This window comes from Lysinibacillus sp. FSL K6-0075, from assembly GCF_038592945.1.
GTDB lineage: Bacteria > Bacillota > Bacilli > Bacillales_A > Planococcaceae > Lysinibacillus > Lysinibacillus fusiformis_F.
In genome coordinates this window covers 1,669,786-1,900,471 of the sequence record NZ_CP151947.1, presented here as the reverse complement: position 1 = coordinate 1,900,471, position 230,686 = coordinate 1,669,786, and the positions used below count along the sequence as shown (strand labels likewise).

The following is a 230,686-nucleotide window of genomic DNA, read 5'->3' as shown; positions in this document are numbered from 1 at the left end:
GCCGATAGCAGTCACTAAAAATCCGATTAATCCAAACCAAAAATTAGTCCCAGCAAATTGACCCATTTGAATAGGAAAAATGAGGTTCCCCGCTCCAAAATACAGTCCAAATAACATTGTTCCAATGACTGCGTAAGTTGAAAAAGGTATTTTTTGTTGCATAATTGATGTGCTCCTTAGAAGTTTTAAACTATAGCAAATTATTTTAATCGAATGATTTTTCACTACAATTTCATCATGTTATCAAGCATTTATTATAATTACAATAGTTTTTTCGTTTATCCAGAGAGATTCAACAAAAAAAGAGCTGCCTGCTGACAGCCCCCTCCTTAGTTTGCAACTGACCATTCAATATGATCTAAAAATTTGTAAACATCTTCATACACTTTATCGCGTTCTTTATCTAATGTAATAATGTGACCAGAATTTTCATACCAAATGATTTCTTTGTCATCTGTTTCTACCGTATTTAAAATAAAAGGTGCGCTTTCTTGGTAGAGGTCATCATCTAATGAACCTTGTAACACAAGTGTTGGTGCTTTGATTGTTGATAATTCTTCGCGTGTTTCCGTTGTTAAACGTGTTACGCCATCCAATGAATCTTTTGGTGAAATACGTAATTCATGTAATTCTGAAATAATTTGATCTTTTGATTTATTTTCAAAGTGTTTATATAAACGAGCATAGTGGTACAGACGTGTGAATAAGCCTTTTGAATTATCACGTGTAATCGGTGCACACATCGCTACACATGCTTTTACTGGGAATGTCTCTGCCACTTTTAATGAAAAGACGCCTCCAAGTGAAATCCCAACTACAGCGATTTCTTCATAGCCTTTCTCTTGTAGGAAGTTATATCCTTCTACTACATCGTTCCACCAGTCTTCTGGTTTTGTTTCTAATAATGCTTCTGGTTCTACACCATGCCCACTATAGATAGGTGCATGCACAGTATAACCGCGTTGAGATAAAAATTCTCCTAGCTTTTTCACATCTTTTGTGCTACCTGTGAATCCATGCAGTAATAGTACGGCTTTATTGCCTCCCTCGATTGTTAGAGGTTGTGGCTTTGTTAACTTCATTTTATGATATCCCCTTCACGGAAATTGATAATTGTGTATTTTATGTGTCTATCTTATCACCCTTTATTCATAATGTACAATTTATAGTTTTTATCAAATCAATGTGTATTGTGCATGAATGATGTCAACTTAACGGCTGTACTATCACACTTTCAGCTACTTAACTTTTCCATTCTGCTAAATAATTGCAACGTCCTTTTAAAATTTTTTTGCTCCCTATACTTCCCGTCTGTTTCCCGTTATAATGCAGATAACTTAAAAATAACGAGAAAAGAGGTGAAAAAATGGAGTGGCAACAATTAGAATATTTTGTAACCGTTGCAAAGTTAGAGCATATGACACGGGCTGCCGAAGCATTAGCGATTTCACAGCCAGCACTTAGTCGTTCAATTTCAAAGCTGGAGGAAGAATTAGGTGTACCGCTTTTCGACAGACAAGGGCGCTCGATTATGCTAAACCGATATGGAGAACTGTTTTTATATCGTGTACAGCGAATGCGTAAAGAATATGAAAAGGCTGTTTTAGAATTACAGGAGCTGAATAATCCAGAGCTTGGAGAAGTATCACTCGGTTTTTTACATACACTTGGAACGAGTATTGTACCGGACTTGATTCGCGCTTTCCGTCAGAAACACCCCCATATCCGTTTTCATTTCACACAAAACTACTCCCATTCACAGCTAAAACAATTGCTGGCGGGTGAGTTAGACCTGTGCCTACTAGCTGCGATTGATACAGAGCCGCCAGTTTGCTGGAAGGAATTATGGCGAGATGAGCTCTTTATAATGGTCCCGATTGACCATCCGCTTGCCGATCGTAAAAGCATCAAAATGAAAGAATTGGAGCATGAAAGTTTTGTCTTAATGAAAAAGGGCTATGCACTACGCCGCTCTGCTGATCGCTTATTAAATGCTGCGGGCATAAAGCCTAAAATTTCTTATGAAGGTGACGAAGTATCGACCATCGCTGGATTTGTTGGTGCGGGGCTTGGCGTTTCCTTGCTACCAGATGATGAGGATTTAAACCCGAAAAAAATCGTTAAAATCCATGTTGAGGATATGGTATGTGAACGCATTATCGGCATGGCCTGGATAGAAAATCGTTATTTACCACCATCTGCACGTCAGTTTAAACAATTTGTTTTCGATTTTTATGACAATAAATAGAAAGAGCGAGTAACAACATCATCTAGATGTCCATGTTACTCGCTTTATTTTCTAAAAGGCACTGTTTCACCATACTAGGGAGGTAATAATTTGAATTTATTACTTAATACATTAGGTTTCTTTGTATTTTTATTTACCTTGATCGTATTGTTCATTTTTGTTATCAAATTAATGATTTTCTTTTTTAAACAGAAAAACTTCCCTAAAAAAACACTAACAGTACTATTGACAGGTTTAGTCCTGTTTTTGGGAATATTTATGTATATCCAATATTTTTTTACGTTTAGTACTTTAGATAAAAAAAATACGCAAAAGGTGCCCGAATCAGTGTCATCTCCTACAGGAAAATATACAGCGCACGCTTATTATGAACCATATGGTGGTGCAGGTCCAAGTGGTGGTGTTCATGTATGGGTAGAAATTTCAAATAATAAAGCTCACACAAACAAAATCGTCTATTATGCAGAGGCAAAAAGTCAATTCTCGATGAAATGGCTAGACGAAGAAAAATTATCCATTGTTAATAAAGAGCCTAATTATACCAATTCAAATAGAAGTATAGTATTAAGTATTGATAAAGAGATTTATCATGAAAATGGCTTGGCTTGTCAAAGTTTGTTGATGAAAGCTGAATATGAAAAGTGCTATCAACATGAAAACGATTAAATTAATAGCCGTACACCCCAACTTGAACCAACAGCTTCATGCATTTGGAACAATAAAAAATCAGGCTTTGTGCGCCTGATTTTTTATTGTTCATTCATTTAAATGTATTAAAGTAATTTAACCTGATAGGAAAAAATATCCGATGTATCGCCTTTCATTGCAAATACGCCTTGTTCAACGAGCGTTAGCAAGCGATACTCTACAAAGTCATTTCCTACATAATGGACAAATGTTTCAAATGTCTGTGCCAAAATATGCGTGGGCATTAGCCACTCTTCATTGTGCTGTATATGCAAATTTTTTGCACTGGCGATAATGTAGGCATCCATTGCATCTTCCTCTACATGATGCAATCGTTCATTTTTCCACAGGCGTAGTGTACCTGGCTGTTCTATGATGTGTGCCCATTCCTTAGCGAGTTGCTGACATTCTTGCACAGAGAATCGTTTGGCACTAGGGCGGAGCTTCATTAGCATTTCTGAGGAAAGTTCTCCTGTATGGCGAATGTCCATATTGGGTTGAATACTCTTCATTGCCTCTGTTGCATCAATGCCATACACCATACTGCATTTATGAATTAACTCACTCATTACATAGCGCAGTCCAATTTGTTCATGGGTGTTGTGACTATACCAAATCCATACATCCACATCGCAGGGTAAATTGGCGATTTTCTTCTTCCAGTTTTCATACATATCATCGTACAATTGCTGGTCATCTTCATCCAAAATATGCGTGGCTAACCAAGTTTTACGTTCGTCAAAGTTTTGAAGAGGTCCAATCGAGAGATCGTCATGGACACTTAGAACTGATTCATTTCGCTGCAAACGATGTTGACGAATTGCAAGTTTCATAGAACCCTGTGTTGCTAAGCTAAAGGTAATATGTAAAATAGCCATGTCCATTCCTCCCTACTGTTTGCTGATAGCAATTTGTATTCCAATAAATGTAAATAAGATACCTTGAACCGTATTCAATCGCTTAGCAATCGCAGGTTTCCCGATAATGACTTGTCTAACTTTCCCTGCAAATATACTAAACAATGAAAATAATACAAGTGCTTGTATTAAAAATACAATACCCAAAATAAGCATTTGAAACGCCACATGTCCTTGCGATGGATTGACAAACTGTGGTAACAGCGCTAGGAAAAATAACGATACTTTAGGATTTAAAATATTCATTAATATTCCTTTTTTATATAATTTAATATAAGCTTGCGTATTTTGCTGTTGCAACGTAAACGGGTCTCCCTTAGCACGAAAAGATTGCCAAGCTAAATATAATAAATACGCTGCTCCTGCAAATTTAACGATTGAAAAAATAATAGTCGATTGATAAATAATCGCAGAAATACCGAGTACTGCTGCACTAATATGAACAAGTAGGCCCGTGCATAATCCAAGTGATGTCGCAATACCCGCTTTTTTATCCTGTGTAATACTTTGGGCAAGCACAAATAAATTATCGGGCCCTGGCATAATGGTTAAAATAATCGCAGCCCCTAAAAACGCAAATAACGTTGAGATTTCCAAAACTTTCCCTTCCTTCAACTTCTTTTAAAAAACTATTTACATTATACTACATGACGTTGTTCACACTAGATGTAAGTTTATGACTTTATCCAAAACTTTTTTTGAATTTTCGTTTCACAAATTATGCTCGTTCAAGCGATACTTTTCTCCCCTAATCCATTATAATAGTAGAAACTCATGATAAAATAGATAACTTCCATAAGAGGTGATTGATAATGGCAGTAAGTGATATTGTTTCGCAATATGAGGATGAGCATGGACAGGTGTACTATAAAATGAAATCCCATGACATTGAGGTGAAGGCCACCCAGAACGCTGGTTTAGCTCCTGTCATCACGTATTGGATGGCAGACAAAGAGATTACGGATTCCATTCGAAATTTACGCTTCAGTCCACGTGCCCCATCTAGCTATATTCAAGATTATGAAGAATTTCAAGCAATGCTTTATGCGAAAGAGCAACGAGCCATTAACCAGCTTTATGAACAAATGAGCATCAAACCAAAAAATATGTCCTCTGGGAAACAAGTCATTTGGAGCTTCTTTGTCATTGTGTTGGCTATGCTTCCCCTTTTCATCGCGATTTGGTGGTTTAAATAATCGATTAGGTTGCCTCTTCATCATTTTAGTGCATCCCTTTCTTAATTTATCAAAACTTTCAAGTAATTTATCCATTCAGCTTGACAGACTAATAGAAGTAGTGCATCCTTTAGTCAATAGATGAGAAAACGAACGAAGATCAGTAGTTAGCCACTGCTTGAAAAGAGAGCGATGCCCATCGGCTGCAAGGCATTGTACAAGAAAGACTGATGAAACCTACTTCGTGAATCGTCCTAGCCAAACTAGGCGCAGTCTCTAGCGTTATGAGAAAAGTGGAATGTCGCATGATATTCAATGTAGGTGGTACCACGGAAGGCAAGTCTTTTCGTCCTAATTTTTAGGATGAGAAGGCTTTTTTTGATTCAGTAATGATGGAGGTAGTGAAATGGAGAGAAAAAGGATCGTTGTTAAAATTGGCAGTAGCTCTTTAACGAACGCAAAAGGTGAAATCGATAAAGTTCGCTTAATGGACCATGTACAGGCAATTGCCGAATTAAAAAAACTGGGACATGAAGTTTTACTTGTCTCGTCAGGTGCCGTAGCGGCGGGCTTTAAACAACTTGGCTACCCTGCTCGTCCTGTGACGGTGAAAGGAAAGCAGGCAGCTGCTGCTGTAGGACAGAGCCTACTCATTCAAACGTACAGTGCTTTATTTAGTATTTACGATATCATGCCTGCCCAGATTTTACTGACACGCACGGATTTTTCTAAAAAAGAATGCTATAAAAATGCCTATGCCACTTTCGAGGAATTATTAGAACGATCAATGCTACCGATTATTAATGAAAATGATACTGTGTCTATTAGTGAGTTAACCTTTGGTGATAATGATATGCTGTCCGCACTCGTAAGTGGGCTTGTCCATGCCGATCAGCTCATCATTTTAACTGATATCAATGGCCTTTATAATGCCAATCCCAATAAAAATCCAGAGGCAGAGCGCATTGATCGGTTAACAGCCATTACGGATGAGCTGTTAAGCTTTGCAGATGGTACAGGGTCAAAGGTTGGCACGGGTGGCATGGCCTCTAAGCTACTGGCAGCACGAACAGCGCTACGTGCAGGAGTGAAGGTATTTATTGGAACAGGTCATGGTGCACAGAAGCTCGTCGATATTTTAACAGGACATGGTGATGGCACGTATGTGGAGCATGATGAGCTTGCCGTGTTAACAAATCATAAACAGTGGATTGCACTTACGGAAGTTTCTGGTAAAATTTTTATAGATAGTGGCGCTGAACAAGCTTTAATGGACAATGGCAAAAGCCTATTACCTGCTGGCGTCTATCGTGTTGAGGGTGATTTTGTCAATGGTGATGTTGTAGAAGTCTATAGTGAGAAGGACTTATTAGGACGTGGCGAAGTGCTGTACTCCTCCCAAGAGCTTATCTCTGCCATGGGAAAACGGACAGATACATTGTCGAAATGCCCTATTGAGGTGATTCACCGAGATAAGTGGCTGAAAATTCAAACAAATTAAGGAGGAATGACAAATGACAAATGAAATTCAAGAAAAAGGACAACGCGCTAAGGCCGCAAGCTACGTGTTAAATATTAAAACGACCTGCGAAAAAAATGAAGCACTGAAAAAAATTGCTGAACAGCTATTAATCGATCAGCATGACATCATGGCTGAAAATGCCAAGGATTTGGCACAGGGTGAGCAACAAGGCATGCCTGCTTCTACGTTGGATCGCATTATGCTCAATGAAGAGCGTATAGCGGCAATGACAGATGCCATTCATTTACTCATCTCCTTAAACGATCCAGTAGGCACAATTGTTGAACGTATTGATAAAGACAACGGTCTACGCATTGAAAAAAGAATCGTGCCACTTGGTGTCATCGGTATGATCTATGAGGCTCGACCAAATGTCACAGTCGATGCAGCGACACTTTCTCTGAAAACGGGCAATGCAGTCATTTTGCGCGGAAGCTCCTCCGCTAAGTATTCAAATATCGCTCTTGTCGCAAGTATTCATCGCGCACTTGCTAAAACATCCATCCCTACCGATGCTGTGCAATTAATTGAGGATACCAGCCGCGAAACAGCTAAAGAACTATTTCATTTAAAAGAGTACTTAGATGTACTCATTCCTCGTGGTGGCAAAGCCCTGATTGATTTAGTTGTCAATGAAGCGACTGTCCCTGTACTCGAAACAGGTGCGGGCAACTGTCACATTTACGTGGATCAAATGGCGGATTACATAAAAGCAGAAAAAATCTGTCTGAATGCTAAAACACAGCGTCCTTCTGTTTGTAATGCAGCAGAAAGCTTACTCATTCACCCTGCTTGGTTTAAAGAACACGGTGGCCAGCTTTTAACGTCCCTTCACAACGCAGGCGTAACGATCATCGGTGATGACCAAGTATGTCAGCGTTTTGAAGCTGCCCTTCCAGCTACGGAGGATGATTATGCGACAGAATACCTTGACTTAAAAATAAGTGTTAAATTGGTAGAGAATGTCTATGAAGCTATTGAGCATATTCATTACTTTGGGACGAATCATTCAGAGGCCATCATTACAGAAGATCAATTAACTGCCGAGACGTTTTTAAACAATGTCGATGCAGCAGCAGTGTATCATAATGCCTCTACCCGCTTCACGGACGGCTTTGAATTTGGCTATGGAGCAGAAATCGGCATTAGTACGCAAAAGCTACATGCCCGTGGGCCAATGGGCTTGCCTGCATTAACATCAACAAAATATGTTATTCATGGCAACGGCCAAACTCGTGAATAGATGGATTACTTACTTAATAGTTTAATAAAAAATAGAAGGAAGGTTTCGTATGAACATCTCAGCAATCATTAAACTAACAGTCTCCATGGCGCTGTTTGGTTCCATCGGCTTTTTTACCGTTCATACTGGTATTCCCGCTACAGAGCTTGTCTTTGTTAGATGCATTTGCGCAACCCTCTTTCTAGGTGGCATGTGGCTCATCACGGGTGGACATAAAACAGAGGTTTGGGATAAGAAAGAAATTCTCCAAACACTTATTTGCGGTGTCTTTATTGTGTTAAACTGGGTATTTTTATTTAAAGCTTTTGAAGAAATGTCCATTTCAATTGCCATTTCCATCTATAATTTAGCCCCTATATTTGTGTTAATTTTAGGCGCTGTTTTTTTGAAGGAAAAAATGACCATTCAGGCACTTGTAGCAACAATCACTTGCTTTATCGGTAGTATTTTTATCATTGGTCTCAATAATTTTGTGTCGTTATCAGAGTTTATGCAATCGGGCTTTGTCTGGGCATTACTGTCAGCAGTATTTTATGCCCTCACCATGCTAACAAGCAAAACCATTACGAAGCTTAGCTCCTATGCGTTAACCTATATTCAAACAACGGTTGGAATCGTGATACTACTTCCTTTTATCGACTTCTCGCTGTTTGATGGATTAACGACAAGCAATTGGTTTTATATACTTGGCACAGGCTTTATTCATACAGGATTTGTTTACTATTTATTTTTTGATAGTATACGCAGTCTTTCTACCATTCTTGTATCCGTATTAGTTTTCGTCGACCCTGTTGTCGCCATTTTACTAGATATGCTACTGCTTGATTTTATGCCAAGCTTTATGCAAACGATGGGGATCCTTCTCATATTTGCTGGTATTTTTTATACGATTTATGTTCCGAAGAAAAAGCGGCTACCACAGGAGGTCTCATAATGGGCAAGCTCTTCACAATTGGGGAATTATTAATTGACTTTACACCGACACAGCAACGCGGCTCCCTTGCCAATATCGAGCATTTTACTAAACATGCAGGAGGAGCCCCTGCCAATGTAGCCGCTGTCTGTGCAAAGCTAGGTCAACAGGCAACTCTTCTCACACAAGTAGGTCAGGATGCCTTTGGTGATTTCCTGATTAAAACGTTGCAGCAAGCAGGTGTAGATACGCAGTTTATTCGTCAAACAACGGATGCCGAGACAAGTCTTGCCTTTGTTTCATTAAACGAACATGGCGATCGAGATTTTCAATTTTATCGCCGACATGCTGCAGATCTCTTGTACAAACAGGAATACCTCCCCTCACAGCTATTAACAGCGCAAGATATCGTTCACTTTTGCTCTGTTAATCTTGTGGAGAGTCCTATGAAGCAAGCACATCTTGCCTTTATTGAGCAGGCACATCGAGCAGGGAGCCTCGTATCCTTTGATCCGAATGTGCGCCTTCCTTTATGGCAGGATGAAGCTGCGTGTCGTGAAACCATTTTAGCCTTCTTACCTAAAGCCCATATTGTCAAGCTTTCAGAGGAAGAGCTATTGTTTTTAACTGCACTAGAAGATGAACAAGAAGCTGTCCAAATATTATTCCGGGAGCATGTAGCCATCATCATCATTACACATGGCGCTGCTGGGGCTACTTTATATACGAAGAAGCATCATGTGAAGGCTCCTGCTGATAAGGTACAAACCGTTGATACAACTGGGGCTGGTGATGCATTTATAGGCGCTATTTTAAGCCAATATCTTCATCATGGACTATCGGTGGATCATGTGGTGGCCTATTGCGAGCAGCATGCGATGTCACTGCTATCTTTTGCAAACCGTTATGCAGGCATTTCGACAACCAAGCATGGGGCGATTCCCTCCTATCCTGTACTATCGTTAGATCTGAATCTAGAGTAAATCGAAACTTTTTGTCCTTATTGTTCGTATGTACTAGTGACAGGTCAATTAAAGGAGGACTTATATGGAATCGATAACAAAAAAACGCACAGCAGCATTTTTAATCGATACAGCTATTTCAACGGCTGTCACGTTTGGTGTTGAACACTTCCTACGAAAAAAAGTGAAAAATGAGGCTGTTCATGCACTTGTTACGCCAACTGTCGTATTGTGGGCACTAGAATATGCACAACTTCGTAAAAATGGACAAACCATTGGCTACAAAGCAATGGGATTAACACTTGAAAATGAAGATGGTCGTCCATTATCAGAAGGGCAAATTATGAAACGCATGGCTTATCGAGACACCATCAGTACGTTTGATTATCTAAAAGATCGCCAAGCCTTTGAGCAACAGCATGGACAACGTCTTCCTCATGACAGCTTTGCTGGTACAGTTGTAAAGGAAAAATAAATGAAAGCTGCCTAATTAGATTGGGCAGCTTTCTTTAATTGGAGCATTTTGCTATAGTGTTAATCTTCCTTATCGCCTGAATCATTATAAAAAGTAGTAAGGAGTTATACTGCCTCTTTAGAGAAGTACGCTAATCTTTCGCAATAAACTGCTGTATATCATTCGATAAAATCGCTTTTTCTGAAGGAAACCAAAAATAAGTAGTGCCATCAAATTGGATGCCATATTGAAAAGCAATGGCTTCGTCTGTATAAAGGAGTACATCATAACGACTTGTATCACCATTTGGTTCAAAGGATGGGGCTAGTTTACTGTTGGCTAAAATCGACTGTATAGCTTCCATGTCAGACGGGTCTGTATAGCTAGCCGTTTTTCGATTGCCTTCTTCCAGAGAGAATGTGTAAAATTCTATTTTCTTCACTTGTGCTAATGGAACCTGATCAAAATGCCGTCGTGGCGGAGCCTCATCTCTTACCATATAAATTCGATAGCCATTAATCACCGACTGATCCTCTACCGCAATGGCATCGTCAAGACCCTTTATCGCATAAAGCTTCGTTCCTTTCTCATGAAAGGCTGCATCGCCATCCTTAAAACGATAGGAGGTCCTTTTGATCTGATCAGCCACTTTAAAATTAACTTCCCCTATTTCCTTATCAATGAATGAACGATCGGCTAACGCTACTTCATAAACAGCTTCATATTGTTTACCATCCCATTTGATTAAATCGACCCATTCGATTATGACTTGACTACCGCAAGCAGTCAGCAACAAACACATGGCACAAAGGAATATCCATTTCTTCAACAACATCCCCCCTTTTTAGCAGTAGACCCAAGCAACAATTGAAAAGTTACAAAGTATTCCGCCAATCTGGAACGTTAGTGAAAAACGGTGATTTCATCCATTACCAGTATTTTTTCATTAGAATATGGGGAATGCCACAATCCATAAATTCTTCGCCTTCACGCTGATAGCCTAATTTTTCATAAAAACCCTCCGCATAGGACTGGGCATTTAATTTTGCTTTTGTTAGTCCTTTATCTCGTGCAATTTGCTCTAGGCCCACAATAATCTCCTTGCCAAGGCCAAATTTGCGGTATTCTTCCAATATACAAATACGCTCTAATTTGCCATAGCCCTCCACAACTCGAAGTCTACCTGTTCCAACAGGTTGCTCATTGTAATACACCAAAATATGGTCGCATGGAGCATCTAGCGCATCAAATTCATCATACTCTTCTTCCTCAGGCACTTGCTGCTCTTCAATAAAAACGTTTCGTCGAAAATCGAACGCTGTTTGTAATTCCGCTTCAGTTGTTACTTTTTTTATACGCATAAACTAATCCTCCTAGTTTCTCCTGCCTTATCATCTTCCCTAGGTGCAATTTCACTTCGAAGATGATAGTATTAGTATAGAACGATTTTTATTGCAATTACAATAAAAATCTCAGGAGGATCGAACATGAAAGAAATCTTACGTGAAATAGGTGCCATTGCACGGGCATTGGACTCAATTAGCAATATTGAATTTAAGGAATTGGATTTGACGAAGGGGCAATATTTATATGTCATCCGTATTTGTGAAAATCCTGGTATTATTCAAGAAAAGGTCGCAGAGCTATTGAAGGTGGATCGTACAACGGCTTCACGGGCTATTCAAAAATTGGAGACCAAAGGCTTTATTGAAAAACGGATTGAACAAGGCAATAAGAAAAATAAATTACTCTTTCCAACAGCCAAAAGCATGGACATCTATCCTTTTTTAAAACGGGAGGGCGAATATTCCAATGCTCGTGCGCTTGAGGGATTTTCCAATGAGGAGATGGACAGCATTCACAGTCTACTAACACGTGTGTTGCATAACATTGAAATTGACTGGGAAGAGGTAAAGAAAGGGCATAAACGACAGTATTAAAGGCGATCCCATGTGGTTTATCGCACACTTGGAATCGCCTTAAGCTAGACATTGGCTGCGAATACTCTTTTTAATACAGCAACCATAAAGTCAAAGTCCTCGTCTGTACAGCAAAGCGGTGGACTTAACGTAATGATATTATTGAAACCTTCGACTGTATCACCATTTCTTCCAACAATTAAGCCATTTGCTTGACAATCAGCCATAATTTTCGCTACAAGCTCCGGCTTGGCAGGTGTTTGAGATTGTTTATCTTCGACCAGCTCGATGCCAATGAGTAACCCAAGCCCACGTATATCGCCAACGAAGGGCAGCTCTAATAAGTCTTGCAAATCATGTAGGAATTGAATTCCTAAATCTCTTGCTCGTTGCACAAGTCCTTCTTCTTCCAGGATTTTTATATTTTCTAAGGCCACTGCACAAGCTGCCGGATTGCCGCCAAATGTATTAATATGGCGGAAATGACTATAGCCGTCTGTCTCTTTAAATTTTTCATAAATGTCTTTGCGTATCGCTGTTATGGATAAAGGTAGGTAGGCACTCGTTAATCCTTTCGCCATCGTAATGACATCTGGTCGAATGTCGAAATGCTGATGGCCAAATAACTTCCCTGTCCTTCCAAAACCACATATGACTTCATCCATGATGAGTAATACCCCATGCTTTCTACAAATACGCTCCACCTCTTTGACATAAGTAGGATGTGGAATAAGCACTCCTCCACCAGTGATGAGTGGCTCCATAATCACAGCCGCAATCGTTTCTTTTTGCTCCCAAATAATCTTTTCTTCCATTTCTCGGGCAAGTGCTAAGCTGTATGCCTCAATGGACTGCCCTTTTGGACGACGATAGTGATCAGGTGGAGCAACATGTAAGAAGCCTGGTGTCAACGGCTCGTACTTAAATTTACGTAATGCCTGACCTGTAGCAGCTAAGGCCCCAAGTGAACTGCCATGATAGCCCCGATAGCGAGCAATGATTTTGTAGCGGTTCCCTTCCCCATTTTGTTGATGGTATTGACGTATTAACTTAAACGCCACCTCATTCGCATCTGAGCCACTATTGGAATAAAACATCATATAGTCATCATCTAGTAAGCTGTTAATTTTTTCAGCGAGTCTGATGGCAGGTTCATGGCTTTGTGTTAGGGGAGCATAGCAGAGCTTTTTCAGCTGCTCATACGCAACCTTAGCAAGACGCTCACGCCCATACCCTACATTCACTGCCCATAAGCCTGACATGCCATCTAAAAAGCGATTGCCTAAACTATCTGTAATCCATGCCCCTTCTCCCTGTTCAATAATGGGCGGTGCTTTGTCGTTGTGCATGGACATGTGATGCCAAACATTTTCATGATCTTTTTGTTGTAAAGTATGTGTAAACTGATCATTTCGCTCCATATCATGACCTCCAATCGTCTATCATCGGTGTCTTTTTGTCTATCACCATTTTCCCTATTAAGCTAGTTAATATTGAAATTTTCTGATTTCTCCAACATAATGAAATAGACATTGTACATTCGAAGGGCAGGTGCTAATTGATGTCGAAACATCCTCTACTCGTACGTGATGTCCTCAAGCGCAAGCATTTTGAATCGGCGAAGCTTATCGCAGGGCAGCATGGCCTTGATCGACAAGTATTGTGGACACATATATTAGAAATTAAAGATTTTGACACATTAATCAATGGTGGTGAATTAATTTTAACCACCGGTGTCGGTTTACAGCTAGAACGAGAAACACAAATCGCCTACTTACAAAACCTTATTCGTAATGAGGCAGCTGGTCTTTGTATAGAAATTGGAGACTATTTTGACCATGTTCCCGTAGAATTGATTGCCATGGCAAATGCCCATCATTTCCCTATCATTATCTTTGAAGAAATTGTACGATTTATTGATATTACGCAAGATTTGCACACGTACATAATTAATCAACACCAACAGGCACTTACACAGCTAGATACACTATCCAAAACTTTTATGGAATTATCATTAATGCCCAATGGTATTTTAAAAATATTACAAGTGCTCCACCAAGATACAGATGCGCCATTTTTATTTGTCTCAGAAGATACAAAAAGCTTTTATTATCCGATGGAAGCTAAAAAATACTTACGTGTCATGGAAGAGCATTGTCAGCAGTTAGAACTACAAGAGCCCTTGCACCTTTTGTCCTTGGATAAAGACCATTTTGTCATTATTCCTGTTAATGGGCTTGGACAAGTTTGGGGCTATTTATGTATGCATTCTGGACTGCCAAAGCCGAGTGATTACACCTTGTTAAATCTTGAACGGGCGACCATGTCGATAGCCCATATTTTAATGCGTAACCGTATGCTTCAGGAGCGACAGCAAAGCCGTGAGGATGAATTTATCCTAGCCTTAATTCAAGGTCAGCCAGTAGATATTCAATACTATCAAAGCTATTTACCAATCGAAAGTCGTAATTTATTTTACCGAGTCGTCGTGTTCAATCTACATGATGAGGCCAATACTGTGCCTGAAGAAGAATGGCAGGAAATACAGCTCCAAAATGCCATGTATGTTCGTTCGATTCTGAAAAAGCTAGGGTTTTTCCCTACTGTTTCTGTAAGACAGCATGAGATTATTATTTTAGCCTTTTACATTGCGGCAGATTATATGAAAGACAATCGCGACGCCTTTGATCAAGCGATTTCACAGATTGTTGCACGAAAAGCAGCACAATTTTTTGAGCAACTTACCCTTAGCTGTGGTATTAGCAATGTCTATCAAACGATTGAAAGTGTTCATCTGGGCTATAAGGAAGCCAAATCAGCCATCCAAATGCAGCATCATCAATTGACGAGCTCCATCTATTATAAGGATTTAGGTGTTTATCGATTGTTATTACAGCAGGATCAAACAGCTCTCCTACAATTTGTAAAAGATTACTTGCAAGAAATTTTAGTATTAGATCAAAAAAGTAGCCATGATTTATTTCAAACATTAGCTGTGTATCTGACCTGTAACGGGGCTAAAAATGATACGGCAGAACAACTGTTTATTGTCCGTCAAACACTCTATAAACGAATTGAACGGCTAGAAAGTATATTAGGTGCTGATTTTTTACAAGCTCCCCATCGCCTCAATATTGAAATGGCTGTTAAGGCATATGAACTGTTGCAAAAAACAGCACCTGATCTATTACGATTTTGAACGTGGGTCCATAAAATCTCGTAAAGCATTACTGAGCATATATAAGCCTAGAACAAGAATCGTAATGGCTCCACCAGGGGCGTACGTATACCATGGGGCACCGATTAAATAGGCTTGTGAATCTTTTAACATTCTGCCCCAGCTAGGGTTTGGTGGCTGTACCCCAAGCCCTAAATAGCTCAATGCTGCCTCGGCCAGCATAGCCGTCGCAAATGTTACGGTTGCCGCAACAATAATTTGCGATGAAATGTTCGGCAAAATATGGCGGAACATGATGCTATAAGGCTTAACCCCAATTAATTTCGCTGCCAGCACATATTCCGAGTCACGTTGTTGCACAAAGCCACTGCGGGCAATCCTGGCAATAGCAGGTATCGCGATAATGCCAAGCGCTATCGCTGTATTCGTTATTCCTGGGCCGAATACCGCTACAAGCATTAATGCTAAAATGATCCCTGGAAAGGCCATTAAAGCGTCCATCGTGCGCATAAATATTTCATCGACCCAGCCACCAACATAGCCTGCAATCCCGCCTATGAGAATGCCAAACACCGTTCCGATTGCAACCGTTAATAGACCAACGGCAAAGGCTGTTTGTGTCCCCTTCATAATGCGGCTAAAAATATCTCGCCCGAATTCATCTGTTCCAAACATATAAGCACCACCTGGACCACGCAATTTTTCCGGTATATTCATCGCGTTGACATCATGGGGTGTATAAAAAAAGCTAACAAGCATGACGAGCAGAAAGCCAACAATGACGAGGAGACCAATGACTAAATTGATTTTTTTAGTATAGCGCTGTAGTTGTTTCATGGTAGTCACCTCTTAACGTAATCGAATTCTAGGGTCCAACACAGAATATAAAACATCGACGATAAAATTAATCATGACGACAGCTACTGTAATATACATAACGATCCCTTGTACGAGTGGAAAATCGCGATTACTGATAGCCGTAATCAATAATTGACCGATCCCTGGCAATGAAAACACTTGCTCCACAATAATCGTCCCTGCTACAACCTCCGCCATAATCAAACCAAAAACCGTCAATATCGGGATCATTGAATTTTTCAAAACATGCTTATACATCACATTTTGTTCAGACATCCCTTTACTGCGTATTGTGCGGACATAATCGAGCTGGACCTGCTCCAATATAGCTGTACGGACATAACGAAAATTCACCGCAATTTGGGGAATCGCAATCGTTAAAGCTGGAAGTATGAGCGTACTGAGCGCCCCTGCTACACTTTGTGTCCAAGGAATATAGCCACTAATTTTAAAGAAGCTGAACTGTAAGCCAATGTAAAGAATAAGCATCATCCCAAGCCAAAAGGAAGGCACGGCCATACCGATTTGGGTTACAGTCGATAAGGACACATCACTTAATTTATTTTGTCTTCTTGCTGCAAACATCCCTAAAGGTAAGGAGATGATTAAGACAATGATAAGGGTGAGCCCTGCTAATGACATGGTGACAGGAAGTCGATCAAATAGTAATTCTTTTACTGGCATGGAAAATCGAATGGAATTCCCTAATTGCCCTGTCAATAAGCCCTTCATCCAATCCACATATTGTTCATAAAGAGGACGATCCAAGCCAAGCTCAGATCGTAAATTTTCAATTTGAGTGGGATCCGCTTCTGTCCCTAGCATCGTACGAACCGGATCACCAGGTAATATTTGAAAAACACCAAATGTAATAATGGATACTAGAAGGATGGTTGTTATTAACAGGATGATTCGACGTAGGATATACATCATAAGCACTCATCCCTTTCTAGTTTGAAAACTTGACCTCTGACATATCGTGGAACCAGAATGGATAGCTCTTCAGCCCCGTCACTTGTTTATCAGAGCCCCAAACGATTTGATAATCCGCAATATATACCGCTGTCGCCTGCTCTGCTAAAATTTCCTGTGCACGATGATAGTAATCTATTTGTTTGGCTTGATCTGTTTCCTTTAAAACATCGGCCATAATTTTGTCGTATTCTTCATTTTTAAATAAGAAAAAGTTTTCACTATCATTTGTGGAAATGTAATCATTCAACACTTCAAAAGCAGATGCACGACCCGTTAAATCAATCGTTGTCATTGCATAATCACGACCAAAGTAAACGCGATCTAGCCAAATTCCCCATTCCACGACTTCAATTTCTACATCAATTCCGATTTCTTGCAAATTAGCCACGACAATTTGTGCAATGTTTGAGTAAATATCATTGTGTGAAGACACTGTAATTTTTGTTTTAAAGCCATCAGGATATCCCGCTTCCGCTAATAAGGCCTTCGCTTTTTCCACATCTCGCTCATACATGCTTTCTAAGCCCTTCTTTTGGAAATCGCCCATTGCTGGACTCATATTAGAGCCAAGTGGCACGGCATAGCCTGCAAACACAGAGTCAATAATATCAGCTTTACTAATAGCGTAATTGATTGCTTGACGAACCTTCACATTATCAAATGGTGCCTTTGTTTCGTTGAATGTCACAATAAGAGATGAGTTATTATTTTGATGTGATAAATTAAAGCTTCCCTCTACCTCGCTCACACGGTGCCAAGGAACACTCGTTAAATCAACTTCATTGGCCATCAAGCTCATAATGGCTGCCTGATCATCTGATTGGAAGGCAAACGTTACTTTATTCAAATAAGGTAATCCTTCCTGCCAGTACTGCTCATTTTTCTTAAGCTCTAAATTTGTACCTGGTGCATATTTCACAAAGGCAAATGGGCCTGTACCAATTGGATTTTCATTATGCTTCCCATCATTGCTCTTCGGAATAATAGCTGATTGTCTTCCTGTTAATGAATAGAGGAAATTTGAATTTGGCTCTTTTAGCTTGATCACAAATGTACTCGCATCAGGTGCCTCTGTAGATGCCACGTTATCAAAGCTATTGGACATTTTTTCCCCACCATTTTTTCCCATTAAACGGTCAAAGGAATATTGAATATCCTCCATCGTTAAGTCATCACCATTATGAAACTTCACACCTTGGCGAATTTTAAACGTATACGTTAAGCCATCCTCAGAGATTTCATAGCTTTCAGCAAGTCCCTCTTTTAACGAGCCATCTGTTTCAGGAGCCATTAGCCCCTCAAAGATATTAAGAATCATTTGATACGAAATGGACGCTGTCGCTTTATGTGGATCTAAAAAATCTGGATCATCATTGACACGTACAACAATTTCCTGTGGAACATCTGCTGCCGTTTGACCATCCGTAGTACCTGAAGTTGTCGTATTTTTCTCTCCATCACTTGAACACGCCGCCATAACGATTGCCATTAACACTGTTATTAGTATCAATCCGCTTTTTTTCCATTGCATGGCCGTTCCCCCTTTTCCTAAGTGCTTATCTTTTGAATGCTTGTATAACTTTCAACATCCGCCAATCGATCAGCGGCTTTAATACCAGCAAGAATCGCTTCCTCCATCACCTTTGTTGCTAGTTGACCTAAATAATCAAGTGCATAGGATTGATCGCCCGTCCCGAGCACAAAAATCGTATCGCCATCCAGCATCGTATGAACAGGATAAATCGTTCGTGCTAAGGCATTTTGCGTAAGCTGCGCAATCTTTTTAGCCTCTGCCTTCGTTAGCTTGGCATTCACTGCCACAACACCAATGGTTGTATTGGTACCAGTTAATGCCTCTGATTGCGCATGCTCCTCCAGATAGGCACAGCAATCTACCCATTGACCAGAATGCGCATCTCTTGCTCCAGCTAAAATTTGCCTTGTCGTAGGGTCCTTGACATCTCCTACTGCATTAACAGCCACGATAGCACCTGCTACGAGACCACCTTTCCCCGCATAGGAAGCACTACCAAGCCCACCTTTCATCGCAAACGCTGGACCTGCTAATTTGCCTATAGTTGCTCCGTAGCCAGCGCCTACATTGCCATTTGGAAATAACCCAACTTGTGCTGCTTGTGCCGCTTCATAGCCCATTTGTGCAGTAGGTCGAGCATGCGGATCACCGATAAATAAGTCAAAGAGGACCGCACTTGGCACAATCGGTATTTTTGCCACACCTGCATCGACCCCAATCCCTTGCTCCTCTAAAAATTGCATCACACCTGTAGCAGCGTCTAATCCAAACGCACTGCCACCAGCTAAACAAATGGCATGGACTCGATCAATTTCATTGATGGGATCTAACGCGTCTGTTTCACGAGTACCTGGTGCAGAGCCTCGAACATCCACACCACACACCGCCCCGTTTTCCACTAATAGCGCCGTACAGCCAGTGATACCCTCCTTGTTTTCACGATGTCCTACCTTAACACCTGGCACATCTGTTATATTGCCAAACATCATCAACACCTCGATTCTTAAATAAATTTAATATTCTGATTATTTATCATACAAAAAGCAAGCTACGCGTTGATGATCATTTTCATTCTGAAGCACCGGTCTTTCCTGATGACATCTTTCCATCACAAATGGGCAACGTGTATGAAAGACACAGCCGACAGGTGGATTCATCGGGCTTGGTAACTCGCCCTGTAAAAGTATTTCTTGTTTTGGCTCATCAAAATTAACCACTGGTATCGCAGATAGTAATGCTTGTGTATAGGGATGCAATGGATTGGCATATAGCTCCTTCTTTGTCCCAACTTCTACCACTCTACCTAAATACAACACTGCCACACGGTCACTAATATGCTTCACAACGCTTAAGTCATGTGAGATAAATAAATAGGTTAATTGAAATTCATCCTGTAAATCCATCATGAGATTGAGCACTTGCGATTGCACCGACACATCCAGTGCAGATACGGGCTCATCGGCAATAATGAATTCTGGATGAATCGCTAATGCCCGTGCAATCCCAATTCGCTGTCGTTGTCCACCAGAAAATTCATGCGGAAACTTTTGCATGGCATCCTCAGGTAGCCCTACCTTTTGTAACAGCTCCCTCACACGCTCTTTTCGTTGCTCCTTCGTCAAGGTTAATTGCAGCTTCATCGGTTCTTCGATAATAGAACCGATTCGCATCCTAGGATTGAGTGAGGCGAAGGGATCCTGAAAAATCATTTGCATTTGATTGCGGTAACTTTGCAGCTTATTCCCCTTTAAATGCTGGATGGGCTTCCCTTTATACAATACTTCCCCTGCCGTTGGTTCAACGAGCTTTAAAATTGTTCGTCCAAAGGTGGATTTTCCTGAACCTGATTCGCCAACTATACCAAGTGTTTCTCCTCTATAAATCTCTATTGAAATATCGTCAACTGCCTTGATGACTTTTTTCTCTTCCTTCATCGACTTGCGCTTCACAGGAAAGTAGGCTTTTAAATGATTAATTTCCAGCAAAACTTCTTTCTTCGTCATGAGCCAGCTCTCCTTTCTCTGTGAATAAATGACAGCGCACCTTATGTGCCTCTTGAATGTAATGAACTGCGGGTTGCTCCTGATGACAATGCTGCATCGCATGTGGACAACGAGGGGCAAAGCGACAGCCGTCAGGTAATGCATACGCTGGTGGCACAGTCCCAGGAATCGACGGCAGCCTTTTGACATCTGTTTCAAGGCTTGGCATCGTCTTTAAAAGAGCCGTTGTATAAGGATGCTGTGGATTTAAAAATAGCTCTCTTACTGGCGCTTCTTCGACTATCTGCCCTGCATACATCACCATGACACGGTCAGCTGTTTCTGCGACAACACTCATATCATGGGTGATGAATAAAATGGCAGACCGATGCTCTTCCTTCATTTTCAGCATCAGCTTTAATATCTGTGCCTGTACCGTGACATCCAGCGCTGTAGTTGGCTCATCCGCAATCAATAGCTGCGGATTATTGGACATTGCGATGGCAATCATGACACGTTGCCGCATCCCGCCTGATAATTGGTGAGGATATTCAGCGATGACCTTTTCTGCATTCGCAATCCCGACTTCCTTTAAGAGCTGAAGCGCTTTATGCCACGCCTCTTTTTTTGATACCTTTTGATGTCTGCGTATGCCTTCTATCATTTGATTGCCAATCGTAAAAACGGGATCTAAAGAGGTCATGGGCTCTTGAAAAATCATACTAATTTCATTACCACGAATACGGCTCATCTCTTTATTTTTATAGCTAAGTAGATTTTTGCCGTTGAAGGTTATAGAACCTGCTGTAATTTCTCCTGGTGGTATGGGCAGCAACCGCATGATGGCTAAGGATGTAATGCTTTTGCCACTACCCGATTCACCTACTAGTGCAACGGTTTCTCCTTTGTGAATGGTAAAATTTACATCTTCAACAACTTTAGCCTCTTTACCATTTTTCAAATGGAATTTGATTGATAATTGATTGACCTCTAAAAGCACTTCTTTTTCTTTTGGCTGTTCCATATGCGTCCCTCCATCTCAGTGTTGATTAGGTGGTGCATAGCGTATAGCGATGTTTTTCATTTGCGTATAGTTTCGCAGTGCAACAAAGCCCTTCTCTCGACCAATTCCGCTTTTTTTATAGCCTCCAAACGGCATTTGAATGCCTCCAGCAGCCCCATAATTATTGACAAATACTTGGCCAGCCTGCACACGACTTGCCACATAATGAGCTGTATCAATATTTTGCGACCAAATGCCCGCCACTAAGCCATAGTCTGTGCTATTGGCTAATGCGATAGCTTCTTCTACACTGGAAAATGTCAAGACGGTTAACACAGGGCCAAAGATTTCTTCCTGCGCTAATGGATCTTTTGGATCAACGCCATCTAGTATAGTTGGCTGTACATAAAAGCCATTTTCATAGCCTGCCAATGTCAATGGTTCTCCACCCGTAACTACATAGCCATCTACCTTTGCTTGCTGTAATAATGCAGTGATTTTCGTATATTGTTGTTCATTTAGTAGCGGCCCCATATCCATATCCGCTTCACCTGGCCCTACTTGTATGGCTTGGAATTTTTGCGCTAATTGTGCAATGAAGGACTCTTTTATACGTTCCTCAATGAGTAAACGTGCCCCCGCTGAACAAGTTTGACCAGCATTTTGGATAATCGCACGTACAACCCCCTCTAATGCCTGCTCGATGTTAGCATCCGCAAAAACAAGATTAGGTGATTTTCCTCCAAGCTCTAATGTCACAGGCACAACATTTTCCGCTGCCGCCTTCATCACCGCAATCCCTGTTGGAACAGAACCTGTAAACGTAATATGATTAATATCGGGATGTGATGTTAAATAAGGGCCAACTTCTCGCCCCAAGCCTGTAATATGCTGGAAAATCCCTTTTGGTAGCTTATCCGCGAACCATTGTGCAATGGCATGGGTTGTCAGCGGTGTATCCTCCGCACTTTTCACAATGACTGCATTACCAGTCGCTATAGCCGCTGCGACACTTCTTGCCGTAATTTGAATCGGATAATTCCATGGCACAATATGTACCGTAATGCCAACTGGCTCTAGCACTACTGCATTTAATAGCCCATCCTCAATCGGAATGGTATCCCCCATCACCTTATCCGCTGCACCGCCGTAAAATTCAAAATAGCGAGCCGCTGCTTCAATATCTGCTCTTGCCTGTGATAAGGGCTTTCCTACATCCCGACATTCGAGTAAACTCCATTCCTCAGCATGCTTACGAATATAATGAGCAAATTCGATCAATAACTGCCCACGTTCATAGGCTTTCCATTGACGCCAGTCCTCTCGTTCAAAGGCTACACGGGCTGCACGTACTGCCTCTTCTACATGTTCTTTACTCGCATTGCTAATTTGTGCAATCACTTCACCCGTTGAGGGATTCTTAACATTGAGGTATGCCTCTGCATCACCATGAACCCACTCGCCATCTATCAACATAGGAATTTTTTTCATCGTACCCCTCCTATAATCCACGACCACCATCTACATGTAATGTCGTCCCTGTAACCATGCTTGCTGCGTCCGACAGTAAATAACTAACTGCCCCTGCTATATCTGATGGCTTCACCAATCGCCCAAGTGGGACAGACTGCACAAACACACTTTGCTTCGTTTGCTCTACATCAGCACCCTGTGCGGCAAATTGACCAAGCATCTGCGTGTCGGCTGGGCCTGGATGAATCGTATTAACACGAATTTGACTGGAAGCAAGCTCAATCGCAAGCCCTCTCGTAAAGCTCTCTGCTGCACCCTTCGACGCAATATAAGCCTGTAAGCCCGGTCTAGGTCGCACCGCTGAAATCGAGGCAATTGTAATAATAGAACCCCTTTGCTGTTTTTTCATAAAAGGGACCACTGCCTTTGTCGTGATAAATAAACTTTTCACATTCACATCCATCAAACGATTCCATTCATCCATCGTGACCTCTTCAATCGGTGTAGCTGACTGGGCAATTCCCAGTGCATTCACAAGGCCATCAATTCTGCCATACTTGTCAAAAACCTGCTGGCAGATGGCTTGCACACGCTCCTCCTGTAACACATTGACTTCAAAGCATTGGAGGGCATCCTGTGCAATATCGGATAAGGCATCGATCGATAAATCAAGCCCTACGACTCGGTTGCCCTGCTTTAATTGCTCTTGAATAATGGCCTTGCCCATACCGCCTCCTGCACCAGTAACCACAATCACCTTTTGCTCAACTGTCATGCTAAACACCTCCTGCTGTTAACGTTCTATTAATGATTTCCTGACAAATCGCATCGCCCATTTGTGCTGTTGTCGCTTGTCCACCAATATCTGCTGTTTTTACAACGCCTTCTTGCAGCACTGCTGTAATGGCTTTGACAATGAGCTGTTCTAAATCTGGTCTACCCTGATGTCCAAGAAGCAAGGCAAGCGACCAAATTTGTGCGATTGGATTGGCAATGCCCTTGCCTGCAATATCTGGTGCTGAGCCATGAACAGGCTCAAACATCGATGGAAAATCCTTTTCTGGATTCAGATTGGCCGATGGAGACAGACCAAGTCCTCCGACAATGGCAGAGCCTAAATCAGATAAAATATCGCCAAACAAATTGGACGCCACCACCACCTCGAAATCCTGTGGTCGTTCTACAAAATAGGCAACTAATGCATCGATATAAATGGATTCGAGCTGCAGTGCTGATGAGCTTTGGGCCACCGTTTTTCTTGTATGCTCGTCCCAAAATTTCATCGAATGAATAATGGCATTCGATTTTGTCGCACTTGTTATTTTGGTTTTACCGTGTTGCTTCGCATAATCACAGGCAGCTTGAACAATCTTTTCAATCCCTATTCGCGTCATGATGGTATTTTGAATCGTCATTTCCTGTGGCTGCTGCTGGTACAATCGACCACCACTGTCCGAATATTCGCCCTCTGCATTTTCACGGAAGATCACAAAATCAATCTCTTTGCCGCTAGCCAACGGAGACACGATCCCTGGCAGTGATTTAATAGGACGGAAATTCACATATTGCTGGAAATGTTTCCGAATAGGCATAATCAATTCCCAAACGGTCACATCATCCGGCACACGTGCATCACCAATAGCACCGAATAAAATCGCATCAAATGTTTGAAGTGTTGTCAGTGCATCCTCAGGCATCATATAGCCATGCTGCACGTAGTAATCGGAGCTCCAAGGAAAAATGGTTGTTTCAATTTGTAAGGAGCTATGTTGTTCTTGCAAACAATTTAAAACTTTTAACGCTTCCTGCATCACTTCTTTTCCTATACCATCTCCTGGTATTACCGCTATTTTGATCGCCGTCATTGTGCATCACCCGCCAAAAATTTTAATGCTGCCGAACGGTAAATTGCCGTTGTTTCTGCCAACTCTTCAATATCCACATACTCATTGATTTGATGAGGGATTTCTCGATCTCCTGCGCCAACCGTTACAATCGGAATACCATGCACATGAAGAAACGTACCATCTGTCGCACCTGGAACGCCGTTATATTTTGGTTCCTTTTCTGTTACCTCTGCCACAGCTTCATAAATAGCCTGTACAACCGGGTCTTCCTTCGCTGTTGCTGTTGCAGGTCGGTTATCAAGGACCGTTAATTCAACTTTGAAATCAGGATCATCTGCTTGTAATCGTTTAATAATCGCTTCGATTTTGCCTAGCAGTTCATCATGATCCTGCGCAGGCACCGTACGAATATCGAGCGTCGTCATACAATGATCCGGAATGACATTGATTTGTGCATCGCCTTTTACCGGCGCACGTAAAATCGTTGGTGTAATAGAAGGCCAATTCAGCATTGGATCACGCCCTAACCGTGCTTGCTCCTCTTTTTCTAATTTTTCAAGCTCTACGATGAAACGTGCCATACGCCAATTAGGATTGATACCGCTCCACGAAATGGCACCATGCGCCATTTTACCGAAAATATCTACTTGTAAACGAATAGCCCCACGCTGGGCAATACACACATTATTTTCCTGTGGCTCACAGATAATCGCCCCATCCACACCATCAGCCCAGCCATTTTTAATAAAATGTTTAATGCCAAGCATAAGCCCTTCTTCATCACAAGGAATACATAAAATAATCTTGCCCGTAAACGCCTCTTGATCTAGTAGCAAAGACTGACAAGCCGTAATCATACAAGCCAGATTCCCCTTTGTATCATTCGTTCCCCTGCCATACATACGCCCATCGACAATTTCTGCTCCAAATGGATCATAGGCCCAAGCCTCTCGATTGCCCTCTGTCACCACATCCGTATGTCCTTCGAAAAGTAATGTTTTCCCAGGCTTGCCCGAATCAATAATACCAATGACATTTGGTCGCCCTGGCACAACCTCCTCGATATGCGTCTCGATCCCAATATCTCGTAAATACGCCGCTACAAAAGTGGCCACCTCTTGCTCATTGCCCTTCGGATCGTTCTCACGGTAAACGCTTTCAATGCGTACGAGCTTCTGTGTTAAGGCAATGACCGCCTCACGATCACGCACATACGATTTCGTTGTCTTTAAACTAGTTACTGTCATGCAAAGGACCTCCTATTTTAAAAGAATATTCTGAATTTATGTTATTTTAACATTGTCCTTTCTCTATGAAACTAGACAATATGTTAATGATTCAAAGTAGGCCCTTAACTTTTTGTTTAGCAATAAATCACTAGAAAACAACATTTTTTTCTGTTTTACGCGTTTTTTCGATCAATTCATTGAATGCAGGAGATGATTGGTTTCGATTTTGGGAGTGGTTTTGGATGGTTGATAGATTTTTAGTTTGGAAGAGGGTAATACTTTTTTTGGGAGCGGGGTTTCGCTTCTTTGGAGCGGGGTTCTTAACTTTTTGAGCAGGGATTCGCTTCTTAGGAGCGGGCTTTCCCCTTTTTAGAGCGGGTTCCCACTTCTTAGGAGCGGCTTTCTTAACTTTTTGAGCAGAGATTCGCTTCTTAGGAGCGGGCTTTCCCCTTTTTAGAGCGGGTTCCCACTTCTTAGGAGCGGCTTTCTTAACTTTTTGAGCAGGGATTCGCTTCTTAGGAGCGGGCTTTCCCCTTTTTAGAGCGGGTATTCACTTCTTAGGAGCGGCTTTCTCACCTTTTAGAGCGGGCTTTCGCTTCTTAGGAGCGGCTCTCTCACCTTTTAGAGCGGGCTTTCGCTTCTTAGGAACGGTCTTACCCCTTTTTTGATCAGGTTCTCACTCTTTAGAGCGGACCCTCACTTCTTACGAGCGACTTTCCAACTTCTTGGAGCGGACCCTCACTATTCAGGATCAACTTCACCCACTGATTAGAGCAACCCCCAACCATTACAAAACAGAAAAAAACCAGCGTCTGCTGGTTTTTCATGATTATTGTTGACGGGATTCGGTCATTTGCTTCCAGACCGAGCCTTTTGCTTCTTCACCCTGTTCGATACGGGCAATGGCCATTTTCACTTGTAGCTTCACTTCGAATTCTTTATCATCCTCAGCAGCTTTCAATGCTGGTAAGGATTGCTCCGTGCCGACTTCATATAAATACATCGCGGCGCGCCAGCGAACCAATTTGTTTTTATCCTGTAAGGCTTGCAGCATGGCTTCTTCAAATTCTACAAAGCCAAGGTCACTCATACAGTCACCTGCTGTTCGACGTACTGCTGCACTTTTATCCTGTAGGGCTCTTTCTAAATAAGGTACAACAGCCACATCCTCAATCATGCCTAAGTATACCGTCGCTAGTCGACGAATGGACATTTGTTCATCCTGTAAGGCTAAATCTAATAGCGGTAAATCGTCTAGCTCAGGGTCAGCCATTTGGTCGAGTAATTGGAAGCGTTTCTCCCATTCAGGTTGCTTGAACTGCGCCACCGTCACTTTTAGTTTATCCGTTTTCAAAACTGCTTTTTCACCATCATTATTGATAGCTGCGACAATTTCTGCTAAACGGTCAGCAGAATAAGTGACATCAATCTCCTGTTGGACGGTTTCTGCAATTTCTTCCAGCTCGCCGTAGCGAACACCATAATCAATCCACTTACGTTGGAAAATATAGTTTTCATCTACTGCTGATTCAATGATTTGATTAAACGCATCGACAAAACGGTCACCACAGCTAATACGGTACTCGCGTTGGTTATCAAAAACTTTTACTTGTAAAGGCACCTGCTTGTAAAACTGTACATGCACGTAAACCTCTCCGTAAAATTCATTGGCTACAACGGTTTCTTCTTGTGTTTGGACATCTTCCCCTAACACTTGACGAATACTTGCTAGAATGCCTTCCCATGCATATTTGGCATTACGCTCAACAGCAAAGAAATCGGCTACATGGTAAACGCCCTTTACTCCTTCAATCGCTAAAATAGCAGCAGCCTCGCCAGTTGCTTCATCTTTATTGTCCTTTGTAAAATTATAGCTTTTCCCGAACGGTAGCTCTGTATCAACAACAATCTTCATAGAATTGGGACTTGGCGTCGGTTCAATTGTAATAATCTTCATGTCTATCGCTCCTTATCCGTTAACTATTTCATCTAAATAAGACCATCTTTCAATCAGATGCTCATAGTGTGCATTTAGTTCATCCAACTTGGCTGTTAATTCCTGTAACTTTGTAAAATCTGAGCCTGCATTCGCGATTCCTTCTTCGGTCTCCATAATGGCCGTCTCCGTTTTTTCAATCTCGTCTGCAATCGTTTCCCATTCTTTTTGCTCTTTAAACGATAGCTTTTTCTTATCTGATTTTGGCTTTTCGGACTTGGCCTTTTCCACTTTTGGCGTTTCTACTTTGACAGTTGTTGCCTGCTCACGTTTCTCCAGATACTCACTGTAAAGATCCAATGTTTCTTCTACCTGTCCATGACCATCTAGTATCCATAGCTTTTTCGCAATACGGTCTAGGAAGAAACGATCATGGGAAATCGTGATAACCACGCCAGGGAAATGCTCGATGAAATCCTCTAGCACACCCAATGTTTCAATATCCAGGTCATTGGTAGGCTCGTCCAGCAACAGAACATTCGGTTGCTCCATCAATAAACGTAATAAATGAAGACGCTTGCGCTCACCGCCCGATAATTTTCCAATTGGTGTGCCATGAGCATGCAGCGGGAATAAAAAGCGCTCCAGCATTTGAGCGGCTGAGTAACGAACACCCTCTGCATCCGTAATATCATTTGAAGCCTCACGTATATATTCAATCATACGCTCATTTTCATTCATTTTCGGCAATGTTTGCTTGAAATGTGCCAGCTTCACTGTTGATCCAACAAGAATTTCGCCTTGATCTGGTGTCAGCTCTCCTGCTAGCATGTTCAATAAAGTTGATTTTCCTACTCCGTTCGCACCGATAATGCCAATTCGGTCACCCTGCTGTAGTAAAAATGAGAAGTTTTCAAGGATTTTTTGCTGTCCAAAGGCTTTTGAAATAGTCTCAGCCTCCAGCACTTTACGACCAAGGCGTGTTGTCGCAAGTCCCATATCCAATGAAACATCCTCTGATTTGCGTTCTAGGTTTTCTTCTAGCTTTTCAAAGCGTTGAATACGAGCCTTTTGCTTGGTTGAACGCGCCTTCGCACCGCGACGAATCCATTTTAATTCTGAACGGTAACGGTTGCGATCCTTCTGCGCAGAAGCAGCTTGCATTTCCTCACGAATAGCTCGTGCCTCTAAATAATCACCGTAATTCCCTGTATGACGATACAAGGTTTGATTCGCTAACTCGTAAATATGTGTCGATAATTCATCTAAGAAGTAACGATCGTGGGTGATGAAAATCACTGCACCCTTTAGTCGTAATACCATCTCTTGAAGCCATTCTGTAGACTGCACATCTAAATGGTTGGTAGGCTCATCCAATAAGTAAAGATCCGCTGGTTCAATTAACACCTTCGCTAATGCAACCCGTTTTTGCTGGCCGCCTGATAGCGTTAGTACCTCTCTTTCAAATGTTTCAATCCCTAGCTTTGTTAAAGCCGTTTTCGCAAGGGCATTGACATCCCATGCCTGCTCTTCATCCATGCGCTGTTGCAGGCTAAATAACGTCTTTTGTAAACTTTCGGATGTAGGGTTACTTGCTAGTGCAGCAACCGTTTCCTCATATTGACGATTAAGCTGTAAAATGGGCGAATCGCCTGCAAAGACAGCCTGTAAAACCGTTTCCCCAGCATTAAATGTCGGCTCCTGTGGTAAATAGGCGACACGGTATTTATTCGGGCGATCTACTGTCATCGTATCCGCTTCCATGTCCCCAGCTAAAATGGATAACAGGGTTGATTTTCCCGTTCCGTTTATACCGATTAAGCCTGCTCGCTCTCCCTCATAAATGGTAAATTCAATATTTTGAAAAAGCGTTTTATCGCCCACCGTTTTGGTTAAATTTTGTACGATTAAATGACTCATTCCACTATTCCATCTCTTTCATGTTAGGTATTGTCCATGCCCACACGATTTTTATGTAGACGATTATTGATATCCACTATTCATCATAACATCAAACGGCAGGTAAACAAAGAACAACAAACTATCAGCGAGCCGGTGAAATGTCCTGTAAATAGGATTCCATAAGCTGACAAAGCTTGATGATTCCTTGTGTTAAGTCATGCGGTTCAGGATAAGAATAACTAATTCTCATATGGTGATATTGAGGCTCTCCTGGATAACAAGCTGAGCTTGGTAAAAAGGTAATATGGTTTTGTTGAGCCTTCCATAACAGCTCATCCGTATTACCATTACGAGGTAAAGACACCCAAATATTAAGCCCACCCTTTGGTTCGATCCACGTAACGCCCTTTGGTGCATGCTTATTCAACAATGCAATCGTCTGATCCCTTCTTATCTCAAGTGCAATACGCAGTTTTTCTAAATGGGCATGCATTCGGTCTGAACGTAAGAATGGAATCAGTGCCTTTTGTGTTAATAAGGGGTTACCCGAATCGGCACTGGATTTGGCAGATAAAAGTCGTTGATGAACGGTACCTTTTGAAAGAATAGCGCCGATTCTACAACTTGGGGCTAACGCCTTACTAAAGCCTTTTAAATAAATAACATGACCACTTGTATCTAAAGCTTTGAGCGTTGGTGGTGGGGGGTTATCGTCAAAATAAATTTCATTCCATGAATCGTCCTCTACAATAAGAAAGCCATATTGTTGGGCAAGATCCAGCAACTCTCTCCTTCTTGCTTCACTTAGAACTGTGCCTGTAGGATTCTGAAATGTTGGATTTGTATAGATAAGCTTTGGTTGTTTGCTTAGGCATAGTGTCGCTAGAAGAGTTGTCTGCATTCCTTCCTCGTCTACTGGTATAGGAATAATGTGAGCCCCACGATTTCTAAAGACATCGATGGCTGCTGTATATGTAGGGGCTTCGGTAATAACAATATCTCCAGGGCCAATAAATGTTCTAGCCACTATATCTATCCCTTGTTGTACACCGTTTGTCACAATAATTTCTTGTGGTGTTGTGGCAATGTGATTATATTCTTGGACATAGTCTCGGATCGCCTTTCGTACTTCTTCATCACCCTGTACAGTTCCATAACGAGCCACAATCTGAGGATCTGCCTGTAATATCGCCACAATTTCATTCACCAAATAAACAGAGGGTAATAACCCTGGGTGGATGGTGGCACTTGAGAATTTCATCGCATAGTCTATTCTTTTATTTAACATAGATTGAGAACGTTGAATGTAATCAGGGATCGTTAATTGCCAGTTATAATCACTGCAGCTCTCATTTGTGCTTCTTTGTCCTTTTTTTCGAACAAATGCCCCCTTGCCATGTATCACTTCAATATAACCATTTCTTTCTAATAAGGCATACGCCTTACTGACCGTTACAGGGCTCACTTGATTTTCTTTTGAAAAGCTCCGAATTGAAGGTAATTGGCTCCCTTCCTGTAAATATTCTGACCTTATTTTTTCTGCAATGATAGTTGAAATCTGATTGATTAAAGATTGATCGGACTGACGATTCAGCTTTATTTCCATTGGACCTCCAACTGTTATAGTCTTCATTTGACTGTTATACATATCACTATATAGTGTAGAGGCAGAAATAGCTAAGTTAAAATGAAGGGAAATGATGACACATGACGAGCATGAAGCAAGATCAGGAAAAAATAAAAACGCTTTTAATGGATGTAGTTGATCATGCAGCCAATTTTTTTACTAATTTGGAGCATAGAGCTGTAACGAACCCTTCCTCTAGCCTTCCTACGTCAATACTTCCAGAAGTGGGTGAGGGTGCTCAGGCAGCACTTCAATATTTTACAAAGCAATTTGCTGAGGGCTTAAATAGTAGTGCAGGTTCAAGATACTTGGGTTTTGTCACAGGTGGATCTACCCCTGCTTCGATTGTCGGAGATTGGTTAGTAAGTATTTATGATCAAAATTTATCCCATTCTAAGGGCTCTATTGCTGGTTCAATGGAGCTTGCGACAATTGACATGCTAAAGGAGTTATTGCTACTGAGCGATGATTATCGAGGAACATTTGTCAGTGGGGCTACGATGGCTAATTTTGTAGGACTGGCTCAAGCAAGGGAATGGATTGCACAATACTATGGAAAAAACACTGCTTTGGATGGTCTATATGGTATCCCTCCAATAAAAATTGTTAGCGGAACGCCCCACTCAAGTATTGTCAAAGCAGCTTCTATGCTTGGCATGGGTAGAAATTCCATCCACACTATCCTATGTCAGGAACAGCGGGAAGCAATTGACATTATAAAATTCCAGCAGTTTCTTGAAGAAAATCAACATGAACCTTGTATAGTTGTAGCGAATGCGGGAACCGTCAATACGGTTGATTTTGATGATTTACAAGCGATTGGCGCGCTAAAAAAGCGATATCCTTTCTGGCTTCATGTAGATGCGGCTTTTGGTGGCTTTGCAGCGTGTTCACCAAAGTATCGTCACTTTGTCGAGGGCATGAATTATGCAGATTCTATTACAATTGACGCCCATAAATGGCTGAACGTCCCTTATGATGCCGCTATGCAATTTACCCGTCATCAATCATTGCAAGCAACCGTTTTTCAAAATAATGCTGCCTATCTTGGTAGTTCCCTTGAAAATCCAGATTTTTGTGATCTTACACCTGAAAATTCACGTCGATTTCGTGCGCTACCTGCTTGGTTTTCTTTACAGGCCTATGGTAAATTGGGCTACCAACAATTAATAGAAGAAAATGTATCACTCGCACAACAGCTTGGTCAAAAAATAGATGATAGTCCCTACTTTACATTGCTAGCACCTGTTCGGCTAAATATCGTGTGCTTTGCAGTCAATCATGAGGCACTGACAGCTGAAATGAACCAACAATTTTTAACGACTTTAAATCAACAAGGCAACGTATACATGACACCAACTGTCTACAAAGGTATGCCAGCTATTCGTGCGGCTTTCAGTAATTGGCGCACTTCTCCAGCAGACCTGACCATCATTTGGGAAGCATTAACAACAGCGATTGGTAAAGAAATAACACGATGAAGGTTTCCTCACTTGTTGCTCCTCCCATCTATTATGTTAGTAAAAAGTGATTTTTAATGGCGTTAGCAGTCGTCATCAATGGATGATGCTATGCCACTTGCGATAGGAGTCGTTTTTTTGTCATATTGAAAGCACTCTTCACAATTTTAGTGCTACGAAGACCCTACCCGAATGAAGCACAAAAACCGCCCTTCTCATTGAAAAGGCGGTTTTTGTCCTATATGCTACTGACCAATTTCGTGCTGGAGTTGCTTTAAAAAGCTTTCCATAAATTGATGGCGTTCAAGTGCCATTTGTTTGCCCTTTTCCGTCACCATTAAATCTTTTAGCAGTAATAATTTCTCATAAAAATGAGTGACAGACGCGGTATTTTTTTGACGATATTCTGACTCTGACATAGTTGTGCGTGCTTCTTCTTCCTTATCATAAAGCTTGCGACCTTTTGCTCCACCATAGGCAAATGTTCTGGCAATGCCAATGGCCCCAATCGCATCTAAACGATCTGCATCTCGGACGATTTTTGCTTCCAATGACGTTGCTTCTAGCTCATTTCCACCATTAAACGACACTTGCGCAATACAATCTCGAATATGCTGCTTTTTTTCCTCGCTAACAGGTAATTCCGCAATAAGCTGTTCTTCCTTGTCCTTGCTATCGGTATACTTTTTGTCACTGACATCATGTAAAAGCACCGCTATTTTCACAACTTCTTCATCTGCTGTTGGCTCGCTATGCAAGATAGCTAATGCATTTTGATAGACGCGTTCAATATGTTGAAAATCATGACTAGCATCAAATTGCTCATATATTTCACGTACTTTATTCATTAAATGATTCATAGTCTACACTCATTCCTTTCCTACAAAATTATACTGTATTTTATTACATAAGAGGTAATCCGGGAAAATAAAAAATCAAATCCATTTCAATTGACTAATTTTTCAGAATATTATATGATAAACGTACAGAACAGCTATTTGTTCTGTACCTCATATTTTTCAGCAATGTACAATAGCTGTGTGTTTAACAGATTTAACATTAACTTCAGCGGGCTTACAATTGAATAACCTGTTTAAAAGATGACGTGCGTATTGTAAACCAATCATCTAAACAAATAAAAGTGAACACTTTCCCTTAGAAATTCTTTGTTTAACCCGCATAGCCAAATGTACATGCCGAAAATGTGAACAACAAGTTAGTTTGTTGCATGACCAAAAGGATTTCGCCAGATGTAGCAGAAGTGCATTGTTTTTTCATTAACGGTTGTTACCTTCATCTAGTCAATTCCTTGAGTATGTATGAACGTAGCTCCTCCCTTTAATGAAAATTATACACGAACCTTGCTTACAGCTTGTGAACACCACGTTCGATGAGTCGTGCAAATCAGAATTAAAATTCATTTAAGCCATCAATGTATGAAGCGAAAAAGGAAGTAGGAACGATTGTGATAAAATGTATTACCCTCCCGCTGAAGGACAAATAAAAGCTGCCCATCTTACATTCAAGTAGATGATGGCAGCTTTTACTGTTTTGTGTTCTTTCTTTATAGAACGTCTTTGATCACTTCATCGATTTCCTGTAAAAGTGCTTCGTTTTGCATTGTTGAACTTAATGTTAAGTTCGATTGGTCTACATGAATAACTGCGACATGCATCCCCTCTTGAATACTTGCACTTGGAACAGGCATCATTTTATCCGTATCGAACGTCATGATGAGGTCTGGGAATTTAGATTGTACCTGTCCTTCCTTCGATAACGTCATATATTCATTCCAGAACGTTAGATGGTAATCACCCACTGATAATTTTCCTACATCAAAGCCATTATCCTTTATTAACGAATAATTCATGACTTCACCTGATACGATGTGTACGCCATTCAAATGCTGCAACACATTGGCTAATTTTTCTTCAAAGGTTTGTCCATTTAAGAAGCGATAGCCAAGCTCTATGGCCATTGTAATCGCATTTGGCGCTCCATGTTTTTGTAAATAGTCAATCGTCACAGGATTTCGAGTTACCCCTACTAGCCCACCTGCTAAAATAGACGCTTGGCGTGCTGTTTTTGCGGTGCTGTGTAAATTCCCTTGCACAAAGCCCTGGACGGCGAAGTCATCTTTCCCTCCTGCATAAAATTGTACGGATTGATAATCTTGTTGTTCATGGAGATTTAAAGAACCCATGATTCCCGTTGGATGTGCTCGCCCATTACAGGGAGCATCCACAACTGGTACATTTAATAAGACCGACTGCAACCAGCCATTGATCGTCGTGATGGCACCATTTTCATTGGTAATGATGCCCTTTAGACGTTGATTGGTATGATTGTTCATATTGCGATAGCTCCAACAAAGCTGTTCATTCGAAATATATTGATCGGCTGCTGATGGCGCACCTACCATTGCCACACAGGCAACTAAATCTTTTTGATCTAATTCGGTAATATCCACTATTTGAGGTTCCCCTGCCGCAAAGATTTCCTCCACTAGCTTGAGTCCTTCCTCTAGGAGACCACCGCCGCCACCACCAAGGATTGCTCCTCCATAAACGGCCGCAATCCCATCCTCATACGATAAACCTTTTGCCATTCATCATTACCCCTCTCTATTTCCCTATTTTTAGAATAGAAGAGAAGAAGCTATACAACGCGTCCCCAGCGATGACACCTGCTGCAAAGACCGTCATTTCAGATTCTCTCTTACCTTTCGTCACATACGTGAAAATAACACGAAGTAAGATACCAGCTAATACAGCCCAACCAGCAATTGGATTGACAAGTAATAAACCTGTTGCAAATAAGATACCCATTTGACGTTTTGCACCACCGATCAACTGAATTAAGGCACCTGGAATCGCCCAAATCATTAATTGTTTTGCTACATCGCCTGTAACGCCCGATTGAATTGTTGCTGCATATACATGGTTAACAGGTGCTACTAAACCTTGTGCAAAATAAGATTTATAAGAAAGTAGGACAACTATTGCTGAAATGGAGAAGGCTAACATACCAGCAATCATTTGCTGTTTGCGTCCTTCTTTTTCTAAAGCAGGATCACTACCATTACCACGTAAAATAAAACCTGTTTTCAAGTCGTAGCCCATATCAGCGAATGCTACCCCTGTAGCGGCACTATACCCTGCTAATAATGCAAGCGCTGGTGCTGGGAAACCAATTAAAATACCAACAATCAGCGTAATAAATGCTACTGCAAATGCCGGGAACCAACCTGCATGCATCGCTGCAATACCAACGATCAGCTCATGGACAAATGCAGCAATTGTTGCAAAGATGATGAATCCTATTAACATTCCGAAAGACATATGCGTGATAATACCACCTAAAATGGCGATTAATAACGCAATGGCTAAATAGGCAATAAATCCTACACCAAAGCCTTGACGAATTTCTTTTGCATCTTTTGAATAGCTTAACTCTTCTGACTTTTTCGCAGAGCGTTTATTCAATAATGTAAACGCTACTTGGAAAAGAGCCACGATGCCTGCACCAATCATAATACCGTGTGGAATATAGTAAGCATTTAAATCAATATTAAATAATTGAACAGAATAGCCTCTTAATAAAAGACCAATTCCAAACATCGACAGCGCCCAAATATTACCGATGAACGCTACCCCAAAAGCTGACATTGGAATTTTCAAAACAGCTCCCACGATACCGATTAATACACCACCAATTAATACCTTTGCATTCTTACCGCCTTTATCGCCCGCTTTAATGGCTTCAGCAGTTGCAATCCCTGGTGGCCAAGTACCTGCTGCTGGGAAAATCTTTGTATCGAAAAATTTATATAATAATAAAGCATCGACAAACATCGCTAAAATAACACCGATAAACAATGGTAATACTAAATTTTCATAGCCTAATACATATGGAATACCAATTGGCAACATTAAGCTACTTGCTGCACTAAATGTAGCTGAAGAAATCGCCGTTTGAATAATATTTTGTCTGTGCACGGATTTAAAGGCAATGAGTTTGCCAATCGGTATTCTTCCAAGAATCATCGCAAATATTGCCCCAACGATCGATGTATTGGCAGAAATCCCTAAAGTCGTAATCAGTTGTATCCCAATAATTGCCCCCACAACAGATGTTAAGACGATCATTAGTAGAGTTACAGGCTCTAAAGCCCTTGGATGTAATACTTTATTATTCATAGTGTCAGCTCCCCTATTGTTGTTATAATTTTGAAATGTGTGATTGTATTTGCTGAGCTACTTTCACTAACTGTTCAAGCATATTTTTCTCCCTTTGATCATCTAAATCATATACTAGCCCAGAAATCGTAAGAGATGCAGTGATTTCTTTTTTATAGTTAAATAACGGTACACTGATGCCAAATGCATGTTCATTATACTCCCCAACGGTAACACACCAGTTGTTTTGGCGAATTTGTTGCAGCTCTCCCTTTAATGACGCTAGGAAAGAAATATGCTCTTCTTTCGATTGTTCCTCCTGAAAGAAGGCCATTAATTCTAGCTGCCTGTCCTCGTCTAAATAAGCAAACATTACCTTACAGGAAGCACCGATGTAAAGGGGTGTCTTTGTTCCTAAAGACACCGCATACTTTACATTTTTATTGCTTTCGGCTATTTTCGTTGTGACACCGTATTCATTGTCCATATAAGTAAGAAATACTGATTCATTTATTTCACTGGCAAGATTTTGCATCAATTCATAAATGGTCGAGTGAGGGTCTTTGGAATTCGATAACACATCATAAAAAAGGTACATTTTATAACCCAGTTTATATTTTTTCGTGTGTTCATCCTGTATTAAATAACCCGCTTCTGTAAATGTATTAATGGTTCTTTGCACGACACTTGTCGGCAGTTTCATCATGCGTGAAATCTCACGAACACCCAATGCATTTTCTGTCGTGGCAAAACACTCTAGTATATCCAATGAGTTTTTTAATGTCTTGACAGTCATTTATTTCTCCCTTTAAGCGTTTTGATAACCGTATCGCTCTTTCGCTACATCTACTGAAATATATTCATTTAATAGATCACGTTCAATGGCCTCTGTGCTTCGTTCATGTGGATGACCATAACCACCGCCAGTTGCTGTAACAAGCTCAATACGGTCGCCTTTTTGCAATTCATAATTGGCAAGTACGCCCACTGGACCAATTTTCGTTCCATCCTTTTTATGAATGATTAAATAGTTGTGAGAGCCTTCTCCACCACCATTTAAACCAAATGGCGCGAATTGATGTCTACCTAAGTTCACAGAAACCTTTTGACCGTCATGATTGACTGTATAAACGCGACGAACACCTAAGCCACCTCTAAATTGACCAGCACCAGCACCGTCACAATTCAAGCTATATTCATCAATTTGAATACCGTATTTTGTTTCGGCAATTTCAACTGGAAGATTATATGTTTCACCATCTCCCATACAGTATTGCCCACTTTGACCATCCTCATCATTCGCTGCGCCCCAGCCACCAACAGATGGCTCAACAATTAGGAATGGTTCATCATTTTCAGGATTTTTCCCTGTGAGAATAAACGTACAAACAGACTGTAAATGCCCTGCTGATAATCGTTCTGGTAAATGCGGTGCAAGAGCTTTCCAAATTAGATCAGCTGCCCCAATACGTGCCTCAAAGTTCATCGATACAGGATGTGGACGTTTAGCGGAAACAATGGAATTGTCATCTGTGATAATCGTTAAGCGTTTAAAGACACCCTCGTTAATTACGTCAATATCGCCAAGTAATGCTAGGAACATAACGCGCACACTTGCCATTAAACCAAATTGCGAACAGTTCATTGGTACATTGACCGCCGGATGTGAGCCTCTGAAGTCACAAATAAATTCCTCATCACTGATTGTGACTTTCACTTTAATTGGATAGGGTCCACCTTTTAATGGGTCCCCTTCAATAAAGTCCTCCGCATAAAATTCCCCTTTAGGTAGGTGTTGAAGCTCATGCTCTACAATTTTCTCACCCTTGTCCAATAATTTTTGAATGGACAATTTCACCGATTCCGCACCAAACTTCTGACAAAGCTCTGCGATTCGTTTTTCACCTGTTTTTAAGGCGGCTACTTGTGCAAACATATCACCGATTGAAAGCTCTGGTAAACGAACATTCGTAGAAATGATTTCATAGACTGCATCGTTCAGCTCACCTTGATGATAAAGTTTGACACCTGGTAGCTGTAAACCTTCCTGATAGATTTCATTAGAATTACTTGTAAACGAACCAGGGTCCATGCCCCCTACCTCTGTCCAGTGTGCTTTATTGGCAGAGTACGCAATAATTTCACCGTTATAGAAAATAGGTAGAACTAAGCCCACATCCGATAAATGCGATCCACCTCCAACATAGGGGTCATTGATAATAATGACATCACCTTCATGTAGTTTTTTCCCATTATCAAATTTTTCAATAACACGCTGAACCATTGGACTTAACATCCCAATAAAGCTCGTTACACCGTTCCCTTGACTAATTAAATTCCCCTTGGCATCTGTTAAACCACAAGCGTAGTCTAATACTTCATAGATAACTGGGCTCATAGAAGAGCGTGCTAGGGCCACAAACATCTCATCTCCTATGGCTAGCAATGAATCTTGAATAATTTCTACTGCAAAAACATCTTTTTTCATGTTTTATTTCCCCTCCATCTCTACAATTAAGTTGCCGTATTTATCAATTTCAATCGATTGTTTGTCATTGATTACGACCGTAGATGTTGGATTTTCCACAATAGCAGGACCCGTAATGACATAACCAGGTACTAATTTTTGTTGGTCATAGACATTGACCTCTACCCAACCTGTTCCCTTCACATATAAATTGCGTTGTGCCTTGACACATGTGGAACCATCGATAGATGAGAAGTCTAGCTCTTTAAATTGAACCGCTTCATCTTTACCGTAGATTGTAAGATGTAAGTTGACTAGCTCAATTGGTGTAGCTGGTAAATCAAAAGAAAACTCTTGTTTATGTTTGATGTGGAAGGCTTCAGCTAATTCTAGTAGCCCCTCTTCATCAAGCGTAATAGTTGATGCATTTAATTTAACGGCATGCTCTTGACCTTTATAGCGTAAATCATAATTAATTTCAAAATAATAATGATCCTTTGATAATGGTGCATCTGCATAGGCATTGGCAATCACTTGATCAATATTTTCTTGAATCGCCGCTAGATGATGATGATCGAACCCCATTAAACTTGTTTGAATATAATCTTGTCGGTATTCAGTCATCATCATTCCTAATGCTGAGAAGACGGATGAACCATAAGGAATAATGACTTTTTTCATGCCTAGTTCTTCTGCTAGGTTAATCGCATGTAGTGGGCCACCACCACCAAATGCCACCATTGTAAAGTCTTCAGGGTCATAGCCTTTACGAATAGAGATCAGCTTCAGTGCGTTTAACATATTGGAGTTTGCAATATCTAAAATACCTTGTGCTGCTTCTTCTGCTGACACATGAAATGGTTTCGCAATTGCTTCAACAAGAGCCTCCTCCACTTTGTCAATAGATACTGGGTTATCAAAGTTTTCTAAGGATAATCTTCCTAAATAAACATTGGCATCTGTAATTGTTGGCTGTGTATTCCCTAAGCCATATGCTACAGGTCCTGGATTTGCCCCCGCAGAATCTGGTCCAACCTTTAATGAGCCAAACTGATCTACACGTGCGATGGAGCCACCACCATTGCCGATTTCAACAATATCCACTACAGGTGTTTTAATCGGATAACCTGCAAATTTTTCATTTTTTTCAATATAGTAATCTGTTGTGACATTGACTTTGCCATCTGTAATAAGCGAGCATTTTGCTGTCGTCCCACCCACATCAAAGGCGATAATATTGGATTCATTGAGAAGTTGGCCTAATTTTGCAGCCCCAAACATACCTGCTACTGGACCAGATTCTACTAGGTTAATTGGCAGCTCCATCGCTTTATCAAAGCTTGTTGTTCCGCCATTCGATTGCATAATTTTTAAATGGTCTGTAATGCCAATTGTGCTTAATTTCTCTTTTAAGCTTTTTAAGTAGGCATGTGCAATGGGCTTTACATAAGAATTAAGGACCGTTGTGTTTGTTCTTTCATACTCTCGGTATTCTTTAATCGTTTCACTTGAAAGTGTGATATACACTTCAGGCCAAATTTTTAAAATAGCTTCTTTTAACTGTTGTTCATGAATTGGATTTTTATAGCCATGTATTAAGGAAATGGCTATCGCCTCAACACCCAATTCCTTAAATTTATGAACGATATCGCCAACTTCCTCGGTATTAAGCGCTTTCATAATATTTCCTTTAAAATCGATTCGCTCATCAATTTCTTGTCGTAAATAACGCTCTACAAATGGTTCTGGCTTTTTATATTTAAAGTTATATAAGTCTGGTCGATTTCCACGAGCAATTTCTATGATGTCACGGAAGCCTTTTGTTGTAATTAACCCGACTACGCCCCCTTTTCTTTCCGTTAATGTATTGATGATAACCGTCGATCCATGAATAAATGATTCAATTAAAGAATCTTCTGTTACATGTCGTCCTAATACATTTAATATGCCATCCTCAAAATGACCAGGTGTCGTATGGCCCTTATCAAAATGAAGATTTCCTTTTTCATCTGTGAAAACTAGGTCGGTAAAAGTACCGCCAATATCTGTTGCGATTTTCAAGACTTCATCCCTCCGTGTTCCTATTATCGGTACAGTGTTCCGAATTAGAATTAAATAAATTATATTTAAAAGAAAAAGAAAATTCAATGTATTTTTTAAATAAAAATTCATTTGACAATTGTCCTTCGTTGTAAAAATCCGCTCTTTCTTTCCAAAATCAGAGAACTATTAATAAAAAATACCAAACACATTTATATAAGGAAAGTTCTCGTGTTTTTTCTACAACATAAAAAAGATCCTAGTTTTCACTAGAATCTTAAAATCTTTTAAAAAAAATTAATTTTTATGAATTTTTACTCATGTAGCGGGTGAAGGAATCAACTAAAATTTCACATTTATCCCATGTTTGCATTGTAGATAGACGATGAGTTAGGTCACTTCCAGACAATGCAGCGAACATCTAGGAACCAGGTTTCTCCATTATCGATAAAAAAAGCTGCCCATTTAAGTTGGGCAGCTTTCAACATGAATTTAGAACAATCCTACCGCATGTCCTTCATTATCGACATTCATACGTAGGGCAGCAGGTGCTTTTGGAAGTCCTGGCATTGTCATAATATCGCCAGTTAGGCACACTAAGAAGCCTGCACCAAGCTTTGGAATAACTTCACGAATTGTGATGGTAAAGCCTTCTGGACGACCAAGTAAACTTGGTTGATCTGATAAAGAGTACTGTGTTTTCGCCATACAAACCGGAAGAGAGTCCCAGCCGAATTTTTCGATTTGGGCAATTTGTTTTTTAGCTTGGTCTGTAAATTGTACATCTTTCCCGCCATATACCTTTTGCACAATCGTACGTACTTTTTCTTCAATCGATTCTGTTACGTCGTATAAAGGAGAGAAGTTGTTTTCTTCCTCTAGCACAGCTAGTACTTGCTCAGCTAGGGCTAGACCACCTTTACCGCCCTCTTCCCAGACATTTGTACGAGCAATACGAACATGATTTTCCTGACACCAGTTCAGAACAGCTTCTAGCTCAGCTTCTGTGTCCGTGATAAAACGATTTAAGGCAATAATTGGTTCAACGCCAAATGTACGAACTGTATCAACATGTTTAGCTAAGTTTTCAATTCCTTGTAGAAGTGCTTCCACATTTTCACCTACAAGCGCTGTTTTCGGTACACCACCATGCATTTTTAATGCACGAATTGTCGCTACGATAACTACCGCACTTGGTTTAAAGCCAGCTTTACGGGCTTTAATGTTCATGAATTTTTCAGCACCTAAATCAGAGCCGAAGCCCGCTTCTGTCACCACAATATCAGCTAGCTTACGAGCTGTTTGTGTCGCCATAATGGAATTACAGCCATGAGCAATATTCGCAAATGGACCACCATGGATAATGGCAGGTGTTCCCTCTAATGTTTGAACTAAGTTTGGCTTAAAGGCATCTTTTAATAATAGTGTTAAGGCACCCTCTACCTGTAAATCACGCACAAAGACAGGCTCACGCTCAAAAGTATAGCCAATCACGATACTTGCAATGCGCTCGCGTAAATCCTCAATGCTTGTTGCTAAACAGAATACCGCCATAATTTCAGAGGCAACTGTTATATCAAAGCCGTCCTCGCGCGGCATGCCTTGAACAGGACCACCTAATCCCACCACTACCTTACGAAGGGCACGATCATTTAAGTCCATTACACGCTTCCAAATAATACGGCGTGGATCAATGTTTAATGCATTCCCTTGATGGATATGATTATCAATGAATGCAGATAAAGCATTGTTAGCTGTTGTAATCGCATGAAGGTCACCAGTGAAATGTAAATTAATATCCTCCATCGGTACTACCTGTGCGTAGCCACCGCCAGTTGCTCCACCTTTTACGCCCATTACGGGACCCAATGATGGTTCACGTAAAGCAACCATCACTTTCTTATCTAATTGATGAAGGGCATCTGCCAGTCCTACCGTTACCGTCGACTTCCCTTCACCTGCTGGGGTTGGACTAATGGCTGAGACTAATACAACCTTTGCATCCTCGCCCTGAGCTGTAATTTTTAATGGATCGATCTTTGCTTTGTAGCGTCCATACTGCTCAAGGGCATCGTCTGGAATACCCGCAGCATTGGCAATTTCCGTAATAGGTTTGATCACTGCTTGACTAGCGATTTCTAAATCTGATAATGGTTGATTTTTCGTTGTCATTTGGCATCCTACTTTCTATGTTGTTCATTTCCATTATAGTATTAATTGTAAAAAAAAAGAAAGCCAGACATACGAGCATTTCGACAATCGATTGACAACTTTGTTCAATTCCTGTATGTTCTAAGAGAAAATGCAATTTTTTCACATTTTCTCAATATAGCACGACTTAGTTAACTTTATTTTACATTCAAGCGCATTGGAGGCGAATGCTTATGCAACAGGGGATCGTAAAGTGGTTCAATAATGAAAAGGGTTATGGCTTTATTGAATGTGATGATGGCGAAGATGTATTTGTTCATTTTACGGGCATCCAGGAGGAAGGCTTCCGTACACTTGAAGAAGGTCAAAAGGTTTCATTTGATGTTGTGGAAGGCAATCGTGGACCCCAAGCATCAAATGTTGTAAAACTATAAGCAGAATGGGGCTATCCGTGTAGTTCCAGATTAGCAGCGGATTAGGAAAAGGATCGTTTCCTCCATCCGCTTTTTGTGTTGTTAAAAAAACTTAGTGACCCTTCCATGTTATAATAGAAGTAACAATACGTAAGGAGGGATTTCGATGCAAAAACAAAATAAACCAATGACAGAAGTTATTTTGAAGCATAAAGAACGACAAAGTGTAGCAGAATTTGCGGCGACACTGGAAATGATTGCAAAGAAACTTAAAGAGAATGGTGAATTCACTTTTGTTCAAGGCACAGAGCCAACTGTTGTTAGCCCTAGTGAGCAGCTCAAAATCGAATACTCCTATACAAAAAAGGGCGACAAGCATTCATTTGAAATTGAATTTGATTGGTATACAGGTACAGAATCACCGAAAAAAATGACGATAGAATAATAATAGGCAACGAAAATCCACTTCTCTGTTGAAGTGGATTTTTCTATCGAATAGGAAGGTGAAAATAGAATTCCGTTGCAGGCTACTTGCTTGACGCTGACTCTCCGTGTAGGGTTTCGCCGGTTTTACTAATCAAATGGCCTTCCACTCTAATCCACAAAAGTGTTATCGTTTTAGTAAAGTTATTTACAAATACAAATGAAGGGTTTTCACTTATTAGTGGTTGTCGTGACTAATTACTTTACACTATGGAAATGATGAAAGATTAATAAAGTCAACTTTTGTAGCAAGTTGATTGGAGTGGAGCCAGCGTCACTCCTAGGGGAATTAGCGTCACAGAGGAGACCCTGGAGCGAACGTAAGTGAGTGAAGCGGCTCATCGGACGCCCCCTGGAAAGGACGCTGGCGGAACGGAAATCAACCTCTCGCCTTATGAAAAAGTCTTTTTCTTCTAGTTCAGCAACATGTAAAAATCCACTTCTCTGATGAAGTGGATTTTTCTCATTATCGATTTATCCAATAAAAAGCGCCTGGGCAAACTAACGTTTCCTTTGTACGTTTTGGATCTTTTAATGTCACGCCAAATGGTCCTTCTTTGACATGACCGAGTGTCATGGCTACTGCGCTCTCTTCCTTATAGAAATCTAAACGCATATTCGGTAGCTGTAGTGACATATACTGCTCATATTGCACAGGCTCTGGTAGCTGCAACGCCTGTTGCCACAGCTGAACGGTTGCCTGCATGTCCTTGACATAGAATTGGATGGATTCCATCGTTATAGCCTGTTTTACATCAATGGCACCACTTGCCTTTAGTTGAGCCAAACGCTCTTCATCTTCCTCCGCCCATTCAATCAAAAATGGAAAATCGATTGGAAGATCTGGCTTGCCAAAATGCAGTAGCTTCCATTCTACAACAGTGCCATCTGGTCTTGTTCGACTACATGCATCTGGCCCATATACTTCATAGCCTAATGCTCGCAAGCGCCGACCCTCTTCCTCAATATTTTTTGTGCGCAGGGCAATTCGAGAAAATCCCTGGCGCTCTTGATCACGTTTAAACGTATAATGTAGGGAATATGGGTATTGTGCCGCTTGCTCAAATAAATCACGATCATAGATAGCAATTTGTTCAATATAGCTTAAGCCAAAGTAGCTTAACGTATTATAAGTCCCCCACATCGTGTGCTGCCCACCATTCACTGTATGGACATTTCGTTTATTGAAGAAAACCTTTATATTTTCTGGTGATTCCACTTGATGAACCAGATGATCAAAATATAAAGTCATGGCCATTCCCCTTTCTTTCCCCATTACCTTTACCTGTATGTTTGATTGGTTTAAAATTTACTCAAGAAAAGGAGTTACTAGTAGGATATGAAAAAAAGTTTCGTTTACCTACAAACTCCGTTCACTAATTTCATAAAGAGGTGATTTGAATGACAGATTTAGTAGCTGCTTTTAAATTAGCATTAGGTAATTATCCTACAGGCGTAACAGTTGTCACGACATGTCATGACACAAAACCTATTGGCTTAACCGTCAATTCCTTTGCATCTGTTTCAATCGACCCGCTCCTTATTTTGTGGTCACTCGATAAAAAATCTCAGCTCCATCCTTATTTTACGGCTGCGCCAAATTTTGCGGTCAATATTTTAGCGAGTGATCAAGAACATTTATGTACACTATTTGCAAGTAAAATCCCTGATCGCTTTGCACAAGCACAGTGGTCAACTTCCTCTTTTGGACTACCGATTTTACATGATACAGCAGCTAATTTACAATGTAAAACGTTTCAGCAAATTGATGCTGGCGACCATACCATTTTTATTGGGCAGGTAATAGACATTACAAATGCTCAAAAAGAGCCTTTACTTTATCATCGCCGTCATATCGGTCCTATACCAAAAAGCTTTTATAGCTAGCCTTTACACAAAAAAAGGGCCACTTGTAAGCAAAGGAAATCCTTCATGCTTATAGGTGGCCGTTTGACATAAGTTCTACTGAAATCATTGTTATTTTTTCTGCGGAAATCTCTGCTTTTCAAGCCTATTAATTTGCACAATCACACCATCTTGAATCGTAATATGCACTTCACCAAATTCAAGATTTTGAATCGCCTTCGCAATTGCCTCTAATTTCTTATCATCTACTTTTACCGACTGAGCCATACGATACACCCCTTCTTTTTTATCCTTATTGATCATAAAGAGGCCAACGCATCAAACTGATTGATAGCCCCTCCTATCTCTCAGACACCATCTGTTGGATTTGGCACCTGTTTTTCGGTTGCCGAGGCTTCATTGGGCCAAGTCCCTCCACCTCTCTTGATAAGAGTACTGCGTTTCTTGAAAATAATTCTATAATTCTGCTATAGGAATGTCAATACAAAATATTAGAAAACCTAGTTGAATACTATGCAATGTGAGAATTTTATAGACTATTCACACATAATCCTACCGTATTGTATGCTATGTCAGTATATCTAACCACAGAAGCAAAGAAAAAAACTGCACAGAAATATAGCCTCTGCACAGTTCTTGATTTTATTGTTCTTGTAAACAGGCCATTAAAGCTTGTGCGGTCTGTTGCTTCCCCATCACCTTGATTGGTTGGCCTTCAGCAGGCACGATCCAATGAGGCTCGTCCCCTCCGTATAAAGACTGGGAGCTATTTGCTACCATAAATTGAGCATTGGCTGTTTCCATACGCAGTCTTGCGCGAGCTAGCAAGAACTCCTCATCATCCGTCGCTTCGAGCTTAAAGCCTACTAATGTTACCTTTGGTTGCCAGCCCTTGATTTGTCCTAACACTTTTGGCGCCTTTTTAAAATGAATAATAGGTGGTTCGTCGGAAGGCATTTTCCCCGCCTCCTCCATTAAATTACCTGATTGATCATACACCTTGTCAATGACCCAATCAGAGCCAGCAGCAGCCATAATGACGATATCGACTTGTTGTTGGACAGCATGACACACCTTTTGTCCTAAATCCTCTATGCCTTCAAATTTTATCAATGTCATTTTGTTGTGGTTTTCTGGGAGCTGTGCAAAGTAACCATGCATATATACTACGTTAGCGCCAGCAGCCAGCGCCGCCTCTGCTAAATAACAGCCCATTGTGCCTTTTGATAAATTCGTATGCCCTCGTACACGATCCCATTTTTCAAGTGTTCCCCCACTTGTAATGAGTACGGTTTTGCCTTGTAATGTCCCCATACACTCACCTATTTTCTGAAATATATACAAATACTATTTTAACGTAATGTAAGGATATGCTTCAATAGCGACTATCGTAGGGAGCTGTTTTGTTCATTTAACCAAGCGCTTAAAATCTCTGCAAATTTCTTTGTAACGGGTGAAGCATGGTGTTTCATAGCAATCCCAATGGTGCGGTAGCCACCTTGCTTTAATGGAATCGCTTTCAATGTTGGTGGTAAATTTTGAATAACCAATTGGGGTAAAATACTAATCCCTAAATGATGTGAAATCATAGAAAGAATCCCTACCTCCTCAGAAAGCTCAAAGCGAATATTCGGCTTTATATGATATTGCTCTAATAGCACCTTGACATCATTTGTCCCTTTATAGGAAGTCATAATAAATGGCATATCCTCTAGGTCTACGATATCAATTTCTGTCTTATCAAATAAGGGACTTTTATCCGAAACAATACATAATAATGGGTCTTGTTGTAACTCAGTAAATTGATATTGCTCTGACTTTTGACCATTCAAGAACCCGACTTCTACTTCACCACTTAAAAGCCATTGTTCAATTTCATAGTAATCTCCCTCTCGTAACTCCACCTGTATTCCTGGAAATTGATTATCCATAATCCGAACAATTTCTGGCATCCAATTCGAAGAAATACTTGAAATTACACCAATTCGAACCTTACCACGTGTCACGCCAAGAATATGAGCTGCTTCCTGCTGTAATAATTCCTGCGCATCCAAAACCTGACGCATTGCCCTTAGCATCGTTTGTCCCTCACTTGTTAATGTTACACCTACACGACTTCGATGAATGAGAGCAAAGCCAAATTCTTTTTCTAAACTTGACACGGCATGACTCACAGCAGACTGTGTTAACCCTAGTGCATCAGCTGCTTTTGTAAAGCTTGCCACCTCTGCCACCTTTGTTAAAATCTCGTATTTAACTAAGCTCATCCGCAATCCCTCTATATACATGAATTTTTTTAATCCTATTCATTATAAACATTCGTTTTACTAATCACAATACAAGATATATAGTAATTTTTAGTATAAAAACTGTTTTAGTACACAGATGGTAGGTGAACATAATGAGTATCCAAGGAAAAGCAAATGTATTGATGGTTATTGTCACAATGTTTTGGGGGCTCTCTTATACCTTTATGGTCATGGGGCTAGAAACATTGGCAGTTTATAATGTGGTGGCATTGCGTTGTATCATCGCATTTTTCGTAGCAGGACTTATTTTTTACAAACGGATGATCAAAGTAAATGGTAAAACATTAAAATATGCGGCTATTCAAGGATTTTTATTATTCATTGTGTTCGCGTTAAGTTTATTTGGTTTACAGTCTACTTCTGCTTCAAATGCTGGCTTCATCTTGAGCCTAACAGTCGTGTTAGTGCCGATTTTCAGCAGCTTTATTGAAAAAAAATTACCTTCTCGAGCAGTTAGCTTTGCGATCATTTGTACGATGATTGGTATTACCGTCTTAACAGCACATGGCTCATTCACTTTCCATACAGGTGATTTATTAGTAGCAATTGCTGCGGTATGTTATTCAATTTATTTACTTTTAAACAGCTCATTCACACGAAATGTAGAATCCATTTCATACGGAATTTATCAGCTTGGCTTTGCTGGTATTTATGCGCTTGGCTTAACATTTCTATTCGAAACACCGACATTGCCAAATTCCACAACATCTTGGATTGCTATTTTAGGGCTTGGCATCATCTGTAGTGCGTTTTGCTTTGTTGGTCAAACTGTTGCACAACAGTATACTTCTGCTACACATACAGGTCTAATATTCTCCTTAGAGCCTATTTTTGCCGCTATGTTTGCCATGATGTTTATCGGAGAAGGCTTAACTATGAAATTAGCGATTGGTGGTAGCTTCATTCTTATTGGGAATTTAGTGGCTCAATTAGAGCACTTCCATGCCCTACGCTTTATCAAGAAAGACGCACAAGAAAAAGTCATACAATAAAACAGAGTGATCACTGGGATCACTCTGTTTTTCTCTTTATAAAAATCTTCTATATTGCTCTGCCTCTGCCATACGCTGTTGATTTCTTAAACGCTCCTCTTGCTCTTCCGCTGTCTCTGGATAGGTTTGAAGCGTATCAACATCATCCTCATGTTCTGCATATAGGACAATACTTCCTTGTTCTACAAGATGTGCATAGTAAGCGATTTGTCCCTCTGACAGATTAAATCGTTTTAAGCCCTCTGTAACAGCTGAGTCGCCTGTAAACCAAGATTTGAATTGGTCTACCCAATTTCCAGCCTCATGTGTTTGCACATCGGCATCCCATTTTACATCCTCAAACTGTTGGGGATCTCTCGCAATAATATGGATATCGTCTTGGTGATAACCTTCCATTCGCATATGCTCTAAAATGTGAAGCATTTCATCCCTTGTATGGGCCACCTCAATTTTTGGATTTTGTTCATTCATCATGTTCAATTCCTCCTAAGTTGTATGGCTTACTAGAAAATTACCCTCACGGCACACAAGCAAACCCGTTTTATGAAACTGTAATAATTGTTATGATGCCTTAAACTATGTTGCTGATTTGACATAAAGCGTTCAGGGCAGAAAAAAACATGCTAGAGAGGCTTTCTTCTCCAGCATGCTGAACGTTTCATTTTTACTTGTCAAGAAAGGCTTTTAACATCCATGTATGCTTTTCAAGAGACTGATACATCGCATTGAGTAAATCCTCTGTACGGTCGTCCCCTTCTTCTGCGGCTAGCTCCATTGTAGAATTCAAAGCTTTCATCAGCTTTTGGAAATCTGAAATTGTCGTTGCAACCATGTCCTCTGTCGTTTCATCACCTGTTGCTTCCTCTACATAGGATAGCTCTAGATGCTCTTTTAATGTCGCCACTGGCTTGCCATCCTTTGATAAAATACGCTCTGCTATTTCATCTAAATTCAGCGTTGTTTCATTATACAGCTCTTCAAATTTTGCATGCAGTGTAAAGAAGGCTGGCCCTGTGACATACCAATGATAGTTGTGTAGCTTTGTGTAAAGCACAGACCATGTGGCCACTAGCTTATTTAATTGTTTGTTTAAGTTTTGTGTCATAATCCATTTCTCCTCCAATATGTCTTGTTCTAGCCATTAGTATGAGTAATAAAAGATGTTGGCTATACACACATTGTTCCCGACCGACAATATTTCAAACATACTTCATGCGAAACGACCTTCAGTAAGAATATTGCAACTATTCTATGAAATTATTTCACTTTCCGAAATAGTTTCGTTATAATGAAATCACTTACATGTAAAGGGGTGTCCATAAATGAAAGTTTTACCATTACGAAAAGATGTTGCAGTAGAAGAAACTTGGGATTTAACAGATTTATTGAGCAATGAGGCTGATTTTGAACCGACCTTAGCACAATTAGTAGAAGATGCACTTAGCTTCGAGCAACAATACAAAGGAACAATTACCGATGCGCAAAAAGTAATCGACGTGTTAACAGCCTTTGAGGAGCTACAAAAAAGATTTGTTCCGATTGGCACATATGCAAGCTTAAATCTCGAAACAGATCGCACAAATGATGTAGCACAAATGCGTGCCGCAAAATTTGGTACAGCTATCGGAAAAGTCAGCAGTGCTCTATCCTTCGTACGCAGTGAGTTACTGGCATTGGATGAAGCTGTTTTACAAGAAGCAGCAACATCAAGCCCTCTTTACAAACGATATCTAGAGGAATTATTAAAACGAAAACCACACCAGCTACACCCTGAAGTGGAAAAAGCGCTAGCAGCATTCAGCCCTACATTTGACGCGCCCTATAAAACGTATAATACGACGAAATTAGTGGACATGGATTTTGGCGAGTTTGAAGCCAATGGTGAAAAGCATCCCCTTAGCTTCGTCCTGTACGAAAATGACTGGGAGTTTGAAGCAAATACAGATGTACGTCGTGCTGCCTTTGAAGCATTTTCAAGCAAGCTACGTGATTACCAGCATACAACGGCTCAAGTATATAACACACATATTCAACAAGAAAAAACAATGGCTGACCTAAGAGGCTTTAACTCTGTTATTGATTATTTACTATTTGATCAAGATGTCGATCGTTCTCTCTATAATCGTCAAATTGATTTAATTACAAAAGAGCTTGCCCCGCATATGCGTCGCTATGCAACGTTAATTCAAAAAGCCAACGGTATCGACCAAATGACATTTGCAGATTTAAAAATTGCGCTGGACTCTGATTATGATCCTAGACTATCGATGGCTGAGGCAAAAGAATATGTTGAAAAGGCATTAGCCGTTATGGGTGAAGACTATAATCAGTTAATGGATAGAGCCTTCAATGAACGCTGGATTGACTATGCACCAAACAAAGGAAAATCTACAGGGGCATTTTGTTCAAGTCCGTATGGTAGCCATCCTTATATTTTAATGTCATGGAATGAACAAATGAATGAAGTCTTTACACTTATTCACGAGCTTGGTCATGCGGGGCATTTTGCAAATACGTATGAACATCAATCTTATCTGAATAGTCGACCATCTTTGTACTTTATTGAAGCGCCATCAACAATGAATGAAATGCTGTTAGCGAATTATTTACTAACACATAATGATGATCTACGCTTTAAACGTTGGGTAATTTCCAATATTGTAGCGAAAACATATTATCATAACTTTGTTACACATTTACTAGAAGCTGCCTATCAACGTAAAGTATATGAATTAATTGATGCTGGAGAGGCAGTTAACGCAACCATCCTCAACCAATTAAAACGCTCTGTGCTGGAAGATTTCTGGGGTGATACAGTGGCTATCTCTGAAGGTGCTGAACTTACATGGATGCGTCAGCCACACTATTATATGGGCCTTTACCCATACACATATAGTGCAGGGTTAACCATCTCAACACAAGTGTCTCAACGTATTTTAAAAGAGGGCGCTCCAGCTGTTGAAGATTGGCTAGCAGTGCTACAGGCTGGCGGCACAAAATCACCAGTGGAGTTAGCACAAATGGCAGGTGTTGATATCACGACTGACCAACCGCTTCGTGATACAATTGCCTACATTGGCCATTTAATTGATGAGCTTGAACGTCTGACAGTGGAAATCGAAGCCGTTCAGCAATAATTTAACTAGAAACGGTCCTGCCTATTTAAGGTGGAGACCGTTTTCTTTTTTTTAGTTCTAAGTAGAAAAATACGTACATATACTAGAATCAGGGCGTCCCTCTATATTTTTTAGATATTTCAAAATAGACAATTATTTTTCTTCATACAAAAGTACCGTTATTATTAAGAGTACGCAAATTATTTAGCAATATACGATTAACAATGATTAAAGGAAGTGTTCTAATTATGGTAAAACGTAATGATCCATGCCCATGCGGTAGCGGCAAAAAATATAAAAAATGTTGTGAAGGCAAACAGCAAGTAACAGTGGAAGCAGTACAAATCGAAGAATTAGAGCGTGTGCTACAAACATTTTACTTAGAATATCCTGAACGCAAAGATGTTCGTGCCTATATCGAGCATGTGGGCACATGGCAGCCTAAATTAGAGAGCGTTCTACAGCGTGAGCTAATCGAAGCCATCGCTTTAGACGACTTTTTCTTCCATCAAGAGCCATCTATCTGGAAAAATTATCTAAAGAAAACGAAGAAAAAGGCGGTAAGACCTTCTACAGTCAAAGTACTTGAAGATTGGTCTCAGCCGACTTTATTTATTGGTACGGTGTCTGTTGTTGAGGAAAAATATTTCAAGGCTAATCATTTACTTACAAATGAAGAGCTTTATATTCGTCGTGAAAATAACAAACCGATTCCTGAAGGTATGCATGTATTTGCCTTTATCTTACCAGACGGAACGAAGAAATCGGCTCATTATTTAGCTGTGTCCACACTGATTTTCTTCCCAGAGGATCATGCAAAAGTCTTTGAAGATTTCAAGAAGAACTTTGAGGCATCCGAGAAGAAGGTTGGCTCATTCTTAAAAGAAGAGCACCTAGCATTCTGGGAGTTATTAGTATCGAATGGCTATAAAGGTGAGGAATTCTCAAACTTTGAGAGCAATGTCCTGACACAAGTAAAGGACTTCCTAGAGCAAAATGAGCGTGAAACAGCACCGATGCTTGAGCTATTAGAGGACTATTTAATTGAAGGACAACCGACTGCGCGCAAAGAAGCAGCCATTGCAGCTGGTGCGATTCGTTATGGTCAGGAAAAGGAGCTGTTCGAGTCTCTATCTATGACGGTGAAAGAAATCGCTGCGACATTCGATATTTCAGCTTCCTCTCTTACAAAGTATTATCAAGACCTAAGCAGCTATGCTGATACGAAATAATTGTGACAATTAAAGAAGCTACATTTATTAGCATTGTTGCTAATAGATGTAGCTTTTCTTCATGTGTTCATTTACTATAAACTTTTAAAAGCTCTTCCCCTAAGAACTGTAGCTTTTCTCCAACTGAACAGGCTTCAATACAGAAACGATGAGCCCCTGGTTTACCACGGTCTTTACGTAATTGCTTAATCACCAAGCAATCCGCACAATACGTATCATGCAGTTCGTCAATATCCTTCATAACCGTCACTTTCTCCATGTTGAACTCTCGCTCCTTTCACGTCCAAAATTCACTTCCTACTATTATGAAGCGTTCAATTTCAACAAGCAACTATTTTGTTTACTTCCTACGTATTTTTTTCAAACACGAATTGCTCCACAAGGATGCTTTGCGCCATAGCCTTGTTGTACAATTATAGGGAAGTCAAAACGCAAAGTAGGGATGATATGTTAGAAGTTTATATAGATGCTGCCAGTGCAGGAAATCCTGGGCCAAGTGGGATTGGGTTATTTATTAAAGGTGAAGGCCACCATATCCAAATCAGTGAGTATATTGGCGAAACAAACAACCATATTGCTGAATTCACGGCATTAGTTCGTGGCCTTGAAGAAGCACAAAAGTTAGGCTCCCCTCTTGTCTCAGTACGTTCGGATTCCAAAATCGTTGTCGCTTCTATGGAAAAAGAATATGTCAAAAACGAGGAATTTAAACCTTATTTAGAAAAAGCTTTAGCACTTGCTACTAGCTTTGATTTATTTTTTATCAAATGGGTGCCTGACGCACAAAACAAAGCGGCTGATGCCTTGGCACGCAAAGCAATCCACAGCAAAAATAGCTAACATCATTTCACTGGACTGTTCTTTAAGTGCAGTCCCTTTTTCTTTTCCTATTCTTCAGTTACTTACTATCCCCCAATTTCATTATTTTATGCTATTCAAAAAAATGCTAGAAAACACCGCTCTTTTTCTGATTAATCCAAAACGATATTGACATTGTTAGAGTACGATGTTATCCTTTAACACATTAGTAGTTTAGCAAGCGAAAGTGATAGATTATAGGGGGAAACAAAAATGAAACGTGTATTGACTTTATTTATGATGCTGACAGCTGTCATCGTTTTAGCAGCGTGTGGTTCATCAAAAGAAAAGACAGCAGAAAAAAACGAAACAGCAGCAGATCAAGAAAAAGTGATTATTGGGATCGACGATAAATTTGCACCAATGGGCTTCCGCGATGATAAAAATGACATCGTTGGATTCGATATTGATTTAGCTCGTGCAGCAGCCGAGCATATGGGCGTTGAAGCAGAATTCCAACCAATCGATTGGAAAACAAAAGAGGCAGAATTACTGAGCGGACGTATTGATTTAATTTGGAACGGTTATACGATTACAGATGAACGTAAGGAAAAAGTTCTATTTACAAAGCCTTATCTTGAAAACTCTCAAGTTGTGCTAACAAAGGCAGATTCAAAGATTACAAAACTAAGTGATTTAGCTGGACAAGAAGTAGGTATTCAATCTCTTTCTTCTGCGGCAGATGCATTAAACGGGAACCCGATTCACAAAGAAGTGAAAAAAATTACAGAATTCACGGATAATGTATTAGCATTATCAGACTTAAAAACAGGCCGTGTTAATGCAGTGGTCATTGATGCGGTCGTTGCAGAATATTACATGACACAAGAGCCGGATACATTCAAATTATTAGAGGAATCACTTGCACCTGAACAGTATGGTATTGGTGTAAAACCAGGCAATGAAGCATTATTAGAAAAACTACAAGCCGCGTTAGACAAAATGAATGAAGATGGTACAGCGTCTGAAATTTCTACAAAATGGTTCGGTGAAGATAAAGTATTAAAGTAAGGACAGGATACATCAACTGTAAGAGTTTCCTTAGTGGAACTCTTACTCTTTTTGGAGGGACATCGTTATGGCGGATTACTGGCAAACTATGATATTACCGATGCTAGAAGGGGCAAAAATGACAGTTTTACTGTTTTTCATCGCCATTCTAGTATCGATTCCATTCGGCTTTTTACTAACACTCGCCGTAAAAAGTCGCATAAAACCACTCGCTTGGCTTGCACATACGTATATTTATATCATGCGTGGTACACCACTATTACTACAATTATTATTAATTTGCTTCGGTTTACCTATGCTGCCAGTAATCGGTGAATATTTAGTACTCGATCGTTTTGTGGCCGCTTGCCTTGGTTTTATTTTAAATTATGCTGCCTACTTTGCAGAAATATTCCGTGGTGGTCTTCTTGCCATCGATAAAGGACAATATGAGGCAGCCCAGGTGCTCGGCTTATCCAAGTGGCAAACGACGACACGTGTTATTTTGCCACAAATGTTTCGTGTCGCCTTACCAGCATTATCAAATGAATCCGTTACACTGATTAAGGATACAGCCCTACTTTATGCAGTTGCTGTTCCAGAATTACTCCATTTTGCGCAAACAGCTGTCAATCGTGACTTCACGATTACACCGTTCTTTATTGCTGGTGCAATTTACTTAGTCATGACCCTTGTCTTGACGGTGTTCTTTAAATGGCTAGAAAGACGCTTTAAATTTGAATAGAGGTGACACATATGGCATTGATGGAAGTAACAAACTTGAAGAAATCTTTCGATCAGGTGGAGGTTCTGAAACAAATTACATTTTCGGTAGAGAAGAACGATGTCATTGCAGTTATCGGTCCCTCTGGATCTGGGAAAAGTACAATGCTTCGAAGCTTAATACATTTAGAAGAAATTGATGGTGGCAGTATTGTCGTAGATGGCGATTATCTTGTGCAAGATGGTCAATATACAAAGCCACAGGCCATCAAAGCAATTACAGCAAAAATGGGAATGGTCTTTCAACACTTTAACCTGTTCCCCCACTTAACCGTTCAACAAAACCTCGAAATGGCACCAAGCTTATTAAAAACCGAATCAGCAGAGGCCATTACGAGACGCTGTCAAGATTTACTACAAAAAATTGGTCTTGCCGACAAGGCCAAGGCTTATCCTGCCAATCTTTCTGGTGGCCAAAAACAGCGTGTAGCAATCGCTCGTGCCCTGATGATGAATCCTCAAATTTTATTATTTGATGAACCTACCTCTGCCTTAGATCCTGAGCTAACAGGCGAAGTATTAAAGGTCATGAAAAGCCTAGCAGAGGATCAGATGACGATGATTGTTGTAACACACGAAATGGGCTTTGCACGAGAGGTAGCAAATAAGGTAGTCTTTATGGATGGTGGTCAAATTATCGAATCCGACCATCCAGACAACTTCTTTACAAACCCTCAAAACGACCGTACACGAGCGTTTTTACAAAAGAATCTTAACTAATTTGAAGGAGAGCTGGCTCATGTCGCTCTCTTTTTTATACAGGTCTTTTCTAGTGTTGAAAAACAAAACAATCAATAGAATTTTTGTGAAAAGTGAAAATGAATTTCCGTTGCAGGCTACTTGCTTTCCTGTGGGCGAGCGCCGAATCGCTTCCTCCGCTACCGCTCCGTTTAGTGGTTCGCCTGTCTCGCTATCCCACGGGAGTCAAGTAGCCTTCCACTCCAACCTACAAAATGTTAACTTTTTAGCAAAGGTTTTCAGATAAAGTGAAGGTGTTCACTACTCTTTAGGAAGAGATGTTGTCACGCATTACTTCTCCAATAAGAGTTTATCCCCTCTAAGAATACAAATAATGGACGATTTAATCGCTATGCTACTATGAAAAAAGTAAAGACACTTTGCAGAATGGTTGATTGAAGTGGAGCCAGCGTCACTCTTAGGGGATTTAGCGTCACAGAGGAGACCCTGGAGCGAACGTAAGTGAGTGAAGCGGCTCCTCGGACGCCCCCTGGAAAGGATGCTGGCGGAACGGAAATCAACCCCCTCACCTTGCTAAAAAGTCTTTTTCTAGTGACATGATCTTTTTTCAACAACAGAAAAGGAATAGGACACGCATGTATCCTATTCCTTTATTACATTATTCATTTGGGAATTTCGGTAGATAAATCATGACCTTAAATAAATCGCCATCTACTTGCACTAAGAACTTGCCGTGCTGGATGTGAATAAGGCTTTCAGCAATCGACAACCCTAATCCGCTACCTTGACTTGATCTTGATTCATCTCCGCGTTTAAAGCGTTCCATTAGCTCCTCAGCTGAAATATTCAATTCATATGCTGAAATATTTTTAAATGTTACAAGTAGTTCATTCCCTACATCTTCAACATCAATATACACCCTTGATGCCGGCTGTGCGTATTTAAAAATATTCGAGAATAAATTTTCGATGGAACGCCATAGGAGTTTACCATCAGCCTTCACATACACTTTTTCTGTTGGATGAGCTAGCTTAAAATCTAAGGACGAGGCTTCAATTTTTTCATCCATTTCTCCGATCCCTTGCGTTAGTAATGATACGATATCAATCCGTTCTAACTGGACAGGTATACTACCACTTGATGCTTTAGCCGCTTCAAATAAATCATCGGTTAAGTGCTGAAGTCTTTTCGATTTTTGATCTAACACGTCCACATATTCAGCAATCATTTCAGGATCGTTTTCTAATTTTAATAAATCGACATACGTAATAATTGATGTTAAAGGCGTTCTGATATCATGCGAAACATTCGTAATAAGCTCTGTTTTTAAACGCTCACTCTTGATTTCACTATCCACTGCCTTTTTCAACCCATCTGTAATCCGATTTATATTTTCTGCAAGTTGACTAAACTCCCCTTTTCCATCAACTTCAATTCGATGATGAAGATCCCCATTTTTAATTTGCTCTACACCCTCTTTAATGCGGTTAAACGACTTCACCTTTCTCAGCGCCAACCAGGCAGCTATCCCCATCGTAATGGGAAACATGAAAAATGTTGCCGCCACAACTAATGGATAGCCAATGACTAGCAGCACAATTTTCACGCCTGTACTACCACTGTCAAAAACATGTTTCACCAAAATAAATAGCTTTTTGAAAATTTGATAGAGGAGTGTATGCTGCAATAACGATCTATTTTTAATATGCTTTACGAGCGATAAAATCAATAGTAAGGCAATGATAAAAATAGGCACGCTGAAGAACATGTACATATCATGGAATACTTCAACAATCATGGCGATCCACATCGCTGTTAAACATCCGATTAGCACAATATTGAGATCATTATAAAGTTTGTCAATGAAATGGAAATGAATTTCTTTATCTTTAAATGACGTTCTTCCAATAACTATGATTAAATACACAAAAGATAAAATAAACCCTGCTAGAAATACCATAAATTCATTCAGAAAGCTTTGGGCAGTCGCTTTATCTTTTTCCCATTCCGACATTTTTTGTTGTAAGTAAGAATCTTTAAACGCTACATACATAACATCTGTCTGTGGGTTCAACATGTCAACTTCATGTGTAAAGTAATCCAAGTATTGACTTTCTTTCACTTCATTCGGATGAAGCTTTTGTTGATAATTTTCAAATAACATATAGGCATCAAAGGATTCAAATTGCTCTTTCTTATTGAGATCACTATTGGAGAACTCATGCTCACCGTCACTCGCATAAAACACAATTCCTTCATAGGCTTCTAACGTACTGCGTAATCGATAAAAATTTCTTACCTGTTCATTCATACTTTTATCTTTTATTCTAGCAATGTCATTTGCATATATTTCTTGATAGTTATCCTTATTTTCCTCTTCACTCAAATTCGAATTATATCTATAAGAATTACGGAAATCATAATATAACTCTTCTTCGATTCTTCTATTATCCTCTTCTACTAGTGTCTTATCACTTAAAATATATTCTTCACTTTTGTATTTTCCGATTAATTGCGCTAAAGGAGCAATAATGCTGTAACTTTCATCAGCGAATGCTCGGCTTTCAAAATAATGATCTTGATTTATACTACTAAGATGAATCTCATTAAATTCCATGTTGATCATTACCCTCGCGATACCAGTTAAACAAGCGATGGCAATTAGGAACACAACCACTTTCGTAATGAGTGCATGACTAATACTTCTCAACTTTCTCAACCTTATACCCAACTCCCCATACAACTTTTAAATACTTCGGCTCTTTTGGATTAATTTCAATTTTTTCTCGAATCTTTCGAATATGAACCGAAACCGTATTTTCAGGATTAATAGCCCTGACATTCCATACCTTTTCATAAATCTCTTCAATCGTGAACACCCTACCAGCATTGGCTGTCAGAAGCTTTAAGATTTTATATTGCACTGGTGTCAAATGAACCTCTTGTTTATCAACAGTAATGACTTTTTGTTCATCATCAATCACAAGCCCGCCCGTTTGAAATACAGCACTACTCATCTCGAGACTCCCAAACGTCGTATACCTTCTTAGCTGGGATTTCACTCTAGCCACAAGTTCTAATGGATTAAACGGCTTGGACATATAATCATCTGCTCCGATATTTAATCCGAGTATTTTGTCATAATCCTCCGACTTAGCAGAAAGCATAATTAACGGAATCATATTATCTTGCCGAATCTTCATCGTCGCCGTAATCCCATCCATTTTTGGCATCATAATATCCATAATAATGAGGTGAATAACGTGATCCCGAATAAGATCGATTGCCTCTATACCATTGTAAGCTTTGAATACTTGATAGCCCTCATTTTCTAAATAAATGCTAATCGCTCTAACAATTTCTTTATCATCATCACAAATCAAAATGTTCAACTACATTCACTCCTCCACCACTTTAGGTTCATGTCATCACCCCTATAGGATTCGTATAAGGATATAATACTAATTAAATCTTAACAAACTCAGACACTAATTCTTAAGATTTTCTTAGTGTTTTCCTTTATGTCAAATACAAATTCGAAAAATTCGAGGAATACAATAAAAAATAGAGAGCAGGCTTGAGCGGCTCTCCTTTAATCATCTAATATACAATTCGGAATTATGCAGCTTGAGGTATTAATCAAAATAGGCAGGTTCTTGTGGGTACCTTAAATGACGAAAAGCTAGTTTTATTTGTGACGCTGTATTTCTGGCTATTGATAGAGAGGGCAATTCATTTTCAGCAAAGAATGCAACGGCATTAGTTTCCATGCCCTCTTCTGCCTGTCCCCCAATGATTTCACATTGAATAAACATTTTATAGACATAGTAGAGAGATGGTGGATGAGGGTGGCATTTCTTATCAAGTACACTTATGAGTTTGATTGCTTTTACATCAAATCCCGATTCTTCTTTCGTTTCTTTGATGGCTGCTTCACTAGGCGTAAGTCCGATGTCACCCCAGCCACCTGGTAATGACCAATCCCCATCCATCTTTTCTCTCACCATTAATATTTTATTGTCCCTAAAAACAACCGCCCTAATATCTATTTTTGGTGTCGCATAACCCGTCTCATTAGCAAATAAATCACGTATAACCGTCTTATCCATCTCCGTATGGTGTGCTATGATGTCCACGCTTATTTCTCTTAATGATTCAAACCTTTCTAAGTCATAAATATCCTTCGAATAAGTTAGTCCTGCCTGTGCAATTGATTGTAGTTGCTTTGCCCACTCAAGCCATTTTGGTTCCATTTATTATCACATCCTTTTTTATGATTTCACCCTACCAACTGATTCCCCAAAAATCATTTGTAGTCCATAACAATTAATTTTACATTATTTGAAAAAAACCATTTATCCATGTTATAATTCTTAGTGAAGATGTATATAAGTAAATAAGACCATTGGTGCTGGAACACCAATGGTCCTAGTAACAAGACGAATCGCTTCAAAGGCGATTTGCAAAGTGATGAAAGTAAACCATCTCACATGCTGGCGAGGCAGGGACGGTTTACTTTTTTTGTGTAAAAGTAAATGACAATGCAAGTACCGAAACAATAAGTGTTGAAAGACTTATCGCAACCATCATTGCTTCAAAAATAGTCAATGGCATCAACTCCTTTCTCTTCGATAAGCTGAATGAGATAGGTTAAAATTGTGCCAACCGCCCATGAAACCTCTATCTAGTTACGCTCTTATTATACCATATTTTGGTCAATAACGACCGCGCTGCATGACTGAATTTTCATAGCCTATGATCGCTTCTAATAATAAAAACAGTTGGGACAGACCCAACTGTTTTACTATATATTCACTACTTTTTTCGGTTTCATCTTTGCAAGGCGTACTAGATAAATAATAAAGACAACCCCTAGTAAACCTGCACCTGACAAGTAGACTGAAGCATAACCTGCCTGTACAGCCACCATTCCTAAAATATAGGAACCTAGTGCGATCCCAAGGTCAAACATCGTAAAATAGGTTGCTGTTGCGTAGCCACTTCGCTGGATGGCTGTGGATTGAACGGCTAATGCTTGCAAGCTTGTCGTCACAGCTCCATAGCCGAAGCCTACAAAAATAGCAGCACTCAAAAATAACACGGGTCCTTCTACAAAAGCGAGCATAACGAGTCCGATGGCGAAGGAGATAATGCCAGGAATAATAACAAATTGCGGTCCCTTCGTATCATAAAGTTTACCTGTATACGGACGCGTAATTAACATGGATGCTGCAAACACTGCATAAAAAAGACTGGCCACAGCCATTAAATCCTTTTGCTGTGCATAGACCGATAAAAAGGATAAAACACTGGCATACGAAAAGGCAACTAAACTAGCAATCGCAGCAACAGGTAATGCTTTTCGCTCAAATAAATCATCAAATTTAAAGGTTATTTTTCCTTCATGGGCAGGTTTCGGTAAATCATCAGTATTGACCGTTAACGCTAAAATTCCTCCTGCTAAAACGCAAATACTCATAACAATGAACAATACGTTAAAGGTACTATATTGAATTAATAATAAGCCGATAAATGGCCCGATGACAACTGCTAGATTCGTAGACATCGTAAAATAGCCAAGCCCCGCCCCTTTTCGTTTAGCAGGAACAATATCTGCGGCTAAAGAACCCGCGGCTGTTGTGATAATGCTAAAGAAAATCCCTTGAATAAAACGAAGACCAAGTAAAAGTCCAAATGGATGAATAAATAAATATAAAACGGTACAAATAAAATAGCCCACTAAGGAGAGGACTAATAGTTTTTTCTTACCAAATACATCCAACAGTTTTCCTGAAAACGGGCGCACAATGATAGCTGACAATAAAAAGCCAGACAATAGAAGCCCTGCCTCCTTATCCGTCTGATGTAGCTCCCCTATTGCATAAAGAGGCAAAGTCGTTACAAGTCCATAAAATACAAAAAAGACTGAGATATTCGTTAAAAATAGACTAATGAAACGCTTCGTCCATATCTGTGTATTCTCTTCTTGCTGCATGTCCATCAACCTTTCATTTTTTCCAATAGCTTCAGAAATTGCTGCTGTTCTTCAGCAGTTAATGACCCTACCATTTCTTCTTCAAATGCTAGAATAGTTGCTGTAATGGCTGGTAGGCGCTCCTCTGCTTGTGCAGATAAAGTCACAATCTTTTCTCGTTTATCCTCACCATTTAATCGTTGTACCCAGCCCAATGACTCAAGCCTTGTAATCGCTCTTGTGATACTTGGCGCTTCCACATTTAAATACTTCCAAATTTGCGTTAATGTCATCGGCCCATTTTTATGTAAGCAATATAAAATGGTCCATTGAGAACTATATAAATGATGCTGCTTCAGCACTTCATTTAAGCAATTAGTTAAATAGCGATTTTTTTGGAATAAAGCATGGAAAATTGGATTCATCGCTGTCTACCTCCTGAAAAAAATATTTACCTAGCTAAATAAATACTATACGCTTCATTTTTTTCTTTGTAAAGGAAGTAATTTGGAAAGATGGCTCAATCATCAGCAGGAAATTTTTTGCATGTGTCGAATAAAACTTAGTAGATTCACAATGTAAAGGAGATGGAATCATGGGGAAAAAGGTTTTAATACTTGCAGGAGATGCAGTAGAAGCTTTAGAGATTTTTTATCCTTATTATCGTTGTCTTGAGGCAGGCTATGATGTCACTATTGCAGCACCATCAGCTAAGAAATTACAGACCGTATTACACGATTTTGTAGATGGCGTCGATACATACATCGAGCGACCTGCCTATGGTTTAGAGGCACATGCTTCTTTTGCTGATGTTGATCCAACCCATTTCGATGGATTGATTATTCCTGGTGGTCGTGCGCCAGAATACATTCGTTTAAATGAGCATGTTCCACCACTCGTGTCCCATTTTTTCGAAACCAATAAACCGATTGCAGCCGTTTGTCACGCAGCACAAATTTTCGCGACTATTCCTGAAGTGCTAAAAGGACGTGAGCTAACAGCCTATATTGCCTGCAAGCCAGAGGTGCAAGTGGCGGGCGCTACTTATATTGACGCCAATCTTCATACAGATGGCAATTTAGTAAGTGGGCATGCATGGCCTGATTTACCAGGCTTGATGCGTGCATTTATTGAAAAGCTAGAAGGTTAAAGTACAAGGATGCCTATTTTAGGCATCCTTGTCTTATGAAGTACTTTCTTGAAATTCAATTTTTTCTACTTCTTGCGTTGTGGTTTGATAGCTGATTCTGACATAAACACCAAATTCCTTATCAGGCTGCTTAAGCCAAAGCTTAAACTTCTCAATGGTTGATGTTCCATGTACTTCCTTGCCTTCATGCAAATAATCCACAATCTTGGCCGTAGGATATTTTGCCTTTACCTCTTTGATAGCCATCTGTCCCCATTTTGCATAAGCGGGTGTTTCTTGTTGTGCATTTGCAACAACTGGTAGATGTATAAACACAGCAAGACAAATAAAAAGAAGTCCAAGTAAATAAAATTTCCTCACTTGAATCACTCCCTTTTTGACTGTATAAAGAAGCACATACGGTAAAAAATAAGAGCTCCAAAAAGTTTTGGAGCAGCTTGTCTTTATTGCTTTGGCTGTTGAGGATTATTATGAATGACTTGGTTAAACTCCGCTGAGTACTCCTCACGATCATTCTTTTTATGTGTATCTTCCTTCTTTTTCTTTTTAAAGCTTGTTTTCCTCTTTTTCGCCATGATTTGTACCTCCACTATTTCGTTTTATTAGACTGCTGGTTTTTATCATGATTTGTTTTATTATTTTTATTTTTAGCTTTCGCATCAAATTCTGCTGCGAACTCTTCGTTCAAGTTGTCATTCGGATTGTTATTATTGCTATTACTTCGATCAAGATCTTTGCTTTTGTAAGTACCAAAAGGATTATGTGTTCGCATATTCATGGTTTTACTGTTGTTTCGATTATTACGTTTGCCCACGTAACTTCACCTCCTGCACATAATTTGTTCAAGTAGAGGCGTTACTATGTAGGTAATTTTCTTCGCTATTTGTAAAAAAAATGAACATGACTAATCTGCATTAGTCATGTTCATTCTTATCTGTCTCTAGACAATTGTATATTCTGTAATGTTGAGCAATGCTCCGACAGCGCCTGAAAAGCCATGATCGTTTATAAAGACAGGTGTATGCTTCTTCGTGCGTGTATAATTTGCAATCACACGGGCAAGATGAGCATTATTGCTGAGAGTTGATCCAATATAGACAATATGCTGAGCCTTTTTTTCTTCCGCATATTGAATGCTAAGTGTTGTGATGACTTCGCCTACTAGTCCCTGAACCGTCGCAATAATATCCTCGGCCGGATGTTTGATGGACTTTGTAATGCCTACTTTCCCAAAATTACTCGCAGTTAAATGACCATCAATCGGTGTATCCATGCCCTGATAAATGTCCTTAACCAATAAATCAATACTCTCACGATGGCCATTGTCAGCCATTTCTCGTATCTCATTGTAATCGGTAATACCTGTTGTAAGCGCTGACAATCCAATTAATGTCCCACCACCAACGCCTGTTCCGCCAACGCGAATATGGGTATTGCCTTCCATATAATGAATAGAAGTGCCTGTCCCAATATTGGTGATCATACTACGCTCAAAAAAGTAGCCTTCTTTATTTAATAAAAATCGGACACCCTTTAATGTTGCTTCAAATTCCACTATATAATGAATCGATTTCATTGTTTTAATGACATCAAGTAATTGCTCTGTACGTCCCCCCGTAACACCAATATCCTCAATATCTGGATGGTCAATAATCCATTTTTTTACAGATTGCAAATCATTAGACGGAAAGGTTGTTAAAATAAGTTCATTTTGTTGATCTAAATAAGCAACCTTTGTCAATGTGCCACCTGCATCAATACCTATAGCCTTTGGCATACAATTCTCCTTTGTTTTTATTACGTAACTTCCTCATACAATGATTGCAGTTTACGCGATGATTAAGGCAACTAATAAAGTACATGCCCTCTTTGGTACTAAGGATTTTGCAAGGAGTTTTGTGTGCCAAAATCCTGACCAATTAATTTGTTCGTACAAAAGCTAAACGCTCAGTACAATCCCCCAAATTGTGTAATGACATTTTCGCCCTTTCTAAACTTTAACGCTGTTGAAATGATTGTGCAATAACTTCGTAAACTTTCATGAAAAAATCACGAAAAATATCAAATTTTTTCTAATCGATAGCTGAATTTTAATGCATTTCGAAAGCTTTATCATCATTTTACTAAAAAAATAAAAAAAGTGAAAATGCACTGCTTGAACAGGCATTTTCACTTTCCTATAGCGATTAATTAGCGTGCTGAATAGCCGCCGTCAATGACAAGCTCAGCACCTGTAATATAAGAAGCTTCATCTGATGCTAAAAATAAAATAGCATTTGCTACTTCCTCTGGTTGGCCAAGGCGACCCATTGGTGTTGCTCTTACTAACATATCCATTGCTTCTTTTGCTTCAGATAATTTAGCTGTCATGGGTGTTTCAATGACACCAGGGAATACTGTATTAACACGAACATTGAAAGCACCAAGCTCTGATGCCGCTGCTCGAGCAATCGCACGTAGAGACCCTTTAGAGGCTGTATAAGCATTAAAGCCTGCGCCAATAATCGCTGTGTAAGAGGATGTATTAACAATAGAGCCTTTCCCAGCTTCTTTCATATAGTTAGACGCATGTTTAATGCCTAGGAATGGACCAAAAGCATTGATATTATGCATGATTGACCAGTCCGCTTGTGTAATTTGATCTGGTCCTTTTTCGGATGAAATACCAGCATTATTAATTAAAATATCAATGCGACCATATTTCTCGACAATGGCTTTCGTCACTTCTGCCCAGTTTTCGTCTGAGGAAACATCTAATTTCATGCCCTCTACATTGTCTAGCTCGGAGATTTTTGCTAGGTTCTCTTCATTAATATCAGCCGCAATTACCGTAGCTCCCTCTTGCGCAAACAATTTCGCCATTGCTGCACCCATACCAGATGCGCCACCAGTAATCATCGCAATTTTATTATCTAAACGTCCCATTTTCTAAACTTCCTCTCTTCTGAAATGTGGTTTAACCTATACTTTTGTCCACAATAAAAGTATAGGTTTAAATAGTTTACTATTAAACTATATCATTCTCAGGAAACGATTTCAAAGAATATCTCTCTAAATATGAACAATCTGTTTTATCTTTCCCTATTTTTACGATACGATATACTATAGATGTGGAACCATTTGAACGGAGGAATACAAGTGAACGAGCAAAAAAGACTTTACAAAGAAGCGATGCAGGTTTTGAAAGATACAAGCCGCACGTTTTATATACCGATTACTTTTTTAAAAAATGATTTAAAGGTGTCGGTGGCTGCTGCGTATTTAGCTATGCGTGCCATTGATGAAATTGAAGACCATGAAGAGCTTTCTAATGATGTGAAATTTGATTTGCTGTCAGCAACGAGCGAATTATTAAAGGACACTTTTAATGAAGAAGCCTATCAAGCATTACTCGCGCCTTATGCAGACCAATTACCTGAAGTATCTCTTCGTTTAGCAGATTGGCTGACATTTTGCCCTGAGGAATCCAGAAAAATTGTGCAGGCTTCCACAAGTGAAATGGCTTTTGGTATGGCAAAATGGTCAAAAGCCAATTGGCAGGTCCACACACGTGAGGATTTAGATGATTATACATACTACGTGGCTGGGCTTGTTGGGACGATGCTGTCTGAGCTTTGGGCATGGGGTGCAGGCATTCAAACCGATCGCGAGCTAGCAATTGGCTACGGTCGCGGATTACAGGCTGTCAACATCTTACGAAATCAGCATGAGGATTTAGATGAACGTGGTGTAAGTTTCGTACCTGACGGGTGGACACGCGAGGATTTATTTGCTTATGCAGAAGAAAATTTAGCTAAAGCAGATCTGTATATGAAGGATATCAATAAACGTACTATTCTGCTGTTCTGCCGCCTACCACTTGCCTTAGCCCACAAAACACTAAAGGCAATGCAGGAAGGACGAGAAAAAATGACTCGTGCCGAGGTTGAGCAGACTGTTGAAGAGGTACAGGCCGACTAACATCAAAAGCCCCAGTAAACGCATACTGGGGCTTGTCTTATTTATATTGCCTCAATAAATCTTACAATCAATTCATAGCTCAAATAGATGGATAGCATTGATAACAACATCAGTACAACCCCTTCCACCTTGCTACCTGTTTTCGTTGTAAGCGGAAAACGAATAGAGACAGATGCAGGGAAAAACAATTTAACCCCTTTTTTTGTACACATATCAAGTACGATATGGCTAGCCATTCCGATAATAATTCCAATAGATATCGCTCGATAAGGAATCAACATATGTAATAACACCATCATGCTTATTAAAAACAACAAACTATGTGTAAAGGAACGATGTCCAAATATCGTATTCACTAGCTTTGCGATGAGGGGAAATGTACGACCTATTTTACTACCTCTATGACAAATATCTGGAAGTAATGCACCGATAACCCCTGCACCTACTAAGACAAGTGGGTTATCATTTGAAAACTGTGCAAAGGCAAGACTTGCTGTAATGCCCCCAACGATATGGGTATTCCCTTGCATAAATTACTTCCACTCCTTCTCTCTCTTATATTTTCTTTCTTAATGTAACATAATTCGACACGAAAGGGAACACACATTCCGAACATACGATCGAAACTTTTTATTCTATATTTGTATAGCTAGAGAAAATATGGATAAACATAGAGGTGGAGGTTAGATATGAGAGCTTATAAAGGAATACTTTTTATTTTATTCATTATGTGCGGTAGTGCTTTGCTTTGGTATTTTGCCAAACCTATGGCACCCATCCATCCGTTGAACACACTAAGTCATGTCATTGGAGGCTTAGCCATGACTAGTTTATTCCTTGTATTCTTCTTAGCTACAAGAAGTAAAATTTTGGAGCGTTGGTTCTATGGTCTTGAGCGAGTCTATTTTTATCATAAATTACTAGCTATCCTTTCACTTGGATTGATTCTTATCCACGGGCAATTACAAAAAATGGTTCCTGATGAGGAGCTAACACATCGAACGTCACTCAATGAATTCGCTAAAGAACTTGGCGAGCTTGCCCAATACGGCTTTATCATCCTAATCGTTCTTGCCTTTATTGCAAAATTCCTGAAGTATGAGCATTGGCGTTGGCTCCATCGCTTATTACTTGTGCCCTATACATTCGGTATTTATCATGCTTATTTCTCTAGCCACTATGATTTATTACAGCCCTCAGCTTTAGGTATTTTTACAGCACTCACAACTACAATTGGATGTATGTCTGCCCTTTATATGCTGACAATGTATCAGGATATGTTCTTTCCCTATAAAGGTCATATTTCATCCATTCAAAAGTTGAGTCCCAATGTAATGGAAGTTGAGCTGACGCTGGCGAAAAGGCTTGATTATCGCCCAGGACAATTTCTCTTTCTGAAAATCTTTCAAGAAGGCATCGAAAAAGCACCGCATCCCTTCTCTATTTCTGGGGGGCATGGACAACAAATCAATATTAAGATGAAAGCTGTTGGAGATTATACAAAACAGGTTTACAACCTTATTCAAATTCATACAGAGGTGGCTGTAGATGGTCCATATGGTCATTTTGATTTCGATAAAGGGCATGAGCAGCAGCTTTGGATTGCTGGTGGTATGGGCATCACACCTTTTCTTGCCTATTTACACACGAAGCCTAATAAGAAAATTGACTTATATTATTCCTTTCACGGGCAAGACAATGCCATCTACAAAGATTTTTTACAGGATTATGCGCAAGTAAACGACCATTTTACAGTCACGTTGATCGATACAACGCAGCAGGACAGGCTCTCTGTTGATGCGTTATCCATCCCTGCACAAACAAGTATTTTTATTTGTGGACCCAAAAAAATGATCAAGCATTTCAAATCGACTGCACCTAAGAAAAATGTACAGTGGGAAGCCTTTTCTTTTAAAACCTAAAAAGGTGTACACCTCCATATAGATGTACACCTTAGCATTAAATAGTGAACTTAGTTGCTTCTTCTTGCAGATTTTGAGCAAGTTGTGCTAACTGCTCAGAGGCTATGGACATTTCATTCATGGTAGATGCCTGCTCCTCCGTGATGGCCGATACATTTAATGTATGATCATTCGTTGCAAGTGCTTGTTTGCTAATTGCTTGCACTTTTACGGTCACTTCATGCAGATTTTCAAAGGCATTCGATGTCGTTTTACTTGTTTTTTGCATCGTGTTTTGGAGTCCTTCAATTGCGCTGGCAATCGTATCGAAGGTCATGCCTGCTTGCTGGACAGAACCAATACCTTGATGGGCAATTTTTCGACTTTGCTCCATCATCACTACCGCTTCATTCATTTGTTCCTGAATCGTCTGCACGACCTTTGCAATATCTAATGAGGCACGGCTAGTTTGTTCAGCAAGTGCTTTGACCTCTCCTGCTACAACGGCAAAGCCTTTCCCTGCTTCGCCTGCTCGTGCCGCCTCAATGGCAGCATTAAGTGATAGTAAATTGGTTTGGTCGGTAATAGCTGAAATGAGCTGACTCATTTGCTCTATTTGAGTCGAATGCTCCTTCAAGCCATTCACTAGATTGGCACTGCTGTCTACCTGTGCATGAAGATGGACAATATCATCCACGAAAGCTTGTATTTTTTGTGAGCCTCCTGTAGCCAGTTCAGAAGTTGTTTGCGATTGTTGGACCGCTTCATGTAAATCGTCCATGGCGGTCTTCATATCCCCACCTAATTGTGTTGTTACACCTTCTAACTCCCCGCTCACCTGTTGTTGTGAACTCGTATTTTCTGCCACCTCTTGCATAGAAATAGCTACTTCTGTGACAGTTTTATTGACCTCTTGCACACTTGCTGTTAATTCCTCCGCAGTAGAAGCAACTGTCTCCGTTTCAGCGACAATGCGCTGCATCATCGAACCTAATGCTTCCACAGAGTCATTATAATACTGCGCCATTTCACCAAATTCATCCTTTGTATGAACGGCCATTTGTTGCGTTAAATCACCTGTAGCAAGATAGCCTAAATGCGTATTCATCGTTTTCACTTCTCCACGGATATAACGAGCAAGGAAATAAATACTAATCGCAATAAGTACAATCAGAACGACACTGATCACGATTTGCTGCTGGAGCATGGCCTCTATTTCGCCGTAAAGCTCATTGGTTGGAACAAGTAATATCAACTTCCATGGCATATCCTGTAGTTGCTTAAATTGCAAGGTAAAATCTTTACCTTCACTCCCTGTATGTATCAGCTTTTGTTGCTCAGATAACTGTTCAACAGGTATGTTCAAATACTGCTGAATCGTTTCATTATTTACTTTTTTGACATCAGGATGCGTTAAAATTTTTCCATTTTCATCAATTAAAAATGCATAACCGCTCTCTCGAATTTTCACATCAGAAACGATGGTTTGAATTGAATCTAATACATAGTCTCCTGTAACGACGCCAATGGGAGTAGAATCCTTCACAATTTGTGTACCAAATGAAATAAACATTTCTCCTAAAGCTTCATCAAAATAAGGTGCTGTATGAACTACCTTATTAGATTGGATACTGTTACGATACCAATCTTGCTCATGAAAATGATAGGTAGGATCTTCATAAGCATCCGTAGAGACAATTTTTTCTTCTTCCTTATAGGCATACGGTCCAAAAATTTCACCCTTTGCCGCATCTTCCTCTAGCCATAATCCCATACCATACGTTTCCTTATTGAACGGCAATAGCTGTTGTACGTAGCGAATAAATTGTTCTCTGGTCATCATACTGTCAGCCGATTCTATTGTTGTCTTTGCACTATTTATAAGCTGAATGTGCGCATGCAGTTTGCTCTCAACGGAGCCTGCAACGTCATCCGCTAGTATAGACATTTCATTTTCAATAGAGCTTTCAAGTTCGTTGGATACGTTCAAATAGTTAAGGAAGGACATACCACCTAAAAAAACAGTGATGACAGGAATAAGCATTCCGATTTTTGCCATAATATTTAAATTTCCTAATAGCTTTTTCATTCACCTTCACTCCATATCTATTATTATTGCTCTATTTATTCTCTAGTATAAATGGATTACACCTACAAAAATATGTTTTTTTTGTAACTTTTAAATCCTATATTCAAGACTCTTTAATTCGAGCAATTTACTTGGAAAATGAATTCATTTATCGTATAGTAAAAATCGCATCATACCATGAAGGAGACAAAATAATGACAGTGACAAAAAGTTCTTTAAATAAAATTATGCATGAGCGTAAATCCGTTCGTAAATACGATGAAAACTATAAAATTCCGCAACAACAATTAGAAGAATTACTTGTAGAAGCAACATCTGCTCCATCATCTAGTAACCTACAGCCTTGGCGCTTTTTAGTGATTCAAGATGAGGCGGTCAAAAAAGAGCTACGTGCTATTGCCAATAATCAAGAACAAGTAGAAACTTCCTCAGCGATTATTGCTGTTCTAGGCGATACAAAAATGTACGAAAATGCGGAAGCTGTCTTTACAAAGAACTTCGATCTTGGCTATATTAATGAGGCAACAAAAGATTTAATGATTAACAACTCGGTCAATCTATATTCTCAACTTCCACAAGAAGTATTAAAAAATATCGTTACATTTGACGCTGGGCTAATTTCCATGCAAATCATGCTGCTAGCAAAAGACATGGGCTACGATACAGTGCCAATGGGTGGATTTAATAAAGAAGCTTTCGCTCAACGCTTTGAATTAGCTGATCATATCGTCCCAGTTATTTTAATTGCGATTGGTAAAGCTGCAGCACCTGCTTACAATTCTTCCCGTATTGAACTAGAACATATTGCCAAATTCATTTAATACACGTGAAAATAGTCATCTTACGAAGTAGTTAAGATGGCTATTTTTATTTTTTGTGGCATGTCTTACGCATCTATCATCATAGGATAGTAATGGTTTGCAAGTAGCAACTATCGAAATGAATAAAACGCAAAATGATTCTCGAAAACTAGCATAATAATGGTCCCAAGGATATTTTTTGCATTTTTATCATAAGCTACGCAAAAAATCATCATTAAAGACTTACACAACCGACTTTATTCTAGTACATTTGTGTGATTTCTACTAAATATTACATATAAATCGTTGTAGCTTAAACACTTGAGGATTGGTATGATTAGGAGGTATTTTCATATGAAGGGAGGTTTTTCTGATGAATTATGACTATAATGATTCTTATTATTACTCAGATTTAGATGCAGCCATGGGTGGTTTATTTTTTATCTTTATACTAGCCGCTCTTGCTATTGGTTTAATTGCCTACATTATTAGTGCACTTATTTATTTTATGACATCTAAAACAAATGGTTTTGGAGATGTAGCTTATATCGCTTGGATTCCCATTATTAATGTATACAGTCTCTTCCTGCTGACAGCTGGTGGGGATACTCGAGAAACAGTACGTGCAACAGCTCTAAAAAATACGCTTATTTATGCGGGCTTGATCATCGTTTCGTTTATCCCATTTATCGGTATTCTCGCTTCTTTAGGAGCAGCAGGCTTTACACTCTATTTCACGTATCGCCTATTCTACCGCTGGTGTGGCGAAACAGGTAAGGCTGTACTATACACAATCTTAATGGTTATAACAGGTGGATTGTTCTTTGCTATCTACGGCTTAATGCGTATGAACAGACCTTTCGTAGCTTAATTCACTATTTTAAAACCTCTTTACGCCCTCAGGCTAAAGAGGTTTTTTGACGTATTCTCACAGAGTAATGGTGCATTGATTTAGGAATCCCTTTTAACTCAAAGACCCCGCTATATACTAAATAGCGAATTCTATATTCTAAAAAGAAGATATTTGGAGGAGCATCCATTCTTGTTAATAGCGCTGAAATGAATGTTCCAGTGTGAATAAAGTCGGTATCCCCTTGCTCCTCATGAAGTTGTCTGAGCGTTGACACAATCAATTTATCATAATAATCCTCTGGCACTGCTTGAATTTGCTGTTGTAGCCATAGACGGCAAACATCCTTTGTCTGTGCTAAACTTTCCCACTGCTGTTGAAAAATCAGACGCTCCTTCGCAGACAGCTTCTTTTTTGCATACAGTTCTATATCCCAATGACGATTTATAGCATCTTGTTCGCCCGTATCAATCAGAACAACTTCATTTGTTTTATCACGTAATAGATAGAGGAAAAACCGTAGTCCACACTGATCTTCTGCATTATGCCCATACCAAATGTAAATCGGCAGGTTGCTTGGAATATCCTGTATCTCTCTGATTGTGTTCATCAATTTGTTTAGATTTACAAAATCGTCCATTCCATCATTAATATTTTCCCTTAGCCACTCATCACGGAATGCCTGTCCCCTTTTTTCATCTAATTTCCATAATGGCCCGATCGATAAATCCTCAGGAAACCCGATAACATATTTCGGTGGAGCAAGTGCCACTCGTAAAGAGCCTGCTGCAGATTCCGAGCAAACGATATGTACCATTTGTGCTGAAGTCGTGGTCATGACCTGTTGTATATAATCATTAATAATCTCTACCAAATGATGGAGCTGTTCCTGTGCCACAAAAAAAGACCATCCCTGCTGAGGCGTGCTTTGCTCATGATGAAACGCCGTAAATGATTCAGATGGCTGAAGCTCAAACCCCTGCCATTCCCCCTTCCTCATCACATCTGTGATTGTGATATACTCTAGCGCTTGAATTTTATATACCAGCACTTGGTTTGTGTCGTATAAGAAATAGATAAATGGATAATGCATGGATGTTTCCATTCCCACAACCTCCTTTTTAAAAATTGTACCACAATGACAATCTCTTCCATCATTAAAAAAGTAGTTAGCTAGCACAATAAATATGCTATTATTATAGTTAGAAAATTTTGAATTTCTAACAAAGGGGATTGATGAATATGTATGAAAATATTTTAAGACATCCAGGGCCAACGCCGATTCCAAAAAAGGTTCAGCTTGCGATGAATCGGGATATTTTTAGTCATCGTAGTCAGGAATTTGTAGAATTATACCGAGAAACCATTGAATTAGTAAAGCCTGTTTTTGGTACCACACAAGATATCTTACTTTTACCATCTGGTGGGACAGCTGCGCTTGAGGCTGCGGCAGTTAATACCGTTTCTGCTGGTGAAGAGGTTGTCGTCATCACGGTTGGAGCCTTTGGTGACTATTTCGTCTCCATCTGTGAGCAATATGGCTTCCATGTACATAAGCTGGAAAAGGAATGGGGACAAGCTTGCACAGCCGAAGAACTACGAGCTTTTTTACAGCCATTACAAAATATTAAAGCCGTTTTTGTTACGTACAATGAAACATCTACAGGCATTTTAAACCCAGTCGCTGAACTAGCACAGGTCATCCAAGAGGAAACAGATGCCCTCGTTATTGTAGATGGCGTAAGCTGTATTGGTGGCGCTCCTGCTGAAATGGATGCTTGGGGTATTGATATTCTTGTGACGGGCTCTCAAAAAGCAATGATGCTTCCACCTGGACTCTCCCTCGTCAGCGTTAGCGAAAGAGCTTGGAAAGTTATTGAAGAAAATCAAACACCTGCTTATTATTTAAATCTAAAAAGCTATCGTAGCTGGGCGGAAAAGGGCATGACGCCTAATACCCCAGCAATCACACTGATTTATGGATTGCACGAAGTATGCAAGCTTATTGAACAAGAAGGTGGCTTTACTCAGACAGTTGCCCGCCATGAACTCATGAAAAACATGGTGCGCAATGCAATGAAAGCATTACACATTGAGCTATTAACTGAAGATCAATACGCTTCTCCAACTATCACAGCAATTAAAACACCTCAGGGAATAGATCTTGGCGAATTTTTGACACACCTCAAGCAACACTATCATTTAGATTTTGCAGGCGGACTTGGTCATCTACAGGGTAAAATTTTCAGATTCGGCCATATGGGCTATTGCTTCCCAAGTGACATTTTACAAGCCGTTTCCCTATTGGAGGCTGCTCTACAAGACTTCTCCTATGATTTTGAGCCAGGAGCAGGCATCCTTGCCGCACAAGAAGTATACTTAGCAGCACACCGCAAAGCACTACAACGTTAAAACAGCAAAAACAGGCGGAGAATTTTCTCTGCCTGTTTTTAAAATGGATTTTAGCTATCTTGAAGTTGCGGTGAGCGTTTGTAGACGCTATCTGAGCGGGGGGACTCACTTTTTGAGCGCTTTTGACTCCTGTCTGAGCGGAGTGACTCACTTTTTGAGCGCTTTTGTCCCCTACTTGAGCGGGCTGACCCACTTTTTGAGCGCTTCTGTCACCTATTTGAGCGGGTCACACCACTTTTTGAGCGCTTCTGTCACCTACTTGAGCGGGTCACACCACTTTTTGAGCGCTTCTGTCACCTACTTGAGCGGGTCATCTCACTTTGTGAGCGCTTGAGACTCCTACTTGAGCAGGTCACCCTACTTCGCGAGCACTTTCCACCCCTGCTAGAGCAGAATAAAAATAACTCAGGTCACGCCGCCATCCAAACAAAGCATCCTACCATTTTTAATTAATTCCCTTGGCCTTCGCTAAATAAGCAGCTCGCATTGTTGGAGGGACCATACTGCCACCGGTTGCCCATACGAAATGTGTGGCTTGTGGTAGATGGTTTACTAATGCATGCTTTTCTAGATAGGATTGACCTTGCTGCAGTAAGCGCATGGCTCCAAACATCCCTGCGTGTGCAGATGGTTCTAAAAATAATTCTTCACTTTCCATGGCTAACCCTAGGGATGTAAATAATTCTTCATCTGTCACCGTATAGCAACCACTTATATACGTCTCCATCACTTTTCCTACAAATTTGGAGGCGCGACCGACCGCTAGCCCATCCGCTTCTGTTTTATTATCAAGGCCAATATCCTCTACACTGATTGCATCATGTAAGCCTGTCATCAGCCCAATGGTCATACAAGGAGAGGCGACAGGTTCTGCAAAGAAAATATGCACATGTTCACCGTAAATTTCTTTTAATCCATAGGCAACACCACCTGGTCCGCCACCTACACCACATGGTAAATATACGAACAATGGATGTGCTTCATCCACTTTAATATTCGTCCTTTCTAGCTGTCCTTTTAAGCGCTTTGCGGCTACAGCATAGCCAGCAAATAAGTCCTTTGAATTTTCATCATCAATAAAATGACACTTTGAATCTTGCTCAGCTTCTTGTCGCCCCTGTTCAACGGCTACACTGTAATCGGCTTCGTATTCAATCACTGTGGCTCCTTTTTCTCGCAATAAGGCTTTTTTCCACTCCTTGGCATCACTCGACATATGTACGTCGACATTAAAGCCGAGCTTCTTGCCCATAATGCCGATACTTAAACCTAGATTTCCTGTAGAGCCTACAGCAATCGTATATTGCTGGAAGAACAGCTGCCACTCCTCTGTTGCTAAAAGCGCATAATCATCCTCTTCTTTGAACCTTCCACTTGCCAGAGCTAGCCTTTCTGCGTGTTTTAATACCTCGTAAATCCCCCCACGTGCCTTGATGGAACCAGAGATGGGTAGAGCATGATCGCATTTTAAAAGCAATTGGCCAGGTATCGCCACACCATATGCTTGTTCAATAGCACCTTTCATTGCAGGGATCTCCTTGATGGTGGACTCAATCAAACCATCACTTTCTAAAAGCTCAGGAAATGCTACTTTTAAATAAGAAGAAAAACGTTGCAATGTTGCTTCTGCATCCTCCACTTCAGGCATAGTAAAGAGCGTTGTTTCAGGATTTTTTACCCAATTTGTATTTTCCCACAATACAGTATCCTTATTTGCTAGATCTTTCAACTGCGGATATTGTTCAAATAGTTCGTGTTTCTGTTCATTTTTCACCTGTAGATTCCTCCATTTTATGGGCTAAAATTGCTCGTTCACAAATTTGTCGAAATTTCATTTCAAACGAAATATTGTTTTCTTGTGTTCTTTTTTTAGGTCCCTTTGTTCGACCTCCTGCCCTTCTAATTTTTTGACCAACATGACGCATATCGAGCAAACGTTCGATGTTCTCATCAGACATCTCTCGTCCATTTTGATCAATCGGATACCCTCCTCGTGCTAAAACCATGGCAGCTAATCCGTAATCCTGTGTAATGACAATATCGTGTTTTGAAAGCGCGTTCACTAGCGTAAAATCAACCGAATCTGGACCTTTGGGTACAATAATTGTTATTACATTATCACGTTCAACACGGTGGGATGTATCGCAAAACAAGATAGTTTCTATCTCAAACTCAGATGATATAGATAGCGCTAAATCCACGACTGGACAGGCATCAGCGTCTATTAGAACCTTCACAATAAGGCATCATTCCTTTCTCGTAATTAGATGAATAACTCAACCTCGAATTATTTCAATATAATATTTCCACAACCTCTCTTGCTCAATTTTTCACAAACTCTTAAAGTATTTTATTGAATAGTTTGAAAAATAGATATACGATACACCTATCAACTAAATGGGGGTTTTATTTATGACAATCACAACTGTTAGCAATGAACAATTAGCAAAAGAATACCTAGATGGCGTATTTGAGCAACTTAAACAACAGAACAGTCATCAAGCGGAATTTTTACAAGCAGCTGAAGAAATTTTTATCTCATTAGTACCTGTATTCGCTCAGCATCCTGAATATATTAAGGCCAATATTTTATCTCGTATTGTAGAGCCAGATCGCATTATTTCTTTCCGTGTAGCTTGGCAAGATGATAACAATCAAGTACAAGTGAATCGTGGCTATCGTGTGCAATACAGCAATGTCATGGGCCCTTACAAAGGCGGTCTTCGCTTCCACCCTTCCGTAAACGAATCCATCATTAAGTTCCTAGGCTTTGAGCAAATCTTTAAAAATGCTTTAACAGGGCAACCAATCGGTGGTGGTAAAGGTGGTTCAAACTTCGATCCGAAAGGTAAATCAGACTCAGAAATTATGCGTTTCTGCCAAGCATTCATGACTGAATTATACCGTCATATTGGTCCTGATGTCGATGTTCCTGCTGGTGATATTGGTGTAGGTGCTCGTGAAGTAGGTTATTTATGGGGTCAATATAAACGTTTAACAAAAGCAAATGAATCAGGCGTATTAACTGGTAAGACTCCTGGCTATGGCGGCTCTTTAGCACGTAAGGAAGCAACTGGTTACGGTACTGTTTACTTTGTTAATGAAATGCTAAAAGACGTAAACGATTCATTCGAAGGAAAAACAGTGGTCGTTTCTGGTTCTGGGAATGTATCGACGTATGCCATTGAAAAAGCGCAACAGTATGGTGCAAAAGTGGTTGCTTGCTCAGACTCTTCAGGCTATATCTATGACCCAGAGGGCTTAGATTTAGATGCCATCAAAGAAATTAAAGAAGTAAAAGGTGACCGTATCTCAACTTACGTTAATTACCGACCAAATGCTACTTTTACAGAAGGTTGTACAGGTATTTGGACAATTCCTTGTGACATTGCCCTACCATGTGCTACGCAAAATGAAATTAACGGTGAGTCAGCTCGTACATTAATTTCGAATGGTGTGAAAGCAATCGGTGAAGGTGCGAATATGCCATCAGACCTTGAAGCGATTAATGAATTCCTAGATGCAGGCGTATTATTTGGTCCAGCGAAAGCCGCGAATGCTGGTGGAGTTGCGGTATCTGCTCTTGAAATGGCACAAGATTCTAGCCGCGTATTTTGGTCATTTGAAGAAGTAGATGCGAAACTTCATCAAATTATGAAAAATATTTATACAGACAGCAAAGCAGCAGCAGAAAAATATGGCTTCCCAGGAAACCTAGTAGTTGGTGCAAACATCGCTGGCTTTATCAAAGTAGCAGATGGAATGCTTACTGAAGGTGTCTATTAATAACATTCTATTTTCATTGTTTCCCAGGATTTGAATTCGGAATATTCTTAATTTCAATCAAGGTGGTAACGAACATTCGTTATCACCTTGATTTTTATTTGCAATTTCGTTATAAAACATATAAATAAACGCTTAAAACGAACATTTTTATTATTAAATATTTAAAACATTCGTGTTATAATTTTAGAGTACTATGAAATATTGGAGGTTTTTTTGTGGAATTATTGTATACAGGTAAAACAAAAAATGTGTTCAAATTAGAAGACGGCCATTATTTATTAAAATTTAAAGACGATGTTACGGGAGAAAACGGCGTGTTTGACCCAGGTGCAAATACTGTTGGTTTAACGATTGATGGTGCTGGCTTAGCTGGTTTACGCTTGACTTCTTATTTTTATGCAAAATTAAACGAACAAGGTGTTCCTACACACTTTGTAGATGCTAACTTTGAAGATGCAACGATGACAGTAAAACCGGCAACAGTTTTCGGGAAAGGTTTAGAGGTTATTTGCCGCTTCAAGGCAGTTGGTTCATTCCTACGCCGCTATGGTGCCTATGTAAAGGAAGGACAAGACTTAGACTCCTTTGTAGAAGTAACAATTAAAGATGATGATCGTTTAGATCCTCCAATTTCTGAAGATGCTTTAGCGATGTTAAACCTGTTAACTCATGAAGAATATGCCATTTTAAAACAACGTACAATTGAAATTTCCAAATTCGTAGGGGCAGAGCTGGCTAAAAAGGGCTTAACGCTTTATGACATTAAATTAGAATTTGGCCGTGATGCGAAAACGAATGAAATTTTATTAATCGATGAAATTTCAGGCGGTAATATGCGTGCTTACAAAGGTGAGCAATATATCGAACCGTTAGAACTTGAAAAAATTATGTTAGCTGAATAATAGAATCATTCTTAAAAAGAGTCGACAATTACGACTCTTTTTTTATGTGCGAGCTTATTTTTATTTTCCACGAAACTTTTCCTTCCTTCACTCGTATATTAACTATATGTAACAAGCAATTATTCTATTATTTTGGAGGTAGTTTGATGGAAAACTTGAATGAGACATCGAAAGAAGAGAGGTCAAAACTAAATCCATTTTTATCGGTTTGGCTGCATCCAAAGCAAACGACTCGTTATATGATTGATGAAAAATCTATTGGCTTTGCTATTTTGGTTTTATCTATTGGTTATATTGGCTCCCTTATGTCTGGGTTAATTGATTCGGAATTATTTCCTGATTTTTCTCCATGGCTTTTAGTCTTATTATGTGTCGTTTTTGCTCCTATTGCGGGTATGATTGGAACAGCTATTTCTGCACTCATCTCATGGCTATTCGGGAAATTATTTAAAGGTACTGGAACATACTCGGACTTATTTAAAGGATTAACCTTAACAGCCGTTCCATATATTGTACTGGTTCCTCTTTATATTATTTGGTTAATGACTGCACCAGATTCATTATTGGATCCGAATTTCATGGGTACGTTGCCGTGGATTTTTTGGCTAACTATTTTAGTTAACATTGTTATTACAATCTGGTCTTTTGTTATTTCCGTTGGTGTAGTTGCTGAAGCACACCAGATTTCGAACTGGATGGCTTTCTTCACCATCTTTATTCCAGCCATTATTATATTCATCGTATTATTTGTTCTTTTCTTTGTCATACTCATCGGTATTATTGGCGTTGGCATGGTCTAAAAAATCTCCCCTCTGAAATGAACTACACCCTCAATTATCTATCTGATCATTGAGGGTGTAGTATATCAAAGAGCGGGAGATTTTTTCTACAGTTTAAATTGGGCTATTAACCCTTTCAATTGTAAAGCTAATTCGGATAATTGCGCAGATTGTCCTGCCATATCCTCCATAGAGCTACTTGTCTCTTCCGTAGTAGCCGTTGTCTGCTCAACACCAGCAGCAGATTCCTCCGCTACAGCAGCAATTTCTTGAATAGAATTATTCATTTTATTGCCATCCTCTGTTACCTTCGATAAATTTATTGAAATTAATTTAACACTTTCCACTACATCATTGACGGAATGACTAATCGTATTAAACGTTTCGCTAGTAGCCTTTATTTGATTTGTTCCTTCTTTGACCTCTTGATAACCATCCTCTAAAGAAGTTGTTACGACAGCAAAATCTTGCTGAATGTTCGTCACAATCGATGTAATGTCGTTAACTGAAAATGCCACTTGTTCTGCCAGCTTGCGTACTTCATCTGCTACCACTGCAAATCCTTTACCCTGCTCACCAGCTCTAGCCGCTTCAATTGCAGCATTCAAAGCTAGCAGGTTAGTTTGATCTGCTATATCTTTAATGACAACAACCAATTTTGAAATTCCTGTGCTTGGGCGTCTAAATTTTTCACTTTCTGTACTGCATTTTGCACCATGCTATCAATCTTCACCATTTGAGAATTGGAGGATGTCATTAATTGATCGCCTTCTTTTGTTAACGTTAATACTTCCAAAGAAGATTGATGAATATGCGCACCATGTTGATTCGTCTCTTGCAAATCAACAGTAAAGCGTTCCATTAGAGACGTTAATTCATTCGAATGATGGGCTTGTCCTTCTGCACCTGATGCTAATTCATGCATCGTAATCGCCACTTGCTCCGCTCCCTTGTTTACTTCATTGGCAGATTGTGTAAGTTCTTTACTAGAAGTATTAATCAGATCAGAAGCTTGTGCAATATTATGAATCATATCCTTTAATTTCAATTGCATTTGATTCATTGCAGTTGCTAACTTGCCTATTTCATCCTTTGATCGGATGGATATGCTTTCTTGAGATAAATCCCCTTGTGCAAAAAGCTCCATAGCATGAGCCACACGGTTAATCGGTTTCGCCATACTACTTGCATATTGCCAAATCACAAATATCCCCACAATAACGGCAATAGCAATCACAAGGATTGTTAATTTTAAAATACTTTCTGCTGGTTTATTGAAATCAATTAAATAGGTACTTGCGCCAATGACCCAGCCCCAATAAGGATCCGTTTCGGTATACACACCCTTTTCTTCTAGTTGGTTTGAATTGGGTAACGCCCATTTATAGCTTACAAAACCACCGCCGTCATTCCCAACAGCAATGATTTCCTGCATATACTTAAACCCGCTGTCATCTTGTTCATCCCAGACATTAGAGCCTTCGATGTTAGGGTGTGCAATAGAGTTTCCTTTTTGGTCAACGACAAATATATAGCCGTTATCACCAAGCTTAATATCCTTATTAATTGGTCGCTTCCCTTCGTTATCCTTCTCACCTAAAATCGCAATCTTTACTTTTTCTTGTGCTTCCTCTAAGGATAGATTACCTGCCTCTACCTGTTGATTGAATTGTTCAATCATGGCAATGGTCATTTCAACACTGTTTCGTAAATTTTCTTTTCCTACTGTCTCTAAATTTGCTTTACTTTGTTGATAGCTTGAAAACCCAAGTATTATAAGGGGAATCAACAAAAGTAGCAAAGAGAAAGCAATCAGTTTCGCCTTAATGGATCGAAATTGAAATAATGATTTCATGTGCTCAACACCTCTTTTTATATAAACTTTAGGCCTGAGCTTTGCAATAAAAAGACAAAAATCAGGATTAATTATTCCAAATTTAAAATATCAAACATTACATAATTCCTATTAATCTTATTACATAAAAATACAAACAACAACAACTTTCGAACAAATTCGCCATAAAAAAAAGACAAATCGAGAAAAGCCTATAACTTTTCTCGATCTGTTTTACTTTCAAGGAGGTATCATTTTTTAGACAGATAGTGCTGTACTTTGCTGGAATAGCTCGGATACGCCAGATTCTACAGCTGCCCCACTTACTGCGCGTGAGACGATTGCCACAACGCGCTCATCTAAAGATTTAGGCACAATATATTCTTCCTTTAGTTCCTTGTCACTCACCAGAGAGGCAATCGCTTCAACAGCGGCTAGCTTCATCGATTCATTGATATCCGTAGCACGCACATCTAACGCTCCACGGAAAATACCAGGGAATGCGAGAACATTATTAATCTGATTTGGATAATCTGAACGGCCCGTTCCCATAACACGTACACCCCATGCTTTGGCATTTTCATACGTAATTTCAGGATTTGGATTGGCTAAGGCAAAAACAACTGGATTTTCATTCATGGATGCAATATGTGCCTCTGTTAATAGGTTGGCAACAGAAACACCAATAAAGACATCCGCACCTGTTAGTGCATCCTCCAGCGTACCATGTAGCTTCTCTGGATTTGTCAAATGAGCAACCGCTTCTTTAATCGGATTCATCCCCTCTGTACGTCCCTCATAAATGATACCTTTTGTATCGCACATATAAATATTTTTATAGCCCATTTGCACAAGAATGCGTAAAATCGCAATACCTGCAGCACCAGCACCGTTAATCACAACCTTCATTGTTGCTACATCCTTTTGCACAATACGATTGGCATTAATCATCGCTGCGCCTACAACAATCGCTGTTCCATGTTGATCGTCATGAAAAACTGGAATATCACATTCTTGACGTAGGCGATCTTCAATTTCAAAGCATCTTGGTGCTGAAATATCCTCTAAGTTTACCGCACCAAATGTCGGGGCAAGCGCCTTCACAATGCTGACGATTTCATCCGTATTTTTCGTATCTAAGCATATTGGAAAAGCATCAACATTGGCAAAACGCTTTAGTAAAATCGCCTTCCCTTCCATTACAGGTAATGCCGCTTTCGGTCCGATATCTCCTAACCCTAAAACCGCTGTCCCATCCGACACAACAGCTACCATATTGCCCTTCATTGTATAGTCATACACAAGCGAAGGATTTTTCTCAATTTCCACACATGGTGCTGCTACCCCCGGTGAATACGCCAAACTAAGATCATAGGAATCTTGTACCGGTACCTTTGAGCTCACCTCAAGTTTTCCGCTATAGTGTGCATGCATTTCTAATGCCTTTTTCATTACGTCCATTCTATCCCATCCTTTTCCCTTTTTTTATTGTATTTCAGAATCATAATACTTTGTGAAAATATAGTCAACGAATTTTCTGTCAATTTATTTTTATCTTCAAAAATTCAATGTTTATTGACTTTCAATACATTATTCTGTCAAATTAAACATTTCACAATCAATTATTTTAAAATAATTAATACAATTCTTGACACATTGTAAAATGTACAAATAGAGCCATTTTGCCTGTTCAACTTTTCACATAGTATTTTTCTTATGTAAATGAGAATTTTTTCACAAACTTATGTAAGCGCATCCATTGTCCCAACTGACTTCGTCACAATTTATCCACATTTTTTCACAAAGTTTTTTGTTATGCAGATAAAAGTATTTGTGAAACTTTTAACAAGCCAAAAAAAGAGCCCTTATATAAAGGACTCTTGGGTAAAATGATTAATAAAAGCCGTGATAATATGCTTGGAAGACCATTGTTCTCCTGAAACTTTTGTAATCGGATAATCACGAGGAAAAATTGTTTTGGTGATTTCTTCAACAGAATAACCTTGCATAAACAATTGCTTCACTTTTCCCTCCATATCTTCCAAATAAGCAATTTTTTCTTGTATTTTCGTTCGACCATCCTCTATAAAGCCTGCATGACAGCAATAGACGACATCGAAATCATAGTGTACTATTTTCCTCAAAGACGCCAAGGTATGGACAATATTTTCTTCATCAAGCACAACCTTCGTCTTTGGCTGGATAAACAAATCTCCTGTAAACATAGCGCCTGTTTCTCGATTATAAAAAGAAAGATGATCTGCAGTATGTCCAGGTGTTTCAATGACATCCCATATGGCTGAATTCGTTTGTAACGTATCACCAAATGGTTGGGCAACAAACGCTGGTCGTTCCCCCCACAATGCCTGACGATAAAGTGGATAGTCCCCATCCTCAGCACAGAGATTGACTGAATCACGATGAATATAAATCGGTACATTCTTATGACGTTGAATCCACGCTGCATTTCCTGCATGATCCTCATGACAATGCGTTAATGCCAATTGCTCTATCCGTATATCGTTAAAAAAGGATTGAAATTCCTGCGACAGTGAGTAGGAGCCTGTATCAATCAGTAACCCATCCACAAAAAAGCTGTACACACTCATGCCAATCCCCTGAACCGCAACTTTCCCGTGCGCACATTGTACACCCCGATGCTGTAGAATCTCTATACTTTTCTCTCGTTTAAACATCCTTCTCCCCCTTTGCCCCTTGTACAAAAAGTGTAGCATAAAATGAATGGCGAGTCATTTTTGCAAGTAGGTAACAACAAAGGATTTGCTCTTTACATGTTTACGAAGTGCTAACACATGAAAAAACAAACGTATATTTACGGCCAATAAAAGCAATGCGCCTAGGAAAAATAATCCCATCTGCCAATCACCTGTAACATTCATTAACAGCGTCCAACTAATAATGACTGCAAAGGCAATCGCTATATATTTTTTCATCACTCTTGTAGTTGGGCCCTGTGCATGATGTTTTTGTTCAATGCTCAATAAAATTTTTCCAAATTCCATTATGATCAGCAAATCAAGTCCTTGAATTAAAACCGTACTCCAATAGAAGAAAAGATGTGAAAAAATGAAAGTACTCATTAAGGTAAGAATCATAGCGCAAGCCATATATGTTTTGATAGGTGTCTTTTCTTTATAAAATGAGAGACTTTTTAAATAGGCCCCATAAACAAGAATATCTTGTAGAAGATTAGCGTATTTAAAAATATTTAAATAGATAAATTGAAAGAAGAGCGCCACTGCAAGCCATTGCAGAAGTTTTATCTGCTGTTTAGATTCACTCATTGTTTTCACGCACCTTTTTCACCAAATTCGTCGTAAAATTCGTTTGCGAATATAATCTCATAGTTAAATAACCATCTGGGCCACTGAAACCGATGGACGTATTGATGTCTAAAGGTGCTTCCTTAAATTGAATTGTCATCTCCAAGCGTTGACCTTTCGTCACTGAAAAAGGAAAATCACTTGCCGTGTAGCGCTGATCATTTAATCTCCATTCTTTCAATAGTATTTTATCCTCTAATGTAGGTGGAACATAAAATGCATCAAAAACAGCATCCTGTTGAAGGGTAAATGAAATGATTTGCTCAGCATCATGTTGTGACTGACTAAAACTATTATTCATGACCTGATTTTCATAAATGGATGGTTCCCTTGTAAAACGAATTGGAGCAGGCAATTTCATCCCGTCACTTAATACAAGATAAACATTTTTGCTTGCCATCACTTTTTCCAGAGTGTTTAAATCAAGTTGAAAAAAAGCTAAACGAATATTTTGATAGCGTAAATCTTGAGACGTATCCAATGGATAATAAAAGCCATTCACTAGGTTTTCTTGCTCCGTTTGGTAATATACAATTGGTAATTGCACATCTTCTGCCTGCAAGTATTTCACATATCGACGGTCATCTTTGTTCGTAATATACCGTATCTCTAAAGCATTCTGTAAGTTATTCGTACCCTCGATTACAGTAGGTACCACTATTGGTTTTATTAATTGATGTTGTAAAAAAAGCGTACTATTACCGATCATTAGAATCAAAACGACAGCAACACCAATCGTCTTTTTCTGATCAGCGCCAACCTGAAGCTTTTTCCTAGAGATGTATAGTGTGATAAATATGCATAAAATAGCAAATATCCAGTACATAGGAGGGGATAAATTTTCTACTTGTGACATTAGCGCACTTGCCCGATCATTATCTAGGTGGTGTTCACCCACCATTAATGCCACAAATCCACCTGCTGCAAGTGTTACAGCAGCAGTCAAAATTTTGGGCACCCAGCTCTTAGACTTGCGCTGCTCTTTTTTTGCTTGTTCAATACCTTGTAGACTACGCTGATGCAACGATTTTGGAATGTCTATTTGATCCATCTGCTTTTTTAGATCGTTCACCCTTGCCCCTCCTGTTCCAGTGCCTGCTTTAATTTTTTTAATGCACGATACAAAATGGTTTTCGTCGTCCCTAATTTCAGCTGCAATACCTGAGCCACTTGAGGCAATGTATAATCCTGATAGAATCTCAGCAAAATAACATCCTTTTCCGCCTTTGTGAGCCGTGTCATCACATCTTCCAGCGCCCACCTCTCAGGAAGCTCCTCATGCGGCTCTTCCCCTAGTTCTGACTCCGGTTCATAATCGACAAGCGGTTCACGCTTTTTTAGCAAATTTGTTGCACAGTTTATGACAATCCTTACTAACCATGTTTTCAAATAGGATGAATTTTGAAGAGAATGTATGTATTTAAAGCTACGGTAAGCGACTTCCTGTACGACATCGAGTGCATCTGCCTCATTGCCCACATAGATAAAAGCCATTTTATATAGATCCATTTCATACTGTGAAAACAACTGTGCGAACGCCTCCGCATCACCCTTTTTAGCTCGTTCAACAAGCATTTCCTGCACCCGCTCACCTCCCTTTACCTATTAGACGCTAAAACTACGCCATTTAGCTTTACTAATCAAAAATTTCCTAATACTATGTATCACTACCCTCGATTTGAGTATGCTCTGTCTCCACTTTGATGGATTCTGTCCTATTCTTTGAGCGGGTTATCCGTTTCTATGAATCTATCATCCTCTTTGTGCGGGCTATCCTCCACTTTTTCATTTTTATCCGTCACTCTAAGCGTTTTATCCTCTACTTTTCACGCTCTATCCACTACAATGCATCCTATCCGCTACTTTAAACGGGCTATCCTTCACTTTTTCATTTCTATCCGCCACTCTAAACGTTCTATCCTACACTTTCCACACACTATCCACCACTCCACGCAGGCTTCCACTACTAAATTCTATCCTTTACTTTGAGCGGCGTACCCTTCACTTTTTCATTTCTATCCGTCACTCTAAGCATTCTATCCTCTACTTTTCACACTCTATCCACCACACTACATAAAAAAACGCCCACCGAAGTGAGCGTTTCTTTTTATTCGTTTGTGCCTTTTTCCACGTCATATGCTGTAATCCAATCGCTGAAGCTGCCTACATATAATTGAATGTTTTCATAGCCTTCATCTGCTAACACAGCATAAAGTGGAGAGGCGGTTACGCCGCTTCCACAGTAAACTACAACTGGTTCAGTAGGTGCCACTTTTTGACGTAATGCATCGTTTGCCTTTAGTTGACCATCTGTCTTTAGTTGCTCCCAGTCAAAGTTTTTCGCAGTTGGAATATGGCCTGCTACCTTATCCAATGGCTCTACTTCTCCTCGGTACCTTTCAGCAGCACGTGCATCGAGTAAAGTGGCTTTCACTTCTCCATCTACAATGGCTTTTACAGCTTGGCGTGGGGCATAAAGCTCATCCTTCCAAGCAAACTCAATGATGGTTGGTGGATATTTAATAATATCCTTGGTAAACGGCATTTTCGCCTCTAGTGCGGGTGCACCTCCGTTGACAATCACTACATTTGGGAAACCAGCATATGTCAGCATCCACCAGGCGCGTGGAGCAAATGGCGCTGCTCCTTGGTCGTAGACAACAATTTGATCTTCATAGCGTAATCCTAATTCTTGAAAAACAGAAGTCAATTTTTCTTTGCTTGGCATCGGGTGACGACCGTCTTTGCTGTCCATATCTGATAACTGTTGTTCTAAATCAATATAAGCAGCACCAGTTGCGTGGCCTTCCTCGAATGCTTTTTTACCTGCTTCTTTGTCCTGAAGATCGAAACGAGCATCGATGAAACGGACGCCTTCAAATTGAATTTCATCCACTGATTTGAATACTTTTCCCATAGGAATCACCTCATGCGTATTGTAATTGTGCGTAAATCGCTTTCCAAGAAGCTAAACGGCTCTCTTCTTGTAATGCTAATCTTTCTGTGTCAATTTGCTCAAGCGCTTGATGATAAATATACAAACGTAATTTTTCGGCTTCCTCTGCAATAAACGTAATCGCCCATGTCATAACGGAAACTTTTTGTGCATCTAAATAATCTTGTGCATCTGGCTTTGTGACAGCTTCTAATGCCTCACTCAGCTTCACTTTTTCATTCTTTTCAAAGAAAGCTTTTTGATTGCGGAAATGAGATTTTACGCTAGCATATTTGGAAATATCCACAAATGGTCCTTCAAAATCCAATAAATTTGGCTCAGAAGATTCAAAGGCTAGGAATGAGAAGCTTCGATTTAACTCTTTCAATTCGCGTACTTCATCTTTAAAACGTTGCTGCATCTTCTTGCTAATGAACTGCGATAAACGGAAGTTTGTTACACGCATTTCTTGTGTAAAATCAAAACGTAAGCTTTGCATCACTTCTTTTAATGCATGCTCCAATGCTTGTTGTGCTGGCATTGCAGCAAATGTAGAAGGATTGTAGCCTTCCTTAAAGAACTCAGGATAACGATAATAAACACGTTGGAGAACATAATACAATAGCTCATCAAGCTCTTGTTTTGTTTCACTCTCTAACATGCTCGTATTCAGTACACTGAACTTCGATTGAATATGTTGTTCAAGTGTTGTTAATTCCTCTAGTCGCTCATCTTTACGTTTTAAGTTTTCCTCTGTTTGTGCGATTAAATCTGCCAAACGTTGCTCTGTTTTATCGACTTCTTCTGCAAGAGCTTGAACTGCTAATGCACTCAATTCATCATTTAAGAATGTATGGAAGTCATTTTCAAACGGTGGCATACCTGATGTTAAATCGGCACCTTCTACCTTTTCTTGCAACGCTAACAGACTGGATACCCCATATAGTCGTGGGAAACGGATGCCAAAGCGTTGTAACTCTGAGCGTACATACCCTTTTACATCTTCTTGTTCTTCATCCGTTGTTGCCAAATCAATCGCATTGACAATAAAGAACATTTTATCTAGCTCAAATGCATCCTTTACACGACCAAGCTGAATTAAAAACTCGCGGTCCGCTTTGGCAAAAGCATGGTTATAGTACGTAATAAATAGGATGGCATCTGCATTACGAATATATTCAAATGCTACACCTGTATGACGAGCATTAATCGAATCTGCTCCTGGTGTGTCAACAAGTGTCACGCCCATACGTGTTAATGGACTATCATAATAGAAGTCGATATTGTCAACAAAGCAAGATTTATTTTCTTGTGCTACAAATTTTTCAAATTCTTCACGGTCTACGCGAAGGATAGAACCAAACTCCGATTTAAAGGTTGGATAGCCTTCCTTATAGGCACGAATAAATGATTTATGAATATTTAATCGTTCGTCCGTTAACTGAACTGCTAGCCCTTCATCAGCACGATTATAGGCTTCCTCTAATGAAGACACTGACAAACCAATTGCCGCATAGGATCCTTGAATGTCCTCTAGCATTTGCTCGGCAGTTTTAAGCTGTACATCCGCTGTTTCATGAGGATGCTCAGGTGTAACGGGACGAATTTTATTGATGGCTGCAGTTGTTGGGTTTGGTGATACAGGTAATACCTTCGCTCCCATTAAAGCGTTCGAGAAGGATGATTTCCCCGCACTAAATGCGCCAAACAATGCAATCGTAAAATCCTTTTTCTGTAAACGTTCTACTTTATTTTCAAGGTATTGGGCAACTTCGGCAAAGCCTTGAACCTCTTTGACTGCATTGGCAGTATGCAGTGCACGGTTAATCACACCATCGATTGGTAGAGTCGTTGCGCTAATAGCTTGCTGAGCTTCTTCTTGTTCAATGACTTGCTCTTTTGGCTTCAGCATGGACTCATCAAACAAGCGAATTTCGGCTAAATCTTGCTTAAATAATTGTTCCCAATTTGTAAGCTGTTGATTGGCAATTTTACGGATTTCATTGCTCGCTTGATGCATAGTGCTTGCACTATATTGCTGATAGCCTTCAATTTCAAGTACCGCATTAATGGCATCTACCTTGTCCTGCATACCCGCCATTTTTAATTTTGACGGTGCGGCAGTTTCTGTTGCTACAGCTTCCAGTGTAGTTGCTTGCGCATTTTTCCAGCTATCTGTTTCCTGAATAAAGTAGCGCTTTGTTGCTTCTGCGACACGGTTAGCGAAGTTTAACACAGCATCACCTGTTAAAATAGCGCCTGTTTGAACTTGCTGCTCAATCAATGAAAAAGGTAAGTCAAATACATAGGCATCAATGGCTGTAGCACGTTCTTCATTTAATGCACCAACGTCCTTTAATGCCTTCTTCATGAGTCCTTTTAAATGCCCTGTGATTTGTGCATGGACCACATTTTGATAGGCACTATACGCATCCTCTTTACGTCGGTTACGCTCTTCCTCTGTTTTTTTCTTCGCAGTAAAGAGCCCCCCTACTTTAAAGCCTTCCTGCATGCTTTCTAAATAAAGGCGTAAGCGGTCGCGTAAATCAGCTGGCATAATAGCTGCATTAGCAAGTAATTCCTTACGCTGTTCTTCAAATGTTTCGTTCCATGCCTCTACGGAGAATAATTCAACCTGACGATTTAATTTATTGTATTGCTCTAAAATATCTTGATGGTGTGCCCAGTCATCCGCACTTAAAATTTCTTCATCAATCGCTAAACGATCCTGTCTTTCTTCCATTAAATAATTGTCATGCTCGCTTTGTAATAAAGACAATGTATTTGTAGCAGTTTGTACAAGCTGCTCCTGCCAATCATTCATACTGTCCATCACGATTTTCTTTACAGCCTCAAAATCATTATGAGGATGTTCAGGCTCTCTTAATGATGTGAAGAACACACCCTTTGGCACAACACCCCATGCTGCAAAGGATTGATGAACCGTTGCTTTAAATTCTTCGAAGCTCAATTCATTATCTTTATGCTTATCAATCATATTGACAATTAAATAAACATTTGGATTATATTTCATTAATTGCTTTGTGAATTGGAAATTTAATTCCGACTGCACATGGTTGTAGTCCATTGTATAAAATACGATATCGGCAATATGTAGTGCTGATTCCGTTGACATGCGGTGTGCATCATCTGTGGAGTCTACTCCTGGCGTATCCATCACAGTAACGCCTAGTGGGAGTGTAGAGGCGCTGTGTCCAATCTCAATTTGTGACACTAAATCCCCATTTTTACTTAGCTCTTTTACCGTTTTGAAATCATAGCCAGCCTCAAATTTTACAGGCTTTTCATTGTGCATATAAACAATCGCAAAGTCTTCCTCTGATTTATGCACCTTCACGATATTCGCACTTGTTGGAATTGGACTAGATGCCAGTAAATTTTCACCAGACAGCGCATTAATCATACTTGATTTCCCAGCTGAGAAATGGCCTGCGAAGCCAATCACATACTCTTTTTGCTGAATTTTTCGAGCAAAAAGTGATGTTTTATCCATGCGCTCTGTATCACCATTATGCTGATAAATTATGTATTGCAAAGAGGCTTGCTTTAATAGCCCCTCCAATTGTTGTTCAAAATCTTTCATGAAACCAGTAACCCCTTTTTCGTTAATTATTCATAATTAGTATTCTACCTTATTCAACTAGCAAAGTATAACACTAATTTAAAGCATATATGCCAACGTTTCCATCCTAATAGCTTTCATCATAAAACTTGTTTATACAAAAAATCTATGCCAAATGATAGATGGTCAACTAGTTCTTTTTATATTTTCTTCATATTTTATAGTAAGCATATTCGGGGCAAAGTTATTTTTTATGAAGGGAGTGTGATGACATATGATGAATCCTAGGTCTCGTCAAATCATCGAAAAATATTGTTCATGTAACTGTGAGGACCGATTTATCTGGCCCCGTATAAAAGCAACAAACGGAATACCTATTAATCCTCCTTCTGAAATAGTCCCAGAAGGAACGATTATACCAACGATCCAGCGATATTTTTATATCGTTACAGCCGATCTCGATCTATCTAATGGGGCAACGCTTCCAGCGGATCTCTTTTGGAATGATGATGCAAATACCATTACTGAGTTTACAGTTTTTTCACCCAATGGTTACGTTAACCTTTATATTAATGCAGTGATGCAGGAAGGCGGCATTTATACGATAACCCCAGCCTCCCTAACAATCGTACCTTATAATGCCACATTGTATAGAGGAACACCCATCATTATTGAATCGCTAGGCTTTACAACAAAATGAAAGGAGGTGAATCGGGTGGCACTTTCCATTATTAATATTCACGTCAATGTAACTGGTACTTCTACGAGATTTTTTAACGTCTTAGCTGCACCCCTTGCCATTGCAGATGGCACGACAGTCGCTGCAACAACATTTTTAAATGATAGTGGTACAGCAGCAACAGTATTTCCAGAAGTCGCAAATGGTTACTATAACTTATATATCAATGGTGTTCTTCAAGAGGGTGGTGCCTATACAGTTTCTGCAGACGATATAACGTTCAATACTGTCACAGGTACACTTTCTGCTGGTACGCCAATTGTGCTTGAAGCTGTCGAACTTGTGACGACAATCTAAACAAAATGGATGCCTTGTTTAGGGCATCCATTCTTATTATTGTAATTGCTTTCTGAGACCTGCAATTTTTTTCGCATAGTCTAGCGCATGTGGGCCATCTCCATGTATACATAAGGTTTGCACCGCAACTCTAATTTTTTTGGACTGGACGGACATCACTTCGTTAGCAGTCAAAATACTATTTACATGCACGAGCATTTCCTCTTCCGATTGTATTAAGGCATTTGGCTCCTGTCTGTTCACTAACGTGCCGTCATCGTTATAGCGTCGATCCGAAAAAACCTCCTCATATACTTGGAGCCCCTTGCCTCTAGCAATCTCCACAATGAGGCTGCCCGATAAGCCATATAAAATAAGCTGTGGATTAAGATCATACACTGCATTGACTACAGCTAACGCTTTTTCACGATCATTCGCGCATTGATTATAGAGTGCGCCATGTGGTTTAACATGATGAAGCGTACTATTTTCAAGCTGCACAAAGGCTTGTAAGGCACCCATCTGATAAACCATCATATCGTAAATTTCAGCTGGGCTACATTCCATATTACGGCGACCAAATCCCTCTCGATCAGGATAGCCTGGATGTGCACCAATGTGAACATTTTTACGAATGGCACTGCGTACAATTTGATGCATGATCGAATGATGCCCTGCATGGTAGCCGCATGCAATATTGATGGATGTTACATAGTCTAATAGTGCTTCATCTTTTCCCGTGATAAAAGCTTCATAGCTTTCACCTAGATCACAATTAATATCAATTGGCATCATGCTTCCTCCAGTACAAAGTGTATTGTGTTATACATACGCATTTGCGCTACTTTATGTAAATCCTCTTCATGTACTGTCGCGATAATAGGATAGCCTCCTACTGTTTGAGCATCAGCCATTAGGATAATAGGATCACCACTTTGAGGCACTTGGATCGTTCCGAACTGAGTAGCTTCTGACAAAATATCTTTCATTTCCTGAAGTTGTAAGGCAGGTCCTTTTATGTAGTAGCCCATACGATTGCCGCCGATAAATTGAAAAGGATTTTGTAAAAATTGTTGTTGACTCTTTTCTGTAAATAAATGAAAATGCGGTCCTTTAAACAATCGAACCGTAATGGAACTGTCAAACCTTGGACGATAGGGTGCATATAGCCCTCTATTATATTTTAAAGATGCTGATACCTGCCCATACAAAATACTTCCTTTTGTAATACGTGTTCCCAAATTCCCAAGCGGAAGGCAGGATTGGCTACCAAGCTCATCGTTTGTATGAAATCCTCCTAATGGTGTTAAGTAAACAATAGAGCCTTGATGGACACTCTTGATAGATAGTATATCGCCTCTCGTTAAATGGAATGTTTTCCACATTTCGATTGGTTCATGATTAACCAAGCATGTACTATATCCACCCGTTAATACATAGACACCATCAGCCAGTGCCTCAAATTCAAAACCACCAACAAACATTTCAAAAGACGTCTGTTCATGGTAATGATGCAAGATTCTTTGAGCTGCTTGAAACGATAGGTGATCCATTGGTCCAGATAACGGAATACCAAATGCCCGATAGCCGTACCTTCCTTTGTCTTGTAAGCTACCATAAACCCCTTGTTTTGTTACGAGCAGAAGTGGCTTCAATCGCTACACTCCTTTGCTTTTCATTTCCCAAAATTGCTGTTTGGTTATTTCATAAAACTGAACTTCATCTCCAAGTGCAAATAAAAACGGCTCTTTGCCATGTACATCAAATAAATCCAAAGGTGTCTTCCCTATAATATTCCAGCCACCAGGTGAATCGACAGGATAGATTCCTGTTTGTCCACCCCCAACTCCAACGGAACTCGCTGATACAGATGCCCTTGGTTTCTGTAAGCGTGGCACAAACAACTTAGGATCAAGCTCACCTAAATAGGGGAAACCTGGTAAAAAGCCGATTAAATAAACATAATAGCTTTTGGACACATGCAATGTTTTAATGTCCTCAAAAGATAGCCCTGTGAAATCCATTACGCGCTTGCTATCTAAGGCAAATTCCTCATCATAGCAGACGGGTATTTTTAAAAGACGATTCGTTCCTTTATCAATTGTTGTGGAGGCTTGCATCTCAAGCCACTGCATGCCTAAACGTTCAACATCTATTTTTTGTTTAATATAAGCTGTCACAGTATGGTAGCTTGCAACACTTTCGACTAGGTTATGCCGTAGCTGCTGTTTCAGAAACCGATTAAACGTTTGGACCGCGTGAAAATTTGAGTGGGAGATTTCCTCCTTGAATGCAAAACGAATAGTATGTTGACTAATCCACATCGAATGAGGAAAATCAATGATTGGTTGCACGTACCGTCTCCTCAATACAAAGCGTTACCGCAGCTATTAAATCTCCGATATTCCAGCCGGGAATTTTGCCATGTTGGATTGCTAGCTCAAATGATGCTGGAATATGAATAAAGCCAGCACGAACCCCTTCATGTAGCTGTGCATAAGCAAGCCCCTCATACATAATGTTATTACATAAGTATGTACCCGCTGTATTGGAGATTTCGGCTGGATATCCTTCTGCCTGCAAACGATTCACCATACTACGAATCGGTAAGTTTGTTAGATAAGCATCTGCCCCCTCCTCATGGATACACTCATCAACTGGTGTGTAGCCATTATTATCAGGCTCTCCATCTTTCACATTAATGGCAATGCGCTCCGGTGTTACTTTAAAACGCCCCCCAGCTAATCCTAATGAGATAATGATTTGCGGTTTCACTTCTACTATCTGTTGTTTTAATTGCTCCGCTGACTGCTGAAAATCTACAGATAGAATTTGTCCGACAATATCATAGCCATCTATCTTCTTTCCCTTTAATGCTTCCACAATTTGCATCGTTGGATTTATTTTATAATCAAGAAATGGTTCAAACCCTGTTAATAATATTTTTGTCATATTTGTCACCTGATTTCTATCGGACGTTTTTTAATATAGCGTCCAGATTGATTAATTTTATTTACTTTAGTAGAAATTGTAGCTTCAATAATAGCTTGATTAAATAATTTATGTGCTTCAATACAAGAAATTAATTCTTCATCATAAACAATTTCATCGGACACTTCAGAAATGATATCTAGAGCCACCCACTGCGGGTAGCGTAATATACTAACAGATGAGTAAGTTGGCGTAACTTCCATACTCCGATAAAAATTAATATTCCCCATTTCCTCAATTGGGTACTTTTGCGGATCCCATTTTGTGCCATATTTATAGTAGCGTTCACGCCAATAAGCATTTTCTTGGGCAAATGTTGAGCCCTCAAAAAACATATTCACTTTTTCAGCTACCAGTTCTAGATTTTTAGCCTGGACTTCCCTCGTATCATAATCCGCGTAACGACCAATTCCATAAATCTTGGCACTCGGAAGCGTGTAAGAAACAGGGAAAATAGGTGGACATGCATATCCTGCGAATGGTTGAACCCATTCACGAGCAGGAATTCCATGATCATCAATTACTATATCAGGTGCCCATTTTTTTAAGATGAGTGGTAAAACATTTGCTTCGCCAAATACGCTTTCTTGAAATTTGACATGGGCAAACTCTAAACCTACTGCATTAAATCTTGCAGCATGATGTTTCCATTTTGGATGTTCTTTTGTCAAGCTCTCCATTATTTCATAACCATCTGGATTTGATAACGGAATAATGATTATATTAATCTTTTTCAAGATTTCAGGATGGTGACAAATAATATCTTCCATTAGCTCTAATATAGCAGGTGTACTAGATACTTCATTTGGATGATGGCCAGCTTCAAAGACAATCGTATGCTTTTCATCCGATTTTTTAATTCCTGAATAAAAGTCACTAGTAATAGGCTCAGTCACTTCAAAAAATGGAATGACATTCCCTTTGTAAGATATATCCCCATAATTCAGTTTGACCTCAGAATAATTTTGATACCGGGTTGATAATTGATAAACATTTTTAATTTTGTATTTTAAATAATCATTCACTTTCATTACTTTGAGATAATTACCTAAATACATTTCTACCGTTTCAAATTGCCCTTCTGGATTAAATAAAATTCTTTTTGTAACTGGAACTAGATTGGGTTTTTCATGCCATTGGTATGCCCGTATTACACTTTTAATAGGCTTATAAATATTTTCCTCTATATGAATAGAGGGAATAATGCCACCAGGAGCTTTATAAGGTTGATTAACTAATCGGCGACCGAGCTCATTAAAATAATCTAGCGTGTTAAAATATAGATCTTCGTATAACGCTTCGAAGGACGAGTTTGCTTCTTGCTTAACGTTTAATTCTTCTTCAATTCCAGATGAAGTAAAGTCAATTTCGATTCGATCGAATAAAGGAAACAATTGTCCTTGATCGCGATTCGTTACATCAATATTTAATTTTCCCACTATCTGAGGAAGAAACTCATTGATGTACGTTTTATAGAAACGCTCACGATCTGACAATATTGCATTTTCTTGAACTAGTTTCTCACTTTCAAATAATCTATACCCAGCTGTAGTTGGATAGACTTTTTTCTGACCGTCAACATAATCCAATTCACTAATTAACGGATTTAGTTCAGCAATTAATACATCATCAACATAGACACTGTAAATGTGCTGCTGTGTGCTTGAAAGCTCAAATTGTACATGTTCTTTCGGTACACCATATTGCCTTTCAATCAATTCATCCACTGGATAAAGCTCCATAATCCAGCGATTATGTTGTTCTAAACCGTTTTCACTAATCCCATCTTTACATACTATTTTTACTTGTTCAAAATGGCCTGAAACAGATGGAAGTACTTCCTCTAATATCCAGTATAACCCTGTTTTAAATGCAGAGCGAACTGTAATTGTCTTTAAATTTGAAAATTTCTTATACAATTCTAAACAATATTCATCTCGATTTTTTTTAGAAGCTGTAAGATAGATTTCAGCATCAAGCATTTTATTTGGTTCATCTTGCAAAGCATTTATAATATATGACGCTTCCGATTCATCTTCCCATGTTGTTTCATACAATAAATCCGCTACATTCACTTGTTTTTCATTTAGCTCCCAAACACCAAATAAGCCACCTTCAGACACATGCTTTTCTTTTGCTATTGAATGTAGAACAGTCGGTAAGCTATCTTTTGTACCACAAATTTGAATAACGTTTCTAGAACTTAGCTCCATTAAATTTGCAGTTCCTTGCTTGATGTCAATTGAAAAATGTCGATGATCTTTTGTGATAACTGGTAAAGAAACAGAGGTAGCATACAATCCTAAACGTAATGCAAGATAGCAAACTTCTTTTATAATGGCATTGGACTTTATTTCTTGTTGTAAATTAATTTTCACACTTAAATGCTGTTGTGGATGTGCCTCGTCCTTCTCACCAGTTCCATAGGCTGACCAAAGGTGACTTAAACTTTCATAATAAGATGATGGAATGTCTGTATACGTTTCGGCCATTCCTTCACTTGCTATCGTACTTAACAACGTTGATAGCGAAGACTCAGTCTCATAATAGACTGTAAAGTTGGACCCATTCTGTGAAATAAATGTACTACTATGTTGTAAAAATTCCATTGAGTACTGCTGATTTGACGCTTGAAATAAATCAAAATCTATTTCATTTGACTCTAAGCCTAACCTCGCACAAAAATCAATTAATCCTATGGGAGCAAGATTTGTAGGTAAGTTTATAAATAAAGAGGGCTTTTTTATCGTTTCATTCTTATGAAATAAAATTGAAAATATTTTAGAGTTCACAGTATCACCTAAACTTTCATATTTGGATCTAAGCGATCTCGTAACCAATCTCCTAGTAAATTAAAGCCTAGTACAGTTAACATAATTGCAATACCTGGAAATACAGAAATCCACCAAGCTGACGTCATATAATTCCGACTATCTGCCAACATGCCGCCCCACGACGGTATTGTCGGTTCAACACCTAACCCTAAAAATGTTAGGGAAGCCTCTAATAAGATAAACTCTGCGATACACATTGTTGCTAACACTAAAATCGAAGAAGCAACATTTGGTAATATGTGCTTAAGGATAATTTTAAAATGTGTTCCTCCGATTGCCTTTGCAGCCTGGATATATTCTTGTTCCTTTAGAGCTAAAATCTCCCCTCGAATTAGTCTTGCAAAACTAACCCAATATGTAAGCCCAAGAATAATGATGATTTTTTCAATCCCTGTTCCAAATACACTCATAATGACAATTGCTAGTAAAATAAATGGCAGACCCAATTGAACTTCAGCTAACCTCATAATTAAATCGTCCATCCATTTTCCAAAATACCCTGACACAATGCCTAGAAACGTTCCAAGGACTAACGAAATGAGCACACCACAAATACCAACCAATAGTGAAATACGAGCACCGTATATAATCCTACTGAGCAAATCTCGTCCAACTTGGTCTCCCCCAAGTAAATATTGAGACTTACCAGTATCGTCTAACCATTTGGGCAAATCTAAACGATGTCCTAAGCTAGCTGCTCCTGGATCATATGGCGCAATATATGGGGCAAATATCGCACAAAGAATAGTCGTGACAACTAATAATAGACCGATGATCCCAGTTGGATTATTTTTAATAAACTTTAAAACACTTATTATTCTGCTAACCTTTTTTATTTCGACTGTTTCTGCTTCCATTATCTGTGTCATTAATTGTCACCTCTTCCAGTGCGTATTTTTGGGTTAATTAATGAATAACATAAATCCACAATTAGATTTACGACAATCATGATAAGAGCTAAGAGAATTACTCCACCCTGTACAACCGGATAATCTCGTTGATTAATAGAATCAACAATTAATCTTCCGATTCCTGGCCAAGAAAATACTTGCTCTACAATAACAGCCCCTCCTAGGAGTCCACCAAACTGTAACCCAACAAACGTCACAGTTGGCAATAAGGCATTTCGAAAGGCGTGTCGAATAATGACAAGCCATTCTCGAATTCCTTTTGCTCGAGCAGTTGTCACATATTGCATCTTAAGTACCTCAAGCATAGAGGTGCGAATTAATCGAACTAAAATACCAGATAAAATCAGACCCAATGCAATGGATGGAAGAATCAATGAGCTAAACCCCTCAAAGCCCGATACGGGTAACCATTTTAACTGAACAGCAAAGATCAAGATTAGCATAAACGCTAACCAAAAATTAGGAAAAGAGATACCTAATAAAGAAAAAATACGCCCAAAAATATCAATAGACTTGCCTTTATAAACTGCCGAAAGGATACCGATAGGAATAGCGATTAACAATGCTACAGTCATCCCCCCTAAAGCAAGTGCGAGTGTTGGCCATGCTCGTTCTAACAACATTTCCAAAACTGGACTATTCGAACGATACGATGTGCCAAAATCAAGCGTTACTAAATCTTTCATGAATATGATATATTGCTCCCAAACAGGTCTATCTAAACCTAACTTTGCTGTCAGTTCCTCTACCGCTTGTTGTGATGGTTCCCCTGCACCGAACATGATGCTTACAGGATCACCCGTTAAACGAATGGCGAAAAATATAATTAATGAGACAGCAATTATCACCAACACGGTATGCGATAATCGTCGTAGTATATAGGAAAGCATAATTCCATCCTCCTAATTTGAAATGAAAGAGATAGTATGACAAGCATACTATCTCATAATTTTTTACTTACTCGACAGTGACACCTTCAAATCTAAAGCGGCCATCATGAGGTGGTTGGAAATCTTTTATTCGTTTATTCACTGCGTATATTTCAACCTCAGAATATAAATTAACTTCTGCAGCATCTTCGTATAACACTTCTGTCAGCTCTTTAAAGATTTTTTGACGCTCCTCATTATTAATCGTTGCTCGCTCTGCCGCTAATAATTGTTCTACTTTTTCATTTTTATAGGATGGATTCCAGAATTCCCCTTCGTGATACATTAAATAAGCTGTATTATCAAAATCTAAAGTCCAACCACCCCAGCCATTTTTATACATTTGGCCAGCTTTTCCTTGTGGTATTAACTCTGATTGGAATGTAGTATTTTCCACACTATTAATTGAAACTTTTAATCCCACTTCTTCTAAATAAAACGCTACTGCTTGGGCAATTTCTTTAAATGTCCCATCGGTACCTGGAATAAAGAATTCAAGTGTAGTACCTTCGGGAACCTTAGCTTCCGCAAGTAATTTTTTTGCTTTTTCTGGATCATATGGATATGGCTCTAAATCTTTGTTATAGCCAAAAGATAGATTACTTTGGAAGGAACTAATGAGGTTACCATAGCCACCTAAAATTTCCTTCACTATTGTTTCCTTATCAATGGCATAGTTAATAGCTTGACGAACACGTACATCATCAACTGGCTTTTGTGCTGTATCAAAGCGAATTGAATACGCTGTAGGAGTGGACACATCCTTTAATTCAATGAAATCAGTTCCTTCTGCTGTTGCCGCTTGCGAAACTTCTAAACGTGTCATAATATCAATATTTCCTGTTTGTAATTCTGCCAGTGCCGTCGCTGTTTCTGGAATCACTTTAAATGTTACTTTATCTAGTTTAATAGCGTCTTTATTCCAATAATCATCGTATCGCTCAATAACTACTTGTTTATCACGTTGATAATCAGTCATTTTAAATGGACCAGTACCAACAGGCTTCATGTCAAAATTCTCTGCACCCTGTTCTTGGATATATTTAGGTGGTACGATGACAGCACCATATCCCGAAAGCTTAGTCAGTAAAACTGGGTCAATGGCATTTAAGTGCATAGTAACTTCATAGTCACCTGTTACTTCAACATTATCAATTGACGTATAGTTTGAATATTGCGGACCTTTTTGACCTTCTTCTCCTAGTAAACGATCAAATGTAAATTTAACTGCTTCCGCATTAAACGGTTCGCCATTATGGAAGGTAACACCTTGTCGTAGTTTAAACACAATCGTTTTATCATCTATATATTCCCAAGATTCCGCTAACCCTGGTTGAATTTCTAAATCTAGAGAACGACTTACTAATCCTTCAAATACCGATGTTGCTACTGTACTCCAAGCAAGTAAAAACGTATCAATTGGGTCCCAGTTTTGTGGATCTCCAGCCACACGAATAACTAATTCATTTCCACGTGTTGCTGCTGGGTTTTCACCAGATGATTTGCTACCATTTTTACTTTCGTCTTTTGATGATGTGCCACCACTACATGCTGTTAAAACAATCATTATACAAACAAGTAATAGCGCAATCCATTTTTGTTTCTTCATACATTGTTCATCCCCTTTTATATTTGTGCTATCTATACGCCATATGGATATGGCATCGAATAACCTAGTTCAGCAGATATTGAAGCTGCCGTTTCCCACAGACCTTCTAAAAATGCATTTATTTTTTCTTTTGGTATTAGCGTCTCTATGCCCGCTATACTAATCGAGTATTCTACTTTGCGTTCGCTATTGAAAATCGGTACTGCTATTGATACAGTGCCTTCTTCCAATTCTGATACGCTGTAGGCATAGCCATTTTTTTTCCCAAATTCAATGAGTTCAAATATCTCTTCATCAGTAACAGGTGTTCCACTAGCATATTTTTTACGAGGTTTTTGAAGTACCTCATTAATTTTCTCCTCTGATTGAAAGGATAAAAGTACCCTTGAACAAGCGCCTGCATAAAGTGGTGCTCTTCTTCCCACCCGTGTATAAAGTAAAACCGGTTTTAAACTTTCAATTTTTTCAATATAAAGACCATCTGTTTCATCCAGTACGCTTAGTTGAACAGCCAAGTCAAACTTCTGTTGCAACATCTTCATATACGGTATAGCCAAAGAGCGAATTTCAATTGAATTTGCTGCAATTGCACCTAATTCAATGAGTTTATTCCCAAGTAGATAATGATCACTCAATACTAACTGTCCACCACTTTGAATATAAGGACGTTTTAATACGCCTAAATCTGTAAATGTTTTTAAAAACCTATGTAAAGTCGGTTTAGGAATATCTGTTTCGATTGCTAGCTCGTCTAACCGCCAAGAAGGTTTCTCTTCAGTAAATAACGTTAAAATATTAATACCTTTTTCCAATGTTTTGCTCATGTTAATCGCTCCATTTGCTCTTCATAAAGTAAACAGGAAACTTCATGCTTATCGCCAATTTTTTTTAATTTTGGAGGTGTCACCTTACATATTTCCATGCAGTTTGGGCATCGTGTATGGAATGTGCAGCCCGATGGTGGATTAGCAGGGTTGGGAACATCTCCACTTAGCACAATACGCTCCTTTACTTTTGAAGGATGAGATTTTGGTAATGCTGATAGTAAAGCTTTTGTATATGGATGTTTAGGATTATTAAATAATTCGTGTTTATCTGCCATTTCCACTAACTTACCTAAGTACATTACCCCTATGCGGTCACAAAAGTGATGCACTACACTTAAATCATGAGATATGAAAATGTAGGTCAGGTTCATTTCCTTTTTTAAATCTTTCATAATATTTAATACTTGAGATTGAATCGAAACATCAAGAGCAGATACTGGTTCATCTGCAACAATCAATTTTGGATTGGACACTAATGCTCTAGCAATTCCAATTCGTTGTCTTTGACCCCCTGAAAATTCATGTGGAAAACGTTCTAACTGCTTTTGTGTAAGTCCAACCTGTTTGGCTACTTCATAAACACGTTGCTTTCTCTCTTCCTTTGTACCTATTCCAAAATTCACCAAAGGTTCTTCGATTATTTTAAACACCTTCATACGAGGATTAAGGGAAGAAAAAGGATCTTGAAAGATGATTTGCATATCACGACGTTTTTGACGTACCTCTTTTGGGCTAAGAGTGGCAATATTTTCTCCATTCAGTAAAATTTCGCCTTCAGTAGGTGTAAGAAGTTGGATTAATGTTTTACCCATAGTCGACTTTCCGCACCCTGACTCTCCGACAATTCCTAAAACCTCACCCTCATTTACAAAAAATGAAACATCATCTACTGCTTTTAAATGCCCTGAACGAGATCCTTTAACTGAAAAATATTTCTTTAAGTGTTTAACTTCTAACAATGGACTGCCCATTGACAATTCCCCCTCCCACTTCGTTCTCTTCATACAGCCAACATCTTACCTTGGTACCATTAGACGTTGTAAATAGATCAGGCTTCTTTTTACATTGATCTGTTGCAAATTCGCATCGATCGAAAAATCTACAACCTGAAGGCATATCGGATGGTGATGGCACCACCCCTTCAATTGATGGAAGGTACTCTTGTTCTGATTCAATGTCAGGCAATGAATTTAATAACCCTTTGGTATATGGATGAAGCGGCTGATTAAACAAATCTAGCACTGTAGCCTCTTCAACAATTTCACCAGCATACATCACGATTACTCTCTCACATATTTCCGCTACTACACCAAGATCATGGGTAATTAAAATGATGGACATATCTAGTTTTTCTTGTATGTCTTTCATTAAATCTAAAATCTGAGCCTGAATTGTCACATCTAATGCTGTAGTAGGCTCGTCTGCAATTAATATTTCTGGTCCACAAGCCAATGCCATGGCAATCATAACCCTTTGTCGCATTCCTCCTGATAATTGATGAGGATATTCATTCACTACTTTATCGGGACGAGGAATACCTACGAGACGAAGCATGTCAACGGCACGTTCATGAGCTTCTTTCCTTGAAATTTTTTCATGACTATGAATCATTTCCATAATTTGCGAACCGACTTTATACACTGGATTGAGCGAACTCATTGGTTCCTGAAATATCATAGAAATTTTTTTCCCACGAATCTTTCGCCATTCCTTCTTCGACTTTTTATTAATTTGCTTTTGATCTATGTAAACTTCTCCACCTTGCCAGTTAACCCCAGCAGGTAATAATCCCATAAGTGAAAGTGATGTCATGCTTTTTCCACAACCTGATTCCCCTACAATCCCCAAAGTTTTGCCTTTTTCAAGTTGAAATGATACTCCATTCACAATAGCAATATCTTTTTTATTTTGTTGAATACCTATTTTCAAATCGCTTACTTCTAAAATATTCAAACTCATTTCCCCCTCCGTTCCAAAATATGAAACGCGATTCCATTTTTTAAAATCTTAACAGAAAAAACTGGGTTATTTCAATAGTTTTCAGAAAAAAATAAAAATTCATTTTAATTAAATTATTCCAAAAAAACGTTTAATTCATTTATTCACGATCTTCATTCCTAGAAATACAAAAAAACATGGCCCGAATATTCGGACCATGCCTAAAAATGTTTATCAAGTATTATCTCTTATTTCAAATGTGCAGTCGCCTGTTTCATGACGTATTTCCCAACTCCAATATAGATCACTACAGCTGCTCCAATCAATACGAATGTCATTGCTAACCGCTCCTTCTTAGTTATTTTTCGTTAAGTTTTTAGATGTTTGCATTGAATTTGAAAATCATTCTCATTAATATATTATAAATTTCACGTTAATTCGTCAAGACATACTTTCATCTTACCCTTTTTACATGGTAAGATGTAGAAAAGTCGGAAAAAGGATGCGGTAATGATGAGTAATTCGAAGTACTTTCAAACTATTTTAAACGGGACAATCCACGCTTTAAAAACCATTCTTCCTATGGATATAGAAGTAAAGTCGCCTAGTATTATTTCTGAACCCTTTCAACAGCAACAAATGGGCGTATTAATTGGCTTAATCGGAGATTTAAAGGGACGCGTCATCATTGATTCCTCTCCTGATGTGTTTAGTGGGATTGGCAGTACAATGTTCGGTATGCCGTTAGAGGGAGAAATGCTAGAATCCTTTACAGGAGAATTCGGTAATATGATTGCAGGAAATTTATGTACAGCTGTTGGGCAAGAAAGCTTAGAAATTGATATCACTCCGCCAACGGTGATGGTGGGCACTACAAAATTATACGGTTTTGAAAAAGCATTTGCTCTCCCAGTTTCGGTCCCAAGCATTGGTGCACTAACAGTTCTATTAACAATAGAGGAAGAAGAATAGAAAACAAGATTTGATAAAGGTCCCAAATAAGACATTGTATGCTCAAGCAGACAGCACACATGTAAAAAACTTGTCATTCGCATAAAAAGAATGACAAAAAAGGAATGCACTTTCCTACCAATCTTTTGTTTTTATTAAAATTAAGCAAAATATAGTACGTCAACAAGCTATCTCAATGACTTTTGAGATAGCTTGTTTTTTTCTCTTCACAATTTTTCACACTTTCTTCACACATTTCCCCTAGAAGTGTGATTTTTTTCACATCAAAATGTAGTGGATTTTTATATGATGACAATAAGAAACACAACAATAAAAAGCGTAGGAGGAGCAAAAATGGCAAACAAAAAGAAGTCAGATGAAAATTTAAAAGGTTCACTCTATGCAGTTTTTGGAGTAGGTATTATCATCATTTTACTTTGGGTGTACTGCTTCGATTTGTTCATTGGACGGTTTTAATCTACGAAGAAGGGACAGAAACATATGCACATACATAAGTACGAGAAATACTGGCTTGTGTTTGGAGTTGCCACTTTAGTCGCATTCCTGATCATTCTCGGTATCGGGGCATTTCATCAAGGCTCCCATCCAAACAATGGTAAAAAAACACTAGATTACGAGAAAGTGAAAGAGACAGCACCTTTTGATAATCCAGGTGTCCATAAGGTAGAAGGGAAGGATTGGGATTACGAAGTGGTGGTAGTTGCTTCTGCATTCAATTACAATCCTCCACAAATTGAGGTTCCACTTGGTGCAAAGGTGAAATTTATCGCGACAAGCGAAGATGTTATGCATGGTTTTGAGGTTGCAGGTACGAATATCAATATGATGCTTGAGCCTGGTTATATTTCGGAATATGTGACAGAAGTCAATAAGGTTGGCGAGTTTTTAATCGTATGTAATGAGTATTGTGGTACAGGACATACGATGATGCACTCTATGCTAAAGGTGGTGGATTCAAATGAGTCACACTAATTCAATGACAAAAGTGGATCGTCGAGATGCAAAGCTAGCAATGGCACATATTTACGTGGCATTTATCGCATTGCTATTAGGTGGTCTTGCAGGTTTATTACAAGTTTTTGTACGTTCTGGTCAATTTACATTACCAGCAGGCATTGGTTATTATCAAGTATTAACAGTTCATGGTGTACTACTCGGTCTTATATTAACTACATTCTTTATTTACGGCTTCCAAATTGCAAGTGTAAGTCGAACATCAGGTACATTCACTGATACTCAACGAAGACTTGGCTGGATTGGTTTCTGGTTAATGACTATCGGTACAGCTGCTGCCGCAACGATGGTTTTATTGAATAAAGCAACTGTTCTTTATACATTCTATGCACCATTAAAGGCACATTGGATTTTCTATTTAGGTCTTACATTAGTCGTAGTTGGTTCTTGGGTTGGTGGCGTAGGTCAAATTTTACGTTATGTCCAGTGGCGCAAAGAAAATAAAGCGAGCGGACAACGCAGCCCATTACTATCATTTATGGTAGTTGTTAATAATTTAATGTGGTTCGTGGCAACGCTTGGTGTTGCAGCTTCTGTTTTAATTCAATTGTTACCATGGTCATTAGGTTTAATTGAGCGTGTCGATGTGGCATTATCGCGTACCCTTTTCTGGTATTTTGGTCATGCACTCGTATACTTCTGGTTATTACCTGCCTATATGGTTTGGTATGTGATTATTCCAAAAGTAATTGGCGGAAAAATTTTCTCCGATTCTTTAGCAAGACTTTCGTTTATGCTGTTCTTACTCTTCTCTATTCCTGTTGGGATTCACCATCAGTTAACAGAGCCTGGTATTGATGGTACATGGAAGTTCATTCAAGTTGTATTAACATTCGCTGTAATCGTGCCATCTCTGATGACAGCCTTCTCGATGTTTGCGATGTTCGAGTTACGTGGACGTGAATTAGGTGGTAAAGGGTTATTCGGTTGGTTTAAAAAATTGCCATGGAAGGATGCTCGTTTCTTCGTACCATTTATCGGTATGGTGTCATTTATTCCTGGTGGTGCAGGCGGTATTGTCAATGCCTCTTATCAAATGAACCAATTAATTCATAATACCATTTGGGTTACAGGACATTTCCATCTAACGATTGCAACAGCTGTTGTTTTAACTTACTTCGGTGCGGCATTCTGGTTAATTCCACATTTAACAGGTCGTACACTTTCGAAGTCTTTAAATAATCTTAGTAATTTCGCTGGTATCTTATGGGCTACTGGTATGACGATTATGTCTTCTGCGATGCATATTGCTGGTCTGTTCGGTGCTCCTCGTCGCTCAGATTACTCAGAATATGGTGGCGCTCAGCAGGCTTATGATTGGATTCCTTATCAAATCGCGCAAGCTGTGGGTGGAACAATTCTCTTTATCGCCATCCTAGTGATCATTTATATCGTGGTGAAATTAGCTTGGTTCGCACCTAAAGGTGAAGAAGAATTCCCTGTAGGTGATGTACATGAGCTTAGCGGTCCAACACCAGCTATTTTAGAAAACTTTAAAATCTGGCTTGTTATTTTAGTAGCCTTAATTTTATTCGCTTACACAGTACCAATTATCGATATTATCTCGAACTCACCAGCCGGCTCCAAAGGCTATCAATTGTGGTAAGCATTAAAAAAAGAGATTTCTCATTTCCGAGAAATCTCTTTTTTCACATTATAATTGATACAGTTTTGTATATTTTTCTTGTAAATAGTTTGCAAGGTACTTGGCATTTAAGCCTTCCCCTGTCGCTTCTTTTAACAATTCGAATGGTTTTTTCAATGCTCCATATTGATGGACCTTGTCTGTTAACCATTCGCGAATTGGTAGCAGCTCCCCTTTTTCCAGTAACTCGTCAAAATGAGGGATATCCTTATCCATCGCATGCTTCCATTGCGCTGCATAAATCATTCCTAATGCATAGGATGGGAAGTAGCCAAACATACCACCTGACCAATGCATATCTTGTAGCACGCCTTGTGGATCTGTCTCAGGGCGAATACCTAAATATTCCTCATATTTATCATTCCACACTTGTGGCAGATCCTTCGCCTGTAAATCACCATTGAACAGGTCACGTTCAATTTCATAGCGAATCATGATATGTAATGGATACGTTAATTCATCTGCTTCAATGCGAATGAAAGATGGTTCGACCATATTAATGGCACGTAAAAAATCGGCTAATGCTACATCACCAAATTGTGCTGGTGAGAAGTGTTGAAGGCGCTCATAGTTATGCTCCCAGAACTTTTCATTTCTACCGACAAAATTTTCATAAAATAATGATTGAGATTCATGAATCCCCATCGATGTACCCGTAGCTAATGGCAGACCTGCAAGTTTTTCATCAATGTTTTGCTCATACATCGCGTGACCACACTCATGAATCGTGCCAAAAATAGCCGAACGGAAATCATTTTCATCATATTTTGTTGTAATACGAGCGTCACCATAGTTTAAACCAATCATGAATGGGTGGACACTCTCATCCAAACGCCCAGCATCGAAGTCATAGCCAAGCTGAGCAAGCAATTCTAACGATAATTCACGCTGTGCCTCACGCGGGAAATGCTTAAATAGCATGCTAGTGTCTGGTTTATTCGATGAATGAGCAATTTTTTGAACAAGCGTCACAATGGATTCACGTAAATCGCCAAATACTTGATCTAAGACATCTGTTGTCATATCTGGCTCATATAAATCTAGTAATGTATTGTATGGAGATCCATTTTTAATACCCCTGTATTGAATGAATTTTTTCTGCCATTGAATGATTTCCTCTAAATAAGGTAGGAATAAGGCAAAATTATTGCTGGCCTTCGCTTCTTCCCAAGCCGTTTCCGCCTTTGATTGAAGAATGACGAATTCTTTGTATTCATTCGCAGGGATTTTTTTATTTTGATCGTAATTCTTTCTTACTTCTTCTACTAAACGCAGTGTTACATAGTCAAGATCAGCTTTTTGTGCCTCTAATGCTGCTAAAAGCTCTCCTAGTTCTTCACTCGTCTGCATATCAAATAAGGAGGCTGATAATGTACCAATTACCTCAGAACGTTGCGCTAACCCCTTTTTTGGTGCACCCGTCCGCATATCCCAATAAATCACATTGAGTGCTTCCTCATAATGCTGCATCTTCTTCACATAGTCTGTAAATTGTTGAACAATCATGCATTCATCCTCCTTTTCACGTTATCAGTTTATCATATTTTCGAAAATTTTGTATATTGTGGACTTTCTAGGTAAATTATTCAGAATATTCTATTTTTAACTTCTCTATTATTTTGATATATTGAATATCTCCTAATCCATAGTGTGGAAATAGGGAAAACAATTGCTTTAACAGGTCATTTTGAGATAGATTGAGGTGTTTTTTTATATATGTAGTGATCTCATTCTCTTCCTTTAAATAGTTGAAATATAATTGAATGCCCTGATACATGACAGGTATAAGCGTTGTCTTGGGCAGACGATGGTGCATCAACACCTCTTGATAGACCTCCCCATAAGGTCCAAGTTCTATCTCTGTTTCCTCCACATCATAGGTCATTTCCTTGACCATATAATAATAGACTTTGCCTTGATACCTTTGTTGCTCCAGGAGAGCCAGCACTGTCAGTAAGTTCATCTGACAAAACATATCATCACCAAACCATAAAACGATACATTGATAGTCATTTGTCAATAATGGCTTCAACGAATTTAATGTCACCTGCTCATATTCTTGTAATGCCACCTGATGCCCTGTAGCACGAAGTTTATTAAATTCTTCACTGAAAATCGGACTAGTCGTTGGATTCGCACACATCGCTTCATTGAAAGGTACGTAATCACTATTGCCCATTAATTGCTGTTTGGCAAACTCCTCATACATCATTTGACCATTTAATACATTCAAGATCTCTTGATCGTATTGCGCATTGATCTTCTCTTGTAACGCTTCAATTTTTAATTTCTGAGAAATATCCATTGTAAACCATCCTCCATCATCTTGTAATTTCAACTTTACAAAGGTTTGTAAAGGTTGAGGAGACTTTCTGTAATCATTCGGACTTATACCGAAGTACCTTTTAAAGGCTCTAGAAAAGGATTCCTGTGATGAAAAGCCATAGCGGAAGGCGATGTCGATTATTTTCTCTTGGGGGTCCTTTAATGCAATAGATGCAAGATAGATTTTGCGTAGTGATCTATATTTTTTAATTGTCATCCCGGTCGTCTGATGGAATTTAAAAGAACAATAATAAGGAGAATAGCCCATATTCTTCCCTAAATGCTCTAATGAAAATCCCTCTAATAGGTGACTTTCAATCCAATCAATCATCTCCTGTACGATACTGTTCATCCACATCCCTCCTACTTTGATTATAGTAGAATCGGTAATTGTTTTTATGATATAAGTTGTGAAGGTGCAATAAAAAAACTGTAGCAAGCTTTTGCGCCTGCTACAGTTGAGAGCTTTCTCTAAAAATGGGGGATTTACGCTAGCTTTCAAGTCATGTTCGGTTTCCAATCAAACATTTTTTTGAGCTATCATGAAGTCTTATGGAAAGAAAGTTGGGGATCCTTTCGATCCATTGAAAAATAGAGTCTGTTTACCCTATTCAATGTTTTGGCAAATAGCAATTACCTGTTTCACAGCCTCTGCAGAATGCTGAAGGGCTGTTTGTTCTTCATTTGTTAGGTGCAATTCGATGACAGATTCGATGCCATTGCCACCTAAAATCGTTGGTACCCCTAAAAAGAGATCGTGGTACCCATATTCTCCTTCTAAAAGAGCAATAGAAGGGATAATTTTTCGTTGATCCTTGATAATGATTTCAACCATCTGGGCACACGCTGCGGCTGGTGCATAGTAGGCACTACCATTGCCTAGTAAGCCGACAATTTCTCCGCCACCTTTACGTGTACGCTCGACGATTTGCTGCAGTCGATCCTGAGGAATTAGCTTCTCTAATGGAATGCCGCCTGCATAGGAATAACGGATTAATGGCACCATCTCATCGCCATGTCCACCTAGCACGAAGCCTGATACATCCTCTGGTGCAATGTGAAGCTCCTGCGCAACAAACGTATTGAAGCGAGCAGTATCTAACACACCCGATTGACCAATGATACGATTTTTGGCAAAGCCTGTTTCCTTATGACACACATACGTCATGGCATCAACAGGATTACTCAACACAACAACAATACTATTTGGAGCATAGTGCTTGATTTGTCTTGAAACCTGTTGAATGATTTTGGCATTTGTTGTCACTAAGTCATCACGACTCATCCCTGGTTTACGTGGAATGCCTGCTGTAATGACAACAATATCTGCACCAGCGATATCTTCATATTGACTCGTGCCTTGAATGGACACATTGAATTTTTCGATTGGGCCTGTCTGTAACAAATCCAAAGCTTTCCCTTTTGTCGGGTTCTCGGCTTCTGGAATATCAACAAGGACCACATCGCCTAATTCCTTCTGCGCTAAAAATAAACTCAATGTAGAACCAGTGTGGCCTGCTCCAATTACAGCGATTTTATTTTTACGAAATGCCACTATGCCTCACCTCGGTTATCTGTTGCGGATGTTGCTTCTGTTGTTTTTTTCGCCCGCGTTGCTGCTGGTGCAGAGACAGGCTTTTTCTTTGGTGCCTCTGGTCCTTTAATCATTTTAAAGACATCTTCATCAGGTCTCGGAATGACGTGAGCGCCTAATAATTCACCAACACGCATAGCGGCTGCTTTTCCAGCTTCTACTGCTGCTTGTACAGAACCTACGTCACCCTTCACGACAATCGTCACGATGCCACCATCAACAAATTCTTGTTTGACGATTGTGACGTCTGACGCTTTAATCATCGCATCAGCAGCTTCATAAGAACCAACTAATCCTTTTGTTTCGATCATTCCAATTGCGCTACTCATTGTCCTCACCTCTCATTACTTCCGTAGAATCAATAATACCAATGACAACTGCATCAATCGGTAACGGATTTTCTTTCATAATATAGCGTGATGATCCACCACTTGTAATAAGTACATCATCACCAATACCCGCTCCTATGCGATCAGCTGCAACCATTTCTGTGCGAATCGGCTGTTGATTGGAATCAATTGGTTGAATGATTAGTAGCTTTAAACCATTCAACCCTTCCTCCTTGCGAGTTGCCCATACACTGCCTATCACTCTTCCCATTTGCATGAACTTCACCCTCTTTATGCGACACAGCTTGTCTTACTACTCCGAGCGGATTGTTAATGTTTTATTTAACTCTCGCAGCTTATCATAAGCCAATGCTGTCACAATGGTTTTCTTTGGAACAACAATTTCTTGTGCATCGATATCGAGCACTTCTATTTGTGAAAGTAGCTTTTTGTCATAATGATAGACGGATGGTTGTTCTACTTTCTGTACGACTGGCGACTGCTCTTTCAAAGCGATAGCTGGTTCGCTTACTTGATGATACAAAATTTCTGCAAGTGTTCCTTGTTGAATTAACCCTGCATTTGCTTCATCTGTATCAATATGCATTTCTAAGCGATAGCGCTCTGAAACACGGATAACCACATTTGATAAAATAATCGGGCGAATACCTTCCACCTTGATTTGAACTGATTGTCCATCTACTACTTGGAATCTCGCACTATCCGCTGGGGACATATGAATATGTGCCTGTGCAATAATGAGTCCTTCATTTAACACGACACTCCCCTTTGGACCAATCAATGTAACAGGGCTTGAACCTTGAATATCACCAGATATTCTTAGTGGTGGCTTCAGCCCTAATTTCATCGCATCTGTCCAGCTTACTTCCACTTGGGATAAGGAACGAGCGGGGCCAAGAATACGTACGCGCTCTATCGACCCTTTTGGACCTGCAATCACTACAGTTTCCTCCGCAGCAAATTGCCCTGGTTGTGAAAGCTCAGACTTCGGTGTAAGCTGATAATTTTCACCAAAAAGCTGTTCCACTTCTGCTTGTGCAAGATGGACATGGCGGGCAGATACACCAATCGGAATTTTACCGTCATGTGGAGGGGAAGATTGATTTTTTAAGACTTGTTGCAGAACTTCTTCCACAATTTTTTGCACTAAATTTTCTTGCATCTTGCCTCCTCCTTACGATAATACTTTCATTAATTTACCCTGTGCCTGCTGTTCGATAAAGCCAGCATTTGCTTCATCCGTGTCAATGTGCATTTCCAGACTAAAATCATTGGAAACACGTACAACGACACCTCGAAAAGTGACAGGACGATCACTTACAACTTCCACTGAAACTAATTCATTATTGTGTACTTCCAATGCTTTGGCATCTTCTTCTGTCATATGAATATGTGCCTGTGCAATGATGACCCCCTGCTGGATCTCTAATTCCTTGTCTTGAGAAAGAATTTTAATGCCTGCAGAATTGTCAATATCACCTGATTGCCGTAAAGGAGGTGTCACCCCTAGCTTCATGGCATCTGTACGGCTTACCTCTACTTGGGTTGCTGGTCTTACAGGTCCAAGGACACGGACATTATGAATAATGCCTTTTGGTCCCTCGATAGAGACACGCTCTTTTGCAGCAAATTGCCCTGGCTGTGATAAGTCGAAATCCTTAGTAAGGGTTGCATTTGGACCAAAAAGTGCTTGTAAATCCGCTTCACTTAGATGGATATGACGAGCCGAAATGGCCACTGGAAAAGTTTTTGTTGCTGTTGTCACGTTAGCCACCTCTTTATTTTGTTGATTGATTTTATAAGGACAAGTTGAGAGCTGTTCTAAAGTTAGATCCAGCTCTCATCAGAACATGAAATTATGCTTCTGCTTTTGGTAAAATCATTTCTAATTCGTGGTGTGGACGTGGAATTACATGAACTGATAATAGCTCTCCTACACGTTGTGCTGCTGCTGCCCCTGCATCTGTTGCTGCTTTTACTGCACCTACATCGCCGCGTACAAGAACTGTCACGATACCGCCACCAACATGTACTTTTCCTACTAAATTAACGCTTGCTGCCTTTACCATTGCGTCTGCTGCTTCAATTGCTCCTACTAAACCTTTTGTTTCTACCATTCCTAATGCTGTACTCATTTGTCATTCCTCCAAATTATTTATTTTGTAATGTGATTTGTTTTAATACTTGATCGACAATTTGTTGAACCATCGTTGTGTCTAGAGCAGGCTCTTGTGAGACTACCGACTCGACAACGGACTGTACTTCAAATTCTGGTTTTGGCACTTCGACATCTTTAATGCCATACGCCATACGTTTGATATTTAATAAATGTCTTGCTGTAATGTTATCTGACGTAATATTGCCGCCAAATGTACCACAGCCTAATGTAAAGGATGGCGCTAAGCCCGTTGTGCCACCTACTGCACCGATAGATGATAATGTATTGACCACAATGCGTGATACTGGTAATTCAACGGAAAATTGCTCTGCTAATGCTGCATTTTCAGTGTGAATGGAGCATGTATGTCCGCGTCCTCCAATATTTAGCAGGTCAATCATCACCTGCTTGGCTTCTGTACTGTTTTCAACAACATAAAGTGCAAAGATTGGTGATAGTTTTTCAAGAGAAAACGGAATATTTTTACCAATCATTGTTTCGAAGCCCACAAGAACTTTTGTATCGTCTGGAACCGTAATACCAACAGAATCAGCTAGGCAAGTAGCTGATTTACCGACAATCTGTGGATTTACTTTCCCTGGAACTGGCGAAATCAATTTTTCCATTTTAGCTTTTTCTTCAGCATTTAATAGATAGGCACCGTTTTTCTTTAATTCTGTTTGCACTTGCTCTGCAATCGCCTTATCGACAATAATGGCTTGCTCTGTTGCACAGATTGTGCCATTATCGAACGATTTACTTTGCACCAATTGACGTACAGACTTTTGAATAGTAGCCGATTTTTCAATGTAAGCTGGTACATTTCCTGGTCCTACCCCATAGGCAGGTTTGCCAGAGCTATAGGCCGCCTTGACCAATGCACCACCACCCGTAGCTAAAATTAAATGAATGTCTGGGTGCTTCATTAGCTGCTGTGTTGCTTCCATGGAGGACATTGTTAAACATTGTAGTAATCCTTCTGGCGCACCTGCTTTTTCAGCAGCTACTCGACAAATATCTAAAGCCTCTTTTGTACATTTCACTGCATATGGGTGTGGACTAAGCACTAAACCATTTCTCGTTTTTAAAGAAATAAGCGTTTTAAAGATGGCTGTAGAGGTTGGATTTGTTGTGGGTACAATACCAGCAATGACACCGAAAGGACTTGCAATTTCGGCTACTTTTTTCATCCGATCATAGCCCACAATACCAACTGTTTTTAAGTCTTTAATATCTTCATAGACATCTCGTGAAGCCACTTCATTTTTCATCTTTTTATGGTTGGGAATACCCATCCCTGTTTCTTGCACAGCCATTTTTGCTAAACGATCTGCTTCCTTAAAGGCAGCATCCGCAACAGCCTTTACAATGGTGTCTACTTGTTGCTGAGAAAATTGCATGTAGGCAGCCTGTGCTGTATTAGCATGTTTAACGGCATCTCTCATTTCCTGAATCGCTAATAAGTCTTTGTCTAATGTGGCCATAAAGCCGCCTCCTTTCTAGATCACTGGGTTTCTAGCTATATTTTCAATAGCTTCTCTGAATGCATGTGCTGCAGCCTCGCATGACGATTGACTGCCCGTTAATAAGCCACCACCAAAATTGGTTTCAGATGGAGGACCAAAGAAAACCTTTAACTCAACATCTGCCGCCTTTAATGCTGCATCTAATCCAACCACTGCCTCAAGTGGCGGTGCGATTAAATAAGCAAGTGGTGTGCCAGCCTTTACATCTGCAAGCTCAGCAAGATACGTCCCACAGCTTGCCACGGTATGGGCAAACAAGGCATGATTGTCATTATTATTAATGGCTTCAAAATACGTATCAAATTCGATTTTTTGTTGAATAGCATCAAGACCACTACGAATTTCATCAGGTGAGCTTCCAGCGATGATGCCAATCACTTCACCCGACAATGGACCAGACGCATGTGCCGCTCCCGCATAAAAGCTTTTTGCATAGACAACATCGACATCTGCCTTTTTTGTCGCCTCATCTAAGGCAACATACCCAACATCGTCAATTGTCAGTGTGACAAGCCCAATACTATGATGATGTGGCTTTAAATCTAACTGCTCTGCTAGTTCACTGTTGACTCTTGGAATGGTTTGCATCGCCAAGATTTGAGCCATAATTTTTTGAGGATACATATTTCAGCCCCCTAACCTTCTTTTGCGACAAGCTCTACGCCACTTGCCTGATAATGCAGGATTTTTTCTACGACTGTTCCAAGATAAGCTCCCGCTTCTAATGGTGGGATACCACCCTTATGGATGTTTGAAATCACCATACGTTCCGCTTCCACTGTCCCAATTCTTGGCTTGAAACATAAATATGCACTCATCGATTCTGCGGATACGAGCCCTGGACGCTCACCAATTAGGTAAACAATAACCTCTGCCTGTAGCAGTTCACCAATCTCATCCATTAAAGCAACACGGCCTTTATCAATATAGAATGTTGTACCGATGTCAATATTTAAATTGCCAAGACTTTGCTGTAGGGCTAAGTAGACATCTTGTACATTTTCCTCAATCGCACTCGCACTTAAGCCATTCGAGATAATTATCTGTACTTTGGGCTGTGGTTTACATTTTTGCTGAATCAATGTCTTTGATTCCTCTGATAAACGACGGCCTAAGTCAGGTCTTGTAATGTATTCCTCTTTATCCGTGACTTTCGTTGTTACCTGAAAGACATCAAGCTTTTGTAAAAGATCTTCAGACACTTCGCCATACACAGCATCTACCGCAGCAGCATGATCGAGTCGGAATTTTAACCATGTTTTCGTTTTCGGTCTTGTCCCAGCTCTCCCTACACCAATGCGAGCAGGTGTATGTTTTTTAGCAGCCTGCACACTTTCCGTTACTGCTTCTGCCTCAAACTGAAAGGGCTTGATTGGCACAGCTTCGTTTAATGGCTGGTCGAAAGTGACAGAAGCAAGCGTTGTTACTTGCTGTGGAGCTCCATGCTGATATAGCTGAATTAATGGCTCCTGTGATGTTGCTGTAGCTTCTGTTGTTCCTGAAGAACGATTTTCTACTGTATCATAAAACTTAATAAGTGGTTGTTCTGTTGGAGTAGCTGCCACTTCAGGTGCTTGGCTACCTGTATTTTTCTCCATCTTCTCCATGACAAGCTGTGTAATCATAGAAACTAATTGATCATTCACTTGACTCACCTACCTTTCAAAAATGGATAAATCGCCGGCTCTTGCTGACAGTCGACCATTTTCATAAATGCCCATTTTCTCTAACCATGCTAAATACTCTGGTGCTGGTTTTTTACCAAATGTTTGGAGTAATGTAGCTACATCATGGAAGCTCATCGATTGATAATTGAGCATCACATCATCGCCCATTGGCGCAGCAATAATAAAGTTAACGCCAGCTGCTGTTAGCAATACACTTAAATCTTCCACATCATTTTGGTCTGCCTTAATATGGTTGGTATAGCAAATATCTACCCCCATAGGAATGCCATGCATTTTGCCCATGAAATGATCTTCGAGACCTGCTCGAATGACTTGTTTATTGTTGTATAAATATTCTGGGCCGATAAAGCCCACTACTGTGTTCACAATATAAGGATTAAAATGTCTTGCAAATCCATAATTGCGAGATTCCAAAGTTACTTGGTCAATGCCCATATGTGCCTCTGCCGATAGCTCTGAGCCTTGGCCTGTTTCAAAGTAGAATAAATTTGGACCAGTACCTGTTCCTTGTTTTTTTATTAGCTCCTCTGCTTCTCTTATTAAATCAGCAGAAATACCGAACGAACGGTTAGCAATTTCTGTCCCTGCGATACTTTGGAAAATCATATCCGCTGGGGCGCCCTGTTTAATCGCCTTCATCTGTGTTGTAATATGAGCTAATACACAGTTTTGCGTAGGAATGGACCAATCATTGATGAATTCTTTTGTAGCCGTAAGTACTTTTTTAACACTTTCAACTGAATCATCTACAGGATTAATGCCGATAACAGCATCCCCAATACCATAAGACAATCCTTCTTTTAGAGAGGCGATGATGCCATCAATATTGTCTGTTGGATGGTTTGGCTGAAGGCGAGAAGACAATGTCCCTTTTTGGCCAATCGTAATATTACACGTTGATAGTATTTCGACTTTATTGGCTGCATGAACAAGATCTAAATTGGACATTAGCTTTGTAACAGCGGCAATAATCTCCGAATTCATTCCTTTACTTAAACGCTTTAATTCACGATCACCTGTGTCATTCGATAAAATGTATTCACGCAGCTGCTCGATGCTCCAGTTTTTGATTTCTCCATAGATTTGCTCATTAATATCGCCCTCAATAATGCGTGAAACCTCATCATTTTCTTGCGGCACTAATGGATTTTCTCGGATATCTTTTACTAAAAGCTCACTTAATACAGCCTTCGCTGCGATTCGTTGTTGAACCGTCTCAGCGGCAATACCCGCTAGCTGATCGCCTGATTTTTCTTCATTGGCCTTGGCCATAACATCTTTTAATGATTTAAAATTATATTTTTCTCCACCAAATATCACCGATAAGTTCACATTCATCCTCCTTACTTTGAATGGAAGGCAAGGGTCTTCACCACAACAGGAACAACGCCAGATGGCAGAACCTCTCCAATGTCGATGTAATCACCTGTTTCCACTTTAATTTGATCGATGCAAATAATTGGCACTGTCGCATTAATAGCTTGTATGGTTTGTCCAATAATTTTTGCGTAATCTGATTGAATGACTATGATAATTGGTATGTCCTTAGAGCATCTTGTTGCCAAATGTTGCAGAATGGCCTGACACAATGCATGTACATCCTGAAAGCTTAAATACGGCAATTCACTAAAATAGAGTGCAAATGGTGAACGATTGTCCTGTATAGAAAATAAATCATCTGCTCTCTCTACGGCTGTCTTCACTGTCGTGTTAAAGTCTGTAGACATATCCATATAGCAATTGAAGACTGGTACATTTTTTAGTGGTAACACATGAGCATCCACCTGAATGGTTGCCCCACTAATTTCAGTGGTTTGTGTACCAGCACCAGTCACTGTTGCCCGCGCTGTTTCCTCTGGTCGTAGCCATAAAAATGATTGTAGCTGTTCTTGCTGTAATAGCATCTTCGCTAATCTTTCACCAATATCATCATATTGGCGCTGTGTACATTCATTTTCATAAATACAAGAGGCCACACCACCTGTAAAAACGATGGCATCCACAGGTTTATGCCAGTTTGGTAAATGCCCTAGTAATAATGGATGCTTTTCATCTGTGCATTGTCCATGAAGAATCATGGCAAGTGTTTGCACCATTTCTTCAATACAAAGTGTTACTCGATAATCTTCGGCCGCATCACCGACCGCTAACGGATTAGCCCATCGTTCCATCAATCGCATGAGTGGCGGAGAAATTGATTGAATCTTGCCATCCTTAAATTCAATCAATCTACCACCAACATGTAAGGTACATGTACCAATGACCTCTCCAAATTGCATAACAGCAATATTCGCTGTCCCTCCACCAATATCAATATTGGCGATGACTTTGGATGAATTCTTTGATTGCTGTAAAGTACCTGCTCCTTTGGCAGCAATGATGCCCTCTAAATCAGGACCTGCGGTAGCAACTAAAAAATGACCTGCGCCATCTGCAATGGTATGGACAACTTCACTTGCATTTTCCTTCGTGGCTGATTCACCTGTAATGATAATGGCCCCTGTTGCAATATCAGATGGAGCAATTTGTGCCAATTGATACTGTTGGGAAATAAATTCCTCAATCTTTTTCATATCAATGATGTCTTTATTAATAAAAGGTGTTTTGATAATTGGACTTTGATGCAACACCGTTTTCTCAATAATTTCAATCCTTGGCACATGGGTTACGCCAGCCACATTCTTTAACAGAAAACTACTGACGACCATTTTTGTGGTACTTGTCCCAATATCAATGCCTGCACTAAATATTTTTTCAGTTTTCACCCTACACCTCCCTCTCGCTACTGTGAGCAATACATGAGATACGGACTATCGTGATCCTTGACAAATTGACGAATTTCTTCATGTGTCTTGCGTTGAATCAATGGTTCAATCAATTCAATGCCAAGCTTCTGCCATGAAGAGGTTTTCACGATAGGGCCCTGCGTCATAACATTTTTTAATAAGGCGATAGCCCTTTCAACATCGGCATCAGGGGCATCAATCTTGGTAATCACACCTATTTGTATTTTGGGAATCCCTAAGCTGAATTGCGGAGGGAATACACTCCTTGCTGATGTGGCATCCTGCAAGTAAATCACATGGGTTACTTCCAGCGATGTTGCCATAATATTTCTGTAATACATTGGATTTTCAACATATTCACCTGGTGTATCAACAATCCAGTCATCATAAACGAGTGCTTGTGTTTTGTTGGCACTGCTTTCTTTGCCCAACAATGTATTCATCAATGTTGACTTTCCTGCTTGCACACCGCCTATTATCATTACTCGATTTTTCATATGACACATCCTATGATTTCGTTATTTTTGAAGGTGTATAGCCTAATACCTCGGATAAAAAACGATTGATTTCTAACATCGCCATTTCTACCTCTGACACACTACCTACAATAACGAGACTACCTGTAAAACGATCTAAAAACCCTAGTTTGACATTGGCTGCCTTTGTCGCTAAATCTCCTGCGATAATTACCGTTTCACTTGGCGTACAGGTCATAATGCCAAGGGCACCCGCATCTTGGATACCCAGCTTTTGAAACATTTCTGGATCAGGATTGGCAATAAGGTGACTCAATGTTAGCTGTTTACCCGGCACAAACTCCTGAATAAATCGTTTTTTCTCTTCACTCACACGTCATCACCTCACTTTTTCTTCGTTATGATTTTTGATCTGTTAAATATTCGCCTTCTTTAATAATGCCTGCCTTGCGATCCTCAATTTCTAGCCTTAATGCAGTTGGTACTGAAAGCTTATAGGCTAAAATAATTGCAATCACACCCGCTAAAAACTTCCCTGCGATAACAGGTAAAATAATGGTTGGCTGGAAGTTAGCCGTGAATGATAAGTGATCACCTAATAAGAAGGCAGAACATACACCAAATGCAATGTTAATCACTTTATCTTTTGGTGGCATATGGCGAATCAGTGTAAACATCGCTAAAATATTCGCAATCGTTGCTAGAATCCCCGCACTTCCTACAGAGGATAAGCCTAATTTTTTCCCAGCCGCTTCAAGTGGCTTGGAAGCATACTTTCGAATTAAATACACCATTGGGAAGGCACCCGCTAGCATAATCCCGATATAACCGGCTGTTTCTAATGCTCGGAACTGGTCGATTTCATCAGCCATGATTGGATCGAAGCCCCACGCGCCAAAAATCTTTGTAAAAATACCTGTAAAAATCTCCACAATAGAGAACACTAACACCAATTTAATTCCCGCATCCATGACACGACCGAATACCATGAAGCCAGTAATCATGCCGTTTGGAATAAGCTTTAAGCCTAGTGCGATTAAGATAACGAAAATGAATAACGGTAGTAAGTTAATTAATATTTGTAAAACAGAAATGGCAAATACATATGTAGGAGCCTCTGTTGTACTAATGACTTCACGTACTTCTGTGTTGAATAGCACAATCATGATTGAAGAAATAAATGCACCAATCGGAATTGTTAATACGCCAGCCATAATACCTAGCGCCATATATTTATGATCACGCTTATCCAACATCGCAAGGCCCATTGGAATCGAGAATACAATGGTAGCACCTGACATAAAACCAACAACAAGAGCCATTACCCATCCCTCATAAGACTCCTTTAACGCATTGGCTAATTGGTAACCACCCATGTCCGAAGCTAAAATTGTTGTCGCTGCAATCGCAGGATCTGCACCAATTAACTCAAAAATCGGACTAATAAAATGACTAATAAACCATGTTAAGTAAGGTATAGCTGCCATGATCCCTGCTGCTGGGACAAAAATATGACCAACCGTATGGATCCCATTCATAAATTCTTTCCCAATTCCATACTCAGCATCTCGGATAGCTCCGATTGCCCCTAAAATAGCACAAATCATAATAATATAAACGATAACCGTTCCTATCATTGCCATCTTACTCATCACCCCTTTTTTATTTATAAATTTATATAAAAAAAGGCACTTTAAAGAAGAAATCTCTTTAAAGCGCCTTTGCTTCAACTATTGACTTGTAAGTTGTTAATAATTTGCTGTGCAATGTGCACCATTTCCTGTTGTGTTTGCATACTTTCATTGCGGATCTTACGGTAAGCCTCGTCCTCGCTTATATTTTCAGCCTGCATAAGCAAGCCCTTTGCTCGTTCAATGACTTTCCGCTTATCTAATTGTGTTTGCTTATGTAAGATCTCTCCATTGAGACGGTTGAATTTATCAATTTGATGAAAAGCAACCTCTAGCACAGGCAACACATTTTTTTCAGAAAACGGTTTCATTACATATCCTAATATATTATCCTGCTTCATGTATAGCAACAATTCTTTTTCACTATAGGCCGAGATGAAAAGAACGGGTATACCAAGCTGTTGTTCAATAATTTTACTTGCCTTTAAACCGTCAAGTTTAGGCATTTTAATGTCCATTAAGATTAACTGCGGTTTATGTAAAAAGGCTAATTCAATGGCAGTTTCACCATTGTTCGCTTGAGCTACAACTTCGTAGCCGTTATCTTCTAACATAAACTTCAAATCAATCGCAATCAGTGATTCATCTTCGACAATCATAACTTTCCTAGTCATTTACGATAAATACCTCCTCACTTACAGGGAACTGAATTTGAGTATGTGTACCTTCATTACTAGGGATAATGGAAAATGAGCCAGCTAAATCATATTCTACAAGCCTTGTGATAATCTCCATACCAAAAGATGCCTTCACCTCTTGCATTCCAACGCCGTTGTCAGAAATATGAAGCGAAATTGTAGAATCTTCCTGAATGAATTGAATATCGATGATTCCTTCATCACGTCCGATAAACGCATACTTTAATGCATTTTGCAGTAGCTCACAAATAATGAGTGCTAAAGAGACTGCCTTTTTCGAATGGCAGAATAGCTGCAAATTTTCATGATGAAAGGCTAGTTGAATAGTTGCTGTATTAGACGTACCAATCATTTTATGACCAATTTTTTTAGCTAATGCGATAACATCTACTCTTTCTTCAGCGTTATCTTCATTTTCTAAAATCAGCTCATAAACCGATGAAATACTATAGATTCGATTTAATGCCTCTTGAAAAGCACTTGCATTCGATGCAGACAGATCATTTCGCATTTGCAAACGTAATAGGCTTGTCACTGTCTGAAGATTATTTTTCACGCGGTGGTGAATTTCTCGTATCGCAAATGTTTTCATCATTAGCTCATTTTCTTTCAGCTTAAGCTCTGTTAGATCATGAATAATGAGTAGTGTGACCTTCTCGTTATAACTGCGAATTGGAATTTTCTTTACAATAAAGGATTTACGATCAATCGTAATTTCTAGGAAAAAGACATCGTCGCCTTTATCATAGACTTCCTGTAAAAAAGGTAAGATTTTATCCAATGCTACATTGTCAAAGTTTTCTAATCCAGATAGCTCCGAAATAAAATGATAGCCAGCAGGATTACTGTAAATTACTTTATTTTCGTGATTTGTGAGAATAATCGACTCTACGAGTAAATCTGAAACAACTGGAATCGGTTGAGAATTAGGTTCAACAATATGTTCAATTAAAGCAAAAGGCATATTTTGAAAATCATCTTTCGGTGTCGTTTGCATCTTCACCATTTTTTCCTGAATTAACACGGCAATTACTTGCTGTTGCTCATTAAAAATCGGAAGCACATTTTGCTCTACCGTAATGCCTTCCTGCGTAATCGCTCTGGTAATGGATGATTTTTCTTTATGTTTAAACGCAGCAAATACAGCTGGTTCAAAACTTTCAAATACGAATTTTCCGATAACTGATTTTTCGTATAAACCAATCTCTTTCTTCGGGAATGCCTCTGCCACAACAATCGCATGCGGTAAATTCTCCAACAGGCAATCTATGAACATATAACAATCAGTCAACTCAGCATAATACGTTAGCGTAGCCTCTATTTCTATTAACTTGTCAATATCCGTTGCCGATAGATTTGTATATTTTCTACACAATGATTGAATGTTCGACAGGTTTAAGCCCCCTATCATGGAATAGTCAGCAAGCAATTTGACTATTCTTAAAAATTCTTGTCATTATTATAAACCTTTTGTGAAATTATTTTCAATACAAAAAATATATTCTTCCACAAGATTTCGTTGCATTACAAAGAACTATATAGCTTAAAAGAGAAATATTCAACAGTTTTTTAAAAACCAATAATTTAACTACGCCCATAATGTTATTTCAAAATAATAAAAAGCGAGCTTGCATTTTGAGCAAACTCGCTTTTTTCTACTTAATTTCTGGTACAACCGCTAATATATTTTCAAAGGCTGCACGCTGTTTTTGCTCGTCTTCATTTAACAAAATGTGAATATCACCATGGTCATTTGATGTACGAATTAAGCGTCCCATCCCTTGCTGCAAGCGCAATTGCATGAAAGGTAATTCCACTTCCTCAAATGGGTTTTCGGCAAATGTACGTTTTGCATCAAATAATGGGTCCTGTGGAGGAAACGGTAAATCATAAATAATCACACGTGTTAATGCTTCCTCAGGTAAATCTAGCCCTTCCCATAAATGATATGAGCATAATGTTTTAACTGTTCCTTGCTGGAAATCTCGAACAATGGCTGATAGCTCTCGATCTCCTTCGAATGCTACATACATACGTTCCATTAGCGGTAATTCTGCCTTGAAGTTTAGCATGGCTTGCTTCGACTTAAATAAAATCAATGTTTGTTCGCCATCACGTAGCAATTGCTGAACACGCGCTGTTTTGTCACGTTGCGTAAGCTCATGTAAATAGATTTTCATAACCTCTTCATAATCGAATGGAGATGGCACAGAAAATGATTGGTAATCTCGAATTCCTAAACTATAGGCAATATAAGAAAAGTCTTTATTGACCGATAGCGTGGCTGAAGAAAAAACGATTGGAAGCTTTTTAGAGAATAACTTTTCTGCTAAAACTTCTGTGATTAAACGAGGCATAATCACGAGTGTTTCTTCACCATCTGTCTCCTCTAACCAATCCACTGCATCTCCTTGTGCGATAAAAATACGTAAAGAAGCCTCATATTGTTCTAAATATTCTTCTGCCATATTTAACTCATATTCAGGGATCATGTACATTTCTGATTCAAAGACGAATTCTTCCATCAATGTTTCTACATCATTTATTAACTGCTTTCCATAAGCCAGCAGTGTTTTTGATTTGTTTATACGTTTACGATCTTCATTGGAAGCAACGATATCATCACGAAGTTGATCAAAAAATAGCTCATGATCATCCTGTAATTTCTCCATCGCATACAGTGTACGTTCACGTACGCCATCTACCATCAAGCGCTCCAATAATTGCACAATAGTCGTCGCCTGCACTTTATACGTCATCGCTTTTTGTGCAGCATACTCCAGTAAATGCCCTTCATCCAGCACCATTATTGATACTTCTGGCAGTAAAGCAAGCTGACCTTCACGCTCACGAGATTCCTTTGTAGCTAAATGCTCCATTAAAAAATCTTGCGAACAAATAACAAGATCCGTTGATTTTCGGTAATGAGAACGGTGCAATGTTTGCCCACAGCGATTACGCAGATCACAAACCGAGCATTGCATAATCGAATTGTAATTAACCTTTTGCCAATCCTCATCACTGACAGTCGGATAATCACTGCGTTCCCCATATGGATGAACAGCAATCATCGAACCTTGAGCATAAACACCATCAGGGATAGAAAAGGCAATATCGTCAATCCATTCATCCGACTCCACTTTCTCCGCTTCCTCAAAGCGTTTTAAGCACAAATATTGATCTCTCGATTTTGCTAGACGAACATCAATATCAAGCCCTAACGTTTTTTGAAGTTTATAAATATCGCCCCCCTCTTTTACAAGTTGGTCGATTAATGTTTCATCTGCACAAGCAATCAATGCTGGTTTCCCTGTGTAACGCGCATAAGAGATAGCTGGAAGCAAATAAGCGATCGTTTTGCCAGTTCCTACTCCTGCCTCTGCGAAGAGAACATTTTTTTCTTTTAGTGCTTGTTCTATTTGATAGGCCATAAAAATTTGCTCATCACGGCATTCAAAGCCCTTTTCAGGTAATTCATCATAAAGGACATCGCCCATCCAGTCACCTAATGATTCAAAAAATGAACGGTCCTTTGATAATGCAAATGGTAAAGATTTACGCAATTGATGTTCCCCCTCTAACGATCTGGTGCTATTATACGCGACGAAACGGAAGATAAGAAAAAATCTTATCTTCCGTTACTATTCGTTAATCTCTTTTAGACTTTTGACCCCAGAACTGATAATAATTTGTTTCAATAAAACCATTAAATAATTTACGTTTTTTCGTCGCTTGGCGTCCATATAATTCTTCAAAATTTTTCATGGAGGATAGCATATATACAGACCAAGTTGGATAGTTTTTCATCACCTTACCGACGTCGCGGATCACCTGTTCCACGACTTCAACATCACCAATACGTTCTCCGTACGGTGGATTCCCAATCATGACACCATCCATTAACTGTGTTGTAAAATCACGTGCTTGCATTTGCTTAAACGTAATTAACTCTCCAAAGCCTGCTTCCACTGCGTTTTCTTGCGCAATGCTGATCATGCGGTGATCGATATCGGAACCGATAATTTCTAACGGCTGATCATAGTTCGCTAAACTTTCCGCCTCATCACGAACCGTATCCCAGATTGCAGCTTTCATCCATGGCCATTCCTCAGAAATGAATTCACGGTTATAGCCTGGTGCTATGTTTTGTCCAAACATCGCCGCTTCCAATGCAATGGTACCAGAGCCACAGAATGGGTCAACAAATGGACGATTTGGATTCCATTTTGAAATTTGTACAAGTGCAGCTGCTAATGTTTCTTTTAAGGGTGCCTCACCTTGTACCTGACGATAGCCACGTTTATGTAAGCCAGCACCAGATGTATCAATCGTTAGTGTCGCCACATCTTTTAAAATTGAAACCTCTATTTTGTAAGTTGCTCCAGATTCATCTAAAAAGCCAAGTCGCTTGTAATGCTGTTTCATTCGTTCTACGATTGCTTTTTTAGTAATGGCTTGGCAATCTGGTACACTAAATAATTTCGATTTTACGGACTTTCCTGAAACAGGAAAAGCAGCATCCACTGGTAGGTATTTTTCCCAAGGGAGTGCCTTAACACTTTCAAATAATTGTTCAAATGATTTTGCCGGGAATTGTCCAACGACAATCTTTACACGATCCGCTACACGTAGCCATAAATTGGTACGTGCAATAGCCGTTTCATCGCCTTCAAAATATACTTTGCCATTGTCAACGGTTGTTTCATAGCCAAGTGCTTTTACCTCTTGTGCCACAATAGCTTCTAAGCCCATTGCTGACGTAGCTACTAATTGATAGTTTGCCATAGATTATTTCCTTCCTTGATGCTCAATTTCCCAATACTCCATAAACTCCATCAGTTCGTTTAACGGGAGTGGTTTGCTGTAATAATAGCCTTGGATAATATCACAGTTCATTTTACGTAGTATATCCACTTGTTGTGCTTGTTCTACACCTTCAGCAACAACTTTCATTTTTAGGCGATGGGACATTTGAATAATCGCATCTACAACTGCCTGTTTTTCATCGAGTGATCCAATATGCTGAATAAAGCTTCGATCAATTTTTAAACAATCTAATGGGAAGCGAACTAAATAACTTAAGGACGAATAGCCTGTCCCAAAATCATCGATTGAGATTTTAAAGCCTAATTGTTTCAAACGAACCAATTTACTGACAGTTTCGTTGGCACTGTTCATCACCGTTCGCTCCGTCACTTCTATTTCAAAATTGTTGGCTGGCATATTATAGCGCTCTAATATGGTTTGGATTGACTCCAAAAAATTCTGCTGTTTAAAGTGAATGCTCGAAATATTAATGGCGACAGGTGTTTTCCAACCATGTTGTTGCATTTGGATCACTGCCTCACATGCTTTTTCGATAATGAGCTCACTTAATGGAATGATTAGACCTGTATCCTCCGCATAAGTAATAAACTCCGCAGGCGACACAAAGCCTAGCCTCTCGCTATTCCAGCGGACTAGTGCTTCTAAACCTTGAATTTGCTCATTTTCCATAGAAACCTTTGGCTGAAAATACAGCTCAAATTCACGGTTTTCTATTGCTCTTCTTAACTCAGAATCTAGCAATAGTACTCGTTGTGCATCTGTTTGCAGTTCATCAAAATAAAATGAATAGCCGTTCAATTCATTCTTTTTTGAATAAGTCATTGCCCTATCTGCACAATTGATTAGTTCTTCTGTGTTTTTACTATCAACTGGAAAAACGCTAATACCAATACTTGTAGAAATAAAAACTTCCTGATCATTAATCATCATCGGTTGTTCGATACTACTAATAATTTGTTCAGCGAATTTTGCAGCTTCTTTGACATTTTTCACATTGGTTAATGTAATGACGAATTCATCTCCGCCATATCTTGCAATAATGTCTTTATTTTTCAGTAATTTTTTTAGACGATTTGCTACTTCTATTAAAATTGAATCTCCAACAGCATGGCCTAATGTATCATTAATTTGCTTAAATCGATCCAAATCTAAGAAATAGATCGCATGCTGCACTGAATGAGAAATAGCAGAAGTCGATTCTAAGAGATTATCCATTCTTTCAATATAGGCAAAACGATTGGATACATCTGTTAATGAATCCGTGAGCAAACGCTTTTCTAATTCATTTTCTACTATTTTTCTTTCAGACAAATCTGTGAAAATACCACAGTAATTTGTAACCTCACCCTCATCGTTGGTTACACAAACAATTGTTAACCATTCAGGATATACGTCTCCAGTTTTACGACGATTCCATATCTCACCTTGCCAAATGCCTTCTTGTCGTATCTGCTCCCACATCTCTAAATAGAACGGCAATTCATGTACACCAGATTGTAAAACGGCTGGCGTTTTGCCAACCACATCATCACATGTATAGCCTGTCACAAATTCAAAGGCAGGATTAACCATTACTATTTTTTTGTATTCATCAGTAATCATGATACCTTCAGATACATTTTCGAAGATTTTAAGTATTAAGGTAGTCGGATATTTAGCTATTAATTTCAGTTTATCCGTACTTTCCCAATTGTTTACTCCGTTCATGTTTCCGCTCCATCCTATCTCTCTATACTCCCCCTCAGAAGGGCATTTACGTCAGGCCAATCGTTATGTAATCTATTACGCTCGGCGTAATTGTCGCTGACGCTTCGCTTTCGCGCAGATAAACAATGCGTCCAGATTTTTTGAACTTGCTCAAAAAGCGTCTCACGTAAATCTGTGACAATCGCCAGAGGCATTCTCTTGATGAACAGGGTACAATCATCTCTCCAGTTCGAATGATGGTCGCCTTTTGTACCAGGCATTTTGCTTACAGTACAAAACAATCAAGATCAATACATCACATTAATGCGATAACCGTTTTCAGATGTTGTGACTTAGAAGCGGTAGCGATACTTCTCAAACGTATAGCGCATACCAAGACTTGATTAACAAGGTTACTTTTTCCTCATGAACTCAAAATAAAAGCTCTCCACCGAATTGGAGAGCGCTTGTTATTTCGTAGATAAGCATCAAAAAATTCCATAAGCCATGTTTTGTTCCTGAGTACTCAAACAGCTTGCGCCTCGTACGATCAGGTGGTAATCATCTATCTACAGAGCAAACTCTGTCCCTCTATCCGTTTAATTCCTTCTAGAGAGTGCCCCTACCATAATTTGGGTTTCTCACTCGTGGGGTTTACCTCGTTCCACCTTGCAAGTTTCCAAGCAAGCTTCGTCACTGTGGCACTTTCAGGAAGTGTCAACCATATCCAAAGGACTTAGGTTTTCCTTCCGCCGTCAGCCTTATCAGCTGCCTTACCTTATTTTTTCAGTAAGCACGAACACTACGACCATCTCAGAACCGTGTGAGCATGGACTTTCCTCTACGACGTCTAGCGCCGCAGCGATTACCAGAATTTCATGATGATACGAAAGATTATACTAGAGTTTTATGTTAAATACAATATAATTGACTAAAATTATTCGTATAACTTGCTACCAAATACATGTTTCTCTAAATTAGAAAGACGTTTTAAAATATCAAAATTCGTTGTACCAGCTGCCGCTGAAGCAACCGGCTGTCTCTTAGGTGTACTTTCAATTTCTTCTTTTAATTGTCTATTTTCTTCACGTAGTTGGGCCACCATTTTTTCAAACGTTTCATAGTCTTGAATAATTTCATCAAGAAAAGAATCTACTTCTTCTACATTGTAGCCTTTAAAGTTCTTTTTAAATTCCTTTTCAAGGATCATTTTTGACGTTAATTTAATGTCCATTCACATCGCCCTTCCTCACACTACATACACGAATACATTATAGCATACTTCATCACATTATATCGTCTGTAAACACTAATTGTAAGGCTAAACTTGTCGTTTCACGCGCTTTCCCAGGAAATTATTTCTTATTTCCTAGTCTGTGCAATCTCTTTTCCCAAGAAATTCCCCATTTTTGTTTTTGTTCTACTCTCCATTGCTCATGATTTTGAATGAGACGTATGCCTTCTTGCGTATAATAAAGGGCCTGCTCATAATCTTTCATTTGGTGCTCATAAAGTATGGCTAGCTGCTCAAGGGCATGTAACTTTGTTCTTGCTTCAACAAAATGGAGAGACGCCACAAATGAGTCAATGGCCTCACTATAACGTTTACTCTTTTTGTGCTGTAGTGCTAAATAGTATTGAGCATGGCCCGCTTCTAGTGCATCAAATTTCGCTGTCACCTTTTCTAAAACTCTCACGCTTTGAGTGCTTTGTTTTAAATCACCATACCATTTCCCAATATTCGTAAAAGTTTTTGCTGATTCTTCCTGGTCCTGTTCAAACAATAAATGCGTAGAATGACTATAAAGTGTGATGAGTGACAGTAAATCCCACTCATTATGATGCAAAACCTTCATAAGAGCATCTGGTATGCCACTTTTCACGGCATCTAAATAAATAATAGGCGCGAGATGACCTGGAATATCCCCTATACGAGAAAAACCAAGCTTTTCTTCCTCGACAGATTTTAATTTTAAGCGCTCCATATCATTTTTCCATAAACGCTTGGAACTATGCAACAAATCGATCTGTCGCTGAGATCGTAATTTAGGTAACGTTTTTTGATGTAGGGTCCATCGTGTTTCAAGCTGTGGCCAATCAAAGCTTTTCCCATTATAGGTAATTACAGTAGCTGACTTTTGCCAAAGCTTGGATTCAAACAAGAAAGCTGCCTCATGTGCAGGATCAGCCATAATATATTGTGTTAGGATGAAGGATTCCTCAGCTACCTCTAAAAATCCAAGCAAAAAAATATGGGTCCCGACACCCTTTAAGCCTGTCGTTTCCGTGTCAAAAAATAATACAGACTCTTCCATATCGAGTGCATAAGGGTGGTCAAACTCAGCGCCTTGCCATTTTTTCAGGGCTTCAAAGAATGATTGCAGTTGATAATGTCCATGCTGATAACTAAACGGATAGCTTACTTGACGCTTAAATACGATGCCAAAATCATTTTCAACAACCGTTAGTCCCGCCTGTTTCCATTGCTCTGTATAGCTAGGACAAGTAGGTTTTTGGAATGCTGGTGCTTCAACCTTTTGTTTAGCAGTCATTGTTTTTTTTCCAAGCATTTTTTTCATTTGTAATATTTTATTTTCGTAAGACATGAATTTCACTCATTTTCTGCTTATAGTATAAGACCTCTCTCTTGCAAGAGTAACATGATTGTTAACCCCATTCAAAGTCATTACGTCTAGTTTTTTCACGCCAAGGAGCAGAAGCTAACCATGCTATCCGCAAAATCGAGATAAAAAACTCAATGGGAAAAATCCCACTGAGTTTCTACCTGTATCACTTTCAATTAAATACATATTCTTCAATTTGCTGTAACCAATCTGACGCGCTTTCCTGCTGGTTATCTTCTGTATAGCATTCTACATTATTGAGGATAATAATGGTAAAATCAGTCTCTACATAACGGCATAACATCGTAGAGTAACCTGGCCAACCACCACTATGAAATACTTTTTTTCCTGTTTTTGGTGATTGATCAATGAACCAACCAAAGCCACATGGTGTTTTTTGGCCATCCTTTGTTACAGTTGCAGACATAGCCAATTCTAGTGATGAAGCACAAAGCAAATGACCATTTTTAAGCGCTCTATCAAACGAAAGTAAGTCCATTATCGTTGAATGAATCATTCCATCCCCTTGGATTCCGTCTAAATAGTTCACAAATTCATAACTTGGAAGTTCGTCAGGCAAGGAAAACAACGCACGTTTCACATCATGGATATAGCCAAAAGCAAAATCCTCAACATATTCAGGCTGATATCTGCGATTCATGACCCTTGTTCGTTGCATGGCTGACGGTTTAAATATATGGTGTAACATGAACGTGGCATAGGACATACCTGATACTTCTTCAATGACCATCGCTAGGCAAACATAGCCTGTATTACTATATTGATATTTTTCACCAGGGTCAAAATTGAGCTGTGGTCTATGTTCGGTTAGTAACCGGAGTACATCTGTATTTGTTGCAATACAACGATGATCCCAGTGTCTTTCGAATAATTCCATATAATCTGGCAATCCCGATGTATGTGTTAGTGCATGTCGTAAAGTAATGGTTGCATAGGGAAATGAGGGAATCCATTTCTGGATAGTGTCATCATAATTAAGTTTCCCTTGCTCCTCAAGAATCATAATGCCAATGGCTGTCATTGGTTTCGTAACGGAAGCTAATTCAAATAAGGAATCTTCGGAAAGCTTCTTGCCATTATGGTAGTTTGCTAAACCAAATGTACCTATATAAAGAGGTATACCTTCCTTTGCTACTAAAATATTGCCTGAGAAAAGCCCTTGTTCAAATTTTTGCATAAATAATTGATCAAGTTTCTCTGATAATTTCACACAATCGCTCCTTATCACCTTTACGTATTTTAGTTACTTAATGCCTGCATGGTTGCTTCTAAAATACGGACTCGCCCATTTAATGTCCCTCCACCCATTACCAATGGATCTACGGCATTAATAAAAACTTGATTGCTTTTGACTGCCTTTAATCCTTTCCAAACTTGGTTTTGTTGAAGCTCCTCGAGTATACTTTCATCCATATCATTTTCATATAGGTCATACTGAATGAAAATATAATCTGGATTGGCTTGATATAGTCCCTCCAAAGAAATAACCGTTTGCTGATCCACCTTGTTAATAGTTTCTGGCACAGGGAGATTCAATTCACCGTATAGTACATCATTGAGAAATACGTCTTTAGGGTAAATCATCATTTCGCCACCTCGAATACGTATTGCTACTACATCCTTGTCTTGAAATGAGTGGAGATATTGGATAGCGTTTTGCTTATCCTGATGGTATTTATCAATAAGTGTTTTTGCTTTTTCAGCCTTTCCAGTGACCTCAGCAAGCATTTCAAGATTCGCCTGCCAATCTGGGCCATAATGAGAAGTTGGAATCACTGGTGCGATTTTCTCTAACTGTTCTAAAACTTTTGGATCTTCCATATCTGTACTGATAATTAAATCTGGTGCAAGTTGCAAAACGTACTCCAAACTGTCTCCGCTAGTTGTTAGTAAAGGAATTGTATTCGCTGTAACGTCACCAAAAAAACTTGGGAATGGCTCCTCATCACTACCAATTGCACTTGCTGCATAGGGTTCTATGCCCAAAATCACAGCATCCTCAATGGACTCAAAGGCATTTAAAAAGAGAATTTTCTCTGGTTTCACTGGAATCTTGTAGTGATTATTTAAATAAGTAATTGTTGTTTGTTCTTCACTATCCTTATTTTGCGAACCTGTTGATGTTGGTTCTTCCCTATCTTTCGTACATGCAGATAAAATGAAAATAAATAATATAATGCTTAAAATGACTATAGTTCTTTTCATCAAGAACGCCTCCTTTTACGCTTATCTCAAATGAGAATGAAAACTATTATCAATAATAAACAGGCGTTCTTTTGGCGTCCATGTAGAAAAGGCGGATTTTATAATGAACTATCTGCGGTTAACAATTGCATAACTTCTTTTACGATTAGTAAATGTGGCAGCGGAGCATAATCGCGCCATGGAAAATGAGTAAGTGTATAGACAGTGTCATTTCGCGTGGATTTCAATTCAAGCCACAGTTCATCTGATTGAAGCTCGTTCCATTTCATCATTGATTCTTCGTCTTCATAAACAAGTACCATGATGAAATCGGGGTTCATTTCAGCTAATTCCCGAACCGTGATAAGATCTTGCGTTTTAGCAATCAGCACATTTAGTCCTAGATCCTCCAGTAAAACTTCTTGAATACTTCTATCCTGATACAGATAGCATTCATTCCCCCTCACTAACAAAAATAACATACTGCGCTCATGGGAAATGTACGCTAAGCTAGCAACGGCATCTTGTACTGTTTGTTCGTATTCTATCAACCATTTCCTTGCTTCCATTTCTGCATCTAGGATTTTCGCAATCTCGAGCAACTGTTCACGCCATGAGAGACTACTCCACGCAAGTCGATAAACATGGCCCCCCTTTTGTAATACTGTCAACTGCTCATCCGTCACATTATCTAAGCAAAATATATAATCATATTGCGGATTTTCTTGCAGAAGTACCGCAATATTTTCATTTAAAACGGCTGGTGTTCTGCCAACAGCTAGCTGAACAGGTACATGATTTCCAAAAGTCTTATAGTAATAATATCGCCATGTTGGATGGAGCGGTGCTGCAATCGGGATATAATGGAGTGGTGCAAGCAAGCCAAAAAAGGAGCTATCTAAAACAGCGATGTTTTTTCTACGACTTTTCATAAATAAAGATGGAGACATACCCATTTGTTGTTTGAATCGGCGACTGAAGTAAAACTCGTCTTTATACCCTACCTCACTCGCAATTTCTCGAAGGGTTTTACCTCCTTTTATTAAAAGCCATTTAGACGCTTCTATTCTTACATTCATTAGATACTGGATGGCACTAATACCAAACTGTTTACGAAATAGCTCCATATAATACTTTGCACTTATATTCATCATTTGGGCTAAATCTTTCACTTGAATAGCTTCTCGAAAATGATACTCCATATGTTGCTTTGTTTTTTCTAACATATGTTGCAAATCTCTATTAGGGGTCTTGCGATGCTGAATGATGGTATGTAACAGCAGGTAAAAATGGGCTTGACTTAATAAAATATCCTCTTCGATGGGACTCTCTGCCAACGAGAGGAGACTGTTACAAAGACGGATGATTTCGTCTGTTTGTTCAAGATTTATCGCTTCTCCTCTATCATTCTTCGTCTCCCATCGCTTTGCACTTTGAGAGAGGGCATTAAAGGTAACAAGGTAAACTGTAGTTAGCTTCTCTAAATCCACCTTTAAGAGGCGAGCACTTTCAGCAGAGCAGAGGTAGACACCATTTTTGGGCAGTCTGTATTGGTGATCTCCAAGCGTTAAATGAGCAGTCCCCTTTGTGGTAAACAGTAAGCAATGGCTCTCAAGGCTTTGTTGATAATGCCGTTTTGCCTTGCTTGATAAAACTTTAATATCAAGAAAATGAAAAAGAAACTGCGTCATATGATCGAATAGCAAATCGACCTCCTCCTTCCCACAAACCTAGTAGATAACCCTCGTTTCAGTAACTAATAATACTATTTATAAAACATAAAAGGGCTTGAGGAACGAACTTGCTTATTCCCTAAGCCCTCTTTATCTAATTTAACATCCGAAGAAGATCTACCACTCTTTTCTTCCCTTGCTCTAAACTATCTTGCGCCCCAATACAAGACGGACAACCTGACTCACAAGGGCAGCTCGATACATGTTGTAGCGTTTTGGTTAACAGTTCCTCCCATAGTGCAAATACTCTCTCACTTAAACCAATCCCACCTGGATACTTATCATAAACAAAGAACGTTGGTAACTCATTGTGTGATGCCTTTACTTGCGGCACAACTGCTACATCACTACTATCACACTGGATAAAAATCGGGATAAAAGCGTTCATCGCATAAGCAGCTCCTACCATAGCATCCGTTAATTCCGCCTCTGACCATTGAGACACTCTATTGAAGGATAGCCACGAAGCACTTGTATGCATTTCATCTGGTGGTAAATGGATAGGTCCTGAGCCAATATTGTCATGAGTGCCGAAGCGGATTTTAATAAATGTGTAATTAAACATAAGTTGATATATACAAGTCTCCAATATTAAAAACATTTCATATTATTACTAAATATACAGAAAAGCTATGGGTCACGTTTAAGTACAACCCTAGCTTTTTTGTATACCTCGTTATTTTGCAGTATGTGCATTATAGCTAATGATTAAAGAAAAAGCATATCATTTCACAAATTTATCTCATTTTTTATTATATACAAAGCATACAAAATTCCCTAAAATGGTAATAATTGAAGGGAGATGATTATTTTGGTTAATCTATTTACTATTCTTGCACTAATTTGTTTAGGCGGTTTTGTTCTATGGGGCATCAAGTTTTTATTAGCAATTGCAAAAAAACAAGACGATAAAATGTATTTAAAAAAGACACTCTACTCTTTGACTGTAGCTATTATTGCAATTGCAGGTGTTGGCATCACAGCACCCGATAGTGTTAATGAAAGTAAAAAAAATAAAAATACTACATTACCAGTGGCTAGTGTAAATGAATCAGAAAAGGAATACTACTTAACTCAAACAAAACCATATATTGATGGTTTATTAAAAAAGTTTGATGGTACTTGGTCCGAATTTTGGAAAAGTACAGCGAACAAATATTCCAATTCACAAATAGCAACAAAGCAAGCTATTGACCAATACACGTTATTAAAAGCAGCTTATCAATCTGTGCGAGAAAAAGACATGTCTCCCCCTGTTGATGGACTTTCTAAAGAACATCAACAAAACATAGTTGATTTTATAGCTAATGTAGAAAAGGCTATTTTAAAACGTGAGAAAGCTACGGATCATGCTATTTCTGCTTTGCAAAAGGGCAATATAAGTAATATGGATAAAGCCTTAGAATTAATAAAAGAAAGCGATACATATATCTATGAAGCTTCTATCGCATTAGTTACTCTTGAAAATGTGTTAGATATAGATTCTAAAGAAAATTCAAATTAAGCCACTAATCTGTACTACATTCCAATTGTAAGATTTTTTGAGGTGCAGTTCAAAGGAGTGGTCTTTTTACTAATTATTAGGCTCTCGTTTGCCATCCCTATAACGCAAAATCAATACTTCATCTTATAAAATGTAATATTTTAATATTTTATATTTAAGGATATTATAAAAGCTAACAAATGGTTTAAAAAGAAATACAATTATATTTTTAGGTAATATATTTTCAATTAAATATACCTAAATTAAAAAGACTTAACCATATATTTATTATGAGTTATTAATAATTCCGCATATTTACATGAATATATTTACATTAAAGGTAAATATATTAATATTTAAATAAAGGAGGAATTTTATGAAAAAATTTATAACATCAATTGCAGCTTCAACTCTTTTATTCACTTCTGTTTTACCTACAGCATTCGCTGCTGAAGAATCTAATGACACATTGGTTTCATTAGAATTTCAATCTGATTATTATTATTCATTCCAAGGCATTAACTTTACTGGGAATGTCGAATTGGACGAAGCTCAACTTCAAGATTTATATTCAAGTGTTCAAGAAAACTCTAATACTGATTTGATTAAACCTTTTGCTCATGATATTGGTTCAAACTCAACAACAGTTGTAGCGCCAGTATATAAAACATTTTCTAATAAAATAGAAAAATATCTTATAGATAGTTTTGTAGCATATATAGTTACTAAAATCCCTACAAAATATGCTAGTAACTTTATGTTTAACTTCTATTTCAATAAAATTACAGGTTGGGCTAGCGGAAAAGTTGTACCTACATATGTTGGATCATGGGTTACAAGAAGTTGGAGCGAGTATGACCAAACTTACATTTATTATCTTACAGCGGTACATTATACAGATAGTACATTTAAAACTGTAAAGGATGTTGGATATTTAGAGGTATTAAGAGATCCTGACCCAAATAGAGCTACTTGGTAGTTAAATTTATAAAACATACTAACATTAGTAGTACAAACCAAGGCCATGGTTTGTGCTACTATTTTTTATTGTAGAAGTGAAGAAAAGTCGACCAGCCTCTGGGACCATTTGTGAGTCCGTATATAAAACCGGCTAACTTCATACCCTTAGAGGAATCAGTTTAGTATGTTGGGTCCTAAGAGATCGTGTATAAGAAAGTGGAATCGATAAGGTACTGTGAAGGCTTCTATGATTGGTCAAAAGGAGAAGAATGAGATGAAACATGTCATTGCGTTAGATGTCAGTAAAGGAAAAAGTACTGTTGCGATTTATGATGGTCACCGCCAATGTGAATTCGAAGGTGTGCTACTTCATACACGCGGTGATTTTGAGCGATTAAACGAACGAATAGTAGAGATGTCAAAACAAGATGGACAAGCACCAGCTATCGTATTTGAAGCAACAGGTACCTATTCAAAACCTATCGAAGCATTTTTCAAAGATTACGGCTACGCATACTGCCGCATGAATCCACTTGAAGCGAATTTACAGATGGCAACGATGCGTCGTCATAAAACCGATATTAGTGATGCCCATGAACTTGCGAAGACTCATTTTAAAATGGAACGCGAAATAACGTACATACAAGACGATTATTATGAACAGATGCGTGCACTGACTCGTTACTACGATGAAATTGATGAAGAAATCATTTTACTCAAAAGTAGAATGCATGCCATTTTACAGCTGAGTTTTCCAGAATTAGAAAAGCTGATTACACCGAGTTCAGCACTATTTTTAAATATTGTACAACTCTATCCACACCCCGCACTTTTACAAGCCCATTCAAAAACGATGATTAAAAATCGTTTAAAGGCCAATACGCGAAAAAACCTCTCGCTAATGCGTGCGGAGGCTAAAGCTATTACATTATTAGAAGCAGCTGAAAATAGTTACCCCGCGATTAAACCAACAGATATTCGTTGTGATCAAGCACGAGATTACGCAGCTCGCATTGCGGATTTACAAGAGAAGAAAGATACGCTTGTGAAACAGATGGTGGAATTGTCGGAAGGACGAAAAGAATATCTAGTATTTCGATCGATTCCTGGAATTGGCGATTCAACGGCGTGCCGATTAATTGGAGAGATTGGTGACATCCACCGCTTTCAAAATGCGAAACAACTGAACGCTTACGCAGGCATTGATATTATGCGGTACCAGTCTGGGAATATGCAATATCGAGACAGAATTAATAAACGAGGAAACAAACATTTACGAAAGATTTTATATTTTATGGTGTGCGCAATGCTTATGGCTAAAGGAAAACCGAATCATTTTGTGGACTATTACTACAAATTAAAAAAGCAACCTCAGAGGAAGCCTCATAAGGTTGCGATCATCGCCTGCATCAATAAGTTTCTGAAAGTGACATTTCAGTTACTGACGCGTGGCATTCTTTACGATTATGAGTCCGCACTACCAGCTCAGAAATCGTAATCACCTACATAGAACTATATCATAATGACCTTTCGAAAAAAATAAAAATCGTCAGGTCTTTTTGGCGTATCTAAAAATGAGTGTGAAGTGGTGAGGGATATCCCTCACCACTTCACACTCATAAAAATATAAATTATTCATTAAATAAAGTTGACTAATCGTAAGAAGAGGCTGGGACAAAAAGAAAAAATGTTAGACCAAGATATAATTGGTCTAACATTTTTTTGATTTAGGAAGGCATATTTAACTTCTTAAAGTGAAAAAGCTAATATCCATTTTTATTGTTTTTCAATATAATCGAGTTCTGTCCCAGCCTCTTTTAAAATATTCTAGTTATTTGTTTCTAGCTATCTTTCAAAGTTTTTTTATTTCTTCTAAAAAGTTCAAGTAATGCAAACGCAAAGATAATCCACGTCCAAGGGCTTGTTATAGATATCCCCACTTGAGAGACTCCTCCTAAAAGTGTTAGGACTAAAAAAATCAATAGTATATATAATATAGAAACTACTCCAACAAAAAAATTAGTTTTATTATTCTTGTTTTTCCTACCAAAAAATACACCCAGTAAAAAAATAATTAGAATTAAAATTACAAGGATACCCTTAGGAATATTAATATAGTTAATTGAATTAGGGAAAAAATCATAAATCAGTAACATTGTTAATATTAAATGAATAAAAATTGTAAACACATAATCCGTTTTAGTCATTTCCATCCTCCTTTTCTCTTATTTACCATATATCATTATTATACAATAAATTCTTTACTTAATAAAATTTTAAATTATTTACCTCTTCTTTGTTGGATTGTAATTTACAACCCTATTAAACGGTCATTTGACATTGTTCAAATTGTAGATACTTTAAGTTAGAATTAGAAATTATAGTCTTTTTAATATCCATTGTAATTAGACCTTCACTTATTTACTTCGCTGTGCAATGATAATCTTCAATCCTTCAAAATCCCCGCCAGTTAATGTACCAGTATCAAATTTATCTAGGTGCAACTTATCAATAAGCTTTTTATCTACTGCTTGTTTTAAGTAGTCACGTACTGCCTTTTTCGTTGTTGGATTTGTAAATTTCATCTTACCATCATCCTCCTTAACCATATGTTGTGGTTTGTCCAAGCCATTCAGAATATCCAACTTGAATTGTTCCTCTGTAGTCCCCATGCTTGCTAAATAACCATAAGGATCTCTATGTGTTGTTCCTTTAAGATTGTCTGTAATCCATCGATGTGACTTGATACCATTACCACTGCCATCAAGTACAACAGGTATTCCAGCTTCTTTTGCAAGCTCTCTTAATAGCCAAATATAAGCAGCATAGTCCTTTTTAAATTGTTCTTTATCTGCTGTCCTCGCTAATTCAACTTGTGCATAGCTAAGTGGATTACCTTTTGGACCACAACCATACTGCAATCTGCCAACTGGCGCAATTTGCACGATACGTCCTCCTCCACCTACCCAGTGAGACGTAAAAGCATTAGCTTTATTTCGGTTCATGTATGCAATTTCATTTTCTAAAGCATTTGGACCTGTGTTATTACCATTACCTGATTCATGAGCAATGACATATTTTACTGCCGTTAAAGCCTTATTAGGTAGTCCTGACATTAAACGTTTTTCAATTGTGTATGTCATTTCGCACCATCCTTACTTGAATATTGTTTATATAATTGATTGGCAAAAACAGCAGCTCCACTCACAAGAATACCTTGTACGATTGCTTGTATCGTAATTCCCATAATTCCAATTGTAAAAGCAACTCCAAATATCAATAATATATACGGAATAAACCAATCTTGCATTTTTGGTGTGTTTTTTAGAACTTGTCCAATAACTAATAAAACAGGCACTACAATTAGAGCCTGTTCGATAATATAATCATATAAAAATTCCATTTAAAATTCCTCCTAGTTAATTTTGATGACTAGCGCTAATAACGCCAAAATAACAGTTCCGATAATAGTTGTAGAAGCCCACCAAACAATTTTATCAACTTTATCTAAACGATGGTGAGCGCTTTTTGTACTGGCTAGAGCTTCATCCGCTTTGTCCTCAGCACGATTAGCTGTATCACGAATATGATTAATACCGTCTAATTTTTCACCAATTGCCCCTAAACGTTCATATACATCTCTTACTAAATCATCACTCATAAAGCACCTACTTTCCATAAAATGAAGCCCTCCACAATTATCTATGGAAGGCTTGGATTTCTACTCTGCTAGCCACGATTTTTTGCGTCTTTTCCACATTATCCACTTCTTTTTAAATAATAAAAATTCTATTAAATAAATCCTTAATTAGTCGGATTAAGACGAAACCATCGCCCTCTAATCTTTAAATAAAATTCACAGGGTAAGCCTGAAACAGGAGGTTGAATAGCCTGTTCAAAGATTAACCAGGGTCTACCATTCTCCATTTTCCAAATTTCATCAAAGTCCCATCCTACAAAAGTAGATTGTTCTGCTAGTGCAGTAGTGGTTTTTGGTGTACCCCTATCTACATCACTCATCCCAGATTTCTCTAAATCATAATAAGAGGACAAAACTGTTGTTTCACTGACACTGCCTAATAATCCTCCTATATAGTTTTTTTCAATAGAATCACTTCTAATTTTTCCCTGTAAGAAAGAATTAGTAATCTGTATATTATGAGTTTTCCCTATTAATCCTCCTACCTTTCCAGACTCTGTTTCAGTCCCTGTTACATCAACTACTGCATAAGAATCAGAGATAAGTACGGGATCTACAATTACTGAGCCTGTGCCTATTAGCCCGCCAACACAGTCCTTTCCTTTAACTGTCCCCCTAGAGCTACATTGAGTAACGCTTCTTTGACAAAAACCAATTAATCCACCTACATTGTTAATTCCGTTTACTTCTCCAATTGCTGTACATCTTTCTACAAGTCCTTGCTGATGCCCCACAAGCCCTCCTACAAAATCTGTACCTGTTGCAGTTATATTAATAACATTAGTATTTTTTAAAATAGAAGTGTTTATTATAAATCCAAAGAGTCCACCAGGATGACCTTCTTTCGCAATTGAAATTACGTTAGAAATTTCGTATCCAGCTCCATCATAAACGCCACCGAATGGACCATTAGCATAATCGCCAATAGGATGCCAGTCCCCTTCGTAATTGAACTCAATGTCATTACATTGTTGGAAGTAAACATCTTCTTTTACTAAGTGATTCTTTATAGCCTCAAAATCAGCAAAATCTTCTACAAGGAAAGGATTAGATTTTGATCCATCTCCGCCACCAAATAATCCACCTGCCATCAGACATCAACCTCCGTATACTTAATCCACAAATCCCCATCCTTACCATCTAAATCACTAGGCGAATTTGTAGAGATGTGTAAATTTGATTTTTCTTGATTCCCTTGATTAATTAAGGGTACAAATTTTCTCTGCGCTTCATCCCACGCTTGCGGAATTGGACTGCCCAGTGCATCACGAATCATTTTGACTTTTGTAAAATCCACTATTTTTCCCTCCTCTATTTAATAAAAACACCCTATTCCTCAAATAAACTTGAGAAATAGGGCTATTTATTGTACCTTTTATTAACTTTTTTCTTAACTATGTTCAAGATCTTATTTCCTCCTAAAGTTGAATAAAGGCATACGTTTACAAAGTATGATTGCACGCTTTGTTAAAGATTCAAACTTTGGATAATTACCTGGATCGATCACCCAAACGTCTTCAAAATCGAAATTTGTAAATGTAGATTTATTTTTCATTTGAGCTGTTTTCTTGAGCATTGTAGGATCTTCACTTTGTATTAAATTATTTATGTCTGCATCAATAAATATGTCTATCATTGCTGGAGAAATACTCATGCTATTATTTCCCCAAAACACACCAATACCTCGCTCTGTATTTGCTGTTAATTCTGTAGCTGTTGCTATATATCCTTTACTGAATGTGATTTCTGTCGCATTCCCTTGTCCCCAAGTACCTGCGATACCTCCGAAGCCACTATTAACTGTTACATTTTCTATAATTGTATCTGCATACCAATTTTCCAAATGTGCCACTTCTTGATAATCGATTTGTCCAAACAGTCCACCAAAACCGAAATTGATTGGCGCTACATTTTTCAATTTTGTGTTTGCTCCGACTTTTTGTAGATTCGCATTACGGAAATTAGCTTGACCAAAAAGCCCTCCAATTAAAACGCCATCAGTATTGTTAAAATCAAATACTGTATATACTTCCACATCTGCTGCAATATCTAACAATTTATCATCTTCAATTCGAATTAATCCCGCTACACCACCAAATGTAGCACCGCCATTCAAATCAAATTCAACATTACGAGATTTTAGTGATTTAATCATAGTGTAATCTGACAGTTCTAAAGCTCCAAAGGCATCCGTTTGTGTTGATACCGTCCCTAAAAATGTTCCTAAATTATTGTACATAGGATTGGCAAATTTTAATGTACAATCCTTAACAATACAATTATGCAAACTCATTAATCTATTTTTTTCAGGTTGATATTCATCTATAATTCTTTGTTCCATTTTACCAACTATGAAACCAGAAGGATAATACAATTGTCCTTCTTCGTCTGTTATTGTGCTATTTTCTATCACAATATTTTCAATAGTGGCGTTTACTGTATTACCTAAAAGACCATATCCTTCGCCTCCATTTTCTACTGTTTTCTTAATGACGAGATTTTTCAATCTCTTGTTATTACCATTAAAATCACCCAAAAAAGGGACATCAAAAGGAATTTTATATTCAAAACCTTTAAAATCAATATCATTCATTACAATATAGTTTCCGAATTCATCTTTCATTTCTAAAAAATCTTGTGGGGTATACAAATAATACGTCCGTTGGTTTACAAAATCGTATGGTTGTGCAGAAATGACAATTTGGGTATCACTATTAACTGTTATGGTTCTATTAATCTTTTCAAAACCTAATTTCCCACTTATTTTTGTGTTTATTTCACAAGACGTTTCACACGGCAAGTAAATGATCGTTTTACCAAGAGAAGTCACTTCTTGATTATCGCAACTATATAAATATATATCATTTGCAATAACATCATGTTCCCAAAACCATCTATCCACAATACCTCCAATTGAGTTACGATAAATTAATTCTATATTCAATATTCGCGAAAATCGAGGATAGTCCAATCCTTCTTTAATCGACCAAAACCTCACATATTCATTGTCAAACATCCAATTGGTAAAGGTTGCTCGGTTTCTCATTTCTGTTAGTGATTTTGGTGTACCATATCCATTACTTTCAATAGAGTTATCATAATAGCAATCTACAACTGATAAATTACTCACTTCTACATCACTAGCTTTATTACCAATAATCCTGCCACTAACTACATAGCTCTTTTCTATTGTTTTTAAATTATTGGCTTCTAAATAGCCCACTAAATTAAAACTGTTACCAGTAGAGATACTGTAACAGTTCTTTATATTTGTTTTCCCTCGGATTCTTCCTACAATTCCACCGATTGAATCATTTGATACACTTCCAAGTAATTGACCTTCAAATGAACACTTTTCTACATTTATCGTATCTAATATGGCTGCGATGCCACCTAATGAATTTTTCCTATTAACTTTAATTTTTCCTGTTACATGACAGTTAATTATTCTTGAACTTGCATATATAAAAGACCTTTGTCCTGGCGTCAATCCAGCCCAATCATGATACGCACTTGTTCCAGAAGCTGTACATTCTAAATCTATATCTTCAAGTGTGATATTCTCTAATTTTCCCGATAAATAACCAAATAATGCAAAGTAATTTTCTGTTCCTACATGTCTAAATCCTGTTATCTTTTTATTGTTTCCTTTATAGATGCCTGTAAAATGTGTACCACTTGCATTTGCAATTGGTTGCCAATTTAGATAACTTGATAAATTAATATCTCGTGTTTGTAAAAAATAGTGGTCTCCTGATTTATTACTTATAGCAATTAAATCTTCAGCATCTTCTACTAAAAAAGGATTGTTTATAGTGCCATTCCCGCCACCGAATAAACCATTAGCCATCTACCTCACTCTCCTCGTCATCAAGACCCATTTGACACACTGCTTGTACACTGATGCTAACCTCTCCAGACAGTAGACCTTTTACATCCACTAGCACTCCTGTAACTCCTTCTTCATTTTCTACAAGTGACCATTCTCCTGTAACAAGCTCTGTTTGTTCAGTTTTACCAACACCTAATGCTACACTAATAACTTTTGTATAGGTTTCTGTAAAATCAAAACGAGCACCCCCTGAGGATGCTTTTACTGTTTCTGATTCTAGAAATAATTGAGGTCCAAGTTGATCGATAACTTCGCTATTTTGCTCTGTAAATTTAATCGCATACCAAGCTTGCCTATGTTTACTTGGGTCAAATACACTTGGTGGTTTCTCCATAATACTAATGACCATATGCATCACGCTTTTTCGAGGAAAAGTCCAGTCAGTAATACTTGTATATTCCCTATCAGTTGCTTTACCTTTACTATCATATGTCCGAATGCCAATATAATAGGATCTATATTCACGTAGCAAAGTTATTCGCAGGCCTTCATATTCATCAAGTTCCTTATAAAAAACTTCAGCTTGTATAGTATTTAATGCTGGTGAAGGTGATACTGCCACGCCATTTAGTTGTAAACAATTAAGTTGTCCTATACGAAACTCATATAACGGCTCAAATGGTACTTTTTCAAACTTTATACCATAGTTCACACTTATTTGACTTGTTACATCACTTATAGACACTAATAAATATTCAGCATCCTCACGTGGTAGCCTCCATGTTGAGAGCTGATCTTTTACAGTAGCGTAATCGTAAATAGTTGGCACTCCATCAGCATCCATAGTAATTATTAACACTTTGTAACGCTCAAACTCGCGACGTAATAACAACAAAGACTTATTGGTTCTATCTTTCCTACCGCAACATTAGATGTTTCTAATGATTTATTAATTATGCACGCTAGGTTGCCACAACAAGTCACACTGGACATTCGCATCGATATTGAAACAATGGAAGCTGTTAAAGAAAGAGAAATGTATGCGGCTGCCAGAGAAAAATATAATGCAATTCAAACATACCTAAACAAAAATCAGGGTGCTTCGCTTGAGCGTTTACAGAAACATTTCCACAGTAATTACAGCACACTTATTAAGTATCAAGAATGGTTTGGTCCATTTAAGCATTTAGCGCCTAATAGATTGGGACCTGAAATGCGCCAGAAAAGAATAAAAACAATAAAAAAAGCCCTACAATCACATCCAGATGCAACAGGGCGTCAACTCGAAAAAATCACAGGAATAAACAGAAAAATGATATACAAGCTTATACGCGAAGAAAAATTGCGTTGAAGGCTCACCCTCAACGCTCCTTTTCATTATTTAGTTGGGACACTAAATAGCTTAACAATTTTATAACATACCCTTTTGATTCATTCAAGCTGTCTTGAACGCCAATGCAGGATGGGCAACCTGCTTCACAGGGACAACTTGATACATGTTGTAGCGTTTTGTCCAAAAGTTGCTCCCATAAATCGTATACTTTTTCACTTAGACCAATACCACCAGGATACTTGTCATAAACAAAAAATGTTGGTAGCTCATTATGCGTTGCCTTTATTTGTGGTACGACAGCTACATCACTACTATCACATCGAATGAAAATCGGAATAAATGCATTAATGGCATAAGCAGCACCAATCATAGCTCCATCTAACTCTGCCTCTGTCCATTTCAATGGAGCATCAAATGATAGCCAAGATGAGCTAGTATGCATTTCATCAGGTGGTAAATGAATTGTTCCCGACCCGATATTGTCCTGTTTTCCACCGAACTTTATCTTCTTAAAAATTGTTGCTTGTGCGACTAAGCCAACATCACCAAAGCAAATCGTACCGCCCACATATGAACGGCTGCGATCCTCCTCCAATACTTTCATTTCAACTGCTAGATTGGAATCTGTATAGTAATCTACATCTACTTCCCGTACAAAGGCTTTCTTTTCTTCCCAATCAAGCTTCTCCACTTGGAATTGAATGCCTTGGTGTAAGTAAATGGCTTCTTCATGCAAGAGTGTCATGGCACTATGACGATCCATTTCACCAATGACCTTTGTCTGTGCAGGGATGGACAAATCAATAATAACCACATTTTCCTGTGACGCAGAGCGCAGGCTAATATCATGCGCAGGGAAACGCTCACTCATCCAATGCCATTTATCACTCGTCTTAAAGACAACCCCTTCCTCTGCTAAATATTCCAACAATTCCTGTATGTCATATTCCCCATACGAATCGCCTGTTGAAAAGGGTAGCTCGAAGGCGGCACATTTCAAATGATCCATTAAAATCAGCATATTCTCTGGATAGATACGTGCTTCCTCTGGTGTACTGCCTAGTAAAAATAGTGGATGATTGACCACATATTGATCCAATGCGGAAGATTGTGCAACATAAATAATCAATGCCTCATCCTGACGTCTCCCCGCACGTCCTGCTTGCTGCCAAGCACTCGCAATATTTCCCGGGTAACCCGTCATAATACATGCTTGTAATTGACCGATATCGACACCTAATTCTAATGCATTGGTGCTAACTACTGTTTGAATCGTCCCATCACGCAAGCCTTTTTCGATGACACGTCGCTCAGATGGCAAATACCCACCGCGATAGCCACGAACAGATTCATCAAGCAGCTTATTACGTGTAAGTTCCTTTAAATAGGTCACAATCATCTCTACTCGTACCCGACTTTTAGCAAAAATAATCGATTGAATGCCAGCTGTGTACAGCCTTTTGGCTAAATCACTAACCTCTAAAACAGCACTTCTACGCACGCCAAATGTTTTATGAATAATCGGCGGATTGTAAAAAAGAAAGGTTTTCTTGCCAACTGGTGCACCCGAATCAGCAATGAGCATATGTGATTCATTCGTTAGCAGCTCAGCAAGCTCCTTAGGATTTTTAATGGTAGCTGATGTACAAATAAACACAGGCTTACTACCATAAAATTCACAAATTCTTTTTAATCTCCGAATAACATGAGCCACATGGGAACCAAACACACCTTTGTATGTATGCAATTCATCAATGATAATATATTGAAGATTTTCAAAAAGTGAAACCCACTTTGTATGATGCGGTAAAATTCCCGAATGAAGCATATCAGGATTTGTCATCACGATATGCCCAGCCTTCCGAACCTTTTGGCGAATGCCTGGAGCCGTATCTCCATCATACGTATAGCTTAAAATCTCCTCACCACTTTGCTCGATTAGTTCATTCAAATCATTTTTTTGGTCCTGTGCCAATGCCTTTGTTGGAAATAAATAAATGGCACGCGCATTTTTATCTTCCATTATTTTTTGTAGCACTGGCAGATGATAGCAATAAGATTTACCTGAAGCAGTTGGCGTAACTGCTGTAAAAGACGTACCACTCTGTGCCAAATCAAAAGCCTCTCGCTGATGTGTATAAAGCTGCTCGATACCTCTTGCCTGCAAGGCTTTCACTAAAGACGGATGTAAATTTCCCGGAAAAGGTGCATAGTTGGCTGGGCGTCCTTCTAATGTTTGCCAATGCAAGATACGCTCTTTTAGTTCTTCATCATATCTCCACTCATGTAAAAGCTCACTAATCGTTCGTTTCTTCGATAGCACCCGCTTCTACCTCCTTTACTAATCGTTCAAAGATTTTCAATGTATAGGAGGTAGAGTGAATCGCATCTAAAAAACGTTTTTTACTTGTTTCTTTATAAAAAGACTGCACTACAAATTGCTCCATCGATTCTGCCGCTGAAGCAATTTGTTGTGTATGCATGTATTTCGGTCGATTTTTTTGAATCCATTTATTGGCTTCTTGCTGCCATTCCTTCAACAGTTGATGAATTTCATCTGCATGTGGCTTTACCTCTTGAAAAAAATCGGGTGTTCGATCTTCCTCACGCATTTGCCAAAAACGTGAAACACATTGATCACATTCATCTATTAATTTGGATGTTTGCTGGATAACTAACAATTTTGCACCTCATCTCTCATCAATTACACATAGCAAATATATTTCGTAGTGACTGCATATACATGGTGAATATGTCTTGTCCAGCATGTCCACTATGGAAATATCACTATTCTTGACACCTATTTACCTCACCTTTATGGCAAATATTGTATCAATTTTCATGCTATTGCGTTAGTTCAATTGCTTATGAGATAAGTGTACCAAAGTCTATCATTTTTCACTACTAATAGGCGAACAAGCATTCTTTACTTGCCAGTTCTTTTCTGCTAAGCTTACTTTTTGGCTAACCGCTTTGAGCTGCATAAAAAGATGCAACCCATGAGCATTGTTTTCCAGTGACACTCTCGTGAAAAGTAATTGATTGACCAGATCTAACTGCGCAACTAATTGTTCTAACTTGTTCAAAATAACGCCTCCTTTGCTTTACTTTAGTATTCCTCGCATGTATAGAATTACCTTCATGCGTGACAAAATAAGCGTAAGTTAGCTGAAAGAAGAAGATTTTCGATAAAATTTTAATAATGAACCTTCGATCTGAAAAATCGTCATGAATGAAAGGTCTCGATGTGAGCATATTTTCATCCTAATGGCCTATTTAAATTTATCAGTTATTTTGACGATTCGAGTAATAAGATAGCTGGCGATTTTTCGACGCAAATTATTCATACTTACCATCGGTTTTCTACTATTCTAGTAACAATTACATGACTGATGGAGGTAGAGAATAGCCACTAAAACATGGTAAACTAGTGGATAGAAAAGCAGTAAGGTAAAGGGTGAGCTTAATGACAATTCGTTATCCAAACGGGAAATTGTATACCCCAAATGCTTCTGTACAGAAAACAGAAAAAAAGAGCAAAAACAAAGATTTATCTTTTAGTAATCGTGGGAAGACGCTAGAAGATGAAATTAATGAAGCAAACGACTATTATATAAAAAGGCGACTTGCTATCATTCATAAGAAACCTGTTCCTGTGCAAATCGTCAAAGTAGAGTACCCTTCACGAAGTGCTGCTGTCATTCGTGAAGCTTATTTTCGAACACCCTCTACAACCGACTACAATGGTGTTTGGAATGGGCAATATATAGATTTTGATGCAAAGGAAACGGCTTCCAAAACAAGTTTCCCTTTAAAAAATATTCATGAGCATCAAATGACGCATATGCAGCAAGTGACGGAACAAAATGGTGTGGCTTTTATTATCGTTCGCTTTTCTGCTTTTGAACGATATTTTATTGTGCCATACGAAGTTTTACAAAAGGCCTGGCAAGCAATGGACAATGGCGATCGTAAATCGATACCCTTTTCAACAATCGAAGAAGAGGCATATGAAATTCCCACAAGTTATTATCCACGTATCGATTATTTACCCATCATCCAACAATTGATCGATGCAAAATGCTACGGGTCTGAAAGTGAGGAGAAATAAGAATGACTGAACGTCGTCGAACACGTGGAGAGCATCAAAAAGCTCTCGCTGAAAAAAATAAAAAGAAAAAAACCAAACCAGCCTCATCCACTAAGTCATGGTTTAAACGCATTTTCTTAACAGTCTTAGCTATCGGTGTGGCAGGCTTAATTGGAGGAGCTGCATTATTTGCCTTCTATGCAAGCACGGCTCCAGAGCTCGATGAAGAATTATTGAAAGATCCTGTTTCTTCAGAGTTCTACGATAAAAACGGTGAATTATTTGCAACAATCGGTGCTGAAAACCGTAAATATATAAAATATGAAGATATACCTGAAGATATGATCAATGCTATTCTGGCAACAGAAGATGTACGCTTTTTTGAGCATCATGGTATGGATTTTTATCGTCTTGGTGGTGCCATTCTAGCAAACTTCCGTGATGGCTTTGGTGCACAAGGTGCATCGACTCTCACACAGCAAGTTGTCAAAAACTCATTTTTACAAAACGAGAAGAAATTAAAGCGTAAAGCACAGGAAGCATGGCTTGCCTTCCAGTTAGAACGTAAGTATACAAAAGAAGAAATTTTTGAAATGTACTTCAATAAAATGCTTATGTCAGGTCGTATCTATGGCTTCGGCACAGCCGCACAATACTTCTATGGTAAAGAATTAAAAGATTTAACTTTAGATGAAGAAGCACTATTAGCAGGGCTAGTGCAACGACCAAATGCGTATAATCCATTAAAAAACCCTGAGCTTGCAAAAAAACGTCGTAATACCGTTCTAGGATTAATGAATCAACATGGAAAAATTTCTAAAGCGGAAATGGAAGAAGCAAAGAAAGCAGAAGTCCAATCAGGTTTAGCGGATGATGCAACACGCCAATCATTTGCAGGTTCCAAATATGATGCCTTCCTGGATATTGTTATTAATGAATTAGAAAATAATGGTGACGGTTCGGCAATGGCAGAAGGAATCAAAGTCTATACGACGCTTGATCCAAATGCTCAACAAGTTGTAGAAAATGTGATGAATGATGATAGTAATTTCCCAACTGAAGATATTCAGTCAGGTGTGGCTGTCATCGATACAAAGACAGGTGCCATTCAAGCCGTTGGTGGCGGTCGTAAATATGGTGCAGAACGTGGCTGGAACTATGCCGAGGACTTAACAAATAATCAACCAGGTTCTACAATGAAACCATTAGTTGACTATGGTCCAGCAATCGAATATTTAAAATGGTCTACAGGTCAAACACTTGTTGACGAACCAATGAATTATACAGGTACAAAACAAACAATCACGAACTGGGATGGCAGATATATGGGTGCCATGACGGCTCGTAAAGCATTATATGCTTCACGTAACGTTCCAGCTGTCAAAGCATTACAAGAGGTCGGCACTGAAAAAGCCAAGGAATTTGTTGGACGTTTAGGAATTGAAACAGAAAACCTATACGAGTCAGATGCAATTGGCGGTGGTGCGATTACCATCTCCCCTATTCAAATGGCAGCTTCCTATGCTGCTTTCGGAAATAACGGGGTCTATACAGATCCACATTCGATTACAAAAATTGTTTATCGTGATGGTAAAACGTCTAAAAACTACACACCTGAGTCTAAAGTGGCGATGAACGATTATACGGCTTACATGGTAACAGATATGCTACGTGATGTAGTCGGCAATAAGCCTGATGCTTCTGGTACTGCTGCCAATGTTCCTGGCTTAGATATCGCAGGTAAAACAGGTACAACCAACTACTCAGCAGAAGATTTTAGCAAGTATAATTTACCGAATACGAGTGTGCCAGATTCATGGTTTGCAGGTTACACAACAAATTATTCCATTGCTATATGGAGTGGCTATGAAAAACACTTTGATCCCATTACAACATGGGAAGAACGTCGATTACCTCAAAACTTATTTAAGACCATTATGCAAGAAATTTCAGCGAACGTTGAAACAGCAAGCTTTAAAAAGCCAAGTACAGTTGTAGAAGCAACGGTGGAAGTTGGCTCTAAACCTTTAAGATTGGCAAGTGAGTATACACCTAGCGAACTACGTCAAACAGAGCTATTCGTTCGCGGTACGGAACCAACAGAAGTTTCTGAGGTCTATGAAGCGCCAGAGCTATCTACACCTTATAACGTATCGGCAAGCTTAGATTTAGGAGCACAGTCCATCAATATTTCTTGGGAACATGATGCCATCCTAAATCCTGAAACAGATGAACCATTACCAACTTCATTTGAAGTTTCTGCCACACGACAAGGTGGAGAAACGGTTATCCTAGGTACAGCGGACACTAATGGCTTAACTGTTGCGAACACGCTTGAAGATGGTAATTATACAATCTCTGTCGTAGCCATTGTAGATGGCACACGCAGTGAACCTGGTACAACTACCTTCCAGATCGCAAGTACCCCTGAGGAAGATTTGGAAACCGAAGATCCAGATGAGCCAGAAATTGACTTACCGATTGATCCTGGTCAAGAGGACAATAATAATAATGGTAATAACAATAATGGCAATGGTGACAACGGCAATAACAACAATAATAATGGGAATGGCAATGGGCATGGAAATAACGGCAATAATGGAAACAATGGCAATAACGATGGCAATCAGCAGCCAACACCACCTACCGAACCTACCAACCCAAATGAAGAAGATCAAAGCACAGAGTAGACAAAGAAACACCGAGAAGCATTTCTGCTTCTCGGTGTTTCTATTAGGTAGTGAAGGCTGAGGAGGCTATCCGTCAATATTGACGTTCTATCCATCAGTTTTGATGTTCTATCCGCTACTTTTAGTGGTCTATCCTTCACTTTCCCTGTTCTATCCACTTCTCATACTCTATCCTTCACTCTGCACAGTCTATCCATCAGTTCTGATGCTTTATCCGCTACTTTTAGTGGTCTATCCTTCACTTTACCTGTTCTATCCACTTCTCACACTCTATCCTTCACTCTACACAGTCTAGCTTTTACTAGCTTGAATCCGTAATCGTGCTGTGCGCTTTTTTGTTTCTTTAAATAGCTCATCTAGTTGACGATAGCATGCATATTGACCTGGCTTGGCTTTGATAAAGGCAAGTCGTTCAACGCCATTAATCGGTAGCACTTCATCACCTGCTGCTTGCACAAGTTGTTCAAATAGCTCGATGGCTTCTTCCATTAGCCCTTTTGCCAGACCGTTTCTCGCATCATGGGCTGTATGGATAGCGGCTTGCAGTGTAGTCCATTGGGCAAACCAGGCATCTACTTTGTCTTTTGCAATGGCTTCGCTATTCATGCTTCCTTCACCAGGCCTTTCTTTAAACGCTTTTGACCTTCACGACAATCATCGAATAAAGGGCAAGTATGACACCCAGGATTTTGCGCCTTGCAATGGTAACGTCCAAAGAAAATTAGTTGGTGATGTGTTTTTGACCATTTGTCCATTGGCGTTTTCTTCATAATCGTTTCTTCTACTTCAAGCACCGAATCTTTCCATCGACAGAGCCCTAGGCGTTTGGATACTCGCTCCACATGGGTATCCACTGCAAGTGCTGGAATATCGAAGGCTACTGAAAGCACGACATTGGCCGTTTTTCGTCCTACACCCGGTAATGTCACCAAAGCTTCACGGGTTGCAGGGATTTCGCCACCGTACTCATCTAGCAAGCGTTGACATAGCGCCTGAATGTTCTTCGCCTTATTGCGATAAAGGCCAATCGAGCGAATATCCTGTTGCAATTCCTCCAAAGAAACAGCTAAATAATCTTCTGGTGTTTTGTATTTTTGAAATAATGTTTTCGTTACTTTATTGACTAGTACATCTGTACATTGTGCAGATAATAATGTAGCAATCGTTAGCTCAAAGGCATTGTCATGTACGAGCTCACAATGTGCATCGGGAAACATTCGATCCATCTCATGTAGACAATGCTCCCACTGTTTTTTCGTTAACAAACTGGATGCCCCCTATTCTCTTTCTTCCAACCAATTATAAAAAGGTACTTTACTCGTTGATTGCGATTCTGGCTGAGCTGTTCGAGCTGGTGCTCTGTTAAATGTCTGTTTCTCACGGAACTGCTCACTTTGCTTTTGTGCGGCTTGTGGTGTTGTAATATTTTTCTTTTTCCACTCTAATAAAATGCGATCAATATAGCGTATACTCAGTTTCCCAGCAAAGACAGCCTCCTTTAGCGCCTCTTTGATGAGTGCTGGACTATGCTTGTCCTCATCAAGCCAACATCCAATTTTTTCAAGCTCTAAAGGAGATAAAAGGCGCCCCATTTCCTCTTCAAAAAGACGGAATATCTCACCTTCTTCTTGTTGAAGAGTCACTGCCGTTTGTTGTTGCTCTTTCATATCAATCATCTGCAAAATGCGCTCCCAAAGTGGGTATACGGAATACTTTTCATATAGCTTGCCTCCTGCATCAACATCACGTGTAATTTCAAGGAATCCCTTTTGCATTAATCGCTGTAAACGTGATGTGATGTCATTGTCAGCCATTGTGAGACGATTCTTTAGATCATTCGGTGTCGGGAAGTCATTCCCCTCCATATGAAAGGCTAATAAGTGCATGACAATTAGTGCCTCTTCATCCTCCATATTTAACTCCTTATAAAACTGAAAAAAAAGCTGAGGAATGGGAATCATTCTCTGCTCAGTCCATGTACGGAGTCGATGATTATTTACGTTCATTATTCTCCAGACCCCTTCTTTAAGTAAGTAGAAAAGCCGCGTAGATAGTTCACTACGCGACTTTTAAATTGATTAGCTTATGGATATAAGCGGTTCAGTAAACGTGGGAATGGAATCGTTTCACGGATATGTTCTGTGCCTGAAATCCATGCGACAGTTCGCTCTAACCCTAGACCAAAGCCTGAATGTGGAACAGAGCCATGTTTGCGAAGCTCTAAATACCATGCATAGGCATCTAATGATAGGTTATGCTCTTCCAGACGTGATTTTAATAAATCATAGTCATGGATACGCTCAGAACCACCAATGATTTCCCCATAACCCTCTGGTGCAATTAAATCAGCACATAATACAACATCATCACGATCTGGATGTGGCTGCATATAGAACGGTTTAATGCCTACTGGGTAACAAGTAATAAATACTGGTTTGTCAAATGAGTTCGCAATCGCTGTTTCATGTGGCGCACCAAAATCATCGCCCCATTCAATATCGTCGAAGCCTTGTTCATGTAAAAGCTTAATCGCATCATCGTACGAAATACGAGGGAATGGCGCTTTAATGTTTTCAAGTGTCGATGTATCACGGCCAAGTCGCTCTAAATCTAATTTGCAGTTTGCAAGTACAGATTGTACGATGTGTGCTACATATTGTTCTTGTACTTCTAAATTTTCTTCAAATTCTACAAACGCCATCTCAGGCTCGATCATCCAAAACTCGATTAAATGACGACGAGTTTTAGATTTTTCAGCACGGAACGTTGGACCGAATGAGAATACTTTTCCTAAAGCCATCGCAGCCGCTTCCATGTAAAGCTGACCAGATTGAGATAGATAAGCATCTTCATCAAAATATTTTGTATGGAACAGCTCTGAAGTACCTTCAGGTGCAGAACCTGTTAAAATTGGTGGGTCCATTTTTGTAAAACCGTTGTTGTTGAAAAATTCGTATGTAGCGCGAATGATTTCATTACGAATTTTCATAGTAGCATGTTGTTTACGAGAACGTAGCCATAAATGACGGTTATCCATTAAAAATTCTGGACCATGTTCTTTTGGTGTGATTGGGAAATCAGTTGCTGCATGTAGTACCTCAATACCAGTTATGGCAAGCTCACAGCCAAAGCTTGAACGTTCGTCAGCTTTAACCTCACCTATAACATACATAGAAGTTTCTTGCGTCATTCCTTTTGCCGTAGCAAAAATTTCTTCGCCTACTTCTTCTTTCACAACAACACCCTGTACAAAGCCAGAGCCATCACGTAGCTGTAGGAACGCGATTTTGCCGCTTGAACGTTTATTAGCTAACCAAGCGCCAATTTTGACTGTTTCACCGATATGCAGTGGCATATCTTTAATCATAATTTTTTTCATAGAAATCCTCCAAAGTCGACTAGCAGGATTAGTCTTGCCATTTTGATTTTACAAATGAATCAATACGACGGACTGCCTCTTCTAATAAGTCTAAAGATGTAGCATAAGATAATCGCATTGTAGTTGGTGTGCCGAAGCCAGAGCCTGGAATCACTGCTACGTTTGCTTCTGTTAAAATATCCGCAGCAAATGCATCTACTGAATCATAGCCAGTATGAGCCATTGCTTCTGCTACGTCTGGTAATAAGTAGAATGCACCCTGTGGCTTTAATACATGGAAGCCAGGAATAGCACTTACCTGTGGATAAATTTTTTCAAGACGAGATTCAAATGCCTGACGCATTTCCTCTACTGTATCTTGAGATCCATTATAAGCCTCCACAGTTGCATATTGTGCTGTTGTTGTCGCGTTAGATGTTGAGTGTGATGCAAGGTCAGTCATTGCATTAATAATGTCTGCGTCGCCTGCAGCATACCCAATACGCCAGCCTGTCATAGAGTGAGATTTTGCCACACCATTTACAACGATTGTACGTGCTTTCACTGCATCAGAAAGTTGTGCAATTGAAAAATGCTCAATACCATTGTATACAAGCTTCTCATAAATTTCATCTGACACGATTAAAATATCTTTTTCTTCTGCAACAGCAGCAAGTTCTGCTAGCTCTTCACGAGAATAAATCATGCCAGATGGGTTGCTAGGAGAATTGATAATCACTGCTTTTGTTTTGTCTGTCACAGCTGCTCTCAGTTGATCCGCTGTAATTTTATAGCTTTGTTCACGTGTACCTTCAACATATACTGGTACGCCGCCAGCTAATTTCACTTGTTCTGGATAAGACACCCAATAAGGAATTGGAATAATAACCTCGTCGCCTTCATTTAAAATCACTTGGAATAGCGTGTATAAAATATGCTTTGCCCCTACACCCACAATGATTTCATTTGGCTGATAGGCAAGGTTATTGTCGCGTTGAAGCTTATCAATAATGGCTTTTTTCAGAACTGGAAGTCCGCCAGCAGGTGTATATTTTGTATACCCTTTTTCCATTGAATCAATGGCTGCATTTAAAATGTTTTGAGGTGTATTAAAGTCTGGTTCACCAGCCCCAAGACCAATAACATCAATACCTTGCTCTTTCAATGCTTTTGCTTTCGCAGTAATCGCTAAAGTTGAAGATGGTGTTAAAGTTTTTACACGTGTTGCTAATAAATTTTTCATTCGGGATCTACTCCTCTTATAAATTCGTAATGCGCTTCCACCAGTCGCCATCCTTAAACATAATATAGACATAGTTGAGCTGGTCATGGTCGTTCAGATACGTAATTTCCCAAACTGCGCCAGGCTCCTCATAGCCTAATTTCATGTGGAGGACTTTTTGTACATTTCCTTCATTTTTAAAAACCGATAATGCTTGCTTTTCCGTAATACCATCTTCTAATAACACTTCCTGAATGGAATCCTCGTCTAGATTCGTCGGAACAAAGACAGCTTTTTTATCACCGTATTCGTCTACCCCGAACACAGTAACATACGAATGTTTGCCATTATATGTGTAGGACTCCGATACAATTGCGAGGGCTTTGGCATCGAGTGCCAACTGTTCAGCCTGCTCTTCAATTGAACGGAACGGAGCCTCGGCTTTCCAGAGTACTAAAATACTAATGACAAGTGACAACGAAACAATAAAGACAGAAATGAAAATTAACCAGTTTTTCATCTATTCACCTTATGTTTCACATCGAGCTGTTTTGGTATAACACATAGCTGATGCATGTGTGTGTCTATAACTGTGTAACCATTCATTTTGCTTTCCATTTTGTCAACCTGCTTTCTTTCCTCATACCACAACATTATACAACAATTTTGTACTGTCGTGTTTCTTAATTTCATATATTGTACGTTGCTAGAACAACGTTTTCAAATGATGACTACAGTAAATTTCATTCCAGATAAAAAACGCTTCTTTTTAGGAATAAATATCATGGCTAAATCAAAATAAAAATTCCTATTTAACCATGTAAATAGGAACGAGTAATTATGATAATTCGTATAGAACACAGCTAGCACGGCCATTCGCTTTCGCTTGGTATAAACAGCTATCTGCTTGCTCAAATAGCTCTTTGTATTGATAGTTTTTCTGATTATTCACACAAGCCCCCATACTCACCCTTAAAGGATAGCTTTGCTGTTCTTGTTCGAGCTTTAATGAGAGCAAATAGGCATGGGTGTTATGGACCAATGCTTTGATATAATCCTTTTGCGGATGCCTGAAACAAAGGATGAATTCATCTCCACCATAACGAATAACTTTCACATCTTCATCCTGTAAAAAATCCTTCAAGCCGTTAGCTAAAAGCTGTAAAATCATATCCCCAAACAAATGACCATGCGTGTCATTAAATAATTTAAAATAATCGACATCCAGTACCGTAATACATACATAGGATTGCGTCATTTTCGCTGCATTCAACCATTCCTGTAGCTCATAATCTAAAAAATGACGATTTAATACGCCTGTTAATGGATCATAATGTGCTTTTTCCTCAAGCTTCTCCTTTTGACGCTTAAATTCCAAGTTCATTACTTGTTGCAGTAAATTAGCAACACTCATTTTTTCTGAGAGATCAATATATTCACGCTGTACATCAAAAATCTCATCTCGCCAATCCAATTGATACAATACATTTAACAGTAAGCGCATCACTTTTTTTGTAATCGGCTTATCCCCATAGGATTGAGCAAGTTCTATCGCTTGTTTATAATAGGATACAGCTTCTTCAAGCTTTTGCTGCTTTTCATATAAAAAACCATAACCAAACAGTGCCGCTACTTTTTCGCGTTTATGGTGCTGAATAATGTCCGAAGATAGTGTACTGTCCAGCAATGCCTTCCCCGTCAAAAAATCTCCTTCTAAAATATACACATCTGCTAAATTATTATTAATACGAATATCATGTAATTTTGCTAAATCAGGCATTGTTCTAGATAGGGATTTATTATACGCTTTAGCTAATAGCCCTGCTTGAAGTGCTTCCTTTGTGCAGCCCTTCTCTACCTCTAGATAGCATAAATTATTATGACAACGAACAAGCATGATTGGATCTTGTAGCTCCTGTGCATAGGCGATAGATTTTTTCGTCATCTCCACCGTTTTTTCACGGATACCCACTAAATCATAGATTAAGGACATCACTAAATGATAATGCATTAAATCTTTAGTCGTACCATAATTTTGACAAATGGCTTCATAATCATGAATAAGGCTGACCATGCTTAATGTGTCACCTAAAGAATGATGAACTAATATTTTTTGATAATACAAATCCAATACATATGGATAGTTATTGCTCTCTAATGCGACTAAAAGTCCTTGATCAGCTAGCTTTAGCGCTTCTGTTAAATACCCCTTTGTGCGCATCTCCATAATCGTTTTATTTAATTCCTCTAATGTTAATTCCACCGTTTCACCACTTCTCCATGCCCTATATCATCCAATTTACTTTGTGCTTTCTCAATTATAAGACATATTTATTCACTTCGTCCGCCTTTTTCGTAAGATACCAACTATTACCTATATTGCAAAAATCGCTCGTGGTGATTGTTCTAAAATCTTACATCAATTTGCTTTCAAAATGAACCATCTTATTCCAACAATAATCTGTAGCTAAAATTTTTATGTCTTTACACATTTTTCTCCATTTTTGTCCTCGTTACCTATTGTTTTTACCCATATGATGAGATAATTAGCCATTTTAAGTATTGAAAAGGGACGTGATGTTGTGAGTATGCAAATTAACCCCTCTGACCCAGCAACGATTCCAAAATTTGTAGATGAACTCCCAAAACCAATGATCGCTAAACCCAAATACAGTAGAGGGCAACAAAAGAATGATTATTACGAATTGGTTATGATGGAAGGCCAGCATCGTTTTCATAAGCATTTTCCAAACTCATTAATTTGGGGATACAATGGGCTTTATCCAGGACCAACCATTGAAGCTTCTAAAGACAAAACTATCTACGTGAAATATAAAAACCAGCTGCCCTTACAGCACTTTTTGCCAGTAGATTTTACGCTTCATGCCGCCAACGATTCACAAGAAGTGAGGACCGTCACTCACTTACATGGTGCCAATGTGGATTGGCAAAGTGATGGTCATCCAGAAGCATGGTACACAAGAGACTATCGGCATACTGGTCCAAAATTTAATAAGGAAATACATGAATATACGAATCATCAGCCGGGCACTACCATGTGGTATCATGACCATGCCATGGCTTTAACACGTTTAAATGTCTATGCAGGATTAGCAGGCTTTTATTTACTGAGGGATGCACTTGAGGAACGTTCCAATTTACCATGTGGAGACTATGAATATCCGATTTTAATACAAGATAAATCGTTTAACGAGGATGGCTCATTGTTTTATCCTGATGAACCACCATTCCCAGTTCCCGTTCACCCCTCTATCACACCAGGCTTTGTTGGCAATACGATAGTGGTTAACGGAAAACTATGGCCTTATTTAGATGTGGAGCCACGTAAATATAGATTTCGGTTTCTAAATGGCTCCAATCGCAGAGGCTATGTCATCGGCCTGTCAAATGGTCAACCAATGTTTCAAATTGGTACAGATGGGGGTTTTTTAGCAGCTCCACAACTTATCCAATCCGTCGAGTTGCTGCCAGCTGAACGCACAGATGTCATTATCGATTTCTCAAGCTGTGCTGGACAGGAGATCACCTTACTTAATACTGATACTGATTTCAGTGATGAACATACAAATGTGATTATGCAGTTTCGAGTAACTCTGCCTTTAAAATGTGAAGATACAAGTGAAATTCCAGAAAGACTTGCCGTTTCTATGGATCTACATCCACACCACGCACATATCGACAGACAACTGCCACTGACAGCGACCACTGATGAGTTTGGGCGACCTATGTTACTATTAAATGATCGTATGTACCATGATCCAGCAACAGAAAAACCATCTTTAGACAGTGTGGAAATCTGGAACTTTATTAATGCGACACCCTTTATCCATCCTATTCACCTACATCTTATTCAATTTAAAATTCTGGAACGAAGGCCCTTTGATTTAGAGATCTATCAAAATGAAGGCATCGTACAATTTACAGGACCGCCTGAAGAACCACGAGACTATGAACGAGGTTGGAAGGATACGGTGAAAGCTGATGCTGGTAAGGTTACGAAAATTATTATGCATTGGAAAGATCATATCGGAAATTATATGTGGCATTGTCACTTCCTGGAGCATGAGGATCATGATATGATGCGACCAATTCTCGTCATGAAAGACGTCCATGCTGTCCAGCAGCCGCATGCAGAAGTAGAACATTCAGCATCACATCAAGAAACAACCGCTCCCACAAATCCTACTAGCACTACAAGTACTACCCATCATAGCGAATCGCCAGCACCACTATTACATGCGGCAGAACACTCAGCACATGAGGAAGAAAAGGAAGCCTCTCCTATTCAAGAGGAATCAATTGTTATTCATATAGGAGATAATACACAACATATGCCACCGCTACTGTTCCCAACCATTCCTACCAATACTCCTACCAGCAGGCATCGGCCTCGTCGTAGAACAAGAAGATTTTAACTAACGATTGCTTTACAAAGAAAACTACCAATGAAAAGGTGGTTTTCTTTGTCCTAGCAAATTATTTAGTCTCCAATCGCCATAGTCTTTTCGTTACGAACGCTAATAATAATACACACACAGAGATCATAAGGACTGGTACATAGATGTTGTCTTGAAAGAACTCGAATAGCAATCCATACCCCATTTGCCCAAGCGGTGCCATACATTGTGATACGGCCATCATAATCGCCATAACCTTCCCTAATTGCTCATTCGGCGTATCCTTTTGGACAAGCGTCATCACGTAAATAGAGATGATTGTCATCATCATCGCAATGACAAGAGCACAACCAATAAATAGGATATAGGAGGGATAATAGCCAATTTGAAGTGTGTGAGGAAATACAGCCATAGCCATTGGAATTACTAAAAAGGCTGACACTAACACCCAAATGTATAGGGTGTGAATACGCAGCTTTTGAGCAAAATAACCCATCGTTAACGCGCCTAAAATCGTCGCAAAATCAATAATGCCCATTCCTATTCCATATAATGTATCATTACTTTTCATCGTGACACGAAGAATAATAGGCACACCCACGATAAATAGTGGTGTCAATAATAAATTCAATAAAGCAGCAAGTAGCGTACATTTTAAAATAAATGTTTGCTTCACGACAAAAGTAAAACCTTCTTTCATGTCTTTGAGTAATGTCGGTACCAAATGACCATCATAGCTACGTTTTACAAATGGGATTGTCATAAACATTTCTACAATAGCCGTAAAGAAAAATAATAAACCACTCACTATGACAAGAGTTTTGAGACCTAGCATTCCATATAAAATACCTCCAAGTACAGGTGCCGTCACCCCCGCTAATGCCTGCACCCCATTGACAATTCCATTGGCCTGCTCAAGCTTCTGGTCGCTAACCAATAGCGGGATACTCGCCATTACAGCTGGCGTGTACATCGCACTAATAAATGATAGTAGCACCATAACCAAGCCAATCCATAGCACTGAATGATTGTCTGTTAGTAATCCAATAAAAAACATCCACACAATGCCGCTACTGACAAAATCAAATAGGACCATTAAATTACGCCGATTAAAACGATCTGCTATAGCACCACCAAATGGCGTAAGTAAAATAGGTAGGCTTGAAATAGCAAAAAGCACGGCAAAAAGATCTGCCCGCCCCGTTATGTCTAAAACAAAAAGTGAAAGAGCAAATCTTAAAAGTGCAGAGCCCAAAATAGAAATAATCTGACCAACTACCATAATGATGAAATCTTTCGAAAAGCCCTTTTCTTTGACTAGCATTTCCATATACTGACCACCCCTTTATATACCTAGACCGACAGTCGGTCATCATTTGTGTAAAAAAAATGTAGGCACAAGTTGAGGCTTTACAAGCTTTTTTGACTTGCCCTACAAAAATAGACTGACTGTCGGTTTATAAATAGTATATGTGAACGCTCCAAAAAAAGGAACTTATTTTTATACCTCCCTTATTTTATTCGTACTAGCCTTTGAAATAATCTTTAATTTGCTCAATCATAGCTGTTGTTGCCTGACTGACATAGCGATCTACGCGGTAAATAATCGATAAGCTACGGCTTGGTGCACCATTTGAAATCCGTATACTACACAAAGTAGGATCATTCATTTGTTGGAGTAACGGATAAGGCTGCACCGTCACACCAATATTGGCTCGAACAAGATTCATGATGGACGTGACAGAGCTTGTCTCAAGAATAGAATGGAGTTGAAAACCATGCTTTTTTACAGCCTCTTCTACAACCTCTCTACCAAGAAAGCCTTCTGGATACATCACCATAGGAAGGTCTTCTAATTCAGCAATTGAGATCACTGTTTGATTTGACAATGGGTGCTCCTTTGAAACAGTCAATACGTATTCCTCTCTACATAAAGGAATAATAACCAAACGATCATCTGATTCTACATTCGTCCCAATGCCGATATCCACTTCATTTTCAAGCACCTGCCGCATAATATCGATTGAAGCAAGTATCTTTAATTTCACCTTTGGGAATTTTTGATGGAAATCAATAACTAGCTGTGTGATCCGATAGTCAAGATCAGAGGGCATAATGCCAATACGTATTTGCCCCCCTTCTAGCGCCTGTAAATCTTTAATAGAATCTTTAACATTTTGTAATGTATTCAATACCTCTGAAGTATAGCTAAATAATAGTGAGCCCGCCTCCGTCACAACAATTTTTTTGCCAATCCGATCGAACAATGGCATACCTAGCTCATCCTCAAGCACACGTATTTGCTGACTTAATGTCGGCTGAGCGATGCCCAGTTTCTCAGCAGCTTTTGTAAAATGTAGCTCCTCATAGACTGCCATAAAATAATGCAAATGCCTTATTTCCATAACGATCACATCCATCATAGTTTGTAACTATTATTGTAATAGTAATAATAGTATTGTTCAATCATTCTAGTTAGTATAGACTTCAATTTGGACTTATTATTTATTTGATATGACGGAGTGGAAAGACAATGAATATAAAACGTAAAATCGTACCAATTCTCGCTATTATTTTAGCTTCCTTTAATTTACGTCCTGTTATTACTTCGGTGTCCCCTTTATTAGGCACCATTCGTGAGGCTTTACATATGAGTGCGGCTACGGCCAGTTTATTCACTTCTTTGGCTGTACTTTGTATGGGCTTATTTGCACCTTTTGCAATCAAACTAGCCAATCGTTGGAGCATTGAGCGAGCTATCGCTTACTCTCTTATTCTTATTGGACTAGCAACAGCTGCCAGATATTTTGCTTATACTGCCTGGGTCATGCTGTTAACGGCCTTGTTATCAGGCATTGGCATTGCCATCGTGGGACCATTATTATCAGGCTATATTAAGGAGAAATTTGCGAACCCTTCTCGTGTAGTGGGTATTTACTCGCTAGCACTTGTAGTAGGAGCTGCACTTGGTTCAGGGCTTTCTATTCCCTTAAGTAACCTTTTTCATTCATGGCAAGTTTCTGCTGCCTCCTGGGCTATTCTTGCTTTAATCGCTTTATTCTTTTGGTGGAAGCCCCTCGAACAGAAAACAGTTACGGCAACAGTCGCGAATTCACCTAGTACGAGCATAACTGTGAAGCAAATGTTAATGAATCAAAAGGCTTGGCTTTTAACAGGCTTTTTTGGCTTAATGGCCTTTATGTTTTATACCATTATGGCTTGGTTACCCCCAATCGCTGAAAATTTAGGTTATAGCAAACACGAAGCTGGGCTGATGCTGACACTATTAACAGTTGCCCAAATGCCCGCTACGTTTTTAGTGCCTATATTAAATAACCGTTTTCAGCATAGAGCTGTATGGCTAGTAGGCAATTCATCATTAGAATTAATCGGTTTATTGATGCTTCTGTTTTCTTATAGTCCTTGGCTAAGCAGTATTCTGATTGGTATTGGTGCAGGTGGGCTATTCTCATTAGGGCTAACACTACCTATTGATGAGGCCAAAGATATTCACGAGGCCAGCTTCTTAGCTGCCATGACACAATCAGTTGGCTTTGTATTTGCTGCATTTGGCCCCTTCTTTGTCGGTCTTGTTCGAGATTACACAGGCAATTTTACAACTGCCATTATTGGCATGATTGTTATCGTCATCGTGATGATACTGATTCAACTAAAAATTGGGAATCAGAAGCAAATGCATCATGCACATATGAAAAAGACGACTTTCTAACAAGGAAGGTCGTCTTTTTATTATGAAATCGATTTTTGCCTTTATGAATCATTACGTTAGCAATAAACGTAGATTTTCAGATGACTAATGCAAATTAGCTAACTGAAGCATATTTTAGAACAACGGCCTCTAATACATCGATTCCTATTAATACATCTTCAAGCGCTGTATGTTCATCCGGATGATGACTTAAACCATCCACAGAAGGAATAAAAATAAGGCCAACTGGTCCGAGCCTCGTCATATTCATAGAATCGTGACCTGCTCCACTTTGCATAAATTGATAGGAGAGTTTCTTTTCTACACAAATCGTTTCTAGATCTTGCATTAGATTTGGAGAAAGTAGGACAGGCTCCTCTGAACTAATGACATTGTATTCAATCGTAAGCTGTCTCTTTTGTTGAACGTTTGCAATAACAGTATAAAAATGCTGAAGGACACGTTCTCTCGATTCCACAGAGGATGATCGGATATCTACAGTTAACTCCACTTCACCTGGAACTACGTTCATCGAGCCTGCCACAACCTCTAGTATCCCTACTGTTGCCACAGTTCCAAACTCCTGCTCTGCTATCGCTGCTTTTTCCAATTCTAATGCCAATTCGGATGCTCCTAAAAGAGCGTCCTTTCTCATATTCATTGGGGTCGTGCCTGAATGGGATGCTTTTCCGTTTAACTTCATTAATAAGCGAACTGGTGCTGCTACCCCTGTTACAATACCTATTTTTTTCTCATAGTTAATAAGCAATGGTCCCTGTTCAATATGCAATTCAAAAAAGGCATGGAATCCTTCCTCTACTCTTGTTGCTTGATCAACACTACTAAAATCAAGTCCACAATGAGCAAAAGCCTGCTCCATCGTAATACCATCTCGATCAACCAAATGGCGGTATTTTTCTTTATCGATTAGACCTGCCATTGCTTTACTGCCTACTGTCGACACACCAAATCTTGAAGACTCCTCACAGGCAAAGGCGATAATTTCAATTGGATGCTCTGTCACAATAGAGCGCTCGTTTAATCGCTTAATGACTTCTAGGGCAGCGGTTACACCAACAACGCCATCATATTTACCGCCTTGATAGACAGTGTCTAAATGGGATCCCATGACAACAGGCTGCAATCCTGGCACACTGCCTTCTCTTCGAGCAATAAGATTTCCACAATGGTCAATATGAATTTGAAGATTTTCATCTTTACATAAACGAATAAAGGCATGTAAACAAGCCTGTTCTTCATTCGTATAGGCAACTCTCGTAATCCCTTTCTCGCCTGAATTATATTGATTCATTTTATCTAGTAATTGTTGATAACGTTCTTTATAGATCATGTAAACAGCTCCTTCTTAAGCATTACGAAGATGAAAATCAGACCAAATGTACTCTTTCATAGCATTTTTACATTGTACCAATTATTTTACACCTTTTTGGTTGAAAATTAGAAAAGGGATTCTCTATAACGAGATCCCTGCTCTAATTTGTCAGAAAGACTTAAACAGTATATGACTGCTGCAATCTATTTACTATTCGCCATTTTGTCATTGAAATGATGGAACAATGCATCACATTCTTCCGTCGTTTCAATTTTTTTCATGTTCAGCACACTTTTATCTTTACCTGTTAAGTAATCACGTAAATGCATATCAGAGAAGCCATGTACATGAGCATCTTCTGCTGTATTACAATAATGGACTTCTTTAATACCCGACCAAATGATTGCGCCAACACACATTGGACATGGTTCACATGTAGCGTAGATGACACAATCCGATAAATCCATTGTGCCAAGCTTTTTAGAGGCTTCACGAATGGCTACTATTTCTGCATGTGCAGTGATGTCTGTATCACGCATCATTGTATTGCCTACAACAGCGATGATTTCATCTCCTCTTACAATCGTTGCACCAAATGGTCCACCAATATTTTGATTGATACCTTCTTTTGTTTTATCAACAGCTAGTTGAATGTAATCCATACCGTGATTCCTCCTAGTTAATAATATGAGTACCAGCCTGATTATTAATCGCTTCTTTTAGACTTTCAGGGTTTGTAATAATCACTCGATGACCACCATTTTCTAAGAAGCTTAAGCTTGCTTCGATTTTTGGTAGCATACTGCCTGGCGGGAACTGATTATCTTGAACATGCTGCTTTGTTTCTTCGACTGTAATTTCTTTAAGTGCTTGTTGCTCAGGTTTTCCAAAGTTAATAAACACACGAGGAACACCCGTCGTAATAATTAATGAGTCTGCATTTACTTGTGCAGCTAATAGACTTGTTGCAAAGTCTTTGTCAATTACTGCATCTACACCCTCATAGACATTGTTTTCTTTTTTAACAACTGGAATTCCACCACCGCCTACAGCGATCACGACATAATCATTGTCAATTAATGATTTAATTGCGTCTTTTTCCACGATATCAATTGGTTTTGGGGAAGGCACAACACGACGATAGCCACGTCCCGAATCCTCTACCATTTTCCAATCGGGATGCTCGACTAACATCTCCTCGGCTTGCTCCTTAGTAAAGAATGAACCAACTGGCTTTGTGGGGTTAATAAAGTTTGGATCATTTTCATTGATTTCAACTTGTGTAATCACACTGACTACTTTTTTATCAATTTGACGTTTAGCCAGTTCGTTAATTAATGCTTGTTGAATCAAATAGCCAATTCCACCTTGTGTGTCAGCTACACAGTTTACTAAGGGAATTGCTGGCATGCCCGATACCTCATTAGCAATTTCACTTCGTTGTAAAGTGAAACCAACTTGTGGGCCATTGCCATGCGTGACAACCACTTTATAACCTTCCTGAATCATATCCGCAATATGTTCGACAGTTTGAGCAACTGCCTCTTGCTGACTTTGAATGGATTCGCTTCCACTATCTTTTACCAACGAGTTACCGCCGATTGCTACAATTACTAATTTATTCACAACTACACCCCTACTTCTTTTTCTACACTATTTTGAACATTTTGCTGATTAAATTTATATAACAACGTATATAAAATGAATGACACGATCAGTCCGCTAAAGAAAGCAAAGTTATTTAGCTGTACTAAGAACGGCACACCTTTCAGGAAAGCACCTGACATCGGTAAAAGGAAGCTGATCAAAAGGACGATACATGCTACGATGTTATAGCCAGATTTATAAGCCCCATTGCTCCCTTCTTCCACATAAATTACGGATAAATCTAAACGTCTTTTACGCTCGATAAAGAAGCTAGACAACATAATACCTGCGATTGGTCCAAACATAGAGCCTATAAAACTATAGAAGAAAAATAACGTTTCTGTACTCGATACGAGTTTCCAAGGCAAAATGATTGTGCCAATAATCGCTGTTAAAATCCCTGCTGTTTTGACAGTAAATACTTTAGGGAATAAAGTTGTCATTTGTAATCCCGATGGTAATAAGTTACCGAAAACTACAAAAGCTGTTGCGCCTACATTTAAAGCTAAAATTAATACAATTACAGAAAATGGATTTTGAATTTTATCAATAGCGTCTACAATATTAAAAATTGGTTGCCCGAAAGCAATTTCTGTCCCTGCTATTAAACTAATACAAGTAATCGCAAACAAGAGATACGAGCCGATCATACCAATGGATAAGCCATAGATCATTGCTTTTGGCGATTTAGCTCGATGCGTAAAGTCTGCAATATTTACAACTGGACCCGCCCAGTTTGAAACCAACGCGCTCACACAGGCAATAAAGACCAATGGACTTTCCATTGTTGTAGAAGGCTTATATTCTAAAATGGGCCCGATTCCTCCAGCAATATTAATTGCCCAAATAGCTGCGCCAATAATGAAAATATAAACAATCGGTGATGAATATTTACCAAAGACTGTTAGCATATCCATGCCGCCTAAAAATAGTAAAACTGTAATGACCCATAAAATAATATAAGAAATCATTGTCGGAACATCTAAGCCAAAAATAGTGAAGTCTCCACCAATAGACATATAGTTCGGAATGAATCTTGCAAATAATACATTAAGGGATTGAGCGCCCACAACTGTTGTCGTACCAAAGAATACAACCCCAGCAATCAATCCTCGACATAATGCTGGAATAATAGAGCCTTTCACTCCAAATGAATCTCTTAGTAATATGGCAAATGGAATGCCATATTTAGAGGCAGAATATCCATTTAAGCAATAGCCTGCTGAGACAATCACTGCTGAAAGCATAATGGCTAAGAAAACTTGATTAACTGATAATCCTAAGACAAAAAATCCTGCAACCGTCATATAAGACATAATATTGTGAACTGCGCCCATCCACACGGTAATGTAGTTAAAGATTCCCCAGTCTCTTTCCTGAGGACCTTTTGGTAAAAGTTCTTCCGAATAGCCAAGTGCTCTATAGTCTTGATTGGACTGTTCAATTTTAGCGTGTTCCATATAAAGCTCCTCCTACTTATAGGAAGTGGGCTTAAGCCCACTTCTCACTAATTGTGATTAATGCTTTTTCAAAAGCTTCCATTGGAGGATTCGTAATACCAGCACCAATCATACCGATTCCAGCCTCTTTATGTGCGATAGCTGTATTAATAATTGGAAGAATACCTGATTGGATGACTTTACGAATATCAATACCTGTAGGAATTCCCATGAAGTTTAATAATGGAATGGTAATATTTTGGTTTTCTGTCGTTGTAATTTCTTTCATTTTACGAGAATAACCAATTGCTTCATCTACTGTTCCACCTACTAAAGCAACGATTGCTGGTGCAGTAGCCATTGCGAAACCACCAATACCGTATGTTTCTGTAATAGCACTATCCCCAATATCAAGACCTGAATCCTCTGGTTTATAGCCAGCAAACATCGGTCCGATTACTTTTTGTGCAGGGCCAGTAAACCATGTATTACCTGCCATGCCACTAATACGAACACCAAATTCTACACCGTTACGTGCCATCGTTGTCACGACTGTACTATATTCGATCCCATGTGCAGCATCTAATGCACATTTACAGCAGGCCATCCATGTAGGACCTGAGAAATAATCACTACTTGCCACGAAATCGAATACTGCTCGCTTCTGTTCAACAGGGTAATCTGTTTCTAAGATATATGGTGTCAGTGCTTGAATTAATAAGCTTGTACCGGCATTATTACGGTTATGACATTCGTCGCCCATATGTAGTGCTTGTGCAAGCATTAATCGTAGATCGATGCCGTCTTGATTTAATTTCATTGCATCACGTAAAATTGGCCCTAACACATCACGCATCCATATTAATCGCTCAACAACGCTGTCATCGTTGGCACCCATACGTAAGATTTTTGCCATTTGCTCACTTAAGTTTGTATAGGCGATATTGCCATACGTTTTATTTTCAACGATGTGCATGAACATCGAAGCAGATGTTACGCCAGCCATTGAACCGACGGCATTATGCTCATGACAAGGTGAGAATGTAATTTCTCCCGAAGCCGCTACCACTGCTGCTTCTTCTAAGTCTTTTGCTAATCCTTCGAATACAAGTGCACCCATAACAGCTCCCTGCATTGGGCCATTCATGTTTTCCCACGTAATGGGTGGTCCTGCGTGTAAAATTGTTTTTTTCGTCATGCCAGGCACAACATTGATGGCTTGATCAAAACCAATCAGCACGGGTTGAGAGTTCACAATTTTTTCAACTGCAAGACGGTTTGCTGCTTCAATTTTTTCAGCAAGTTCTGCTTTATCGATTCTGTTTAGTGCTGCAATAATTTCTGGCTTACCTCCACCTGGTGGTGACCACTCTAGGTGTGTAGCACTTGCATTTTGTGCTAAAATATCATCTTTAAAAAGTTCAATACCTACGTTAATTACGTTAATTTTACTTGTAAAAAGTTCATTAATCTTACTCATGATTTTCTCCTTTCAACACCATTTCTCTAGCAAGTAATCCAGCATTTGTACTACTGCTTGCATGTGTAACACCAGCATCGATTAATTTTTTCACTTGCTCATCTATGTTAGGCGTATCTAAATCAGTTCCAAGGACATACCCAATGATTTCTAAGTGTCTGCCTTCTTTTTCAGCTAATTGTTTTGCTTCAATCATGACAGGAAGCATAACGCCAACTGGGTCTTCATGAGAGCCAAAGCCTAATACGAAGTCCATCACAATGACACCAACTGACGGATCTTTTGCTTCTTGTAAGAAACGCTCAATACGAGAAGATGGATCGATCATTGGATGTGGTTTACCATTTGTAAAATCATCATCACCGAAGTCAATGAACGTATGTTCTTGACTCACATTGATATCTTTCAATAAGAAATCAGGATTTTTCTGAATGTTACTGTAAACGTTATCGAATTTTTCCATCGCTAGATACATAGATTCATCACAAAGCGTACCGCCACAGAATAGCCCACGAATGTATTTTTGTTCTGGTGCTAATTTTGCACGAACCTCTTCAACTAATGGAATGTTAAGTGCACGTTTGTTAATGCCTGCTTCATCAATACCTGCTAGTAAGACCGCTTTTAATGCTGCTTCTTTCGATGTTTTAGCAAATTGTCCACCAGCTGCCACTACAGCTTCTTCATTACCACCGATAAAGTAAACCACTACTGGTTTGCTGCATTCTTTGATTTGTGCGAGCACTTTTTTCTCAACACTTGCTTCAGGTGGCTTCGATACTAGAACGATCACTTTTGTCGCTTCATCCGCATCAAGGGCTTTAATGCCATCAAGCATCATAATGCCGCCTACTTCTTTACTTAAATCTCTTCCGCCAGTACCGATCAGTTGTGTGATTCCACCACCGAAGTCATGAATACGAACACTTACCTCTTGGCTACCTGTACCAGATGCTGCTACGATACCGATATTGCCTTTTCTCACAGCGTTGGCAAAGCAAAGACCTGTATTACCAATAATGGCCGTACCACAGTCTGGCCCCATCATTAATAGACCTTTTTCATGTGCTAACGTTTTTAATTCTACTTCGTCTTCAACGCTCACATTATCACTGAACAGCATCACGTGTAGATCATTTTCAAGTGCTTTGCGTGCTTCACGTACGGCAAATGCACCATTGACAGAAATGACCGCAAAGTTTGCATCAGGGATACCTTGTGCAGCAGAATCTATCGTTGCGTATTTAATATCGCTTTTTGCTTGTGCTTTATTTTTATTTGTTAGTAATTCTTCAACTGCTAGGTAAGCGCTTTCTGTTTGATCCGCACTAGTAGTTTTGACAATAATCATTAAGTCCCCTGCTGTTGCTTCTTCCACTTCTGGTGTCATCAAACCAACATTGCGAATGACCCCTTTGTTCATTTCTGTACCCATACCAATAATTGCTTGCTCAACGCCTTCAATTTGATTCGCTTTTGTTGATAGTGACATCAATGACACTGAATCAAAATATGTGTTGCGCTTAATTACGACTTTAATACTCATCTTTATCCTCCTAATTTTATATTGGCTTCTAAGCCACTTATTAGCCCTAAGGCAATATCTGTTCCTGAGGAGGAGCCAATAGCAAGCACCTTTCTCAGAGCCTCAATCGATTCCGCTTCTGTGCCATATAAAATGGCGTGTATGAATGAACAGATGGACTCCCTTACTTGTCCATATGCTGCCTTCTTCAATGTTGTATAGCTAATCTCATTGGTTAAAGGCTGAATCATTTTGATGACGCTTTCACACAAAGGTTTATAAATAGAACACGGACTATTTTCTAAGTGAATGACAGCAAATAAGCCTACTAAAAAATCATCCCCTGATGGTGTTAGTCCTGGCCCCAAGCCGACTAAATCAGCTGCATATGCCTGAAAGCGATCCAAACGCTGATTCAATATTTCCTCATAAAGCAAAGTGGTACGCTGCTGTAACAATCTCGATGTCTCCGCTTCAAATTCACTGACGGGTGAATCATTACGTTTTATGCCGCCGCCTTTGCCTTGTAAATCAATGAATTGTTTCACACTGCTCATATTCATTCTTAAACTTGTACGATTTAATGGATAAATAGGTAGCTGACATTGCCAACGAGTGGCTGTGTGAATCGCTATTTGTAATTTTTCTTCTATTAAAAGTTGATTATGGCGAACCAATACTCTGTCATATTGATGAATGTCCAGGTGATCGAACGTATCGAGATCAATGACAAGTGTGTTGGGTGCACGATCCATTGCCTTCGTAGCAAGTGTGAAAATTTCACCATTACCATCGCTCTGAATATTTAAGGCATGTTGAAACACACTATGGACCGTTCCAGTAAACGCCGTTGCCACCATTTGTTGAAGAAAATAATCATCACCAGATTTGGCACGTATCATATGTACACCTCTTTATGTCGTAGGAGTACTACTATTTTGCCCCTGCTTCTAGTAGAATTTTTTCAATTTCAGTGAATCCCTTTTCTCTAGCCATCGCTAATGGCGTCACTCCGTATTGATCCACTAACTGTGTATCTGCACCATGTTCAACTAATAGACGAACAATTTCCTGTTGCTTTTCTCCACCATCATTTAGAAGGATGGCTTCAATCAACGGTGTCCAGCCACAAATATTTGTATGGTTGACATTGATATCTGTAGTCGTTGCAAGCTCACGAACTACTTCTACAAATCCCTTCTCACTTGCTGGATGAATACCGACACCGCCAAAGCGTGTTAAACGCTCTAAATCTGTGTTTGCTTGTAGCATCATTTTCACAAGCTCTAACTTTCCGTTAATACATCCATACAAAAATGGGTTTAAACAAATTTGATCTTGAAGGTCGATATCTGCTCCTTCCTGAATTAGAAATTTTACTGTTTCTAATTGATCATTCATCGCAGCAAGTAAAATTGCTGTACGCTTACGCTTATTTCGAGAATTAATATCCACACCTTGTTGTAAATAACCTTTCAGAGCGTTAATATCCCCTGCTTCAGCTGCAGTTAAAAATTCTGAGACCACATTCATATCTACCAATTTCATACCTCCATTTTTCCGACCTATTGTTCATTTCAACTAAATGGAAATGAACCGCGAGAATGTTATTATTTTCACATTTCCGTCTTACAAGCTTTATTTTATTCTCTTATGCCGTAGATATCATTGTTTAGCAAAACCAAAAAGAATGTAGATGATTTAGGCAATATGTACAATGTTTTGTGATAAGATTATGGCAAAGGAGTGAAATCATTTGCTAACAATCAAAGATATATTAGACATAAAGGCACTTGAAGGAATTAAAATTGTTGCTGGCGAACAAGGCATTCACAATGAAATCGCACTTGTAAACATTATCGAAAATCCCGATGCATTTGATTGGCTGACACCGAATGAATTATTATTAACAACCGGCTACATCTTCCAAGACGATGAAGCATTACAAAATAAAATCATCCAAGAAATCTCTAAAATCAATTGCGCTGGCCTCGTCATCAAAATGAGGCGCTATTTACAAAAAACACCTCAAAACATGATCGATATTGCCAATCAACATGGATTGCCGTTATTAGAGTTGCCTTATAATTACACCCTGTCCAAGGTCATCTCGATCATCAATGAAAAGGCATCAGGAGGTTATGATCTATTAAATAGAAAATCTTTAGATATGCACAATACGCTATTTAAGGTTGCACTTGAAGGAGGAGGCATTGAATCCATTTCCTCAAAATTAGCCGAAACAATTAATAACCCAATTATCTTTTTAGATAATGACTGGAATTTACTGCATTATACAGATCTTGATACCAATCCAGTGCCACTTGCCTATGGGATCAACCTAAAGAAGAATCGTCCAACGTTTTCAAAGGATTTTATTGATACTATCCCGAATGATCTCAATGAAATGCAAAAATCCATTACACGAATCTATCAATTAGAAGATATCGCAGTGAAATGTAGAATACTCCCTGTCGCAGTTGCCAATTATATTTATGGCTATATTGTCATTTGGCAAACTGTACGTGATTTGAATGAGTTTGATTACATCGTTTTAGAGCAAGCCTCCACAATCGTGGCATTAGAAAGGATTAAACAGAAGGAAATTGAGGGTGTACGTTTAAAAATTAAACAGGAGTTTTTTGATGATTTATTGACTGGAAAAATCACTTCGATTGAAACGCTACAAACACTCTGTGATCTCCACGGCTTAAAGATCAACCATAAATATTATTGCATCGTCATCTCTATTAGCCATGAAAACCTTCAAAACCAGCATGATTTAATTTCTCGAAAATACGAGTCCGATAATATTGCAAAAAAATGTATGAACTTAATTTATGAGCATTCTAGTACGATCAATGGAGAAATTACGTGCCTATATCGCAACAACCAAATCATCATTTTAGTTGGACAGCAGGACGGCAAACAAGATTTCACAATCAATGAAACAAAGCACTACGCAGAAAACATTCTCCAACTATTAGTACAGCAACATACCCAAACCTCCTTCTTAATTGGAATTGGCAAAGAATATAAACATATTCGATTTGTTCATAAAAGCTTTGCAGAGGCACATGAAGCACTACGTCTTATGCATCGCTTCGAAGAACGTGGAGCTGTAGCTCATTTTGCGGATCACTCCATCTATCATTTTTTAGATTCGAATATTAACGAAGTGCAGCTCAAGGACTTTTTCTTAGAAAGCTTGGGCACTGTCTTTGAGCACGATCTTTTACATGGGACAAGCTACCTAATTACATTAGAAAATTACTTTATTAATCATATGAATATAAGTGAAACAGCCAAGGAAATGTTTATCCATCGCAACACATTAATTTATCGAATCGAAAAAATTAAAGAAATTTTAAAAACCGATTTAAAAAGCTATGAGGAACTCTTACAAATCCAACTAGCCTTGAGAATCTATCGCTTGCTTGGTAAGTCTTTATACCACGATGAATTCGCAGACTAGCATCAAAAGGTGGTGATCGCATCACCTTTTTTGATGACCATTCATTTCATATTCAGTTCATAAACGCATGCTATAGTAAAGCCATAGAAACGAAATACATTGTTTTCGGACAATGAAGGAGGCTTATTTCTTTGCAAGAGACATCAAAAGATACAACAAAACAAAAAGATTGGCGCCGTTTTATACAATTAGTAAAACGAGCTGAACCACCGATTTGGCTACTTGTCATCGCTTTAGTGATGAGTTTAGCAACGACGGGGGTAGGATTTATTGTTCCATTATTTACAAAACAATTAGTGGATGGCTTTTCGTTAGAATCACTTAATTATTGGCAAATCATTGTATTGGGGATTGCCTTTATCGCACAGGCTATTGCTAGTGGATTATCCATCTATTATTTAAATCGCGTTGGGCATCATGTTGTGGCAAAATTACGCGATCAATTATGGCGAAAGCTGTTGCATTTACCAATCCCCTATTATGATGAACATGATACAGGCGAAACATTGAGCCGTGTTACGAATGACACAGGGGTTGTGAAAGAGCTTATAACAGAGCATTTAGCAAACTGTTTATCTGGCGTTATTTCCATTATAGGTTCTATCATCATTCTTCTATTTTTAGATTGGAAAATGACGTTAGTCATGCTGATTGCCGTACCACTGGCAATGGTGATTTTAATGCTGCTAGGTAGACGCATGTTTGTGATTTCAAAAGGGATGCAAGATGAAACAGCGAAGTTTACGTCTGTATTAAATCAAGTATTACCTGAAACACGCCTAGTAAAGGCCTCGAATGCTGAGCAAATTGAATATGAGCGTGGAAAAAAAGGCATTACAAATCTCTTTACATTCGGCTTAAAAGAAGCGAAAATCCACGCACTGATTTCACCGCTTATTTCATTTGTTTTAATGTCAGTGCTTGTAGCTATTATTGGCTATGGTGGTGTCCGTGTTTCCTCTGGAGAGCTGACGGCTGGCGATATGGTAGCATTTATTTTATATTTAATCCAAATCATTATGCCGATGACACAATTGACGATGTTCTTTACCCAACTGCAAAAAGCAATGGGGGCTACAGAACGAATTAGTGCATTACTTGAATATGAGGAAGAACATATTGAAGAAGGCTTAACTGTAGAAAAAGTAGACCAACCCATTAATGTTAAAAATGTTGATTTTTCTTATGGTGAAGAGCCTATTTTATCCGATATTAACTTCACAATTGAGCCAGGCAAAGTAACAGCCATCGTAGGACCAAGTGGTGGCGGTAAAACAACCACATTTTCTTTGCTAGAACGATACTATCAGCCTACGAACGGCAGTATCACACTAGGAGATACACCAATCGAAACTTTCTCACTCCACTCTTGGCGTAGTCAAATCGGCTATGTGGCGCAGGAAAGTGCCCTGCTATCAGGTACGATTCGAGAAAATATTTGCTATGGTATTGACCGTGAAGTGCAAGATGATGAACTAGAAAAAGTGGCTAAAATGGCCTATGCAGATCAATTTATTAATGAGCTTCCAGACAAGTTTGACACTGAAGTTGGAGAACGAGGCATCAAGCTTTCAGGTGGACAACGTCAGCGTATCTCTATTGCAAGGGCGCTGTTACGTAATCCGCAAATATTAATGCTGGATGAAGCCACATCGAGCTTAGATAGTAAATCAGAAATTTATGTACAAAAAGCATTAGACAACTTAATGCAAGGGCGCACAACATTAGTCATTGCGCACCGTTTATCGACAGTGGTAGATGCCGATCAAATTTTATTTATTGAGAAAGGGCATATTACTGGCTGTGGCACACACGAAACACTCTTTGAAACACATGCTATGTATCGTGAGTTTGCCATACAGCAATTACGCATTAAAGACGTTGAATAAAGGGGTTTGTTGAAATGACAAAACTATTAGTGGTGGATGATGATGCACATATTCGAGAATTGGTAAAAGTGTTTCTGCAAAATGAGGGCTTAGAGGTGATTGAGGCTATCGATGGTGTTGATGCACTGTCCAAATTAGACACTGAAAAAGTCGATATGGTCGTGATGGACATTATGATGCCCAACATGGATGGCTGGGCATTATGTGAGGAAATACGTTCATTCAATACAGATCTACCAATCCTTATGCTCACAGCTAAAGGAGAAACCTCCCAAAAAATCAAAGGCTTTCATTTAGGGACGGATGATTATCTCGTGAAGCCATTTGAGCCTGCCGAGCTAATTGTACGTGTTAAGTCAATCTTAAAAAGATACCGTATCTCCCTTTCTCAAGTTGTAGAGGCTGGTAACGTCAAACTGAATCGCCACACACATGAAGTGGAGATGAACGGCGAGGCGATTCTACTTCGTTTAAAGGAATTCGAGCTATTATTTACATTTGCAAGCTATGTTGGCAAAACCTTTTCCCGCGAACAGTTAATCGAAGAAATTTGGGGCTACGACTATGAGGGAGATGAACGAACAGTTGATGTCCATATCAAAAGAATTCGCGAGCGCTTCCCACAGGAGACGAGTGGCTTTGTCATTCGTACCATTCGTGGGCTCGGCTACCGCTTGGAACTAGCTTCATGAGAAAACGAAGATTCCTTTTAAGATTAGCCATGGTCTTTTGTTTGTTTCTTATTGCCAATACTGTTTTTGCTTTTATTTCCTATCACGTAACGACATGGCTGTATGGTCGATTAGGGACAGAACCTCATGGATTTTGGCTACAATTAGCAACAGTAATTGGCGTGTTTGTGCTCTTCGCCTGTTCAGCGGCTATTATCTTTTTAATTGGACTAAATCGACAACGCAACTACTGGGATACCATTGTCGATGCATTAAGCCGCATGGCAAAAGGTGATTTTGATGTCCAGTTGGATTTGAAAGCAGATGAAGAAGATCAATTTGGGCAATTGATTCATGGTATTAATCATATGGCCGTTGAATTAGGTGAACTGGAAAGAATGCGTCAAGAATTCATTTCCAATGTCTCTCATGAAATTCAGTCACCGTTAACGTCTATTAATGGCTTTGCAAAGGCACTGAAAAATATCAATCTACCTGAAGAAAAGCGTCAGCATTATTTAGATATAATTGAATTGGAAAGTAATCGTTTATCCAAGATTAGCGACAATTTACTCAAGCTAACATCCTTAGAATCGCAGCATCATCCATTTGAGCCTATAAATTATCGACTCGATAAACAATTACGCAATGTTGTACTGGCACTTGAACCGAATTGGATAGCCAAACAGATCGACTTTGATCTCGATCTTGATGGCATGAGCATCACAGCAGATGAGGATTTAATGAATCAAGTATGGATGAACTTGCTGACAAATAGCATTAAGTTTACGCCCGCCAAAGGAACCATCACCCTGACTATGAAGAAGCAATTAGATACGATAACGGTGATGGTTCAGGATACTGGTATTGGCTTAACGGAAGAACAACAAAAGCATATTTTTGAAAGATTTTATAAGGCTGATCAATCACGAACCGTTGGAAATGGCGGTAGCGGATTAGGGCTAGCCATTGTCAAAAAAATTATCGATATGCATCACGGAACTATTGCTGTAGAAAGCAAGCTAGCTGAATTTACAAGATTTTTGATTACGGTGCCTATCGACAGTACGCCAACTCGTGCAAACGACTAAAAATCGTCTGCACGAGTTATTTTTTCTAGTAAGCTACTTTTCTAAAATATTGATAGACTTTATTTAGTTTTTGCTGTTGTTTCCCTTTTTTGCTTTCCATATTACCAAACTCAAAAAACTTCACTTTTTTCATTCCAACAAACTTAAACAACGCTCTCTTCATCAAAATTTTATGTGCATTGTTCAACCATAGGAATGGATAATTGGTTGGCCCCTTCATCGTAGACACACAGACAACAGATTTCCCTTTTAAAAGACCCTCTGGAAATAACCCCTTTGTATCGCGATAAGCAAAGTTTGCCGCAAATAATTGGTCAATATACCCTAACAGCATGGCTGGCGGTCTCCCCCACCAGATCGGATAAACAAATACAATTTGATCTGCCCAAGAGAGCTGTTGGCGGTATTTTTCCATTTTCGGATCCTGATACATATCACGACGTCGCTTATGCTCATGAAAAATTAAGCGAGGATCGAACTCTTCTTCATATAAATCTAGTATTTGAATCTCCTCGATGTCAGGATTTTCACGACACCCCTTTATCACCTCTTGTAAAAAAGCATAATTTAAACTTTTATGGTTTGGGTATGTATAAACAATTAACGTTTTCATTGTGTGCCTCCTCATTACTTATCATTTGACAACAAAATAATAATTCATCTAAATTTAGTTGTCAAATGATAATTGTTTTAAGACAAGTTATTTGTTATCTTGACAGTAAGAGGTGATCCCATTGAATAAAAGCGCTTTATTTCATCAGTTTGTATCATTTACAGCCACCATCCATCAAGTGACACATGATCTCACACAAAATGTTACCGCTGCGAATATCACACCGCTACAATATAAAATTCTTGAATATATTAAAGTAAGCCAACCTGTCACACCAACCGAAATCAGTGATTGTCAACACATGTCCTTACCTAATACAAGCCGTGAATTACGGAAATTGCAGGAACGACAGCTAATCGAAAAATTTAGCGACACAGCCGACCGAAGAAAGCAGTATGTCCGCTTGTCCAAAGAAGGCGAAAAAATGATGGAGGAGGCATTCACCTGTATCGAAGAACGCTTTTTACAGCTTATTCAACACGCAACACAGGATGATCTAAAGGACATCCAGCATGCTCTAACCATTCTAGAGGAAAAGGTTTTTCAACAAAAAGGCTGAGACCATGCTGCTTTGGGAGTGTGGTGATGGCTTTTTATTCAAAGCCGCTCTTTCCTTGGCTTGAAGTGATCTCATTTGATTCAAAGCCGCTCTTTCCTTGGCTCGAAGTGATCACTTTTGAACCGCTACCGCTCTTTCTTTGGCCAGAAGTGATCATTATTACTTCTAAACCGATCATTCTTTGGTTCGAAGGCCTCACTTCTGATTCAAAGCCGCTCTTTCCTTGGTTCGAAGCGCTCTCTTTTGGTTCACAGCCGCTCTTTTCCTGGCTCAAAGCGCTCTCTTTTACTTCTAAGCCGCTCTCTCCCTAGTTCGAAGCGCTCTCTTTTACTTCTAACCGCTCTCTCCCTAGTTCGAAGCCGCTCTCTTTTGGTTCACAACCGCTCTTGCCTTGGTTCGAAGCGCTCTCTTTTGGTTCACAAACCGCTCTTGCCTTGGTTCGAAGCTCTCTCTTTTGGTTCACAACCGCTCTTTCTTTGGTTTGAAGTGATCACTTTTGGTTCATAACCGCTCTTTCTTTGGTTCGAAGCGCTCTCTTTTGGTTCACAGCCGCTCTTTTCTTGGCTCGAAGCGCTCTCTTTGGTTCACAACCGCTCTTTCTTTGGTTTGAAGTGATCACTTTTACTTCTAAACCGCTCATCCATTGGTTCGAAGCGCTCTCTTTTGGTTCACAGCCGCTCTTTTCCTGGCTTGAAGTGATCACTTTTACTTCTAAGCCGCTCTCACCTTAGTTCGAAGTGATCATTCTAGCCTCCAAAGCGCTCTTGCCTTATTTCAAAGCGATCACTCTTGATTCAAAACCGCTCATCTCCTGACTTAAAGTGATCACTTCTTAACTTAAACCGCTTATTCTCTTTAATCGAGTTATTTATCTTTTGGTTATCCATAACGTGAAATGAAGCATAAAAAACTTTATCAGAATACCCGTGTCACTCACCTTAGATTCGTAACCACTTTGTCTTTTCTTTAATAGTATAAAGGTGAGTAGAAGGAGGAGTCTCAAGTGGAAGTAGTAGTGTTTGATAGGGAGTGGATCGAGGAACAGTTTGAAACACTTCCATTATGGCAACAGTCAGCCTATACTGATTTTGCTGCCACGATTGCAGACGAAGCGAATACGTTTCCGTGTATACCAGCAAGAATGGGCTTTTTATCAAACCATTTGCGCTATAGTTTTGTCGGGGATCCACGGGAGGAGCAATCGATTAAGATGTTGGCACAATGCTTAAAGGACTATACGAAAGCGTCACGAACTTTCGGGAAGTATACAACACTCACTGTGTTCTTTCATACCCCTCATGATATGCGAGATAGCTTTGAGGTGGCAGATTATCAGCAGTTATTTTGGTCCATCTTAAACAATTTAACCAATATGGATGAGATGGATTGGCCTGAGGGAATACCAATGGAACCAACCCACCATGAATGGGAATTTTGCTTTCATGGAGAGCCCTATTTTATTTCTTGTGCAACACCAGCCCATAAATTGCGAAAGAGTCGTCATTTTTCCACTTTATTGATGGCTATTCAACCACGTTGGATATTTGATGATATTAACGACTCGACTGCCTTTGGACGAAAAATCAAAAAGCTCATCCGTCAGCGGATTGCAGACTATGACACGGTTCCAGGGCATCCAGATTTAAAATGGTACGGGCAAGAGGATAGCTATGAATGGAAGCAGTATTTTTTAAGTGATGATAACCATAGTCCATCCAAGTGTCCTTTTTTACGGATGTCACAGGAAAATGGTTCATTACACCATGTTTTTTTGCCTTTTCACAACGATCCAGGTCGCCACACCGATTAAGACAATAAAGAGCAGGCTCACGCAAAAACCGAGTCTGCTTGTTTTTTCGCCTAAAGTCCCAGATACCGTCACAGCAATGAGCAACATCCCTATACCATTCTTTACATGCCCCCACTTCGTTAACTCCATAAGCTTCCAATATGTTACTAAAATAAAAAGCCAATTATAGATCAACATTAAACCCGCTGCCGTGATCAAATATTCAAAGATTTTTTCTGGCATCAAAAAACCAATCACAATCGTGATCACTAGCCCACCCGTTAAAAATAACAAGGCTGGAAAGGGAACTTTCATTTTTCCTTTCTTTGCGAGTATTGCCGGTGCATCATGGTCCTCAGCAAGTGTAGTGAGAATGGTAATGACTGCATAGAGCGACGCCACCATTGTTGAAAAACCAGCAATGATTAACACACCATTAAAAATATCTGCCACAAAGGGGATATGATAATTTTGAAGCGCTGTAATAAAAGGACTTTCATTGATTGAAAAGTCTTTCCACGAAACGAGTAACAATGCAAGGGCTATAGCCACGATAAAAATAATCGTAATCACAAACAGCATTATTCTCCCTGCTTTTGGTGCTTCCTTTGGATTTTTCAAATCGATGACCATTAAACCCATCACTTCAATTCCTCCGTATGCATAAAAGGCATAAAGCAAGCCGAGCCAAATGCCTTTTATTCCTTGCGAGAAAAATACTTCATAATTAGCTTGAAGTGAAGCCAATGTAGCGGATGGTGTGCCTTTCATGATGATGATCACCGCTACGATAATGAACATAATGATGGCCGCTGCTTTTAGTGCGCCGAAGATATTTTGAAAATTTTCAAAGCCCTTCATGCCTGTGAGAATGACGACTAAACCGATAGCAGCATAAATTGATGCAGCAATCCAGAGTGGCAGCGCTGGAAACCAAAACTTCGTAAAAATACCAAGTGCTATCAGCTGGCTTCCCATAATCAATAACTCAGAAATCAAGTAAACCCAGCCATTACTAAAGCCTGCCCAGCGTCCAAAGGCTTGCTTGGCATAGGTACGAAATGAGCCTTTATCTGGGTTTTCCACAGACATTTTAACAAGTGCATCATACACTATATACGTACAAATGGCCGCTAATAAAAAAGGAATTAATACCGCAGGCCCACTTTTATGAATGGCCATACTTGTCCCAAGAAAAAAGCCAGTTCCCAGTGTACAACCGATACCAAGAAGCGAAAGCTGCCACCATGCCATACTTCCTTTAGTTGATTTTGAAGTCATTTTTATCAGCCCTTCGTTACGTTCTTACCAACGGCAATGTCATACAGCGAATGCCACCGCCGCCTTTTTCAAGCTCTGTGACATCGACTTCAAGCAAGTTCTTTTTCTTTAGCAGTGGATGCGCCAATAATTGTTGTTGCGTTGCCTGCTTGCTTATCAACAGTGTTTCTGGATTCAGGTTAATGAAGTTAATGTCTGGAATGGTCTTATACGTGTCAAGCCAGTAAACATCAAAACCATGGCGCTGTAAAAATGGCTCTACCATGTCAAAACGACTGCTTTGTGCTGTCAACACCTGCACAGGAAAATGGCGTACAAAGCTTTTAGCTACTACCAGATTAGCGTTCGCTACATTACAATTCATATCTAAATGCAGCGTATCATTACTTTTTGGTAAATCAATCACAGCAATTTCTGAAAAGCCCTCTTGAAAAATGCTTTCCTTCAAGCTTTTGATAGCCTCTAATGTTGTTCTCATCCCAAGATTAATGAGCACAGCATCTTTATTTAAAATTAACAAATCTCCGCACTCGAATGAATGAAGTGGTTGTGATGTTGCTATCCATTGCTGTGGAAACCATTTCTCTAAAAGTGAATGAGCAAAAGGATACTCTGGTCTTCTAAGTGAACTGCCTGCCTTTCCAAGTAAAAGTCGATTACCAATGACACAGGCGAGGTCGCGTACAAAATAACGATTGAGCAGCCGTTCACTTAATAGCTGCTGATCATGGGCTAGTTCCTTTGCATAATCAAGTACATGTACCCCAGCGTTTTCTAATGTTGTCTTGAATGCCATGAAGTTCTCCATTGCCTTCTGATGGTTAACAGTAGCACTCCAACCAACCTGCTCTGCAATTGTTAAATTGGTTACATCTACGATTGATGGTGCACAAAGCATCACCACTTTTAATTCCCCATGTTCTGACCAACAATTTAGTTGAAATGAATCCATCCATGTATTCTCCCCTTCTTCACGACGATCTCTGTTAGCGTTACCATTGACTTTCGGATTATACAAAGCCAATAGTTTCGAACATGATGGAATACTATAAATTTCTAAGACAGTATGTAGGACAGCAGCCAATCATTTTACCTGGTTAGGTGGTCATCATGCTTAATCCATCAAACGAACTATTACTACAAAAAAGATATGAGGGACTTCCTAAATTAGACGAGAGCTTTGAGGATACACAGTTACTAGGTGTTTTTTCTGGTCCAGATTGTTACCTTAAAGTATCAAATGGGGACGAATTATACGCAGTGACAGCAGTCCAAGAAATGAGCTCGGTAATATAGTGATTGATTACACTGAATCAGAAACAATGCAATATTTTTCACTGTCAGATTTGCCAAACGATTTAATCGATCGCCGCTATATTTTTAGAGAGAAAACAAGCTGTTCTCTCTCTACTTGTCATGTGAAATATTCTAATTTCGCTTGAGGAAAAAATTTCTGCATATAGCCATACAGATGCTCCTTAATGTCTTCCTCTTCTTCTTTTTGATAAATATATTTACCAATCCCATATTTGCCCCATTTATATCGTCTCACCGTCTCATCAAGCTCTAGCTTCGTCATCGGGTAATTTTTTTCTATCACACGTTTGGCTGGCTTTGTAAAGCGATGCTGAATAAACTCAAAGGTGATGTCATCTCGCACATCCTTTGGCAATTCAGCATCCAATCGCTCAAACATATGGTAATAGCCCTCCTGCCAGCCATCATGAAGATAAATTGGGGCCACAATAAAGCCAAGTGGATAGCCAGCTCTTGCCACTTTCCCCGCTGCTTCAATACGCTTCGCTAACGGAGAGGTACCTGGCTCAAAATGTTTAATCACATAATCGGCATTGACACTAAAACGAAACCTTGTCCGCCCATTATGCTTGGCATCCAATAGATGATCCACATGATGGAATTTCGTCACAAATCGTAATTGGCCTAGCTCACTTTGTCCAAAATGCTCAATGGCTCGTTTCAAGGTATGTGTTAGATGATCGATTCCTACAATATCAGAGGTACAGGATGCCTCAAAGCGTGTGATGTCAGGAGCTCGTTCAGCCATATAGTGATCAGCTTGTTCTAGAATTTCATCGACATTGACATACGTCCGAATATAAGGTTTACTGCCCATTGTTGTTTGTAAATAGCAATAATGACAATGCCCCATACAGCCTGTGGCAAATGGAATGGCATATTCAGCTGAGGGCTTAGATGTATCAAACTTTAATGTTTTTCGAATGCCCACTACTAATGTCGATTTGGCTACCCGATACTTTTGAAAATCATTGTCACCAGGAAGATTTCTCACTTGATTGTGCGAAGTTGTATAGCGAATTTCAATCCCCATCTGCTCAAACTTCGCTTTTAGCTCCTGACCTAGTGGATAATGAAGAGCATCAGGCTCAAAATAAACAAGCTGAGGGGTAAATGGCTTCATCATGTGAGTCCTCCCTTAATGAAAATACTGATGATAAGCTTGTTCAGCCGCCATCTCACTTGCAAAAATTAACATGTCATTTGTGATTGGATAATATGTTTCAAATAAAAATAGCGCTAGCTCCTCTGGTTGCTCTGGATGATGTACCACTGCCGCTTCCTGTATATTCGTTACATCTTGAATATGTGGATTGCGGTAAAAAATATAAACAATATCTCCCACATCAAATGGTTGTTGCATCTCTTCACCTTCCTCTACCTTTCCATTAGTTTGGTGAAAATGTACAAAAAATATGTCATAAAAAATTTTATTAGCAATATACATACATTTGTGTGGTTATTTTCATCAGTTATTTAGGAAAATAGCATAATACAGAATTTTTTAATAATTTGGTATAATCAAGAAAAGGAGGAAGATACATGCTTAAACAATCGATTATAGAAAATGTGCTTGAAGCGGCTCTTGTAACAGGCGGTGATTTTTCTGAAATCTTCATTGAAGATAAGTACACCAATGAATTCCTATTACAAAGTGGAAAAATTGAACAAAGTATAGCTGGCCGTGATTTCGGTATCGGCATCCGGATTTTTTCAGGATTTCAAAGTATTTATACCTATACCAATGACTTTTCAGAGGAAGGTTTACTTGCAGCAGCCAAAAGAGCAGCATTAGCGATTAAAGGTGACGCATCGGGTACCATTCACCCACTTCATAAGGAAATCATCCCACCTATTCATCAAATCCTCCGTATGCCCAATACAGTGGAGCACGCAAGTAAAATAGCTATTATGCGTCAAGCAGACTCCATAGCACGAAATTATGATTCTCGTATTAGCCAAGCAAGGGTTCGCTATTTAGACGAACAACAAAACATACTAATTGCTAATTCTGAAGGCAAATTTGTAGAGGATACACGTGTTCACAGTAGACTCAGCATACAAGCGACTGCCACAGAAGGCAACGAAATCCAAACAGGCTTTTATGGACCTGGTGCACATGCAGGCTTTGAATTTATTGAGCAACTAGATCTAAACCACTATGCAGGAGAGGCTGCACGTATTGCTGTGACGATGCTTCATGCAGATGAATGTCCAAGTGGTAAATTCCCTGTCATTATTGATAACGAATTTGGTGGTGTCATTTTCCATGAAGCTTGCGGTCATGGCTTAGAAGCTACGGCTGTTGCTAAAAACAATTCTGTCTTTGCCAATCGTATTGGTGAAAGAGTGGCTCCTGAAATCGTTACATATATTGATGATGGCACACTTCCGAATGAATGGGGTTCGCTAAACATTGATGATGAAGGAGAAAAAACAAGAAGAAATATTTTAATTGAAAATGGCATATTAAAGGGCTACTTAATTGATAAGTTTAATGCTCGACGCATGAATGCTCAGCCAACAGGCTCTTCACGTCGCCAATCTTATCGATTTAATCCGACCTCACGTATGACCAATACTTACATCGCACCGGGAACATCTACCCCAGCAGATATAATTGCCTCTACGGAGTATGGCATTTATGCAAAATATATGGGTGGAGGACAAGTTTCCCCTACCACTGGTGATTATAATTTTGCGGTGATGGAAGCCTATATCGTCAAAGATGGCAAAATAGATCGTCCTGTGCGTGGCGCCACGCTCATTGGCAATGGAGCCAAGACATTGCAGTTAGTGGATCAAGTTGGGAATAATCTCGCTCATGGAGCAGGCATGTGTGGATCACTTAGTGGTAGCCTTCCTGTCAATGTCGGACAGCCGATGATTCGCGTAAGTGAAATAACTGTTGGTGGAACAAAGGGGGAATAAACTATGAGTATCACACAGTTCCAAAATAAACTTTTACAACAAGCAGCACTGGCTGGACTAACGGAAGCAGAAGTCTATTATGAACAGAAAACTTCTTTCCAATGTACACTGTATGAGGGTGAATTAGATAGCTACGAAACATCTGAGGATGGAGGTCTTAGTCTTCGAGGTCTCTATAAAGGCAAGATGGGCTATGCTTATACGGAAAAAGTAGATGATGATTCCATCTCTTTTTTAATTGACCATGTAAAAGCCAACGCAGATGTACTAGATGAATATGAAGACCTCTCCATTTTTGAAGGCAGCCCGGAATATGCTGAGCACTCTTTTTACAATGAATCGTTAGCAGCAGTTAGTATTCCTGAAAAAATCGATATCCTACGTGCCATAGAACAGAAGATACGAGCATATGATCCTCGCATTGTTACGCTCGATTATTGTATACTCCAATACTATTCAACGGAGCGGACTTTAGCGAATAGTAAAAACTTATCTTTATCACATAAGGAAAATGGCTTAATCCTCTATCTTTCAACTGTGGTCAAAGAAGGAGACGAGTTAAAATCAGGTGAATATTTAAAAACAACGAGAGATTTCCATGCACTTGATGTAAATGCTATTGCCAAGAAAGTTGCTGAGGAGGCACTTGCCAACTTAGGTGAACAGTCCATCCCTTCTAGCAAATACCCTATCCTTCTTCGTCATGATGCGGCAGCTGCACTACTTAGTACCTTTATGCCTATTTTTTCTGCCGAAAATGCACAAAAGAATCAGTCATTGTTAAAAGGAAAGGTGGGGCAGCGAGTCGCCTCTGAAGGGGTCACACTTCTCACTGCTCCTTATCATCCAGATGCGCTATCTGGTGGGAACTTTGATGGTGAAGGCGTTGCGACAAAACATCAAGCCATTATTGCTGATGGGACATTACAAACCCTTTTGCATAATCGGAAAACAGCTACTAAAGATGGCTGTGAAACAACAGGCCATGCAAAAAGAGAATCCTATAAAGAGGCGCTGTCCATTGCTCCTCAAAACATTTATATTGCACCTAGCCAAGATACACAGGACACATTAATCGCCTCTTTATCAGAAGGAATACTCGTAACCAATTTATCAGGGCTTCATTCTGGTACAAATAGTATTTCAGGTGACTTCTCTGTTGCTGCACAAGGATTCCATATTCAAGATGGCAAAATTGCCTCACCCGTGAAGCAAATGACCATTGCGGGTAATTTCTTTAGCTTACTTAAAGATATAGAAGCCATTAGCTCCGATCTTTATTTTTTACCAAGCGGTCATGGTTCACCATCATTCATTGTTAAAGAACTAGCTGTAACCGTTGATTAATAGTAGAAAAGCGAGCCTCTCTTTAATCGGAAGCTCGCTCATTTTATTTGGATAAATCAATTTTTTATTTAATAAGTATATCGTCAATCCACCTACAGTCATAAACAATAATTTTAAGTAGCTGGACAGCGTCAAAGCTAATACCTGATAATAAAACCGTTACAGCAACGTAAAGGACAACCCACTTAAAATCGCTTTAACATCTGTACCTGCTCTGTCGTCATCTTAAGTCCATGCTTTAATAAATAGTTCGTTGCTGGGTTGCTTGCTAAGAAGTTCACTGTCGTCAAATGGACTTTATCTGTTGTAATACTTGCTAAAAACTGTGGAAGTAAATCTACATTACTTTCTTCAAGTATTACCAATTGGTAAAGTAGAATACGCTCCACCTCACCATGTTTATTCCACACGGTTTTGTATAGCATATAGCCCAGTGCTTCCTTGTTATCGTTATAAAACACCTTGGCTTCTCCCTGCTTCACACTCTGCCAGCTACACTGCCAAGGAACATCTTCCTGATAAAAAGATAGATGTGCTAGCTGTTCAGGACGAATGGTTGCTATATGAAGAGTGGCTGTAGATTCTGCTTTTGCTGCATACTCGCCACTTAAAAATAGTAAGTGATGAGCAATTACATAGCCATATTTTTCATATAAAGCAATGGCTATCTGGTTTTCCTTAATCGCTTCCAGCGTACCCATTTCTACGTTTTCCTGTTTATAGATGGCTAAGGTTTCCTCCATTAATAGGCGCGAGACTCCCTTACCACGATACGCTGGGGAAATACCTGTCCCCCCATTCCAAGCAATTTTTTTGCCATCGATGGTACGAAAGCCATTCATAACAATGGCAATCGGTTCATTTTGGTCGAAAACGACGATGGAATGCTCAGGAGATAGCCCCTCGCCCACTAGTCGCTGTAAAAACATTTCTGCTGTCATATTGATTTCAACAAAATAGCCTTCAAAGCCTTTGTTCCATGCTTTCAATATTTCCTCTAATGTACATTGTGCAACTGTTTTAATCTTCATATTTCCCCTCTTTTCAAATGGAATCTAATGTTGCTAAATTTTCTAAGGTTAGTTTTCTGACAATCTCATAACCTTGTCCTAGACCCCTCGGTTTTATGACAACCGTCCCCATATTCGAAATGACACCAAGCCCCACATCTCTTGGAAAGCTATGACCAATGATTACTCTATTCATGCCCTGTGGTGGTATGATTTCCAACATTGATGTAAAAGTCGTTAATATGCGAGTTTGCTCAACACTAGCAAGATTGCCACCTAACATAAAGATTTCAAACAAAAAGGGGTCAATTTGCACATTGTCAGTTGGAAATGCCAGGCGAGCTGTTTCAATCGTCCGACAGAAAGGGCTAGTAGTAATGGTGGAAAGGATGGGAATTTGCCAATAGCGTAGCATTTGACCATAATACATAGCCTCTCTACGACCATGATCGGACAAATTCCGTTGATTTCGACAACTGTGCAATGTGCCATAGGCTTGATCGACACCGACAGTTGCAGTCCCATGCCTTGCATATAAAGTGAGCCCACCCTTTCTCAATAACGCCAGGAGAGCCTTTTCCATTTTCTTCATCTCCTTCATCATATCACTTTCTACTTTGTAATGTATGTCCTATACATAGAAAAAAGCTCCCTACCATTTCTTGTAGAAAGCTTTTTCTATTATTTTATTGGAAGATGGACAATGGCAGTCGTTTCTAAATGTTTTGATGAATCAATTGAAATATGACCATTATATTTAGCAACAATTTCTTTCACAATAAATAAGCCTTGGCCTCTTAATCTACCATTCTCATGTTTTTTCGTTGAAAATCCTTGCTTAAATATTTGATCAGAATTCGCAATATTTGGCCCTGTATTAGTAATTTTAAATTCATACTGTGCCTCATCTGCTGAACAGCAAATTTTAATTTTACGTTGTTCCTCAGGTAATTCAACAGCAGCATCAATCGCGTTATCAATTAAATTAGATAGAATCTTGATTAAATCTGTCGTTTTAATCTTATTAAAGTCATCTTGAGAAATAGTAAAATCCATATCGATATTATGATTTTGAGCCGTTAATTTCTTCGTTTGCAATAATATGGATAAACCTGGATGATCAATATTTAATTTTAATGATTTAATCGCTTGCACTTCTTTGGATAGTGAGGATAAATATTGTTTAGCCTGATCTGTTTTTTCTAATTGTAATAAACCATGTAACACTTGAATATGATTCGTAAAATCATGACGAAGGGACGACACCGAGGTAATCAATGTTTTGATTTCTGCTAGGTACGTGTCCTCTGTAGCTCCAACTTCCTTCGCTACCTCTTTTTGATACCATCTTTGTAAAAATAAAAAAGAACCGATGACAATTAAAATAAGCACACCATTAAAAATAAAATTAAATAAGTTGTCTTCAATGACTTTACCCTTAATACCATTTAGCGTATCTGCACTGATGTCAATGCCTAAATACCCGATAATTTTCCCATTGTCATCTTTGATGGGTGCACCAACCGACAAATAAGACCCATGTACAGAATCATGAATTACCTCTGTGACATAGGTTTCACCGTTATAGGCTTTTTTAACTTGCTTTGCAGGAACAGTACAAATCACCCCAATTCCAAAGCCCTCTTTCATTTCTTTTGGCATCCCCGTAATCATGGCTATTGATACTTCAGGATTGTCCACCTTTAAGGTATAAACAAACAGTGCCCCTAATTTTATTCTTGCATCATTTAAATAATTTCTTACTTTCCAATAATAATCATTTTCCTGTGGATTATTCAAAAATTGCTGATATGCATCCGTATCAATGGATGCAGCAATAGAATGGGCTGCCTCTAAACTTTGATTGGCAATCGACTCTTCAACGGTCTTTTTTATTTTTACATAGGATGTAAAGATGTTTAAACTTGTAAACAAACATAATAAAATCGTTGATAGAATTAATATTAGTTTTATTTTTCTATTTTTCATAAAAAACGGTACTTCCTCATCTATAAATATTCTAGAATATTATTATATTATAATTAACTCTATTTTTTGTTTGTAAAGCAAACATTGCTTGTCTATCCTACATAAATTAAAACACAAAATCAATTTTTATTTTATTCATTCCTAAAATTACACACCGTAACCAATAGTTTAATAATCCTTGACAAGAAAGTAAACTAAAAAGGTAAGTAATAGCGTTTTATGTCTCATTTCCTATTTAAATGGAAAATGGAAAAGGCCACTAAAGCAAAGGTCACAAAAAAGATCAGGTACCGACAATACCTGATCTTCTCCTACATTTGCTTCTTCTTATCCGAAGTACGTGTTTGATCCTGTGGCTTTAAAAACGAAGGTCGTTTCGTATAGCCCTTTGGAGAGGGGCGCAATAATGATTTTCGAAGACTGCCCTTTTCGAAGTCTGCACTAAAGTTTATATAGGGCACTCCCAAGACTTGCATATTAGCCGTATATAGCAGTATGAAAAAGACTGAAATAAAGAAACCAAATAAACCAAAAAACGCAGAAGCAATAATAATGATTAATCGAAAAATACTCATAGCCGTTACAAAGGATTGATTGACCAGTGTAAAAGCAGCAATACTTGAAATGGCAATCACAACAATCATCGAAGGGCTTGTGACACCTGCTTTAATGGCAGCATCACCAATAATTAATCCTCCCACAACACTGATTGAGCCACTGATTGCACTTGGAAGACGCAAGTTGGCTTCCCGAAACATTTCAAACATAAATAGCATCATTAATATTTCAAGAATCGTTGGAAAAGGTAGCCCTGTTCTCGACTCAACAACCGTTGCAAGAAGAATAAAAGGAAGCTGCTCTTGATGATAAGTCGTCAACGCAAGCCACCAACCTGGTAATAGCATACTAATTAATATCCCTACAATTCGAAGTAATCGCTCCAGTGAACTGACAATGATTGGATATTCATTATCCTCTGCCGATTTAAAGAGCAGCATAATATTTGTAGGCGTAATTAAAGCATAGGATACGCCATCAATCATTATTAGTATTCTTCCTCTAATTAATGACTGCAAAGCAAAATCAGGTCTTCCTGTATAATCATGTCTTGGAAGGATGGTTGCTGTCTTTTCGATTGTTTCCATTAACAAATCACCATTGATAACAATATCCGTATCGATTTTTTGTAATTGAAGTCGAATTTGTTCCAGCATATTTAAATTCACAATGTCTTCCATATAAAGGATGGCTACTGTTGTTTTAGAGCGCTTGCCAATTTCTAATGTCTCAACACTAAAAGAATTAGTGGGTAATCGTTTTCTTAATAAAGCAATATTAATAAAAACATCTTCAATAAAGTCATCTCTAGGCCCTTTGACCACTAGTTCGAGTGTTGTTTCCCCAGGCTCTCGATTTGGTCTTTTTGAAATATCGCTAGAATAAAGTAATTGATTTTCTTCAAAATACAATAAGACATGGCCTTTATAGACTCTTGTCACTGCATCCTCTTTCGATAAAATCTTTTGTAAATAGGGTATGTGTAAATGCTGTTCGATTTCTTCCTCTAACATGTCCTCAGAGACTTTGCTTAACAAAGATTGAACACGTTGAACAACCACAGTTTGAAGTATTTGCTCATTGACCATTGCATCACAAGTTATCAAATGTACTGTATATTGCTGAAAATTATATTGTTGGAAAATCACATCAGCAGAGCGTTGAAATAGTGATTTCAACATTTTCAAATTGATCATTTGTTCCATTGATGAAATACTTCTCATCTCCTACTGAGCCAGCTCAAGATTAGTACATTTATGAAAACAATCACCTTCAATAAATACACTTAAGCATATTTTTCCCACGGTTGTTCAAAATATTCAAAGAAACAAATGTTATGACGAGTTATTCCAATTATCCTCAGCCAATCATTTTCTTTAGATTCGCCATCTCGATTGCAGACATTGCAGCATCATAGCCTTTATTACCAGATTTCGTGCCTGCTCTTTCAATCGCCTGTTCAATATTTTCAGTCGTGACAATACCGAAAATAACAGGTACATTCGTTGTTAGCGATACATTGGCAATGCCTTTTGCTGATTCATTACAAACATAGTCATAATGAGTTGTAGAGCCACGAATAACGGTACCTAAACCAATAATGGCATCATATTTCTTTGTTTCTGCCAGTTGTTTCGCAATAAAAGGAACTTCAAAAGCCCCTGGAACCCATGCGACATCAATAGATGCGGGATTAACCCCATGGCGTGTTAAACCATCCATTGCTCCATCCAATAATTTGCTTGTAATGAACTCATTAAAACGACCTACAACTACTGCAATTTTTAAATCCGTTCCAATTAATTGTGCTTCAAATGTTTGACCCATTGTTCTTGCTCCTTTTTAAATAGAAATTTTATTTTCATTTGTGGATAACTGATTACGATAAACAACCAATGCTTCTATTGATATCATTTTTAAGCCATGATGTGCCGCGAACTTTGTCAGTTCCTCAAAACGAAGCATTTGCCCATCATCCCCCATAATTTCACAAATAACACCTGCTGGTATACTATGACAAAGCTTCGCCAAATCAACTGTCGCTTCTGTATGCCCTCTCCGTTCTAACACACCATGCTCCTTCGCAATCAGCGGAAAAATATGACCTGGTCGACGAAAATCAGTCGGCTTAGCTTGCTTTTCTATCATTTTCTGTATTGTCAATGCACGCTCAAAGGCGCTAATCCCTGTCGTTGTTTCTTCATGGTCAATACTCACCGTAAATGCGGTTTGATGGTTATCCGTATTGCGCTGAACCATCGGATGTAAATCTAGCTTTTGTGCGATTTGTTGCGAAATCGGTGTACAGATTAAACCTCTACCATAGGTTGCCATAAAGTTGATTGTTGCTGGTGTGATGAATTCAGCGAGTGCCAGCAGATCTCCTTCATTTTCCCGATCCTCATCATCGACCACCACAATCATATTGCCTTGCTTTAAATCCTCAATGGCTTCTTCAATTGTATGTAGCACGATTATCATCTCCTCATTCTGTTATTTTAAAAACCATGTTGTGCTAAATAATCTCTCGTAATTGTTGGCGTTACTTGCCCTTTTTTTAGTTGCTGTAAAATATATTTACCGACTAAATCTGTTTCGATATTAACGATTGCTCCAACCCTCTTCATACCTAAAACGGTTTCTTTGTAAGTATGAGGAATGAGCGAAATCGTGACACGATTCGTTTCAACATGAAAAAGGGTTAAGCTTGTGCCATCAATTGTTATGGAACCCTTCGGAATACAAAAGCTTGTTAGTTCCTCTGACATTTCTATATCCATATAAACGGCATTTGCTACTGGACGTATGCGCAAAATTTTACCGACGCCATCGACATGACCAGCAACAAAATGACCGCCAAATCGTCCATTAGCAGGCATGGCACGCTCCAAATTAACTGAATCACCTAGTGCCAGCTGCTGTAAATTTGTTGCTTTGACTGTTTCAGGCATAACATCCATTGTAAGCTGCTGTTCAGTAAAATGTGTCACCGTTAAACAAACACCATTGACTGCTATACTGTCGCCAAGCTTGACATCCTCCGCTATCATGGCTGATTGAACCGTAATTTTCATACTGTCCCGATCGCTTTGCACAGCTTTTACGACACCAATATCCTCTACAAGCCCTGTAAACATTCCATCACCTACTCTTCTTATTAGCTCTTCTATCCTTCACTTTTGAAGTTTTATCCGTCATTTTTGAAAGTCTATCCACCTGTTTTTGTATTTTATCCTTCTCCCTTCACTAGTTACCAATAAAAAATAAAAACCCCTTTCATCAAAGGGGTTTTGGGAGTATAAGACATCAACAAATAAGCCTACTTGAAAACGATTTTTTTCATAGACTGTCATCTCATTTGTTCTTCTCCCATCCAGACTATCACTGTCGGTTTTGGATTTGCACCAAATCAGCTTGCGCTCACGGACTTTGAATTGCTTCATCACCGCCGATTGGGAATTTCACCCTACCCCGAAGAACATCTTCTATTCGATTGTAGCTAAATAAAAAAACTTCCCAAAAGATGATTGGGAAGTGGTGTAATAAATGCATAGTCAAATAAACCTTCTAAATTAGAATCAATTTAAAAAGCTCGCATTTTTACCCTTCTCCCATCCAGACTGTCACTGTCGGTTTTGGATTTGCACCAAATCAGCTTGCGCTCACGGACTTTGAATTGCTTCATCACCGCCGATCGGGAATTTCACCCTACCCTGAAGGATACTTTTATTTAGCTAGTCTTACGATAACACTATTTTATTATATTATCCATCCTTCTTTTTAAATTTTTTCGTCATATAAATTTTAAGCAGCTCTGACGTGACTTGATAAATGTAAAAGAAATTATTAAAATGATGACATTTAACCTGTTTGTGAAACTTCTCAATCAAAAAAACGTTCCTTTACAGGTGACTATTCAGTCTAGCAGTTTGGAGGTCATTTCCTTGACATTTTTAAAAAATATACCGTTTAAGCAAGGTGTTTTCTATGCCTTATTAGCACTCTGTTGTGGAATTTCAATTGTTTTCGTCCATCATAATGAACAATTTTATGATCGACCGATAGCGGAAGTAATACAGGTGAACGTCACAGAATCAGAACCGATGACAGATATGTATGAGAATGAGGATGAATTGTTTACACAGGAAATTACGGCCATGATCAAAAATGGACAGTATAAGGGGCAATCCATTTATTTGATGAATGACTATTCTTCTTCTGGTGCTTTTGATCAAAAATACCATGTAGGTAATGAAATCTTTGTCACCATAGATGATCACGCAACACAATCAGGGTTAACAGGTACCATCCTCGATTTAAAACGTGATCAAACCATGATCATGATTGCGTGGATTTTTATTTTCGCCTTACTCATTATAGGCAAAAGACAGGGCTTGTTTTCTATCATTAGTTTGGTTGTCAATGCCTTAATCTTATCATTTGCATTAGATCTTTATGTTACACATGGAGGCGTAAGTCTGTTATTCGTTAGTGGTATTTGTGCCCTGCTATTTACCATTATTTCGCTCCTACTCATTAGTGGATTGAATACAAAAACGTATGTAGCCATTGTGTCCACACTTTTAGGAACCATTATAGCGCTTATCATTAGCTCAATTGTGATGTGGTTGACAGGTGAAAATGGTCTTCGTTATGAAGAAATGCAATTTTTAACACGGCCCTATCGCACAGTCTTTATGGCCGGTTTATTTATTGGCTCGCTTGGGGCTGTCATGGACGTCTCTATTACGATGGCTTCCTCCATTTTTGCTTTATATGAACAAGACCCTTCTATTTCTGTGAAGGCACTTAAAACTTCTGGGCATGAAATTGGCAAAGATATCATGGGTACGATTACAAGTATTTTATTCTTTGCCTACCTTTGCGGCTCCATACCTATGATTATTCTCTATTTGAAAAATTCTTCCACATTAGGGCTCACATTGTCCTTGAATCTTTCTTTAGAATTAGCCCGTGCCTTAGCAGGGGGGATTGGTGTTGTCCTCACGATTCCTATTAGTCAGTATACTGCTATATTTTTCATTAATCGAAAGAGGGTTCAAGAATGAATGTTATCGTCTTATTAGCAGTTATTTTATTTGCGTTAATGGTGATAGTAGGTGGTAAGCAGGGTGTCCGCTCATTTCTTTCTTTATTTCTAAACTTTGGTGTACTCTTTATCACCATCTTTTTAATGACAAACCCTAAAAATAGTCCTATCATCTTGACGTTTATAGCCTGTACGGTCATTAGTTGTATTAGCCTTTTCTATATCAATAAAACAAACAGTAAAACCATTACAGCCTTTATCGCGACGATGGTGACGATTGTTGTGTTACTGCTATTTATTACCTTTATTACAGAAAAATCGATGATCCAAGGGTTTGGTGAAGAATCGACTGAAGAAATTAGTATCTTTTCCCTCTACATTGGCGTTAATTTTGTGCAGATTGGTGCATCAGTCATTATTATGAGTACGATAGGTGCCATTATGGATGTGGCTATTTCTATCGCCACTTCCATGCATGAGATTTTTTATCGCAATCCCACGATTAGTAGAAAGAAACTATTTACATCTGGGCTAAGTATCGGGAGAGATATTTTAGGAACCGATACCAATACATTATTTTTTGCTTTCTTTGGTGGCTATTTAAGCTTGTTAATCTGGTTCAAGGATCTCTCCTATTCGATTGGCGAGATTGTTAACTCCAAAGTTTTTAGTGCTGAAATGACAACCATTCTTTGTGCAGGCATCGGCATTGCACTGATTATTCCGATTGCCTCCTCCATCAATGCCTATTATTTAATTCGAACACGAGAAAAAACAGAAAAACTGTTGTAAAAAGATACTAGCACCTAGCACTTATATGTGATAGGTGCTACATAGTGTTGAAAAACAAAACCATCAATAGAATTTTTGTGAAAGGTGAAAATGGTTTCCGTTGCAGGCTATTTGCTTTCCTGTGGGCGAGCGCCGAGCCGCTTCCTCCGCTATCGCTCCGTTTAGAGTTTTGCCTGTCTCGCTATCCCACGGGAGTCAAGTAGCCTTCCACTTCAACCCAGAAAACGTAATCTTTTTAGCAAATATTTTCAAATAAAGTGAAGGTGTTTACTACTCTTTATGTCACGCATCACTTTTCCACATTGAAAATAAAAATCCTATCCCCTCTAAGAATACAAATAATGGACTATTTGATCGCTATGCTAGTATGAAAAAAGTAAAGACACTTTGCAGAATGGTTGATTGGAGTGGAGCCAGCGTCACTCCTAGGGGATTTAGCGTCACAGATGAGACCCTGGAGCGAACGGAAGTGAGTGAAGCGGCTCATCGGACGCCCCCTGGAAAGGACGCTGGCGGAACGGAAATCAACCTCTCACCTTGCAAAGTTGCTTTTTCTGCCGTTGACTTCATCTTTTTGCAACAACATGTAGCACCTAGCACTTATATGTGATAGGTGCTAGACATTTCTCCTCGTACCTCTCAAAAAATGAATGTTATGTCAAAAAAGTTTGTCCAAATTGTGAAATCGTATAGTAGAGGCTAAAATTAATGCTTACATTTGAGAATTTTTTTTTGCTATAGTAAAAAACAGAAGAGTTAGTATCGCGGAGGTGTACTAGCTAATAGGAAACACGATCGCTGATAATCCACATCACGATAACTTTATCATGCAGAAGAATGAAATAAGACTAGAATTCCATCTATAAATTTCAGAATGTTCTGTATTTTATTCTTCTATGATAGTCAAACATTTTTTGAAGGAGTTTTTACAGTGAATAAGGAAATAAAAACAGGTCCGATCATGGTGGCTCTCTTAGTAGCCGGCTTTGTAGGACTGTTTAGTGAGACCGCATTAAATATTGCACTAGGAGAGCTAAGCCAGCTCTTCGATGTGGACGCTACAACCATCCAATGGCTGGCAACAGGCTATTTTCTCACATTAGGCATTTTAGTACCTGTGACAGGCATTTTAATGCAAAAGTTTACTACTCGCCAAATGTTTATGGCGTCTTTACTCTTTTCGATAATCGGTACCATGCTTGCCGCTGTCGCACCAGTCTTTGCTGCCTTACTTTTAGCACGTATTATTCAAGCAGCTGGCCTAGCGATTATATTACCATTAACACAAAATGTGATTTTCACGATTTTCCCAGTCAATAAACGTGGTGGTGCTATGGGCGTTATGGGTCTCGTCATTTTGGCAGGACCCGCTTTCGGCCCTACATTGGCAGGGATGATTTTAGATACGCTATCCTGGCACTGGATATTCTGGGTTACCATCCCCTTCCTGTTATTCTCCATCGTTTTTGGTTTTATCTTTATTCCCAATGTGAATGAAACAAAGCAGCTTGCTATTGATGTCTGGTCTATCATCTTATCTACCATTGGCTTTGGTGGCATAGTCTATGGTGTCAGTGCTGGCGGAGATTTAGGCTGGACAAGCATTACCGTTCTTAGCGTCATTTTGCTCGGTATTATCGCCTTATTTTTATTCGTATTGCGACAATTGAAAATGGAACAGCCAATGTTAAATTTGACAGCATTTCAGAATCCCATGTTCGTGTTAGGTCTTCTCATGAATATGATTACCTTCTTCAATATGCTGTCTATGCTAGTGGTGCTCCCTATGTATATGCAAATGGCCCTTTTCGTATCGGCCTTTGTGACAGGTTTAATATTGCTTCCTGGTAGTCTATTAAACTGTCTATTAGCACCTACAATCGGCAAGTTCTTCGATAAATATGGACCTCGTGCAGTCATTACTCCCGGCACGATACTTGTTGTGGTCGGCTATGGACTTTATGCTCTATCTGGTACCGAAACAGCTACTTGGGCATTAGTCGTAACACATATCATCATGATGCTTGGCGTTGGGATGGTATTAGCCTCTGTCCAAACGAATACGCTGAATGCCTTACCAAGGCGATACTTTCCAGATGGTATTGCGATTACACAAACCGCTCAACAAGTGTCTGGTGCAATTGGTATTGCTGTGATGGTGTCGTTGTTCTCAGCAAAACAACAGCAGCTCCTAAGTGACATGACAACTAATACCCAAGAAGCGGCGGCTTCAGGTTCAACATTTGTCTTTACTATCAGTTTTATCCTGGCAATTATCAATGTCGTTCTCTCGTTTTTCTTGAAAAAAACACAATAATTTCTTGATAAAAATGAGGTGTCTCAATGGGCTTTGGAGACACCTCATTTTGTTGTAGCATTTCCGTTGCAATCGCCGCATTATCTGATAATATTTACCATAAGATGTTTACGTACGCTCAAAATGGTTGCTGTTTCACGATGCACTAAATCGCCCATTCCATGTAACATTTTTTAGCATAAGACGTCAATACAACGAGATGAAAAAGGAGAAAGTTTGCAATGAAGCATATTATCTTTGATTTTGATGGGACACTGGCAGATTCAACTGCTGTGTTTGCATCAGCATGGAATACATTAGCCCAAAAATATAAATTTAAAGGCATTGAATTGAAGGAAATTGATGCATTAAAAAAATTATCAATTTCAGAACGCAGTAAATTATTTGACTTTCCGATGTATAAATTGCCCATGATTTTACCGCAATTTTATAAATTATATCGTCAATCATTAAATGATGTTCATCTTTTTGAGGGAATGAAAGAAGTTTTGATAGAAATTGATAAAAGAGGCTATAAAATCCTGATTATTTCCTCTAATTCTAAGGAGAATATTTTAGAATTCCTTAAAATGAACGGTATTCATTGTGTAGCTGATGTTCTTTGCTCCAACCGCATTTTTGGTAAGGACAAAGTAATGAAAAAGTTTTTAAAGGAAGCAAATGTCGAGTCATCTGATGTGATATACATTGGAGATGAGCAAAGGGATATTGTTGCGTGTAAGAAAGCGGGTGTACCCATTATTTGGGTGGAATGGGGCTATGATGCCAAAGAGGTCGTACAAAACGAGGAACCTGAATACAGTGTCACTACACCACAGGAAATTTTAGAGATTATTTAATTATGAAGAAGGATAATAGCACTTGTCTATTATCCTTTTTATATGGTTATCCTTTGATGTCACTAATCTGCATGAGCTTTTCTGCTGTACTATTAACCCCTTTATAGGCATCTGTTAATTCGTACATACTCGCAGCAAATTGCTGTGTAAACGCAGCAATCTGATTGGCTGATGCATTGACTTGATCGATGGATTGTTTAATGTTTTCTAGTTGCACAGTTATGCTATCGGCACTTTCTGTACTACTCTGGGACATTTTTTGTATTTCAGAAGCGACCACAGCAAAGCCACGCCCATGCTCACCTGAACGTGCCGCTTCTATCGATGCATTTAGACCAAGAATTCTCGATTTCATAGCTAAATCTTTTACTAAATGGACAATCACATTAATTTGTTGAATATCGCCTGTCATCAATTCTGAGAAATTAGATAGCTCTTCCAATCGATTGGATACATCCTTACTGGCAATAGCTAACCCTTCATTTGTGGCCGTCATTTCTTCAACAGCACTTGAAAGCTCGGTTGCCAATAGGCGCATACTATCCATTTTTTCATTCGAAATAATGGCACTTAATACGCCAATAACACGTCCTCCTTCAAAAATAGGCTGGGCAGAGGCGATATAGGCTATACCAAATCCTTCAGCGCTACGTTCTTCTTTTATAAATCTTCCCGAGCTTAACGCTATTTCTGTTGCTGTTCCACGATATTTATGTACTGGATCACCAACCCCAACTTTTAAGTCAACCTTTTTCCCTGGTTTGTAGGCAAGCACTCTTTCCGTATCTGCCACGATGACACAAGCATCCTCTGGGTAAGTTACTTGGTATAAATCAATCGAATCGATAGTTGCTTGTAGTTTAGGATGCATTGTTTTTCCTCCCCTAAAAGTTTTCTAATCTGTATCAATTTAACTATATCATGCCATCCAAAAAAAGACACCAACGTCCAGAGGTGTCTTATCACGACATTATGAGTTCTTCAATAATTCTACATATTTTTCTGCCGTTCGAATTTCAATTGTTAGAGAATTCTCTCCATAGCTTGCCTTAATTAAAAATGGTACGTCATTTGCGTTTTGAAACCTAAAATCTAACGTATCATAAGAAACCGTAGCATCTCTACCTTTTGGAACATACCCTACATCTAAGGAATGATGATGTCGCTCCACATATTTGATTGGAATTTGATCTACTGCGTTAAAGAGAGTTGAAGATGTTTGACAGATTCCACCGCCAATACCCATGACTACCTTCTTATTAATAATTTCAGGTGCAGGCTGATAGCCATTTGCTTCGTCTCTCGGTCCCACAATTGTATTAAAAGAAAAATAATCGCCACTGCCTACGATCACATTATTAATGGCTCTTGCAGAAAGCTCTATATTTTTATTTCTTCCTAAATCAGCACGATTGAAATACGTCGTATAGGATGCAACAACTACTTCCTCTAATAAAGGAAGATCCTCAAAATAATAGCCACTTTCTGTTATATAGAGTGGCATTTCTACCTGACCACCAGTCGCTGAAGTTTTTATAATTCGCTCCACTAGTTTACTTTCTTTTAAAATGATTTGCGGCTTCCCCTTGATGACTTGCCCATTTTCATCCAGTCGATCAAGTAGCATACGCTGATCAAAGCCATCTGAAGTATCTGTTCCTCTCGCCCATTCCCTTGCTAATTGTTCTATGTGCTTTTGATAGGCTTGTGGGTCTGTATCGAAGCCAAATTCCTTTGGAAATATTGTTGTAATTACCTTATTCGTAGTTGGATCAACAACCTTTACAATAGGCTCAATCAATTGCTCTTGTTCATATGTAACAGGTTGCTGCACTTCTTCGCGTTGTTGAATTTCTTGTTCTAGCTTGTTATCATTGACCGCTTCTTTATCACATCCTACTAGACCTAGCATCCAGATTATGCCGCTTGTAGCTAACCACTTCTTTTTCAACCATAAACACCACCTCTATCTTCATACTACAGAGACATCTTATTCGTCTATTGCTCATAGTGTGTTGTTTTTTGGTTATTTTTATTTGTTAAGACAGCAAAAACACGCTACGGTGTCAATTGCAAGACATTGTAGCGTGTTTATTTCTTAAAGATGGTGAGGCAACTAACGCTACCATCCTCTATCAGCCCCGCCGCCACCTCCAGAATCATTGTCATTATTATGCCAATAGCTTGTAGAATCCTCAGAACGAGATTTAGCACCTTTTGATTGGTCACCCTTCATAAACAATCCCATAATAAACAGTAAAAGGAAGAATGCTGTAGTAAGTCCAATAGCAGCAAACAGTAAAAATGCCAGCCAGTCAGTCAAGCCCCATTCTGCAAAATTCCAACTTTTTGACTGTGATAGATGCCCTTCTTTCACAGTTTGAATTAATACCTCAAACGTATTGAATATAGCTTGATTAGGCTCTTCTTCTTGTAACGCTGGAATAGTGTAGTCATCAAGAATCTGCCCTGCTAGTTCATCGTAAATAATGCCTGCTAAATCATCACCAACTTCAATACGTGTCTTTCGATCCTCCATTGCTAATACGAATAAAACACCTTCGCCCCCTACACCATATTGTCGGAAAGCCTCTTTCGCAAATTCTGCAATGGTTTGCTCCCCTGTTGTTTGTATCGTTAATAGAACAATTTTTGCAGATGTTTCCTCCTCCAATTCCTTAGCCATCTGTATTAATTGCGCTTTCTCCTCTTTTGTGAGTAATTCCATAAAATCTTGCACATATATATCACCGACAGGAGCTGGAACAGTTGTTGCATAAATACCTTTTTGACTAAACAAGAACATCGTCATGCAAATCAAGAACATAAAAAAAACCTTTTTATTCATCATTGATCACTCCCTCCTATAATGTTCATTTTCTATGTATAGCTACGTCATATTTCTAAAATACACTAGGAGAAACTTATTGACTACTGGTAGATAGCAATTCGCAATGGTGATAGCCAGCAGGCAGATGTCATCTTAAAGCAAGGGGAATACTCACGAAGCTGCTGCAAATACCCGCGGTGCTACAACCCAATACCCGCGAAGCTACACCCGATACTCGCGAAGCTACACCCAATTACCCGCGAAGCTACACCCGATACTCGCGAAGCTACACCCAATACTCGCGAATCTACACCCAATACTCGCGAATCTACACCCAATACCCGCGGTGCTACACCCGATACTCGCGAAGCTACACCCGATACCCGCGAAGCTACACCCGATACTCACGAAGCTACACCCAATACCCGCGAAGCTACAACCGATACTCGCGAAGCTACACCCAATACTCACGAAGCTACACCCAATACTCGCGAAGCTACACCCGATACCCGCGAAGCTACAACCGATACTCGCAGCGTTTACTTAAAAAAGAGCATCAACTAGCTATCTAATTAGCCAGTAGATGCTCTATCATTTTCAACTCTTGTAAGAAAGCTTCAGTACAAAATAATGTGATTCTTTATTTTTGAATAAACATTTGTGTCCAGTAGTTACCGTCCTGTACATACCCTACACCAATATGTGTATAGCTTTTATTGAGGATGTTGGCACGGTGTCCTTCACTGTTCATCCAGGCCGTTACAACTTCCTGTGCGGAGCGTTGACCCTTTGCAATATTTTCACCAGCAGATTTATACGTAATACCGAAGTTTTTCATCATTGTAAAAGGTGTACCATACGTTGGACTTGTGTGGTCAAAGTAATTTTTATCGTGCATATCTTGCGACTTATATTTAGCTACTCTAGCTAGCTCCCAATCTTCTTGTAATGCTGAAAGACCTGCTTTTGCGCGTTCTGCATTGACAAGTTTAACAACCTCTTGTTCAACCGTTGCCTGTTCTTTTACAGGGATGTTAATTTTTTGTCCTGGGGAAATTTGATTTGGATTGGCAAGCTGTGGGTTGGCATCAATTAATTCTTGTACACCCGTTTCTGTTTTCAATGCTATTTTCCATAGCGTGTCACCAGATACCACTGTATAGGATTCGGCTGCCATTGCCGCAACGGGTACTAATAATGAAGTTGCTATTACTGAAGCGAGTGCTGCTTTTTTTATTTTTTTAAACATGTTAATCATCCTTCCTATTTGCTCTACCATTATCGTAAATAGTTTCAGAGCCATAATCATCACAAAATATTTGGAAGGATTTTTACATTTGTATGACAAGCACGCAATATGAATGGTCGAAGCCCTTTATCACGCTATTCTCTATCATTCGGCTTGTCATCAAGTTGCAATCTATTTGTAATTGGCATACATTACTAATAGATTTGGTGTTCAAGATTTGCACAATATATCCTATTTTGCTAATTGCTTACGCTGCAATCGATAAATTAAAAGAATATAGAGCCAATCATAAAAGAGTGTTGCTACAGAAATAATGGTAATCAATGGCGTGCGGAAGTAGAGATAAAAGCCAACCGCAGCAAATAATGTACCCACCATCTTACACACTGCAATCCCCATTGATTGGCCAGCTAAATTCCCTCTTTTCAATAATAAAGCAATAAATAACCCTGACATCATAAGATTTTGGAAGAATGCTACGTACTTTCCTTCGAAATCTTGAAACTCATAGACTATGCCTAAAATGATCAGCATGCAGAAAATTAACGAGATCAAAAAGGAGAAATACAATAGCTTTTTTGATAGCATCTTTCGATATTCATTTGGAGCATAGCGTAAAAATTGCATTAAAATAAAGACATCCAATACGAACCAAATCAGCGTAATATAGCGTTGGAGGTCATTTTGTGGATAGAAAAAGGCAAAAATAAATTCCCATGAAATATTGGCACAAATAGCTGCCATAGGCATACCATAGGTTTTATCTTGCCATCCTTTATAAATAATAAGTATATATGTAAATATCCAAAAAAGTCCCATGCCTACTTGGCAAATTAATAATATGTCTTGTTCACTCAACATTGACTCTCTCCCCCTCTCTAGCATTCCTTCTACTATATGTGAGGAAATCGATTCGATATGTCTAAAAGTTTGATAGACGGGTAAAGGAGTGGCTACGGCAACCTATACATTCCATATGCAATCCTATATAGTAAAACGAGGTGATTAAATGAAAATAAAAATGTATGTAGATAATGAGCAATTGATTGCTGGGACTACCTTAAAAGATGCGATGGAAGTAGAGCATAATAATATGGCTTTGCATAGTTGCCAAGATGTTCAAGCTATAATTGACAATCGTCAGCATTTAGCCGCGACTTTGAACTGTGACTTACAAAATTTTATTTGTACAGAGCAAACACACAGTGCAAACTTCCATAAAGTCACATTAGCCGATCAAGGACGTGGGGCAGCGCAAATGGATACAGCGGTGAAGAATACCGATGCGCTTTATACAGTAGAGCCTAACTTACTATTATGTAGCTTTACGGCAGATTGCGTTCCAGTTATTTTTTATAATGCTGTGAATGGACTCGTCGGTGTTATTCATTCAGGATGGCAAGGAACCGTCAAAGAAATAACACCCAAACTGTTTCAGCATCTGATGAAGGAAGAACAATGTCGACCAGAGGATTTTCATGTTCAAATTGGTATGGCGCTGAGTCAGCAAAAATTTGAGGTAGATGCGGATGTTTATGAAAAGTTTCACAGCCTCGGCTATGCCGAAGAATTTATGTATTACAATGCAGAAACGAAAAAATATCATATTGATAATCAACAAACGGTCAAAAAACAATGTAAGCTTGCGGGTATTCCTCCTGAACAAATTCAAATTGATGAAACCTGTACATTCCTTAGCCCAGATGGCTTTTCTTACCGTCAAGACAAACAAGCAGGGAGACATTTAAGCTTTATTATGCGAAAAGCACATTAACAAAACAGGCCAATTCTTGACGAGTTGGCCTGTGCTATTATTTTAATGTACCTGTACTAATAATGGACGTTTCTACACGGACGTTTACGTCTAATTTTCCAATGAGCTCTCTTGTTTTTTTCGTCGTCCATTTTCCATGATGGTACATTCTGAATTCTTCACTTAAGCCAGCGGGGTCTACCTCTGTTTTATTTAATCGCTCTAAAAAACCACCAATATCCTGTTCAAGCTGTTTATTCACATCTTTTTCTAAATCACTAATACTTTCAACCGTGAATAATTGATACTCTCTTTCTCCCTTATATTCGCTTAATGTACCCTTAATTTTTAAGAAAATCGTTAATTCGGGTGATTCCATATTTTTATTACTCTCTTTTTTCACACTGCTCTCGATTAAATCGATCATTACCTTTTCTTCTCCGTGTCCCGCGTTTAAATCCAGATGCAGAGGCGCAAGGTTCTTCCGTCCACTTAATGCTTGGATAACAAGTGCTTCCTCAGGTTTAATTAATTCATGCATATGATTCCCTTTAAATATGGCAACGCCTTTAATTTCTAATTTTTCCCCTCGTTTTTCAACATAAGGTAATACTGTATCAATTACTGGATTGGTAATCGAATACATAAAATCATGAATATTAGTATTTGGATTAAAAGCAGTATTAATACTAGGCTCTAATAGATTATTCAAATAGAAATTAATACTTGGCTTATCAGGATAATCCCCTTTTAAAATCGCTTCCGCATTATCCTTCACCACGGCTATCAATACTTTATTACCTACTTCTGCATTACGATATAAGTGCTGAATGATTTTTCGAACATTCCCTTTCCGTGCAAAATCTTCGTTTACTAAGACAACTCGCAATTGATTGAAGACTATTTTCTTATCGGATTGCTTTTCGATTTCCACGATGCCGCTTGACACTAAGTCTGTTGTAATAGAAAACGTTTGTGTGTCTTTTTCTGCGTCTGGAGAATATTGAGGAATTGCTACTGTGAGCCTCATCTGGTTTTCATCGATATAATCAAAGGCCATCGAATCTACCATCCCAACATCCTCTAGAGGAACTTTTATTTCTTTTTTAGAACAACCTGCCAGTAAAACTAAAATCAAAAAAGAAATGATGCATAGCTGTTTATGTTTCATACTTGCACCTGCTTTTTTCGAATTATATATATCAGAATTAAAAACACGGGCCAAATCACCAGCAAATAGCCCATATAGTTACTTGCCATAAATAATTTTTCTTGAAATTCACGCGAAAAAGGCATTTTTATAATAATAAAAATGATGAAGGCGATGATATATAGCTGATAATTTTGTTTTTTCTTTTTAAGTAAGGTATCCACACCCCTTTTTGCACACCAAACATAGGCTGTGACCGAGGATAGTATAAGAAGAACCCAAAGTGTAATGCCAATGATATCGATTCGCTCAATAAAGGTAAATTCTCCAGCTTTAAACAAGTTTAATACTGAAAACTCTACATTTTTCAATTGCCACTCTGAATAATACATGACGCTAATAGCTGTTGTAATAAAGCATAAAAAAATACTAATCCAAATGCCTATTAAGGAATGACGGAAGGCCTTTTTTTGATCGATGATATAAGGAAAATAAAATAAGATCAATTCGTAACCAAGTATAGAAAAATAACCTTGCTTTAACGCTTCATAAAATTCATTCGGTGTGAAATTAAATAGAGGCAAAAAATGACTAGGATCACCTTTTTCAATCGCCCAGCGCGTAAAATAGATGACGCCAATCGTGATAAAAAAGGTCATCATACAAAATCGTGCAATTGATTTTATGCCCCCACTTACGATGTAAATAAGCAACAGTAAAAAGCAAAGTACAGGCAAGGTAATTGTTTGTTCCTGTAAAGCTGTGCTTTGAATTAAGTGCATATAATTACTAATAATTCCTGCACTAAAGACAATAAATTGAATAATGATGAGTATATTTATAAACTTTCCGAGCCATTTTCCCAATAGTATTTCATTCATCCGAAATAAATCATCATTGGGAAATTTAGAGCAAAGCCATACCATGGCAAATAGCGTCAGGCTGGCAATCACGCCAAAGAGAAGCGGCATAAATGTTTGTGTATAGCCCATAGAACTTAGTTTTTGAGGTAGTGAAAGGATACCGGTACCAATCATAATACTTTGTGCTAAGAAAATGACATGATAGCGATTTAACACCTTTCCATTTGTTGTATTCAAAGTTGACCACCTCATTCTGGTTCTATTTTTTCTGTGCCTTGGAAATCCCTGATTTGTTCCTTAAATATTTTGTTGGAAATCTGATGACACTATCCAATAAATCGGTTGGCTTTCTTGGAATAGCAGGTGTCATATAATGTGTGCCTAAAGATTTTAGACTTAATAAATGATGAATTAACCATGCAAAGGCGAGCATCTGTCCAAACAAGCCAAATAACCCTGCCGATAAAATAAAAATATAACGGATAAATCGGCTAGTATTACTCATTAAAAAAATCGGCGGTAAGAAGGACAGTAGAGCTGAGGTTGCGACTAATACAATGAGTATATTACTGAGTAAACCAGCTTCTACAGCGGCCGTCCCTATTACAATACCTCCTACGATACCAATTGTTTGTCCGACTTTGGCAGGCATTCGGGAGCCCGCTTCTCGCAAGACTTCAATAATCAGCTCGATAAATAACACTTCAATCAGCGGTGGAAATGGCACCTTACTTCTGGATTCCTGAAGATTTAATAATAATTCATATGGCAAAATTTCTGGATGGAAGGTTAAGGCTGATATATACATAGGTGTAATCATGATCGTTAAGAAAAAACCAAAAAAGCGCAACATCCTTAATAAAGATGCCGTTGTCCAACGGTTGTAATAATCTTCAATCGACACGAACATTTCAAAAAAAGAAGTGGGACAGACAATCGCTAATTGACTATTATCCATAAAAACGACAATTCTACCATCTAGAAGATAACGGCAAATACTATCTGGTCGGACTGTCATATAATATTGAGGAAACGGCGATAATGGATTATCCTCAATTAATTGCTTCAACACGGATATATCTGTAAATAACGGATATTCTACCTGGTCGATACGGTTTCTTAGATCATCTAAATTTTCATGACTCACTATATTATCCATATACATAATCGATATTTTAATATTAGCTTCGGACCCAACAATTCGGTTTTCATTTTTTAGCATGGAGCTTTGAATACGTCTTCTCACTAACGAAATATTCGTTTCGAGTGATTCAGTAAATGCATCCTGTGGACCAATTACAGTTGACTCTGTTTCCGTATCCGTAATAGCCCTTGTAGGTGCGCTATATGTATCGACGCTTAAAAGTGCATTGGTTTCGTGAAAGAAAAGAAGGGTTTGCCCAGCATTCAATTTTTTAACGACACCCTGTACATCCTTTGGGTCCACATATTGAGCCATTTGATGAATTTGTTTCAAATTATTGGCCAGTGGAATCGTCACCATGGTTTGTAGGGTCATTTTTTCGATGAGTGAGGAGAAATAAATGACCGTCACATCCCCTTCTTCTGTAGCAATCATTTTCAGTTTCACATCATCGACTTCGTTAATTTCCTGCTTTAATTTAGCGACAATTTGTTCAGGTATCTCGTTCATTTTCGCGCCACCCCTTTCATTCCGATGAATACCAGTCCATATCATTCATTTTTAGTAGTTTGGCTTTTCTTTCGTTTATTTATGTAAAAATTGTGCTAGCAAAAATAGCCATACAAAAAGGATGCATCCCAGTTAGAGATACATCCTTTTATGCTATTCTATAGAATCTTTGCTGTATCGGTTTTTACCAATACCAAATACGTAGTAGCTCATTGTTACGAGAGCTAAGAAAATAATGCCAACAATTAATGATATGCGTGTATCATCATTGAACCACATGCCAACTAGCACCATGATTAAAAAGATAATCGTTACATAGTTTGTAATGGGTGCAAAAGGCATTTTGAAAGGATGCTTCGCCATTTGCGCTCCCTTTTCTTTTCTAAAACGAATTTGACTAATTAAAATGATAAACCATGGAATCATCCCTGGTAAGACACTTGCACTATACACATAAACAAATAAATTTTTAGGGGCAATATAGCTTAGGATAACACCAATGACTAACCCAACTAACACGCCCGCTGTTCCAAATAACGGTACGCCATTACTAGAAAGCTTGGCGAAAAATTTTGGTGCTTGTCCATTCATAGCAAGTGTATATAACATACGTCCAGCACTATAAATCCCACTGTTACAGCCTGACATTGCTGCTGTGATGACAACAAAATTAATAATCCCTGCAGCCGCTGTAATACCTACCTTCGCAAATGTCGCCACGAAAGGACTACCAATTGTTCCAAGCTCATCCCAAGGATACACTGTAACAATGACAAAGATTGCACCGATATAGAAAATTAAAATACGCCAAATAATGCTTTGGATGGCATTGGTAATCGTTTGTTGAGGATTTTTTGCTTCCCCTGCTGTAATCCCAATGAGCTCTACCCCTTGATAAGCAGCAACGACTAAGGATAGGGCAAAGAAGAAGCCTGTCCAGCCACCCGTAAAGAAGCCACCGTGACTCCACAGATTAGATAAGCCAATTGCTATACCATCGTTGCCAAAGCCAAAGAAGATCAATCCAATTCCTGCAATAATCATTAAAATAATCGTCACGATTTTAATCATCGCAAACCAAAATTCAAATTCACCAAATGATTTGACAGAGATGAAGTTCGCCACACCTAAAATCACCATCGCAATAAGACCAGGTATCCACGCTGGTAATTCCGGATACCAATACTGCATATACGTTCCCACTGCTATAATTTCAGACATCCCAACAATAACCCATTGGAACCAGTTACTCCACGCTGTTAAATAACCCGCTAAAGGGTGAATATATTTATAGCCAAACGTGGCAAAAGAGCCTGTACTTGGCTCTGTATAAAGCATCTCACCCATTGCCCTCATAATGAAAAAAATAAAAATACCTGCTATCCCATAGGCAAGGAGTACAGAAGGTCCCGTCCATTGAATAGCACTTGCCGAGCCCATAAATAGCCCTACACCAATCGTACCACCAAGTGCAATCATTTGAATATGACGTGCTTCTAATCCTCGTTGTAATTCCTTATTGGCCACTCCATAACGCCTCTTTTCCTGATGTAATTTCTACGTTGAACATCCTTTAAAAATCATAAACAATTATTCTAAAAAAGACAAATGTATTTTTAGGAAAAACAAAAAATAATGATAATTTGATAGTTTCAACAAATACCACTCTTTTATTTCAAAAAATTCTTAAAATTCGATAAATTAAACTTTATCTCACAAAAGTAATTGACCTAATTATCAAAAAAGTATAATATCTTTATATATTTTTAAGAAAACGAGGAATTTTTGTGCGTAAAACAGTATTTAGAAGAAAGAAAATAGAGGATTTATTGCAAAATAAAGGGACTATTCAACTAAAGAAAACATTAGGAGCTTTCGATCTTATCCTATTAGGCATCGAATTCAGATATTGGGCTATTTTGATCGCTACCGCTAGTATGAAAAATAAGGAAAAGACACTTTTGCAGGATGGTTGATTGGAGTGGAGCCAGCGTCACTCCTAGGGGAATTAGCGATTCATCGGACGCCCCCTGGAAAGGACGCTGGCGGAACGGAAATCAACCCCTCGCCTTGCCAAAAAGTCTTTTTCTGCTATAGACATGATCTTTTACATCCAATCCCTCCATTTAATACAAGGAAAAGAAAAAAACTCTATTCCCATTTTAACGAAAGGAATAGAGTTTACGTCTTTATTGTAGTAATGTTTGTTCTTGTAATTTGGCAGAGAAGTATTTACGTGCATCTGCTGTTAGAATTTGTAGCAATGTCACTTCTTCCTGACGAGCAAATTCAACAAACATTCCACTTAAATTTTCGTAGACATATTTGATTTTAAAGCCACTATCTAAATAATGATCTACTTTTTGGATTTCCTCTGTGCTTTGTTGGAATTCAGACATGCCATCACCTCACCTTCTTTTGAAAATGTCTTGATGTTGTCTCTCTTACTCGGCACCCTTCATTTCGAACAGAGGATCTGGTTGCTCCACCAGTTCATCTTCATCTGGAGCCGCCGTTGGAGCTGCTGGTTGCCCAAATAGTTCATCTAAATTATGTCCGACCGTAATGCCTAAATATTTGGCATCACTTGGATCATCTAGCTCAGCTTGTGGATACTTTTTAAACCACCAATACTTCGCTAATATATAATATACAATCGCTCCTACAGCGAACCCTACTAAAGAAGAATAAGTTGAAAATATATTCGCAACTACTCCGCCGATTACCCAGGCGATTAACCCTGCCATATTAAAGCCCTTATAATATTTAAATTGCCCGTCTAATTCGTAAAGCTCTTTTACATGTATTCGCCGTTTACGAATGAGGTAATAATCAGCAAATAAAATTCCTACAATCGCCGTTAAAATACCCCCAATGATTAATAGGACATTGACCATCACATCAAATAGGCTCCAAGGCTGAGCAAGAATACCAATAATTCCTGCAATGACAACCCCTACCCAGAATGGAACTTTTGGTCCTCCAATATTAGAGAAAATAGTAGCTGCTGGCACGACATTAGCAGAGGTATTTGTCGACCATTGTGCTAACACAATCATCAACAATAAAATTCCTAGAATAAAGCCACTTGCACTTTGCTGTAAGGCATTGATTGGATCAGCCGATGCCACAGCCATATAACACACTGCTCCAATTGTAACAATGAACGTATTCGTAATGGGCATGACAATTAATGAGCCCACAAGCTGTGTTTTATTGCGCTTGAACCAATTACGCTCATATTTAGGTGCTTTAAAGAATCGAGACAGGGACGGCATATCAGCTGCTAGTGTTGACCAAAAGCCCATATTTGCCATGACCACTACCATAAAGGCTGTAAAAGCAGCAAAGCCTGTTGTTGGGGTTTCCACCCACGTCCAAATATTTTTTCCCTGAGATGTTGCATTATCTGCCAATGTGTAATACATCCAACAAGAAATTAAAATAATGACAGGGGCTGCTAAATCAGCAAAGCGCTCAATGGATTTAATGCCCAGTGAAGTATTAAAGAGTTGAAGTGCTGCAAACACAAGGAAACAAATAAACCAATTATCAAAGCCAAACAATAAATTTAAAATACCGTTTATCGCTAATGCACCAAAATACGTATTCAGACCAAACCAACAGGCAGCTGTAACGCCTCTTACAAGAGAAGGTATATGCGTACCGAATGTGCCAAATGGTGCTCGCATGTAAACCGGGAAAGATAGCCCATGCTCTATCCCGATATCACCTATTAACGTCATAAAGACACCGATTAAACAAGAACCTACCAATGTTGCCACGATGACCATTGGTAAGGATAAGTTCATGATGGCTGAACCACCAATGGCAAAAGCCGCTAATACAATCGCCATTCCTATCCAAATCACTGCAAAACCAAATGTTCCAATATTTCTTTGTTGATGTGTCACTGGAAGTAAATCTGGGGATTTTAAATAATTCCCTTCACGTTCCATAATGTTTCTCTCCTTTTTTTCTAATTTCCGTGACAACCTACTTGAAGTGCCTTCCTTCACCAAAAATGCTGAAGGAAGGTGGAATTTCGATTTTAATCTTTATTCAAAATTGAACAACGGTCCTTTATTTTGCTAGACTGCTAAGAAGTGATTGGCGTTCATTCCATGTCATTGGCGGAATTGTAGATGTACGTTCTACCATTGAAATGGCCCCATCGACAGGGCAAACAATCGAGCATAAATTACAGCCTACACAGTCTTCCTCTCGAACCTTTAACATTGGGCGACCATCCTCCGTATAAAGATCAATACATTGATGGGATGTATCCTCACAAGCGATATGGCATTTATTGCAATTAATACAAACATCATTATTAATTTCTGCGACAATTTTATAATTTAAATCTAAATCGCCCCAGTTTGAATACCTTTGCACAGAACGACCGACTAAATCCATGACTGAAGCTAAGCCTTTATCATCTAAGTAGTTATTGAGCCCATCAATCATATCCTCCACAATACTAAAGCCATGATGCATCGCTGCTGTACATACCTGTACACCTGTTGCACCCATTAAAATAAATTCCGCAGCATCTTGCCAATTGGAGATGCCCCCAATGCCCGAAATCGGTACATTGACTAATGGATTACGGGCACACTCCGCGACCATATTCAGTGCAATTGGTTTAACTGCTGGGCCACAATAGCCTCCATGAGCTCCTTTGCCTGCCACATGTGGTACTGTATTCCAAGAATCTAAATCAACACCCGCTAAACTGTTAATCGTATTGATCATACTTACCGCATCTGCTCCACCTCGTGTTGCCGCTTCTGCCGTCACGGTAATATCCGTAATGTTTGGCGTCAGTTTAACAATGACAGGTGTACGCGCCGCTTCCTTTACCCAGTACGTTTGCTTTTCCACCAATTCAGGGACTTGACCAGAGGCAGAACCCATGCCTCGTTCTGCCATCCCATGTGGACAACCAAAGTTAAGCTCAAGACCATCAACCCCCACATCTTCTACACGTTTCACAATTTCATGCCATTTTTCTTGTTTTGGTTCCACCATTAACGAGGCAATAATTGCGTGATTAGGAAATTTCTTTTTCGTCTCATAAATTTCTTGTAAATTGACTTCTAGTGGTCGGTCCGTAATTAATTCAATATTATTAAAGCCCGCCACACGTTGACCATTATAGCTAACAGCTGCAAAACGGGAAGACACATTTAAAATCGGTTCCCCTAACGTTTTCCATACTGCGCCACCCCAGCCTGCTTCAAATGCACGCTGTACTTGATAGCCTGAATTCGTTGGTGGAGCAGATGCTAGCCAAAATGGATTCGGCGATTTGATGCCCGCTAAATTAATGCGTAAGTCTGCCATGTAAGTTCCCCCTCTATCCCTTACTAACAATCTTTTTTGTACTGAAAGTATAGCGTCAGGTATAGGCTGTAAGACCAACACTTCAAAATGTAAGATAATATAAAATCATTCAGATGGGATATTAACAGCCTGTAAAAACCCGATTGGTGAAACTAACAATCACTGGAGGATGAAGAGCCTCCACTGATTGAAGGTTCACTTTATCCCGTATTAACAGCCTGTAAGACCAACACTTCAAAATGTAAGATAATATAAAATCATTCAGATGGGGTATTAACAGCCTGTAAAAACCCGATTGGTGAAACTAACAATCAGTAGAGGATGAAAAGCCTCCACTGATTGAAGGTTCACTTTATCCCGTATTAACAGGCTGTAAGACCAACACTTTAAAATGTAAGATAATATAAAATTCATTCAGATGGGGTATTAACAGCCTGTAAAAACCCGATTGGTGAAACTAACATTCAGTGGAGGATGAAGAGCCTCCACTGATTGAAGGTTCACTTTATGCAATCTCACTTGGTTTTCTTAAACGTTCATGAATCTTGTATGCTGCATCTTTGCCTTGTTGTACAGCGGTCACTACCATCGCTTCACCCTGTCCATTGCCAAAGACAACATCTCCACATGCAAATACCTTGTCATTGGACGTTTGCATTGTTGTCTCATCAATATCGACGACACCATTTGTATGAGCTAAACCAAAGGCTTCAATTAACGATACGAAACGAGTTTGCCCAATGGCTTTAATAACAGCATCCACTTCAATGATAAAATTGGAGCCCTTTACTTCTTCTGGGCGTTGTCGACCATCAGGACCCGCCTCACCAAGCTTCATTTTCACACATTCAATGCCTGTCACCTTTCCTGCTTCATTGCCGATAATTTTCTTTGGTGCTGTTAGCCATTTAAATTCCACGCCGTCCTGCTTGGCAAATTCATACTCAAATTTGTATGCCGTCATTTCTTTTTGTGTTCTGCGATAAAGAATTTGTACATTGTCTGCTCCTAAGCGTACCGCACTTGTAGCACCGTCAATAGCCGTATTTCCAGCACCGATTACAGCTACTCGTTTCCCTACAATATCATTTGTAAGCGGTCCCATTTTTGTTTTTCGAATAAACTCAATGGCATCATGTACCCCTTCTAAATCTTCCCCATCAATGCCCAGATTCGGGACAGCACCCATGCCGACAGCTAAAATAACACTGTCATAGTGCGCCAAAATTTCAGCAGCAGAAATATCCACACCTACAGCTGTGTTCGTTTGTATGTCCACACCAAGCTGTTCAATCTGCTCTACTTCCCAATCTACGACATCATTTGGCAATCGGAACGCTACAATTCCATAGCTTCCTAAGCCCCCAGCCTTCGCTTCAGCCTCATAGATCGTTACTTGGTAGCCTAAGCGACTGAGTTCACGCGCTGCCGACAAACCAGCAGGACCTGCCCCAACAATGGCTACTTTCTGACCATTATATGACCCTGGTTTAAATAGCTGAGCATTGGTTTCCATTGCCCAATCCGTTGCATAGCGTTGTAACTCACCAATTTTAATTGGCTTTGTTGAAGAATTTAAGACACACGCCCCTTCACACAGTTCTTCCGTTGGACAAACTCTTGCACAGCTTGCACCAATTGGGTTTGCTTCTAATATAGTCGTAGCTGAACCCTTCATATTACCGGATGCAATTTTTTTTATGAAATTTGGGATTTGAATACTTGTTGGACATGCTTTAATACATGGTGCGTCATAGCAATATAGACAACGATTGGCTTCCTCAATAGCCTCATTCTTTGTCATCTTGCCTTTTAATTCCACAAAATTACGTCTAAGCTGCATGGTCATCGCATTCTCTTGAATCGGAACCATTTCCACATCCCCCTCATGTGTTCATTTTTTCCGTACTCTAATTACTAGACCGATTGCTTTGCTCTCCAGTCAAAACAATCGGTCCTATCCCTGTAGGAAGCTAAATATTAAGTGCTTCCGCAGCTACTGTTTTTAATGGACGTTTAATGTATCGCCCACTGCCAAGTACGCCTACAAATTCTTTATTTTTAATGACATATTCCCCACGTACGAGTACACTAACAGGCTCACCTGTTACCTCCCAGCCCTCATATGGGTTATAGTCCACATTCATATGATGTGTTTTAGCCGAAATTTGGCGCTGTGCCTCTGGGTCAAAAATGACGATATCCGCATCTGAACCAATTGCAATTGTTCCTTTTTGCGGGAATAAACCAAATATCTTTGCGGCACTAGTAGAGATCATATCAACAAATTCATTGATGGAAATTCTACCTTTTGCCACGCCCTCTGAATATAAAATACTGAAGCGGTCTTCAATAAATGGCCCGCCATTCGGAATTTTTGAGAAGTCATTTAAGCCTAGCTGCTTTTTACCCTTAAAGCTAAAGGAGCATTGGTCTGAGCCAATCGTTTGTAGCTGTTTTGCCTTTAAGGCATGCCATAAATGTTCTTGATGATATTTAGGACGAAGTGGAGGTGACCAAACATATTTCGCTCCCTCAAAGCCTGGCTGTGCTAATGCTGATTGATCGAGTGTTAAATAAGGTGGGCAAGTTTCACCATAGACATCATAGCCCTTTTCACGGGCAGCAATAATTTCATCTACCGCTTCTTTACATGTCACATGCACCACATAGAGCTTCGCACCAGCTATATGGGCTAATTCGATGGCACGTTTTGTTGCCTCGCCTTCCAATTCCGCAGGACGAGTCAGTGCATGATAGATTGGTTCCTTATGTCCTGCACGTCTTGCTTCCTCTACTAGCTCATCAATAACAGAGCCATTTTCACAATGGACCATCACTATCGCACCAAGATCCTTGGCGATTTTAAAGGCTTTAAATAGTGTACGATCTGTCGCTTGGAATTCTTTTGCATAAGCCATGAAGACCTTGACAGAAGTAATGCCCTCTTGCTCCAATAGTTGTGGTAATTCAGCTTCGGTTTCAGGTGTTAAATCACCAATCATTAAGTGGAAGCCATAGTCAATAGCTGACTTTCCTTTTGCCTTGTCATGCCATTTTTCTACCGCTGTCGATAATTTTTCTTCCCCTGCTGTTAAACAAAAATCTAAAATAGTCGTTGTCCCACCAAAAGCCGCTGCAATGGTGCCTGATTTCCAATCATCATCTGTCACCGTATTATTGAATGGCATGTCTAAATGCGTATGGGGATCAATGCCACCAGGTAATACGTACTTGCCTGTAGCATCAATAATTTCAGCGCCAGCATCCGTTAAATTTCGGCCAATTTGAACAATTTTACCGTTATCAATTAAAATATCTGCCTCAAATACATCAGCAGCCGTTGCTACTCGTCCACCTTTAATGATTTTTTTCATTATGCCTCTCACCCTTCATCGCAAAATTAGAGAATGCTTGCTAGTTAATGCAGTGTATATGTTTCGCCCATACTAAACTTCGTTTGTAGCGTTAACACCGTTTCTAGTAAAATATCTGCGCCCTTTGCACAATCCTCAAAGGCTGTTTCCTCTTCCTCACAATGGCTCTTGCCTTGAATACTTGGAACAAAAATCATCGCGGAAGGAACCATACTTGCCATATACTGCGCATCATGTCCAGCGCCGCTAAACATTCGATGCGCTGAATAGTCAAAGCTTTGACAAGCTCTTTCTATTTCATTGCAAATCGCACTATCAAAATACACGGTATCCCTGCCCCACAACTTGACAGGCTGAATATGGCATCCACCTGCTGTTTCTGGAAGCGCGTTGAGAATATCCTCAACCTGTTGCATGACCTCTGGTTTTTGGTGACGAGAATCAATTGTAAATGTCACCTTATTTGGGATGACGGTATGAATATTCGGGGAAACATTCATACGACCAAAGGTAAAAACAAGTTGTTCATCAATTTTTCCTAATTGTTCATGTAGCTCTGTAATGATGGTCGATGCCACAATCATCGGGTCTTTACGCATTGACATTGGTGTTGTACCTGCATGATTTGATTGTCCTGTAATGGTAATTTCGTAGCAAACCATACCGAGTACACCCTCTACCACACCAATTTCCAGTTGTTTTGCCTCTAGTACTGGCCCTTGTTCAATATGCAATTCAATATAAGCAAGTGCTTCCTTCAGACGATTGGCTTGCTCTCCCTCATAGCCACTTACTTGTAACGCTTCTTGAAAACGAATGCCATGTTTATCTGTAGATTGCAGCATTTTTTCTTTGTCAAATTTCGAGGTGATGACCCCAGAACTCATCATGGCTGGATCAAAACGTGCCCCCTCTTCATTCGTGAAATTGACAATCATGAGTGGGATGTCCACTTCAATATCATTTTCCTTTATTGTTCGAATGGCCTCAATCGCTGTTAGTACACCTAACACGCCATCAAATCTTCCACCTTTTTCAACTGAATCTAGATGGGAACCCATGACAATGGGTGGCACATTCTTTTTACCAGGAAGAGTGGCGTACATATTGCCCATATCATCCACCTGAACATCCATTCCTAACGCTTTGCAACATTCACAAAAATAGTTTCTTGCTAGAACATCCTCATTCGAAAGAGACAAACGTGTGACGCCACCATTTTCAGTGGCCCCAAATTGACTAAATTGTTCAATTAACTCTTGCAATCGTCTACTATTACATTTATACATATGCAAGTCCTCTCTTTCACAGTAGTTAATAAACATTCTAAAATAGATAAAATTTGTGAGATATGGATATAACACTAAAAAAATATGTGCAACTGCACATCATATATGGTAAGTTATGTTCATAATTAAGGGGGGAAAGTATGGGGACGATTCGTAAAATTGTAGAGGGAGTTCAATTCCCAATGCTCACATTAGTCGCTGGACATAGTGGTACGTATCGCAGAGTTACTGGTATTAATGTTGTGGAAAGCAGTGATTTAATCATGTTTTGTAGACCCAATGAATTGGTCGTCACAACAGGCATTAATTTAGATGCACAGCAAGATTCCTTGGAACAGCTTGTCAAACAGGCATACACAAAAAAAGTAGCTGGCTTTATCATTAATACAGGACCATTCATTCCTAATATTCCAGAAGCCGTCATCTCTTTTGCCAATCAACATGATTTCCCTATTTTTCAAATGCCATGGAATTATCGCATTGCCGATCTATTAAAAACTACCTTTCAATTTATTGCCAACCATCATCAAGAGCTTTCTATCGAAGAAAAGATTCTTTTCAATCTACTATTTCAGTACAAACAAAACGCTAACACAATGAAAGATCAACTAGCACAGCTAGGATTTCCTCAAGGAAGAGAATTAGCGATCATAACATGTACAACCATTGGCACCCAAGCGGCTATTGACCGTTACGAAGTCATGATCCAATTCGCTTTTCAAAATCGCTATCAATGCTTCTTAAAATTAAAGCATAAAAATCACCTCATCTTTTTAATTGATAAAGCACAAATCAATACACCAAATATACCCTTCTCAAAAGTCGTGGAAGAAATCTATGAAAAAATCATCTTAAAAAATGGTTACTTGGATATTATTATCGGTAAAGGTAACTATCATAAAGAGCTAGAAAAAGTTCGCCAAAGCTATGATGAATCCTTAACTGTCATTCATTTAGCACAGCTTCATAACAATCGTTATTTGTATAAATACAAAGAAATCGGTGCCTATAAAATATTGATGGCTGTGCAAAACCAGCCCCTGATGAAGTCCTTCAGTCAGGATATTTTAGGACAGCTCTATCGCTATGATGAATTACACGGCACAGACTATGTACCTTTTTTACGCATATTTGTAGAGGAAAATGGCAGTACAAGCAGGATTAGTGAACGTCAATTTATCCATCGTAACACGGTCCTTTATAAAATTAAGAAAATTGAAATGCTATTGGATATGGACTTAAGCAATCCCTTTACGAAGACTAATTTGTATATTGCTTTTTTAATAGAGGATGTCTTAATGCATCAATAGCATGTCAAACTTTTAAATTAACTGAATTTTCTTTCTCATTAAATACTCCTTCTAAAATACTTGAAGCATACATATAAAGTACAAATGGGGCCGACTGTGCATTTTTGTTGTCCACATCTGACGAAAACATATGCATGCTAATCAACTACCTGTTTAGAAGGAGTGAAGCTTCGTGACAAATGTTACAAGTCCCAATTGGCAAGTAAAAGATGAACAATTTGTATGGCACTCAATGAAGCCATATAATCCAAATGCAACGATGATTGTGCAATCCTCTAAAGGCGCGTGGATTACCGACATTGAAGGCAAACGCTATTTAGATGCGATGGCTGGTTTATGGTGTGTGAATGTTGGCTATGGACGAGAGGATATTGCTAAGGCTGCCTATGAGCAATTACTAGAAAATACGTATACACCATTATCTGTTGGGCATATCCCTGCCATTCAATTAAGTGAAAAAATTAGTGAGCTATTAGGTGATGATTATGTCGTCTTCTTCTCCAATAGTGGCTCTGAGGCAAATGAGGCTGCCTTCAAAATTGCTAGACAATATCATCAACAAAAAGGTCACGTTAATCGCACGAAAATCATTTCGCGTTACCGTGCCTATCATGGTAGCTCCATGGGTGCTCTAGCTGCAACTGGACAAGCCCAACGAAAGTATAAATATGAGCCACTGGCACCAGGATTTTTACATGTCACGCCACCTGACTCGTATCGTGCTAATGAAGACCATATTCAAAGTAAGGACCCTTGTGCATTGCCATCCGTCCAAGCAATCGATCATGTCATGACTTGGGAAATGTCTGATTCCATAGCAGCTGTCATTATGGAGCCTATCATTACTGGCGGTGGTGTAATTATGCCCCACGACAACTACCTAGAAGGAGTCAAAGCTGTTTGTGAGAAGCATGGCGCACTGCTTATTGTTGATGAAGTCATTTGTGGTTTTGGACGGACAGGCAAAGCTTTTGGGTTCCAAAACTATGGCATCCAGCCTGATATTGTGACAATGGCAAAAGGCTTAACCAGTGCTTATATGCCACTGTCGGCCACAGCTGTTCGACGTGAAATTTATGAGGCATTTGCAGGAACAGAGGAATACGACTTTTTCCGCCATGTCAACACGTTCGGTGGATCGCCAGCAGCATGTGCCGTCGCATTAAAAAATATTGAAATAATGGAGCAGGAAAATTTATTTGCCCACTCTGCTGCACTAGGTGCTACATTACTTACTACCCTACAGGAGCAATTAAAGGAGCACCCGCATGTTGGAGATATTCGTGGGAAAGGCTTATTAATTGGCATAGAACTTGTTCAAGATAAAAACAGCAAAACACCACTCAATATCACGCTTGTAAACAAAGTAATGACACAATGTAAGGAACAAGGGTTAATCATTGGGAAAAATGGTGTAACCGTTGCAGGCTTCAATAATGTGTTAACCTTATCTCCTCCACTGATTATTTCCTCAGATGAGAAGGATTTCATTGTTGAAAAATTTGTGCAAGCCTTACAATCTATTAAACTGTAGGAGGAATAGCTAGATGGTAACGAATACAGACATACAGGAGTTAGGTCATTTTATCAATGGACAAACAGTTCTAGGGAAAAGCGGACAGTTTTCAGATGTTTACAATCCAAGCACTGGCACTGTCATTGCTCGTGTTCCTTTGGCAACAAAACAAGAGGTACAGGAAGCGATCGCTGCTGCCCAAGCGGCTTTTCCTGCTTGGCGCGCCTTATCTGTTGGGAAACGAGCTGAAATTCTCCTTAAATTCCGCCAACTCATAACAGAAAATATCGATGAGCTAATTGATTTGATCTGTACAGAGAGTGGCAAAACGATTGAGGATGCCAAGGGCGAAATTACACGGGGTTTAGAATCTGTTGATTTAGCCATCAATGCCCCACATTTACTTAAAGGAGAGTATTCTGTGAATGTTGGTGGTCATATCAATGCCTATTCTGTGAAAGAACCATTAGGCGTCGTAGCAGCTATTTCGCCGTTTAATTTCCCTGTCATGGTACCGCTAGCGATTACAAGTATGGCGGTGGCAGTAGGAAACTGTGTTATGTTGAAGCCGTCAGAGCGAGTTCCTTGCTCCTCTTTATTTTTATCAGAGCTGTGGAAAGAGGCAGGCTTACCAGATGGGGTTTGGACGGTTATTAATGGCGATAAAGACGCCGTTCATGAGCTGTTATGTCACCCAGCCATTGAAGCAATTTCCTTTGTAGGCTCCACGCCAGTGGCAGAAGCCATTTATGCTACAGCCTCTCAACATGGGAAACGTGTCACAGCATTAGGTGGCGGTAAAAATAACATGGTGGTGATGCCAGATGCTGACTTAGAGCATGTCGCTAATGCTTTTTTAGGGGCTGCCTATGGAGCTGCCTCTCAGCGTTGTATGGCACTTTCAACCATTATTCCTGTTGGTGAGGATACGGCCAATAAATTAGTCGGTATTCTTGCCAGTAAAATTGCCAAATTAAAAGTGGGTCCCTATACAGATGCCGAAGTTGATTTTGGACCAGTCATCACTCAGCAATCAAAGGACGCCATTATTGGCTATATTGATCGTAGCCTAGAGGAAGGCGCAACACTAGTCTGTGATGGGCGAAATCCGGAAATTGCCAAACAATCGAACGGCTTCTATCTCGGTCCTACTTTACTCGATCATGTAAAGCCTGGGATGGAAATTTACGAGCAAGAGGTTTTTGGGCCTGCACGGAATGTCGTGCGCGTGGCAACACTAGAGGAAGCTATCGCCCTCATTAATGCCCATGAATTAGGAAATGGCGTAACCATCTTTACGAACAATGGTGCAGCTGCTCGAAAGTTTACCACTGAAATTGAAGTAGGTATGGTAGGTGTCAATGTACCAATTCCTATTCCAGTAGGCTATCATAACTTTGGTGGCTGGAAACGTTCAAGATTTGGTGAAGGGCATATGTTTGGACCTGACCAAGTACGTTTTTTCACCAAAGCGAAAACCATCTCAGAAAAATGGATAGAACAAGGGAATGACGTTACCTCATCCTTTGCCTTTCCAAGTAATCAAGACTAATCAGGAAATACAAATATTCGCGTAGTCAGTAGCTACGCGAATATTTAAGCTTGCTATTGAAAAAACTGACGAGCTAACATGGTCACCAGTTTTTACAGTGTAACTACTTGTTCTCTTTTTTCTCTTCCGTCTCTCTTACTTCAGAGAA

At 39.1% G+C, this 230,686-nt stretch carries 214 protein-coding genes, 1 other RNA gene, 1 pseudogene and 3 riboswitches (2 of these 219 running past the window's edge); of the genes and pseudogenes, 63 read left to right on the top strand and 153 right to left on the bottom strand.

Features of this window, described 5'->3' with window-relative positions:
- On the bottom strand, positions 1-162 hold the 5' portion of the coding sequence (gene brnQ, locus MHB65_RS09105) for a branched-chain amino acid transport system II carrier protein (RefSeq protein WP_342443188.1). It extends 1,179 nt beyond the left edge of the window; only the first 162 of its 1,341 coding nucleotides appear in the window; the start codon lies at positions 160-162; the stop codon falls past the left edge of the window.
- A 167-nt stretch (positions 163-329) separates the two neighbouring features.
- Positions 330-1,082, bottom strand: a complete 753-nt coding sequence (locus tag MHB65_RS09100; protein ID WP_004229542.1) for an alpha/beta fold hydrolase — start codon at positions 1,080-1,082, stop codon at positions 330-332.
- A gap of 284 nt (positions 1,083-1,366) precedes the next feature.
- Here MHB65_RS09100 and MHB65_RS09095 point away from each other — a divergent pair, with 284 nt between their 5' ends.
- Both MHB65_RS09095 and MHB65_RS09090 read left to right on the top strand, forming a co-directional pair.
- Positions 1,367-2,248 (top strand): LysR family transcriptional regulator, encoded by an 882-nt coding sequence (locus tag MHB65_RS09095; RefSeq protein ID WP_205442642.1) that lies wholly within the window; start codon positions 1,367-1,369, stop codon positions 2,246-2,248.
- A gap of 90 nt (positions 2,249-2,338) precedes the next feature.
- Positions 2,339-2,914 carry a DUF5412 family protein gene (locus tag MHB65_RS09090; protein WP_342443187.1) on the top strand — a complete coding sequence of 192 codons (576 nt, stop codon included), beginning with the start codon at positions 2,339-2,341 and terminating at the stop codon, positions 2,912-2,914.
- A gap of 107 nt (positions 2,915-3,021) precedes the next feature.
- On the opposite strand, the gene MHB65_RS09085 is transcribed toward MHB65_RS09090, so the two are convergent.
- The gene (locus MHB65_RS09085; protein ID WP_205442640.1) at positions 3,022-3,813 is read right to left on the bottom strand and encodes a DUF1835 domain-containing protein; all 792 of its coding nucleotides are present in this window, start codon (positions 3,811-3,813) and stop codon (positions 3,022-3,024) included.
- 12 nt (positions 3,814-3,825) lie between these two features.
- Positions 3,826-4,449, bottom strand: coding sequence for a LysE family translocator (locus MHB65_RS09080; protein ID WP_205442639.1), 624 nt, complete (start codon positions 4,447-4,449; stop codon positions 3,826-3,828).
- 215 nt (positions 4,450-4,664) lie between these two features.
- Here MHB65_RS09080 and MHB65_RS09075 point away from each other — a divergent pair, with 215 nt between their 5' ends.
- The 6 genes from MHB65_RS09075 (at position 4,665) to MHB65_RS09050 (ending at position 10,142) form a co-directional block, all read left to right on the top strand.
- Positions 4,665-5,048 carry a sodium:proton antiporter gene (locus tag MHB65_RS09075; protein ID WP_205442637.1) on the top strand — a complete coding sequence of 128 codons (384 nt, stop codon included), beginning with the start codon at positions 4,665-4,667 and terminating at the stop codon, positions 5,046-5,048.
- 385 nt (positions 5,049-5,433) lie between these two features.
- Complete coding sequence (proB, locus tag MHB65_RS09070; protein WP_205442636.1) at positions 5,434-6,528, top strand: glutamate 5-kinase; 1,095 nt, start codon at positions 5,434-5,436, stop codon at positions 6,526-6,528.
- Positions 6,529-6,541: 13 nt separating this feature from the next.
- Complete coding sequence (locus MHB65_RS09065; RefSeq protein ID WP_342443186.1) at positions 6,542-7,792, top strand: glutamate-5-semialdehyde dehydrogenase; 1,251 nt, start codon at positions 6,542-6,544, stop codon at positions 7,790-7,792.
- A gap of 49 nt (positions 7,793-7,841) precedes the next feature.
- Positions 7,842-8,726: a DMT family transporter gene (locus tag MHB65_RS09060; protein ID WP_342443185.1), complete on the top strand. Its 885-nt coding sequence runs from the start codon at positions 7,842-7,844 to the stop codon at positions 8,724-8,726.
- Positions 8,726-9,688, top strand: coding sequence for a carbohydrate kinase (locus MHB65_RS09055; RefSeq protein ID WP_342443184.1), 963 nt, complete (start codon positions 8,726-8,728; stop codon positions 9,686-9,688). Before MHB65_RS09060 ends, MHB65_RS09055 begins: the two co-directional genes overlap by 1 nt.
- A gap of 64 nt (positions 9,689-9,752) precedes the next feature.
- On the top strand, positions 9,753-10,142 hold the full coding sequence (locus tag MHB65_RS09050; protein WP_342443183.1) for an RDD family protein: 390 nt from the start codon (positions 9,753-9,755) through the stop codon (positions 10,140-10,142).
- A gap of 130 nt (positions 10,143-10,272) precedes the next feature.
- On the opposite strand, the gene MHB65_RS09045 is transcribed toward MHB65_RS09050, so the two are convergent.
- Both MHB65_RS09045 and MHB65_RS09040 read right to left on the bottom strand, forming a co-directional pair.
- Positions 10,273-10,956, bottom strand: coding sequence for a hypothetical protein (locus tag MHB65_RS09045; RefSeq protein ID WP_342443182.1), 684 nt, complete (start codon positions 10,954-10,956; stop codon positions 10,273-10,275).
- Positions 10,957-11,050: 94 nt separating this feature from the next.
- Positions 11,051-11,482, bottom strand: a complete 432-nt coding sequence (locus MHB65_RS09040) for a GNAT family N-acetyltransferase (RefSeq protein WP_342443181.1) — start codon at positions 11,480-11,482, stop codon at positions 11,051-11,053.
- 126 nt (positions 11,483-11,608) lie between these two features.
- Here MHB65_RS09040 and MHB65_RS09035 point away from each other — a divergent pair, with 126 nt between their 5' ends.
- On the top strand, positions 11,609-12,061 hold the full coding sequence (locus MHB65_RS09035) for a MarR family transcriptional regulator (RefSeq protein WP_205442628.1): 453 nt from the start codon (positions 11,609-11,611) through the stop codon (positions 12,059-12,061).
- Between the two features lie 44 nt (positions 12,062-12,105).
- Here MHB65_RS09035 and MHB65_RS09030 read toward each other — a convergent pair whose 3' ends face one another.
- Positions 12,106-13,461, bottom strand: coding sequence for an aspartate aminotransferase family protein (locus MHB65_RS09030; protein WP_342443180.1), 1,356 nt, complete (start codon positions 13,459-13,461; stop codon positions 12,106-12,108).
- Positions 13,462-13,601: 140 nt separating this feature from the next.
- Between MHB65_RS09030 and MHB65_RS09025 the strand changes: the two genes are divergently transcribed.
- Positions 13,602-15,239 carry a PucR family transcriptional regulator ligand-binding domain-containing protein gene (locus MHB65_RS09025; protein WP_342443179.1) on the top strand — a complete coding sequence of 546 codons (1,638 nt, stop codon included), beginning with the start codon at positions 13,602-13,604 and terminating at the stop codon, positions 15,237-15,239.
- Here the strand turns inward: MHB65_RS09025 and MHB65_RS09020 are convergent.
- The 13 genes from MHB65_RS09020 to MHB65_RS08960 all read right to left on the bottom strand — a co-directional run bounded on the left by MHB65_RS09020 (position 15,228) and on the right by MHB65_RS08960 (position 31,563).
- Entirely contained in the window at positions 15,228-16,055 is an 828-nt protein-coding gene (locus MHB65_RS09020) for an ABC transporter permease (protein ID WP_205442624.1), read from the bottom strand. The two genes, MHB65_RS09025 and MHB65_RS09020, sit on opposite strands and share 12 nt — an antisense overlap.
- Before the next feature lie 12 nt (positions 16,056-16,067).
- The gene (locus tag MHB65_RS09015; protein WP_009374228.1) at positions 16,068-17,009 is read right to left on the bottom strand and encodes an ABC transporter permease; all 942 of its coding nucleotides are present in this window, start codon (positions 17,007-17,009) and stop codon (positions 16,068-16,070) included.
- Between the two features lie 16 nt (positions 17,010-17,025).
- Positions 17,026-18,582 carry an ABC transporter substrate-binding protein gene (locus tag MHB65_RS09010; protein ID WP_342443178.1) on the bottom strand — a complete coding sequence of 519 codons (1,557 nt, stop codon included), beginning with the start codon at positions 18,580-18,582 and terminating at the stop codon, positions 17,026-17,028.
- Positions 18,583-18,599: 17 nt separating this feature from the next.
- A complete protein-coding gene (locus MHB65_RS09005; RefSeq protein ID WP_342443715.1) occupies positions 18,600-19,571 on the bottom strand; it encodes a P1 family peptidase in 972 nt (323 codons plus the stop codon).
- A gap of 39 nt (positions 19,572-19,610) precedes the next feature.
- Positions 19,611-20,588: a dipeptide ABC transporter ATP-binding protein gene (locus MHB65_RS09000; RefSeq protein ID WP_342443177.1), complete on the bottom strand. Its 978-nt coding sequence runs from the start codon at positions 20,586-20,588 to the stop codon at positions 19,611-19,613.
- Positions 20,557-21,591 carry an ABC transporter ATP-binding protein gene (locus tag MHB65_RS08995; RefSeq protein ID WP_342443176.1) on the bottom strand — a complete coding sequence of 345 codons (1,035 nt, stop codon included), beginning with the start codon at positions 21,589-21,591 and terminating at the stop codon, positions 20,557-20,559. Before MHB65_RS08995 ends, MHB65_RS09000 begins: the two co-directional genes overlap by 32 nt.
- A gap of 15 nt (positions 21,592-21,606) precedes the next feature.
- On the bottom strand, positions 21,607-23,061 hold the full coding sequence (locus MHB65_RS08990) for an aldehyde dehydrogenase family protein (protein ID WP_342443175.1): 1,455 nt from the start codon (positions 23,059-23,061) through the stop codon (positions 21,607-21,609).
- Between the two features lie 10 nt (positions 23,062-23,071).
- Positions 23,072-23,818 carry a glucose 1-dehydrogenase gene (locus MHB65_RS08985; RefSeq protein ID WP_342443174.1) on the bottom strand — a complete coding sequence of 249 codons (747 nt, stop codon included), beginning with the start codon at positions 23,816-23,818 and terminating at the stop codon, positions 23,072-23,074.
- A 1-nt stretch (position 23,819) separates the two neighbouring features.
- Positions 23,820-24,908 carry a tartrate dehydrogenase gene (locus tag MHB65_RS08980; RefSeq protein ID WP_342443173.1) on the bottom strand — a complete coding sequence of 363 codons (1,089 nt, stop codon included), beginning with the start codon at positions 24,906-24,908 and terminating at the stop codon, positions 23,820-23,822.
- A complete protein-coding gene (locus MHB65_RS08975; protein ID WP_342443172.1) occupies positions 24,905-26,137 on the bottom strand; it encodes a M20 family metallopeptidase in 1,233 nt (410 codons plus the stop codon). Before MHB65_RS08975 ends, MHB65_RS08980 begins: the two co-directional genes overlap by 4 nt.
- 811 nt (positions 26,138-26,948) lie before the next feature.
- Entirely contained in the window at positions 26,949-28,076 is a 1,128-nt protein-coding gene (locus MHB65_RS08970) for a virulence factor (RefSeq protein WP_342443171.1), read from the bottom strand.
- A 12-nt stretch (positions 28,077-28,088) separates the two neighbouring features.
- On the bottom strand, positions 28,089-29,975 hold the full coding sequence (locus MHB65_RS08965; RefSeq protein WP_342443170.1) for an ABC-F family ATP-binding cassette domain-containing protein: 1,887 nt from the start codon (positions 29,973-29,975) through the stop codon (positions 28,089-28,091).
- Positions 29,976-30,099: 124 nt separating this feature from the next.
- The gene (locus MHB65_RS08960) at positions 30,100-31,563 is read right to left on the bottom strand and encodes a PLP-dependent aminotransferase family protein (protein ID WP_342443169.1); all 1,464 of its coding nucleotides are present in this window, start codon (positions 31,561-31,563) and stop codon (positions 30,100-30,102) included.
- 101 nt (positions 31,564-31,664) lie between these two features.
- Here MHB65_RS08960 and MHB65_RS08955 point away from each other — a divergent pair, with 101 nt between their 5' ends.
- Positions 31,665-33,065 carry a pyridoxal-dependent decarboxylase gene (locus MHB65_RS08955; RefSeq protein WP_342443168.1) on the top strand — a complete coding sequence of 467 codons (1,401 nt, stop codon included), beginning with the start codon at positions 31,665-31,667 and terminating at the stop codon, positions 33,063-33,065.
- 224 nt (positions 33,066-33,289) lie between these two features.
- Here the strand turns inward: MHB65_RS08955 and MHB65_RS08950 are convergent, their stop codons facing one another.
- From MHB65_RS08950 to MHB65_RS08920, 7 genes are all read right to left on the bottom strand, one after another.
- Positions 33,290-33,904 (bottom strand): HD domain-containing protein, encoded by a 615-nt coding sequence (locus MHB65_RS08950; RefSeq protein WP_342443167.1) that lies wholly within the window; start codon positions 33,902-33,904, stop codon positions 33,290-33,292.
- Positions 33,905-34,608: 704 nt separating this feature from the next.
- A complete protein-coding gene (locus MHB65_RS08945; protein ID WP_342443166.1) occupies positions 34,609-35,652 on the bottom strand; it encodes a DUF917 family protein in 1,044 nt (347 codons plus the stop codon).
- Positions 35,653-35,668: 16 nt separating this feature from the next.
- Complete coding sequence (locus MHB65_RS08940) at positions 35,669-37,243, bottom strand: OPT/YSL family transporter (RefSeq protein WP_342443165.1); 1,575 nt, start codon at positions 37,241-37,243, stop codon at positions 35,669-35,671.
- 22 nt (positions 37,244-37,265) lie between these two features.
- Positions 37,266-38,018: an IclR family transcriptional regulator gene (locus tag MHB65_RS08935; RefSeq protein ID WP_342443164.1), complete on the bottom strand. Its 753-nt coding sequence runs from the start codon at positions 38,016-38,018 to the stop codon at positions 37,266-37,268.
- A 12-nt stretch (positions 38,019-38,030) separates the two neighbouring features.
- Entirely contained in the window at positions 38,031-39,710 is a 1,680-nt protein-coding gene (locus MHB65_RS08930; RefSeq protein ID WP_342443163.1) for a hydantoinase B/oxoprolinase family protein, read from the bottom strand.
- 3 nt (positions 39,711-39,713) lie between these two features.
- A complete protein-coding gene (locus MHB65_RS08925) occupies positions 39,714-41,750 on the bottom strand; it encodes a hydantoinase/oxoprolinase family protein (protein ID WP_205442599.1) in 2,037 nt (678 codons plus the stop codon).
- 471 nt (positions 41,751-42,221) lie between these two features.
- The gene (locus MHB65_RS08920) at positions 42,222-43,901 is read right to left on the bottom strand and encodes a formate--tetrahydrofolate ligase (protein ID WP_205442598.1); all 1,680 of its coding nucleotides are present in this window, start codon (positions 43,899-43,901) and stop codon (positions 42,222-42,224) included.
- 212 nt (positions 43,902-44,113) lie between these two features.
- Between MHB65_RS08920 and MHB65_RS08915 the strand changes: the two genes are divergently transcribed.
- Both MHB65_RS08915 and MHB65_RS08910 read left to right on the top strand, forming a co-directional pair.
- Positions 44,114-44,314, top strand: a complete 201-nt coding sequence (locus MHB65_RS08915) for a cold-shock protein (RefSeq protein WP_004269397.1) — start codon at positions 44,114-44,116, stop codon at positions 44,312-44,314.
- Between the two features lie 145 nt (positions 44,315-44,459).
- Complete coding sequence (locus MHB65_RS08910) at positions 44,460-44,738, top strand: amphi-Trp domain-containing protein (protein WP_342443162.1); 279 nt, start codon at positions 44,460-44,462, stop codon at positions 44,736-44,738.
- A 504-nt stretch (positions 44,739-45,242) separates the two neighbouring features.
- Here MHB65_RS08910 and MHB65_RS08905 read toward each other — a convergent pair.
- Positions 45,243-46,028 (bottom strand): VOC family protein, encoded by a 786-nt coding sequence (locus MHB65_RS08905; RefSeq protein WP_342443161.1) that lies wholly within the window; start codon positions 46,026-46,028, stop codon positions 45,243-45,245.
- Positions 46,029-46,177: 149 nt separating this feature from the next.
- Here MHB65_RS08905 and MHB65_RS08900 point away from each other — a divergent pair, with 149 nt between their 5' ends.
- Positions 46,178-46,663: a flavin reductase family protein gene (locus MHB65_RS08900; RefSeq protein WP_342443160.1), complete on the top strand. Its 486-nt coding sequence runs from the start codon at positions 46,178-46,180 to the stop codon at positions 46,661-46,663.
- Between the two features lie 90 nt (positions 46,664-46,753).
- Here the strand turns inward: MHB65_RS08900 and MHB65_RS08895 are convergent, their stop codons facing one another.
- The 3 genes from MHB65_RS08895 to MHB65_RS08885 form a co-directional block, all read right to left on the bottom strand.
- The gene (locus MHB65_RS08895) at positions 46,754-46,909 is read right to left on the bottom strand and encodes a YezD family protein (protein ID WP_004269393.1); all 156 of its coding nucleotides are present in this window, start codon (positions 46,907-46,909) and stop codon (positions 46,754-46,756) included.
- Positions 46,910-46,979: 70 nt separating this feature from the next.
- Positions 46,980-47,075: riboswitch (SAM riboswitch) on the bottom strand.
- A gap of 209 nt (positions 47,076-47,284) precedes the next feature.
- Complete coding sequence (locus tag MHB65_RS08890; RefSeq protein ID WP_205442592.1) at positions 47,285-47,956, bottom strand: phosphopantothenoylcysteine decarboxylase; 672 nt, start codon at positions 47,954-47,956, stop codon at positions 47,285-47,287.
- Between the two features lie 71 nt (positions 47,957-48,027).
- Positions 48,028-48,909 carry a LysR family transcriptional regulator gene (locus MHB65_RS08885; RefSeq protein WP_342443159.1) on the bottom strand — a complete coding sequence of 294 codons (882 nt, stop codon included), beginning with the start codon at positions 48,907-48,909 and terminating at the stop codon, positions 48,028-48,030.
- A 134-nt stretch (positions 48,910-49,043) separates the two neighbouring features.
- Here MHB65_RS08885 and MHB65_RS08880 point away from each other — a divergent pair, with 134 nt between their 5' ends.
- Positions 49,044-49,943, top strand: coding sequence for a DMT family transporter (locus MHB65_RS08880; protein WP_205442590.1), 900 nt, complete (start codon positions 49,044-49,046; stop codon positions 49,941-49,943).
- Between the two features lie 36 nt (positions 49,944-49,979).
- On the opposite strand, the gene MHB65_RS08875 is transcribed toward MHB65_RS08880, so the two are convergent.
- A complete protein-coding gene (locus MHB65_RS08875) occupies positions 49,980-50,417 on the bottom strand; it encodes a general stress protein (RefSeq protein ID WP_205442588.1) in 438 nt (145 codons plus the stop codon).
- Positions 50,418-50,607: 190 nt separating this feature from the next.
- A complete protein-coding gene (locus tag MHB65_RS08870) occupies positions 50,608-51,048 on the bottom strand; it encodes a DNA starvation/stationary phase protection protein (protein WP_205442587.1) in 441 nt (146 codons plus the stop codon).
- Positions 51,049-51,265: 217 nt separating this feature from the next.
- On the opposite strand from MHB65_RS08870, the gene pepF reads away from it, so the two are divergent.
- Entirely contained in the window at positions 51,266-53,080 is a 1,815-nt protein-coding gene (pepF, locus tag MHB65_RS08865) for an oligoendopeptidase F (protein WP_342443158.1), read from the top strand.
- A 227-nt stretch (positions 53,081-53,307) separates the two neighbouring features.
- Positions 53,308-54,291 (top strand): SEC-C metal-binding domain-containing protein, encoded by a 984-nt coding sequence (locus MHB65_RS08860; RefSeq protein WP_205442585.1) that lies wholly within the window; start codon positions 53,308-53,310, stop codon positions 54,289-54,291.
- A 67-nt stretch (positions 54,292-54,358) separates the two neighbouring features.
- Here MHB65_RS08860 and MHB65_RS08855 read toward each other — a convergent pair whose 3' ends face one another.
- The gene (locus MHB65_RS08855; protein ID WP_205442584.1) at positions 54,359-54,550 is read right to left on the bottom strand and encodes a zinc-finger domain-containing protein; all 192 of its coding nucleotides are present in this window, start codon (positions 54,548-54,550) and stop codon (positions 54,359-54,361) included.
- A gap of 188 nt (positions 54,551-54,738) precedes the next feature.
- On the opposite strand from MHB65_RS08855, the gene MHB65_RS08850 reads away from it, so the two are divergent.
- From MHB65_RS08850 to MHB65_RS08835, 4 genes are all read left to right on the top strand, one after another.
- Positions 54,739-55,131 (top strand): ribonuclease HI family protein, encoded by a 393-nt coding sequence (locus MHB65_RS08850; RefSeq protein ID WP_205442583.1) that lies wholly within the window; start codon positions 54,739-54,741, stop codon positions 55,129-55,131.
- A gap of 231 nt (positions 55,132-55,362) precedes the next feature.
- The gene (locus tag MHB65_RS08845; protein WP_342443157.1) at positions 55,363-56,160 is read left to right on the top strand and encodes an amino acid ABC transporter substrate-binding protein; all 798 of its coding nucleotides are present in this window, start codon (positions 55,363-55,365) and stop codon (positions 56,158-56,160) included.
- A gap of 67 nt (positions 56,161-56,227) precedes the next feature.
- The gene (locus MHB65_RS08840) at positions 56,228-56,884 is read left to right on the top strand and encodes an amino acid ABC transporter permease (RefSeq protein ID WP_342443156.1); all 657 of its coding nucleotides are present in this window, start codon (positions 56,228-56,230) and stop codon (positions 56,882-56,884) included.
- 11 nt (positions 56,885-56,895) lie between these two features.
- Positions 56,896-57,642, top strand: coding sequence for an amino acid ABC transporter ATP-binding protein (locus MHB65_RS08835; RefSeq protein WP_342443155.1), 747 nt, complete (start codon positions 56,896-56,898; stop codon positions 57,640-57,642).
- 637 nt (positions 57,643-58,279) lie between these two features.
- Here the strand turns inward: MHB65_RS08835 and MHB65_RS08830 are convergent.
- The 5 genes from MHB65_RS08830 to MHB65_RS08810 form a co-directional block, all read right to left on the bottom strand.
- Positions 58,280-60,340: a HAMP domain-containing sensor histidine kinase gene (locus tag MHB65_RS08830; RefSeq protein WP_342443154.1), complete on the bottom strand. Its 2,061-nt coding sequence runs from the start codon at positions 60,338-60,340 to the stop codon at positions 58,280-58,282.
- Entirely contained in the window at positions 60,318-61,013 is a 696-nt protein-coding gene (locus tag MHB65_RS08825) for a response regulator transcription factor (RefSeq protein ID WP_342443153.1), read from the bottom strand. Before MHB65_RS08825 ends, MHB65_RS08830 begins: the two co-directional genes overlap by 23 nt.
- Positions 61,014-61,256: 243 nt before the next feature.
- Positions 61,257-61,874, bottom strand: coding sequence for an NUDIX hydrolase (locus MHB65_RS08820; RefSeq protein ID WP_342443152.1), 618 nt, complete (start codon positions 61,872-61,874; stop codon positions 61,257-61,259).
- Between the two features lie 551 nt (positions 61,875-62,425).
- On the bottom strand, positions 62,426-63,622 hold the full coding sequence (locus tag MHB65_RS08815) for an MFS transporter (protein WP_342443151.1): 1,197 nt from the start codon (positions 63,620-63,622) through the stop codon (positions 62,426-62,428).
- A complete protein-coding gene (locus MHB65_RS08810) occupies positions 63,622-64,020 on the bottom strand; it encodes a MarR family transcriptional regulator (protein ID WP_342443150.1) in 399 nt (132 codons plus the stop codon). The genes MHB65_RS08815 and MHB65_RS08810 overlap by 1 nt, the downstream gene beginning before the upstream one ends.
- A gap of 170 nt (positions 64,021-64,190) precedes the next feature.
- Between MHB65_RS08810 and MHB65_RS08805 the strand changes: the two genes are divergently transcribed.
- Complete coding sequence (locus tag MHB65_RS08805; protein WP_205442572.1) at positions 64,191-64,745, top strand: DJ-1/PfpI family protein; 555 nt, start codon at positions 64,191-64,193, stop codon at positions 64,743-64,745.
- Positions 64,746-64,778: 33 nt separating this feature from the next.
- Here the strand turns inward: MHB65_RS08805 and MHB65_RS08800 are convergent, their stop codons facing one another.
- The 5 genes from MHB65_RS08800 to MHB65_RS08780 form a co-directional block, all read right to left on the bottom strand.
- The gene (locus tag MHB65_RS08800) at positions 64,779-65,105 is read right to left on the bottom strand and encodes a DUF3889 domain-containing protein (protein WP_342443149.1); all 327 of its coding nucleotides are present in this window, start codon (positions 65,103-65,105) and stop codon (positions 64,779-64,781) included.
- Between the two features lie 83 nt (positions 65,106-65,188).
- Entirely contained in the window at positions 65,189-65,320 is a 132-nt protein-coding gene (locus MHB65_RS08795) for a hypothetical protein (RefSeq protein ID WP_004269370.1), read from the bottom strand.
- Between the two features lie 14 nt (positions 65,321-65,334).
- Positions 65,335-65,559, bottom strand: a complete 225-nt coding sequence (locus MHB65_RS08790) for a hypothetical protein (protein ID WP_004269369.1) — start codon at positions 65,557-65,559, stop codon at positions 65,335-65,337.
- 126 nt (positions 65,560-65,685) lie between these two features.
- Entirely contained in the window at positions 65,686-66,522 is an 837-nt protein-coding gene (gene coaW / locus MHB65_RS08785; RefSeq protein ID WP_342443148.1) for a type II pantothenate kinase, read from the bottom strand.
- 413 nt (positions 66,523-66,935) lie between these two features.
- A complete protein-coding gene (locus MHB65_RS08780) occupies positions 66,936-67,670 on the bottom strand; it encodes an SDR family oxidoreductase (RefSeq protein WP_205442568.1) in 735 nt (244 codons plus the stop codon).
- A gap of 213 nt (positions 67,671-67,883) precedes the next feature.
- Between MHB65_RS08780 and MHB65_RS08775 the strand changes: the two genes are divergently transcribed.
- The gene (locus MHB65_RS08775; protein WP_342443147.1) at positions 67,884-68,705 is read left to right on the top strand and encodes a squalene/phytoene synthase family protein; all 822 of its coding nucleotides are present in this window, start codon (positions 67,884-67,886) and stop codon (positions 68,703-68,705) included.
- Between the two features lie 41 nt (positions 68,706-68,746).
- Here MHB65_RS08775 and MHB65_RS08770 read toward each other — a convergent pair whose 3' ends face one another.
- Complete coding sequence (locus MHB65_RS08770; RefSeq protein WP_205442566.1) at positions 68,747-69,235, bottom strand: metal-dependent hydrolase; 489 nt, start codon at positions 69,233-69,235, stop codon at positions 68,747-68,749.
- A 159-nt stretch (positions 69,236-69,394) separates the two neighbouring features.
- On the opposite strand from MHB65_RS08770, the gene MHB65_RS08765 reads away from it, so the two are divergent.
- Positions 69,395-70,627, top strand: coding sequence for a ferric reductase-like transmembrane domain-containing protein (locus tag MHB65_RS08765; protein WP_342443146.1), 1,233 nt, complete (start codon positions 69,395-69,397; stop codon positions 70,625-70,627).
- A 37-nt stretch (positions 70,628-70,664) separates the two neighbouring features.
- Here the strand turns inward: MHB65_RS08765 and MHB65_RS08760 are convergent, their stop codons facing one another.
- Positions 70,665-72,695, bottom strand: a complete 2,031-nt coding sequence (locus MHB65_RS08760; RefSeq protein ID WP_342443145.1) for a methyl-accepting chemotaxis protein — start codon at positions 72,693-72,695, stop codon at positions 70,665-70,667.
- A gap of 194 nt (positions 72,696-72,889) precedes the next feature.
- Between MHB65_RS08760 and MHB65_RS08755 the strand changes: the two genes are divergently transcribed.
- Positions 72,890-73,516, top strand: coding sequence for a nitroreductase family protein (locus MHB65_RS08755; protein WP_342443144.1), 627 nt, complete (start codon positions 72,890-72,892; stop codon positions 73,514-73,516).
- 352 nt (positions 73,517-73,868) lie between these two features.
- Positions 73,869-74,366, top strand: coding sequence for a hypothetical protein (locus tag MHB65_RS08750; RefSeq protein ID WP_205442560.1), 498 nt, complete (start codon positions 73,869-73,871; stop codon positions 74,364-74,366).
- 28 nt (positions 74,367-74,394) lie between these two features.
- Here MHB65_RS08750 and MHB65_RS08745 read toward each other — a convergent pair whose 3' ends face one another.
- A complete protein-coding gene (locus tag MHB65_RS08745; protein WP_342443143.1) occupies positions 74,395-75,450 on the bottom strand; it encodes a DUF1835 domain-containing protein in 1,056 nt (351 codons plus the stop codon).
- Positions 75,451-75,587: 137 nt separating this feature from the next.
- On the opposite strand from MHB65_RS08745, the gene MHB65_RS08740 reads away from it, so the two are divergent.
- Positions 75,588-76,757, top strand: a complete 1,170-nt coding sequence (locus MHB65_RS08740; RefSeq protein ID WP_342443142.1) for an alanine--glyoxylate aminotransferase family protein — start codon at positions 75,588-75,590, stop codon at positions 76,755-76,757.
- A gap of 445 nt (positions 76,758-77,202) precedes the next feature.
- Here MHB65_RS08740 and MHB65_RS08735 read toward each other — a convergent pair whose 3' ends face one another.
- Positions 77,203-78,531 carry a D-serine ammonia-lyase gene (locus MHB65_RS08735; RefSeq protein ID WP_342443141.1) on the bottom strand — a complete coding sequence of 443 codons (1,329 nt, stop codon included), beginning with the start codon at positions 78,529-78,531 and terminating at the stop codon, positions 77,203-77,205.
- Positions 78,521-78,994: a YaiI/YqxD family protein gene (locus MHB65_RS08730; RefSeq protein WP_089935008.1), complete on the bottom strand. Its 474-nt coding sequence runs from the start codon at positions 78,992-78,994 to the stop codon at positions 78,521-78,523. The genes MHB65_RS08735 and MHB65_RS08730 overlap by 11 nt, the downstream gene beginning before the upstream one ends.
- Before the next feature lie 175 nt (positions 78,995-79,169).
- On the opposite strand from MHB65_RS08730, the gene gdhA reads away from it, so the two are divergent.
- From gdhA to MHB65_RS08715, 3 genes are all read left to right on the top strand, one after another.
- On the top strand, positions 79,170-80,543 hold the full coding sequence (gdhA, locus tag MHB65_RS08725; protein WP_342443140.1) for an NADP-specific glutamate dehydrogenase: 1,374 nt from the start codon (positions 79,170-79,172) through the stop codon (positions 80,541-80,543).
- 215 nt (positions 80,544-80,758) lie between these two features.
- Entirely contained in the window at positions 80,759-81,445 is a 687-nt protein-coding gene (locus MHB65_RS08720; protein ID WP_342443139.1) for a phosphoribosylaminoimidazolesuccinocarboxamide synthase, read from the top strand.
- Positions 81,446-81,591: 146 nt separating this feature from the next.
- Positions 81,592-82,245 (top strand): Yip1 family protein, encoded by a 654-nt coding sequence (locus MHB65_RS08715; protein ID WP_205442553.1) that lies wholly within the window; start codon positions 81,592-81,594, stop codon positions 82,243-82,245.
- Positions 82,246-82,331: 86 nt separating this feature from the next.
- On the opposite strand, the gene MHB65_RS08710 is transcribed toward MHB65_RS08715, so the two are convergent.
- The 9 genes from MHB65_RS08710 to MHB65_RS08670 all read right to left on the bottom strand — a co-directional run bounded on the left by MHB65_RS08710 (position 82,332) and on the right by MHB65_RS08670 (position 93,941).
- A complete protein-coding gene (locus MHB65_RS08710; RefSeq protein ID WP_342443138.1) occupies positions 82,332-82,880 on the bottom strand; it encodes a methyl-accepting chemotaxis protein in 549 nt (182 codons plus the stop codon).
- Positions 82,856-84,079, bottom strand: coding sequence for a methyl-accepting chemotaxis protein (locus MHB65_RS08705; RefSeq protein WP_342443137.1), 1,224 nt, complete (start codon positions 84,077-84,079; stop codon positions 82,856-82,858). Before MHB65_RS08705 ends, MHB65_RS08710 begins: the two co-directional genes overlap by 25 nt.
- Positions 84,080-84,316: 237 nt before the next feature.
- The gene (locus tag MHB65_RS08700; RefSeq protein WP_205442551.1) at positions 84,317-85,519 is read right to left on the bottom strand and encodes a malic enzyme-like NAD(P)-binding protein; all 1,203 of its coding nucleotides are present in this window, start codon (positions 85,517-85,519) and stop codon (positions 84,317-84,319) included.
- Between the two features lie 404 nt (positions 85,520-85,923).
- Positions 85,924-86,754 (bottom strand): MBL fold metallo-hydrolase, encoded by an 831-nt coding sequence (locus tag MHB65_RS08695; RefSeq protein WP_342443136.1) that lies wholly within the window; start codon positions 86,752-86,754, stop codon positions 85,924-85,926.
- 54 nt (positions 86,755-86,808) lie between these two features.
- Positions 86,809-87,363, bottom strand: a complete 555-nt coding sequence (locus MHB65_RS08690) for a hypothetical protein (RefSeq protein WP_205442548.1) — start codon at positions 87,361-87,363, stop codon at positions 86,809-86,811.
- On the bottom strand, positions 87,356-88,474 hold the full coding sequence (locus tag MHB65_RS08685) for a hypothetical protein (RefSeq protein ID WP_342443135.1): 1,119 nt from the start codon (positions 88,472-88,474) through the stop codon (positions 87,356-87,358). The genes MHB65_RS08690 and MHB65_RS08685 overlap by 8 nt, the downstream gene beginning before the upstream one ends.
- Positions 88,471-88,977 carry a sigma-70 family RNA polymerase sigma factor gene (locus MHB65_RS08680; protein WP_205447376.1) on the bottom strand — a complete coding sequence of 169 codons (507 nt, stop codon included), beginning with the start codon at positions 88,975-88,977 and terminating at the stop codon, positions 88,471-88,473. Before MHB65_RS08680 ends, MHB65_RS08685 begins: the two co-directional genes overlap by 4 nt.
- A 532-nt stretch (positions 88,978-89,509) precedes the next feature.
- The gene (locus tag MHB65_RS08675) at positions 89,510-90,319 is read right to left on the bottom strand and encodes a sulfurtransferase (protein ID WP_342443134.1); all 810 of its coding nucleotides are present in this window, start codon (positions 90,317-90,319) and stop codon (positions 89,510-89,512) included.
- A 10-nt stretch (positions 90,320-90,329) separates the two neighbouring features.
- Positions 90,330-93,941, bottom strand: coding sequence for a dynamin family protein (locus tag MHB65_RS08670; protein ID WP_342443133.1), 3,612 nt, complete (start codon positions 93,939-93,941; stop codon positions 90,330-90,332).
- Between the two features lie 253 nt (positions 93,942-94,194).
- Between MHB65_RS08670 and MHB65_RS08665 the strand changes: the two genes are divergently transcribed.
- Together MHB65_RS08665 and MHB65_RS08660 are read left to right on the top strand one after the other, a co-directional pair.
- The gene (locus MHB65_RS08665) at positions 94,195-94,620 is read left to right on the top strand and encodes a DUF4183 domain-containing protein (protein WP_342443132.1); all 426 of its coding nucleotides are present in this window, start codon (positions 94,195-94,197) and stop codon (positions 94,618-94,620) included.
- Positions 94,621-94,635: 15 nt separating this feature from the next.
- Positions 94,636-94,956 carry a DUF4183 domain-containing protein gene (locus MHB65_RS08660; protein ID WP_342443131.1) on the top strand — a complete coding sequence of 107 codons (321 nt, stop codon included), beginning with the start codon at positions 94,636-94,638 and terminating at the stop codon, positions 94,954-94,956.
- A gap of 36 nt (positions 94,957-94,992) precedes the next feature.
- Here MHB65_RS08660 and MHB65_RS08655 read toward each other — a convergent pair whose 3' ends face one another.
- The 11 genes from MHB65_RS08655 to MHB65_RS08605 all read right to left on the bottom strand — a co-directional run bounded on the left by MHB65_RS08655 (position 94,993) and on the right by MHB65_RS08605 (position 106,995).
- Positions 94,993-95,727: a 5-oxoprolinase subunit PxpA gene (locus tag MHB65_RS08655; RefSeq protein WP_342443714.1), complete on the bottom strand. Its 735-nt coding sequence runs from the start codon at positions 95,725-95,727 to the stop codon at positions 94,993-94,995.
- Positions 95,727-96,590, bottom strand: coding sequence for a biotin-dependent carboxyltransferase family protein (locus MHB65_RS08650; protein WP_342443130.1), 864 nt, complete (start codon positions 96,588-96,590; stop codon positions 95,727-95,729). Before MHB65_RS08650 ends, MHB65_RS08655 begins: the two co-directional genes overlap by 1 nt.
- Positions 96,591-96,593: 3 nt before the next feature.
- Positions 96,594-97,289: a 5-oxoprolinase subunit PxpB gene (pxpB, locus tag MHB65_RS08645; RefSeq protein ID WP_342443129.1), complete on the bottom strand. Its 696-nt coding sequence runs from the start codon at positions 97,287-97,289 to the stop codon at positions 96,594-96,596.
- Positions 97,273-97,887, bottom strand: coding sequence for a pyroglutamyl-peptidase I (locus MHB65_RS08640; protein WP_342443128.1), 615 nt, complete (start codon positions 97,885-97,887; stop codon positions 97,273-97,275). The genes pxpB and MHB65_RS08640 overlap by 17 nt, the downstream gene beginning before the upstream one ends.
- Positions 97,888-97,892: 5 nt before the next feature.
- Positions 97,893-100,535, bottom strand: a complete 2,643-nt coding sequence (locus MHB65_RS08635; RefSeq protein WP_342443127.1) for a M14 family metallopeptidase — start codon at positions 100,533-100,535, stop codon at positions 97,893-97,895.
- A 191-nt stretch (positions 100,536-100,726) separates the two neighbouring features.
- Positions 100,727-101,629 (bottom strand): ABC transporter permease, encoded by a 903-nt coding sequence (locus MHB65_RS08630; protein ID WP_205442536.1) that lies wholly within the window; start codon positions 101,627-101,629, stop codon positions 100,727-100,729.
- Positions 101,629-102,561 carry a nickel ABC transporter permease gene (gene nikB, locus MHB65_RS08625; protein ID WP_004269337.1) on the bottom strand — a complete coding sequence of 311 codons (933 nt, stop codon included), beginning with the start codon at positions 102,559-102,561 and terminating at the stop codon, positions 101,629-101,631. Before nikB ends, MHB65_RS08630 begins: the two co-directional genes overlap by 1 nt.
- 67 nt (positions 102,562-102,628) lie before the next feature.
- Positions 102,629-104,209 (bottom strand): ABC transporter substrate-binding protein, encoded by a 1,581-nt coding sequence (locus tag MHB65_RS08620; RefSeq protein WP_342443126.1) that lies wholly within the window; start codon positions 104,207-104,209, stop codon positions 102,629-102,631.
- A 32-nt stretch (positions 104,210-104,241) separates the two neighbouring features.
- Entirely contained in the window at positions 104,242-105,033 is a 792-nt protein-coding gene (locus MHB65_RS08615; RefSeq protein WP_205442534.1) for an IclR family transcriptional regulator, read from the bottom strand.
- The gene (locus MHB65_RS08610) at positions 105,030-106,007 is read right to left on the bottom strand and encodes a dipeptide ABC transporter ATP-binding protein (protein WP_205442533.1); all 978 of its coding nucleotides are present in this window, start codon (positions 106,005-106,007) and stop codon (positions 105,030-105,032) included. The genes MHB65_RS08615 and MHB65_RS08610 overlap by 4 nt, the downstream gene beginning before the upstream one ends.
- Positions 105,982-106,995, bottom strand: coding sequence for an ABC transporter ATP-binding protein (locus MHB65_RS08605; RefSeq protein ID WP_342443125.1), 1,014 nt, complete (start codon positions 106,993-106,995; stop codon positions 105,982-105,984). The genes MHB65_RS08610 and MHB65_RS08605 overlap by 26 nt, the downstream gene beginning before the upstream one ends.
- A 492-nt stretch (positions 106,996-107,487) precedes the next feature.
- Here MHB65_RS08605 and MHB65_RS08600 point away from each other — a divergent pair, with 492 nt between their 5' ends.
- The 4 genes from MHB65_RS08600 to MHB65_RS08585 all read left to right on the top strand — a co-directional run bounded on the left by MHB65_RS08600 (position 107,488) and on the right by MHB65_RS08585 (position 110,566).
- Positions 107,488-107,946, top strand: coding sequence for a chemotaxis protein CheX (locus MHB65_RS08600; protein ID WP_205442530.1), 459 nt, complete (start codon positions 107,488-107,490; stop codon positions 107,944-107,946).
- Positions 107,947-108,279: 333 nt separating this feature from the next.
- Positions 108,280-108,402: a hypothetical protein gene (locus MHB65_RS08595; protein ID WP_009370491.1), complete on the top strand. Its 123-nt coding sequence runs from the start codon at positions 108,280-108,282 to the stop codon at positions 108,400-108,402.
- Positions 108,403-108,426: 24 nt separating this feature from the next.
- Positions 108,427-108,918, top strand: coding sequence for a cytochrome b5 (locus MHB65_RS08590; protein WP_036118325.1), 492 nt, complete (start codon positions 108,427-108,429; stop codon positions 108,916-108,918).
- Entirely contained in the window at positions 108,905-110,566 is a 1,662-nt protein-coding gene (locus MHB65_RS08585) for a b(o/a)3-type cytochrome-c oxidase subunit 1 (protein WP_342443124.1), read from the top strand. Before MHB65_RS08590 ends, MHB65_RS08585 begins: the two co-directional genes overlap by 14 nt.
- Before the next feature lie 48 nt (positions 110,567-110,614).
- Here MHB65_RS08585 and MHB65_RS08580 read toward each other — a convergent pair whose 3' ends face one another.
- The 28 genes and pseudogenes from MHB65_RS08580 to MHB65_RS08445 form a co-directional block, all read right to left on the bottom strand.
- Entirely contained in the window at positions 110,615-112,111 is a 1,497-nt protein-coding gene (locus MHB65_RS08580; protein WP_342443123.1) for a carboxypeptidase M32, read from the bottom strand.
- Positions 112,112-112,187: 76 nt separating this feature from the next.
- Complete coding sequence (locus MHB65_RS08575; protein WP_342443122.1) at positions 112,188-113,282, bottom strand: AraC family transcriptional regulator; 1,095 nt, start codon at positions 113,280-113,282, stop codon at positions 112,188-112,190.
- Positions 113,283-113,537: 255 nt separating this feature from the next.
- Positions 113,538-114,485 (bottom strand): malate dehydrogenase, encoded by a 948-nt coding sequence (gene mdh, locus MHB65_RS08570; protein WP_342443121.1) that lies wholly within the window; start codon positions 114,483-114,485, stop codon positions 113,538-113,540.
- The gene (locus tag MHB65_RS08565; protein ID WP_205442524.1) at positions 114,485-114,853 is read right to left on the bottom strand and encodes a BMC domain-containing protein; all 369 of its coding nucleotides are present in this window, start codon (positions 114,851-114,853) and stop codon (positions 114,485-114,487) included. The genes mdh and MHB65_RS08565 overlap by 1 nt, the downstream gene beginning before the upstream one ends.
- The gene (locus MHB65_RS08560) at positions 114,846-115,130 is read right to left on the bottom strand and encodes a EutN/CcmL family microcompartment protein (protein WP_036118365.1); all 285 of its coding nucleotides are present in this window, start codon (positions 115,128-115,130) and stop codon (positions 114,846-114,848) included. The genes MHB65_RS08565 and MHB65_RS08560 overlap by 8 nt, the downstream gene beginning before the upstream one ends.
- Positions 115,131-115,166: 36 nt before the next feature.
- Positions 115,167-116,036 carry a phosphate propanoyltransferase gene (locus MHB65_RS08555; RefSeq protein WP_205442523.1) on the bottom strand — a complete coding sequence of 290 codons (870 nt, stop codon included), beginning with the start codon at positions 116,034-116,036 and terminating at the stop codon, positions 115,167-115,169.
- A 12-nt stretch (positions 116,037-116,048) separates the two neighbouring features.
- A complete protein-coding gene (locus MHB65_RS08550) occupies positions 116,049-116,639 on the bottom strand; it encodes a phosphate propanoyltransferase (RefSeq protein WP_342443120.1) in 591 nt (196 codons plus the stop codon).
- A gap of 91 nt (positions 116,640-116,730) precedes the next feature.
- Entirely contained in the window at positions 116,731-117,009 is a 279-nt protein-coding gene (locus MHB65_RS08545; protein WP_004269321.1) for a BMC domain-containing protein, read from the bottom strand.
- 16 nt (positions 117,010-117,025) lie between these two features.
- Positions 117,026-118,516 carry an aldehyde dehydrogenase family protein gene (locus MHB65_RS08540; RefSeq protein ID WP_342443119.1) on the bottom strand — a complete coding sequence of 497 codons (1,491 nt, stop codon included), beginning with the start codon at positions 118,514-118,516 and terminating at the stop codon, positions 117,026-117,028.
- A gap of 15 nt (positions 118,517-118,531) precedes the next feature.
- Entirely contained in the window at positions 118,532-119,182 is a 651-nt protein-coding gene (gene eutL, locus MHB65_RS08535; RefSeq protein ID WP_342443118.1) for an ethanolamine utilization microcompartment protein EutL, read from the bottom strand.
- Positions 119,183-119,193: 11 nt separating this feature from the next.
- Positions 119,194-120,204 carry an ethanolamine ammonia-lyase subunit EutC gene (gene eutC, locus MHB65_RS08530; RefSeq protein WP_342443117.1) on the bottom strand — a complete coding sequence of 337 codons (1,011 nt, stop codon included), beginning with the start codon at positions 120,202-120,204 and terminating at the stop codon, positions 119,194-119,196.
- A gap of 9 nt (positions 120,205-120,213) precedes the next feature.
- Complete coding sequence (locus MHB65_RS08525) at positions 120,214-121,584, bottom strand: ethanolamine ammonia-lyase subunit EutB (protein ID WP_008176446.1); 1,371 nt, start codon at positions 121,582-121,584, stop codon at positions 120,214-120,216.
- Positions 121,585-121,589: 5 nt separating this feature from the next.
- Positions 121,590-123,011 carry an ethanolamine ammonia-lyase reactivating factor EutA gene (locus MHB65_RS08520; RefSeq protein ID WP_342443116.1) on the bottom strand — a complete coding sequence of 474 codons (1,422 nt, stop codon included), beginning with the start codon at positions 123,009-123,011 and terminating at the stop codon, positions 121,590-121,592.
- 17 nt (positions 123,012-123,028) lie between these two features.
- Positions 123,029-123,529: a EutP/PduV family microcompartment system protein gene (locus MHB65_RS08515; RefSeq protein WP_342443115.1), complete on the bottom strand. Its 501-nt coding sequence runs from the start codon at positions 123,527-123,529 to the stop codon at positions 123,029-123,031.
- A 10-nt stretch (positions 123,530-123,539) separates the two neighbouring features.
- Positions 123,540-123,881: a BMC domain-containing protein gene (locus MHB65_RS08510; protein ID WP_155592892.1), complete on the bottom strand. Its 342-nt coding sequence runs from the start codon at positions 123,879-123,881 to the stop codon at positions 123,540-123,542.
- A gap of 25 nt (positions 123,882-123,906) precedes the next feature.
- A complete protein-coding gene (eutH, locus tag MHB65_RS08505; protein ID WP_205442508.1) occupies positions 123,907-125,151 on the bottom strand; it encodes an ethanolamine utilization protein EutH in 1,245 nt (414 codons plus the stop codon).
- Between the two features lie 83 nt (positions 125,152-125,234).
- A complete protein-coding gene (locus MHB65_RS08500; protein ID WP_004269312.1) occupies positions 125,235-125,813 on the bottom strand; it encodes a response regulator in 579 nt (192 codons plus the stop codon).
- Positions 125,806-127,248, bottom strand: coding sequence for a histidine kinase N-terminal domain-containing protein (locus tag MHB65_RS08495; RefSeq protein ID WP_205447374.1), 1,443 nt, complete (start codon positions 127,246-127,248; stop codon positions 125,806-125,808). Before MHB65_RS08495 ends, MHB65_RS08500 begins: the two co-directional genes overlap by 8 nt.
- 244 nt (positions 127,249-127,492) lie before the next feature.
- Positions 127,493-129,400 carry an ATP-dependent DNA helicase gene (locus tag MHB65_RS08490; protein WP_342443114.1) on the bottom strand — a complete coding sequence of 636 codons (1,908 nt, stop codon included), beginning with the start codon at positions 129,398-129,400 and terminating at the stop codon, positions 127,493-127,495.
- Between the two features lie 85 nt (positions 129,401-129,485).
- Positions 129,486-130,622 carry a class I SAM-dependent RNA methyltransferase gene (locus MHB65_RS08485; protein WP_342443113.1) on the bottom strand — a complete coding sequence of 379 codons (1,137 nt, stop codon included), beginning with the start codon at positions 130,620-130,622 and terminating at the stop codon, positions 129,486-129,488.
- 3 nt (positions 130,623-130,625) lie between these two features.
- Positions 130,626-132,371 carry a GGDEF domain-containing phosphodiesterase gene (locus MHB65_RS08480; protein WP_205442504.1) on the bottom strand — a complete coding sequence of 582 codons (1,746 nt, stop codon included), beginning with the start codon at positions 132,369-132,371 and terminating at the stop codon, positions 130,626-130,628.
- A gap of 475 nt (positions 132,372-132,846) precedes the next feature.
- Positions 132,847-133,227: RNase P RNA component class B (gene rnpB, locus MHB65_RS08475), an RNA gene on the bottom strand.
- A gap of 60 nt (positions 133,228-133,287) precedes the next feature.
- Positions 133,288-133,584, bottom strand: coding sequence for a cell division regulator GpsB (gpsB, locus tag MHB65_RS08470; RefSeq protein ID WP_205442503.1), 297 nt, complete (start codon positions 133,582-133,584; stop codon positions 133,288-133,290).
- 121 nt (positions 133,585-133,705) lie between these two features.
- Positions 133,706-134,956, bottom strand: a complete 1,251-nt coding sequence (locus MHB65_RS08465) for a ribonuclease H-like domain-containing protein (RefSeq protein ID WP_342443112.1) — start codon at positions 134,954-134,956, stop codon at positions 133,706-133,708.
- A gap of 190 nt (positions 134,957-135,146) precedes the next feature.
- Positions 135,147-136,205: a serine hydrolase domain-containing protein gene (locus MHB65_RS08460; RefSeq protein ID WP_342443111.1), complete on the bottom strand. Its 1,059-nt coding sequence runs from the start codon at positions 136,203-136,205 to the stop codon at positions 135,147-135,149.
- Between the two features lie 29 nt (positions 136,206-136,234).
- Positions 136,235-137,200, bottom strand: coding sequence for an ABC transporter substrate-binding protein (locus MHB65_RS08455; protein ID WP_342443110.1), 966 nt, complete (start codon positions 137,198-137,200; stop codon positions 136,235-136,237).
- 98 nt (positions 137,201-137,298) lie between these two features.
- A complete protein-coding gene (locus tag MHB65_RS08450; protein WP_342443109.1) occupies positions 137,299-138,885 on the bottom strand; it encodes a helix-turn-helix domain-containing protein in 1,587 nt (528 codons plus the stop codon).
- Positions 138,886-139,006: 121 nt separating this feature from the next.
- Positions 139,007-139,462 (bottom strand): annotated as a pseudogene (locus MHB65_RS08445) (DUF1998 domain-containing protein); the annotation flags it as partial.
- Positions 139,463-139,723: 261 nt separating this feature from the next.
- On the opposite strand from MHB65_RS08445, the gene MHB65_RS08440 reads away from it, so the two are divergent.
- From MHB65_RS08440 to MHB65_RS08430, 3 genes are all read left to right on the top strand, one after another.
- Positions 139,724-140,416, top strand: coding sequence for a hypothetical protein (locus tag MHB65_RS08440; RefSeq protein WP_342443108.1), 693 nt, complete (start codon positions 139,724-139,726; stop codon positions 140,414-140,416).
- A gap of 355 nt (positions 140,417-140,771) precedes the next feature.
- Positions 140,772-141,374 carry a hypothetical protein gene (locus MHB65_RS08435; RefSeq protein WP_342443107.1) on the top strand — a complete coding sequence of 201 codons (603 nt, stop codon included), beginning with the start codon at positions 140,772-140,774 and terminating at the stop codon, positions 141,372-141,374.
- Between the two features lie 255 nt (positions 141,375-141,629).
- Positions 141,630-142,853 carry an IS110 family transposase gene (locus MHB65_RS08430; RefSeq protein ID WP_342442143.1) on the top strand — a complete coding sequence of 408 codons (1,224 nt, stop codon included), beginning with the start codon at positions 141,630-141,632 and terminating at the stop codon, positions 142,851-142,853.
- A gap of 343 nt (positions 142,854-143,196) precedes the next feature.
- Here the strand turns inward: MHB65_RS08430 and MHB65_RS08425 are convergent, their stop codons facing one another.
- The 8 genes from MHB65_RS08425 to MHB65_RS08390 all read right to left on the bottom strand — a co-directional run bounded on the left by MHB65_RS08425 (position 143,197) and on the right by MHB65_RS08390 (position 149,746).
- The gene (locus tag MHB65_RS08425; RefSeq protein ID WP_342443106.1) at positions 143,197-143,562 is read right to left on the bottom strand and encodes a hypothetical protein; all 366 of its coding nucleotides are present in this window, start codon (positions 143,560-143,562) and stop codon (positions 143,197-143,199) included.
- A 210-nt stretch (positions 143,563-143,772) separates the two neighbouring features.
- Entirely contained in the window at positions 143,773-144,498 is a 726-nt protein-coding gene (locus MHB65_RS08420; protein ID WP_342443105.1) for an N-acetylmuramoyl-L-alanine amidase, read from the bottom strand.
- Positions 144,495-144,758: a phage holin family protein gene (locus MHB65_RS08415; RefSeq protein WP_342443104.1), complete on the bottom strand. Its 264-nt coding sequence runs from the start codon at positions 144,756-144,758 to the stop codon at positions 144,495-144,497. Before MHB65_RS08415 ends, MHB65_RS08420 begins: the two co-directional genes overlap by 4 nt.
- Positions 144,759-144,770: 12 nt before the next feature.
- Positions 144,771-145,016 carry a hemolysin XhlA family protein gene (locus MHB65_RS08410; RefSeq protein WP_342443103.1) on the bottom strand — a complete coding sequence of 82 codons (246 nt, stop codon included), beginning with the start codon at positions 145,014-145,016 and terminating at the stop codon, positions 144,771-144,773.
- Positions 145,017-145,159: 143 nt separating this feature from the next.
- Complete coding sequence (locus MHB65_RS08405; protein ID WP_342443102.1) at positions 145,160-146,146, bottom strand: hypothetical protein; 987 nt, start codon at positions 146,144-146,146, stop codon at positions 145,160-145,162.
- Positions 146,146-146,352 (bottom strand): hypothetical protein, encoded by a 207-nt coding sequence (locus tag MHB65_RS08400; protein ID WP_342443101.1) that lies wholly within the window; start codon positions 146,350-146,352, stop codon positions 146,146-146,148. The genes MHB65_RS08405 and MHB65_RS08400 overlap by 1 nt, the downstream gene beginning before the upstream one ends.
- Positions 146,353-146,463: 111 nt before the next feature.
- Entirely contained in the window at positions 146,464-148,905 is a 2,442-nt protein-coding gene (locus tag MHB65_RS08395; RefSeq protein WP_342443100.1) for a hypothetical protein, read from the bottom strand.
- On the bottom strand, positions 148,898-149,746 hold the full coding sequence (locus MHB65_RS08390) for a hypothetical protein (RefSeq protein WP_342443099.1): 849 nt from the start codon (positions 149,744-149,746) through the stop codon (positions 148,898-148,900). The genes MHB65_RS08395 and MHB65_RS08390 overlap by 8 nt, the downstream gene beginning before the upstream one ends.
- Positions 149,747-149,854: 108 nt before the next feature.
- Here MHB65_RS08390 and MHB65_RS08385 point away from each other — a divergent pair, with 108 nt between their 5' ends.
- Complete coding sequence (locus MHB65_RS08385; protein WP_342443098.1) at positions 149,855-150,238, top strand: hypothetical protein; 384 nt, start codon at positions 149,855-149,857, stop codon at positions 150,236-150,238.
- A 10-nt stretch (positions 150,239-150,248) separates the two neighbouring features.
- Here the strand turns inward: MHB65_RS08385 and MHB65_RS08380 are convergent, their stop codons facing one another.
- From MHB65_RS08380 to MHB65_RS08370, 3 genes are all read right to left on the bottom strand, one after another.
- Positions 150,249-152,543: a DEAD/DEAH box helicase gene (locus MHB65_RS08380; RefSeq protein ID WP_342443097.1), complete on the bottom strand. Its 2,295-nt coding sequence runs from the start codon at positions 152,541-152,543 to the stop codon at positions 150,249-150,251.
- Entirely contained in the window at positions 152,518-152,901 is a 384-nt protein-coding gene (locus tag MHB65_RS08375; RefSeq protein ID WP_342443096.1) for a YppE family protein, read from the bottom strand. Before MHB65_RS08375 ends, MHB65_RS08380 begins: the two co-directional genes overlap by 26 nt.
- A 210-nt stretch (positions 152,902-153,111) precedes the next feature.
- Positions 153,112-153,306, bottom strand: a complete 195-nt coding sequence (locus MHB65_RS08370; RefSeq protein WP_205442478.1) for an endonuclease — start codon at positions 153,304-153,306, stop codon at positions 153,112-153,114.
- A gap of 380 nt (positions 153,307-153,686) precedes the next feature.
- Between MHB65_RS08370 and recU the strand changes: the two genes are divergently transcribed.
- The gene (gene recU / locus MHB65_RS08365; RefSeq protein WP_205442477.1) at positions 153,687-154,331 is read left to right on the top strand and encodes a Holliday junction resolvase RecU; all 645 of its coding nucleotides are present in this window, start codon (positions 153,687-153,689) and stop codon (positions 154,329-154,331) included.
- A 2-nt stretch (positions 154,332-154,333) separates the two neighbouring features.
- Positions 154,334-157,000 carry a PBP1A family penicillin-binding protein gene (locus MHB65_RS08360; RefSeq protein WP_342443095.1) on the top strand — a complete coding sequence of 889 codons (2,667 nt, stop codon included), beginning with the start codon at positions 154,334-154,336 and terminating at the stop codon, positions 156,998-157,000.
- 291 nt (positions 157,001-157,291) lie between these two features.
- Here the strand turns inward: MHB65_RS08360 and MHB65_RS08355 are convergent, their stop codons facing one another.
- From MHB65_RS08355 to MHB65_RS08325, 7 genes are all read right to left on the bottom strand, one after another.
- Positions 157,292-157,606 (bottom strand): YpoC family protein, encoded by a 315-nt coding sequence (locus MHB65_RS08355; RefSeq protein ID WP_016994288.1) that lies wholly within the window; start codon positions 157,604-157,606, stop codon positions 157,292-157,294.
- Positions 157,603-158,265, bottom strand: coding sequence for an endonuclease III (gene nth / locus MHB65_RS08350; RefSeq protein ID WP_342443094.1), 663 nt, complete (start codon positions 158,263-158,265; stop codon positions 157,603-157,605). The genes MHB65_RS08355 and nth overlap by 4 nt, the downstream gene beginning before the upstream one ends.
- Before the next feature lie 12 nt (positions 158,266-158,277).
- A complete protein-coding gene (locus tag MHB65_RS08345; protein ID WP_205442473.1) occupies positions 158,278-159,006 on the bottom strand; it encodes a DnaD domain-containing protein in 729 nt (242 codons plus the stop codon).
- 77 nt (positions 159,007-159,083) lie between these two features.
- Positions 159,084-160,379, bottom strand: coding sequence for an asparagine--tRNA ligase (gene asnS / locus MHB65_RS08340; protein WP_342443093.1), 1,296 nt, complete (start codon positions 160,377-160,379; stop codon positions 159,084-159,086).
- Between the two features lie 28 nt (positions 160,380-160,407).
- The gene (locus MHB65_RS08335; RefSeq protein ID WP_205442470.1) at positions 160,408-161,601 is read right to left on the bottom strand and encodes a pyridoxal phosphate-dependent aminotransferase; all 1,194 of its coding nucleotides are present in this window, start codon (positions 161,599-161,601) and stop codon (positions 160,408-160,410) included.
- Positions 161,602-161,617: 16 nt separating this feature from the next.
- Positions 161,618-162,100: a DUF5590 domain-containing protein gene (locus MHB65_RS08330; protein ID WP_342443092.1), complete on the bottom strand. Its 483-nt coding sequence runs from the start codon at positions 162,098-162,100 to the stop codon at positions 161,618-161,620.
- Between the two features lie 318 nt (positions 162,101-162,418).
- On the bottom strand, positions 162,419-163,843 hold the full coding sequence (locus tag MHB65_RS08325) for a tetratricopeptide repeat-containing diguanylate cyclase (protein WP_342443091.1): 1,425 nt from the start codon (positions 163,841-163,843) through the stop codon (positions 162,419-162,421).
- Between the two features lie 325 nt (positions 163,844-164,168).
- On the opposite strand from MHB65_RS08325, the gene MHB65_RS08320 reads away from it, so the two are divergent.
- A complete protein-coding gene (locus MHB65_RS08320; protein WP_342443713.1) occupies positions 164,169-166,016 on the top strand; it encodes a multicopper oxidase in 1,848 nt (615 codons plus the stop codon).
- Between the two features lie 61 nt (positions 166,017-166,077).
- On the opposite strand, the gene MHB65_RS08315 is transcribed toward MHB65_RS08320, so the two are convergent.
- Positions 166,078-167,328 carry an MFS transporter gene (locus MHB65_RS08315; protein WP_342443090.1) on the bottom strand — a complete coding sequence of 417 codons (1,251 nt, stop codon included), beginning with the start codon at positions 167,326-167,328 and terminating at the stop codon, positions 166,078-166,080.
- 196 nt (positions 167,329-167,524) lie between these two features.
- Positions 167,525-168,403, bottom strand: coding sequence for a LysR family transcriptional regulator (locus MHB65_RS08310; RefSeq protein WP_342443089.1), 879 nt, complete (start codon positions 168,401-168,403; stop codon positions 167,525-167,527).
- Positions 168,404-168,531: 128 nt separating this feature from the next.
- Between MHB65_RS08310 and MHB65_RS08305 the strand changes: the two genes are divergently transcribed.
- Positions 168,532-169,728 carry an MFS transporter gene (locus MHB65_RS08305; protein ID WP_342443088.1) on the top strand — a complete coding sequence of 399 codons (1,197 nt, stop codon included), beginning with the start codon at positions 168,532-168,534 and terminating at the stop codon, positions 169,726-169,728.
- Positions 169,729-169,822: 94 nt separating this feature from the next.
- Here MHB65_RS08305 and MHB65_RS08300 read toward each other — a convergent pair whose 3' ends face one another.
- From MHB65_RS08300 to MHB65_RS08265, 8 genes are all read right to left on the bottom strand, one after another.
- A complete protein-coding gene (locus MHB65_RS08300; RefSeq protein WP_342443087.1) occupies positions 169,823-171,058 on the bottom strand; it encodes a Zn-dependent hydrolase in 1,236 nt (411 codons plus the stop codon).
- A 185-nt stretch (positions 171,059-171,243) separates the two neighbouring features.
- On the bottom strand, positions 171,244-171,702 hold the full coding sequence (locus tag MHB65_RS08295) for a nucleoside deaminase (protein WP_205442461.1): 459 nt from the start codon (positions 171,700-171,702) through the stop codon (positions 171,244-171,246).
- Positions 171,703-171,715: 13 nt separating this feature from the next.
- Positions 171,716-172,666, bottom strand: coding sequence for a carbamate kinase (gene arcC, locus MHB65_RS08290; protein ID WP_205442460.1), 951 nt, complete (start codon positions 172,664-172,666; stop codon positions 171,716-171,718).
- Between the two features lie 2 nt (positions 172,667-172,668).
- Positions 172,669-174,147 carry a cytosine permease gene (locus MHB65_RS08285; RefSeq protein WP_342443086.1) on the bottom strand — a complete coding sequence of 493 codons (1,479 nt, stop codon included), beginning with the start codon at positions 174,145-174,147 and terminating at the stop codon, positions 172,669-172,671.
- Between the two features lie 31 nt (positions 174,148-174,178).
- Entirely contained in the window at positions 174,179-175,606 is a 1,428-nt protein-coding gene (locus MHB65_RS08280) for a DUF1116 domain-containing protein (protein WP_342443085.1), read from the bottom strand.
- The gene (gene fdrA / locus MHB65_RS08275) at positions 175,599-177,152 is read right to left on the bottom strand and encodes an acyl-CoA synthetase FdrA (RefSeq protein ID WP_342443084.1); all 1,554 of its coding nucleotides are present in this window, start codon (positions 177,150-177,152) and stop codon (positions 175,599-175,601) included. The genes MHB65_RS08280 and fdrA overlap by 8 nt, the downstream gene beginning before the upstream one ends.
- A 2-nt stretch (positions 177,153-177,154) precedes the next feature.
- The gene (locus tag MHB65_RS08270) at positions 177,155-178,033 is read right to left on the bottom strand and encodes a DUF2877 domain-containing protein (RefSeq protein ID WP_342443083.1); all 879 of its coding nucleotides are present in this window, start codon (positions 178,031-178,033) and stop codon (positions 177,155-177,157) included.
- A 31-nt stretch (positions 178,034-178,064) separates the two neighbouring features.
- The gene (locus tag MHB65_RS08265; protein WP_205442454.1) at positions 178,065-178,673 is read right to left on the bottom strand and encodes an ankyrin repeat domain-containing protein; all 609 of its coding nucleotides are present in this window, start codon (positions 178,671-178,673) and stop codon (positions 178,065-178,067) included.
- Between the two features lie 214 nt (positions 178,674-178,887).
- Here MHB65_RS08265 and MHB65_RS08260 point away from each other — a divergent pair, with 214 nt between their 5' ends.
- The 4 genes from MHB65_RS08260 to MHB65_RS08245 all read left to right on the top strand — a co-directional run bounded on the left by MHB65_RS08260 (position 178,888) and on the right by MHB65_RS08245 (position 184,257).
- Positions 178,888-180,606, top strand: a complete 1,719-nt coding sequence (locus MHB65_RS08260) for a PucR family transcriptional regulator ligand-binding domain-containing protein (protein ID WP_342443082.1) — start codon at positions 178,888-178,890, stop codon at positions 180,604-180,606.
- Between the two features lie 131 nt (positions 180,607-180,737).
- A complete protein-coding gene (locus tag MHB65_RS08255) occupies positions 180,738-182,495 on the top strand; it encodes an ABC transporter ATP-binding protein (RefSeq protein ID WP_342443081.1) in 1,758 nt (585 codons plus the stop codon).
- 14 nt (positions 182,496-182,509) lie between these two features.
- Complete coding sequence (locus MHB65_RS08250; protein ID WP_342443080.1) at positions 182,510-183,187, top strand: response regulator transcription factor; 678 nt, start codon at positions 182,510-182,512, stop codon at positions 183,185-183,187.
- Entirely contained in the window at positions 183,184-184,257 is a 1,074-nt protein-coding gene (locus MHB65_RS08245; protein WP_342443079.1) for a HAMP domain-containing sensor histidine kinase, read from the top strand. The genes MHB65_RS08250 and MHB65_RS08245 overlap by 4 nt, the downstream gene beginning before the upstream one ends.
- Before the next feature lie 25 nt (positions 184,258-184,282).
- On the opposite strand, the gene MHB65_RS08240 is transcribed toward MHB65_RS08245, so the two are convergent.
- A complete protein-coding gene (locus tag MHB65_RS08240; RefSeq protein ID WP_342443078.1) occupies positions 184,283-184,870 on the bottom strand; it encodes an NAD(P)H-dependent oxidoreductase in 588 nt (195 codons plus the stop codon).
- A 121-nt stretch (positions 184,871-184,991) separates the two neighbouring features.
- On the opposite strand from MHB65_RS08240, the gene MHB65_RS08235 reads away from it, so the two are divergent.
- The 3 genes from MHB65_RS08235 (at position 184,992) to MHB65_RS08225 (ending at position 187,239) form a co-directional block, all read left to right on the top strand.
- Positions 184,992-185,429 carry a MarR family transcriptional regulator gene (locus MHB65_RS08235; protein WP_342443077.1) on the top strand — a complete coding sequence of 146 codons (438 nt, stop codon included), beginning with the start codon at positions 184,992-184,994 and terminating at the stop codon, positions 185,427-185,429.
- Between the two features lie 26 nt (positions 185,430-185,455).
- Positions 185,456-185,740, top strand: a complete 285-nt coding sequence (locus MHB65_RS08230; protein WP_342443076.1) for a hypothetical protein — start codon at positions 185,456-185,458, stop codon at positions 185,738-185,740.
- A gap of 692 nt (positions 185,741-186,432) precedes the next feature.
- Positions 186,433-187,239: a YqcI/YcgG family protein gene (locus tag MHB65_RS08225; RefSeq protein WP_342443075.1), complete on the top strand. Its 807-nt coding sequence runs from the start codon at positions 186,433-186,435 to the stop codon at positions 187,237-187,239.
- On the opposite strand, the gene MHB65_RS08220 is transcribed toward MHB65_RS08225, so the two are convergent.
- Positions 187,186-188,499, bottom strand: a complete 1,314-nt coding sequence (locus tag MHB65_RS08220) for an amino acid permease (RefSeq protein ID WP_342443074.1) — start codon at positions 188,497-188,499, stop codon at positions 187,186-187,188. The genes MHB65_RS08225 and MHB65_RS08220 overlap by 54 nt on opposite strands.
- Before the next feature lie 16 nt (positions 188,500-188,515).
- Positions 188,516-189,451 (bottom strand): arginine deiminase family protein, encoded by a 936-nt coding sequence (locus MHB65_RS08215; protein WP_342443073.1) that lies wholly within the window; start codon positions 189,449-189,451, stop codon positions 188,516-188,518.
- Positions 189,452-189,609: 158 nt separating this feature from the next.
- On the opposite strand from MHB65_RS08215, the gene MHB65_RS08210 reads away from it, so the two are divergent.
- The gene (locus MHB65_RS08210; RefSeq protein WP_342443072.1) at positions 189,610-189,795 is read left to right on the top strand and encodes a hypothetical protein; all 186 of its coding nucleotides are present in this window, start codon (positions 189,610-189,612) and stop codon (positions 189,793-189,795) included.
- A gap of 118 nt (positions 189,796-189,913) precedes the next feature.
- Here the strand turns inward: MHB65_RS08210 and splB are convergent, their stop codons facing one another.
- Together splB and MHB65_RS08200 are read right to left on the bottom strand one after the other, a co-directional pair.
- Entirely contained in the window at positions 189,914-190,942 is a 1,029-nt protein-coding gene (gene splB / locus MHB65_RS08205; RefSeq protein WP_342443071.1) for a spore photoproduct lyase, read from the bottom strand.
- 12 nt (positions 190,943-190,954) lie between these two features.
- Positions 190,955-191,179, bottom strand: a complete 225-nt coding sequence (locus tag MHB65_RS08200; protein WP_205442441.1) for a transcriptional regulator SplA domain-containing protein — start codon at positions 191,177-191,179, stop codon at positions 190,955-190,957.
- Positions 191,180-191,358: 179 nt separating this feature from the next.
- Here MHB65_RS08200 and MHB65_RS08195 point away from each other — a divergent pair, with 179 nt between their 5' ends.
- Positions 191,359-192,747, top strand: coding sequence for a TldD/PmbA family protein (locus MHB65_RS08195; protein ID WP_342443070.1), 1,389 nt, complete (start codon positions 191,359-191,361; stop codon positions 192,745-192,747).
- A 3-nt stretch (positions 192,748-192,750) separates the two neighbouring features.
- Complete coding sequence (locus tag MHB65_RS08190; protein WP_342443069.1) at positions 192,751-194,094, top strand: TldD/PmbA family protein; 1,344 nt, start codon at positions 192,751-192,753, stop codon at positions 194,092-194,094.
- Between the two features lie 185 nt (positions 194,095-194,279).
- On the opposite strand, the gene MHB65_RS08185 is transcribed toward MHB65_RS08190, so the two are convergent.
- From MHB65_RS08185 to ribE (MHB65_RS08155), 7 genes are all read right to left on the bottom strand, one after another.
- Positions 194,280-195,125, bottom strand: coding sequence for a GNAT family N-acetyltransferase (locus MHB65_RS08185; RefSeq protein ID WP_342443068.1), 846 nt, complete (start codon positions 195,123-195,125; stop codon positions 194,280-194,282).
- Between the two features lie 13 nt (positions 195,126-195,138).
- Complete coding sequence (locus MHB65_RS08180; RefSeq protein ID WP_342443067.1) at positions 195,139-195,687, bottom strand: histidine phosphatase family protein; 549 nt, start codon at positions 195,685-195,687, stop codon at positions 195,139-195,141.
- Between the two features lie 98 nt (positions 195,688-195,785).
- The gene (locus MHB65_RS08175; protein ID WP_342443066.1) at positions 195,786-197,093 is read right to left on the bottom strand and encodes an ATP-binding protein; all 1,308 of its coding nucleotides are present in this window, start codon (positions 197,091-197,093) and stop codon (positions 195,786-195,788) included.
- 311 nt (positions 197,094-197,404) lie between these two features.
- Positions 197,405-198,856 carry a spore germination protein gene (locus MHB65_RS08170; protein ID WP_342443065.1) on the bottom strand — a complete coding sequence of 484 codons (1,452 nt, stop codon included), beginning with the start codon at positions 198,854-198,856 and terminating at the stop codon, positions 197,405-197,407.
- A 154-nt stretch (positions 198,857-199,010) separates the two neighbouring features.
- Positions 199,011-199,478, bottom strand: a complete 468-nt coding sequence (gene ribE / locus MHB65_RS08165) for a 6,7-dimethyl-8-ribityllumazine synthase (RefSeq protein ID WP_342443064.1) — start codon at positions 199,476-199,478, stop codon at positions 199,011-199,013.
- 15 nt (positions 199,479-199,493) lie between these two features.
- The gene (gene ribB, locus MHB65_RS08160) at positions 199,494-200,123 is read right to left on the bottom strand and encodes a 3,4-dihydroxy-2-butanone-4-phosphate synthase (RefSeq protein ID WP_342443063.1); all 630 of its coding nucleotides are present in this window, start codon (positions 200,121-200,123) and stop codon (positions 199,494-199,496) included.
- A 26-nt stretch (positions 200,124-200,149) separates the two neighbouring features.
- A complete protein-coding gene (ribE, locus tag MHB65_RS08155) occupies positions 200,150-200,788 on the bottom strand; it encodes a riboflavin synthase (RefSeq protein WP_342443062.1) in 639 nt (212 codons plus the stop codon).
- Positions 200,789-201,008: 220 nt separating this feature from the next.
- A riboswitch (FMN riboswitch) is annotated at positions 201,009-201,134 on the bottom strand.
- 116 nt (positions 201,135-201,250) lie between these two features.
- A riboswitch (FMN riboswitch) is annotated at positions 201,251-201,376 on the bottom strand.
- A 219-nt stretch (positions 201,377-201,595) separates the two neighbouring features.
- On the opposite strand from ribE (MHB65_RS08155), the gene MHB65_RS08150 reads away from it, so the two are divergent.
- The 4 genes from MHB65_RS08150 (at position 201,596) to MHB65_RS08135 (ending at position 206,649) form a co-directional block, all read left to right on the top strand.
- Positions 201,596-202,720 (top strand): YibE/F family protein, encoded by a 1,125-nt coding sequence (locus tag MHB65_RS08150; protein WP_342443061.1) that lies wholly within the window; start codon positions 201,596-201,598, stop codon positions 202,718-202,720.
- A complete protein-coding gene (locus tag MHB65_RS08145; protein WP_205442429.1) occupies positions 202,717-203,493 on the top strand; it encodes a YibE/F family protein in 777 nt (258 codons plus the stop codon). Before MHB65_RS08150 ends, MHB65_RS08145 begins: the two co-directional genes overlap by 4 nt.
- A 931-nt stretch (positions 203,494-204,424) precedes the next feature.
- Complete coding sequence (locus MHB65_RS08140; protein ID WP_342443060.1) at positions 204,425-205,810, top strand: DHA2 family efflux MFS transporter permease subunit; 1,386 nt, start codon at positions 204,425-204,427, stop codon at positions 205,808-205,810.
- 221 nt (positions 205,811-206,031) lie between these two features.
- Positions 206,032-206,649: an HAD-IA family hydrolase gene (locus MHB65_RS08135; protein ID WP_205442425.1), complete on the top strand. Its 618-nt coding sequence runs from the start codon at positions 206,032-206,034 to the stop codon at positions 206,647-206,649.
- Positions 206,650-206,695: 46 nt separating this feature from the next.
- Here the strand turns inward: MHB65_RS08135 and MHB65_RS08130 are convergent, their stop codons facing one another.
- The 5 genes from MHB65_RS08130 to MHB65_RS08110 all read right to left on the bottom strand — a co-directional run bounded on the left by MHB65_RS08130 (position 206,696) and on the right by MHB65_RS08110 (position 211,589).
- Positions 206,696-207,520: a methyl-accepting chemotaxis protein gene (locus MHB65_RS08130; RefSeq protein WP_342443059.1), complete on the bottom strand. Its 825-nt coding sequence runs from the start codon at positions 207,518-207,520 to the stop codon at positions 206,696-206,698.
- 99 nt (positions 207,521-207,619) lie between these two features.
- Complete coding sequence (locus MHB65_RS08125; protein WP_342443058.1) at positions 207,620-208,600, bottom strand: VanW family protein; 981 nt, start codon at positions 208,598-208,600, stop codon at positions 207,620-207,622.
- Between the two features lie 171 nt (positions 208,601-208,771).
- A complete protein-coding gene (locus MHB65_RS08120; RefSeq protein ID WP_342443057.1) occupies positions 208,772-209,500 on the bottom strand; it encodes a TPM domain-containing protein in 729 nt (242 codons plus the stop codon).
- Positions 209,501-210,119: 619 nt separating this feature from the next.
- Entirely contained in the window at positions 210,120-210,728 is a 609-nt protein-coding gene (gene safA / locus MHB65_RS08115) for a SafA/ExsA family spore coat assembly protein (protein WP_342443056.1), read from the bottom strand.
- Between the two features lie 231 nt (positions 210,729-210,959).
- A complete protein-coding gene (locus MHB65_RS08110) occupies positions 210,960-211,589 on the bottom strand; it encodes a hypothetical protein (protein ID WP_342443055.1) in 630 nt (209 codons plus the stop codon).
- A 148-nt stretch (positions 211,590-211,737) separates the two neighbouring features.
- Here MHB65_RS08110 and pgeF point away from each other — a divergent pair, with 148 nt between their 5' ends.
- Positions 211,738-212,502 (top strand): peptidoglycan editing factor PgeF, encoded by a 765-nt coding sequence (gene pgeF, locus MHB65_RS08105; protein ID WP_342443054.1) that lies wholly within the window; start codon positions 211,738-211,740, stop codon positions 212,500-212,502.
- A 37-nt stretch (positions 212,503-212,539) separates the two neighbouring features.
- Here the strand turns inward: pgeF and MHB65_RS08100 are convergent, their stop codons facing one another.
- The 4 genes from MHB65_RS08100 to MHB65_RS08085 form a co-directional block, all read right to left on the bottom strand.
- Entirely contained in the window at positions 212,540-213,652 is a 1,113-nt protein-coding gene (locus tag MHB65_RS08100; protein WP_342443053.1) for a Ger(x)C family spore germination protein, read from the bottom strand.
- The gene (locus MHB65_RS08095; protein WP_205442412.1) at positions 213,649-214,731 is read right to left on the bottom strand and encodes a GerAB/ArcD/ProY family transporter; all 1,083 of its coding nucleotides are present in this window, start codon (positions 214,729-214,731) and stop codon (positions 213,649-213,651) included. Before MHB65_RS08095 ends, MHB65_RS08100 begins: the two co-directional genes overlap by 4 nt.
- Before the next feature lie 22 nt (positions 214,732-214,753).
- Entirely contained in the window at positions 214,754-216,148 is a 1,395-nt protein-coding gene (locus MHB65_RS08090) for a spore germination protein (protein WP_342443052.1), read from the bottom strand.
- 153 nt (positions 216,149-216,301) lie between these two features.
- Positions 216,302-217,675, bottom strand: a complete 1,374-nt coding sequence (locus MHB65_RS08085) for an amino acid permease (protein ID WP_205442410.1) — start codon at positions 217,673-217,675, stop codon at positions 216,302-216,304.
- Between the two features lie 260 nt (positions 217,676-217,935).
- Here MHB65_RS08085 and MHB65_RS08080 point away from each other — a divergent pair, with 260 nt between their 5' ends.
- Complete coding sequence (locus MHB65_RS08080; protein ID WP_342443051.1) at positions 217,936-218,124, top strand: hypothetical protein; 189 nt, start codon at positions 217,936-217,938, stop codon at positions 218,122-218,124.
- Between the two features lie 213 nt (positions 218,125-218,337).
- On the opposite strand, the gene MHB65_RS08075 is transcribed toward MHB65_RS08080, so the two are convergent.
- The 6 genes from MHB65_RS08075 to MHB65_RS08050 form a co-directional block, all read right to left on the bottom strand.
- Positions 218,338-218,547: a hypothetical protein gene (locus MHB65_RS08075; RefSeq protein WP_016995612.1), complete on the bottom strand. Its 210-nt coding sequence runs from the start codon at positions 218,545-218,547 to the stop codon at positions 218,338-218,340.
- 45 nt (positions 218,548-218,592) lie between these two features.
- A complete protein-coding gene (locus MHB65_RS08070) occupies positions 218,593-220,107 on the bottom strand; it encodes an NCS1 family transporter (RefSeq protein WP_342443050.1) in 1,515 nt (504 codons plus the stop codon).
- Positions 220,108-220,231: 124 nt separating this feature from the next.
- The gene (gene preA / locus MHB65_RS08065) at positions 220,232-221,494 is read right to left on the bottom strand and encodes an NAD-dependent dihydropyrimidine dehydrogenase subunit PreA (RefSeq protein WP_205442406.1); all 1,263 of its coding nucleotides are present in this window, start codon (positions 221,492-221,494) and stop codon (positions 220,232-220,234) included.
- 505 nt (positions 221,495-221,999) lie between these two features.
- Entirely contained in the window at positions 222,000-223,367 is a 1,368-nt protein-coding gene (locus MHB65_RS08060) for an NAD(P)-dependent oxidoreductase (protein ID WP_342443049.1), read from the bottom strand.
- A 100-nt stretch (positions 223,368-223,467) separates the two neighbouring features.
- Positions 223,468-224,871 (bottom strand): dihydropyrimidinase, encoded by a 1,404-nt coding sequence (gene hydA, locus MHB65_RS08055; protein ID WP_342443048.1) that lies wholly within the window; start codon positions 224,869-224,871, stop codon positions 223,468-223,470.
- 44 nt (positions 224,872-224,915) lie between these two features.
- Complete coding sequence (locus tag MHB65_RS08050; protein WP_342443047.1) at positions 224,916-226,160, bottom strand: Zn-dependent hydrolase; 1,245 nt, start codon at positions 226,158-226,160, stop codon at positions 224,916-224,918.
- Positions 226,161-226,300: 140 nt separating this feature from the next.
- Here MHB65_RS08050 and MHB65_RS08045 point away from each other — a divergent pair, with 140 nt between their 5' ends.
- The 3 genes from MHB65_RS08045 (at position 226,301) to MHB65_RS08035 (ending at position 230,538) form a co-directional block, all read left to right on the top strand.
- A complete protein-coding gene (locus tag MHB65_RS08045; protein WP_342443046.1) occupies positions 226,301-227,470 on the top strand; it encodes a PucR family transcriptional regulator ligand-binding domain-containing protein in 1,170 nt (389 codons plus the stop codon).
- A gap of 172 nt (positions 227,471-227,642) precedes the next feature.
- Entirely contained in the window at positions 227,643-229,004 is a 1,362-nt protein-coding gene (locus MHB65_RS08040; protein WP_342443045.1) for an aspartate aminotransferase family protein, read from the top strand.
- 13 nt (positions 229,005-229,017) lie between these two features.
- On the top strand, positions 229,018-230,538 hold the full coding sequence (locus MHB65_RS08035; protein ID WP_342443044.1) for a CoA-acylating methylmalonate-semialdehyde dehydrogenase: 1,521 nt from the start codon (positions 229,018-229,020) through the stop codon (positions 230,536-230,538).
- Positions 230,539-230,641: 103 nt separating this feature from the next.
- On the opposite strand, the gene MHB65_RS08030 is transcribed toward MHB65_RS08035, so the two are convergent.
- On the bottom strand, positions 230,642-230,686 hold the final stretch of the coding sequence (locus MHB65_RS08030; protein ID WP_205442399.1) for a DUF378 domain-containing protein. It continues 273 nt past the right edge of the window; only the last 45 of its 318 coding nucleotides appear in the window; its start codon lies beyond the right edge, outside the window — the gene reads right to left on this strand; it ends in the stop codon at positions 230,642-230,644.

Coding starts and splice junctions, on each gene's coding strand:
- MHB65_RS08145 (WP_205442429.1), top strand. CDS start 202,717: ATGAATGTTATCGTCTTATTAGCAGTTATTTTATTTGCGTTAATGGTG.
- MHB65_RS09005 (WP_342443715.1), bottom strand. CDS start 19,571: ATGTTTGGCAATATAACAGATGTGCCAGGTGTTAAGGTAGGACATCGT.
- MHB65_RS08890 (WP_205442592.1), bottom strand. CDS start 47,956: ATGGGGACATTACAAGGCAAAACCGTACTCATTACAAGTGGGGGAACA.
- MHB65_RS08850 (WP_205442583.1), top strand. CDS start 54,739: ATGTTAGAAGTTTATATAGATGCTGCCAGTGCAGGAAATCCTGGGCCA.
- MHB65_RS08130 (WP_342443059.1), bottom strand. CDS start 207,520: ATGCATCCTAAACTACAAGCAACTATCGATTCGATTGATTTATACCAA.
- MHB65_RS09035 (WP_205442628.1), top strand. CDS start 11,609: ATGAAAGAAATCTTACGTGAAATAGGTGCCATTGCACGGGCATTGGAC.
- MHB65_RS08410 (WP_342443103.1), bottom strand. CDS start 145,016: ATGAGTGATGATTTAGTAAGAGATGTATATGAACGTTTAGGGGCAATT.
- MHB65_RS08600 (WP_205442530.1), top strand. CDS start 107,488: ATGAGTAATTCGAAGTACTTTCAAACTATTTTAAACGGGACAATCCAC.
- MHB65_RS08705 (WP_342443137.1), bottom strand. CDS start 84,079: ATGAAATCATTATTTCAATTTCGATCCATTAAGGCGAAACTGATTGCT.
- MHB65_RS09045 (WP_342443182.1), bottom strand. CDS start 10,956: ATGTTGTTGAAGAAATGGATATTCCTTTGTGCCATGTGTTTGTTGCTG.
- MHB65_RS08540 (WP_342443119.1), bottom strand. CDS start 118,516: ATGGCCACATTAGACAAAGACTTATTAGCGATTCAGGAAATGAGAGAT.
- MHB65_RS08485 (WP_342443113.1), bottom strand. CDS start 130,622: ATGGCAAACTATCAATTAGTAGCTACGTCAGCAATGGGCTTAGAAGCT.
- MHB65_RS08240 (WP_342443078.1), bottom strand. CDS start 184,870: ATGAAAACGTTAATTGTTTATACATACCCAAACCATAAAAGTTTAAAT.
- MHB65_RS08960 (WP_342443169.1), bottom strand. CDS start 31,563: ATGGAAATAAAGCTGAATCGTCAGTCCGATCAATCTTTAATCAATCAG.
- MHB65_RS08050 (WP_342443047.1), bottom strand. CDS start 226,160: ATGTATAAATGTAATAGTAGACGATTGCAAGAGTTAATTGAACAATTT.
- MHB65_RS08745 (WP_342443143.1), bottom strand. CDS start 75,450: ATGGAAACATCCATGCATTATCCATTTATCTATTTCTTATACGACACA.
- MHB65_RS08330 (WP_342443092.1), bottom strand. CDS start 162,100: ATGAAAAACTGGTTAATTTTCATTTCTGTCTTTATTGTTTCGTTGTCA.
- MHB65_RS08555 (WP_205442523.1), bottom strand. CDS start 116,036: ATGCAAGAAAATTTAGTGCAAAAAATTGTGGAAGAAGTTCTGCAACAA.
- MHB65_RS08870 (WP_205442587.1), bottom strand. CDS start 51,048: ATGACACAAAACTTAAACAAACAATTAAATAAGCTAGTGGCCACATGG.
- MHB65_RS08360 (WP_342443095.1), top strand. CDS start 154,334: ATGACTGAACGTCGTCGAACACGTGGAGAGCATCAAAAAGCTCTCGCT.
- MHB65_RS08970 (WP_342443171.1), bottom strand. CDS start 28,076: ATGAAGATTATTACAATTGAACCGACGCCAAGTCCCAATTCTATGAAG.
- MHB65_RS08045 (WP_342443046.1), top strand. CDS start 226,301: ATGGGGACGATTCGTAAAATTGTAGAGGGAGTTCAATTCCCAATGCTC.
- MHB65_RS08895 (WP_004269393.1), bottom strand. CDS start 46,909: ATGGCTCAGTCGGTAAAAGTAGATGATAAGAAATTAGAGGCAATTGCG.
- MHB65_RS08975 (WP_342443172.1), bottom strand. CDS start 26,137: ATGACAGTAACTAGTTTAAAGACAACGAAATCGTATGTGCGTGATCGT.
- splB (WP_342443071.1), bottom strand. CDS start 190,942: ATGATGAAGCCATTTACCCCTCAGCTTGTTTATTTTGAGCCTGATGCT.
- MHB65_RS08665 (WP_342443132.1), top strand. CDS start 94,195: ATGATGAATCCTAGGTCTCGTCAAATCATCGAAAAATATTGTTCATGT.
- MHB65_RS08585 (WP_342443124.1), top strand. CDS start 108,905: ATGAGTCACACTAATTCAATGACAAAAGTGGATCGTCGAGATGCAAAG.
- MHB65_RS08405 (WP_342443102.1), bottom strand. CDS start 146,146: ATGGCAGGTGGATTATTTGGTGGCGGAGATGGATCAAAATCTAATCCT.
- MHB65_RS08840 (WP_342443156.1), top strand. CDS start 56,228: ATGGCGGATTACTGGCAAACTATGATATTACCGATGCTAGAAGGGGCA.
- MHB65_RS08100 (WP_342443053.1), bottom strand. CDS start 213,652: ATGAAACATAAACAGCTATGCATCATTTCTTTTTTGATTTTAGTTTTA.
- MHB65_RS08715 (WP_205442553.1), top strand. CDS start 81,592: ATGGAAAACTTGAATGAGACATCGAAAGAAGAGAGGTCAAAACTAAAT.
- MHB65_RS08670 (WP_342443133.1), bottom strand. CDS start 93,941: ATGAAAGATTTTGAACAACAATTGGAGGGGCTATTAAAGCAAGCCTCT.
- MHB65_RS08180 (WP_342443067.1), bottom strand. CDS start 195,687: ATGGAAAAGGCTCTCCTGGCGTTATTGAGAAAGGGTGGGCTCACTTTA.
- MHB65_RS08590 (WP_036118325.1), top strand. CDS start 108,427: ATGCACATACATAAGTACGAGAAATACTGGCTTGTGTTTGGAGTTGCC.
- MHB65_RS08820 (WP_342443152.1), bottom strand. CDS start 61,874: ATGGAACCAAAATGGCTTGAGTGGGCAAAGCAACTACAATCAATTGCA.
- MHB65_RS08245 (WP_342443079.1), top strand. CDS start 183,184: ATGAGAAAACGAAGATTCCTTTTAAGATTAGCCATGGTCTTTTGTTTG.
- MHB65_RS08950 (WP_342443167.1), bottom strand. CDS start 33,904: ATGAATCATTTAATGAATAAAGTACGTGAAATATATGAGCAATTTGAT.
- MHB65_RS08455 (WP_342443110.1), bottom strand. CDS start 137,200: ATGAAAAGAACTATAGTCATTTTAAGCATTATATTATTTATTTTCATT.
- MHB65_RS09075 (WP_205442637.1), top strand. CDS start 4,665: ATGGCAGTAAGTGATATTGTTTCGCAATATGAGGATGAGCATGGACAG.
- MHB65_RS09050 (WP_342443183.1), top strand. CDS start 9,753: ATGGAATCGATAACAAAAAAACGCACAGCAGCATTTTTAATCGATACA.
- MHB65_RS08335 (WP_205442470.1), bottom strand. CDS start 161,601: ATGAAAAATTTATTAGCAACACGTGTAAAAACTTTAACACCATCTTCA.
- MHB65_RS08910 (WP_342443162.1), top strand. CDS start 44,460: ATGCAAAAACAAAATAAACCAATGACAGAAGTTATTTTGAAGCATAAA.
- MHB65_RS08305 (WP_342443088.1), top strand. CDS start 168,532: ATGAATATAAAACGTAAAATCGTACCAATTCTCGCTATTATTTTAGCT.
- MHB65_RS08525 (WP_008176446.1), bottom strand. CDS start 121,584: ATGAATGTGAACTTATCGGTGATATTTGGTGGAGAAAAATATAATTTT.
- MHB65_RS08595 (WP_009370491.1), top strand. CDS start 108,280: ATGGCAAACAAAAAGAAGTCAGATGAAAATTTAAAAGGTTCACTCTAT.
- MHB65_RS09100 (WP_004229542.1), bottom strand. CDS start 1,082: ATGAAGTTAACAAAGCCACAACCTCTAACAATCGAGGGAGGCAATAAA.
- MHB65_RS09060 (WP_342443185.1), top strand. CDS start 7,842: ATGAACATCTCAGCAATCATTAAACTAACAGTCTCCATGGCGCTGTTT.
- MHB65_RS08655 (WP_342443714.1), bottom strand. CDS start 95,727: ATGCCAATTGATATTAATTGTGATCTAGGTGAAAGCTATGAAGCTTTT.
- MHB65_RS08845 (WP_342443157.1), top strand. CDS start 55,363: ATGAAACGTGTATTGACTTTATTTATGATGCTGACAGCTGTCATCGTT.
- MHB65_RS09095 (WP_205442642.1), top strand. CDS start 1,367: ATGGAGTGGCAACAATTAGAATATTTTGTAACCGTTGCAAAGTTAGAG.
- eutL (WP_342443118.1), bottom strand. CDS start 119,182: ATGTATCCTCAAAAAATTATGGCTCAAATCTTGGCGATGCAAACCATT.
- MHB65_RS08185 (WP_342443068.1), bottom strand. CDS start 195,125: ATGAAGATTAAAACAGTTGCACAATGTACATTAGAGGAAATATTGAAA.
- MHB65_RS08695 (WP_342443136.1), bottom strand. CDS start 86,754: ATGTTTAAACGAGAGAAAAGTATAGAGATTCTACAGCATCGGGGTGTA.
- MHB65_RS08580 (WP_342443123.1), bottom strand. CDS start 112,111: ATGATTGTTCAACAATTTACAGACTATGTGAAGAAGATGCAGCATTAT.
- MHB65_RS08700 (WP_205442551.1), bottom strand. CDS start 85,519: ATGGACGTAATGAAAAAGGCATTAGAAATGCATGCACACTATAGCGGA.
- MHB65_RS09025 (WP_342443179.1), top strand. CDS start 13,602: ATGTCGAAACATCCTCTACTCGTACGTGATGTCCTCAAGCGCAAGCAT.
- MHB65_RS08345 (WP_205442473.1), bottom strand. CDS start 159,006: ATGAACGTAAATAATCATCGACTCCGTACATGGACTGAGCAGAGAATG.
- MHB65_RS08435 (WP_342443107.1), top strand. CDS start 140,772: ATGAAAAAATTTATAACATCAATTGCAGCTTCAACTCTTTTATTCACT.
- MHB65_RS08500 (WP_004269312.1), bottom strand. CDS start 125,813: ATGACTAGGAAAGTTATGATTGTCGAAGATGAATCACTGATTGCGATT.
- MHB65_RS08200 (WP_205442441.1), bottom strand. CDS start 191,179: ATGCAACAACCATTTGATGTGGGAGATATTGTTTATATTTTTTACCGC.
- MHB65_RS08250 (WP_342443080.1), top strand. CDS start 182,510: ATGACAAAACTATTAGTGGTGGATGATGATGCACATATTCGAGAATTG.
- MHB65_RS08090 (WP_342443052.1), bottom strand. CDS start 216,148: ATGAACGAGATACCTGAACAAATTGTCGCTAAATTAAAGCAGGAAATT.
- MHB65_RS08630 (WP_205442536.1), bottom strand. CDS start 101,629: ATGACACAGATAATGGAAGCAGAAACAGTCGAAATAAAAAAGGTTAGC.
- MHB65_RS09055 (WP_342443184.1), top strand. CDS start 8,726: ATGGGCAAGCTCTTCACAATTGGGGAATTATTAATTGACTTTACACCG.
- eutH (WP_205442508.1), bottom strand. CDS start 125,151: ATGGCAATGATAGGAACGGTTATCGTTTATATTATTATGATTTGTGCT.
- MHB65_RS08120 (WP_342443057.1), bottom strand. CDS start 209,500: ATGATGAATAAAAAGGTTTTTTTTATGTTCTTGATTTGCATGACGATG.
- MHB65_RS08575 (WP_342443122.1), bottom strand. CDS start 113,282: ATGAACAGTATCGTACAGGAGATGATTGATTGGATTGAAAGTCACCTA.
- MHB65_RS08215 (WP_342443073.1), bottom strand. CDS start 189,451: ATGGATTCATTTCAACTAAATTGTTGGTCAGAACATGGGGAATTAAAA.
- MHB65_RS08990 (WP_342443175.1), bottom strand. CDS start 23,061: ATGAAAAAAATTCCTATGTTGATAGATGGCGAGTGGGTTCATGGTGAT.
- MHB65_RS08770 (WP_205442566.1), bottom strand. CDS start 69,235: ATGCAAGGGAATACCCATATCGTTGGGGGCATTACAGCAAGTCTTGCC.
- MHB65_RS08635 (WP_342443127.1), bottom strand. CDS start 100,535: ATGGAATTTTTACAACATAGTAGTACATTTATTTCACAGAATGGGTCC.
- MHB65_RS09065 (WP_342443186.1), top strand. CDS start 6,542: ATGACAAATGAAATTCAAGAAAAAGGACAACGCGCTAAGGCCGCAAGC.
- MHB65_RS08915 (WP_004269397.1), top strand. CDS start 44,114: ATGCAACAGGGGATCGTAAAGTGGTTCAATAATGAAAAGGGTTATGGC.
- MHB65_RS08885 (WP_342443159.1), bottom strand. CDS start 48,909: ATGAGCTTAGTTAAATACGAGATTTTAACAAAGGTGGCAGAGGTGGCA.
- MHB65_RS08980 (WP_342443173.1), bottom strand. CDS start 24,908: ATGACGGCGATCAAAATAGCGGTAATACCAGGAGATGGTATAGGAAAA.
- pgeF (WP_342443054.1), top strand. CDS start 211,738: ATGAAAATAAAAATGTATGTAGATAATGAGCAATTGATTGCTGGGACT.
- MHB65_RS08315 (WP_342443090.1), bottom strand. CDS start 167,328: ATGGAAATGCTAGTCAAAGAAAAGGGCTTTTCGAAAGATTTCATCATT.
- MHB65_RS08810 (WP_342443150.1), bottom strand. CDS start 64,020: ATGAATCCAATTTTCCATGCTTTATTCCAAAAAAATCGCTATTTAACT.
- MHB65_RS08675 (WP_342443134.1), bottom strand. CDS start 90,319: ATGGGAAAAGTATTCAAATCAGTGGATGAAATTCAATTTGAAGGCGTC.
- pepF (WP_342443158.1), top strand. CDS start 51,266: ATGAAAGTTTTACCATTACGAAAAGATGTTGCAGTAGAAGAAACTTGG.
- MHB65_RS08615 (WP_205442534.1), bottom strand. CDS start 105,033: ATGAGCAAAACATTGGAAAAAGGTATTAATATTTTAACGTTATTTACT.
- MHB65_RS09020 (WP_205442624.1), bottom strand. CDS start 16,055: ATGAAACAACTACAGCGCTATACTAAAAAAATCAATTTAGTCATTGGT.
- MHB65_RS08995 (WP_342443176.1), bottom strand. CDS start 21,591: ATGGAACAGCCAAAAGAAAAAGAAGTGCTTTTAGAGGTCAATCAATTA.
- MHB65_RS08220 (WP_342443074.1), bottom strand. CDS start 188,499: ATGACTTCAAAATCAACTAAAGGAAGTATGGCATGGTGGCAGCTTTCG.
- MHB65_RS08610 (WP_205442533.1), bottom strand. CDS start 106,007: ATGGGCAGTCCATTGTTAGAAGTTAAACACTTAAAGAAATATTTTTCA.
- MHB65_RS08900 (WP_342443160.1), top strand. CDS start 46,178: ATGACAGATTTAGTAGCTGCTTTTAAATTAGCATTAGGTAATTATCCT.
- MHB65_RS08905 (WP_342443161.1), bottom strand. CDS start 46,028: ATGACTTTATATTTTGATCATCTGGTTCATCAAGTGGAATCACCAGAA.
- MHB65_RS08855 (WP_205442584.1), bottom strand. CDS start 54,550: ATGGAGAAAGTGACGGTTATGAAGGATATTGACGAACTGCATGATACG.
- MHB65_RS08930 (WP_342443163.1), bottom strand. CDS start 39,710: ATGAAAAAAGATGTTTTTGCAGTAGAAATTATTCAAGATTCATTGCTA.
- coaW (WP_342443148.1), bottom strand. CDS start 66,522: ATGCCAAAGGCTATAGGTATTGATGCAGGTGGCACATTGACAAAGGTT.
- MHB65_RS08985 (WP_342443174.1), bottom strand. CDS start 23,818: ATGACAGTTGAGCAAAAGGTGATTGTGGTTACTGGTGCAGGAGGCGGT.
- MHB65_RS08280 (WP_342443085.1), bottom strand. CDS start 175,606: ATGAGTAAGATTAATGAACTTTTTACAAGTAAAATTAACGTAATTAAC.
- MHB65_RS08415 (WP_342443104.1), bottom strand. CDS start 144,758: ATGGAATTTTTATATGATTATATTATCGAACAGGCTCTAATTGTAGTG.
- MHB65_RS08640 (WP_342443128.1), bottom strand. CDS start 97,887: ATGACAAAAATATTATTAACAGGGTTTGAACCATTTCTTGATTATAAA.
- MHB65_RS08270 (WP_342443083.1), bottom strand. CDS start 178,033: ATGATACGTGCCAAATCTGGTGATGATTATTTTCTTCAACAAATGGTG.
- MHB65_RS08835 (WP_342443155.1), top strand. CDS start 56,896: ATGGCATTGATGGAAGTAACAAACTTGAAGAAATCTTTCGATCAGGTG.
- MHB65_RS08395 (WP_342443100.1), bottom strand. CDS start 148,905: ATGGCTAATGGTTTATTCGGTGGCGGGAATGGCACTATAAACAATCCT.
- MHB65_RS08430 (WP_342442143.1), top strand. CDS start 141,630: ATGAAACATGTCATTGCGTTAGATGTCAGTAAAGGAAAAAGTACTGTT.
- MHB65_RS08815 (WP_342443151.1), bottom strand. CDS start 63,622: ATGGACATGCAGCAAGAAGAGAATACACAGATATGGACGAAGCGTTTC.
- MHB65_RS09010 (WP_342443178.1), bottom strand. CDS start 18,582: ATGCAATGGAAAAAAAGCGGATTGATACTAATAACAGTGTTAATGGCA.
- preA (WP_205442406.1), bottom strand. CDS start 221,494: ATGGCAGACTTACGCATTAATTTAGCGGGCATCAAATCGCCGAATCCA.
- MHB65_RS08690 (WP_205442548.1), bottom strand. CDS start 87,363: ATGAGTGAATCTAAACAGCAGATAAAACTTCTGCAATGGCTTGCAGTG.
- MHB65_RS08860 (WP_205442585.1), top strand. CDS start 53,308: ATGGTAAAACGTAATGATCCATGCCCATGCGGTAGCGGCAAAAAATAT.
- MHB65_RS09030 (WP_342443180.1), bottom strand. CDS start 13,461: ATGGAGCGAAATGATCAGTTTACACATACTTTACAACAAAAAGATCAT.
- ribE (WP_342443064.1), bottom strand. CDS start 199,478: ATGGGTCAAACATTTGAAGCACAATTAATTGGAACGGATTTAAAAATT.
- MHB65_RS08420 (WP_342443105.1), bottom strand. CDS start 144,498: ATGACATACACAATTGAAAAACGTTTAATGTCAGGACTACCTAATAAG.
- MHB65_RS08875 (WP_205442588.1), bottom strand. CDS start 50,417: ATGATGAATGAACAAAATCCAAAAATTGAGGTGGCCCATACAAGGGAT.
- MHB65_RS08230 (WP_342443076.1), top strand. CDS start 185,456: ATGGCTTTTTATTCAAAGCCGCTCTTTCCTTGGCTTGAAGTGATCTCA.
- MHB65_RS08760 (WP_342443145.1), bottom strand. CDS start 72,695: ATGAAAAAGCTATTAGGAAATTTAAATATTATGGCAAAAATCGGAATG.
- gpsB (WP_205442503.1), bottom strand. CDS start 133,584: ATGGACATTAAATTAACGTCAAAAATGATCCTTGAAAAGGAATTTAAA.
- MHB65_RS08110 (WP_342443055.1), bottom strand. CDS start 211,589: ATGTTGAGTGAACAAGACATATTATTAATTTGCCAAGTAGGCATGGGA.
- MHB65_RS08605 (WP_342443125.1), bottom strand. CDS start 106,995: ATGAGTTTGAATATTTTAGAAGTAAGCGATTTGAAAATAGGTATTCAA.
- MHB65_RS08965 (WP_342443170.1), bottom strand. CDS start 29,975: ATGAGTCATTTAATCGTACAAAATTTAACCAAAACGGTGGGCGATAAA.
- MHB65_RS08755 (WP_342443144.1), top strand. CDS start 72,890: ATGACAGTGACAAAAAGTTCTTTAAATAAAATTATGCATGAGCGTAAA.
- MHB65_RS08545 (WP_004269321.1), bottom strand. CDS start 117,009: ATGAGTACAGCATTAGGAATGGTAGAAACAAAAGGTTTAGTAGGAGCA.
- MHB65_RS08765 (WP_342443146.1), top strand. CDS start 69,395: ATGAGAGCTTATAAAGGAATACTTTTTATTTTATTCATTATGTGCGGT.
- MHB65_RS08680 (WP_205447376.1), bottom strand. CDS start 88,977: ATGCTTGTTGAACGAGCTAAAAAGGGTGATGCGGAGGCGTTCGCACAG.
- MHB65_RS08495 (WP_205447374.1), bottom strand. CDS start 127,248: ATGATAGGGGGCTTAAACCTGTCGAACATTCAATCATTGTGTAGAAAA.
- MHB65_RS08750 (WP_205442560.1), top strand. CDS start 73,869: ATGAATTATGACTATAATGATTCTTATTATTACTCAGATTTAGATGCA.
- MHB65_RS08740 (WP_342443142.1), top strand. CDS start 75,588: ATGTATGAAAATATTTTAAGACATCCAGGGCCAACGCCGATTCCAAAA.
- MHB65_RS08170 (WP_342443065.1), bottom strand. CDS start 198,856: ATGGAACAAATGATCAATTTGAAAATGTTGAAATCACTATTTCAACGC.
- MHB65_RS09040 (WP_342443181.1), bottom strand. CDS start 11,482: ATGCGTATAAAAAAAGTAACAACTGAAGCGGAATTACAAACAGCGTTC.
- MHB65_RS08070 (WP_342443050.1), bottom strand. CDS start 220,107: ATGGAACGTGAAGGGAATTATTTAAAATCCCCAGATTTACTTCCAGTG.
- MHB65_RS08935 (WP_342443164.1), bottom strand. CDS start 38,018: ATGACTGTCAAGACATTAAAAAACTCATTGGATATACTAGAGTGTTTT.
- MHB65_RS08465 (WP_342443112.1), bottom strand. CDS start 134,956: ATGTCTTACGAAAATAAAATATTACAAATGAAAAAAATGCTTGGAAAA.
- MHB65_RS08075 (WP_016995612.1), bottom strand. CDS start 218,547: ATGTCTGAATTCCAACAAAGCACAGAGGAAATCCAAAAAGTAGATCAT.
- safA (WP_342443056.1), bottom strand. CDS start 210,728: ATGTTTAAAAAAATAAAAAAAGCAGCACTCGCTTCAGTAATAGCAACT.
- nikB (WP_004269337.1), bottom strand. CDS start 102,561: ATGCTTTCCTATATACTACGACGATTATCGCATACCGTGTTGGTGATA.
- MHB65_RS08560 (WP_036118365.1), bottom strand. CDS start 115,130: ATGCAAATGGGAAGAGTGATAGGCAGTGTATGGGCAACTCGCAAGGAG.
- MHB65_RS09015 (WP_009374228.1), bottom strand. CDS start 17,009: ATGATGTATATCCTACGTCGAATCATCCTGTTAATAACAACCATCCTT.
- MHB65_RS08355 (WP_016994288.1), bottom strand. CDS start 157,606: ATGAATAGCGAAGCCATTGCAAAAGACAAAGTAGATGCCTGGTTTGCC.
- fdrA (WP_342443084.1), bottom strand. CDS start 177,152: ATGAGTATTAAAGTCGTAATTAAGCGCAACACATATTTTGATTCAGTG.
- MHB65_RS08060 (WP_342443049.1), bottom strand. CDS start 223,367: ATGGTTCCGATTCAAGAGAATGCGATGACCATGCAGCTTAGACGTAAT.
- MHB65_RS08135 (WP_205442425.1), top strand. CDS start 206,032: ATGAAGCATATTATCTTTGATTTTGATGGGACACTGGCAGATTCAACT.
- MHB65_RS08780 (WP_205442568.1), bottom strand. CDS start 67,670: ATGGGACGTTTAGATAATAAAATTGCGATGATTACTGGTGGCGCATCT.
- MHB65_RS08480 (WP_205442504.1), bottom strand. CDS start 132,371: ATGAACGGAGTAAACAATTGGGAAAGTACGGATAAACTGAAATTAATA.
- MHB65_RS08320 (WP_342443713.1), top strand. CDS start 164,169: ATGCAAATTAACCCCTCTGACCCAGCAACGATTCCAAAATTTGTAGAT.
- MHB65_RS08945 (WP_342443166.1), bottom strand. CDS start 35,652: ATGGCAAAAGGTTTATCGTATGAGGATGGGATTGCGGCCGTTTATGGA.
- MHB65_RS08035 (WP_342443044.1), top strand. CDS start 229,018: ATGGTAACGAATACAGACATACAGGAGTTAGGTCATTTTATCAATGGA.
- MHB65_RS08310 (WP_342443089.1), bottom strand. CDS start 168,403: ATGGAAATAAGGCATTTGCATTATTTTATGGCAGTCTATGAGGAGCTA.
- MHB65_RS08805 (WP_205442572.1), top strand. CDS start 64,191: ATGGGGAAAAAGGTTTTAATACTTGCAGGAGATGCAGTAGAAGCTTTA.
- hydA (WP_342443048.1), bottom strand. CDS start 224,871: ATGAAAAAAATCATTAAAGGTGGACGAGTAGCAACGGCTGCTGATGTA.
- MHB65_RS09085 (WP_205442640.1), bottom strand. CDS start 3,813: ATGGCTATTTTACATATTACCTTTAGCTTAGCAACACAGGGTTCTATG.
- MHB65_RS08940 (WP_342443165.1), bottom strand. CDS start 37,243: ATGAATAATAAAGTATTACATCCAAGGGCTTTAGAGCCTGTAACTCTA.
- MHB65_RS08195 (WP_342443070.1), top strand. CDS start 191,359: ATGCTTAAACAATCGATTATAGAAAATGTGCTTGAAGCGGCTCTTGTA.
- MHB65_RS08285 (WP_342443086.1), bottom strand. CDS start 174,147: ATGGAACACGCTAAAATTGAACAGTCCAATCAAGACTATAGAGCACTT.
- proB (WP_205442636.1), top strand. CDS start 5,434: ATGGAGAGAAAAAGGATCGTTGTTAAAATTGGCAGTAGCTCTTTAACG.
- MHB65_RS08190 (WP_342443069.1), top strand. CDS start 192,751: ATGAGTATCACACAGTTCCAAAATAAACTTTTACAACAAGCAGCACTG.
- MHB65_RS08295 (WP_205442461.1), bottom strand. CDS start 171,702: ATGGATTACATTCAACTAGCTGTTGATAAAACAAAAGAAGGTATCAAT.
- MHB65_RS08175 (WP_342443066.1), bottom strand. CDS start 197,093: ATGAAAAATAGAAAAATAAAACTAATATTAATTCTATCAACGATTTTA.
- MHB65_RS08880 (WP_205442590.1), top strand. CDS start 49,044: ATGAGTATCCAAGGAAAAGCAAATGTATTGATGGTTATTGTCACAATG.
- MHB65_RS08210 (WP_342443072.1), top strand. CDS start 189,610: ATGCTTAATCCATCAAACGAACTATTACTACAAAAAAGATATGAGGGA.
- recU (WP_205442477.1), top strand. CDS start 153,687: ATGACAATTCGTTATCCAAACGGGAAATTGTATACCCCAAATGCTTCT.
- MHB65_RS08515 (WP_342443115.1), bottom strand. CDS start 123,529: ATGAAAAATCGAGTAATGATAATAGGCGGTGTGCAAGCAGGAAAGTCA.
- MHB65_RS08795 (WP_004269370.1), bottom strand. CDS start 65,320: ATGGCGAAAAAGAGGAAAACAAGCTTTAAAAAGAAAAAGAAGGAAGAT.
- MHB65_RS08955 (WP_342443168.1), top strand. CDS start 31,665: ATGACGAGCATGAAGCAAGATCAGGAAAAAATAAAAACGCTTTTAATG.
- asnS (WP_342443093.1), bottom strand. CDS start 160,379: ATGAAAAAAATTATGATTAAAGATATGCCACTGCATATCGGTGAAACA.
- MHB65_RS09000 (WP_342443177.1), bottom strand. CDS start 20,588: ATGACGAAGAAAGAAGTTTTGCTGGAAATTAATCATTTAAAAGCCTAC.
- gdhA (WP_342443140.1), top strand. CDS start 79,170: ATGACAATCACAACTGTTAGCAATGAACAATTAGCAAAAGAATACCTA.
- MHB65_RS08565 (WP_205442524.1), bottom strand. CDS start 114,853: ATGAGTAGCGCAATTGGAATGATCGAAACAAAAGGATTAGTTGGTTCT.
- MHB65_RS08425 (WP_342443106.1), bottom strand. CDS start 143,562: ATGACTAAAACGGATTATGTGTTTACAATTTTTATTCATTTAATATTA.
- MHB65_RS08620 (WP_342443126.1), bottom strand. CDS start 104,209: ATGAAGAAACAAAAATGGATTGCGCTATTACTTGTTTGTATAATGATT.
- ribE (WP_342443062.1), bottom strand. CDS start 200,788: ATGTTTACAGGGCTTGTAGAGGATATTGGTGTCGTAAAAGCTGTGCAA.
- MHB65_RS08300 (WP_342443087.1), bottom strand. CDS start 171,058: ATGATCTATAAAGAACGTTATCAACAATTACTAGATAAAATGAATCAA.
- MHB65_RS08920 (WP_205442598.1), bottom strand. CDS start 43,901: ATGACAACGAAAAATCAACCATTATCAGATTTAGAAATCGCTAGTCAA.